The 225,328-nt window shown below is 66.4% G+C and carries 213 protein-coding genes, 2 tRNA genes and 1 pseudogene (2 of these 216 running past the window's edge); 98 read left to right on the top strand and 118 right to left on the bottom strand.

Going from position 1 to position 225,328, the window contains the following annotated elements; translation table 11 throughout:
• The 3 genes in view from iolD to BLM15_RS26785 are tightly spaced (at most 11 nt apart) and all read right to left on the bottom strand, a layout consistent with a single transcriptional unit that may run on beyond the window.
• A protein-coding gene (iolD, locus tag BLM15_RS26795) for a 3D-(3,5/4)-trihydroxycyclohexane-1,2-dione acylhydrolase (decyclizing) (protein ID WP_126115601.1) crosses the window boundary here: on the bottom strand, positions 1-1,738 show its 5' portion. Its footprint begins 104 nt before the window's first position; 1,738 of the gene's 1,842 nt are visible here — the first part of the coding sequence; the start codon lies at positions 1,736-1,738; the stop codon falls past the left edge of the window.
• A gap of 11 nt (positions 1,739-1,749) precedes the next feature.
• Entirely contained in the window at positions 1,750-3,651 is a 1,902-nt protein-coding gene (locus BLM15_RS26790) for a bifunctional 5-dehydro-2-deoxygluconokinase/5-dehydro-2-deoxyphosphogluconate aldolase (protein WP_126115600.1), read from the bottom strand.
• A complete protein-coding gene (locus BLM15_RS26785) occupies positions 3,644-4,492 on the bottom strand; it encodes a MurR/RpiR family transcriptional regulator (RefSeq protein WP_126115599.1) in 849 nt (282 codons plus the stop codon). Before BLM15_RS26785 ends, BLM15_RS26790 begins: the two co-directional genes overlap by 8 nt.
• A gap of 122 nt (positions 4,493-4,614) precedes the next feature.
• Here BLM15_RS26785 and BLM15_RS26780 point away from each other — a divergent pair, with 122 nt between their 5' ends.
• The 6 genes from BLM15_RS26780 to BLM15_RS26755 all read left to right on the top strand — a co-directional run bounded on the left by BLM15_RS26780 (position 4,615) and on the right by BLM15_RS26755 (position 11,677).
• Complete coding sequence (locus tag BLM15_RS26780; RefSeq protein WP_126115598.1) at positions 4,615-5,415, top strand: SDR family oxidoreductase; 801 nt, start codon at positions 4,615-4,617, stop codon at positions 5,413-5,415.
• A 36-nt stretch (positions 5,416-5,451) separates the two neighbouring features.
• Positions 5,452-6,453: an inositol 2-dehydrogenase gene (gene iolG / locus BLM15_RS26775; protein WP_126115597.1), complete on the top strand. Its 1,002-nt coding sequence runs from the start codon at positions 5,452-5,454 to the stop codon at positions 6,451-6,453.
• Positions 6,453-7,253: an inositol monophosphatase family protein gene (locus tag BLM15_RS26770; protein ID WP_126115596.1), complete on the top strand. Its 801-nt coding sequence runs from the start codon at positions 6,453-6,455 to the stop codon at positions 7,251-7,253. The genes iolG and BLM15_RS26770 overlap by 1 nt, the downstream gene beginning before the upstream one ends.
• Before the next feature lie 68 nt (positions 7,254-7,321).
• Positions 7,322-8,362, top strand: a complete 1,041-nt coding sequence (locus BLM15_RS26765; protein WP_126115595.1) for an ABC transporter substrate-binding protein — start codon at positions 7,322-7,324, stop codon at positions 8,360-8,362.
• Between the two features lie 55 nt (positions 8,363-8,417).
• Complete coding sequence (locus BLM15_RS26760) at positions 8,418-10,607, top strand: ABC transporter permease (protein ID WP_126115594.1); 2,190 nt, start codon at positions 8,418-8,420, stop codon at positions 10,605-10,607.
• Positions 10,608-10,615: 8 nt separating this feature from the next.
• On the top strand, positions 10,616-11,677 hold the full coding sequence (locus BLM15_RS26755) for an ABC transporter ATP-binding protein (RefSeq protein ID WP_126115593.1): 1,062 nt from the start codon (positions 10,616-10,618) through the stop codon (positions 11,675-11,677).
• Positions 11,678-11,694: 17 nt separating this feature from the next.
• Here BLM15_RS26755 and BLM15_RS26750 read toward each other — a convergent pair whose 3' ends face one another.
• The 11 genes from BLM15_RS26750 to BLM15_RS26700 are packed head-to-tail and all read right to left on the bottom strand — an operon-like array spanning position 11,695 to position 21,972.
• Complete coding sequence (locus BLM15_RS26750) at positions 11,695-12,564, bottom strand: MipA/OmpV family protein (protein WP_126115592.1); 870 nt, start codon at positions 12,562-12,564, stop codon at positions 11,695-11,697.
• A 19-nt stretch (positions 12,565-12,583) separates the two neighbouring features.
• Positions 12,584-13,960: a sigma-54-dependent transcriptional regulator gene (locus tag BLM15_RS26745; protein WP_126115591.1), complete on the bottom strand. Its 1,377-nt coding sequence runs from the start codon at positions 13,958-13,960 to the stop codon at positions 12,584-12,586.
• Positions 13,957-15,672, bottom strand: a complete 1,716-nt coding sequence (locus BLM15_RS26740) for a sensor histidine kinase (RefSeq protein WP_164547654.1) — start codon at positions 15,670-15,672, stop codon at positions 13,957-13,959. Before BLM15_RS26740 ends, BLM15_RS26745 begins: the two co-directional genes overlap by 4 nt.
• 52 nt (positions 15,673-15,724) lie before the next feature.
• On the bottom strand, positions 15,725-16,147 hold the full coding sequence (locus BLM15_RS26735) for a DUF2147 domain-containing protein (protein WP_236846440.1): 423 nt from the start codon (positions 16,145-16,147) through the stop codon (positions 15,725-15,727).
• Positions 16,144-16,536, bottom strand: a complete 393-nt coding sequence (locus BLM15_RS26730) for an EamA family transporter (protein ID WP_164547653.1) — start codon at positions 16,534-16,536, stop codon at positions 16,144-16,146. Before BLM15_RS26730 ends, BLM15_RS26735 begins: the two co-directional genes overlap by 4 nt.
• Positions 16,533-17,693, bottom strand: coding sequence for a GNAT family N-acetyltransferase (locus BLM15_RS26725; protein ID WP_126115588.1), 1,161 nt, complete (start codon positions 17,691-17,693; stop codon positions 16,533-16,535). Before BLM15_RS26725 ends, BLM15_RS26730 begins: the two co-directional genes overlap by 4 nt.
• Positions 17,690-18,529, bottom strand: coding sequence for an alpha/beta hydrolase (locus BLM15_RS26720; protein ID WP_206438578.1), 840 nt, complete (start codon positions 18,527-18,529; stop codon positions 17,690-17,692). Before BLM15_RS26720 ends, BLM15_RS26725 begins: the two co-directional genes overlap by 4 nt.
• Positions 18,530-18,542: 13 nt before the next feature.
• Positions 18,543-18,905 (bottom strand): EamA family transporter, encoded by a 363-nt coding sequence (locus BLM15_RS26715; protein WP_126115587.1) that lies wholly within the window; start codon positions 18,903-18,905, stop codon positions 18,543-18,545.
• The gene (locus tag BLM15_RS26710) at positions 18,902-19,825 is read right to left on the bottom strand and encodes an arginase family protein (RefSeq protein WP_126115586.1); all 924 of its coding nucleotides are present in this window, start codon (positions 19,823-19,825) and stop codon (positions 18,902-18,904) included. The genes BLM15_RS26715 and BLM15_RS26710 overlap by 4 nt, the downstream gene beginning before the upstream one ends.
• A 13-nt stretch (positions 19,826-19,838) precedes the next feature.
• A complete protein-coding gene (locus BLM15_RS26705) occupies positions 19,839-21,287 on the bottom strand; it encodes an aspartate aminotransferase family protein (RefSeq protein WP_126115585.1) in 1,449 nt (482 codons plus the stop codon).
• Entirely contained in the window at positions 21,280-21,972 is a 693-nt protein-coding gene (locus BLM15_RS26700; protein WP_126115584.1) for an MtnX-like HAD-IB family phosphatase, read from the bottom strand. Before BLM15_RS26700 ends, BLM15_RS26705 begins: the two co-directional genes overlap by 8 nt.
• A 480-nt stretch (positions 21,973-22,452) precedes the next feature.
• Between BLM15_RS26700 and BLM15_RS26695 the strand changes: the two genes are divergently transcribed.
• From BLM15_RS26695 to BLM15_RS26680, 4 genes are read left to right on the top strand one after another with little or no spacing between them, the layout of a single operon-like run.
• A complete protein-coding gene (locus BLM15_RS26695; protein WP_236846439.1) occupies positions 22,453-23,172 on the top strand; it encodes an IclR family transcriptional regulator in 720 nt (239 codons plus the stop codon).
• Positions 23,169-27,017: a hydantoinase B/oxoprolinase family protein gene (locus BLM15_RS26690; protein WP_126115582.1), complete on the top strand. Its 3,849-nt coding sequence runs from the start codon at positions 23,169-23,171 to the stop codon at positions 27,015-27,017. The genes BLM15_RS26695 and BLM15_RS26690 overlap by 4 nt, the downstream gene beginning before the upstream one ends.
• A 48-nt stretch (positions 27,018-27,065) precedes the next feature.
• A complete protein-coding gene (locus BLM15_RS26685; RefSeq protein WP_126115581.1) occupies positions 27,066-28,739 on the top strand; it encodes an OPT/YSL family transporter in 1,674 nt (557 codons plus the stop codon).
• A 59-nt stretch (positions 28,740-28,798) separates the two neighbouring features.
• Positions 28,799-29,470: an AroM family protein gene (locus BLM15_RS26680; protein ID WP_126115580.1), complete on the top strand. Its 672-nt coding sequence runs from the start codon at positions 28,799-28,801 to the stop codon at positions 29,468-29,470.
• Between the two features lie 28 nt (positions 29,471-29,498).
• Here BLM15_RS26680 and BLM15_RS26675 read toward each other — a convergent pair whose 3' ends face one another.
• The 18 genes from BLM15_RS26675 to BLM15_RS26590 all read right to left on the bottom strand — a co-directional run bounded on the left by BLM15_RS26675 (position 29,499) and on the right by BLM15_RS26590 (position 46,282).
• Positions 29,499-30,455 carry a catechol 2,3-dioxygenase gene (locus tag BLM15_RS26675; RefSeq protein WP_126115579.1) on the bottom strand — a complete coding sequence of 319 codons (957 nt, stop codon included), beginning with the start codon at positions 30,453-30,455 and terminating at the stop codon, positions 29,499-29,501.
• Positions 30,452-31,561 carry a 5-methyltetrahydropteroyltriglutamate--homocysteine S-methyltransferase gene (locus BLM15_RS26670; protein ID WP_126115578.1) on the bottom strand — a complete coding sequence of 370 codons (1,110 nt, stop codon included), beginning with the start codon at positions 31,559-31,561 and terminating at the stop codon, positions 30,452-30,454. Before BLM15_RS26670 ends, BLM15_RS26675 begins: the two co-directional genes overlap by 4 nt.
• Before the next feature lie 31 nt (positions 31,562-31,592).
• Positions 31,593-32,300 carry an ABC transporter ATP-binding protein gene (locus BLM15_RS26665; protein ID WP_126115577.1) on the bottom strand — a complete coding sequence of 236 codons (708 nt, stop codon included), beginning with the start codon at positions 32,298-32,300 and terminating at the stop codon, positions 31,593-31,595.
• A complete protein-coding gene (locus BLM15_RS26660; protein ID WP_126115576.1) occupies positions 32,293-33,045 on the bottom strand; it encodes an ABC transporter ATP-binding protein in 753 nt (250 codons plus the stop codon). The genes BLM15_RS26665 and BLM15_RS26660 overlap by 8 nt, the downstream gene beginning before the upstream one ends.
• Complete coding sequence (locus BLM15_RS26655; RefSeq protein ID WP_126115575.1) at positions 33,042-34,049, bottom strand: branched-chain amino acid ABC transporter permease; 1,008 nt, start codon at positions 34,047-34,049, stop codon at positions 33,042-33,044. Before BLM15_RS26655 ends, BLM15_RS26660 begins: the two co-directional genes overlap by 4 nt.
• The gene (locus BLM15_RS26650; RefSeq protein ID WP_126115574.1) at positions 34,046-34,903 is read right to left on the bottom strand and encodes a branched-chain amino acid ABC transporter permease; all 858 of its coding nucleotides are present in this window, start codon (positions 34,901-34,903) and stop codon (positions 34,046-34,048) included. The genes BLM15_RS26655 and BLM15_RS26650 overlap by 4 nt, the downstream gene beginning before the upstream one ends.
• Before the next feature lie 21 nt (positions 34,904-34,924).
• Positions 34,925-36,097, bottom strand: a complete 1,173-nt coding sequence (locus tag BLM15_RS26645; protein ID WP_126115573.1) for an ABC transporter substrate-binding protein — start codon at positions 36,095-36,097, stop codon at positions 34,925-34,927.
• Between the two features lie 51 nt (positions 36,098-36,148).
• Positions 36,149-36,838 carry a 4-carboxy-4-hydroxy-2-oxoadipate aldolase/oxaloacetate decarboxylase gene (locus tag BLM15_RS26640; RefSeq protein WP_126115572.1) on the bottom strand — a complete coding sequence of 230 codons (690 nt, stop codon included), beginning with the start codon at positions 36,836-36,838 and terminating at the stop codon, positions 36,149-36,151.
• Positions 36,835-37,557 carry a PIG-L deacetylase family protein gene (locus BLM15_RS26635; RefSeq protein ID WP_126115571.1) on the bottom strand — a complete coding sequence of 241 codons (723 nt, stop codon included), beginning with the start codon at positions 37,555-37,557 and terminating at the stop codon, positions 36,835-36,837. Before BLM15_RS26635 ends, BLM15_RS26640 begins: the two co-directional genes overlap by 4 nt.
• Positions 37,558-37,573: 16 nt before the next feature.
• Positions 37,574-38,656, bottom strand: coding sequence for a 4-oxalomesaconate tautomerase (locus BLM15_RS26630; RefSeq protein WP_126115570.1), 1,083 nt, complete (start codon positions 38,654-38,656; stop codon positions 37,574-37,576).
• A 3-nt stretch (positions 38,657-38,659) separates the two neighbouring features.
• Positions 38,660-39,643: a Bug family tripartite tricarboxylate transporter substrate binding protein gene (locus tag BLM15_RS26625; protein WP_126115569.1), complete on the bottom strand. Its 984-nt coding sequence runs from the start codon at positions 39,641-39,643 to the stop codon at positions 38,660-38,662.
• A complete protein-coding gene (locus BLM15_RS26620; RefSeq protein WP_126115568.1) occupies positions 39,643-40,476 on the bottom strand; it encodes an NAD(P)-dependent oxidoreductase in 834 nt (277 codons plus the stop codon). The genes BLM15_RS26625 and BLM15_RS26620 overlap by 1 nt, the downstream gene beginning before the upstream one ends.
• Before the next feature lie 86 nt (positions 40,477-40,562).
• The gene (locus BLM15_RS26615; RefSeq protein ID WP_126115567.1) at positions 40,563-41,483 is read right to left on the bottom strand and encodes a LysR family transcriptional regulator; all 921 of its coding nucleotides are present in this window, start codon (positions 41,481-41,483) and stop codon (positions 40,563-40,565) included.
• Positions 41,484-41,558: 75 nt separating this feature from the next.
• Positions 41,559-42,260 (bottom strand): ABC transporter ATP-binding protein, encoded by a 702-nt coding sequence (locus BLM15_RS26610; RefSeq protein WP_126115566.1) that lies wholly within the window; start codon positions 42,258-42,260, stop codon positions 41,559-41,561.
• Positions 42,247-43,032: an ABC transporter ATP-binding protein gene (locus BLM15_RS26605; RefSeq protein ID WP_126115565.1), complete on the bottom strand. Its 786-nt coding sequence runs from the start codon at positions 43,030-43,032 to the stop codon at positions 42,247-42,249. Before BLM15_RS26605 ends, BLM15_RS26610 begins: the two co-directional genes overlap by 14 nt.
• A complete protein-coding gene (locus BLM15_RS26600) occupies positions 43,032-43,985 on the bottom strand; it encodes a branched-chain amino acid ABC transporter permease (RefSeq protein WP_126115564.1) in 954 nt (317 codons plus the stop codon). Before BLM15_RS26600 ends, BLM15_RS26605 begins: the two co-directional genes overlap by 1 nt.
• A gap of 1 nt (position 43,986) precedes the next feature.
• Positions 43,987-44,859, bottom strand: coding sequence for a branched-chain amino acid ABC transporter permease (locus BLM15_RS26595; RefSeq protein ID WP_126115563.1), 873 nt, complete (start codon positions 44,857-44,859; stop codon positions 43,987-43,989).
• A gap of 286 nt (positions 44,860-45,145) precedes the next feature.
• Positions 45,146-46,282, bottom strand: coding sequence for an ABC transporter substrate-binding protein (locus BLM15_RS26590; protein ID WP_126115562.1), 1,137 nt, complete (start codon positions 46,280-46,282; stop codon positions 45,146-45,148).
• Between the two features lie 236 nt (positions 46,283-46,518).
• Between BLM15_RS26590 and paaG the strand changes: the two genes are divergently transcribed.
• The 4 genes from paaG to BLM15_RS26570 are packed head-to-tail and all read left to right on the top strand — an operon-like array spanning position 46,519 to position 49,698.
• On the top strand, positions 46,519-47,304 hold the full coding sequence (gene paaG, locus BLM15_RS26585; protein WP_126115561.1) for a 2-(1,2-epoxy-1,2-dihydrophenyl)acetyl-CoA isomerase PaaG: 786 nt from the start codon (positions 46,519-46,521) through the stop codon (positions 47,302-47,304).
• Positions 47,301-47,747, top strand: a complete 447-nt coding sequence (paaI, locus tag BLM15_RS26580; RefSeq protein WP_126115560.1) for a hydroxyphenylacetyl-CoA thioesterase PaaI — start codon at positions 47,301-47,303, stop codon at positions 47,745-47,747. The genes paaG and paaI overlap by 4 nt, the downstream gene beginning before the upstream one ends.
• A gap of 37 nt (positions 47,748-47,784) precedes the next feature.
• On the top strand, positions 47,785-49,095 hold the full coding sequence (gene paaK / locus BLM15_RS26575; protein WP_126115559.1) for a phenylacetate--CoA ligase PaaK: 1,311 nt from the start codon (positions 47,785-47,787) through the stop codon (positions 49,093-49,095).
• Positions 49,096-49,101: 6 nt separating this feature from the next.
• Positions 49,102-49,698 (top strand): TetR/AcrR family transcriptional regulator, encoded by a 597-nt coding sequence (locus tag BLM15_RS26570; RefSeq protein WP_126115558.1) that lies wholly within the window; start codon positions 49,102-49,104, stop codon positions 49,696-49,698.
• A gap of 28 nt (positions 49,699-49,726) precedes the next feature.
• On the opposite strand, the gene BLM15_RS26565 is transcribed toward BLM15_RS26570, so the two are convergent.
• On the bottom strand, positions 49,727-53,176 hold the full coding sequence (locus BLM15_RS26565) for an indolepyruvate ferredoxin oxidoreductase family protein (RefSeq protein WP_126115557.1): 3,450 nt from the start codon (positions 53,174-53,176) through the stop codon (positions 49,727-49,729).
• 144 nt (positions 53,177-53,320) lie between these two features.
• Between BLM15_RS26565 and BLM15_RS26560 the strand changes: the two genes are divergently transcribed.
• Positions 53,321-53,779, top strand: coding sequence for an Lrp/AsnC family transcriptional regulator (locus BLM15_RS26560; RefSeq protein ID WP_126115556.1), 459 nt, complete (start codon positions 53,321-53,323; stop codon positions 53,777-53,779).
• Positions 53,780-53,809: 30 nt separating this feature from the next.
• Here BLM15_RS26560 and paaZ read toward each other — a convergent pair whose 3' ends face one another.
• The 16 genes from paaZ to BLM15_RS26480 form a co-directional block, all read right to left on the bottom strand.
• A complete protein-coding gene (gene paaZ / locus BLM15_RS26555) occupies positions 53,810-55,870 on the bottom strand; it encodes a phenylacetic acid degradation bifunctional protein PaaZ (protein ID WP_126115555.1) in 2,061 nt (686 codons plus the stop codon).
• Between the two features lie 62 nt (positions 55,871-55,932).
• A complete protein-coding gene (locus BLM15_RS26550; protein ID WP_126115554.1) occupies positions 55,933-56,697 on the bottom strand; it encodes a Phenylacetic acid catabolic protein in 765 nt (254 codons plus the stop codon).
• Positions 56,687-57,760 carry a 1,2-phenylacetyl-CoA epoxidase subunit PaaE gene (gene paaE, locus BLM15_RS26545; protein ID WP_126115553.1) on the bottom strand — a complete coding sequence of 358 codons (1,074 nt, stop codon included), beginning with the start codon at positions 57,758-57,760 and terminating at the stop codon, positions 56,687-56,689. The genes BLM15_RS26550 and paaE overlap by 11 nt, the downstream gene beginning before the upstream one ends.
• A 7-nt stretch (positions 57,761-57,767) precedes the next feature.
• A complete protein-coding gene (gene paaD / locus BLM15_RS26540) occupies positions 57,768-58,271 on the bottom strand; it encodes a 1,2-phenylacetyl-CoA epoxidase subunit PaaD (protein WP_126115552.1) in 504 nt (167 codons plus the stop codon).
• Positions 58,272-58,281: 10 nt separating this feature from the next.
• A complete protein-coding gene (gene paaC / locus BLM15_RS26535; RefSeq protein ID WP_126115551.1) occupies positions 58,282-59,049 on the bottom strand; it encodes a 1,2-phenylacetyl-CoA epoxidase subunit PaaC in 768 nt (255 codons plus the stop codon).
• Positions 59,049-59,333 carry a 1,2-phenylacetyl-CoA epoxidase subunit PaaB gene (gene paaB / locus BLM15_RS26530; protein ID WP_126115550.1) on the bottom strand — a complete coding sequence of 95 codons (285 nt, stop codon included), beginning with the start codon at positions 59,331-59,333 and terminating at the stop codon, positions 59,049-59,051. The genes paaC and paaB overlap by 1 nt, the downstream gene beginning before the upstream one ends.
• 25 nt (positions 59,334-59,358) lie before the next feature.
• Complete coding sequence (gene paaA / locus BLM15_RS26525; RefSeq protein ID WP_126115549.1) at positions 59,359-60,363, bottom strand: 1,2-phenylacetyl-CoA epoxidase subunit PaaA; 1,005 nt, start codon at positions 60,361-60,363, stop codon at positions 59,359-59,361.
• Positions 60,364-60,391: 28 nt separating this feature from the next.
• On the bottom strand, positions 60,392-61,597 hold the full coding sequence (gene pcaF / locus BLM15_RS26520) for a 3-oxoadipyl-CoA thiolase (protein ID WP_126115548.1): 1,206 nt from the start codon (positions 61,595-61,597) through the stop codon (positions 60,392-60,394).
• Positions 61,598-61,825: 228 nt separating this feature from the next.
• Positions 61,826-62,557, bottom strand: coding sequence for an amino acid ABC transporter ATP-binding protein (locus BLM15_RS26515; RefSeq protein ID WP_126115547.1), 732 nt, complete (start codon positions 62,555-62,557; stop codon positions 61,826-61,828).
• Positions 62,538-63,191, bottom strand: coding sequence for an amino acid ABC transporter permease (locus BLM15_RS26510; protein WP_126115546.1), 654 nt, complete (start codon positions 63,189-63,191; stop codon positions 62,538-62,540). The genes BLM15_RS26515 and BLM15_RS26510 overlap by 20 nt, the downstream gene beginning before the upstream one ends.
• Complete coding sequence (locus BLM15_RS26505) at positions 63,191-63,892, bottom strand: amino acid ABC transporter permease (protein ID WP_126115545.1); 702 nt, start codon at positions 63,890-63,892, stop codon at positions 63,191-63,193. Before BLM15_RS26505 ends, BLM15_RS26510 begins: the two co-directional genes overlap by 1 nt.
• Before the next feature lie 65 nt (positions 63,893-63,957).
• Positions 63,958-64,761: a transporter substrate-binding domain-containing protein gene (locus BLM15_RS26500; protein WP_126115544.1), complete on the bottom strand. Its 804-nt coding sequence runs from the start codon at positions 64,759-64,761 to the stop codon at positions 63,958-63,960.
• Positions 64,762-64,836: 75 nt separating this feature from the next.
• Entirely contained in the window at positions 64,837-65,817 is a 981-nt protein-coding gene (locus BLM15_RS26495) for a 2-hydroxyacid dehydrogenase (RefSeq protein WP_126115543.1), read from the bottom strand.
• A gap of 63 nt (positions 65,818-65,880) precedes the next feature.
• The gene (locus tag BLM15_RS26490) at positions 65,881-67,080 is read right to left on the bottom strand and encodes a mandelate racemase/muconate lactonizing enzyme family protein (RefSeq protein WP_126115542.1); all 1,200 of its coding nucleotides are present in this window, start codon (positions 67,078-67,080) and stop codon (positions 65,881-65,883) included.
• Between the two features lie 71 nt (positions 67,081-67,151).
• Positions 67,152-67,916, bottom strand: coding sequence for an SDR family oxidoreductase (locus BLM15_RS26485; protein ID WP_442859404.1), 765 nt, complete (start codon positions 67,914-67,916; stop codon positions 67,152-67,154).
• Positions 67,917-67,918: 2 nt separating this feature from the next.
• The gene (locus BLM15_RS26480; RefSeq protein ID WP_126115540.1) at positions 67,919-68,677 is read right to left on the bottom strand and encodes a FadR/GntR family transcriptional regulator; all 759 of its coding nucleotides are present in this window, start codon (positions 68,675-68,677) and stop codon (positions 67,919-67,921) included.
• 128 nt (positions 68,678-68,805) lie between these two features.
• Between BLM15_RS26480 and BLM15_RS26475 the strand changes: the two genes are divergently transcribed.
• The 14 genes from BLM15_RS26475 to BLM15_RS31685 all read left to right on the top strand — a co-directional run bounded on the left by BLM15_RS26475 (position 68,806) and on the right by BLM15_RS31685 (position 83,468).
• Positions 68,806-69,825: a DctP family TRAP transporter solute-binding subunit gene (locus BLM15_RS26475; RefSeq protein ID WP_126115539.1), complete on the top strand. Its 1,020-nt coding sequence runs from the start codon at positions 68,806-68,808 to the stop codon at positions 69,823-69,825.
• An 89-nt stretch (positions 69,826-69,914) separates the two neighbouring features.
• Positions 69,915-70,928: a TRAP transporter substrate-binding protein gene (locus BLM15_RS26470; RefSeq protein ID WP_126115538.1), complete on the top strand. Its 1,014-nt coding sequence runs from the start codon at positions 69,915-69,917 to the stop codon at positions 70,926-70,928.
• Positions 70,929-70,999: 71 nt separating this feature from the next.
• The gene (locus tag BLM15_RS26465) at positions 71,000-71,578 is read left to right on the top strand and encodes a TRAP transporter small permease (RefSeq protein WP_126115537.1); all 579 of its coding nucleotides are present in this window, start codon (positions 71,000-71,002) and stop codon (positions 71,576-71,578) included.
• On the top strand, positions 71,575-72,855 hold the full coding sequence (locus BLM15_RS26460) for a TRAP transporter large permease (RefSeq protein ID WP_126115536.1): 1,281 nt from the start codon (positions 71,575-71,577) through the stop codon (positions 72,853-72,855). The genes BLM15_RS26465 and BLM15_RS26460 overlap by 4 nt, the downstream gene beginning before the upstream one ends.
• Before the next feature lie 383 nt (positions 72,856-73,238).
• Complete coding sequence (locus BLM15_RS26455; protein WP_164547652.1) at positions 73,239-73,880, top strand: GntR family transcriptional regulator; 642 nt, start codon at positions 73,239-73,241, stop codon at positions 73,878-73,880.
• A gap of 150 nt (positions 73,881-74,030) precedes the next feature.
• Positions 74,031-75,239: an ABC transporter substrate-binding protein gene (locus BLM15_RS26450; RefSeq protein WP_126115534.1), complete on the top strand. Its 1,209-nt coding sequence runs from the start codon at positions 74,031-74,033 to the stop codon at positions 75,237-75,239.
• Positions 75,240-75,325: 86 nt separating this feature from the next.
• Positions 75,326-76,228 carry a branched-chain amino acid ABC transporter permease gene (locus BLM15_RS26445; protein ID WP_126115533.1) on the top strand — a complete coding sequence of 301 codons (903 nt, stop codon included), beginning with the start codon at positions 75,326-75,328 and terminating at the stop codon, positions 76,226-76,228.
• A gap of 4 nt (positions 76,229-76,232) precedes the next feature.
• Positions 76,233-77,216: a branched-chain amino acid ABC transporter permease gene (locus BLM15_RS26440; protein ID WP_206438577.1), complete on the top strand. Its 984-nt coding sequence runs from the start codon at positions 76,233-76,235 to the stop codon at positions 77,214-77,216.
• Positions 77,206-77,991 (top strand): ABC transporter ATP-binding protein, encoded by a 786-nt coding sequence (locus tag BLM15_RS26435; RefSeq protein WP_126115532.1) that lies wholly within the window; start codon positions 77,206-77,208, stop codon positions 77,989-77,991. Before BLM15_RS26440 ends, BLM15_RS26435 begins: the two co-directional genes overlap by 11 nt.
• Positions 77,984-78,697: an ABC transporter ATP-binding protein gene (locus BLM15_RS26430; protein WP_126115531.1), complete on the top strand. Its 714-nt coding sequence runs from the start codon at positions 77,984-77,986 to the stop codon at positions 78,695-78,697. The genes BLM15_RS26435 and BLM15_RS26430 overlap by 8 nt, the downstream gene beginning before the upstream one ends.
• A 31-nt stretch (positions 78,698-78,728) precedes the next feature.
• Entirely contained in the window at positions 78,729-79,472 is a 744-nt protein-coding gene (locus BLM15_RS26425) for an SDR family NAD(P)-dependent oxidoreductase (protein WP_126115530.1), read from the top strand.
• A gap of 13 nt (positions 79,473-79,485) precedes the next feature.
• Positions 79,486-81,183, top strand: a complete 1,698-nt coding sequence (locus tag BLM15_RS26420; RefSeq protein WP_269467520.1) for an FAD-dependent oxidoreductase — start codon at positions 79,486-79,488, stop codon at positions 81,181-81,183.
• Positions 81,184-81,197: 14 nt separating this feature from the next.
• A complete protein-coding gene (locus BLM15_RS26415) occupies positions 81,198-81,818 on the top strand; it encodes a glutathione S-transferase family protein (RefSeq protein WP_126115529.1) in 621 nt (206 codons plus the stop codon).
• Between the two features lie 36 nt (positions 81,819-81,854).
• On the top strand, positions 81,855-83,468 hold the full coding sequence (locus tag BLM15_RS31685) for an SDR family oxidoreductase (protein ID WP_206438576.1): 1,614 nt from the start codon (positions 81,855-81,857) through the stop codon (positions 83,466-83,468).
• 21 nt (positions 83,469-83,489) lie between these two features.
• Here BLM15_RS31685 and BLM15_RS26400 read toward each other — a convergent pair whose 3' ends face one another.
• Positions 83,490-84,272 (bottom strand): helix-turn-helix transcriptional regulator, encoded by a 783-nt coding sequence (locus BLM15_RS26400; RefSeq protein WP_126115528.1) that lies wholly within the window; start codon positions 84,270-84,272, stop codon positions 83,490-83,492.
• Between the two features lie 401 nt (positions 84,273-84,673).
• Here BLM15_RS26400 and BLM15_RS26395 point away from each other — a divergent pair, with 401 nt between their 5' ends.
• The 6 genes and pseudogenes from BLM15_RS26395 to BLM15_RS31680 form a co-directional block, all read left to right on the top strand.
• A complete protein-coding gene (locus BLM15_RS26395; RefSeq protein ID WP_164547651.1) occupies positions 84,674-85,750 on the top strand; it encodes a LacI family DNA-binding transcriptional regulator in 1,077 nt (358 codons plus the stop codon).
• Positions 85,751-85,800: 50 nt separating this feature from the next.
• Positions 85,801-87,084 (top strand): ABC transporter substrate-binding protein, encoded by a 1,284-nt coding sequence (locus BLM15_RS26390; protein ID WP_126115526.1) that lies wholly within the window; start codon positions 85,801-85,803, stop codon positions 87,082-87,084.
• A gap of 11 nt (positions 87,085-87,095) precedes the next feature.
• The gene (locus BLM15_RS26385) at positions 87,096-88,040 is read left to right on the top strand and encodes a carbohydrate ABC transporter permease (RefSeq protein ID WP_126115525.1); all 945 of its coding nucleotides are present in this window, start codon (positions 87,096-87,098) and stop codon (positions 88,038-88,040) included.
• A 10-nt stretch (positions 88,041-88,050) separates the two neighbouring features.
• A complete protein-coding gene (locus tag BLM15_RS26380) occupies positions 88,051-88,896 on the top strand; it encodes a carbohydrate ABC transporter permease (protein ID WP_126115524.1) in 846 nt (281 codons plus the stop codon).
• Between the two features lie 56 nt (positions 88,897-88,952).
• Positions 88,953-90,251 carry an alpha-glucosidase/alpha-galactosidase gene (gene melA, locus BLM15_RS26375; RefSeq protein WP_126115523.1) on the top strand — a complete coding sequence of 433 codons (1,299 nt, stop codon included), beginning with the start codon at positions 88,953-88,955 and terminating at the stop codon, positions 90,249-90,251.
• A 36-nt stretch (positions 90,252-90,287) separates the two neighbouring features.
• Positions 90,288-90,413: pseudogene (locus BLM15_RS31680) on the top strand (gfo/Idh/MocA family oxidoreductase); the annotation flags it as partial.
• Positions 90,414-90,462: 49 nt separating this feature from the next.
• Here the strand turns inward: BLM15_RS31680 and BLM15_RS26365 are convergent.
• From BLM15_RS26365 to BLM15_RS26340, 6 genes are all read right to left on the bottom strand, one after another.
• On the bottom strand, positions 90,463-91,842 hold the full coding sequence (locus BLM15_RS26365) for a class II fumarate hydratase (protein ID WP_206438575.1): 1,380 nt from the start codon (positions 91,840-91,842) through the stop codon (positions 90,463-90,465).
• A gap of 23 nt (positions 91,843-91,865) precedes the next feature.
• Positions 91,866-93,041 (bottom strand): enolase C-terminal domain-like protein, encoded by a 1,176-nt coding sequence (locus BLM15_RS26360; protein ID WP_126115521.1) that lies wholly within the window; start codon positions 93,039-93,041, stop codon positions 91,866-91,868.
• 22 nt (positions 93,042-93,063) lie between these two features.
• The gene (locus tag BLM15_RS26355; RefSeq protein ID WP_126115520.1) at positions 93,064-94,038 is read right to left on the bottom strand and encodes a tripartite tricarboxylate transporter substrate binding protein BugD; all 975 of its coding nucleotides are present in this window, start codon (positions 94,036-94,038) and stop codon (positions 93,064-93,066) included.
• 74 nt (positions 94,039-94,112) lie between these two features.
• Positions 94,113-95,441, bottom strand: a complete 1,329-nt coding sequence (locus BLM15_RS26350; RefSeq protein ID WP_126116375.1) for a class-II fumarase/aspartase family protein — start codon at positions 95,439-95,441, stop codon at positions 94,113-94,115.
• Positions 95,442-95,608: 167 nt separating this feature from the next.
• A complete protein-coding gene (locus BLM15_RS26345) occupies positions 95,609-96,325 on the bottom strand; it encodes a GntR family transcriptional regulator (RefSeq protein WP_164547650.1) in 717 nt (238 codons plus the stop codon).
• Positions 96,326-96,747: 422 nt separating this feature from the next.
• Positions 96,748-96,837 (bottom strand) — tRNA-Ser (locus BLM15_RS26340).
• A gap of 344 nt (positions 96,838-97,181) precedes the next feature.
• On the opposite strand from BLM15_RS26340, the gene BLM15_RS26335 reads away from it, so the two are divergent.
• The 3 genes from BLM15_RS26335 to BLM15_RS26325 all read left to right on the top strand — a co-directional run bounded on the left by BLM15_RS26335 (position 97,182) and on the right by BLM15_RS26325 (position 99,055).
• A complete protein-coding gene (locus BLM15_RS26335) occupies positions 97,182-97,877 on the top strand; it encodes a 50S ribosomal protein L21 (protein WP_126115518.1) in 696 nt (231 codons plus the stop codon).
• Positions 97,878-97,977: 100 nt separating this feature from the next.
• Positions 97,978-98,244, top strand: coding sequence for a 50S ribosomal protein L27 (rpmA, locus tag BLM15_RS26330; RefSeq protein WP_091842353.1), 267 nt, complete (start codon positions 97,978-97,980; stop codon positions 98,242-98,244).
• Between the two features lie 154 nt (positions 98,245-98,398).
• Positions 98,399-99,055, top strand: coding sequence for a GNAT family N-acetyltransferase (locus tag BLM15_RS26325; RefSeq protein WP_126115517.1), 657 nt, complete (start codon positions 98,399-98,401; stop codon positions 99,053-99,055).
• A gap of 30 nt (positions 99,056-99,085) precedes the next feature.
• Here BLM15_RS26325 and BLM15_RS26320 read toward each other — a convergent pair whose 3' ends face one another.
• A complete protein-coding gene (locus BLM15_RS26320; protein ID WP_126115516.1) occupies positions 99,086-100,234 on the bottom strand; it encodes an extracellular catalytic domain type 1 short-chain-length polyhydroxyalkanoate depolymerase in 1,149 nt (382 codons plus the stop codon).
• A 173-nt stretch (positions 100,235-100,407) separates the two neighbouring features.
• Between BLM15_RS26320 and obgE the strand changes: the two genes are divergently transcribed.
• Complete coding sequence (obgE, locus tag BLM15_RS26315) at positions 100,408-101,451, top strand: GTPase ObgE (protein WP_126115515.1); 1,044 nt, start codon at positions 100,408-100,410, stop codon at positions 101,449-101,451.
• An 82-nt stretch (positions 101,452-101,533) separates the two neighbouring features.
• A complete protein-coding gene (locus BLM15_RS26310) occupies positions 101,534-102,115 on the top strand; it encodes an invasion associated locus B family protein (protein WP_164547649.1) in 582 nt (193 codons plus the stop codon).
• A 6-nt stretch (positions 102,116-102,121) separates the two neighbouring features.
• Here the strand turns inward: BLM15_RS26310 and BLM15_RS26305 are convergent, their stop codons facing one another.
• The 3 genes from BLM15_RS26305 to BLM15_RS26295 all read right to left on the bottom strand — a co-directional run bounded on the left by BLM15_RS26305 (position 102,122) and on the right by BLM15_RS26295 (position 106,118).
• Positions 102,122-103,630 (bottom strand): MFS transporter, encoded by a 1,509-nt coding sequence (locus tag BLM15_RS26305; protein ID WP_126116374.1) that lies wholly within the window; start codon positions 103,628-103,630, stop codon positions 102,122-102,124.
• A gap of 141 nt (positions 103,631-103,771) precedes the next feature.
• Positions 103,772-104,335, bottom strand: a complete 564-nt coding sequence (locus BLM15_RS26300) for a GNAT family N-acetyltransferase (RefSeq protein WP_126115513.1) — start codon at positions 104,333-104,335, stop codon at positions 103,772-103,774.
• Entirely contained in the window at positions 104,298-106,118 is a 1,821-nt protein-coding gene (locus BLM15_RS26295) for an ABC transporter ATP-binding protein (RefSeq protein WP_126115512.1), read from the bottom strand. The genes BLM15_RS26300 and BLM15_RS26295 overlap by 38 nt, the downstream gene beginning before the upstream one ends.
• 108 nt (positions 106,119-106,226) lie before the next feature.
• On the opposite strand from BLM15_RS26295, the gene BLM15_RS26290 reads away from it, so the two are divergent.
• On the top strand, positions 106,227-107,363 hold the full coding sequence (locus BLM15_RS26290; protein WP_126115511.1) for a DSD1 family PLP-dependent enzyme: 1,137 nt from the start codon (positions 106,227-106,229) through the stop codon (positions 107,361-107,363).
• A 10-nt stretch (positions 107,364-107,373) separates the two neighbouring features.
• Positions 107,374-108,171: a hypothetical protein gene (locus tag BLM15_RS26285; RefSeq protein ID WP_126115510.1), complete on the top strand. Its 798-nt coding sequence runs from the start codon at positions 107,374-107,376 to the stop codon at positions 108,169-108,171.
• Here the strand turns inward: BLM15_RS26285 and BLM15_RS26280 are convergent.
• From BLM15_RS26280 to BLM15_RS26270, 3 genes are all read right to left on the bottom strand, one after another.
• Entirely contained in the window at positions 108,160-108,660 is a 501-nt protein-coding gene (locus BLM15_RS26280) for a GNAT family N-acetyltransferase (RefSeq protein WP_236846437.1), read from the bottom strand. The genes BLM15_RS26285 and BLM15_RS26280 overlap by 12 nt on opposite strands.
• Positions 108,660-109,817 carry a M20 aminoacylase family protein gene (locus tag BLM15_RS26275; RefSeq protein WP_164547648.1) on the bottom strand — a complete coding sequence of 386 codons (1,158 nt, stop codon included), beginning with the start codon at positions 109,815-109,817 and terminating at the stop codon, positions 108,660-108,662. The genes BLM15_RS26280 and BLM15_RS26275 overlap by 1 nt, the downstream gene beginning before the upstream one ends.
• Positions 109,818-109,927: 110 nt before the next feature.
• Positions 109,928-110,818, bottom strand: coding sequence for a helix-turn-helix transcriptional regulator (locus tag BLM15_RS26270; protein WP_126115509.1), 891 nt, complete (start codon positions 110,816-110,818; stop codon positions 109,928-109,930).
• A gap of 105 nt (positions 110,819-110,923) precedes the next feature.
• On the opposite strand from BLM15_RS26270, the gene BLM15_RS26265 reads away from it, so the two are divergent.
• The 14 genes from BLM15_RS26265 (at position 110,924) to BLM15_RS26200 (ending at position 123,682) form a co-directional block, all read left to right on the top strand.
• Positions 110,924-111,625, top strand: a complete 702-nt coding sequence (locus BLM15_RS26265; RefSeq protein WP_442859403.1) for an ABC transporter permease — start codon at positions 110,924-110,926, stop codon at positions 111,623-111,625.
• A gap of 6 nt (positions 111,626-111,631) precedes the next feature.
• Positions 111,632-112,354, top strand: a complete 723-nt coding sequence (locus tag BLM15_RS26260; RefSeq protein ID WP_126115508.1) for an ATP-binding cassette domain-containing protein — start codon at positions 111,632-111,634, stop codon at positions 112,352-112,354.
• A 32-nt stretch (positions 112,355-112,386) separates the two neighbouring features.
• Positions 112,387-113,232, top strand: a complete 846-nt coding sequence (locus BLM15_RS26255; protein ID WP_126115507.1) for an ABC transporter substrate-binding protein — start codon at positions 112,387-112,389, stop codon at positions 113,230-113,232.
• 1 nt (position 113,233) lies between these two features.
• Entirely contained in the window at positions 113,234-114,046 is an 813-nt protein-coding gene (locus tag BLM15_RS26250; protein WP_126115506.1) for a molybdate ABC transporter substrate-binding protein, read from the top strand.
• A 13-nt stretch (positions 114,047-114,059) separates the two neighbouring features.
• A complete protein-coding gene (locus tag BLM15_RS26245; protein ID WP_206438574.1) occupies positions 114,060-114,818 on the top strand; it encodes a molybdate ABC transporter substrate-binding protein in 759 nt (252 codons plus the stop codon).
• A gap of 15 nt (positions 114,819-114,833) precedes the next feature.
• Positions 114,834-115,313: a tRNA (N6-threonylcarbamoyladenosine(37)-N6)-methyltransferase TrmO gene (gene tsaA, locus BLM15_RS26240; protein WP_126115505.1), complete on the top strand. Its 480-nt coding sequence runs from the start codon at positions 114,834-114,836 to the stop codon at positions 115,311-115,313.
• Complete coding sequence (locus tag BLM15_RS26235) at positions 115,300-116,334, top strand: iron ABC transporter substrate-binding protein (RefSeq protein WP_126115504.1); 1,035 nt, start codon at positions 115,300-115,302, stop codon at positions 116,332-116,334. Before tsaA ends, BLM15_RS26235 begins: the two co-directional genes overlap by 14 nt.
• 51 nt (positions 116,335-116,385) lie before the next feature.
• Positions 116,386-117,396 carry a FecCD family ABC transporter permease gene (locus tag BLM15_RS26230; protein ID WP_126115503.1) on the top strand — a complete coding sequence of 337 codons (1,011 nt, stop codon included), beginning with the start codon at positions 116,386-116,388 and terminating at the stop codon, positions 117,394-117,396.
• Complete coding sequence (locus BLM15_RS26225) at positions 117,393-118,157, top strand: ABC transporter ATP-binding protein (RefSeq protein WP_126115502.1); 765 nt, start codon at positions 117,393-117,395, stop codon at positions 118,155-118,157. Before BLM15_RS26230 ends, BLM15_RS26225 begins: the two co-directional genes overlap by 4 nt.
• A 154-nt stretch (positions 118,158-118,311) precedes the next feature.
• Complete coding sequence (locus tag BLM15_RS26220; RefSeq protein WP_126115501.1) at positions 118,312-119,850, top strand: serine hydrolase; 1,539 nt, start codon at positions 118,312-118,314, stop codon at positions 119,848-119,850.
• A gap of 17 nt (positions 119,851-119,867) precedes the next feature.
• Positions 119,868-120,197 (top strand): hypothetical protein, encoded by a 330-nt coding sequence (locus BLM15_RS26215; protein ID WP_126115500.1) that lies wholly within the window; start codon positions 119,868-119,870, stop codon positions 120,195-120,197.
• Between the two features lie 127 nt (positions 120,198-120,324).
• The gene (locus BLM15_RS26210) at positions 120,325-121,353 is read left to right on the top strand and encodes an amino acid ABC transporter substrate-binding protein (RefSeq protein ID WP_126115499.1); all 1,029 of its coding nucleotides are present in this window, start codon (positions 120,325-120,327) and stop codon (positions 121,351-121,353) included.
• Between the two features lie 122 nt (positions 121,354-121,475).
• The gene (locus BLM15_RS26205; RefSeq protein WP_126115498.1) at positions 121,476-122,639 is read left to right on the top strand and encodes an amino acid ABC transporter permease; all 1,164 of its coding nucleotides are present in this window, start codon (positions 121,476-121,478) and stop codon (positions 122,637-122,639) included.
• Positions 122,636-123,682, top strand: coding sequence for an amino acid ABC transporter permease (locus BLM15_RS26200; RefSeq protein WP_126115497.1), 1,047 nt, complete (start codon positions 122,636-122,638; stop codon positions 123,680-123,682). The genes BLM15_RS26205 and BLM15_RS26200 overlap by 4 nt, the downstream gene beginning before the upstream one ends.
• 129 nt (positions 123,683-123,811) lie before the next feature.
• Here the strand turns inward: BLM15_RS26200 and BLM15_RS26195 are convergent, their stop codons facing one another.
• Together BLM15_RS26195 and BLM15_RS26190 are read right to left on the bottom strand one after the other, a co-directional pair.
• Positions 123,812-124,558 carry an acetoacetate decarboxylase gene (locus BLM15_RS26195; RefSeq protein ID WP_126115496.1) on the bottom strand — a complete coding sequence of 249 codons (747 nt, stop codon included), beginning with the start codon at positions 124,556-124,558 and terminating at the stop codon, positions 123,812-123,814.
• A gap of 10 nt (positions 124,559-124,568) precedes the next feature.
• A complete protein-coding gene (locus BLM15_RS26190; RefSeq protein WP_126115495.1) occupies positions 124,569-125,351 on the bottom strand; it encodes a 3-hydroxybutyrate dehydrogenase in 783 nt (260 codons plus the stop codon).
• Between the two features lie 218 nt (positions 125,352-125,569).
• Between BLM15_RS26190 and BLM15_RS26185 the strand changes: the two genes are divergently transcribed.
• The gene (locus BLM15_RS26185) at positions 125,570-126,739 is read left to right on the top strand and encodes a patatin-like phospholipase family protein (RefSeq protein WP_126115494.1); all 1,170 of its coding nucleotides are present in this window, start codon (positions 125,570-125,572) and stop codon (positions 126,737-126,739) included.
• A gap of 15 nt (positions 126,740-126,754) precedes the next feature.
• On the opposite strand, the gene BLM15_RS26180 is transcribed toward BLM15_RS26185, so the two are convergent.
• Complete coding sequence (locus tag BLM15_RS26180) at positions 126,755-127,066, bottom strand: DUF1272 domain-containing protein (protein ID WP_126115493.1); 312 nt, start codon at positions 127,064-127,066, stop codon at positions 126,755-126,757.
• A 62-nt stretch (positions 127,067-127,128) separates the two neighbouring features.
• Between BLM15_RS26180 and BLM15_RS26175 the strand changes: the two genes are divergently transcribed.
• Positions 127,129-128,130, top strand: a complete 1,002-nt coding sequence (locus BLM15_RS26175) for a GlxA family transcriptional regulator (RefSeq protein ID WP_206438573.1) — start codon at positions 127,129-127,131, stop codon at positions 128,128-128,130.
• Here the strand turns inward: BLM15_RS26175 and BLM15_RS26170 are convergent.
• On the bottom strand, positions 128,127-128,609 hold the full coding sequence (locus tag BLM15_RS26170; protein ID WP_126115492.1) for an Lrp/AsnC family transcriptional regulator: 483 nt from the start codon (positions 128,607-128,609) through the stop codon (positions 128,127-128,129). The genes BLM15_RS26175 and BLM15_RS26170 overlap by 4 nt on opposite strands.
• Positions 128,610-128,730: 121 nt before the next feature.
• Here BLM15_RS26170 and BLM15_RS26165 point away from each other — a divergent pair, with 121 nt between their 5' ends.
• Positions 128,731-131,124 carry a transketolase-like TK C-terminal-containing protein gene (locus BLM15_RS26165; RefSeq protein WP_126115491.1) on the top strand — a complete coding sequence of 798 codons (2,394 nt, stop codon included), beginning with the start codon at positions 128,731-128,733 and terminating at the stop codon, positions 131,122-131,124.
• Between the two features lie 16 nt (positions 131,125-131,140).
• Here the strand turns inward: BLM15_RS26165 and BLM15_RS26160 are convergent, their stop codons facing one another.
• From BLM15_RS26160 to BLM15_RS26135, 6 genes are all read right to left on the bottom strand, one after another.
• Complete coding sequence (locus BLM15_RS26160) at positions 131,141-131,602, bottom strand: hypothetical protein (RefSeq protein ID WP_126115490.1); 462 nt, start codon at positions 131,600-131,602, stop codon at positions 131,141-131,143.
• Between the two features lie 102 nt (positions 131,603-131,704).
• A complete protein-coding gene (locus BLM15_RS26155; protein WP_442859473.1) occupies positions 131,705-133,096 on the bottom strand; it encodes an MFS transporter in 1,392 nt (463 codons plus the stop codon).
• A 2-nt stretch (positions 133,097-133,098) separates the two neighbouring features.
• Complete coding sequence (locus BLM15_RS26150; RefSeq protein ID WP_126115488.1) at positions 133,099-133,770, bottom strand: LON peptidase substrate-binding domain-containing protein; 672 nt, start codon at positions 133,768-133,770, stop codon at positions 133,099-133,101.
• Between the two features lie 22 nt (positions 133,771-133,792).
• Positions 133,793-134,692, bottom strand: coding sequence for a thioredoxin (trxA, locus tag BLM15_RS26145; RefSeq protein WP_126115487.1), 900 nt, complete (start codon positions 134,690-134,692; stop codon positions 133,793-133,795).
• Between the two features lie 79 nt (positions 134,693-134,771).
• Complete coding sequence (locus tag BLM15_RS26140; protein ID WP_126115486.1) at positions 134,772-135,323, bottom strand: prolyl-tRNA synthetase associated domain-containing protein; 552 nt, start codon at positions 135,321-135,323, stop codon at positions 134,772-134,774.
• Positions 135,324-135,345: 22 nt separating this feature from the next.
• The gene (locus tag BLM15_RS26135) at positions 135,346-135,987 is read right to left on the bottom strand and encodes a TIGR02117 family protein (RefSeq protein WP_164547647.1); all 642 of its coding nucleotides are present in this window, start codon (positions 135,985-135,987) and stop codon (positions 135,346-135,348) included.
• A gap of 263 nt (positions 135,988-136,250) precedes the next feature.
• On the opposite strand from BLM15_RS26135, the gene BLM15_RS26130 reads away from it, so the two are divergent.
• The 3 genes from BLM15_RS26130 to BLM15_RS26120 all read left to right on the top strand — a co-directional run bounded on the left by BLM15_RS26130 (position 136,251) and on the right by BLM15_RS26120 (position 137,549).
• A tRNA-Gly gene (locus tag BLM15_RS26130) sits at positions 136,251-136,325 on the top strand.
• Between the two features lie 289 nt (positions 136,326-136,614).
• Positions 136,615-136,905, top strand: coding sequence for a hypothetical protein (locus BLM15_RS26125; RefSeq protein ID WP_126115484.1), 291 nt, complete (start codon positions 136,615-136,617; stop codon positions 136,903-136,905).
• A 401-nt stretch (positions 136,906-137,306) separates the two neighbouring features.
• Entirely contained in the window at positions 137,307-137,549 is a 243-nt protein-coding gene (locus BLM15_RS26120; RefSeq protein ID WP_126115483.1) for a hypothetical protein, read from the top strand.
• Positions 137,550-137,618: 69 nt separating this feature from the next.
• On the opposite strand, the gene BLM15_RS26115 is transcribed toward BLM15_RS26120, so the two are convergent.
• From BLM15_RS26115 to BLM15_RS26060, 12 genes are all read right to left on the bottom strand, one after another.
• Complete coding sequence (locus BLM15_RS26115) at positions 137,619-138,053, bottom strand: Ros/MucR family transcriptional regulator (protein WP_126115482.1); 435 nt, start codon at positions 138,051-138,053, stop codon at positions 137,619-137,621.
• A 148-nt stretch (positions 138,054-138,201) separates the two neighbouring features.
• Positions 138,202-139,524, bottom strand: a complete 1,323-nt coding sequence (locus BLM15_RS26110; protein WP_126115481.1) for an HlyD family type I secretion periplasmic adaptor subunit — start codon at positions 139,522-139,524, stop codon at positions 138,202-138,204.
• The gene (locus BLM15_RS26105; protein ID WP_236846436.1) at positions 139,521-141,188 is read right to left on the bottom strand and encodes a type I secretion system permease/ATPase; all 1,668 of its coding nucleotides are present in this window, start codon (positions 141,186-141,188) and stop codon (positions 139,521-139,523) included. Before BLM15_RS26105 ends, BLM15_RS26110 begins: the two co-directional genes overlap by 4 nt.
• A gap of 1,022 nt (positions 141,189-142,210) precedes the next feature.
• Entirely contained in the window at positions 142,211-142,516 is a 306-nt protein-coding gene (locus BLM15_RS26100) for a hypothetical protein (protein WP_126115480.1), read from the bottom strand.
• Between the two features lie 57 nt (positions 142,517-142,573).
• Complete coding sequence (locus BLM15_RS26095; protein WP_126115479.1) at positions 142,574-144,091, bottom strand: aspartate ammonia-lyase; 1,518 nt, start codon at positions 144,089-144,091, stop codon at positions 142,574-142,576.
• A 45-nt stretch (positions 144,092-144,136) separates the two neighbouring features.
• Entirely contained in the window at positions 144,137-144,817 is a 681-nt protein-coding gene (locus BLM15_RS26090) for an orotate phosphoribosyltransferase (protein WP_126115478.1), read from the bottom strand.
• Positions 144,814-146,109, bottom strand: coding sequence for a Zn-dependent hydrolase (locus tag BLM15_RS26085; protein WP_236846435.1), 1,296 nt, complete (start codon positions 146,107-146,109; stop codon positions 144,814-144,816). The genes BLM15_RS26090 and BLM15_RS26085 overlap by 4 nt, the downstream gene beginning before the upstream one ends.
• The gene (locus tag BLM15_RS26080) at positions 146,106-147,068 is read right to left on the bottom strand and encodes a dihydroorotate dehydrogenase (protein ID WP_236846434.1); all 963 of its coding nucleotides are present in this window, start codon (positions 147,066-147,068) and stop codon (positions 146,106-146,108) included. The genes BLM15_RS26085 and BLM15_RS26080 overlap by 4 nt, the downstream gene beginning before the upstream one ends.
• Entirely contained in the window at positions 147,065-147,934 is an 870-nt protein-coding gene (locus BLM15_RS26075; RefSeq protein WP_126115477.1) for a dihydroorotate dehydrogenase electron transfer subunit, read from the bottom strand. The genes BLM15_RS26080 and BLM15_RS26075 overlap by 4 nt, the downstream gene beginning before the upstream one ends.
• Positions 147,935-147,950: 16 nt before the next feature.
• Positions 147,951-149,198, bottom strand: coding sequence for an MFS transporter (locus tag BLM15_RS26070; RefSeq protein ID WP_236846433.1), 1,248 nt, complete (start codon positions 149,196-149,198; stop codon positions 147,951-147,953).
• 321 nt (positions 149,199-149,519) lie between these two features.
• Complete coding sequence (locus tag BLM15_RS26065) at positions 149,520-150,443, bottom strand: helix-turn-helix domain-containing protein (RefSeq protein WP_236846432.1); 924 nt, start codon at positions 150,441-150,443, stop codon at positions 149,520-149,522.
• A gap of 192 nt (positions 150,444-150,635) precedes the next feature.
• A complete protein-coding gene (locus tag BLM15_RS26060; RefSeq protein WP_126115474.1) occupies positions 150,636-151,772 on the bottom strand; it encodes a branched-chain amino acid ABC transporter substrate-binding protein in 1,137 nt (378 codons plus the stop codon).
• Between the two features lie 307 nt (positions 151,773-152,079).
• Here BLM15_RS26060 and BLM15_RS26055 point away from each other — a divergent pair, with 307 nt between their 5' ends.
• From BLM15_RS26055 to BLM15_RS26030, 6 genes are all read left to right on the top strand, one after another.
• Positions 152,080-152,997, top strand: a complete 918-nt coding sequence (locus BLM15_RS26055; protein ID WP_126115473.1) for a branched-chain amino acid ABC transporter permease — start codon at positions 152,080-152,082, stop codon at positions 152,995-152,997.
• Positions 152,998-153,007: 10 nt separating this feature from the next.
• Positions 153,008-154,177, top strand: coding sequence for a branched-chain amino acid ABC transporter permease (locus BLM15_RS26050; protein WP_442859402.1), 1,170 nt, complete (start codon positions 153,008-153,010; stop codon positions 154,175-154,177).
• A gap of 4 nt (positions 154,178-154,181) precedes the next feature.
• Complete coding sequence (locus BLM15_RS26045) at positions 154,182-154,982, top strand: ABC transporter ATP-binding protein (RefSeq protein ID WP_126115471.1); 801 nt, start codon at positions 154,182-154,184, stop codon at positions 154,980-154,982.
• Complete coding sequence (locus BLM15_RS26040; RefSeq protein WP_126115470.1) at positions 154,969-155,667, top strand: ABC transporter ATP-binding protein; 699 nt, start codon at positions 154,969-154,971, stop codon at positions 155,665-155,667. Before BLM15_RS26045 ends, BLM15_RS26040 begins: the two co-directional genes overlap by 14 nt.
• A gap of 35 nt (positions 155,668-155,702) precedes the next feature.
• Positions 155,703-156,851, top strand: a complete 1,149-nt coding sequence (argE, locus tag BLM15_RS26035; protein WP_126115469.1) for an acetylornithine deacetylase — start codon at positions 155,703-155,705, stop codon at positions 156,849-156,851.
• A gap of 72 nt (positions 156,852-156,923) precedes the next feature.
• Positions 156,924-157,877 (top strand): LysR family transcriptional regulator, encoded by a 954-nt coding sequence (locus BLM15_RS26030; protein ID WP_126115468.1) that lies wholly within the window; start codon positions 156,924-156,926, stop codon positions 157,875-157,877.
• Positions 157,878-157,892: 15 nt separating this feature from the next.
• Here BLM15_RS26030 and BLM15_RS26025 read toward each other — a convergent pair whose 3' ends face one another.
• The 3 genes from BLM15_RS26025 to BLM15_RS26015 all read right to left on the bottom strand — a co-directional run bounded on the left by BLM15_RS26025 (position 157,893) and on the right by BLM15_RS26015 (position 160,354).
• Entirely contained in the window at positions 157,893-158,567 is a 675-nt protein-coding gene (locus BLM15_RS26025; protein ID WP_126115467.1) for a DUF1028 domain-containing protein, read from the bottom strand.
• Positions 158,568-158,571: 4 nt separating this feature from the next.
• Positions 158,572-158,988 (bottom strand): RidA family protein, encoded by a 417-nt coding sequence (locus tag BLM15_RS26020; protein WP_110490447.1) that lies wholly within the window; start codon positions 158,986-158,988, stop codon positions 158,572-158,574.
• A 79-nt stretch (positions 158,989-159,067) separates the two neighbouring features.
• On the bottom strand, positions 159,068-160,354 hold the full coding sequence (locus BLM15_RS26015) for a flavin-containing monooxygenase (protein WP_126116366.1): 1,287 nt from the start codon (positions 160,352-160,354) through the stop codon (positions 159,068-159,070).
• Positions 160,355-160,717: 363 nt separating this feature from the next.
• Here BLM15_RS26015 and BLM15_RS26010 point away from each other — a divergent pair, with 363 nt between their 5' ends.
• From BLM15_RS26010 to BLM15_RS25980, 7 genes are all read left to right on the top strand, one after another.
• The gene (locus BLM15_RS26010; RefSeq protein WP_164547646.1) at positions 160,718-161,044 is read left to right on the top strand and encodes an AraC family ligand binding domain-containing protein; all 327 of its coding nucleotides are present in this window, start codon (positions 160,718-160,720) and stop codon (positions 161,042-161,044) included.
• On the top strand, positions 161,041-162,012 hold the full coding sequence (locus BLM15_RS26005) for a Bug family tripartite tricarboxylate transporter substrate binding protein (protein ID WP_126115465.1): 972 nt from the start codon (positions 161,041-161,043) through the stop codon (positions 162,010-162,012). Before BLM15_RS26010 ends, BLM15_RS26005 begins: the two co-directional genes overlap by 4 nt.
• Before the next feature lie 96 nt (positions 162,013-162,108).
• Positions 162,109-163,110: an ABC transporter substrate-binding protein gene (locus tag BLM15_RS26000; RefSeq protein WP_164547645.1), complete on the top strand. Its 1,002-nt coding sequence runs from the start codon at positions 162,109-162,111 to the stop codon at positions 163,108-163,110.
• Positions 163,107-163,919, top strand: coding sequence for an ABC transporter ATP-binding protein (locus tag BLM15_RS25995; RefSeq protein WP_236846431.1), 813 nt, complete (start codon positions 163,107-163,109; stop codon positions 163,917-163,919). The genes BLM15_RS26000 and BLM15_RS25995 overlap by 4 nt, the downstream gene beginning before the upstream one ends.
• 11 nt (positions 163,920-163,930) lie before the next feature.
• On the top strand, positions 163,931-164,701 hold the full coding sequence (locus BLM15_RS25990; RefSeq protein ID WP_126115463.1) for an ABC transporter permease: 771 nt from the start codon (positions 163,931-163,933) through the stop codon (positions 164,699-164,701).
• Positions 164,702-164,725: 24 nt separating this feature from the next.
• Positions 164,726-165,289, top strand: coding sequence for an NADPH-dependent FMN reductase (locus BLM15_RS25985; protein ID WP_126115462.1), 564 nt, complete (start codon positions 164,726-164,728; stop codon positions 165,287-165,289).
• Positions 165,286-166,242: an amidohydrolase family protein gene (locus BLM15_RS25980; RefSeq protein WP_126115461.1), complete on the top strand. Its 957-nt coding sequence runs from the start codon at positions 165,286-165,288 to the stop codon at positions 166,240-166,242. The genes BLM15_RS25985 and BLM15_RS25980 overlap by 4 nt, the downstream gene beginning before the upstream one ends.
• Before the next feature lie 55 nt (positions 166,243-166,297).
• On the opposite strand, the gene BLM15_RS25975 is transcribed toward BLM15_RS25980, so the two are convergent.
• The 5 genes from BLM15_RS25975 to BLM15_RS25955 all read right to left on the bottom strand — a co-directional run bounded on the left by BLM15_RS25975 (position 166,298) and on the right by BLM15_RS25955 (position 170,028).
• Positions 166,298-167,197 (bottom strand): fumarylacetoacetate hydrolase family protein, encoded by a 900-nt coding sequence (locus tag BLM15_RS25975; protein ID WP_126115460.1) that lies wholly within the window; start codon positions 167,195-167,197, stop codon positions 166,298-166,300.
• A gap of 6 nt (positions 167,198-167,203) precedes the next feature.
• Entirely contained in the window at positions 167,204-167,602 is a 399-nt protein-coding gene (locus tag BLM15_RS25970) for a RidA family protein (protein WP_126115459.1), read from the bottom strand.
• Between the two features lie 17 nt (positions 167,603-167,619).
• Positions 167,620-168,675, bottom strand: coding sequence for an Ldh family oxidoreductase (locus tag BLM15_RS25965; RefSeq protein WP_126115458.1), 1,056 nt, complete (start codon positions 168,673-168,675; stop codon positions 167,620-167,622).
• A 26-nt stretch (positions 168,676-168,701) separates the two neighbouring features.
• Complete coding sequence (locus BLM15_RS25960) at positions 168,702-169,100, bottom strand: cupin domain-containing protein (protein ID WP_126115457.1); 399 nt, start codon at positions 169,098-169,100, stop codon at positions 168,702-168,704.
• A 187-nt stretch (positions 169,101-169,287) separates the two neighbouring features.
• Positions 169,288-170,028 (bottom strand): GntR family transcriptional regulator, encoded by a 741-nt coding sequence (locus BLM15_RS25955; protein WP_126115456.1) that lies wholly within the window; start codon positions 170,026-170,028, stop codon positions 169,288-169,290.
• A 361-nt stretch (positions 170,029-170,389) separates the two neighbouring features.
• On the opposite strand from BLM15_RS25955, the gene BLM15_RS25950 reads away from it, so the two are divergent.
• The 8 genes from BLM15_RS25950 (at position 170,390) to BLM15_RS25915 (ending at position 180,535) form a co-directional block, all read left to right on the top strand.
• On the top strand, positions 170,390-172,036 hold the full coding sequence (locus BLM15_RS25950) for an amidohydrolase (RefSeq protein WP_126115455.1): 1,647 nt from the start codon (positions 170,390-170,392) through the stop codon (positions 172,034-172,036).
• A 65-nt stretch (positions 172,037-172,101) separates the two neighbouring features.
• Positions 172,102-173,688, top strand: coding sequence for an ABC transporter substrate-binding protein (locus BLM15_RS25945; protein ID WP_126115454.1), 1,587 nt, complete (start codon positions 172,102-172,104; stop codon positions 173,686-173,688).
• 200 nt (positions 173,689-173,888) lie between these two features.
• Entirely contained in the window at positions 173,889-175,055 is a 1,167-nt protein-coding gene (locus tag BLM15_RS25940) for an NAD(P)/FAD-dependent oxidoreductase (protein WP_126115453.1), read from the top strand.
• 61 nt (positions 175,056-175,116) lie between these two features.
• Positions 175,117-176,487 (top strand): NAD(P)/FAD-dependent oxidoreductase, encoded by a 1,371-nt coding sequence (locus tag BLM15_RS25935; RefSeq protein ID WP_126115452.1) that lies wholly within the window; start codon positions 175,117-175,119, stop codon positions 176,485-176,487.
• A 35-nt stretch (positions 176,488-176,522) separates the two neighbouring features.
• On the top strand, positions 176,523-177,191 hold the full coding sequence (locus BLM15_RS25930) for a GntR family transcriptional regulator (RefSeq protein WP_126115451.1): 669 nt from the start codon (positions 176,523-176,525) through the stop codon (positions 177,189-177,191).
• A 41-nt stretch (positions 177,192-177,232) separates the two neighbouring features.
• Complete coding sequence (locus BLM15_RS25925) at positions 177,233-178,252, top strand: amino acid ABC transporter substrate-binding protein (RefSeq protein ID WP_126115450.1); 1,020 nt, start codon at positions 177,233-177,235, stop codon at positions 178,250-178,252.
• Positions 178,253-178,278: 26 nt separating this feature from the next.
• The gene (locus BLM15_RS25920; RefSeq protein WP_126115449.1) at positions 178,279-179,460 is read left to right on the top strand and encodes an amino acid ABC transporter permease; all 1,182 of its coding nucleotides are present in this window, start codon (positions 178,279-178,281) and stop codon (positions 179,458-179,460) included.
• A 121-nt stretch (positions 179,461-179,581) separates the two neighbouring features.
• Positions 179,582-180,535: an amino acid ABC transporter permease gene (locus BLM15_RS25915; protein WP_164547644.1), complete on the top strand. Its 954-nt coding sequence runs from the start codon at positions 179,582-179,584 to the stop codon at positions 180,533-180,535.
• 46 nt (positions 180,536-180,581) lie between these two features.
• On the opposite strand, the gene BLM15_RS25910 is transcribed toward BLM15_RS25915, so the two are convergent.
• The 5 genes from BLM15_RS25910 to BLM15_RS25890 all read right to left on the bottom strand — a co-directional run bounded on the left by BLM15_RS25910 (position 180,582) and on the right by BLM15_RS25890 (position 186,604).
• A complete protein-coding gene (locus tag BLM15_RS25910) occupies positions 180,582-182,213 on the bottom strand; it encodes an ABC transporter ATP-binding protein (RefSeq protein WP_126115447.1) in 1,632 nt (543 codons plus the stop codon).
• Positions 182,210-183,040 carry an ABC transporter permease gene (locus BLM15_RS25905; protein WP_126115446.1) on the bottom strand — a complete coding sequence of 277 codons (831 nt, stop codon included), beginning with the start codon at positions 183,038-183,040 and terminating at the stop codon, positions 182,210-182,212. Before BLM15_RS25905 ends, BLM15_RS25910 begins: the two co-directional genes overlap by 4 nt.
• Before the next feature lie 3 nt (positions 183,041-183,043).
• On the bottom strand, positions 183,044-184,021 hold the full coding sequence (locus BLM15_RS25900; RefSeq protein WP_126115445.1) for an ABC transporter permease: 978 nt from the start codon (positions 184,019-184,021) through the stop codon (positions 183,044-183,046).
• Positions 184,022-184,049: 28 nt separating this feature from the next.
• Positions 184,050-185,654, bottom strand: a complete 1,605-nt coding sequence (locus BLM15_RS25895; protein ID WP_126115444.1) for an ABC transporter substrate-binding protein — start codon at positions 185,652-185,654, stop codon at positions 184,050-184,052.
• Positions 185,655-185,752: 98 nt separating this feature from the next.
• A complete protein-coding gene (locus BLM15_RS25890) occupies positions 185,753-186,604 on the bottom strand; it encodes a VOC family protein (protein ID WP_126115443.1) in 852 nt (283 codons plus the stop codon).
• A 327-nt stretch (positions 186,605-186,931) separates the two neighbouring features.
• Between BLM15_RS25890 and BLM15_RS25885 the strand changes: the two genes are divergently transcribed.
• A complete protein-coding gene (locus tag BLM15_RS25885) occupies positions 186,932-188,260 on the top strand; it encodes an NAD(P)/FAD-dependent oxidoreductase (protein ID WP_126115442.1) in 1,329 nt (442 codons plus the stop codon).
• On the opposite strand, the gene BLM15_RS25880 is transcribed toward BLM15_RS25885, so the two are convergent.
• The 9 genes from BLM15_RS25880 to BLM15_RS25825 form a co-directional block, all read right to left on the bottom strand.
• Complete coding sequence (locus tag BLM15_RS25880) at positions 188,257-189,087, bottom strand: inositol monophosphatase family protein (protein WP_206438572.1); 831 nt, start codon at positions 189,085-189,087, stop codon at positions 188,257-188,259. The genes BLM15_RS25885 and BLM15_RS25880 overlap by 4 nt on opposite strands.
• A 32-nt stretch (positions 189,088-189,119) precedes the next feature.
• Positions 189,120-189,962 carry an endonuclease/exonuclease/phosphatase family protein gene (locus tag BLM15_RS25875; protein WP_126115441.1) on the bottom strand — a complete coding sequence of 281 codons (843 nt, stop codon included), beginning with the start codon at positions 189,960-189,962 and terminating at the stop codon, positions 189,120-189,122.
• Between the two features lies 1 nt (position 189,963).
• Positions 189,964-190,803 carry a carbohydrate ABC transporter permease gene (locus tag BLM15_RS25870; RefSeq protein ID WP_206438706.1) on the bottom strand — a complete coding sequence of 280 codons (840 nt, stop codon included), beginning with the start codon at positions 190,801-190,803 and terminating at the stop codon, positions 189,964-189,966.
• A 23-nt stretch (positions 190,804-190,826) separates the two neighbouring features.
• A complete protein-coding gene (locus BLM15_RS25865; protein WP_126115440.1) occupies positions 190,827-191,705 on the bottom strand; it encodes a carbohydrate ABC transporter permease in 879 nt (292 codons plus the stop codon).
• 4 nt (positions 191,706-191,709) lie between these two features.
• Positions 191,710-192,999, bottom strand: a complete 1,290-nt coding sequence (locus BLM15_RS25860; protein WP_126115439.1) for an ABC transporter substrate-binding protein — start codon at positions 192,997-192,999, stop codon at positions 191,710-191,712.
• A 52-nt stretch (positions 193,000-193,051) separates the two neighbouring features.
• A complete protein-coding gene (locus BLM15_RS25855) occupies positions 193,052-194,092 on the bottom strand; it encodes an ABC transporter ATP-binding protein (protein ID WP_126116362.1) in 1,041 nt (346 codons plus the stop codon).
• A gap of 176 nt (positions 194,093-194,268) precedes the next feature.
• Positions 194,269-200,802 (bottom strand): autotransporter domain-containing protein, encoded by a 6,534-nt coding sequence (locus BLM15_RS25850; RefSeq protein ID WP_164547642.1) that lies wholly within the window; start codon positions 200,800-200,802, stop codon positions 194,269-194,271.
• Positions 200,803-200,846: 44 nt separating this feature from the next.
• Complete coding sequence (gene ampH, locus BLM15_RS25830; RefSeq protein WP_126115436.1) at positions 200,847-202,055, bottom strand: D-alanyl-D-alanine-carboxypeptidase/endopeptidase AmpH; 1,209 nt, start codon at positions 202,053-202,055, stop codon at positions 200,847-200,849.
• 176 nt (positions 202,056-202,231) lie between these two features.
• On the bottom strand, positions 202,232-203,218 hold the full coding sequence (locus BLM15_RS25825; RefSeq protein ID WP_236846430.1) for a LytTR family transcriptional regulator DNA-binding domain-containing protein: 987 nt from the start codon (positions 203,216-203,218) through the stop codon (positions 202,232-202,234).
• A gap of 269 nt (positions 203,219-203,487) precedes the next feature.
• Here BLM15_RS25825 and BLM15_RS25820 point away from each other — a divergent pair, with 269 nt between their 5' ends.
• A complete protein-coding gene (locus BLM15_RS25820) occupies positions 203,488-203,937 on the top strand; it encodes a VOC family protein (protein WP_126115435.1) in 450 nt (149 codons plus the stop codon).
• A gap of 129 nt (positions 203,938-204,066) precedes the next feature.
• Complete coding sequence (locus BLM15_RS25815) at positions 204,067-205,278, top strand: MFS transporter (protein WP_126115434.1); 1,212 nt, start codon at positions 204,067-204,069, stop codon at positions 205,276-205,278.
• A 101-nt stretch (positions 205,279-205,379) separates the two neighbouring features.
• Here BLM15_RS25815 and BLM15_RS25810 read toward each other — a convergent pair whose 3' ends face one another.
• The 5 genes from BLM15_RS25810 to mdlC form a co-directional block, all read right to left on the bottom strand.
• Positions 205,380-206,615, bottom strand: a complete 1,236-nt coding sequence (locus BLM15_RS25810; protein WP_126115433.1) for an MFS transporter — start codon at positions 206,613-206,615, stop codon at positions 205,380-205,382.
• Positions 206,616-206,687: 72 nt separating this feature from the next.
• Positions 206,688-207,584 (bottom strand): polyphosphate kinase 2 family protein, encoded by an 897-nt coding sequence (locus BLM15_RS25805; protein WP_126115432.1) that lies wholly within the window; start codon positions 207,582-207,584, stop codon positions 206,688-206,690.
• Positions 207,585-207,681: 97 nt separating this feature from the next.
• Entirely contained in the window at positions 207,682-208,704 is a 1,023-nt protein-coding gene (locus tag BLM15_RS25800) for a Bug family tripartite tricarboxylate transporter substrate binding protein (RefSeq protein WP_164547641.1), read from the bottom strand.
• A gap of 60 nt (positions 208,705-208,764) precedes the next feature.
• Positions 208,765-210,231 carry an aldehyde dehydrogenase gene (locus BLM15_RS25795; RefSeq protein WP_126115430.1) on the bottom strand — a complete coding sequence of 489 codons (1,467 nt, stop codon included), beginning with the start codon at positions 210,229-210,231 and terminating at the stop codon, positions 208,765-208,767.
• Between the two features lie 17 nt (positions 210,232-210,248).
• Entirely contained in the window at positions 210,249-211,862 is a 1,614-nt protein-coding gene (mdlC, locus tag BLM15_RS25790) for a benzoylformate decarboxylase (protein ID WP_126115429.1), read from the bottom strand.
• A 79-nt stretch (positions 211,863-211,941) separates the two neighbouring features.
• On the opposite strand from mdlC, the gene BLM15_RS25785 reads away from it, so the two are divergent.
• Positions 211,942-212,880 (top strand): LysR family transcriptional regulator, encoded by a 939-nt coding sequence (locus tag BLM15_RS25785; protein WP_206438570.1) that lies wholly within the window; start codon positions 211,942-211,944, stop codon positions 212,878-212,880.
• Positions 212,881-212,910: 30 nt separating this feature from the next.
• On the opposite strand, the gene BLM15_RS25780 is transcribed toward BLM15_RS25785, so the two are convergent.
• The 3 genes from BLM15_RS25780 to BLM15_RS25770 are packed head-to-tail and all read right to left on the bottom strand — an operon-like array spanning position 212,911 to position 214,329.
• A complete protein-coding gene (locus BLM15_RS25780) occupies positions 212,911-213,402 on the bottom strand; it encodes a DUF411 domain-containing protein (protein ID WP_126115427.1) in 492 nt (163 codons plus the stop codon).
• Positions 213,403-213,410: 8 nt separating this feature from the next.
• Entirely contained in the window at positions 213,411-213,785 is a 375-nt protein-coding gene (locus BLM15_RS25775; protein ID WP_236846429.1) for a heavy-metal-associated domain-containing protein, read from the bottom strand.
• Between the two features lie 25 nt (positions 213,786-213,810).
• Entirely contained in the window at positions 213,811-214,329 is a 519-nt protein-coding gene (locus BLM15_RS25770) for a thioredoxin family protein (RefSeq protein WP_126115426.1), read from the bottom strand.
• A gap of 116 nt (positions 214,330-214,445) precedes the next feature.
• Between BLM15_RS25770 and BLM15_RS25765 the strand changes: the two genes are divergently transcribed.
• Genes BLM15_RS25765 through BLM15_RS25755 form a run of 3 tightly spaced genes read left to right on the top strand, consistent with a single transcriptional unit; the run spans position 214,446 to position 216,296 of the window.
• Positions 214,446-214,817: a thioredoxin family protein gene (locus tag BLM15_RS25765; RefSeq protein ID WP_236846428.1), complete on the top strand. Its 372-nt coding sequence runs from the start codon at positions 214,446-214,448 to the stop codon at positions 214,815-214,817.
• Positions 214,814-215,194: an ArsR/SmtB family transcription factor gene (locus BLM15_RS25760; RefSeq protein WP_057191327.1), complete on the top strand. Its 381-nt coding sequence runs from the start codon at positions 214,814-214,816 to the stop codon at positions 215,192-215,194. Before BLM15_RS25765 ends, BLM15_RS25760 begins: the two co-directional genes overlap by 4 nt.
• Before the next feature lie 28 nt (positions 215,195-215,222).
• The gene (locus BLM15_RS25755) at positions 215,223-216,296 is read left to right on the top strand and encodes a YeeE/YedE family protein (RefSeq protein ID WP_126115424.1); all 1,074 of its coding nucleotides are present in this window, start codon (positions 215,223-215,225) and stop codon (positions 216,294-216,296) included.
• Between the two features lie 24 nt (positions 216,297-216,320).
• On the opposite strand, the gene BLM15_RS25750 is transcribed toward BLM15_RS25755, so the two are convergent.
• The 3 genes from BLM15_RS25750 to soxA are packed head-to-tail and all read right to left on the bottom strand — an operon-like array spanning position 216,321 to position 218,683.
• A complete protein-coding gene (locus BLM15_RS25750) occupies positions 216,321-217,211 on the bottom strand; it encodes an MBL fold metallo-hydrolase (RefSeq protein ID WP_126115423.1) in 891 nt (296 codons plus the stop codon).
• 18 nt (positions 217,212-217,229) lie between these two features.
• On the bottom strand, positions 217,230-217,838 hold the full coding sequence (gene soxX, locus BLM15_RS25745) for a sulfur oxidation c-type cytochrome SoxX (RefSeq protein ID WP_126115422.1): 609 nt from the start codon (positions 217,836-217,838) through the stop codon (positions 217,230-217,232).
• A gap of 11 nt (positions 217,839-217,849) precedes the next feature.
• The gene (gene soxA / locus BLM15_RS25740) at positions 217,850-218,683 is read right to left on the bottom strand and encodes a sulfur oxidation c-type cytochrome SoxA (protein WP_126115421.1); all 834 of its coding nucleotides are present in this window, start codon (positions 218,681-218,683) and stop codon (positions 217,850-217,852) included.
• Between the two features lie 171 nt (positions 218,684-218,854).
• Here soxA and soxY point away from each other — a divergent pair, with 171 nt between their 5' ends.
• The 8 genes from soxY to BLM15_RS25700 form a co-directional block, all read left to right on the top strand.
• Positions 218,855-219,319: a thiosulfate oxidation carrier protein SoxY gene (gene soxY, locus BLM15_RS25735; RefSeq protein WP_126115420.1), complete on the top strand. Its 465-nt coding sequence runs from the start codon at positions 218,855-218,857 to the stop codon at positions 219,317-219,319.
• Between the two features lie 43 nt (positions 219,320-219,362).
• On the top strand, positions 219,363-219,692 hold the full coding sequence (soxZ, locus tag BLM15_RS25730) for a thiosulfate oxidation carrier complex protein SoxZ (protein WP_126115419.1): 330 nt from the start codon (positions 219,363-219,365) through the stop codon (positions 219,690-219,692).
• Between the two features lie 89 nt (positions 219,693-219,781).
• Complete coding sequence (gene soxB, locus BLM15_RS25725; protein WP_126115418.1) at positions 219,782-221,479, top strand: thiosulfohydrolase SoxB; 1,698 nt, start codon at positions 219,782-219,784, stop codon at positions 221,477-221,479.
• A 43-nt stretch (positions 221,480-221,522) separates the two neighbouring features.
• Positions 221,523-222,797, top strand: coding sequence for a sulfite dehydrogenase (gene soxC, locus BLM15_RS25720; RefSeq protein ID WP_126115417.1), 1,275 nt, complete (start codon positions 221,523-221,525; stop codon positions 222,795-222,797).
• The gene (locus BLM15_RS25715) at positions 222,781-223,512 is read left to right on the top strand and encodes a c-type cytochrome (RefSeq protein ID WP_126115416.1); all 732 of its coding nucleotides are present in this window, start codon (positions 222,781-222,783) and stop codon (positions 223,510-223,512) included. The genes soxC and BLM15_RS25715 overlap by 17 nt, the downstream gene beginning before the upstream one ends.
• A complete protein-coding gene (locus BLM15_RS25710) occupies positions 223,512-223,829 on the top strand; it encodes a c-type cytochrome (RefSeq protein ID WP_126115415.1) in 318 nt (105 codons plus the stop codon). Before BLM15_RS25715 ends, BLM15_RS25710 begins: the two co-directional genes overlap by 1 nt.
• A gap of 35 nt (positions 223,830-223,864) precedes the next feature.
• Positions 223,865-224,389, top strand: a complete 525-nt coding sequence (locus tag BLM15_RS25705) for a DsrE family protein (protein WP_126115414.1) — start codon at positions 223,865-223,867, stop codon at positions 224,387-224,389.
• Between the two features lie 47 nt (positions 224,390-224,436).
• Positions 224,437-225,328, top strand: the 5' portion of a protein-coding gene (locus BLM15_RS25700; protein WP_126115413.1) for an NAD(P)/FAD-dependent oxidoreductase. The gene runs 383 nt beyond the window's last position; only the first 892 of its 1,275 coding nucleotides appear in the window; it begins with the start codon at positions 224,437-224,439; its stop codon lies off the right edge, out of view.

Genomic DNA, 225,328 nt, shown 5'->3' with positions numbered 1-225,328 from the left:
CGGCATCGGTCGAGATCAGCGGGTCGGTGTCGATGACGATGACGCTGGTGCGGTCATGGCCACGCGCCTCGGCAAGTGCAGTTTCCAGCTCAGCCAGACTCGCGACCTTGCGTGCGATAGCGCCCATCGAGCCGGCATGCGCGGCGAAATCGATCTCGGGTAGCGTCTCATGGCGGGTGTCGCGCAGGAGATTGTTGAAGGAGGCGCCGCCGGTCGCATTCTGCAATCGATTGATGCAGCCGAAGCCGCGATTGTCGAGCACGACGATGGTGAGCTTGATACCGAGCATCACCGAGGTCGCGATCTCCGAGTTCATCATCAGATAGGAGCCGTCGCCGACCATGACGAAGACCTCGCGGGCCGGGTCGGCGAGCTTGGTCCCGAGGCCGCCAGCGATCTCGTAGCCCATGCAGGAATAGCCATATTCCATATGGTAGCCGCCAGGCGCGCCCGCCTGCCAAAGCTTGTGCAATTCGCCCGGCAGGCCGCCGGCAGCGCAAAGCACGACATCGCTCGCCCGGCTCTGGCGCTGCACCGCGCCGATCACCTGCGCATCGCTCGGCAGCGCCTGATTGCCCATCGCAGTGTAGCGCGCCGCGGTTTCGAGCCAGGCGTCGCGGGACGCTTGCGCCTGCGTGCTCCAGTCGGCCGGAGCCTTCCAGCCGGCCAGCGCGGTTTCCAGCTCGGCGAGGCCCGCCTTGGCATCGGCGACGAGCGGCCGCCCGCCATGCTTGCCGGCATCGAAGGCTTGCGTGTTCAGCCCGATGATCCTGCAGTCGGGATCGGCGAAGAGCGCGCGCGAGCCCGTGGTGAAGTCCTGCAGGCGCGTGCCGACCGCAAGCACGACATCGGCCGTCTTCGCCGCTTCGTTCGCTGCGCCGGTACCGGTGACGCCGATCGCGCCAAGATTGAGCGGATGGTCATGCGGCAGGGCGCTCTTGCCTGCCTGCGTCTCCGCGCTCGGAATGCCATGCGCAAGGCAGAAGCGGGCGAGCTCACCCTCGGCTTCGCTATAGAGAACACCGCCGCCGGCGACGACCAGCGGCCGCTTCGCAGCCTTCAGCAGCGCGACCGCCTGCGCCAGCTCCTGCTCATCCGGCCGCGTCCGGCGCGGCGTCCAGATCCGCTCGGCAAAGAAGCTTTCGGGATAGTCGAAAGCCTCCGTCTGCACGTCCTGGCAGAGCGCCAGCGTCACCGGCCCGCACTCCGACGGGTCGGTCAGCACCTGCATCGCCCGCTCGAAGGCGGGGATGATCTGCTCCGGCCGGGTGATCCGGTCGAAATAGCGCGAGACGGCCTTAAAGCAGTCATTGGCCGAGACGGTGCCGTCGCCGAAATCCTCGATCTGCTGCAGCACCGGATCGGGCCGGCGTCCGGCGAAGACGTCGCCCGGCAGCAAGAGCAGCGGCAGGCGGTTGACATGTGCGACCGCGGCGGCCGTCACCATATTGGTGGCACCCGGGCCGATCGAGCTCGTCACCGCCATCATCCGGCGCCGGCGCGAGGCCTTGGCGAAGGCGATCGCCGAGTGCGCCATCGCCTGCTCGTTATGGGCCCGCAATGTCGGCAGGATGTCGCGGGCGCCATGCAGCGCCTCGCCGAGCCCCGCGACATTGCCATGGCCGAAGATCGCCCAGACACCGGCGAAGAGCGGCAGCGTCCGGCCGCCGACGACCGTTTTCTGCGCCGCCATCGCCGCCACCAGCGCCTGCGCCATGGTGAGCCGTACAGTGCTCATCGCAAATCTCCTCAGCGGCCTTGCCAGGCATCGACCAGCCGGCCGAAGCGCTCGGCCATCATCGCGGTCGCGGCCTCGTCGTCGAGTGTGCCGGCGAGCCAGCCACGCGCCGCCTCGCCAAAGATGCTGCGGCCGACCGCAAAGCCCTTCACCGTCTTCGCCGTCTGCGCCAGCCGGAAAGCCGTCTCCAGCTCCGGCAGCGGGGCATCAAGCCCAAGCAGCACGACGCCGCGGCAATAGGGATCATTCGCCGCAATCGTGGCATCGACCGCGGCCCAGGCTGCGGCACTCGGCTGGCCCTCGAGCTTCCACCAGTCCGGCTTGATGCCGATCGCGTAGAGGCGGCGCATCACGCTCGCGGTGGTGTCGTCATCGACCGGGCCGTTCTTCGAGCAGATGATCTCGACCAGGAGCTCACGGCCGACCTGCCGGCAAGCGAGCGCGACGCGTTCCAGCGTCGCCTCCTGCTCGGCCTTCAACGCCGGATCGTCGTCCGGATGATAGAAGGCCAGCACCTTGACGACGTGATCGACCGGCCACTCGTTCAGCACCGCGCCGAGCGAGCCGTCCGCATCGGTCTCGAGCCGCAGCGGCCGTGAGCCCGGCACCTCTAGCGGCCGCGCCACCCAGAAGCCATGATCGCCGGCACGGAACAGCGCCTCGCGGCCGTGGCGCCCGTCGAGCAGCATGCCGAAGCCGTCGGCACCCCTGGCGATCCGTGCCGCGGCGTCGACGGCGAGCCGCTTGAAGGCCGCAATGCGCTCGCGCAGCACGCCGGCCTCGTCGGCCATCGATTCGATTTGGGAGCGATGATCGATGGCGAGTGCCATCAGCGTCGAGGCCTGCGGCCGGCGCGTCGTCGCCCAATGGACATGGTTGATCGCCACGTCATGGCGCAGCGCCCGGTGCTGCGAGCCGTGCTTCAGGAAGAACTGCAATTCGGCGAAGGTCGGGCTCTCCGGCGAGCAGAGCAGGCGCGAGACCGCGAAGGCGCCGCAGGCATTGGCCCATTTGCAGCAGGTCTCGATCGGCTCGTCGCGCAGATAGCCGCGCAGGAAGCCGGACATGAAGGCGTCGCCAGCGCCCAGGACATTGTAGACCTCGACCGGGAAGCCCGGCCCCTTGATGCCGTCTTCGATCGAAGCGGGGATGGTTCCGGGGAAAACCACACATCCCATCGGCCCGCGCTTGCAGACGATCGTCGCCTTGCTCAGCGCGCGGATGTTGCGGATCGCGGCGAGCGTATCCTCCGAGCCGCCGGCGGCGTGCAGCTCCTCCTCGGTGCCGACGATCAGGTCGCAGTCCGGCAGGATCGCCTGGAGGTGCTGGGTCACCGTGTCGGAGCGGATATAGCGCTCCTCACCGGCGGCGTGACCTGCCAGCCCCCAGAGGTTGGGGCGGTAGTCGACATCAAACACGACCTTGCGGCCATGCTTGCGGGCGAATGCGATCGCCTTGCGCTGCGCCTTTGCGGCATTCGGGATCGCGAAATGCGTGCCGGTGACGACCACCGCTCTGGCCGAGGCGATGAAGGTCTCGTCGATCTCGCTCTCGTCGAGAGCGGCGTCGGCGCAGTCCGTGCGGTAGAAGATCAACGGAAACGTCTTCTCGTCACGCACGCCCAAAATGACCAGCGAGGTCAGGCGCTTGGGATCGACGACGACGCCCTTCGTCTCGACGCCCTCGCGCTGCAATTGCTCCAGGATGAAGCGGCCCATCTGCTCGTCGCCGACGCGGGTGATCACCGCCGATTTGAGACCGAGCCGGGCCGTGCCGATCGCGATATTGGTCGGGCAGCCGCCGACCGCCTTGGAGAAGGAGGCCATGTCCTCAAGCCGGCCGCCGATCTGCTGGCCATAGAGGTCGACCGAGGAGCGGCCGATCGAGATCAGGTCGAGCACGGGTTCAGGCATCGGGGCGGGCTTTCTCGGCGGTGCCGACGGCGAGCGTCATGGCGAGCACGAAGGTGGCGGACATCGAGCGGAAGGCGCCGTAATCGGCTTCCTCGACCTCGAGACATAAGGAGCAATGCTGGGCGAGCGGGCTGAGCGCACTATCGGTGATCGCGATCACCGGAATGCCCTTCTTGTGGGCAGCAGCCGCGATCGCGACCGTCGCCGGCGTATAGGGCGCGCAGCTGACGGATACGACGACATCGCCCTCGCGCGCGATCGCCGCCTGCTCGGGCCCGAGCGAGGCGATATTGTCGACGAGTACCGCCCTTATGCCGAGCTTGCCGAAGGCGTAAGCGAGATAGGACACCACGGGAAACATCCGGCGCGCGCCGATCAGGATGATGGTCTCCGCCCCGGCGAGCAGATCCGTCGCCTTGTCGACATCGCGGTGCCGGATCGTCGATTGCAGCCGCGACAATGAGCTGCGGCTGGCCTCGGCGAAACCGTCGAGCAGCACCTGCGCCATGTTCGGCCCGGCCGCGCCCTCATCGCGGAGCGCCACCAGCCTTTCGCGATAATCCGGGAATTGCTGGCGCAGCCGCGAGCGGAAGAGCTGCTGCAATTCGCTGAAGCCGGAATAGTCGAGCGCCTGGGCGAAGCGCACCAGCGTCGAAGCCTGCACGCCGGCCTGCTGCGCCACCTGCGCCGCGGTGCTCAGCGCCATGTCGTCGGGGTTGGCGAGCGCATAGTCGGCGACCTGCCGCAGGCGTTTCGGCAGGCTCGGCCCGCGCTCGCGCAGCAAGGCGACGAAGCCGTCGAAATCGTCCCGTGGCGGGTCCTGCTGCAGTGGCGACGACATGGGAAACAGGGGCTCTCGCGGCCTTGACTTGTGCCGGGAGAGAATGGAATGTTTGTTCCATTAGTCAAGCGCAATAAAAATAATGTGCCATTGTGACAGTGGCGCCGTTAGGGAGATCAGAGGTGCCCCAGCCAACCGACTTTCGTCGTGAACTCGACGGCAAGGTCGCTGTCGTCACCGGCGGCAGCCAGGGCCTGGGCGAGGCGATCGCCCGGGAATTCGCCGCGCGCGGCGCCGCCGGCCTTGTCCTTACTGGCCGTAACCGCGAGCGGGGCGAAGCGGTCGCCGCCAGCCTCAAGGCCGAAGGCTGCAACGCCCTTTTCCACGCCGCCGACCTCGCCGATCTCGACGCGGTCCGCGGCATCGTCCCGGCCGCCGAGCAAGCTTTCGGCCGGCTCGACATCCTCGTCAATGCCGCCGGCGATACCGACCGCGGCACGATCTTCGAGACCAGCCCCGAACTCTATGCCCGCATCATGGCGGTCAACCTGACCGCCCCCTTCTTCCTGATCCAGGACGCGGCCAACCTGATGCGGCGCAAGAAGATCCAAGGCAGCATCGTCAACATCCAGTCGATGTCGGCCCATGGAGGCCAGCCCTTCCTCGCTGCCTACAGTGTCTCGAAAGGCGCGCTGGCGACGCTGACCCGTAACGCCGCCTACGGCCTCCTCGCCGACCGCATCCGCGTCAACGGTCTCAACATCGGCTGGATGGCGACGCCCGGCGAGGACGCGATCATGCGCCTCCGCCATGGTGCGCAGGATGGCTGGCTGGAGGAGGCGCAAGCCGGGCGGCCGTTCGGCCGACTGATCGACCCGCGCGAGGTCGCCAAGGCCGCCGCCTATTTGGCGTCATCCGAATCAGGATTGATGACCGGCGCGAATGTCGACTTCGATCAGACCATTCTCGGCGCCCACGACTGAGGCGTAGCAGGACACTCGAACCGCAGGACCACGGACGTGATGAGATTTGGATTGTTGGGCGCCGGCCGCATCGGGCGCATTCACGGGCTCAATGTCGCAGCACGCTCCGATGCGCGGCTGGTCGCGCTCTCTGACGCGTCTGCTGAGGCCGCCGCCTCGCTCGCCCAGACCTCCGGCGCCAAGGTCGCCACGACCGAGGCGATCCTCGCCGATGGCGGCATCGATGCCGTAGTGATCTGCACGCCAACCGACACCCATGCCGACCTGATTGAGGCCGCTGTCTCCGCCGGCAAGGCCGTGTTCTGCGAGAAGCCGGTCGATCTCGATGCCGGGCGCATCCGCCGCTGCCTCGACGTGGTCGGCAAATCCGGCAAGCCATTGATGATCGGCTTCAACCGCCGCTTCGACCCGAACTTCGCCGCGCTGGAAGGACGCCTGCGCGCCGGTGAGGCAGGCGCCATCGAGATTGTCAGCGTGATCTCGCGCGATCCCGGTCCGCCGCCGGTGGAGTACGTCAAGCGCTCGGGCGGGCTCTTCCGCGACATGATGATCCATGATTTCGACATGGCCCGCTTCCTCCTCGCCGAGGAGCCGGTCGAGGTCTTCGCGCTCGGCTCGGCGCTGGTCGATCCTGCGATCGGCGCCGCCGGCGATGTCGACACCGCCGCCGTGCTGATGCGCACCGGGAGCGGCCGCATCGCCCAGATCTCGAATTCGCGCCGCGCATCTTACGGCTACGACCAGCGCATCGAGGTCCACGGCTCCAAGGGCATGCTGCGCGCCGGCAATATCCACGAGACCACCGTCGAGATCGCGACCGGCGCCGGCTTCCGGGCCGATCCGGTGCAGAATTTCTTCCTGGAGCGTTATGCCGCCGCCTATCGCGCCGAACTCGACGCCTTCATCGCGGCCTGCCGCGACAAGCGCGCGCCTTCTCCCTCCGGGCTCGACGGGCTGAAAGCCCAGATTCTCGCCGACGCGGCGACGGAATCTCGCCGCACCGGCAAGCCGGTCGCCGTTTCGCTCGAGGCACTGTGATGACGCCTGCGGAACTTGAACTGCGCGAATATGCCGTTCTTGGCCTCGTCGCGGAGGCGAGCCATCTCGCACTCGATTACTTCGGGCGCAGCGACTCCCTGAACATCACGATGAAGGGGGCTCAGGATTGGCTCACCGCCGCCGATGGCGCGGTGGAGAGCTTCCTGCGCGAACGGCTCGGGCGGCTCTTCCCATCGGATGGCGTGATCGGCGAGGAAGGCGGCGGCGAGGCGGCCGACGCGGTCTGGATCATCGACCCGATCGACGGCACCGCCAATTTCGCCCATGGCGACCGCAACTGGTGTATCTCGATCGGCCTCGTCCTCGCCGGGCGACCTGAGATCGGCGTCATCGCCGCACCTGCACTCGGCGAAGTCTACCGCGCCCGGCGCGGCGGCGGGGCGAGCTTGAACGGCCGGCCAATCCGGGTTTCGGGCACCAGCGATATCGGCCGCGCCAGCCTCGAATTCGGTTGGTCGAAGCGCAAGCCGCTCGACAGCTATATCGAGATGGTCAAGCGCGGCTTCGAGGCCGGCGCGGCGGTCAAGCGCCCTGGCGCCGGCGCGCTCGGGCTTTGCCATGTCGCCTGCGGCCGGACCGATGCCTATGCCGAATTGCACATCAATTCCTGGGATGTCGCCGCGGGCTTGGTGATCGCCGCCGAGGCCGGCGCCCACGTCAACGACTTCTTCGAGGGCGACGCGATCGCGGCGGGCAATCCGGTCCTGTGCTGCACGCCGAAGCTGCAGGTCGAGCTGGAGCGCATCACCGGAATAGTAAGCCGGCACAGGGATCGTTGATCTTTTCGAGCAAACGGTCACTATCGACCCAACAAGAACAAGTCAGAACCAGACATCGGGAGGAAGACATGCTGTCATTGAACCGGCTTCGCGCCGGACTATTCGCGGCCGCGGCCACCGGAGCTGTTTTCGCCACCGCTCCGGCCCAGGCCCAGGGCTCGCTCGTCATGTATTGCGGCGTGCAGGAGGAATGGTGCCGCGCCATGAGCGGCGCCTTCGAGAAGGAAACCGGCATCAAGGTCGCGATGACCCGCAAATCGGCCGGCGAGATATATGCCCAGCTCAAGGCGGAATCCTCGAACCCGCGCGGCGACATCTGGTGGGGCGGTACCGGCGACCCGCATCTGCAGGCGGCCGAGGAAGGCCTGACGCAGGAATATGAATCGCCCGCCAACAAGGACATGCACGACTGGGCGCTGGCGCAGTGGAACGCCGCCAAAAAGCGCTCGATGGGCATTTATGCCGGTGCGCTCGGCTTTGGCTACAACACCCAGCAGATCAAGGCCAAGGGCCTGAACGAGCCGAAATGCTGGGCCGACCTGCTCGACCCCAAGCTGAAGGACGACGTCCAGGTCGCTGACCCGAACTCGTCGGGCACCGCCTATAACCTGCTCGCGACCGTCGTCCAGCTCATGGGCGAGGACAAGGGCTTCGACTATCTGCGCGCCCTGCACAAGAACGTCAGCCAGTACACCAAATCGGGCGCCGCGCCGGCCAAGGCGGCGAGCCTCGGCGAGACCGCCGTCGGCATCGTCTTCATCCACGACGCCGTCGTCTTCGCCGTGCAGGGCGACCCGATCAAGGCCGTCGCCCCTTGCGAGGGCACCGGCTACGAGATCGGCTCGATGTCGATCGTCAAGGGCGCGCGCAATCTCGACAACGCCAAGAAGTTCTATGACTGGGCCCTGACCCCGGCGGCGCAGGCGCTGGCGGCGCCAGCGAAATCCTATCAGGTGCCTTCGAACAAGAACGCGCCTGTCCCGGCCCAGGCGCCGAAGATGTCGGAGATGAAGCTGATCAACTACGACTTCGTCAAATACGGCTCATCGGCTGAGCGCGTTCGCCTGCTGACGAAGTGGGACAAGGAGATCAAGGCGCTCCCCAAGTGAGCACCCGAGTAATCGCAGACTGATCGCGGCCATCCGAGACGAGAGGCGAGAGACGATGCGTCCCGCGACGAGGCTTGCGCTGCTGGCCGGCTGGCTCGGCTATGTGCTCATCCCCTGGTATCTGCCCGAGGGGATGAGCCTCGCCGGGTACCCGTTCGGCAAGAGCGGCACGGCGCTCGCTCTCGCACTCTCGGGAGCGGCGCCCTGGCTGCTGCCGATCGGCATCGCCCTCGTCCTCGCCAGCCTGCTCGCCGCCCGGCAGGAGAATACCGGGACAGGCAAGCTCCTCGCCTGGATCGGCCTTGCCGGTCTCGTCGTCTTCTTCGCTCAGGGCTTTGCTATCACGCTGAAAGATCAGGGCATGCCGACGCTGGCTGCCCTGCTCGGCGGGGCCAGCGCCGCCCAGCCCGGCATGGGTTTCGGCGCGCTGGTGACGCTTGTCTCGCTGCTGCTGCTGCTCTGCCACGGCCTGGCCTATCGCGGCCTCTGCCGTGGCGACATCTTCACGACGTCCTCGGTCGGCATCGTCATCATGCTGATCGCATTGTTCATCTTCCTGCCGGTCTCGACGATCCTGCGCAGCGCGCTCGTCGACCAGTCCGGGAACCTCGTGCTCGGCGAGTTCGTCGAGCGCTTTTTCAGCCCGACGATCTGGGGTCTGGGTTGCCTCAGCGCCAACACCAATTGCGGCGTCGCCTGGAACACGCTTATCCTGGCGGTGCTGACAGGCGTCATCACCACCCTGCTCGGCCTCGCCTGCGCGCTGCTGATCCTGCGCACCGGCATGCCGGGCAAGCGCGCCATGCGCCTGCTGACGGTGCTGCCGATCATCACGCCGCCTTTCGTCATCGGCCTGGCGCTGATCCTGCTCTTCGGCCGCTCTGGGCTGTTCTCGACATTCCTGTTCGACTGGTTCGGCGTGCCGCGCTCACGCTGGATCTACGGCCTGCCGGGCGTTCTGCTCGCCCAGGTGCTCGCCTTCGCACCGATCGCCTTCCTCGTGCTGATCGGCGTCGTGCAAGGCATCGCGCCGAGCCTGGAGGAGGCGTCGCAGACGCTCGGCGCCAAGCGTTGGACTACGTTCCGCACCGTGACTTGGCCGCTGCTGCGGCCCGGCCTCGCCAATGCCTTCCTGCTCGGCTTCGTCGAGAGCATGGCCGATTTCGGCAACCCGCTGGTGCTCGGCGGCAACTTCGAGGTTCTCTCGACCAAGATCTTCTTCGCGGTCGTCGGTGCCGCGCATAATCAGGGCCAGGCGGCGGTGCTCGCCGTCGTGCTGCTCGGCTTCACGCTCGCCGCCTTCTGGGCCCAGCAATACTGGCTTGGAAGCAAGTCCTATACGACCGTCACCGGCAAGGGCGATTCCGGCTTGCCGACGCCGTTGCCACGCCGCATCACCTGGATCTCGGCCCTCGTCATCGGCCCCTGGGTGGCTTTGACCGCAGTGATCTACGTCGTCATCCTGATGGGCGGCTTCGTAAAGACGATGGGCCGTGACCACACCCCAACGCTGCAGCACTACATCACTGGCTTCTCGATCGATTTCAGCCGCGGTCTTTATTTCGACGGCTCGGCCTGGCCGTCCTTCTTCACCACGCTGAAGCTCGCGGCGATCTCGGCGCCGCTGACCGCCACCATCGGCCTGCTCACCGCCTATCTGCTGACGCGTCAGCGCTTCGCAGGGCGCGGCGCGCTCGAATTCGCCACCATGCTGAGCTTCGCCATTCCCGGCACGGTGCTCGGCGTCGCCTATATCCTCGCCTTCAACGTGCCGCCGGTCGAGATCACCGGCACCGGCCTCATCCTCGTGATCGCCTTCGTCTTCCGCAACATGCCGGTCGGGGTGCGCTCCGGCATCGCCGGCCTGTCGCAGATCGACAAGAGCCTCGACGAGGCCTCGGCCACGCTCTCGGCCCGCAGCTTCACCACGCTCTGGCGGGTGGTGCTGCCATTGCTACGCCCAGCGCTCGTCGCGGCACTCGTCTACAGCTTCGTGCGCAGCATGACGACGGTCAGCGCCGTGATCTTCCTTGTCTCGGCCGAGTACAACCTCGCCACCGCCTATATCGTCGGCCGGGTCGAGGCCGGCGAGTTCGGCCTCGCCATCGCCTATTCCTCGGTGCTGATCGTGGTCATGGCGATCGGCATCAGCTTGATCCAGCTCGGCGTCGGCGAGCGCAAGCTCGGCCGACGCGGCACGCCCGCCCTCGCCTCCTCCGCCGCCGAGCCGATCAAACAAGGATAAGCGCTTCCATGTCCAAGGCCGGCCTCGCCTCCGTCGAATTCCGCAATGTCAGCATGCGCTACGGCGCGGTGACGGCGGTCGACAATGTCAGCTTCACGGTCGAGGCCGGCAAGCTGGTGACGCTGCTGGGCCCATCCGGCTGCGGCAAGACCACGACGCTGCGGATGATCGCCGGACTCGAGATCGCCAGCGAGGGCGAGATTCTGATCGGTGGCAAGGATGTCACCAGGCTGTCCGCCGCCGACCGCGATGTCAGCATGGTCTTCCAGTCCTATGCGCTCTTTCCGCATATGAACGTCCTCGACAACGCCGCCTATGGCCCGACGGTGAAGGGCCTGCCCAAGGCCAAGGCCCGGGAGATGGCGCTGGAGAAGCTGGCGCTCGTCGGCCTCAAGGGCTTCGAAAAGCGCTACCCCTCAGAGTTGTCAGGCGGCCAGCAGCAGCGCGTCGCCGTCGCCCGCGCGCTGGTACTGGAGCCGCAGGTCCTGCTCTTCGACGAGCCACTCTCCAATCTCGATGCCAAACTGCGCCGGCGCGTGCGCGAGGAAATCCGCGAGCTGCAGCAGACGCTCAACCTCACCGTCGCCTATGTCACGCACGACCAGGAGGAAGCCCTCGCCGTCTCCGACCGCATCATCGTGATGTCGAATTCCCGCATCGCCCAGGAAGGCACGCCGCGCCAGCTCTATGAGGAGCCGGCCGACGCCTTCGTCGCCGATTTCATCGGCGATGCCAACATGGTCGACGTCACCGTGAAATCGGTCGCGGACGGGCGCGCGGCGGTCGCGATCGGCCCGGCGAGCGTCTCATTGGCGGCGCGCGGCCTGCAGCCTGGGCCGGCCAAGGCGGCGATCAGGCCGCAGAGCCTCCTGGTCTCGCGTCATGAGAGCCAGGGCGCCCTGCCCGGCAAGGTCAGCAAATGCGCCTATCTCGGCAACCATCTCGACCTGATGATCGAGACCGCCGTCGGCGAGCTCTTCGTCATCAGCCATGATGTCGACGACATGCTCGCCCCGGGCACACCGGTCTGGCTCTCCTTCGCCAGCTCGGGCGTGATCCTGGTGCCCTGAGCTTCCGCTTGTCGCCTTCAGCCGCCGACGTTGAAGGAATAGCTGACGCCGACACCGACCGAGAACTGGTTGCGCTGGCCGATCGTGTCCACCAGCGGAGACTTGGCGGCTTCGCCGATCAATCGGTCATAGCGTGCGAACAAGGTCGTGGAGAAGCTCGGCGACCACGCATATTCCAGCGATGAAGCGAGACCAACCGACTTGGCGCCGCCGCCGGGCTTGTAGGGAGTGATCAGGCCGTTGAGCGTGGCCTCATAGGGCAGGACGCCGAACTGGCGGCGCATGAACGGAGCGCTCGCCAGCGACAGGCGCGGGCCGACGGCGAAGGTGAAGCTGCCAAAGCGCTCTACCCAATCGGCCGAGAGATCGGCAACGACGCCATGATGACCGTTGAAGCCCTGGCGAACCTCGATGCGGGTGCGCAGCCGGTCGGGGACCACCCAATACTCGGCAAAGGCGCCCGCCTCGATCGTCCAGGGCACGTCACGCAGGCCGAAGAGCCTAGGATTAGAGCTCGCATATCGACCGGCACGATAGCTGCCGACGACACCGACGCTGAAACGATCGGTCTCGTAGAGCGCAAAGTCGAGGCCGTCATCGGGCGCACTGAAGCCGGCCTCTTCGCCAGCCCGACGCCAGGAAATCGACGGCATGAAGGACGGGCCGACCGAGCGTGCCCCGTCATATTTCGGGCCCATCTCGAAGGAGCCGCCCAGCGTGATGATCCAGCCCTTCGCCGGGGCCGGGTCCGTCACAGCGCGCTTGTCATCGTCGTTCGCCAGCGCAGTTCCGCTGGCAAGGGCAAGCAGAGCCGCAGTCCCGGCCAAGGCGACGGGCCGACGACGCAGGCTGCGGCGAGGGCGTTCGGGACGTGGAAAGGCAGGCATGGAAAGCAGTGTCCCGTCGTCAATCCGCGATCGCGCGGCCCAGCTTGATACCGAGTTTCTTGATCCGATGCCAAAGGCTTCTCTCGGCGATGCCTAGCAATTTCGCAGCCCTGACCTGCACGCCGTCACTGCGCCTGAGCGCCTCGATGATGAAATCGCGTTCGATCCGCTCGAGCTCGGCGTCGAGATCGCGCGGCAGCCCGTCCCGCTCGGTCCGGCGGTTGCCGCTGAACAGATCCTGCGGCAGATCAGTGGCATCGATCGTTTGCGTCTTTGTGACGATCACTGCCCGCTCGATGCAGTTGTGCAGTTCCCGGATGTTTCCCGGCCAGTCATAGGCGGTCATGGCGACCATGGCTGCCGGCGAGAAGCCACTCGCACGCTTGCCCATCCCCTCCGCCAGCTCGGCCAGGAAATGCGAGGACAACAGCGGAATATCGTCGGCGCGATCGCGTAGCGGCGGCAGCAGGATCGGGAAGACGTTGAGTCGGTAGAATAGATCCTCGCGAAAGCTGCCTGCGTCGACGGCCTCGCGCATGTCGCGGTGCGTCGCCGCGATCAGGCGGACGTCGACCGTCTGCGTGCGGGTCGCACCGACCGGCTCGAAGCTGCGCTCCTGGATCACGCGCAGGAGCTTGGCCTGGATCGGCAGGGCCATGTCGCCGATCTCGTCCAGGAAGAGCGTACCACCATCGGCAGCAGCGAAACGGCCGATCCGGTTGGCGAGTGCCCCGGTGAAGGCGCCTTTGACATGGCCAAAGAGTTCACTCTCCAGCAGGGCTTCGGGGATCGCCGTGCAATTGACGGCGATGAAGGGTTTGTCGCGTCGCGGGCTGTTGAAATGGATCGCGCGAGCGACCAGCTCCTTGCCGGTGCCGCTCTCGCCATTGAGCAGCACCGTCGCCTTCGTCTCGCAGACCTCCGTGACCTGCTCGATCACACGGCGGAAGGCGGCGCTGTTGCCGATCAGCGTATCGAAGCTGTAGCGGCCTTCGAGCTCGCTGCGCAGCCGCTCATTGTCGCGCACGACATCGGCAAGGCGCAGCGCCCGCCTGATCGTGGCCGAAACATCGTCGATCTCGAAGGGCTTGGCGATGTAATCGAAGGCGCCCTCCTTGACCAGGTCGACCGCATCGCGCACCGCCGCAAAAGCGGTGATGATGATGACCGGGACCTCCGGCCAGCGGCTGCGGACCTCGCGCAGCAGCGCCCGACCATCCATCACCGGCAGCCTCAGATCTGTCAGGACAAGATCGAAGCGCGCCTGTTCGAGCTCGGCGAGCGCGGCACGCGCGCTGTGCACGGCGGTCGCGCGGTAACCGAGGTCCTCCAACGCCGCCGCCAGCACGTCGGCAAGCCGTACCTCGTCGTCGACCACCAGGATGGACTGGCTCATGCCGCCACTCCCGGTTTCACCCGCGGGAGCGTGATGGCGAAGGCGGCGCCCCGCCCCGGCTCGCAGACACAAGAGGTACTGCCGCCATGAGCCTCGGCCACGGCCTGAACCTTGGCGAGCCCGAGCCCGGTGCCCTTGGCCTTGGTGGTGAAGAAGGGGTTGAATATCTCGTGGTGGATCGCCTCCGGCACGCCTGCCCCCTCATCTCGGATGGTGAGCGAGACGGTCTCGCCAGTGGCGCTCACGGTCGCCTGGATCATGCCTCCGTCGGGCATGGCGTCGATCGCATTGAGGATGAGGTTCAGGCAGGCCTGGTACAGCTGGTCGGGGTCGCCGAGGACGGTCGCACCATTGCTGCGGTCCTCGATCGCCAGCCGGATCTTCTGGCGGCCGAACTCCGGGGCCGCGATCGCCGCGACACGATCGATCACCGCACGGAAGGGCAACTCGACCTTCACCGGCGGCTTGGGTTGCGCGAAGTCGAGGAAGTCGCGCACCAAGGTCTCGATGCGACGCACCTCGTCGATGACATAGCCCAGCATCTTCTCTTCCGCGCCGCCGAGCTTGGCGCGGTTGCGGACGACTTCTGTCGAGGTCTTGATGATCCCCAGCGGATTGCGCACCTCATGGGCGATCACCATCGCCGCCTGGCCGAGGGCCGACAGCCGGTCCTTTCGCCTGAGCTCCGTCTCGAGGTCTTGCAGCTTGCCGAGCTGCTCGGCCATGCCGTTGAAGCCAGCAGCGAGCTCGACGATCTCGCGCCCACCGCCCGCCGAGACGCGCTGACCGAAATCCCCTGCCGAGATCGCACGAACGCCCTGTGTCAATGCGCGCAGGGGTCGCACCAGCAGATCCGACGTCAGGATGCCGACGACGATCGAGATCGCGCTGCCGAGCAGGAAGATGCCGAGGAACAGGCTTTCCCGGCCGAGCTGCTCGAAGAACCCCGCCTCGCTGCGCATGCCAATGAAGCTGATCGCAGCGAGCTCGCCATCGATGCCGCGCAGGCCCGAATAGACGGCGCGATAGGCGCCGCCATCCGCAGCCGGCTCGAAGACGACCTCCTCGCCGGCTTCGAGCTTCGCCCGTATACCGTCCGGCACCGCAGTCGTGCGGTCGGGGTGGGTCTGCATCACCAGTTCGAGCTGCTTGTTGAAGAGCGCGAAGAGCCGGATCTCCAGGGAGGTCACCACCTTGATGCCGCCGAAGGAGCCTTCATCGAGCCAGGTCCCGACCAGGATGTTGGCCGGCTGGCCGCCGATCTGCATGGCCTGGACGGCGCCCGCCATGATCCAGCGCTTACCATCCGTCTCGATCCTGAACAGGCCGAGGCCGGTTTCGGCGGGCAACGGACTGACGCTGCTGAAATCGCGGGTCTTGAACAGGATGTCGCCGCCCGGACGATAGATCGCGATCAGGTCGTAGCCGACCGAACTCAACACTGCGAACTCACGCTCGACGGTGCGCTGCATCTTGTGCTCGTCGGCCGCCTGCTCGAGGCGGTGTCCGATCACGCCGGCGACGCGTTGTGCTTCCTGCGTCGCCTCGGCAATCTCGAGCGCAAAGAAGCGCGAGGTCTCGCCGAGCCACTGCTCGACATTCTCCTCGAAGGCGTCCGAAATCAGCCTGGCCGCGATATAGGCGGAGGCCAGCATCGCCGGCACGCTGACCAGCATGAAGCCGATCACCAGCCTGAACCTGAGCGATGTCATCCTTATCGACATGCCGGGACCCGTTCCATTCAGCTCCGACCGCAGGTCGACGTCATGGTTGCCGCGACCAGGTATCGTCGTCGCAGATCAGGCCGCCGAGCACGCAGCCACGCATGACAAGGCTTCGAGACGACTTCAGTTCGAGTGTGGTCCGGTAGGTCTTGCCGTCGGCGGGATTGTAGCCCTCGCCTTCCAGCGCCCCCTTCGCCGCCGGCTTGAAGCCGGAGAGCACCTGCAGTCCGAGCAGCGAGCGCTTCCGCAGGTTCTCATCGGGATTGAAGATGTCGAAGCGTGCCTCTTTCAGCCAGACGATCTTGCCGCACAGCGCCGCGCCGCAACGGCTGATCGCGATCTCCGATTCCCCGTCGGAATCGCGCCAGCGCCCGACCACGTCGCCAATCGGATCGGCGAGCGCCGGCAGCACTGTCACGAGCGCCGTCGCGAGCACCGAGGCCAGACCAATCCCGCGCATCATTCGTCGCTCCCGAGCAGGATGACGCCTGCGATGATCAATGCGATTCCTCCTGCACGAACCAGGTCGATCTGCTCGCCGAAGGTGAGCCAGGCCAGCAGCGGAACTGTGACATAAACCAGCCCCGTCATCGGGAAGGCGCGGCTGAGCGGCATGTCGCGTAGGATCGCCATCCAGACGACGAAGGTGCCGATATAGCCGAGCGTCGCGAACCAGACGCCCGGCAGCGAGACCGCCTTCGCCATCATGGCGAGGCCGAACTCCATGTCGCCGATGCCGTCAGCGCCCCATTTGAAGGCGAGCTGCGTACCGGTGTCGAGCACGATGAAGGCGAGCCAGATCGCGAGCTGGCGCGCCCACGAATTGCTTGCCGGTGGCGAGAGGCTGCTCATGCGGCCTTCTTTCGGGCGATTACGGCAAGATCGGGATCGAAGCGCTCGAAGCCGAGCCAAGGGCTCAGGGAACGCAACGCCCATTGCAGCGGCGCGAGCCGGTGCCGGACATGCAGGGTCGAGGGTACCAGCCGGCTGCCGAAGCGCAGCTTCGAGGCATAGGCCGTCTGGCCACTCTGGAGCTTGTGGATGCCGCGATCGAGGCAAAAGCGGACATTCGCCATCCAGCTCACAGCGTAGAGATTGTGCTCGCGGGCCAGCGGGTAGCGCATGCCCAGGAACTTATCGATCACCCGGTCAGGTTCAACCAGGAGCAGATTGAAGGCCGCCAATTCCTCACCGATCCAGTAGAGCGCGAAGACCGCCCGCTCGCCGAGCGCATGCGAGACTGCACCGAAATAGCCGGGCGGCAGCACTTCGAGTTCGCCATAATCGAGCCCGCTCTGCGCCCGCGTCGCCTCGTAGAGATCGGTGATCTCAGTCTCCAGTTTGGTGATGTCGGTGTGGAATGTGACGCGCACCTCCCCCGCCTTGGCGAGCTTGCGCTTGATGTCCTTGCGCGTCGCAGCCGAGAGCGAGGCGAGATAGGCGGCCTCGTCGGCGAAAGGCAGGTCGAGCAGCGCGATCGGCAGGCTGCCGAGCCGGGCGAAACCGGCCTGCTTCAAGGCCCCACCAACGCCTTCTTCCTCGGCCGGCGCCAGGTCCTTCCAGACCACCAGATGCGCTCCCTCCTCAGCCGCCTGCCGCTCCAGCGCGGCGGAAAGCGCCTGGAAAGCCGCAAGGCGCCTGGCGCTGTCGAGTTTCGGCGAGAAACCGAGATGGCAGCGCTCGGCATAAGGCGAGCCGATGCAAAGCACCTTCAGCGTGACCAGTCCCGGCGCGAGCCGGTGCAGCGCGTCGCCGAAACTCCTGAGTTTACCTTGCAGCGGCGTGTCGAGCCGGTACTTCAGCCGGAAGAATGGCGCCACCGCGACGACCTCATCGCCCTCCTCGGCAATGGCTGCCGCCATGCGCAGGCCGATGCCGGTCTCCGCCGCAACCGCGTCGCAGGCGCTGTAATAGGTATGGCACTCGGCCTCGCCCGGCAGGCAGACGTCCCAGTCGGCGGGTGAGACCCCCATGATATCAGCCAGGATGCGGGCCCGGACCGTGCTCATTCCGCCGCCACGATCTGCAGAGCCGGCATGCGGGCCTTGGCCAGCCGGGCGGCCAGCGCCAGCGAGCGTTCGATCACGATCTCATGCTGCTGGTCGATGGTGACGAGGTGATAGCTGTCGTCGAGGATCACCGCATCGACCAGACCGCCGAGCTTGCGCTGGATCTCGAAGGCGTTCTTGAGGTCGGCGATATCATCGTCGCGCGGATGGACCAGCAGGGCCGGGCATTTGACCTGGGACAGCTCGCGGCGGGTGACCGCGATCAGATCCCACATCTCTTTCAGCGAGCCCGATGGCGTGCCGAGCAGGCCGGCCTCCGAGCTGTCGCCGCTCGCCAGCGACGAGACGACCAGAGCGCGGGTGCGCGTGTCCTTCAGCCCGTAGGGCTCACGCTCGACGAAGCGGTAGCGCCGCCCGAACGGCGTGTTGATGAACCAGCGCAGCAGGAAGGCGTAGCGCGGGATCGACCAGCCATCGTACCAGAAGGTCGGGGCATAGAGCGCGAGCCCGTCGACCTCTCTCGGGCGCTGGGCCGCGACATGCATCGCCAGCACCGCCCCCATCGAGAGCCCGCCGACGATCACCGTGTCGCAGATCTCGCGCATGCGCGCGAGCTCGTCGAAGACGCTTCCCGCCCAGTCGCGCCAGCCGGTGGCGAGGATCTCGGCTTCGCCGGCGCAATGCCCGGCGAGCTGCGGGCAATGCACGGTGTGGCCGGCGCGGTGCAGCGCCCGGGCGACGAAACGCAACTCGGTCGGCGTGCCGCCGAGGCCGTGGATGAGCAGGAAGCCGGTCCGGTCGCCGGCGAGGCGGACGCTGAAATCGCGCATGGTCATCGGAACATGTCCGTCAGGCTGTTCTGGCGACGATGATGACGCCGCAGGTGATCAGGAAAGAGCCGAGCCATTGCCGCCGGCCGACGCGCTCGCCGAGGAAGACGGCGCTGGCCAGGGTGATGGCGAGGAAGTTGGCGCTGGCGATCGGGAAGGCGATCGAGAGCGGCACTTCGGCGAGGATGCGCAGCCAAATGAAGAACTCGGCGACATAGGTTGCGATGCCGGCCGTGACCCAGCCGCAGCGCGCCATCGCTGCGGCCGTGGCGCGGAAATCGGCGCCTTGCGGCAACCTGTCGGCGCCGATCTTGAAGCAGATCTGGCCGGCGACGTCGCAGACGACCGACAGCACGAACCAGAGGATGATGGTGGTGCTCATGACAGCACTCGCTGGAAGCAATCGATCAGGCTCGCATTGACGCGCGCGTTGATCGCGAGCTGCTCGGGCGTCGGCGTGAAGCGCGGCGGATGGTCGAAATAGGCCAGCGTCGCGCGGAACGGATCAGTGAAGCGCGGCTCCGACCAGTCGCCGCAGACATCGACGCCGACGATCCGGCGCTCGCCCGCCAGCCGTTCGACCGCCGCCAACAGATGAGCGAGGGGCAGTTCGCCCTGGTCCCAATTGGTGCAGGCGTCGGCCGGCGCGAGCACATCCTTGTCGATCGTCAGCCAGACAGACGCGGTCGGGATCGCAGCGATCAGCTCGTCGAGGAAGTCCAACCAATCCACCTCGGCAAGGTTGCGCCAGTGCAGATGGCCGCCCTGCTGGCGGAAGCTGTCGGCCTTGCCATAGCGGCCCCAGACCCGGGACGGCGCATGCCGCCAAGGATAGAGCGCGATCCGCCCTTCCGCCACGGCCCTCAGATTGGCGAACTGCCATTCCGGCCGCACGAGATCGTCACTGCATGGGCCGATCGTCACGACCTTGCGCACCTGCGGCAGCTCCAGCGCCCGGTTGACCCAAGCGCCGCAATTCATCGTCGCGGGAAAGCTGACCCAATCGGGATGGTTGTCGAAATGCACGACCGTGACCGGCTCCTCGATGCGGTTGAGCAGGACCGAGGTCATGTGATGGAAATCGCCCGAGCCGTAGAAGAAGACAGGCGCTCCCTCGCCTTCGCCGTCGCCGCGACCGAGTCGCTCGAGCAGCTCAGCCTTCGCCCGGCGGCCCGCGACGATGCGCAGGGCGCCGGCGAGGTCGGCGGCCTCGATAAAGGCGGCGGTACCGGCGTCGATATGCCGGCGCAGCGGCTCCTGCGCCGCCACGCTGCCGTCGAGATCGATCACGCGCAGGCGCAAGGCCCGTCTCCGCTCAGGCGCTGGCGACGCGGGCGAAGAGCTGGTCGAGCAGCTCGATCGCGAGGTCGATCTCGGCATAGCTCATGGTCAATGCCGGCGCGAGGGTGATGACGTTCTTGTAGTAGCCGCCAATGTCGAGCACGAGGCCGTAGCGCTTGCCGCCGACTTCGAGGTCGGCCTTCATGCCCTCGTCGCACATCAGGTCGACCAGCCGCTTCGACGGAGTGAAGCTGTCATGCGGCTCGCATATCTCGATCCGCAGCGCCATGCCGAGCCCGTCGACCTCGCCGACGATCTTGTGGCGGCGCTCCAGCCCCTTCAGGCCCTCGAGGAAATACGCGCCCTTGGCCATGACCATGGTCTCGTAGTCCTCTTCCTCCATCATCTTCATCGCCTCGAGCGCGACCGCGGTGCCGAGCGGGTTGGCGTTGAAGGTCGAATGGGTCGAGCCGGGCGGGAAGACTGTCGGGTTGATCAGCTCTTCCTTGGCCCAGATGCCGGAGAGCGGGTTCAGCCCGTTGGTTACCGCCTTGCCGAAGACGATCACGTCCGGCTGCACGCCGAAATGCTCGATCGACCAGAGCTTGCCCGTCCGGAAGAAGCCCATCTGGATCTCGTCGACGACCAGCAGGATGCCGTGCTGGTCGAGCACCTTCTTGAGCTCGATGAAGAAGTTCGGCGGCGGGATGACGTAGCCGCCCGTGCCCTGCAGCGGCTCGACATAGAAGGCGGCGTACTCGGCCTCGCGGACCTTCGGATCCCAAACGCCGTTGTACTCGCTCTCGAACAGCCGGGCGAACTGCTGCACGCAGTGATGCCCGTATTCTTCCTTGCTCATCCCCTTGGGACCGCGGAAATGATAGGGGAACGGGACGAAATGCGCACGCTCGCCGAAATGGCCGAAGCTGCGGCGATAGCGGTAGGACGAGGTGATCGCCGAGGCGCCGAGCGTGCGGCCGTGATAGCCGCCCTCGAAGGCGAACATCAGGCTCTTGCCGTTCTTGGCGTTGCGCACGAGCTTGAGCGAGTCCTCGACCGCCTGTGCGCCGCCGACATTGAAGTGAACGCGCCCCTTGGCGCCGAACTTGCGCTGCGCGTCCTTCGCGATCATCGCCGCGAGCTCGATCTTCTCGCGGTGCAGATACTGGCTCGCCACCTGCGGCAGCGTGTCGATCTGACGCTTCAGCGCATTGTTCAGGCGCGGATTGGCGTAGCCGAAATTGACGGCCGAGTACCACATCTGCAGATCGAGGAAGCGGTTGCCCGCCGCATCGAGCATGAACGAGCCTTCGCAGCCCGAGAAGATCTTCGGGAACTGCGTGTAGTGGACCGTGTCGCCATGCGAGCAGTATTCGGCCTCGAGCGCGAGCAGGCGGGCCTCTTCTTCGGCGAGTGTCTCGGCAGGCGCCGCGGAAAGATCGACCTGCTCGGCGCGGTCGAGCAGGGTGAAGCCGTCATCCATTGATCATGTCCTTGCGGGCGGGGGTCGCCGGCTCCGTCGCGGAGTCCGACAGCAGGGTTTCGAGGAGGCCGACGGCCTCGGAGAAGGTGGTGAACGGGCGGTGGCCAATGCCGTTGTCACGGCAATGCGCGATCAGCCCGTTCTTGGCGAAGACGAGGTCGGCCTGGCCGGCGACGCAGAAATCCGAGCGGCCATCGCCGACCAGCAGCGTCAGCGGCCGGCTCAGGCTGCTGGCGACGCGGCATTTGCAGGTGCCGCTGGCGCAGCCGCCGGAGGGGTCGGCATGCGGCGAGGTCAACCGCCAGCAATCGCCCGGCAACGGCTCGATATGATTGGCGACGACGGTGAGGCCGCTCAGGCCGGCCCGTCCCAGCAGCGCATGAATGGTGCGATCGAGTCCGTCCGAGACGACGGTTACCGGGATCGCAGCGCGCTGGCACAGCCGGACGAAGGCGGCAAAGCCCCAGTCGATCGCGAGCGACGACACGAAGGTGTCGAACACATCCGGCGAAGCGTGCAGCAGGGCGACCTGGCGTTCCATGCACTCACGCGAGCCGATCCGCCCGGCGACCCAATCCGCCTCGATCTCCTCCCAGCCCGGCTCCGCGAAGCGCTGCAGGACCCGGTCGGTCGTATCCTCGCGTGAAATCGTCCCGTCGAAATCGACGATTGCCTGCCAGTTCATGCCTGCTGCGCTCCAGCCAGTTAGCGCGCCGCCTCAGCAACCCCTGTGCCACAAGACAAACCATTGAAAAATCTGACTTAAAGAGTGAGTTCTTGATTGCACAAGCCTCCCACTTTTGGAGGCGGCTCCAAAATTTGGAGCATCCCATCCAGCTATGAATCCGGGAGCTTGCCGGAGGATTGCACGGTAAACCGCTCGTCTGGCGAGATCGTACGACATCACAAGTATTGACGCCTTTTTGGCCATCAGGGCCGGCAGATTCTGCCGCTCTCCGCCCCTTCAGCGCGAACGATTCGGGCAGCCGCAGAGTCGTTCCGCGACACAAACCGTCTTGACTCACTGTCGGCCCACAGTATTGTTCCTATTATTGCAACTTAAGTTCCATTTTTTGGAACTTTCTTGGAAGCGACCCGGATGTCCATCCTGACGACAGCCGCAGACGTGCTTCGTTGCTTCTCCAGCACGCGTCACGACGTGACCGTGACCGATCTTGTGTCCCTGCTCGGCATGCCGAAGAGCAATGCCTCGCGCCTGCTGCGGGCGATGCGCGACGAGGGGCTTCTGGAAACGGTCGGCGACAGCAAGCGCTATCGCCCATCACTGCTGCTCGCCCAGGTCGGCCAGCTCTACCGCTTCGCCGCTTCGCTGATCGACCGCGCCGACGCCGTGGTTAGGCGTGTCTCTGACCAGATCGGCCATACCGGCTATATCAGCGTGCGCCGCGGCACCGAGATCATCGGCGTCACTGCCCATCCTGGCAGGCACGCGCTGCGGGTCGTCACCTCGATCGGCGACCGCATCCCCGCCTTCGCCTCCAGCACCGGCCGCGCTTTGCTTGCCAGGCTTCCCGACGCCGAGGTCCGCGCGCTCTACCCTGAGGGGTTCACCGCCCCGTCCGAAACCGCGCCCCGCGACATGGACGAGCTTTTGGCGCGGCTGGCCGAGACCCGCCGCAACGGCTTCGCCGAATCCCATGACGAGGCGGTGCGCGGCGTGCGCGCCATCTCGGTCGGCCTCGGCGATCCCGCCACAGGCGACGAGGTCGCGCTCTGCATCTCCTTCCCGGCTGCGACGGTCGAGCCGGGCGAGCGCCTTTCCATCATCCGTTCCCTGTCCGAAGGCGCCGCCGAGATCGCGGCCCTCACCAAGGACAAGCGCTTCTTCCCCTTGAACCTCTCAAACGCGGAGACTGCTCCATGAGCAATCGTTGGCGCATCGGCTTCGACATCGGCGGCACCTTCACCGACTTCATCCTCTATGACGGTGAGGAGCGTTCGGTCCTCCTGCACAAGCGCCTGACCACCCCGCACGACCCATCGGAAGCTGCGCTGATTGGCCTCGGCGAGCTCGTCGAGATGGCCGGGATCACGCTCGCCGATGTCGGCGACATCGTCCACGGCACGACTTTGGTCACCAACGCCGTGATCGAGCGCAAGGGCTCCAGGCTCGGCCTGATCACCACCAGGGGCTTCCGCGACATCCTCGAAATGGGGACCGAGCAGCGCTACGACATCTACGATCTCTTCCTGACCTTCCCCGACCCGCTGGTCTCGCGCGAGCACCGCCTCGAAGTGCCCGAGCGCATGGACCGAGACGGCAAGGTCGTGACCGCGCTCGATGCCGACGCTGTCCGCAAGGCTGCCCGCGAGCTCGCCGCCGCCGGCTGCGAGGCGATCGCGATCTGCTTCCTCAACAGCTACCGCAATCCCGCCCATGAGCAGGAAGCCGGCCGCATCGTCCGCGAGACCTGCCCGGAGCTCACCATCTCCCTGTCGAGCGAAGTCGTCGCCGAGATCTGGGAGTACCAGCGCTTCGTCACCACCGCGGCCAACGCCTATGTCCAGCCGCTGATGCGGCGCTATCTCGAGCGGCTTGAGCGCGAGCTCGCCGCCCGTTCCTTCACCGGCGCGCTCCGGCTGATGCATTCGGCCGGTGGCCTGGTCTCGCCCGAGACGGCGCGCACCTTCCCGATCCGCCTGCTCGAAAGCGGCCCGGCCGGCGGCGGCCTCGCCACGGCCCTGTTCGGCGAGCTCGCCGGCCATAAGGACGTGATCTCCTTCGACATGGGCGGCACCACCGCCAAGGCCTGCATGATCGAGGACGGCCGCGCCGAAATCGCGCCGATGCTGGAGGCCGGCCGCGTCAACCGCTTCGCCAAGGGCTCCGGCCTGCCGATCAAGGCGCCGGTGATCGACATGATCGAGATCGGCGCCGGTGGCGGCTCGATCGCGGCGATCGACGAGGTCGGCCTGCTCAAGGTCGGCCCGCATTCGGCCGGCTCCGATCCCGGCCCGGCCTGCTACGGCATGGGCGGCACCAAGCCGACCGTAACCGACGCCAATCTCGTGCTCGGCTATTACGATCCCGGCTTCTTCCTCGGCGGGCGCATGGCGCTCGATCTGGACGCGGCGCGCAAGGCCGTCGCCACCGTGGCCGAGCCGCTCGGTCTCTCGGTCGAGCAAGCGGCCTGGGGCATCCACAAGGTCGTGGTCGAGAGCATGGGCGCGGCCGCCCGTGTCCACCTCGTCGAGAAGGGCAAGGATCCCCGCCACTACGCCATGGTCGGCTTCGGCGGCGCCGGTCCCGCCCATGCCGTCGACGTCGCCCGCGTGCTCGGCGTCAAGCAGGTCATCATCCCGCCGGCTTCGGGCGCGGCCTCAGCGCTCGGCTTCCTCGCTGCGCCACTTTCCTTCGATCAGGTGCGCTCGCTGCCGGTCGAGTTCTCCGAGGGCTTCGACGCCGCCGCCGTCAACCGCGTGCTGACCGAGCTCGAAGAAGAGGGGCGCAAGCACCTGATCGAAGCCGGGGTGAAGCCTGGCGACGTCATGGTCGAGCGCTCGGCCGATATGCGCCTCGTCGGCCAGATGCACGACATTTCCGTGCCGCTGCCCTCCGGCGCGATCGACGCCTCCAGCCTGGACGCGATCCGCGCCGCCTTCAGCAAGACCTATTCGGCCCGCTACACCTCGGTCTACGAGGGCGCGCGACTGGAGGCGATCAACTTCCGCGTCCGCTGCGCCGGCCCGGTACCGACGCTGTCGCTCTCCGGCGCGACCGGCGGCGGCGACGCCATGGCCAAGCTCAAGGGCAGCCGCCGCGCCTGGTTCGAGGGCGGCTGGAGCGAGGCTGGCGTCTATGACCGCTACGCCCTGCGTTCGGGCGACACGATCAGCGGCCCGGCGATCATCGAGGAGCGCGAGGCGACCACGATCGTCCCACCGGGCGACAATGTTACCATCGACGATGTCCTGAACCTGATCATCCATGTCGGCCAGGCCAATGCCGTCGAAACCACGATCACTGCCGACATGCCGCTGGCCGAGGCCGCGCGGCGCATCGAGGCCGATCCGATCTCGCTCGAGATCATGTGGAGCCGGATGATCAACGTCGTCGAGGAGATGTGGCTCACCGTCTGCCGCACCGCCTTCTCGCTGGTGATCTCGGAAGCCCAGGACTTCGCCTGCGAATTGCTCGATCCCGAAGGCGAGACATTGGCGCACTCACCCCGCGCCATGCCGGTCTTCAACCTGACGCTGCCGCGCGCGGTGAAAGCGCTGCTGGAGCGCTATCCCGCGGAGACGCTGAGGCCCGGCGATGTACTGATCACCAATGATCCCTGGCTCTGCGCCGGCCATCTCTTCGACATCGCCATCGTTACCCCGGTCTTCCTCGGCAACCGCGTCGTCGGCCTGATGGGCACCGTCGGCCACGTCTCCGACATCGGCGGCACCAAGGACTCGTTGCGCGCCCGCGAGATCTACGAGGAAGGCTTCCAGATCCCGCCGATGAAGCTCTATGAAGCCGGCAAGATCAACGAGACGCTGGTCCGCCTGCTCGCCGAGAACGTCCGCAATTCCGAGCAGGTGCTCGGCGACCTGCACTCCTTCGTGGCGGCGAATGCGATCGGCGCCGAGCGGCTGGCCTCCTTCCTTACCGATTACGGCATGCAGGATTTGCGGGCGCTGGCCCATGTCGTGCAGAGCCGCTCGGAGAAGGCGATGCGCGAGGCGATCCGCGCGCTGCCGGACGGCGTCTATCACGGCACCGTCTCGAACAATCCGCTCGGCACGCCGATGACCTATCCGCTGGCGCTGACGGTCAAGGGCGACACGATCCATCTCGACTTTGCCGGCGCGCCGCCGCAGCTGCCGCAGGGCGGGCTGAACTGCACGCTCAACTACACGATGGCGCACGCCACCTACCCGCTGAAGTGCATGCTGACGCCATCAGTGCGCGGCAATGCCGGCTGCTACCGCGCCTTCTCGATCGACGCGCCCAAGGGCTCGATCCTGAACTGCGACAAGCCGATGGCAGTGAACCTGCGCACCCGCACCGGCTGGTACCTCGCGCCGAACATCTTCCGTGCTCTGTCGCAGGCGGCGCCTCGCCAAGTGCAGGCCTTCACCGGTCTGCCCGTCGCGGCGAGCGTCTATGGCCGCGACCAAGCCGGCGACACCTATTCCGACATGCTCTTCGTCGGCGGCGGCCAGGGCGGCTCGGCCCATGGCGACGGCAAGTCGGGCCTGCTCTACCCGACCTCGGCCGCCAACACCTCGATCGAGACCTTCGAATCGCGCGTGCCGGTGCTGGTGGTCGAGAAGACCTATCTGACGGACTCCGGCGGCGCCGGCCGCCAGCGCGGCGGCCTCGGCCAGCGCGTTCGCCTGCGCAAGCTCTCCGATGATGGCCTGCCGACACTGGTCTCGGTCTATCCGGAAGGGGTCAACAACCCGATCCCGGGCCTGTTCGGCGGCAAGGCCGGCGGCGGCGCCTCCGGCCGGGTCATCGACGAGCAGGGCCATGTCCTCAAGGACGTCGGCACCGGCGACCTCGTCCAGGTCAAGCAGCCGCACGAGATCGTCGAGCTCGTGCTCGCCGGCGGCGCCGGCTACGGCCCGGCTGCCGAGCGTCCGCGCGAGGCGATCGCCCGCGACATCGCGCTCGGTCTCGTCTCGCCGGAAGCGGCCCGGCGCGATTACGGCATGCATGCGGCCCATGCTTCCCAGGATGTCGGCGAGGCCAAGACCGGCATCCTTGTTGCCTGACTGATCGATCGAAAGACGCCCGCTGGGGCCAATAAGGGGACGTAAGGCATGACCAACCAAACCGAGGGGGTGCCTCGGCGGCACCCGAGCCTGTTCGAGCCGGCGACGCTGGTGCTGATCGCGATTCTCTGCGTCTTCGGCGCGATCATCGGGATGCAGCTCCTGGTGTCGCTCGGCATCACCGCGAACACCTCGCTGATCGGCGCGCTCGCCGCCATGGCGCTGGCGCGCGTGCCGCTCGCGATGTTCGCGCGCTACCGCTCGGTCCATGTCCAGAACCTCGCCCAGAGCGCGATCTCCTCGGCCACCTTCGGCGCGGCGAACAGCCTCTTGCTGCCAGTCGGCATCCCCTGGCTGCTCGGCCGGCCGGACCTGGTGCTACCGATGCTGGCAGGCGCCTTCTTCGCCATGCTGCTCGACGGCTACCTGCTCTACCGGATGTTCGATTCCCGCGTCTTCCCGGCGACCGGCGCCTGGCCGCCGGGCGTCGCCGCCGCCGAGGCGATCAAGGCCGGCGACGAGGGCGGCCGCAAGGCGGTGCTGATGGGCGTCGGCTTCGTCACCGCGATCCTCATTGGCTTCGTCAAGGTACCGCTGGCCTGGATCGGTTTCGCCGGCTCGGCCGCGATGTCGAGCATCCCGATGTCCGCCTTCGGCGTCGCCTTCATCGGCAACATCTGGGCGCTGGCCATGTTCGGCATCGGCCTGCTGCTACGCGGCTATTCCAGCCAGATCTTCGGCGGCCCGCTCTTCGAGACCATCATTCCGAAGGGCGACCTGATGGCCGCCTATATCCCGCACGGCTTCATGATCGGCGCCGGGCTCGTCGCCCTGCTGCAGGTCGGCCTGCTGCTCTTCCGCCGCAGCGAGGCGCAGAAGCTGGCCGAGGCTGCCTCCGGCACCTCGGATGCCGAGGTGAAGCGGGCGCTCGGGCTCGGCACGATCGGCTATCTCGTCATCGCCGTCTTCATCGCGCTCGTCGGCGGGCTGATGACCGACATGTCGATCGGTATGCTGATCCTGTTCGTGCTCTACGCCGCCTTCGCGGCCTATGTGCATGAACTGATCGTCGGCCTCGCCGCGATGCATTCGGGCTGGTTCCCTGCCTTCGCCGTGGCGCTGATCACCCTGATCATCGGCATGCTCATCGGCTTCCCGATGCCGGCACTGGCGCTGCTGGTCGGCTTCTCAGCCGCGACGGGACCTGCCTTCGCCGATATGGGCTACGATCTCAAGGCCGGCTACCTGCTGCGCGGCAACGGCGCCGACCCCGCCTTCGAGCGCGAGGGCCGCCGCCAGCAGCTTTTCGCCGCGATGTTCGCCTTCGTCATCGCCGGCGCGGTCGTGCTGGTCTCCTACCAGTCCTATTTCGACCAGAACCTCGTCGCGCCCGTCGACAAGGTCTATGCCGCGACGATCAAGGCCGGCGTCGCGCCCGGCGTCGCCTGGCAGCTCTTCCTCTGGGCGATCCCCGGCGCGATCCTGCAATTCGTCGGCGGGCCGAAGCGCCAGATCGGCGTGCTCTTCGCCACCGGCCTGCTGATCGCCTTCCCGATGGCGGGTTGGGCGGTGCTGGCCGGCATCCTCTGCAGGCTGGTCTGGGAGAAGCTGCGCGGCACGACCGGCGAAGGCGACATGGAGGTCTTCGCCGCAGGTGTCATCGCCGGCGACGCGATCTTCTCTTTCTTCGACTCCGTCTCGAAGAATTTTTTCAAGCGCTGAACACCGGAGGTCCGGGCTGGCAACGGCCCGGACCTCACCGTTTGCGGAAGGAAAGGCCCATGGGCAAACTCGGCACCCTCACCATCGGCCAGGCGCCGCGCGCCGACATCACGCCGATCCTCGATGCGGTGCTCGACGCCGAGCTGCCGCGGCTGCATGCCGGCGTGCTCGATGGCCTGTCGCGCGAGGAGATCGACCGTGACTTCGCACCCGAGCCCGGCGGCGCGCTCCTGATCACCAAGCTGCTCGATGGAACCTCGGTCGTCATCGACCGCCAGCGCACCGAGCGTGCAGCGCAAACCAAGCTCGCCGCGCTCGAAGCGGCCGGCTGCAGCACGATCCTGATGCTCTGCACCGGACATTTCGAAAGCCTTCGGACAGAGCGCGCACGGCTGATCGAGCCGGACCGCATCCTGCCTCCGACGGTTGCGGCGCTGGTTCAGGACGCGCAGCTCGGCATCATCGTGCCGCTCGCCGAGCAGATCGCTTCCGAAGCCGGGAAATGGGCGCCGCTCGCCCGTCCGCCGATCTATGCCGCCGCCTCGCCTTATGGCGGCGATGGACTGTCCGTTGCGGAGGCCGCCGAAGCGCTCGCCGAGCGTGGCGCCAGTATCCTGCTGATGGACTGCATGGGCTTCGTCGAGCGCCACCGGCAGGAGGCGGCGGCGGCTGGCCTCCCGGTCATCCTGTCCAATGCACTGATCGCCAAGATCGTCTCGGAAGTGGTTTGAGGGTCTAGCTCCAGCCCCAAAAGCCGCGCTACTTGCCCCCCGGCGGCGTGCCGTGGGTGTGGAAGCTCTCGATCGTCTTCAGCCCCCAGGCCTGCCCCTTCTTCCGCTCCTCTTCCGTCCAGGTCACCGTCTGCCAATCGGGATCGAGGATCAGGCGCGCCCCGGCATTGGCGATCTCGACGCGGTTGCCGGCGGGTTCGTAGACATAGAGGAAGAAGGTCTGCTGCACCGCGTGCTTGTGCGGCCCGGTCTCGATGAAGACACCGTTCTCCAGGAAGAGATCGGCCGCCTCCAGAATGTGCTCACGCTGGTCGACGGCATAGGTGACGTGGTGGAAGCGCCCGCGCGCCGGCGTGTGGTCGCGGGTATAGGCGATGTCGTAGCTCTTGTTGTTGACGGTGAACCAGCAGCCGCCGACGTCGCCGGAATCGAGCACGATCTGCTCGGTCACGCGGCTACCGAGCGCCTTCGGCATGAAGTCGCGGATCGCCGCGACGTCCTGCGCCAGGAGGTTGAGATGGTCGAGCCGGCGCACGGCGCAGCCGCGGCCATGGTTGCGCTGCGCCTGGTTCTTCAGGGCAGGCCGCTCCTTTTCAGGAGCGGCATATTTGTTGGTCTCGAAATAGATCTCGAAGACGTGGTCGTCCGGATCGCGGAAGCGATAGGCGCGGCCATGGCCGAGATCGCCCTCGCTCCAGCCGATGCCGCAGCCCATCGCCTCGATCGCCGCGACGCGGCGCATGAGCGCCGCCTCGCTTGAGGCACGATAGCCGATATGACCGACGCCCGTGGTCTTGGCCGCGGTGAGCTTCAGCGTGTGGAACTCATAGTCGTCCCAGGCGCGCAGATACACGCTGTCGCCCTCGCGCCCGCTCTCCGTCAGCCCGAAGATGTCGACGAAGAAGTCGAGGCTCTCCTGCGGCTTGTTGGTGAAAAGCTCGACATGGCCGAGATGGGCGATGTCGAAGCAGGGTTCGGCGCTCATCCCCAGACTTCCTTGGCGACCTCGAGGATGCGCGAGAGCTTGGCCCATTGCTCGTCCTCGGCCAGCACATTGCCTTCCTCGGTCGAGGCGAAGCCACATTGCGGCGACAGGCAGAGCTGCTCCAGCGGGGCGAACTTTGAGGCTTCCTCGATGCGGCGCTTGAGGTTGTCCTTGCTCTCGATCTCGCCAAATTTCGAGGTCACCAACCCGAGCACGACCTGCTTGTCGCCCTTGGGCAGGAAGCGCAGCGGCTCGAAGCCGCCGGAGCGGTCGTCGTCCCACTCCATGAAATAGCCGTCGACATCGATCTCGTTGAAGACCATTTCGGCGACCGGCTCGTAACCGCCAGAGGCGATGAAGGTCGACTTGAAATTGCCGCGGCAGGTGTGGGTTGTGATCTGCATGTCGGCCGGCTTGGCCTTGAGCGCCGCGTTAAGCACGTCGCGATAGATGAAGACCAGCTGCTCCGGGTCGTCGCCGCGCTCGGCCAGCATCTTGCGCTGCTCAGGATCGCAGAAATAGGATAGGCTGGTGTCGTCGAGCTGGAGATAGCGGCAGCCGGCATCGTAGAAGGCCTTGATCGCCTTGGCGTAGACCTTGCTGAGATCCTCGTAATAGTCCTCGATCCGAAGATAGGCGCTTGGATCGATCGCCTTCCGGCCGCCGCGGTAATGCAGCATGGACGGGCTCGGGATCGTCATCTTCGGCACGCGGCTGGTCGTCGAGGCCAGGAACTTGAAATGGGCGAGATGCGGGTGATCGTCCGGAAAGTCGAGCTTGCCGGTGACGCGGACTGCATGGCCCTTGGTGGTGACGCCCTTGAACTGGATGCCTGAATCGGTCTCGAAGCTGGTGACGCCGGAAAGGCCGTCGAGGAAGTCGAAATGCCAGAAGGCGCGACGGAACTCGCCATCGGTCACCGCCTGCAGGCCGACGTCTTCCTGCTTGCGGACAAGCTTCCTGATCTCCTCGTCCTCGATCGCCGTCAGCTCGGCCTGGCCGATTTCACCGGCCACGTGCTTGGCGCGGGCGTCCTTGACCGGCGCGCTGCGCAGCAGGCTGCCGACCATGTCGCCCCGGAACGGCGGCTTCTGTCTCTGGCTCATGGCGTTTCCTTTCCTCGGTTCTGTCGTTGGCTCAGGCGGCTGCGAGGCCGAGATGGCGCTCCAGCCGTGACGGGTCGGCGAGGAGTTCGGCACTCCCGGCGGCAAGGACGACGCGGCCGCGCTCAAGCACGATCGCCTCGTCGGTGAGTTCGAGGATCTTGCGGGCGTGCTGCTCGATCACGATCGCCGAGAGCCCCTCCTCTCGGACGAGCCGCTTCAGGGCGCGTAGCAATTCCTCAACGATGATCGGCGCGAGGCCCTCGGTCGGCTCGTCGAGCAACAGCAGTTTCGGGTTGAGCATCAGCGCCCGGCCGATCGCCAGCATCTGCTGCTCGCCGCCGGAGAGCTGGTTGCCGAGATTGGCCTTGCGCTCGGCAAGACGCGGGAACATCGCAAAGACGCGCTCGGTCGTCCAGGCGCCCGGCGTCGCCACTGCGGTCAGGTTCTCCAGCACGGTCAGCGATTTGAAGATGTTGCGCTCCTGCGGCACCCAGCCGATGCCGGCATGAGCGCGCTGTTCGGGCGAGGCTGTGGTGAGGTCGCGCCCTGAGAGCACGATTCTGCCGCCACGCCGGTGGGTGACGCCGATGATGCTGTTGACCAAAGTCGTCTTGCCGACGCCGTTGCGGCCGAGCAGCGCCAGCGAGCGCCCCTCGGCGAGCGATAGATCGATGTCGAACAGCACCCGGGCCTCGCCATAGCCGGCGCTGAGGCGTTCGACTTTGAGGAGTTCAGCCATGGCCATGCTCCCCAAGATAAGCGGCGCGGACGGCCGGATCATTGGCGATCTCGCTGGGTGTTCCATCGGCGAGCAGGCGGCCGTTGACCAGCACGGTGATCCGCGTCGCGAAGCGGAAAACGAGGTCCATGTCGTGTTCGATCAGCAGCACCGAGACATCCTCGGGCAAACCGGCGACCATCGCCATCAAGTCGCGCCGCTCGGCCTCGGGCACGCCCGCCGCCGGCTCGTCGAGCAGCAGCACGCTCGGCTTGGCCGCGAAGGCAGCGGCGATCTCGATCTGCCGCTGCTTGCCATAGGGCAAGGTCGCGATGCGCTCGTCCATGATGTCGTCGAGCCTGAAGCGGGCAAGGATCTCCGCGGTCTCGGCGACGAGTTCCTTGTCCTTGTCGAGCGCCCGCAGAGGCTGGCGGCCGCGGCCGAGCCGCTCGGAGGTCACCAGCGCGATCATCTCGACCGGCGTCATCGTCGCGAAAAGCTGGTTGATCTGGAAGGTGCGCGCCAGCCCGCGCCCGACCCGAGTCTCGCGCGATAGCGTGGTGATGTCCTCGCCCAGGAGCTCGACTCGGCCGGAGCTCGGGCGCAGCACGCCGGTGAGCTGGTTGACGAAGGTGGTCTTGCCGGCGCCGTTCGGGCCGATCAGCGCGTGGCGCGCGCCCTTCTGCAGCGTGAAATCGACATGGTCGGTGGCAGTGATGCCGCCGAAGCTTTTGCAGAGGTCGAAGGTCTGGAGCGCCACCCTCATGTCGGCGATCTCCGGACAAGATGGCCAATCCGGACAGCCACCGCCTTGATCCCGCCATGGATCAGTTCGCGCCCGCCGAGCACGAACAGCACCAGGAACAGCCCGATCCAGAACATCCAATATTGCGGCGTGAAGCTCGCAATCACGTCCTGCAGCAGCTTGAAGGCAACCGCGCCGATCAGACCGCCATAGAGATAGCCGGCACCGCCGATGATCAGCACCAGCATCAGATCGGCCGAGCGGTGGAAGGCGAGCACGTCGAGCGAGACGAACTGCGTGGTCTGGGCGAGCAGAGCTCCGGCCGCGCCGGCATAGGCGGCCGCCAATGTGTAGACCGCGACCAGCCGCCAGTGCAGCGGCACGCCGGAGGCCGAGGCGCGCAGGGAGTTGTCGCGGATCGCCCGCAGCGACAGGCCGAAGGGCGAGCTCACGATGCGCCGTGCCAGCACGAACAGCACGAAGAGCACAGCGAGCGAATAGAGATAGGCGACCTTGCCGAAGATATCGAACTCGAACAGCCCGAGCACCGGCCCCATCGTGATGCCCTGCAGGCCGTCGGCGCCGCCGGTGATGCCGCCGAGCGAATTCGCCAGCTCCCCCAGGATCAGCGCGACACCGAGCGTCACCATCAGCCGTGTCAGGTCGCTGCCGCGCAGGATCAGCGGGCTGGTGAGCAGGCCGAGTAGTCCAGCCGCTCCCATCCCGACCGCGAGGCCCGCGAGCGGATCAGCGCTGGCATGCTTGGCGAAGAGCCCGGCGGCATAGGCGCCGAAGCCGAAGAAGGCGGCATGCCCGAGCGAGACGATGCCGGCATAGCCGAGGATCAGGTCGAGCGAGACGGCAAAGAGCCCGAGGATCGCGATCTCGTTGAGGATCAGCAGCTGGCGCGGCAGCAGGAAGAAGACCGCCAACGCCAGGACCCAGAACGTGATCTCGGCCGGATGCCAGCGGCGCGCGCCATAGAGCGAGCGCCGGACGCGGGCCTCGATGCTGCCGGCACTCATGCCCGGCCCCTGGCGAAGAGGCCGTGCGGCCGGGTGATCAGCAGGACGACCATCAGCGCGTAGATGATGAAGGCGCCGAGCTGCGGCACGAGGTACTTACCGGCAACATCGGCGACCCCGAGCAGCATCGCCGCGAAGAACGGGCCGGAGATGGTCGAGGTGCCGCCGACTGTCACCACGATCAGGAAGTAGATCATGAACTTCAGCGGGAAGGTCGGATCGAGCCCCATCAATTCGATGCCGAGCGCGCCGCCAAGGCCGGCAAGCCCCGAGCCGAAGGCGAAGGTCAGCGCGAACAACCGGTTGACGGGGATGCCGAGCCCGCGTGCCACCCGGGCATCGTCGACGGCAGCGCGCAGCCGGCTGCCGAAGCGGGTGCGGGTGAAGCCCCATTGCATCGCGAAAGCAAGCGCGCCGCAGAGCAGGATGATGAAGAGCCGGTAGCGGCCGACGCCGATCCCCGCGACATCGAAGCGCCCACTCAGCCAGACCGGCAGCTGCACGAATTGCTGGGTCGAACCCATCAGGTAGTCGGCGCCGGCAACCGACATGAACACCAGTCCGATCGAGAACATCACCTGGTCGAGATGGCCCCTGGCGTACATCGGCCGATAGACCAGCCGCTCCAGCACCAGCCCTGCGAGCCCGGCGGCGAAGAAGGCCGCCGGGAGCGCCCACAGGAACGGCAGGCCGAGCCGCTGCATCGCCAGCACGGTGACATAGCCGCCGAACATGGCGAAGGCGCCGTGGGCGAGGTTGATGAAGTTCATCAACCCCATGGTCACGGACAGCCCGCAAGCCAGCACGAACAGGATCATGCCGTAGGCGACGCCGTCGAACAGGATGGTGAGCACGTCGGCCCCGCCCCGGCCGGCTTACTTCTTGGCCTTGGTCGGGTCCTTGACGTTCGGGATCGTCTCGAACTCCTGATTCCAGAGCTCGCCGTTCACGCGCTCGACCTTGCGGATATAGACGTTCTGGATGATGTCGCGCGTCTCCGGATCGATCGAGATCGGCCCGCGGGGGCTTGTCCAGCTCATCCCCTTCATCGCGGTGACCAGCGCCTCGCCGCCCTCGCCCTTGGTCTTCTTCAGGCCCTCATAGAGCGCGTGCATGCCGTCATAGCCGCCGACCGCCATGAAATTCGGACGCATGCCCGGATTGGCCTTCTTGAAGCCCTCGACGAAGGCCTTGTTCTCCGGGCTGTCATGCGAGGCCGAATAGTGCTGGGCGGTGATGACGCCGAGCGCGACGTCGCCCATGCCGTTGAGGATGTCGTCATCGGTCAGGTCGCCGGTGCCGATCAGCTTGATGCCGCTCTTGTCGAGGCCGCGCTCGACGAACTGCTTCATGAACTGGGCGCCGACGCCGGACGGCACGAAGACCAGCAACGCCTCCGGCTTGGCATCGGCGACACGCTGCAGGAAAGGCGAGAAATCGGGGTTCTGCAGGGGCACGCGGATGTTCTCGACCTGGCCGCCGCCGGCCTTGAACGCCTCTGAGAACGAATTCTCGACGTCATGGCCCGGGCCGAAGTCGGAAACGATGGTGATGACGCGCTTCGTCCCCTGCTTGGCGATCCAGGTGCCGAACGGCGCGCCGATCTGCGGCACGACCTGGCTGGTGCGCACGACGAAGGGCGAGCGCTCGGTGATGATCGCGGTCGCGGCCGCCATCACCACCATCGGCGTCTTCGCCTGCGTCGCCAGCGGGGCGGTGGCGAGCGCGAGCGGCGTCAGGCCGAAGCCGGCGATCGCGGTGACCTTGTCGTTGACGATCAGCTCCTGTGCGATACGGCGGGTGACGTCGGCGGTACCGGTGTCGTCCTTGACGATGAGCTCGACCTTCTTGCCGGCGACGGTCGCACCCTTCTCCTGGATGTAGAGATTGGCGGCTGCGGCGATCTGCCGTCCGGTCGAGGCGAAGGGGCCGGTCATCGGCAGGATCAGGCCGATCTTGACCGCATCCTGCGCCAAAGCCGCGCCGCTGACCGAGGCGGCCAGGGCGAGGCCGAGCATTCCACTGAGAACCGTCCTGCGATTGGTCATGTCGTTCCTCCCGAGTGTTGTTGCGATCCCCTTTGCGGGGCTTTCGTTGGATTATTCGTCTTCGTCGTCGCGATAGGTAAGGCCCGCCTTCGCGAGGCCGTCGCGCATAGCGTACATGTCCAGCCCGAGTTCGCCAGCGGCCAGGCGTCTACGCTTTTCGTCTTCATTGGCCTCGCGCTTGCGGCCAGCGGCAGCGACCGCCTCGGCGTCGCGCCGCGGCACGACCACGACGCCGTCATCGTCGGCGACGATCACGTCGCCGGGATGGACGAGCGCCCCGGCACAGACCACCGGCACGTTGACCGATCCGAGCGTCGCCTTGACCGTGCCCTTGGCCGAGATCGCCCGCGACCAGACCGGAAAGCCCATCTCGGTCAACGTGCGCACATCGCGCACCCCGGCATCGATGACGAGGCCGATGCCGCCGCGCGCCTTGAGCGAGGTCGCGAGCAGGTCACCGAACATGCCGTCGGTGTTGTCGGTGGTGCAGGCGACGACGAGCACGTCGCCCGGCTGCACCTGCTCGATCGCGACATGGATCATCCAGTTGTCGCCGGGCTGAGCCAGCACCGTTACCGCCCCGCCGGCGATCTGGCCGCCGGCATAGATCGGCCGCATATAGGGCTTCAGCAGGCCGCTCCGGCCCATCGCCTCATGCGTGGTCGAGACGCCGAGCGCGGCGAGATCGGCCATCGCTGCAGCGGGAGCGCGTTTGCTGGTGCGGATGACGACGGGGTTCATGCCAGCGCCTCCAGCGCTTCCGGGAAGAGGCGCTGATAGGCCTCGCCATAGGTCATCGCCTTGCCGGAGTTGCGGCCGCCCTGCATGCCGCGATTAAGCGCGACGCGGGTGTAGTACTCCCAGAGATGCTTCTGCGCGGCGAGGATCTCGAACGCCTTGCGCTTTACCTCCCAGACCTCGTCGATGTTGAGGATCACGTTCGGCTTGAAATTGCACTGCTCGGGCTGGTGCGGCTCGAACAGGAAGACCGGCGGTGCGGCATAGGCTCGGCTGGGATCGGGCTTGTGGCCGGCCGCCTGTGCGATGATGCGCGCCTCCTGGGCAAAGCGCGTCGCCTCCGGATGGTCGACATTATAGGGGTCTTCGAGCGCATGGGTCAGCACGAAGCTCGGGTTGAGTTCGTGGAAGATGTCGATGGCGCGCTCAAGCATCGGCTCGGTGGTGCGCAACGGATAGTCGCCGGCATCCATGAACTCGATCTCGGCGCCCAGCAACGTGGCTGCAGCCTCGGCCTCCTCGCGGCGCTGGGCCTTGACCTCAGCCATCTGCACGCCCGCCTTCTTCCAGGCGAACTGGCTTTCGCCGCGCTCGCCATAGGACAGGCAGAGGATCTTGACGCGCATGTCGCGTTTGGCGTGCAGGGCGATGGCGCCACCGGCCCGCCAGACGAAGTCGCCGGGATGGGCGGTGATGACCAGGCCTGTCTTCTGGGCGCTCATCGCGTGCGCTCCTCTCTCACAATCTACCGGCCGGCACGAAGGCCTGCCCTGTCATCAGGATGCGGGCGGTGCGCAGCAGCCCGGCCCGCTCGACCACCGGCTGCTCGGCAGTCCCGCCGACCGTCAAGGTCACCGTGAACTCGCCGGTCGGGTGCTCCACCGAAAGCGTCCGCTCGCGTCCCTGCGGCATCACAACGACAGAAGCCGCAGGCGAGCCCGGCAGCACGGCGGCGGTCGCGACGGTCACAGCGGCGAAGACGCCGATCGAAGCATGGCACTCATGCGGGATGAAGCTGCGGGTCGAGATCGCCCCGCCGGCCTGCGGCGGCGCGACCAGCGCGATTTTCGGCACGACCTTCTTCGCGACATCACCGAGATTCATCAGCGGGCCGGCCGCGAGACGGATGGCCTCGATCCGGGCCTTGAGTTCGGCATCCTCATTGAGCTGGTCGCGCGGCTCGTAGCCGGTGCGCCCGACATCGGCGGCGCGTAGCACGATCACCGGCATGCCGTTGTCGATCAGCGTGCAGGGCACCCCGTCGATCACATCGACGACATTGCCGGTCGGCAAGAGCGTGCCACAGACCGAGCCCTCGGCATCGAGGAAGCCGATATCGATCGGCGCCGAGGTTCCCGGCACGCCATCGATGCGCGCAGTCCCCTCGGCACTCGCCTCACCGTCCGGCGTATCCATAGTGAGATCGGCGATCGTTCCGGTGTTGATCGTCCGGACCCGCACCGTGGTGCGCGGCCCGCTCGCCTTCACCAGACCACGCGCCAGCGCGAACGGCCCGATCCCGGCGAGGATGTTGCCGCAGTTCGGCGTCGTATCGACCGAAGCCGTCTCGACGCCGACCTGTGCAAACAGGAAGTCGATATCGCAGCCGGGCTCGTTCGAAGGCGAGACGACCGCGACCTTGCTGGTCAGTGGATGGGCACCGCCGAGCCCGTCGACTTGGCGCTTGTCGGGCGAGCCCATCACCGCCAGCAGGAAAGCGTCGCGCGCAGCGATATCAGCCGGCAGGTCGTCGCGCAGGAAATAGGCGCCTTTGGAGGTGCCGCCGCGGATCAGCATGCAGGGGATGGCGAGCTGGCCCATCGCTTACTCCGCTGCCTTGATGCCGGCACGGGTAATGACATCGCGCCAGAGCACGAGTTCCGAGCCGATCAGCTTGCCGAAACCCTCCGGCGTCTCCGGCCGGGCGATGGCGCCGTCTTTGGAGAGGGCCGCGGCGAAGTCCGGCTGACCGAGCAGCGCATTGATCTCGCGATTGAGCCGTTCGACGATTCGTGACGGCGTGCGCGCCGGCGCCACGATCCCGTACCATTGCACTGCCTCGAAATCCGGCAGGCCGCTCTCGGACAGGGTCGGCAGATCGGGCGCGAAGCCGACACGCTCGCGCGCCGCGACGCCGAGCACCCGGAGCTGCCCGCCCTCCGCCAGCGGCAGCACGGCTGGCCCGCCCGTCAGCGTGAACTGGATGTTGCCGGCGACGAGATCGTTCACCGACGGCGCCGTGCCGCGATAGGGCACATGCGTCGCTTCGATGCCGGCGCGATGGCAGAAATAGGCGGTGGCAATATGGGCGGCGCTGCCTTGCCCGCCGGACGAATAGTTCAGCTTGCCGGGGTTTGCCTTGGCGTAGGCGATGAACTCGCCGAGGGTCTTGGCTGGCAGCTTCGGATTGATCGCCAGGATGTTCGGCAGCATGGCGACGAGCGCGACCGGCTGGAAATCCTTGACCGGGTCATAGGGCACATTCGGGTAGAGTGAGGGCGCGAAGGCCAGCGTGCCGATATGGCCCATCATCAGCGTGTGGCCGTCGGGCTCGGACTTGGCGACCTGCCCTGAGGCGGTCATGCCGCCGGCGCCCGGGCGGTTCTCGATCACGAAGCCCTTGCCCGGAATGCTCCGCTCGAGCTTGCTGGCGATCAACCGCGCCAGCACATCGGTGCTGCCGCCGGGCGTGAACGGCACGACGATCCGGATCAGCTGGCTCGGCCACTCCGGCTGAGCGCGTACCGGCCCCAGCCCGGCGAAACCGGCGAGCCCGAAGCCGGCGAGGACGGAGCGGCGATCCAGCATCACCGGGCGCCCTCCTTGCGGCGAGCCCCGCGCAGCTGGGCGTCGGCGACTGCCTGGGCCAGGCCGGGGTGGAGATTGGCGACGCCGAGCATCTCGGCTGCCTCGCGCATCTCGGCCGAGCGGCGCACGCCATGGGTCGCGACGCGCTCGCGCATGTCGGCGGCAAGCGCATGGAAATCGATCGATGGGAAAGTCGCGTGCAGGCTGGCGAAGACCGGATCCTTGACGTCCCAGGCCTCGCAGGCGGCAGCGCAGTCGACCATCAGCGCCTCCAGCCCCTTGATCACGATCGAGCGGCAGAGCTTCATCGCCGAGGCCCGGCCATAGACCTCGGAGACCGGTGTCAGGTTCATGCCGAGCCCGTTGAGCGCCTCGGAGACGGCCTGTGCCTTGGGGCCACCGCTGAGGATCGCGACCTTCAGGCCAGGCTTCAGCACCGGTGCCATCACAGCAGCCTCGACATAGCCGGCGCCGCTGGCGGTCACAGCCTGCGCAGCCCGCTGTTTGGTCGAAGGTGCAGCGGAATTGACGTCGACGAAGACCTGCCCCGGCTTCAGCCAGGCGGCCGCCTCGCTCGCCACCGCCTCGGCGCGATCGGCGGTTACGGCCGAGAAGACGAAGGCCGCACCCGCGCAGGCTTCCTGCGCCGAGGAAGCGCGGGCGACGCCGAGTTCCTCCGCAGCAGCTTCCAGACGGTCGCCGGCCTCGCTGCCGAAGAGCAAGTCATAGGCGCGAATGGCGACGCCCTCATTGGCCAGCAGGCCGCGCGAGAAGGTCTGGCCGACCTCGCCGAAGCCGATGAAGGCGATCGCTACCGTGTTGGCGCCTGCCATCGCTGGCCTCTCCTCGCGCGTTTCGTCCCGCCGCGAGGTTCGGCCAAAGCCATTCTGTCATCAAATGATAAGAATGCAGCGATTGATTACTTTTCTTCATCTCGCCGCGGCACGACGCTGCGCTTCAATGCTTGGCTCAATAGCGCGATCAGATCCCGCGTCACCGGGCGCAACGGCACCGATTTGCGCGTGATGATGCCGAGCGTGCGGGTCACAGCCGGCGAGCGCAAGGGAATGGCGACGAGCTCACCGGCATCGACGACATCGAGCGAAAGCTGCGGCACCACCGCGTAACCGATGCGCGAGCGCACCAGGCTGACAGCGGTGACGACGCGCTGGACCTCGTAGCGCCAGGTCAATGTCTCCCGGCGGGCGCCGAGCGCATCGTCGATCAGGATGCGGTTGCCGGTCTCGGCGCTGATCCGCACCAGCGGCTCGTCCTGCAATTGGGCCCAGGTCAGAAAGGTCGCTTGCGCCAGCGGCATCGAACGATGGCTGACCAGCACGAAGGGCTCCTTGACGACGGGCTTGAGCTCGAGGTCCCAGCGATTGGCGGCAACGATGGTGACACCGAATTCCGCCTCGCTGGACTGGACCTTATCGGCGATCTCGGAAGCCGAGTTATCGTGAATTCTGACGCCGACGCCGGGATGGCGCGCGGCGAAAGCGGCGATCACCGCCGGCATGCAATGCGCCGCCACCGTCGGCAGGCAACCGAGCGAGACCTGCTCGTCGCCCTCGCGCAGCTCGACCTTGACCTCGTTGATGGCGAAGCCGAGATCTTCGAAGATGCGCCGCGCCCGCGGCAGCAGCGTCGTGCCGGCTGCGGTCAGCGAGACCTGTCGTGTGGTGCGCAGGAAGAGCGGCGTTCCCAGCGACTCCTCCAGCTTGCGGATGCGATGGCTGAGCGCCGTCTGCGACAGGTTGAGATGCGAGGCGGCCGCCCGGAAGCTGCCGCGCTCGGCGATGCTGACGAAGGCCTGCAGCCCGAGAACGTCTACGCGCATCGGATCACATAGCCTTCAGGACGCGATAAGGCCAACGCCCACAACAGAGCGTTGTCGATCGTGAGGAGCGACGACTCAGATTCCCAGATAGGCCGCTCGGATGCGCGGTTCGGCGATCAGCTCGTTGGCTGCACCGCTGAAGACGATGCGGCCGGTCTCCATCACATAGCCGCGATCGGCGATCTGCAGGGCCGCATAGGCGTTCTGCTCGACGAGGAGGACGGTGACGCCGAGGGATTTCAGGGTCTTCACGACGTCGAGGATCTGCGCCACCAGGATCGGCGCGAGCCCCATGCTCGGTTCGTCGAGCAGCAGGCAGGCGGGCCGTGCCATCAAGGCGCGGCCGATCGCCAGCATCTGCTGTTGCCCTCCGGAGAGGCCGCCGGCCGGCAAATTGCGCTTCTCCTTCAGGACCGGAAACATCGCGAAAGCGTCGGCCATGTCGCGCTCGACCCGTTCATCGGCGAAGAGATAGGCGCCGAGCCGCAGATTCTCCTCCACGGTCAGGTTGGTGAAGATCAGCCGGCCTTCCGGCGATTGTGACAGGCCTAAGCCGACGCGGCGATGAGCCGGAATAGCCTTCAGCGCCTCGCCCCGGAAGATGATCGCGCCGCCGCTCGCCGGCTGCACGCCGGAAATGCAGCGCAAAAGTGTCGTCTTGCCGGCGCCATTGGCGCCGACGACGGTGACGATCTCGCCGGAGCCGACCTCGAGGTCGACGCCGTGCAGGACCTCGATGCGGCCATAGCGCGAGCGCAGCCCTTCAACCGAGAGCATGGCCGGTCTCCGTCGCCTGCGTTCCGAGATAGGCTTCGATCACCCTCGGATCGCGCGACACCGTCGCTGGCGAGCCCTCGGCGATCTTCTCGCCGCGGTCGAGAACGACGATGTGGTTGGAAATGCGCATCACCAGCTTCATGTCGTGTTCGACGAGCAGAACGGCGACGCCGGATTTGGCGACCTCGGCGATCAGATGGTCGATCTCCTCGGTCTCGACCGCGTTGCAGCCGGCGGCAGGCTCGTCAAGCAGCAAGATGCGTGGCTCGAGCGCGAGCGCGCGGGCAATCTCAAGACGTTTGAGGGCGCCGTAGGAAAGCGACGAGGCTTCGTGCTCGGCAGCGCGCGCCAGGCCGACGCGCTCCAGCAGTTCGCTCGCGCGAGCCTTCGTCACAGCACTGCGACGGCGTGAGGAGGGCAGGCAGAGAAGGTCGCTGAGGACCGCGCCGCGCTCCTTCAGATGGCAGCCCGTCATGGCGTTCTCCAGCACACTCATGCGCTGGAAGATCTGCAGGTTCTGGAAGGTGCGCGACAGGCCGCGTTCGGCCAGCCGGTTGGGCGCCATGCCGGTGACGTCCCGGCCATCCAACGTGATCTTGCCGCGCGCCGGCAGGTAGACGCCGGAGATCATGTTGAACAGCGTGGTCTTGCCGGCGCCGTTGGGGCCGATCACAGAGACGATCTCGCCCGGCGCCACCGCAAAGCCGACATCGTTGACGGCGCGCAGGCCGCCGAAATCGATGCCGAGGCCCTCGACCAAAAGGAGCGTCATCAGCCCCTCCCCTTCAGGCGGCGCATAATCGAGGGCAGGAGCCCGTCGCGCATGAAGATCATCACCAGCATCATGATCAGGCCGAGGATGAGGTTCTCGTATTGCTGCAGCACGGTGAGCGCCTGCGGCAACAGCGTCAGCGTCGCGGCGCCGAGGATGGCGCCCGGCACCGAGCCGACGCCACCGAACACCGTCATCGTCACCAGCTCGACCGAATGCAGAAAGCCGGCAACGTCAGGCGTGATGAAGCGGTTCATCAGCGCCAGCAGCGAGCCCGAGAGCGAAGCGTAGACGGCCGAGATCACGAAGGCCGAGAGCTTCAGCCGGGCGACGTCGACGCCGACGGTGCGGGCTGCGATTTCGGAATCGTGCAAGGCGCGCAAGGCCCGGCCCGTCGGGCTGTCCTGGAGGTTGAGCGCGACCCAGGCGCCCAGCAGCATCGCCAGTCCGGTCGCGGCGTACCAGAACTGTGCGTTGCTGAGGCCGATGCCGATCGCCGCAAGCGCGCCGCGCAACCCGAGCTCGGCGACTTCGCGCCCGTCCGGTCCACCGGTGATCTTCGCCTCGTTGGCGAGCACCATCGAGACGAGGATGCCGAAGCCGAGAGTGGCGACGGCAAGGTAATAACCCTTGAGCCGCAGGATCGGCCGGCCAATCAGCCAAGCCACGCCGCCGGAAAGCATAGCGCCGAGCAGCATGGCGAGGCCGGGATGCAAGCCGAGATAGCCCGGCGCCAGCGCGCAGGCATAGGCGCCGATTCCGGCGAAGCCGGCATGGCCGAGGCTGATCTGGCCGGCAAAGCCGATCAGCACGACGAGGCCGGTGACCGCGAGCCCGTTGACGAAGATCAGCGCGCCGATGCGGTAATAGAAATTGGACGGGAAGAGCGCCGGCGCTAGCGCGATCAGTAGCGCCAGCACTATGAGGGTCAGATGCTTGCGGGACAGGCGCATGTCAGACCCGGTCCATCGCCTTGCGGCCGAACAGGCCTTGCGGCATGGCGAACAGGACCGCGAGGATGACCACGAAGGCGACGGCGTCCTTGTAGACGGAGCTGACATAGCCGGCCGTGAACGCCTCGATCAGCCCGAGCAGCAGGCCGCCGGCCAGCGCGCCGGCCGGGATGCCCATGCCGCCGAGCATGGCTGCAGCGAAGCCCTTCAGTGCGATCGCCACGCCAAGATCATAGCTCGTCAGGGTGATCGGCGTGACGAGCACGCCCGCCAATGCGCCGATGGCCGCCGAGACCGCGAAACTCAGCGTCATCATATGGTTCGGGTTGATGCCGACGAGGCTCGCGGCGATGCGGTTGTTGGCGGTGGCTAGCACGGCCTTGCCGGTCAGCGTATGGGCGAAGAACAGCCATAGGGCGAGGAAGATCGCGACCGCACCGGTGATGACCCAGAGGCTCTGCGGCAGGATCGTCGCGCCGAGGATTCGGATCGGATCGTCGCCGGAGAAACTCGGAAAGCGGTGCAACTGCTTGTCGAAGACGAGCTGCGCGCCGCCGCGCAGAAAGATCGAGGCGCCGATCGTGATGATAATCAGGCTGGCGACGGGTGCGCCCCGAGCCGGCTCGATCGCCAGCTTGTTGAGAAGCACACCGACCGCCGCAGTGGCGATGATGGCTAGGATCGCGGCGAGTGGCAGCGGGATACCGGCCTGCCAGGCGAAGAAGCTGATCATGCCGCCGAGCATGACGAACTCGCCCTGGGCGAAGTTCACCACGTCGGAGGCGTTGTAGATCAGGGTGAAGCCGAGCGCGACAAGCGCATAGACCGCACCGACCGTTATGCCCGACAGCAGATATTGCAGAAGTTCCGCCACTCTATGCTCCCCGTGGCTCGCCGTTCCCGGCTGCCGACCGATGGTAGTCTCTTTCTCGTTAGACCAACCGCCCTCAAGCATGCGGAGACGGAGATGTCGGGCGCGGGGACCCTTCTCCCGTGTGGGAGAAGGGCAGGGATGAGGGCCCGCCCTAGCCGCGGATGGCGCAACGGCACCGCCTCGCCCTGGCAATCAGCGGCGGTCCCTCACCCCTACCCCTCTCCCATCCGGGAGAGGGGATCCCGCGGATACTCCGCAAGTCACCGCTCGAAGGCCTTTTGCGGCCCTACTGCACCAGCGCCCAGTTGCCGCCCTTGATCTCGAGCATGCGGAACGCGGTGAGGTCGAGGCCGAGATGATCGCCCGCCGCCATGTTGAAGGTGCCGGTGACGCCGACGAAACCCTTGGTGTTCTCCAGCGCGTCACGGATCGCCTTCGGCTCGGCCTTGCCGGCGCGCTTGATCGCATCGACCAGGAGCCGCAGGCCGTCATGCGCATAGCCGCCGAAAGTGGACGCGGGCTGATTGAACTTCGCCTGATAGGCGCTCGTGTAGGCGCCGACGACTGCCTTCTGCGGGTCGTTCGCTGGCAGGAGGTTGGCGACGAGGACGGCAGTGCCGGGCAGGCGCACGCCTTCGGAAGCCGGGCCGGCGAGGTCGATGAAGCTCTTCGAGGCGACACCATGCGACTGGTAGAGCGGCGTCTTGATGCCGAGCTGGCCGTAATTGCGGGTAACGATCGCGGGCCCCTGGCCGAAGCCGGGATTGAGGATCGCCTGCACCTCGCCCTTCGAGCGGATATTGGTGAGCTGCGGGGTCATGTCGGCGTCGTTCGGGCCGTAAGTCTCCTCGGCGAGCACGGTGATGCCGAACTCGCCGATGACCTGCAGGCACTGCTTGCGCATCGAGGCGCCGAAGCCGTCGGAGCCGGAGATCAGCGCGATCTTGGTGAAGGCCTTGGCCTTCATGTCCTCGAAGATCTTGCGGCAGGCCATCCGGTCGGTATGCGGCGTCTTGAAGACGAAGGGCTTGACCGGATCGATGATCTCAATCGCGCCTGCCAGCGAGATGAACGGGATCTTGGCGTTCTCGACCACCGAAATGATCGACATGGTGGTGCCGGTGGTCGAGCCGCCGACGATGGCGACGACCTCGTCGTCCTCGACCAGGCGGGTGGCGAAGGTGCGCGCCTTGTTCGGGTCGCCGCCGTCGTCATAGAGGAAGAGCTTGATCTTCTGGCCGAGCACGCCGCCGGCGGCATTGATCTCGTCGACCAGCAACTTGAGTGTCTTGGCTTCGGGATCTCCGAGCGACGAGGCCGGCCCCGTCTCGGAGACCGAGGCGCCGATCTTGATGTCGGCGAAGGCCGGGCCAGCGAGGCCGAGCGTCAGCGCGAGCGCGCTGCCGAAGACTTTGAACTTCATCGTTTCCTCCCGGTGCCACGTATTTTTATGTCGTTCGTCGTCGCGCGGCTGAACGCTCAGAGCGCGGTCGTCGTCGTTCCCGCATGGCGCTTGGTTGAGCCTTGGGGCAGGTTTGCAACCTTCACCTGAGACCAACTCGCGCCTTGGTTGGATTAATAATTGACCGACCGTTCGGACTATGCAAGGGATTTTTTGAAGCGACGGCTCAAGGCCGCGACTGCATGGGAGGAAAGCAGATGTCCGATACGGTCAAGGTGGCGCTCGCCGACGGCCTGCTCAGGCTGACGCTCAATCGTCCGGACAAGCTCAATTCCTTCAACGAAGAGATGCATCTGGCCCTGCGCGCCGGCTTCCAGCGCGCGCACGACGAGAGCGAGATCCGTGCTGTCCTGCTGACGGGCGCCGGTCGCGGCTTCTGCGCCGGCCAGGACCTCGGCGATCGCGACCCGCGCAAGGAAACCTCGCCGGATCTCGGCCGCACGATCGAGACCTTCTACAATCCGCTCATCCGGCTGATCCGCAGCCTCGACAAGCCGATCGTCTGCGCGGTCAACGGCGTCGCTGCCGGCGCCGGCGCCAATATCGCGATCGCCTGCGATATCGTTTTGGCTGCCCGCTCGGCGAAGTTCATCCAGGCCTTCTCCAAGATCGGGCTGGTTCCCGATTCGGGCGGCACATGGAGCCTCGCGCAGTTGCTCGGCGAGGCTCGCGCCAAGGCGCTCGCCCTGACGGCGGAACCGCTCACGGCGGAGACTGCCGCGGCTTGGGGCCTGATCTGGCGCGTCGTCGACGACACCGAGCTGATGACCGAGGCCGAAGCGCTCGGCAAGAAGCTCGCGGCTGGCCCGACCTTCGGGCTCGGCCTGATCAAGCAGGCCATTCAGGCCTCGGCCGGCAATACGCTCGACCAGCAGCTCGATCTCGAACGCGATATGCAGCGGCAGGCCGGGCGCAGCGCCGACTATGCCGAAGGCGTGCTGGCCTTCCTCGACAAGCGCCAGCCTGAGTTCACCGGACGATGAGCCCCGATTTTTCCGATCCGGTCGCCGTCGCCCGCGCTTCAGCGCAGGCGATGTGGGAGAAGGACCTCGCCTCCCGCAGCCTCGGCATGAGCCTGGATGCGGTCGGTCCGGGCGAGGCGCGACTGTCGATGACCGTCACGGCGGCCATGACGAACGGCCACAAGACCTGTCATGGCGGCTATATCTTCACTTTGGCGGATTCGGCCTTCGCCTTCGCCTGCAACAGCTACAACCAGAACACCGTGGCGCAGCATTGCTCGGTGACCTTCCTGCGCCCGGCTTTCGAAGGCGACCGGCTGACCGCCAGCGCCAGCGAGGTCTCGCGCATTGGGCGTGGCGGCATCTACGACATCAAGGTGACGAACCAGAACGGCGAGCATGTCGCGGAGTTCCGCGGCCACTCCCGCACCGTCAAGGGCACGCCGATACCCGCGCCGGGCTGAGCGTTCCGGCCGAAACAAGACAAAGCGGAGGAAACCCATGGACGACCTTTCGCCCCGTCCGGGCGATCTCGACCCCATCGAAACGGCCTCGCGCGACGAGATTTCGGCGCTCCAGCTGACACGGTTGAAGGCGACACTCCATCACGCCTATCGGAACTCGGCGCATTATCGGACGCAGTTCGACAAGGCCGGCGTGCATCCAGGTGACCTGAAGACGCTGTCGGACCTGTCGAAATTCCCGTTCACGGTGAAGCAGGACCTGCGCGACACCTATCCGTTCGGCATGTTCGCGGTGCCGCGCGAAAGAATAACCCGCATCCACGCTTCCTCCGGCACCACCGGCAAGCCGACGGTCGTCGGCTATACGCAAAACGACATCGAGATGTGGGCGACCTGCGTCGCGCGCTCGATCCGGGCGGCGGGCGGCCGCGCCGGCGACATCTGCCATATCGCCTATGGCTATGGCTTGTTCACCGGCGGCCTCGGCGCCCATTACGGCGCCGAGAAGCTCGGCTGCACGGTGGTTCCGATCTCGGGCGGCATGACCGAGCGCCAGGTCTGCCTGATCCAGGACTTCAAGCCGCGCATCATCATGGTGACGCCGTCTTACATGCTGTCGATCCTCGACGAGTTCCGCCGCCAGGGCATCGACCCGCGCAGCTCCTCGCTGGTGGTCGGCATCTTCGGCGCCGAGCCCTGGACCAATGCGATGCGCGAGGAGATCCAGCAGGATTTCGACATGCACGCCGTCGACATCTACGGCCTGTCCGAGGTGATCGGCCCGGGCGTCGCCAGCGAATGCGTCGAGACCAAGGACGGTCTGCATGTCTGGGAGGACCATTTCTACCCGGAGATCATCGATCCCGAGACCGGCGCGGTCCTGCCCGACGGCGAGATGGGCGAGCTGGTCTTCACCTCCCTGACCAAGGAGGCGCTGCCGATCATCCGCTACCGCACGCGCGACCTGACCCGGCTTCTGCCCGGCACTGCGCGCGCCATGCGCCGGATCGAGAAGATCACCGGCCGCTGCGACGACATGATGATCTTGCGCGGCGTCAACATCTTCCCGACGCAGATCGAGGAGCAGCTCCTGAAATGCAGCGGTTTGGCCCCGCATTTCCAGATCGAACTCGTGCGTTCTGGCCGCATGGACGACATGATCGTGCATGTCGAGGCCATGCCACATGCCGCTGACGAGGCGGCACGCACCGCATCCGGCAGGGAACTTGCACACCACATCAAAAGCGTGGTGGGAGTCAGTACCAAGGTGATGGTGGGCGATCCTGATTCGGTCGAGCGTTCGGCCGGAAAGGCTAGACGCGTCGTCGACAACAGGCCGAAAGGGTAGCAGGCGATGGCCCGGACGAGGGCTGCAGATTTCGACGATAAGCGGCGCAGCATTCTCGACAGCGCCGCGGCCGTCTTCGCCACGCTCGGCATGGAGCGCGCCTCGATGGCGCAGATCGCCCAGGAGAACAACGTCTCCAAGGCGCTGCTCTACCATTATTACCCGAGCAAGGACCTGCTGATCTTCGATATCGGCCGCACCCATCTGATCGAGCTCGAGGCGGCGATCATCGAGGCCGACCGACCCGATCTCGAGCCTCGGGCACGGCTGCGCCATCTGATTGGTGGCGTGCTCGAGAATTACCGTACCGCCGCGAACTTCCACCAGGTGCTGCTCAACGGCACGGGCTCGCTCACCGAGGCACAGAGGTTGGAGCTGAGGGAGATGGAGCGCCGCATCGTCAAGGCGTTCTCGGACGTTCTGACCGATATCAACCCGGCACTGGCGCAGAGCCGCGCCGGGGTGACGCCCATCACCATGTCGCTCTTCGGCATCCTGAACTGGGTCTACACATGGTTCCGGCCGAGCGGCGCGCTCAGCCGCGAGGGTTATGCCGACATGGTCACCGCGCTGTTCTTGGACGGCGCCGGCGCGATAAAATAGGCCATCGCGCCGATCGCGAAAGCGCCGGTCAGGCTGCTTCCTTCGTCGCCGTCACCGCGGCCTCCTTCAGCAGCTTCTCCACCGTCGCCTTGGCCTGCGAGACGGCTGCCTCCTTCACCGGGCCGTAGCCACGGATGTCCATCGGCGCCTTGGCGAGTGCGACCAGCGCGTCCGGAGCCTGTACGGGCAACCGCGCCACGATGTCGTCGATGAGACCTTCGTACCAACCGATCAGCGCACGCTCCATCTTCCGCTCGGCAGTGTAGCCGAAGGGGTCGAAGGCCGTGCCGCGCAGGCCCTTGAGCCTGGCCATCAGCCGCAGCGGCGTCTGGATCCACTGACCGAAGCTGCGCTTCAGCGGCCGCCCGCGCGCATCTTTATCTCCGCCGAGGAAGGGCGGAGCAAAGTGGTAGTTGACCTTGAAGTCGCCATCGAAGCTCCGCTTCAGCTCATCGAGGAAGCCGGTGCCCATATGCAGGCGCGCAACCTCGTATTCGTCCTTGTAGGACATCAGCTTGAACAGCGAGCGGGCGACCGCGTCGGTGAGCACCTCAGAGTCGAACAGTTTTTCCGCCGCTCGGACCTTGTCGACACCAGCCCGGTAACGCCGCGCCCAAGCCGCATCCTGATAATCCACCAGGAAGCGCTCGCGGCGGGCGATCATCTCTTCCAGGCTCTCCGTCTCGAAGGCGGCCGGGGCCGGCGCGAAGGCTGCGGGATCGGCGGCCGCAAGCCGCCCGGCAGCGAAAGCCTGCCGGTTGCGCTCGACCGCCACGCCATTGAGTTCGATGGCGCGGTGCAGGGCCTCCAGCCCGACGGGAACCAGCCCCTGCTGCCAGGCATGGCCGAGCATGACGATGTTGGCGAAGACGGCGTCGCCGAACAGGTTCTCGGCCAGCGCATTGGCGTCGATGGCACGGACATTCCCGGCGCCGGCCACGCGTTCGATTTCCTTCAGCCGGCGACGCGTCGCGAGGTCGGCATCGCGCAGGCGCACGATGTCGCCCGTCGGCATCTCGGCCATGTTGACCAGCGCGCGCATGCCGGCCCGATAGGTGGCGGAGGCCTTGGGCGAGGACGATACGACGATGTCGCAGCCGATCAGCGCATCGGTCGAACCGTTGTCGATGCGAACCTGATTGACCGCCTCGGGCGTTGCGGCAAGCCGCAGGAAGGACAGCACCGGCCCGAACTTCTGGGCGAAGCCGGTAAAGTCGAGGACGGAGCTGCCCTTGCCTTCGAGATGGGCTGCCATGGCGATCAATGCGCCGACCGTGACGACGCCGGTGCCGCCGACCCCGGTGACGAGCAGGTCGTAAGGCCGGTCGAGTGCTGGCAGAGCAGGATTCGGCAACGCCCGGGCCCGGCCGACAAAGTCGTCCCCGCTTCCCTGCCGCTTCCGGCGGGTGGCGCCTTCCACCGTCACAAAGCTCGGGCAGAAACCGTCAAGGCAGGAAAAGTCCTTGTTGCAGTTGGAGAGGTTGATCTGCCGCTTGCGGCCGAACGGCGTCTCCTTCGGCTCGACGCTGAGGCAATTCGAGGCCACCGAGCAATCGCCGCAGCCCTCGCAGACGAGATCGTTGATGTAGGCGAAGCGCTGCGGGTCCTCCATCGTGCCACGCTTGCGCCGGCGGCGCTTCTCGGTGGCACAGGCCTGCTCATAGATCAGCACCGAGACGCCCTTGATCTCGCGCAATTCGCGCTGGACCGCGTCGAGCTCGCGACGGTGGTGGATGGTGACGCCATGCGGCAGGCCAGCCGGCGCGAATTTCTCCGGCTGATCCGAGACCAGCGCGATACGCTCGACGCCCTCGGCCCGCACCTCCTGCGCGATCGCGTGCACGCTGATCGGCCCGTCGACCGGCTGGCCGCCGGTCATGGCGACGGCGTCGTTGTACAGGATCTTGTAGGTGATGTTGGCCTTGGCGGCGATCGCCTGGCGGATCGCCATCGAGCCGGAATGGTAATAGGTGCCCTCCCCCAGGTTCTGGAAGATGTGGCCCCTGCCGGTGAACAGGGAGGAGGCCGCCCAGTTGACGCCCTCGCCGCCCATCTGGATCAGTGACGTCGTCTCGCGGTCCATCCAGCTCGCCATGAAATGGCAGCCGATGCCGGCCAGCGCCTTCGAGCCCTCCGGCACCTTGGTCGAAGAGTTGTGCGGACAGCCGGAGCAGAAATAGGGCGTGCGGGTCGCGCCCGGCACCTGGATGAGCCGCCCTGACTCGGGGTTCAGCGCCGCAGCACGCTCGGCCAGGCGCAGATCGGGAAACAGCGCGTCCAGCCGCTTCGCCACGATCGGCGCCAGCAGGCGCGGCGAGAGCTCGCCGATCCATGAGATCAGGCGATTGCCGTCCTCGTCGCGCTTGCCGACCATGGAATGCGGCTTGTGGCCGGGATAGTCGTAGAAATACTCCTTGAGCTGGCTCTCGATGATGCCGCGCTTCTCCTCGACGACGAGGATCTCCGCCTTGCCGCGCACGAACTCCAGCGCGGAGCGGCGGGCCAGCGGCCAGACCATGCCGACCTTGTAGATGTCGATGCCGTGGCTGCGGCAGGCCGCCTCGTCGAGACCGAGCAGACGCAGCGCCTCCATCAGGTCGAGATGCGCCTTGCCGGTGGTGACGATGCCGAAGGAGGCATCGGGAATGTCGTAGATGCGCCGGTCGATCGGATTCGCCTCGGCGAAGGCGAAGACGGCCATCTTCTTGGCCTCCATGCGCTCCTCGATCTGCGGCCCCGGCAGATCCGGCCAGCGATAGTGCAGCCCGGTGACCGGCGGCGTGTAGTCGGGTTCCCTGAACTGGCGCGGCGCCGGCAATTCAACCGACTGGCCGCTCTCGACCGTTTCCGAGATCGCCTTGAAGCCGACCCACATGCCGGAATAGCGCGACAGTGCGTAGCCGTATTCACCGAAGGCGAGGTATTCGCCGACCGAGGCCGGGTTCAGCGTCGGCATGAACCAGGCCATGAAGGCGACGTCCGATTGGTGCGGCATCGATGACGAGACGCAGCCATGATCGTCGCCGGCAACCACCAGCACGCCGCCATGCGGCGAGGAGCCATAGGCGTTGCCGTGCTTCAGCGCATCGCCGGCGCGGTCGACGCCCGGGCCCTTGCCGTACCAGAGGCCGAAGACACCCTGCACCGTCCGGTCCGGATTGGTCTCGACCTGCTGCGAGCCGAGCACGGCCGTCGCAGCCAGATCCTCGTTGACCGCCGGCAGGAACTCGATGCCGTGCTGCCGCACCAGATCCTTGGCGCGCCAGAGTTCGAGATCGACGCCGCCGAGCGGCGAGCCACGATAGCCGGAGATGAAGCCGGCGGTATCGAGGCCGTTAGCACGATCGCGCCGGGCCTGATCGAGCGCGACCCGCACCAGCGCCTGCGTACCGGTCAGGAAAACGCGGCCGTTGGTTCTGGTGTAGCGGTCGCCCAGCGCATAGTCGGAGAGCGGGCTGGTCGATGAGTGATCAGCCATGGCGTGGCCTCCCGAAAGATTTATTCGGGTGATTCTAAACTCGGCCGACTGGAAAGATTTGCCAATTTCACCGCCCCTCGTTGCCAGTCCGGTGAAATAGACCGAGAATGCGCTTCAACTAGGATAATCCTTTCAGGAACGGCGATGGAGCTCACCGAGCAGGACCGCAAGCTGATCACGCTGCTGCAGGCGGATGCGCGCATCTCCAATCAGGAGCTCGCGGAAGGTGCGGGCATGTCGGCCTCGGCCTGCTGGCGCCGGGTGCGGGCGCTTGAGGAAGCCGGCGTGATCTCGAGCTATCGCGCCATCGTCGATCCGGCCAGGGCCGGGCTTGCTTTCAGCGCGATGGTGCATGTCGCGCTGGTGCGCCACGAGGCCGACCACGTGACGACCTTCATCTCACGCGTGGCGGGGCGGCCCGAAGTGCTGGAATGCTTCGCGACCACCGGCGAGGCCGATTACCATCTGCATGTCGTCTGCCGCGACAAGGACGCCTATAACGATTTCCTGGAGCACTTCCTGTTCAGGCTGCCGGGCATCGCCAATGTCCGCACCAACCTCGTGCTGCGGGAGATCAAGGTGCACGGGCCGGTGCCGGTCTGACAGACCGGCACCCTTCTCGCGGCGCAGGGGCTACTGCGGCCAGGTCTTCGCCACCATGGTCAGCACGTCGTATTGCGCGACAAGCTGGGCATCCTGGTTGGTCACCGTGCAGTCCCAGCGCACCTCGCCGTACTCTTCGGTCTCGCGCGGATTGATCTGCTTGCAGGTCAGCGTCACCTGGAGCGCGTCACCGGGATTGACCGGCGTCAGGAAACGCAGGGCGTCGACCCCGTAATTGGCAAGCACCGGGCCAGGCGCCGGGTCGACGAACAGGCCCGCCGCAAACGACACGATCAGATAGCCATGCGCGACGCGCCCATCGAAGAACGGGTTCGCCTTGGCGGCTTCCTCGTCCATATGGGCGTAGAAGGTGTCGCCGGTGAAATGGGCGAAATGCTCGATGTCCTCCAGCGTCACCGTACGTGAGGCCGTGACGAGCTGGTCGCCGATCTCCAGCTCGGCCAGCGACTTGCGGAAGGGATGGATGCCGTCCTGGCGCGTCCTCGCGCCCTGGATCCAGCGGCCGGTGACCTCCGACAGCAGCCAGGGCGCGCCCTGGACGGCGGTGCGCTGCATGTAGTGCTTGACGGCACGCATGCCGCCAAGCTCCTCGCCACCGCCGGCACGGCCCGGGCCGCCATGGACGAGCACCGGCAAAGGCGAGCCATGGCCGGTCGAGGACTTGGCGCTGACGCGGTTGCCGAGCATGACGCGGCCATGCCAGGGGCCGAGCGCCCCAACGGCTTCGCGCGCGAAGGCGGCGTCATTGGTGAAGACCGAGGCGACGAGGCTGCCCTTGCCGCGCCGCGCCAGCTCCGCCGCCTCATCGATCGTCTCGTAAGGAATGATCGTGCTGACCGGGCCGAAGGCCTCGACATCGTGCACGGCCTTCGCGGCGCCGGGCTTGTCGCAATAGAGCAGCACCGGGCTGAGGAAGGCGCCGGCTTCGGCATCGCCCGACGTCAGATTGGCTTGGCTGGGATCGCCAGCGACGATCTCGGCATCCCCCTGCAGTTCGGCGATGCGGGCGCGGACCTCGTCGCGCTGAGCGAGACTGGCGAGCGGGCCCATCCGGGTCGCTTCCTCGCTGGGGTTGCCGAGCGCGGTCTTGGCGAGCCGGTCTCCCAGCGCCTTGATCAAGGGTTCGACCGAAGCGCGCGGTGCGATCACACGCCGGATCGCCGTGCATTTCTGCCCGGCCTTCACCGTCATCTCGCGGGCGACCTCCTTGACGAAGAGATCGAACTCCTCGGTTCCCGCGACGGCGTCGGGGCCGAGGATCGCGGCGTTGAGCGAATCCGCCTCCATGGTGAAGCGCACGGAGTTCTCGACGATCGCCTTGTGGGTGCGAAGCTTGCGGCCCGTCGCGGCCGAGCCGGTGAAGGTCACGACATCCTGGCAATCGACATGGTCGAGCAGATCGCCGACCGAGCCGCTGATCAGTTGCAGCGCGCCCTTCGGCAGGATGCCGGTCGCGACGATCCGGCGCACCATGAGCTCGGTCAGATAGGCGGTCTGGCTCGCAGGCTTCACGATCGCCGGCATGCCGGCGAGCAGCGTCGGCGCCAGCTTCTCCAGCATGCCCCAGCACGGGAAGTTGTAGGCGTTGATGTGGATCGCGACGCCCTCCAGCGGCGTCAGGATATGCTGGCCCGAAAAGCTGTTGTCGCGCGAGAGCGCCTCGACATCGCCATCGACGAGGGTGCGCGTGTTCGGCAATTCGCGCCGGCCCTTCGAGGCATAGGAGAGCAAGGTGCCGGCGCCGCCCTCTATGTCGATCCAGCTGTCGGTGCGTGTCGCGCCGGTCGCGGTGGAGAGAGCGTAGAACTCCTCCTTCGCCTCCATCAGCGCCTGGCCGAGCGCCTTCAGCATCAAGGCGCGCTCATGAAAGCTCATCTTGCGCAGCGCCGGGCCGCCGGCCTCGCGGCCATGCTCCAGGGCGCGCTTCATGTCGAGGCCGCTCGCGTCGATCAGCGCGACTTCCGCCCCGGTCGCCGCATCGAGCAGCGGCACCGCCTTGCCGGCGCCGCGGACCCAGTCTCCGGCGATGAAGGATTCGAGCTGGCGGACGGTCTTCACTGGCGCGTTCATTCCTTGGAGTCCCCTGTCGATCACGGGTGCGGCTTGTCGCCGTCGTCAGTTTGAGATGCGGATCAGGCCATGCCGGCGTTGCGCAGCACTTCGTCCACCTGTCGCTCCCAGGTAGCGGCGAGCTCGGCATTGCCGGTGTGGCGCAGCCCGAATTTCTTCTGCGTCGCGAAATGCGCCGAACTGCCGCTACCGAAGCTGGCGGCGACGCGGGGACGCCAATAGGCGAGCCCCTCGGCAACCAATGGGCGGTTGGCGGCATCCTCCAGCAGCTTCCGCAGCCCCTCCTCGCCGAGCTCCTTATGCCGCCGCTCGCGCGGCAGGATGGCGCGGAAGATCTCAGCCAGAGGCTGGTAGGAAAGCTGGGCGAACTCGTCGAGCTGGATCACCACGGCCTGGCCCATCAGCACGTTCATCACGACCGCATCGAGCCAGCCCTGCAGCGGGTAATGCAGCACGGCGAGCCGCATGTCGGCGCCATGGCGGGCAGCGCCAAGATCGCTGTCGCGGGCGACGCGATCGGCCCAGGGATGGTGGTTGGCATATCGCGAGATGTCGGCGCCGAACTCGCCCATGACGGCGAGCACGCGCTCGGCATGGTCGAGCTTCTCCAGCACGATGCGGGAGGCAGCGATGCGCTCCTTGATGCCCGGCCCCTGGTTGATGATATCGGCGAAGCCGGCGGCGCCGGCCAATTCGCTGTCGACGAAGGTCGCCATCAGCCTGAGCAGCTCGCCACGATAGCGCGGCGGCGCGTTCTCGGGCGTGGTCAGCTTGCCGCCCTGGGCCAGATAAGCCTCGAGCGGCATGGTGTCGGTGTCACTGGTCATAGGTCACCACCACCCGGTCCGAGAGCGGATAGCACTGGCAGGTCAGCACATAACCCTGGCGGACCTCGTAGTCCTCGAGGGCGTGGTTGGTCTCCATCTCGACCTCACCCTCGACGACCATGGCGCGGCAGGTCGAGCAGACGCCGGCCTTGCAGGCATAGGGCGCGTCGAGGCTGGCGCCGAGCGCGGCCTCCAGGATGGTCTGCCCGGTCTTGGCCATCTCGATCACCCGAGTCATGCCGTCGAGCGTGATCGTCGCGGTGCAGGTCGCGGCCTTGCCGTTGTCGGCGGCGCTCTTGACGACGTGCTTGCCACGGCGCGGCGCGGAGGCGAACAGCTCGAACTTGATCTGGTCGTCGCGCAGGCCGTGCTCGCGCAGCGCCGCGGCGATCGCCAGCATCATCGGCTCCGGCCCGCAGATGAAGGCCATGTCGATGGCGGCGATGTTGATCCAGCCCTTGAACAGCCGCGCGCATTTTTCGGCGTCGATGCAGCCGGAGAAGAGCTCGACCTCCTGCGCCTCGCTCTCCAGCACATGCACCACGTTGAAGCGGCCGAGATGGAGGTTCTTGATGTCCTCCAGCTCCTCGCGGAACATGATCGAATTGATCGAGCGGTTGCCGTAGACCAGCGTGAACCGCGATTTCGGCTCGCGCGCCAGCGTCGTCTTGATCAGCGAGAGCACCGGCGTGATGCCGCTGCCACCGGCGAAGGCGAGATAATGCCGCCCCTCCTCGGGTCGCAGCGGTACATGGAAGGCGCCCATCGGCGACATCGCCTCGACCACGTCGCCGGGCTTCAGCTCCTCGTTCGCCCAGGTCGAGAAAGCGCCGCCGTCGACGCGCTTGATGCCGACCTTGAGCACGCCCTCGTCCTTGCCGGCGCAGATCGAATAGGAGCGGCGCAGCTCCTCGCCCTCGAAGCAGCGGCGGAAGGTCAGGTACTGCCCTTGGGTGAAATCGAAAGCGGCGCGGTCCTCGACCCGCGGTGCGAGCGTGACGACGACCGCATCGCGCGTCTCGCGGCGGATATCGGCAACCTCCAGTGGAAAGAAGCGGGCCATCGATCCCTCAGATGCTCTTGAAGTAGTCGAACGGTTCGAGACAGTCGGTGCAGCGGAAATGCGCCTTGCAGGGCGTCGAGCCGAACTGGCTGATGCGCTCGGTCCTCTGCGAGCCGCAGCGCGGGCAGGACACCTGAAGCGGCCGCAGCGCACCGGCGCAGGCGGCCGTGCCTTCCACCGGCGGGGCGATGCCATAGTCGTGCAGCTTGGCGCGGCCCTCGGCGCTGATCCATGCGGTGGTCCAGGCCGGCGACAATTGCCGCTTGAGGACGAGCTTCTCGATGCCGTGCTCGCGCAGGCCGCGCTCGATCTCGAAATTGATCACGCCGGTCGCCGGGCAGCCCGAATAGGTCGGCGTGACCGTCACCTCCAGCGTGTCGCCCGCCCAGGCGACGTCGCGGATGATGCCGAGGTCGACCAGCGAGATCACCGGGATCTCGGGGTCCGGAATCTCGCCGAGCCAGGACCAGATCTCATCGATAGCAGGGTGCGATAGAGTGGCGGCGTCCATCAGCGCCTCCTCACCAGCGCGCACCGGGATAGGCGCGCTGCAGGAACTGCATCTCCGCCAGGATGAAGCCGAGATGCTCGGAATGAACCCCGCGCCGGCCGCCCTTCTGGGCGAAGCTCTTCTCCGGCGCCTTCAGTGTCGCATCGGCGAAGGTGCGGGTGACATGTTCATGCCAGGCCGCTTTGAGCGAGCCCGGCCCCGGTGCCAGGCCTGAAGCCACCAGCTCCTCGTCGAGCGCATCGGCGAGGAACATCTCGCCCGTATAGGGCCAGAGGAAATCCACGGCCGCCTGCATGCGGTCACGGCTCTCTTTGGTGCCGTCGCCGAGGCGGATCACCAAATCGGCGCTGCGTTCCAGATGATAGGCGACCTCCTTGGAAGCCTTCTCGGCGATCGCGGCGATGCGCTTGTCAGTCGAGCTCATCAGCGCCTTCAGCAGCGGCAGATGCCACGCGTCGAACAGATACTGCCGCATCACCGTGCGGCCGAAATCGCCGTTGGGCTGCTCGACCAGGAGAAGATTGCGATAGCCGGAGACGTCGCGCAGGAAGGCGATCTCGTCGGATGTCCGGCCCTTGCCCTCGGCCTCGCAGGCGAGCTCCAGCCAGAGCTGGGTCTGGCCGATCAGGTCGAGCGCCGTGTTGGCGAGCGCGATGTCCTCCTCCAGCGCTGGGGCGTGGCCGCACCATTCCGAATTGCGATGGCCGAGGATCAGACAGCTGTCGCCCATGCGCAACGCGAACTCGGCAATGGCCGGAGAGGTGGCAACCGCGGTCATCACATGTGTCCCACTTCGTCCGGCACGTCGAAGAAGGTCGGATGCCGGTAGACCTTGGCGTTGGCCGGATCGAAGAGCGGGCCCTTGTCGGAGGGCGCACTGGCGACGATGTCGGAGGAGCGCACCACCCAGATGCTGACGCCCTCGTTGCGGCGCGTGTAGACATCGCGCGCATTGTGAATCGCCATCTCGGCATCCGGCGCATGCAGGCTGCCGACATGCCGGTGGTTGAGGCCGTGCTGACCGCGGATGAAGACCTCCCAGAGGGGCCATTCGCTAGACATCGCTTTGCTCCTTCCGCTGGCGGCGCTATTCGGCGGCGATCCGCGAGGCTTGGCGCCGCGCCGCCTGCTTGCTCGCATGGGCGGTCAGCCCGTCGCGGAACCAGGCGCCGTCGTCCCAGGCCTTGCGCCGCGCCTCGAGCCGCTCGCGATTGCAGGGCCCCTCGCCGGCGATCACCGCGAAGAACTCGGTCCAGTCCGGCTCGCCGAAATCGTGGCCGCCCTTCGCCTCGTTCCAGGCCAGTGCCGGATCGGGGACGGTGAGGCCGAGATACTTGGCCTGCGGCACGGTCTGGTCGACGAACTTCTGGCGCAGCTCGTCATTGGAATCCTGCTTGATGTTCCAGGCCATCGACTGCGCCGAATGCACCGAGGCGTCGTCGGAGGGGCCGAACATCATCAGCGACGGCCACCACCAGCGATCGAGCGCATCCTGCGCCATCGCCTTCTGCTCCGGCGTGCCCTTGCTGAGCACGGTCATGATGTCGAAGCCCTGGCGCTGGTGGAAGCTCTCCTCCTTGCAGATCCGCACCATGGCGCGGGCATAGGGCCCGTAGGAGCAGCGCTGCAGCGGAACCTGGTTCATGATCGCGGCACCATCGACTAGCCAGCCGATCGCGCCGATATCGGCCCAGCTCAGCGTCGGATAGTTGAAGATCGAGGAGTACTTGGCCTTGCCGGAATGGAGCTGCTCGTACATCTGGTCGCGGCTGATGCCGAGCGTCTCCGCCGCGCAGTAGAGGTAGAGGCCGTGGCCGGCCTCGTCCTGGACCTTGGCGAGCAGGATCGCCTTGCGCTCCAGGGTCGGGGCGCGTGTGATCCAGTTACCCTCCGGCAGCTGGCCGACAATCTCGGAATGAGCATGCTGGCTGATCTGGCGGATCAGCGTCTTGCGATAATCCTCCGGCATCCACTCCTTCGGCTCGATCTTCTGGCCGGCATCGATGCGCTGCTGGAAGGCGCGCTCCTGCGGCTCCATCTCGTCGAGGCTGCGGACCCGCTTCGCCTCGGTCTTCACCATCTGGGCATACATCGGCTCGCCTCCTGTTCCGGTTCGCGCGTCAGACGCGCTCGAGGATCACTGCAATTCCCTGCCCCACGCCAACGCACATGGTGCACAGAGCAAAACGCCCGCCGCTGCGCTGGAGTTGCCACATCGCCGTTGTCGCCAGCCGGGCGCCGCTCGCGCCCAGGGGATGACCCAGCGCGATCGCGCCGCCATTCGGGTTCACATGCGGCGCATCGTCCGGCAGGCCGAGTTCACGCAGCACCGCGAGCCCCTGCGCCGCGAACGCCTCGTTGAGCTCGATCACATCCATCTGTCCGAGCTCCAGCCCGGCACGCTGCAGCACCTTGCGCACCGCCGGCACCGGGCCGATGCCCATGATGCGCGGCGCGACGCCGGCTGCCGCCATGGCGACGACGCGAGCACGCGGCGTCAGGCCGTTCGCCTTTGCGGCAGCCTCGCTCGCCACGATCAGCGCCGCCGAGCCGTCATTGACGCCGGAGGCGTTGCCAGCGGTCACACTGAGATCGGGGCCGTTCACGCCCTTGAGCTTGGCCAGTTGTTCGAGCGTCACGTCGGGGCGCGGATGCTCGTCGCGGTCGACGATGACGGGATCGCCCTTCTTCTGCGGCACGGAGACCGGCGCCATCTCGTCGGCGAAGCGGCCGGCGGCCTGGGCCGCAGCCCAGCGCTGCTGGCTGCGCAGCGCGAACGCGTCCTGGTCGACGCGCGAGACACCAAAGTCGGCGGCGACATTGTCGGCCGTCTCGGGCATGGAATCGATGCCGTAGGCCTTCTTCAGCTTCGGATTGACGAAGCGCCAGCCGATGGTCGTATCGTAGACCGCGTTGGCGCGTGAGAAGGCGGCGTCGGCCTTCGGCATCACGAAGGGCGCGCGCGACATGCTCTCGACGCCGCCGGCGAGCATCAGCTCGCAGTCGCCGGCGCGGATCGAGCGGGCGGCGAGGCCGAGCGCATCGAGTCCCGAGCCGCAGAGCCGGTTGACCGTGGTGCCGGGCACGTCGACCGGCAGCCCGGACAAGAGCACGGCCATGCGTGCGACATTACGATTGTCTTCGCCAGCCTGGTTGGCGCAACCGAGAATGACGTCGTCGACTTGGGCCCAATAGACGGACGGATTGCGCTGCATCAGCGCCGCCAGCGGGATCGCCGCAAGGTCATCGGCCCGGACGCCCGAAAGCACCCCGCCATAGCGGCCGACGGGCGTGCGAACCGCATCGCAAATGAAAGCGTCCGCCAAGATGCGCCTCCCCGAAATCCGTCGTGCCGTTTTTATCAACCGACCGGTCGGTCATTTAATTGCACGAATTCAAGGAGAGATCAACTGGGCCAGACGCAGCTGTTACAATCGCCCTCCCACCGCGAAGAGCGCCACGGGCAAACCCATGGCATCGCGCTCACGGAAGCGCGGCAACCGGGCTCCGGCCCGGTTCAACAACCGGCGGCGAGCTACAAACCCGCGGTCTGCTCAGTGCTTGCCTGCACCGACGAAATTGCGAAGCTCGGGTGTCTGCGGCTCGGCGAACAACGTCTTTGACGGGCCACTCTCCCAGATTTTGCCCTGATGCATGAACACCGTGGTATTGGCGACCGTGCGGGCAAAATTCATCTCGTGGGTGACGAGCAGCATGGTCATGCCGTCCTTGGCGAGTTTCTCCATCACCAGCAACACCTCCCCTGTCAGCTCGGGGTCGAGCGCGGAGGTGACCTCGTCGAAGAGCATGACTTTCGGCTTCATCGCCAGCGAGCGGGCGATCGCGACACGCTGCTGCTGGCCTCCGGAGAGATTGTCCGGATAACTGTCGAACTTGTCGGAAAGCCCGACCTGGGCGAGCACGTCCTTCGCCAGCGCCAGCGCTTCCGCCTGCGGCACGTTCTTGGTGATGCGCGGCGAGAGCATGATGTTCTGCCCGACGGTCAGATGCGGAAACAGGTTGTAGCTCTGGAAGACGATACCGACGTCCTTGCGCAGCTCACGCAGCCGTTTCTGGTCCTGGTCGACAGCATGGCCAGCGACCTCGATGCGTCCCGACTGGAAGGCCTCCAGCCCGTTGACGCAGCGCAGCAGCGTCGACTTGCCCGAACCCGAGCGGCCGATGAGCGCGACGACCTGGCCGGGCTCGACGGCGAGCGAGACGCCTTTCAAGACCTCCAGCGAACCATAGCTCTTGTGGACGTCTTCAATGAGGACGGCTGGCATTCATCACCTTTTCGAGATGGCGGCTGAGCCGGGACAGTGGGAAGCAGATGGCGAAATAGATCGCTGCCACCAGCGTGAAGATCTGGAAGGGCTGGAAGGTCGCGTTGTTGACGAGCTGGCCGGCCCGCGACAATTCGACGAAGCCGACCACCGAGACGATCGAGGTGTTCTTCACCAACTGGACTAGGAAGCCGACGGTCGGCGGCAGCGAGATGCGCACCGCCTGCGGCAGGATCACATAGCGGTATGTCTGCGCCGGCGAATGGGCCAGCGAGGACGAGGCCTCCCATTGCTGGAACGGCACCGCCTCGATCGAGCCGCGCCAGATCTCGGCGAGATAGGCCGAGACATAGATTGCGAGCGAGGCCGAGGCGGCGAAGAAGGGCGGCAGCTCGATGCCGAACAGCGACAGCCCGTAATAGCTCATGAACAACACCATGAGCACCGGTATCGACTGGATTACCAGGATGTAGCCGGACGCAAACCGGCGCAGCAGCTTGACCCGCGACAGGCGCAGGATGGCGAGGACGCCGCCCATCAGACCGCCGATCAGGAAGGCGATCGCCGTCAGCAGCAGGGTCCAGCCGGCGGCGCGGACAATGAAGAGGACTTCAGGCCAACCGAAGGTCGTCATCACGCCGCCTCCGCCTTGGCGTCGAGACGGTCGAGGCTGGAGAGGCGCGGAAAGATTCGCCGGCCGAGCCAGAGCAGCGAGACCTTCAGGCTGAGTGCCAGCGCGAGATAGATCAGTGTGACGACGATATAGGTCTCGAAGCTGCGGAAGGTGTTCTGCTCGATGATCGCCGCCGTGCCGGAAAGCTCGGGCACCGAGATGAAGGAGCAGATCGAGGACGCCAGCAGCATCAGCACGAACTGGCTCGACAGCGCCGGCCAAACCCGCGCCAGCGCCGGCATCAGCACGACATACTGAAAGACCTGGCGCTTGGTCATGGCGAGCGACAGGCCGGCCTCGATCTGCGAGCGGTGGATCGAGTCGACGCCGGCGCGAATGATTTCGGTCGCGTAGGCGCCGAGGTTCAACGTCATGGCGAGCAGCGCGGCTTCCGTGCCCGACATGCGGATGCCGATCAGCGGCAGCCCGAAGAACATCATGAAGAGCTGCACCAGGAAGGGCGTGTTGCGCATCAGCTCGACATAGGCGTCGACGAGCATGCCGACCCAGCGGCCGAACAGGCTCTTAGCCGCGACGAGCAGCACCGCGAGCGCGAGGCCCAGGACGATCGCGCCGAAGGACAGCCCGATCGTCAGGAGCACGCCGTTGAGGATGCGGTCGGCTTCGGCGAAGACCGCGTCGAACTGGAACTGATACCGCATGATCCCTTCCCTGCAGGTCGCGCAAAGCCGGCGGAGGAATGCTCCGCCGGTAGCTCAGGGACTAGTCAGAAGGTCGGCAGCTGCGGCAGCGGCGAGCCGACCCACTTCTCGGAAATGGCGTTCAACTCACCGTTCTGCTTGATGTAGTAGATCGTGTTGTTGAGCCATTGCCTCAGCTCGTAGGCGTCCTTGCGGACGGTCATCGAGTTGGGCTGCATGCCGAAGACAAACTTCAGCTCCGTCTCGGTCTCGCCGCGCGCCTTGATCGCGGCGTTGGCCTGCGCATCGGGGCCGGCGATCGCCTCGACCTGCCCGGAGAACAGCGCCTGCATGGTGGTGGCGTCGTCCTCGAAGCGCAGGATGGTGAGGTTGAGTTCCTTCTCGCGATTGGTGAACTCGCGCTCGACACTGGAGCCGCGATTGACGCCGACCTTGCGGCCCTTGAGGTCGGCCCAGTCTTTGATCGGCGTGCCCTTCTTGGCGTAGATGCCGGTCTGGAAGGCGCTGTAGGGGATCGTGAACATCACCGCCTTGGCACGCTCGGGCGTCGGCGCCAGCGTCGCGATCAGGAAGTCGACCTTGCCGGCCTCGAGCGCTGGAATGCGCGAAGGCGGGGTGAGCGGCACGATTTCGACCGGCACGGCCAGATACTTGCCGACCAGTGCCGTGACGTCGGCATCGTAGCCGATCGCGTTGCCCTGGGCGTCGACGGAGCCATAGGGCGGGGCGCCGATGAGCACGCCGATCTTGACCTTGCCGCGCTTGACGATCTCGGTGACCGTCTGGGCCGAAGCTTGGCTCGCCGCCAGCATGCCCGCGCCGAGTGCCAGCAACGTGCCGGCGATCCTGAGTTGCCTGAAGACTTTCATTGGACGTTTCCCTGGTTGGCGGCTTTGCCCGCCTTCGTTGTTTCCGGCTTCGTCCGGCCGGCTGCTGGAGAGGGTTCAGGCCTGTGCGGCCCTGACGAGATTGACGAGCGGCTCACCTGCCGCACTGTGGCGGATATTGTCGGCGATGGTCTGCTGGCGGCGCCGGATCGTGCCGCCGGTCCAGCCGGACATGTGCGGCGTCATCACGATGTTCGGCAGTTCGTGGAAGGGCAGCGTCGCCGGCAACGGGTTGGCGTCCGCCGGCCCCGGATAGCGATACCAGGTGTCGATCACCGCGCCGCCGATCCGGTTGTCCTTGAGCGCACCATAGAGTGCGGCTTCGTCGATGATCGGGCCGCGGCCGACATTGAAGATCACAGCGTCCGGGCGCATCGTCGCGAAGGCAGCCGCTCCGACCAATCCCTTCGTTTCCGGGGTCAGCGGCAACGACACGACGATCACGTCGGCCGAGCCCCAGAATGCGTCGAGCTCGTCCAGCGTGAAAGCGCGGTCGACCAGCTCAGACGTTTCGACCGGGCTCCGATTGGCGACATGAACCCGCATCTCGAAGGCCTTGGCTCGCCGGGCGATTGCCTTGCCGATATGGCCGAAGCCGAGCAGGCCGATCGTCTTGCCGGCGATCTCGCCATGGACCCGGTCCGGCGCGCCGGCCCAATAGGCCCAGTCGCCCTGGCGCAGGCGCCGATCGGCATCAGCCAGCGGGATATGGCGGGCCAGCAGCGCGCTCATGACATATTCGGCGATCGCCTGCTCGTGGCCGAAGCAGTTGCAGACACTCGCGCCGTCCGGCAGCGCTTTCAGATCGACCGCGTCATAGCCTGCGCCGGGGACGTGGAAGAGCTTGAGGCCATCAGGCCTGGGAAGCGTGCCGTCGAACTTGACGCCGATAATGACATCCGCCTCGGCATAGGCGCGCCGGTCGGCCTCGTCGCTGAGCGCATCCGGCAAGATCCGGATGTCGGCCTCGCCGCCGACAAGTTCCCTGAAACCTTGGCTGAAGGACGCCGCGTTCTCGCCGTGGAAAATGATACGCATGAACTCATCCGATGTCGCAGGCAGGGGGCCGGACAGGCTCGGCGGCCCGGTCGAGATGGAAGCTCAGAGCGTCGAGCGGCGAACGGTCAGGTCGGATCGCTCGAAAACGGCGGGCAGCAATTCGACGCCGAGCCCCGGGCCTTCCATCGGCAGCACATAGCCGTCCACGAACACTGGCATCTCGGTGACGAGCTCGTTGTACCAGCCGGTGTAGAAGGCCCGGACGGATTCCTGGATCAGCGTGTTGGGCTGGCTGAACGAGGCGTGGATCGCCGCAATGAAGCCGACCGGGCCGATGCAGTCATGCGGCGCGAAGGGCCGGTGATAGGTCTCGGCCATCGCCGCGATCTTACGGCCTTCGGTCAGGCCGCCGGTCCAGCACAGGTCCGCCATGACGATGTGCATGGCATCCCGGTCGAGCATATCCTTGTAAGGGAAGCGCGAGCCCAGCGTCTCGCTGGCGCAGACCGAGACGGTGGTCGAGCGCGCATATTCGGCGAGCGCCTGCGGCGAGTTCATCCGGATCGGATCCTCGTACCAGGTCGGGCTGTAGGGCTCGAGCGCGCGGGCGATCTTGATCGCGGTCGGCAGGTTCCAGAGTGAGTGGAACTCGACCATGATCTCCATCTTGTCGCCGACGGCCTTGCGGATTTTCTCGAAGGGCTCGATCGCCTTCTTCATCTGCGCTGGCGTGATGTGGACGCCCTGGTTCTCGATGGCGGGCGGATCGAAGGGCCAGATCTTCATGGCGGTGATGCCGCTTTCGAGCAGGCTTTCGGCCACGGCATCGGCACGGTTCATGAAGCCGTCGAGGTCTTCATAGGGACCTGCGGATTCGCCGAGATTCCAGGTCGAGACCGGCTTGATGTTGTGCGAGCGTACATACTTGTAGCCGGCGCAGGTGTTGTAGATGCGCTGCCGATCGCGGCAGAGGCCGCCCAGCATCTGGTGCACCGGCTGCCCGCAGACCTTGCCGAAGATGTCCCAGAGCGCAATGTCGACGGCCGAGGTGGCGCGCGACTCGACGCCGGTCGATGCCTGAGCCATCGGCAGGTTCGACATCTCGCGATGCAGCGCCTCGATATGCAGCGGATTCTTGCCGAGCAGGCGCATCGACAGCGTGTCGTGCAAATGCGACTCGACCGCTCCGGCGCCATAGAAGGTCTCGCCCAGGCCAATGATCCCGGCATCGGTGTGGACGCGCACCCACAGGACGTTGGCGAACTCCTCGGTCCGCATCGTCTCGATGGCGGTGATCTTCATGGCGCTTTTCCCTGGACTTCAGTTTGGTCGCGCTTGGCGCGTCGATGTTCTTGGTCGGATTGCCTGATGGCCTAGAGCACCGAGATCATGCCGCCATCGACATAGATGATCTGGCCGCTGACATAGTCGGAGGCGGAAGAGGCGAGGTAGACGCAGGTGCCGACGAGTTCGTCCGGCCGGCCCCAGCGCCGGGCCGGCGTGCGGCCCTTCACCCAGGCATCGAAGGTCGGATTGTCGATCAGCGGCTGGTTCATGTCGGTCAGCATGTAGCCCGGGCCGATCGCGTTGGCCTGGATGCCGAGTTCGCCCCATTCGGCCGCCATCGCCTTGGTCAGCATCTTGATGCCGCCCTTCGCCACCGTGTAGGGCGCAACGGTGGCGCGGGCGAGCTCGCTGGTCAGCGAGCCGATATTGATGACCTTGCCGTGGCCGCGCCTAGTCATGCGGCGGGCAGCCTCGCGGCCGGCGACGAAGGCGCTGGTCAGATTGGTGTCGATCACGCGCTGCCAGTCGGCCGTCTCGAGCTCCAGCATCGGCCTGCGGAACTGGATTCCGGCATTGTTGACGAGGATGTCGACCGCGACGCCTTCGGCATCCAGCGCCTCGAACGCGGCGACGACCGCGGCCTCGTCGGTCACATCGAAGCGCAGGCCGCGCGCAGCATGGCCGGCGGCCGTCAGGGCGGCGACGGCCTCGTCGAGGCGGCCCTGGTCGGCACCGTTGAGGATGATTGCGGCTCCCGCAGCGGCGAGCCCTTCGGCCATGGCGCGGCCGAGCCCGCGCGACGAGCCGGTCACGAGCGCGGTGCGCCCGGAAAGATCGAACAGGGTGTTCACGTTCAGCGTTCCCGGGTCGCTATCGCTTGAAGGGCGGGATGGACCGGCGGCGGGCCGCCCGTGGTGATCTGCGAGGCGTAGCGGCGATAGGACTCGCCGATGTGCTTGCGCATCGCTTCTCCGGCCCCGGCCGGGTCGCGCGCGCGGACACGGTCGACGATCGCGGCATGGTCGGCACGGCGGATCGCGATGTTCGAGGCCTCGCCGCGGTCCTTGTTGCGCATGCTCTGGATCGAGTTGAGCAGCGGGCTCGACACGAACTGCAGCACGTTGAGGAAGAGCGGATTGTGCGCGGCCGCGGCGATGGCGAGATGCAGCGCCAGATCGTGCTGGGCGCTTTCCTCGCCGATGTCGTCGGCTGCGTTCAGCGCAGCGTCGGCCGCCTCCATCCGCGCCAGATCCTCGGGCGTATGGCGCAGGGAGGCGAGTTGCGCCGCCTCGACCTCCATGCCGAGGCGAAATTCGAGGAACTGCAGAATCGACTGCTCGGACGCCTCGATCTCGGTCCGCCGCAGGCGCAGCGAATCCTGCTGGTTGACGAACAGGCCGAGGCCGCGCCGGCTTTCGACGATGCCGTCGGCCCGCAGATAGGCGATTGCCTCACGCACCACGGGGCGGCTGACGCCGAGCTGGCGCGCGAGCTCGGTCTCGGATGGCAGGCGCGCGCCCGGCTGCAGCGCGCCGGTCCTGATCGACTTCGCCAAAGCGGCGGCAGCGTCGCTGGCGAGATTGGGCCTGGATCCGATCGATGACAGCTGCATGGCGTTTCCCGATGTTACCTTACATTGTCATGCTGTCAGTTGTTTGACAACCTGACATCTGCAGCGTTATGGGGACTTATCGGCGCCGCCAGCAGAGCGAAGTCAAGCGCGCCCCACGGGAGGTCTCCATGCTCTACCAAACGCGCCGGACCGTGCTCGCCAGCCTCGCCGCCGGGGTGGCCGTCGCTGCGGCATATGTCGCGCCGGTTTCGGCTCAGGATGTGAAGACCGCCAAGCTCGGCCACTCCTTCGCCGATGCCCACCCGCGCGCCGCAGCGATGAAGCGCTTCGCCGAGGAGGTCGCCAAGGCGACCAATGGCAGCGTCAAGGTCGAGGTCTTCGGCAATGCCGCGCTCGGCTCCGAGGAGAAGATGCTAATCGCCACCCAGTCAGGCACGATCGACTTCTACATGGGCGCGCTCTCGCCGATCGCAGCCCGCAAGAAAGAACTCCAGATCTTCGACTTCCCGTTCCTGTTCGCGACCGACGCCGAGGCGGCCGCGGTGCTCGACGGGCCGGCCGGACGCCGCCTGCTCGACAACCTCGCCGATATGAATCTGCAGGGCCTGGCCTGGTCCGGCGGCGCCTTCCGCAACCTGTCGAACAGCAAGCGGCCGATCGCCTCACTCGCCGACATGAAGGGGCTGAAGGTCCGGGTCATGCAAAGCCCGATGGCGCTGGCGAGCTTCAACGCCATGGGCATGAACGCCGTGCCGATGGCCTTCACCGAGGTCTATACCGCGTTGGAGACGAAGGCGCTCGACGGCTACGAGCATCCCTTCGTCGACATGTACGCCAACAAGATGTTCGAGGTGCAAAAGCACCTGACGGTCACCAATCATGTCTACACGCCGGTGGCGCTGCTCGCCTCGAAGCGGTTCTGGACTTCGCTGACGCCCCAGCAACAGGCCGCTATCCAGGCGGCCGCGGAGACGACGCGCACCTTCCAGCGAGAGGTTGAGCTCCGCGAGGCCGGCGAGGTCCTGAACGAGCTCAAGGCCAAGGGCATGGCGGCGGTCGAGATGCCGCCGGCCGAGCTCGAAGCCATCCGCAAGGCGATCGAGCCGGTGATCGCAAAGAACTCCGAGGTGATCGGCGCCGCCTTCGTCAACGACTTCTACGCCGAGATCAAGAAGCAGCGGAAATGAGACGCTGCCCGGCTTTGCGGCCGGGCTGATCGAGACGAAACGGGCGCATCCGCGCGCATGCATTCAACGACAGAAACAGGGAGGCGGTCATGATCAATTCGACTTCGCGGCGTGCGGCCATCGCGGCTTTGCTGGCGGCGACGCTGCTGGGCTCCACGGCGGCTCTGGCCGAGGTCAAGGCCAAGATCGGCCATGCCATGCCCGACACCCATCCGCAGGCCACCGCCGTGAACAAGTTCGCGGAGCTCGCCGGCACCTACACCAATGGCAATGTGAAGGTGCAGGCCTTCCATTCCGCCATGCTCGGCAGCGACGAGAAGCAGCTCCAGGCCGTGCAGGCCGGCACGCAGGAATTCTACATCGGCACGCTTGCGCCGCTCTCGACCCGGGTGAAGGAGGTGCAGGTCTGGGATCTGCCCTTCCTCTTCCAGAACGAGAACGAGGTCTATGCGGTCCTCGACGGCGCCTCGGTGAAGTCGATCTTCGAGAAGATCGAGCCGAGCGGGCTGGTCGGCCTGACCTGGACCGGCATGGGCTTCCGCAACCTGTCGAACAGTCGCCGCGCGGTGAAGACGGCCGAGGATGTCTCCGGGCTCAAGCTGCGCGTGATGGCCAATCCCGTCGCGCTCGACACCTGGAAGTCGATCGGCGCCAACGCCGTGCCGATGGCGTTCTCCGAGGTGTTCACCGCGCTCGAGGTGAAGGCGCTCGACGGCCAGGAGAACCCGCTCCTGCACATGTGGTCGAACAAGATGCAGGAGGTGCAGAAGTACATCTCCATCACCAACCACGTCTATACGCCGGTGGCCCTGGTGGCATCGAAGAAGTTCTGGGACACGCTGTCGGCCAGCGACAAGGCCGGCATCCAGAAAGCCGCGGTCGAGGCCGGGCTTCTGCAGCGCAAGCTCCTCGATGAGGGCGACCGCGATGTCATCGGCAAGTTCAAGGAGGCGGGGGTGACGGTCGATCAGGTCTCGGCCGAGGACCTGCGCAAGGTCCAGGCCAAAGTCAAGCCGGTCGTCGACAAGTTCAAGAGCCAGATTGGCGAGCAGTTCGTCGATGGGTTCACCGCCGAGATCGAGAAGGCGCGCGCCGCCAAGTAAGGCGAATGCACCTGCATGGCCGGCTCGTGGCGAGCCGGCCGAACTCTCCGCACGCACCAGCGAGGTGATCGATGGGCAATCTGCTCGCAACCGGAGTCAGTTGGTTTTACCGGCTGATCGAGATCATCCTGGTGGCCTGCATGGCCGTGATGCTGGTCATGGTCTTCGGCAACGTGGTGCTGCGGCTGTTCTTCAACACCGGCATCGACCTGTCGGAGGAGATGCCGCGCTTCGCCTTCGTCTGGATGACCTTCCTCGGGGGCATCATCGGCCTGCACCGACGCAGTCATCTCGGTGTCGACATGGTGGTGCAGGCGCTGCCGGTCCTCGGGCGCAAGGTCTGCTGGGCGATCAGCCAGGTCGTCATGCTGATCTGTGCACTGTTCATCTTCTATGGGACCTGGCTGCAGCATGACATCATCGCGGGCAATGCCTCGCCCGTCGCGCAGATCAGCATGCTCTGGGTCTATGGCGTCAGCTACGTCACCGGTGCCGCCATCGCCCTGATCTGCCTGTCCAACCTGATCCGGCTCGCACGTGGCGAGGTCGCCGATCACGAACTCATCGACGTGCACGAGGAAGGCCTCGCCGAGGGCCTCGAGGCTGCACGCGACGTCAAGGCGAACGCCGCCGGAGGAGCAAGGTCGTGATCGTCTTCGTCTTCATCGCCTCGCTGCTGGGGCTGATGGCGCTCGGCATGCCGGTCGCCTTCGCACTGATCGGCTGCGGCCTCGTGATGATGCTCCATATGGGCATCACCGATCCCCAGATCGTCATCCAGAACATGTGGGACGGCGCCAACAGCTTCCCGCTGCTCGCCGTGCCCTTCTTCATGCTCGCCGGCGAGCTGATGAATGCTGGCGGCATGACCCGGCGCATCATCACCATGGCGATGGCCTGGATCGGCCATATCCGCGGTGGGCTCGGTTATGTCGCGGTCATCGCCGCGGTGATCATGGCCTCACTTTCAGGATCGGCGGTCGCCGACACCGCGGCGCTCGCCTCGGTGCTGATCCCACTGATGCGCAACGCCGGCTACAACATCGACCGCTCCTGCGGCCTCATCGCCTGCGGCGGCATCATTGCGCCAGTCATCCCGCCCTCTATCGGCATGATCATCTTCGGCGTCACCGCCGGCGTCTCGATCACCAAGCTGTTCATCGCCGGCATCGTGCCAGGCGTCCTGATGGGCGTCGCGATCATGTTCGCCTGGCGCTGGAGCATCAAGCGCGACAATCCGCGCGTCGAACCTAGGCGCAACATGGCCGAGCGGCTGACCGAGACCCGCAACGCGCTGTGGGCCCTGGTGCTGCCGATCGTCATCATCGGTGGCCTCAAATTCGGCCTGTTCACGCCGACCGAGGCCGCGGTGATCGCCGCCGCCTATTCGCTCTTCGTCGGCGTCTTCATCTATCGGGAGATCAAGATCCCCGATCTGTTCGGGTTGATGTACCGCGCCGCCGAGACGACAGCCGTGATCATGTTCCTGGTCGCCGCCGCCGGCGTCTCGGCCTGGCTGATCACGACGGCGAACATTCCGCAGCAGCTCGCCGCGATGGTCGAGCCCTTCATGGGCAACAAGATGCTGCTGACGGCGGTGCTGATGCTGCTTGTGCTGATCGTAGGCACCGCGCTCGACTTCACCCCGACCGTGCTGATCATGACGCCGGTGCTGATGCCGGTGGTCAAGCAGGCCGGCATCGATCCGGTCTATTTCGGCGTGCTGTTCATCATGAACAACGCGATCGGCTTGGTGACGCCGCCGGTCGGGACCGTTCTCAACGTCGTCTGCGGCGTCGCGAAGGTACCCATGACGGGCGTGATCAAAGGTGTCATGCCGTTCATGATTGCACAGATCATCGTGCTCGCGCTGCTCGTGATCTTCCCGCAGATCGTGATGTGGCCGCTTGCGATGATGTCCCGCTGAGATGTGGAGCAGCGAACCTACGAATCCCTGCTTCGGGATACAGGAGCGCTGCCTGTAACCGGTTCGACCTCCAGTTTGCCGACGGCTGCATCGGATCTCAGCGGATCAATCAAGGGGGCCCCCTTTCAGGCATCGACTTGATGTCGGCTTCTGGCACGTACCGGGCACTCCGGGGCGCCCGCTGAGTGATCGCATTTCTGTCCCCAGCCGTGGTGACAGCGGCGGCACCAGAAACTCGGCATTCTCATCGCATAGCGATAAGATGCGAACCAATCGCCGGCATGCAAAAGCGCCTCGTCCTTCCAGCGTCAGAGCGATTTCCCGAAGAGCACGCAGAGTCATCGGCTGCTACTCGCCGGCGCTCTGGCGATGCCTACGAGACATTGCGCAACGCGATCCTCTCCGGCGAGATGCGGCCGAATGAGCCGCTCATCGAAGCCGATATTGCAGCCGCGCTCGCCGTCAGCCGCACGCCCGTTCGGGAGGCATTGCAGCGGCTTGCCGTCGAGCAGTTGATCCTGCCGCGCAAGCGTGGCTGGGCCGTACGCGAGATCACAGCCGTCGAAGCTGGCGAGAATTCCGAGGTGCGGGCGGCGCTCGAAGGCTATGCCGCGCGTCTCGTCGCCGAGCGCGCCACGGAGGCGGAGATCTCGGCGGCCGCCGCCGCCCATGCGCGCCGGCTCGCGATCGACCCGAACGACCAGAAGACAAGGGTCGAGAGCAACCGGGAATTCCATGGCATCATCGTCGACGCGGCCCGCAACCGGAAATTGAAGGACGCGATCCTCCGCTCGGGGCGTTTCTACTTCAATGACTCCGTGGCGCGAATGACCTCGCCCGAGGAATTCCGCCTCAGCAACCAGGATCACGGGATCATCGTTGCAGCCTTGCAGGCGCGCGATGCCGATCGTGCCGAGCAGGCGATGCGCAACCACATCATGCGCACCTTCCACATCTTCCAGAAGCTGTCCTATCCCTCGTCTGGTGCAGCCGCGCTACCGCTCGAAGCCGAGCAGCGTCGATGACGGCCGCCCGCGGGGACAATGTCACCCGATGTCCCAAGCGGCTGTGACAGAGGCGGCGGCGCACTCCGCTATGATCCCCGCAGGATCGGACCGCCCTGCCGGAGCGGACCGCCTCAACGACAAGGCAAAACGATGACAGGGAGGGACATGATGAAGACGAACGGAATCGTACGCGGCCTGACACTGGCCGGCGGGCTGTTGATGAGCCTCGCAGCCGGCGCGCAGGAGCCCGGCATCACCGACAAGACGATCAAGATCGGCATCTTCGGGCCGCTCTCGGGCCAGAACATGGCCTATGGCTTCGACGTCGTGAACGCAGCGAAGATGTACTACGACAAGGTCAACAAGGACGGCGGCATCCATGGCCGCAAGATCGAATACGTCGTCGAGGACGACCGCTGCAACGCCAACGATCTCGTCGCCGCCGTCAAGAAGCTGGTGGAGCAGGAGAACGTCTTCATGCTCAACGGTGGGTCCTGCTCGGCCGCCGTCGTCGCCGCCAAGGACTACATCGTCCGCAACAAGGTGCCCTATCTGATGCTGAACGCGTCGGGTGACGGCGCGCTGTTCCCGCCGACCGATTACATCTTCGGCGCGTTCTCGATCTCGCAATACGCGGTCGGCGGCGCCATGGTCGAATTCGCCGCCAAGAGCCTGGGCGCCAAGACGGTCGCCTACATCAACCACGACGACGCCTATGGCGCCTGGAACCTCGAGGGCTCGAAGAAGGACGCGGAGGTCAATGGCGTCAAGCTCGTGGTCGAATCGGTCAACCCGACCATCAACGACGTCACCGCGCCCTTCCTGAAGCTGCGCGCTGCCAATCCGGACGCGATCCTGCTCGTGACCTATGCCCGTCCGGCCGCATTGCTGATCAAGAAGGCGGCCGAGCTCGGCTTCAACAAGCCGATCATCCTCTCGGTCACCGGCACGGCGAGCCTCAACCAGCTCGTCGGCAATGTCGGCAAGGACGCGCTGAAGAACTTCTATACCCAGGAGGTCATGATCGACTCGCCCGGCGGCGACAAGCTCAAGCCGATCTACGACATGTACAAGGCGGCCTATCCCGATCTCGCCGCCAAGCCCGACCATCCGCAGACCTACATGCCGTATGGCATCCCTCCGGCGATGTCCCTGGTCAAGGCGCTGCAGGATGCTGGCCCGAACCCGACCCGCGAGAAGGTGCTCGCCGCCCTGAAGGCGCAGGATTTCGACTCGGGCGTCATGGCCGGGCGCATGCAGTTCGGACCGCAGCAGCGCGCCGCGAACCGCTCGACGATCTTCATCAAATACGACGGCACGACGATGGCCCCGCTGCCGGGCGTCTTCACCAGCCGCTGGACGTACGAGGCGAAGTGACCGTCGCGGGCAACCTCGCCCTCTCCCGACATCGGATGGCGGCCCCTAGGCCGCCATCCCTCCCCTGACCTGAGCCCCGGCCGGACATGGACCTGCAACTCGCGCTGATCTTCCTGCAGCAAGGCATCGCCTCGGGCCTGGTCTCGGGCAGCGTCTACGCTCTGCTCGCGCTCGCCATCGTGATCATCTTCAAGACCTCGGACGTGCCCAACTTCGCCCAGGGCGAGGTCTTCATGGCGGCCGGCTATGTCGCGCTCTATCTCTTCGTCTTCCAGCAGATGCCGATCTGGATCGTGCTGCCGGCGACGCTGCTCGCCGCCTTCCTCGCCATGGCGCTGTTCCGGCGCGTCGTGCTCGATCAGGTCGCGAAGTCGGCCAAGGACCTCGTCTATCTCGTCATCGCGACGCTCGGCCTGTCCTATGTCCTGAAGGGGCTCGTGCGCCGCACCGGCTTCGGCGATACGCCGCGCTCCTTCCCCGCTCTGGTGCCGACCGATTCCGTCATGATCGGCCAGGCGTCGGTCACCTTGCTCGACCTTGCGATCTTCGGCACCGCCGTCGCCGTGATGGCGGCCTTCTTCTGGATGTTCAACTACACCAAGACGGGACGCGCCATGCGCGCCGTCGGCATGAACCCGAAGGCGGCCCAGCTCGTCGGCGTCGACCTGCGCCGCTGCCACATGCTGATCTGGGGCCTGTCCGGGGTCATCTCGGCGATCGCGGCGCTGCTGATCTCGCCCAAGATCCTGATGACCGCGGACATGGGCTCGATCGTCATGCTCGCCTTCGCGGCGGCGATCGTCGGCGGTTTCTCGAGCCTGCCCGGTGCCATCGTCGGCGGCTTCATCATCGGCATCGTCGAAAACATGGTCGGGCTGTTCATCTCCTCCCGCGCCATCGTGCTCGCCCCCTTCCTCGCCATCCTGATCGTGCTCGTCCTGCGTCCGCAGGGCCTGTTCGGCGGGAAGCTGACGATCAAGAAGGTCTGACTCCGTGTCGTCCTCTCCCCTCGCATCGGTGGCGCCCGGCAAGCGCGCGCTCACGGGACCGGCCATCGCAGGACTAGCGGTGGTGGCGCTGGTTGCCATGGCCCTGCCAGCCTTCACCACCGGCTATGTCATCTACATCGCCAACCTGCTGCTGGTCTTCGTGGTGCTCTGCCTCGGGCTGCACATCGTCATCGGCGAGACCGGCCAGTTTTCCATGGCCCACGCCGCCTTCTACGGCATCGGCATCTATGCCAGCGCGCTGGCCAACCGCGCCGTCGACCTGCCCTATCCCTTCGCGATGCTGTTCGGCGCGCTTGTCGCCGGCGTCGTCGGCCTGTTCATCGGCGCGCTGGCGCTGCGCATGCGCGACATCTACCTCGCGCTCGCCACCTTCGCCTTCGGCGAGGCGATGCAATGGGTCTTCGCCAACTGGGACAGCGTCACCAACGGCCCGAACGGCCTGCGCATCAGCCCGGCGCGCTTCGGCCCGCTGGAGATCCTCAGCGACAAGCAGGCCTACCCCTTTGTCCTGTTCTTCTGCCTGCTGATGATCGGCGTCACCGTCGCGATCTCGCGCTCGCGGCTCGGGCGCTCCTTCCGTGCAGTACGCGAATCCGAGGTCGCGGCCATGGCCATGGGCATCGACGTCCGCCGTACCCGGGTCGTCGCGTTCGGCCTATCGGCCGCGATTGCGGGCTTCGCCGGCGGCATGTTCGGCCTGTTCCAGACCTTCATCCATCCCGACAGCCTCGGCTTCCAGACCACGATCCTGGTGCTGACCATGGTCGTCGTCGGCGGGCTCGGCTCGATCGCCGGCGCGATCGGCGGCGCCATCGTCTTCGGGCTGATCTCGGAGGTGCTGCGCCAGGCGCCGCAATATCAGGAGATCATCTACGGCGCGATCCTGATCCTGTTCATGATGTACGCGCCGCGCGGCCTCTTCGCCTTCATCGGCGACCGGATCAGGGAGGCGCGCCATGGCCGGTGAGACTGCCGCGCCCTTCCTCGATGTCGCCGGCCTGACCATCCGGTTCGGCGGGCTCACCGCGGTCGACGGGCTCGACATGGCGGTGGCGAAGGGCTCGATCCATGCGCTGATCGGCCCGAACGGCGCCGGCAAGTCGACCACCTTCAACTGCATCTCGCGGTTCTATACGCCGAGCGAAGGCCGCATCACCTATGACGGGCGCGACATCACCCGCATGCCCGCCAAGGAGATGGCCGGGCTCGGCATCGCCCGCAGCTTCCAGAACCTCGAGCTGTTCGCCGAGCTCACGGTTTTCGAGAATGTGCTGATCGGCGCGCACGTCCATGCCGGCCACTCCTGGCGCGACGCGATCAGCGCCCGGCCACGCGGCATCGCCGAGCATGTCGAGCATCTGCTCGAGCGCACCGGCCTCTCGGCCTATGCCCAGACCAAGGCGCGCAATCTCGATTTCGGCCACCAGAAGATGGTCGAGATCGCCCGCGCACTGGCGATCCGCCCCAAATTGCTGCTGCTCGACGAACCCGCCGCCGGCCTGCGCAATCGCGAGATCGCCGCGCTCGACCGGCTGCTCTGCGAGCTGCGCGAGCGCGACGGCATCACCATCCTCCTGGTCGAGCACGTCATGCAGCTGGTCATGTCGATCTCGGACCGCATCACCGTGCTGAGCTTCGGCACCAAGATCGCCGAGGGCACCGCCGCCGAGGTACGCGCCCATCCCGCCGTGATCGAAGCCTATCTCGGCCGTGAGACTACGCAGGAGGCGCCCCATGGCTGACCTGCTCGAAATCGACGCCATCTGCGCCTCCTATGGCCGCATCCAGGCCCTCTCGGAGGTGTCGCTGAAGGTGCCCGAGGGCGCGATCGTCGCCCTGCTCGGCTCGAACGGCGCCGGCAAGAGCACGACGCTCAACACAGTGTCACGCCTCGTGCCCGTGACGGCAGGACAGATCCGTTTCGCCGGCGAGGCGATCCAGTCCTGGCCGTCGCACAAGGTCGTCTCCGCCGGGATCCTGCAGGTGCCTGAGGGCCGCGAGGTCTTCCGCGACATGAGCGTGCGCGAGAACCTCGACATGGGCGCCTATCGCCGCAGTGACGCGGCCGGGATCAGGCGCGATCTGGAGCGCGTGTTCGAGTACTTCCCGAAGCTTCAAGAGCGGCTGCAGCAGAAGGCCGGCACCCTTTCGGGCGGCGAGCAGCAGATGTTGCTGATCGGCCGGGCGCTGATGGCCGGGCCACGGCTGCTGCTGCTCGACGAGCCCTCGCTCGGGCTCTCGCCGCTGCTGGTCCAGCAGATCTTCGCGATCATCGAACGGCTGAACCGCGAGGGGCTCACCATCCTGCTCGTCGAGCAGAACGCTGCGATCGCCCTCGGCTGCTCCTCCTACGCCTACATCCTCGAGAACGGCGAGGTGGCCCTCGAGGGCCCGTCAGAACAATTGCGACGGGACGACAGCGTCCGCCGCACCTATCTCGGCGGCTGAGCCGAACCAACGATACGTACAGGAACGGCTCATGGCTGCCGCGCACGACAAACCAATCGCACTCGTCACCGGCGGCGCCCGCGGCATCGGCCGGGCCATCGTCGAACGCTTCTGCGCCGACGGTTTCTCGGTCGGTATCCTCGATCGCGAGGTGGAGCGCGCGACCGCCCTCGTCGCCGACCTGACGAAGGCCGGCCACTCCGCCTTCTTCGAGCCGATCGATCTCGCCGATCATGACGGCCTGGTTGCGCTGGCGGAACGGCTGCCGGCGGCGCAGGCGCTCGTCAACAATGCCGGCGTCTTCGAGAACAAGCCGTTCTTCGAGCTCGCCGCCGGCGATTTCAGGGGGATGATGGACGTCAACGTCACCGCCCTGTTCCTGCTCTCGCAGGCTGTGGCACGGCGGATGGAAACGGGCGGCCGCATCGTCAACATCGCCTCGCGGACCTTTCTCGGCGCGCGCAACCACGCCCACTACGTCGCCTCGAAGGCCGCCGTCGTCGGGCTGACGCGGGCGATGGCGATGGAGCTGCTGCCGCGCGGCATCGCGGTCAACGCCGTGGCGCCGGGCGCGGTTGCGACCGAGATGGTGGCGAAACAGTCGGAGGAGGCCCGCGCCGCTTTGCTCGCCCAGCAGCCGACCGGGGCGCTCGCTGCGCCCGAGGACATCGCCAACGCCGTCGCCTTCCTCGCCTCGCCACGCACCAATTTCATCTATGGCCAGGTCCTGCTCGTCGACGGCGGCAAATCGCTCGGCGGCGGCATGGGCATCTGAGCGGAGGAGAGCCGTGAGCGAACATTTCGACGAGATGTGCGACGTGGTCGTCGTCGGCTCCGGCGCCGGCGGCATGGCAGCCGCGATCACCGCCGCCAAGGCCGGGCTCGACGTCCTGCTGATCGAGAAGAGCGAGTTCATCGGCGGCAGCACCGCGGTCTCCGGCGGCGCCATGTGGGTCCCGGAGAACCCGCATGCCGCGAAGGTCGGGCATGCCGATAGCCGCGAGGCGGCGATGACTTATGTCGAGGCCGTGCTCGGCAACCGCCTGCGGCCGGACCTGATGCGCGCCTTCCTCGACAACGGGCCGGAGATGGTGCGCTTCTTCGAAAGCGAAACGGCCTTGCGCTTCGAAGCGCGCGCCTATTCGCCCGACTACCAGCCCGAGCAGCCCGGCGCCTCCAAGGGCGGCCGGACCGTCGATCCCGCCCCTTATGACGGCAACGATCTGGGTGCCGATTTCGCCCTGCTGCGGCCGCCGCTGAAGGAATTCACCGTGCTCGGCGGCATGATGGTCAACCGCAAGGATATCGACGCGCTGGTCGGTCGCTTCCGCAGCCTCGCCAACTTCCGACATAGTGCGAAGCTTCTGCTTCAGCACGCCCTCCAACGGCTGCGGCATCCGCGCGGCGCGCGGCTGCTGATGGGGAATGCGCTCGCCGGACGCCTGCTGAAATCGGCACGGCTGGCTGGCGTCAATCTGCGCATAAGGACGGCCGCGGGCTCGCTGATTCTTAGCGACGGCTCCGTCATCGGCCTCGTGGCGAAAGGCCCGAGCGGCGAGCAGCGCATCGGCGCGCGGCGTGGCGTAGTGCTGGCAAGCGGCGGCTTCCCGGCCAATGCTGTGATGCGGGGCCAGCACCTGCCGCATGCCGAAGTCCACCGCTCGATGGCGCCGGCAACCGACACCGGCGATGGCATCGCGCTCGGCCTCGATGCGGGCGGAAACCTGCGCGACGATAATATCGGCGCGGCGTTCTGGGCGCCGGTCTCGGTCCTAAAGAAGCCGGATGGCAGCGAGGTCCAGTTCCCGCATCTGATCCTCGACCGCGCCAAACCAGGGCTGATCGCGGTCGACAGCAAGGGCCGTCGCTTCGTCAATGAAGCGACCTCCTATCATGGGTTCGTCGAGGCCATGCATGCGAGCGGGGCCGTGCCGGCCTTCCTCGTCTGTGACAGCGACTTCCTGCGCAAGTACGGGCTCGGCCTCGTCCATCCCGGCCTCAAATCGCCCAAGGCTTTCGTCGAGGCGGGCTACCTGTTCGAAGGTGACAGCATACTTGCTCTGGCCGAGCGAATCGGCGTGCCCGCAACGGCACTCGCGGCCGAGGTTGCCGGGATGAACGAGGCGGCGCATTCGGGCGTGGACGGCGCCTTCGGCAAGGGCACGAGCGAATACAATCGCTATCTCGGCGACCCCGCCCGCAAGCCCAATCCGTGCCTCGGGCCGATCGAGACCGGTCCCTTCTATGCCGTGAAGGTCTGGCCGGGTGATATCGGCACGGCGACCGGCCTGATCTGCGATCCGCAGGCCCGTGTCCTCAGCCGCAACGAGCGCCCCATCCCTGGGCTCTACGCCTGCGGCAACGACATGAACTCGATCATGGCAGGCGCCTATCCCGGCGCCGGCATCACCCTCGGCCCAGCGCTGACCTTCGGCTTCATCGCCGGGCGCGCGCTCGCCGCCGGGCCCGACCATCTGCCCCGTTGAGAAAGGCTGCCGCGATGAAGCTCTACCAGTCCGCAACCTCGCCCTTCGTCCTCAAGGTTCGGATCGCCGCCGCCGAACTCGGCCTCCTCCACCAGATCGAGATGCTCGACGTCTCGCAGGAATACAAATCCGGCGGGCCGCTGGCACGCGAGCAGAACATCATCAAGTCGAACCCGCTCGGCCAGGTCCCGACCCTGCTGACCGAGGGCGGCACGGTGATCACCGACAGCCGCGTCATCTGCGAATACCTGAACCACCGCGCCGGCGGCACTCTCTTCCCGGCGGACCCGGCCGCGCGCTGGAACGCTCTCACCGAGCAGACATTCGGCGATGGCCTGCTCGATGCCGCCCTCCTCGCCCGCTATGAGGGATTGCTGCGCGACGAGGCGATGCGCTGGGAGCGCTGGATCGACGGCCAGCTCGCCAAGGTCCGGGCCGTACTCGACATCATCGAAGGCAAAGCCCCGTCCTTCGGCGAAAGGGTCGACATCGGCACGATCACCTTCTTCTGCGGCCTTGCCTATCTTGACCTGCGCTTCGCTGACCTGAATTGGCGCGACGGCCGGCCGCAGGCGGCGGCCTGGTGTGCGCGCCTGTCACAGCGGCCGGCCTTCGGCGGCCAGAAACTGGGTTGAGCGGCGGAGCACGATCCCAACTCGGGGAGGCAGAATATGAGCGCCAGTTTCGGGCTTTCAGGCCGTACGGTCATGGTCACCGGCGGCGCCTCCGGCATCGGGCGGGCCTGCGCCATGGCGCTGGCGCGTGAGGGCGCCGCTGTGGCGGTTGCGGACGCCAATGCCGAAGGCGCCGCTGCGGTGGTCCAGGAGATCGAGGCGCTCGGCGCCCGCGCAGTCGCCGTAAGCTTCGACGTGCGCGATCCGGCGGCCACGGATTCGACGATTGCAGCTATCGAGCGCGACCTCGGCCCGCTCGACGGGCTGATCACCGCCGCCGGCATCTCGCGCCCCGCCCCCGCGACCGAACTCCTCACCGAGAGCTGGGAGGCGGTGATCGGCGTCAACCTTTCCGGTACCTTTTATTCTTGCCAGGCGGCGGGTCGGCGCATGGTCGCACGCGGTCGCGGCGCCATCGTCACCATCGGCTCGGTCTCCTCGCTCGGCGGCCAGTCGGGACGGGCTCATTACTGCGCATCGAAGGCGGGCGTGGTCGGCCTCACGCGCGATCTTGCGATCGAATGGGGCTCGCACGGCGTCAGGGTGAACTGCATCGGCCCGAGCGCCACCGACACGCCGATGATCCGCGCCGGCATTCCCGAAAGCTTCGTCTCCGGCGTCATGGAAGACCGCACGCCGCTCGCCCGGCTCGCCCGGCCGGAGGAGATCGCGAATGTCTGCCTGTTCCTGCTCTCGGACCTCGCGAGCTACGTCAACGGCGCCCTGATCATGGCCGATGGCGGCCTCTCAGCCGGTTTCTTCACGCGCAGCCACGGCCGCGATTTCTCCTCCAGGGCCCTGCTCGCGCAAGGCATCTACAGCGAATCAACGGACGCTGACATGACCAAGCTAGCCCTCGTCACCGGTGCCGGACGTGGAATCGGCGCCGCGATTGCCCACAAGCTCGCCATCGACGGCTGGCGCGTCGCCGTCTGCGACCTGACGAAGGAACCGGCCGCAGCGGTGGCCACCTCGCTGCCAGGCGAGGGCCATAGCGCCTGGGCGGTCGACGTCTCCGACGAAAGCTCGGTCGAGACTCTGTTCCAAGCGATCGAGGCCGCTCACGGCCCGGTCACCGCGCTCATCTGCAATGCCGGTATCCTGCTGATGGCGGCGGATGGCGAACGGCCGACGATCTTCGACATGACGCTGGACGATTGGGAACGTACGCATGCGGTCAACACCCGCGGCGTCTTCCTGAGCATCCGCGCCTATGCGCGCCGCCGCCGGGAGCGGCCGGTCGAGGGCGGGCGCATCACCACGACCAGCTCCGTCGCCGCCGAGCTCGGCGGCTATCGCGGCTCGGCGAGCTACATCTCGTCGAAGTCGGCGATCCTTGGCTTCACCAAGGCGATGGCGCGCGAACTCGCGCCGCTCGGTATCACCGTGAACTGCGTCGCGCCGGGGATCATCGATGCACCGATGCTGGCAGCGGCGACGCCGCGCTCGGCCGCGCCGGGCTCGCTGGATATGCTGGCGCAGGCGGTGCCGCTCAGCCGCCTCGGCCAACCGGACGACATTGCCGGGGCTGTAGCTTTCCTGCTCTCTGCGCAGGCATCCTACATCACCGGCGCGACGCTCGACGTGAACGGCGGCTACCGGATGGCTTGATCCAGCCGCCGCTGCTGGGCGCTACATCAGGATGCGCATCAGCTCGTTCTGCGAGGAAATTCCCAGCCGGGCATAGGCGCGCTTGCGATAGGTCAGCACGGTATTGAGGCCGACTCCGAGCTCGAGCGCGATCCCTTCGGAGGTCAGACCGGTCGCGATGAGCGCGCAGACATCGCGCTCGCGCTTCGATAGGCTAGGCGCAACCGCCTCGAGCCGAGCCTGGAGAACTGGCGCGGCGCGGTGCCCGTCCGCGGGCTTCACCGCCTCATAATGGCGCCAGAGGGCCGCCATGAGAAGCGGCGCGCTTTCGACGAGATGCAGGATCTCCTCGTCGCTGAAGCTTTCCTTGCGACGACGGTAGATGCTGAGCCGCATCGTGCCGGCCACCCGCCGCTGGATCAGCGAAAAGCGCTCCGACAACCCGACCGCGACATAGCATTCGCTGCGGTAGGTAGGGCTGGCGATGTCGCTGGCCCGCATGCGGACGCCCCAGCAATCGCGGTCGCAGCCTTCATCGAGCGCGATCGCGTTGGCCGGATCGGCGCGCCAATGGCGGGAGACATAGCGTCGTGCGACCTCGAGCGCGGCCTTGCCCGGTTCCTGCCGGTTCTCGGCGAGGAGCGTATGGACCTCGCCATCGGGCGCGGTCATGAAAGCCGTAACGATCTCGGTGCCGGTGAAGCGACGAGCGATGTCGAACAGGCCGGTCGAAAAATCGGGGCGGCCCACACTCTCGATGACCTGCGGCATGGTCGCCAGAATACTGCCAGGGGCCACAGCCTGTTGGATGGCCAAAAGCTGCATCCCAACCTCCCGCCGGCTCCTCTTTCACCATGGCCGGGGGCCATGCGGCGGGAGCGCTTGAGGCTTGAAGCGATAACAGTATCCAATTTCGCATGCAAACCGGCGTGCAGGCGGAATCATCAAGCATCTCCGTCGCTTCGCCGCTCGACCATCGCCATCATCGATAGGCTAGGCGGCAGCCGGATCGCGACCTATCGCCTATTTTCAGACAGCTGCTCGATAGCGGCTGCAGCGCCGTCCGGCTGACCGCAAACGCCGAGCAAGTTGGCCAAGCCCGCGCCCTGGAACTCTCCGCAAAATTGAAAAGGCCCACATTGCCGGCCTTGACAGGTTAACGATCGGGCATTTAGCTTCCTTCTAAATCGTGTTAGATAGCATTTCTGGGGATGGAGACGGCCTTGGTGAAGCGCGCGCTTCCGCTCAAGCGAACTAATAGCCGCGCCACCAGCGCCGAGGTCGCGAAGCTCGCCGGCGTCTCGCGCACCACTGTCTCCCTCGTTCTCAATGATCGCGGCGGCGAGCTCGGCATCTCGGCCGAGACGCGGGCCCGCGTCGCCGACGCGGCGGCCCGGTTGAGCTATCAGCCGAGCCATGCCGCTCGCTCGCTGCGGCGCTGGCGCACCAACGTCATCGCGCTGCTGCTCTATACGCTCGACAGCTTCTACAATGCCGAGATCATCGGCGCCGCCCATGCGGCTGCCCTCGAGCGCGGCTACTCGCTGAACATCATGTCGGCGAAGTTCGACGAGGTGCAGCGGCGGGCCTATTCGCTGCTCTCGGGCGGCGTCGCCGATGGCGTCATCGTCGCTGCTCCGCCCGCCGATCTCGCCGCCGACCTCAAGAAGCTCGCCGAGAACGGCATGCCGATCGTGGTGATGCAGCACCACAGCCCCGATCCGGCGATCCAGGCGGTACGCGTCGATCTGGAGCGGGGCGGCTATGTCGCGACCCGCCACCTGCTCGCTCTCGGCCATCGCCGCATCGCCCATATCGGCAGCGCCTCGCAGCGCCTGCTGAAGCGCCGCGAGCGCTCGGACGGCTATGCGCGGGCGCTGCAGGAAGCCGGGATCGCCGCCGACCCGCAGCTCGTCGCGATGGCGGAGCCGAGCCTCGCTGGCGGCTTCGCCGCGATGGAAGAGCTGCTGGCGCAGGAGAAGCGTCCAAGCGCCGTCTTCGTCTACAGCGACCAGATGGCAGTCGGAGCGCTGCATGCGCTGCGCAAACGCGGCGTGCGGGTGCCGCAGGAGATGGCGGTCGTCGGCTTCGACGGCATCGCGCTCGGTGGCTTCGTCACGCCGGAACTGACCACGGTCGACTATTCCCGCGCTGATATCGGCCGGCTCGCGGTCGAGGCGGTGATCGGCCGGCTGGAAGGCGAGGCCGAGCCGCCACCGCGCGAGCAGGTGCTGCCGGTGCGTCTGCTTGTGCGCGAATCCTGCGGCGGCATGCGCGCCGCTACCGGCCGGGAAGGAGCCTGAGAAAGCCCACCACCTTCCAACGATAAAAAAGTCCAAGGGAGATCGAAACAATGACGACCATCACCAAGCGCAGCTTCCTCAAGACCGGCCTGTGCGCCGGCATTGGCGCCGGGGCCGGCATGTACTGGGGCGCAGCGAGCGCCCAGAAGGCCGCGTCGCTGAGCATGACCTCCTGGGGGTCGCCCGCCGAGGTCGCCGCTTTCAACGCCCTGATCGAGCAGTACAAGGCCCGCAATCCCAACGTTGCCATCAAGCTCGAGGTCGTCCCGAGCGGCCAGTATTACCAGCAGCTCGACACCCGCTTCGCCGGCAAGCAGGCGCCGGACATCTTCCGCGCCCAGTACCAGCGGATCGGGCGCTACGGGCAGAGCGGCGCGGCGATCGACCTGTCGCAATATCTCGATGCCGGGTTCGGCCAGGACTTCCTGCCCTCGGTCTGGCGTGCCTCGACCTTCAGGGGCAAGCCCCACGCCTTGCCGCATCACACCGACACCTTCGCGCTGTTCTACAACGCCGAGATCTTCGAGAAGCTCGGCATCGAGGCGCCCAGGAGCCTCGACAAGAGCTGGAGCTGGCAGGAGTTCATCAGCGCCGCCAAGCTGGTGAAGGAGAAGGCTGGCCTGAACTACGCCTTCGCGATGAACTGGCAGAACTCCAACGCCTATCGCTGGCTGATGTATCTCTATCAGCATGGCGGCCAGCTGCTCGACAACGAGCTGAAGGGCCCGCAGATCAATACGAAGGAGGCGGCCGAGACCGTCGCCTGGACCCAGAGCTGGTTCACGGATGGGCTCGTTCCGCCCAATACATCGCTGAAGAGTTCCGAGCCGGTGCAGAACCTGTTCGCGACCGGCAAGATCGCCATGCTGCTGCATGGCGACTGGCAGATCCCCTTCATCCAGGACCAGGCCAAGTTCAAATGGGGCGTCACCTATCTGCCGCGCGACGTCGCGATGGCCGCCGATCTCGGCGGCAATGCCCTGGCGGTCTCGCGTGACAGCAAGAGCCCCGACGTCGCGGCCGACTTCGTCAAGTTCATGGTCGAGGAGGAACCGATGCGCGCCTTCGTCACCAAGGCGCAGTTCCTGCCGGTGCGCAAATCGCTGAAGGACAAGGGCCTCGTCTATGACATCCGCAACGAGGAGATGAAGGTCTTCCTCGAGCAGTCGGCGACCGTCCCGGAGCATCTCGTCAGCACCATCGTCATGCCGACCTGGGATCGCTTCAACGCCAAGCTGGCCGACGAGCTCGAGCTTGCCTTCACCTCCGGCCAGTCGCCGGCAGCGACCGTCGCGAACATCGAAAAGCACGTGCGTTCCACGCTGCTGGTCTGATGGCAGCGGTGATGGCCATCGCGGAAAACCTGAGGGGGCCGGCTGTCGGCCGGCCTTCGGCGGCGGATGCGCGGCGCTACTGGCTGCAGGCCAGGCGCAACCAGCTGACGCCCTACCTGTTCATCGCCCCGAACATGGCGCTGTTCTCGGTCTTCGTCTTCTTCCCGCTGCTCTACGCATTCTACATCAGCCTGCGGGAATGGAGCCTGATCGATACGCCGCGCTATATCGGGCTGGAGAACTATGCTCGCCTCGCTCATGACGCGCTGTTCTGGCAGTCGCTGAGCAATACCGCGATCTACTCCTTCGCGACCGTCCCGATGAGCCTCGCCATCGGCCTCGTGCTGGCGATCGCCCTCAACCGCGACCTTCTCGGCCGCACTCTCCTGCGCAGCGTCTTCTTCCTGCCGGTGGTGATCTCCAACGTCGCCACGGCAGTGATCGCGGCCTGGCTCTTCAACGACAATTACGGCGTCATCAACACGCTGCTGCAACAGATCGGCATCGGGCCCGTCGCCTGGCTGTCCTCGCCGCGCTGGGCGCTGTTCTCCCTGATCGTCACCTCGCTCTGGGTCCGCATCGGCTTCTGCATGGTGGTCTATCTCGCCGCGCTGCAGTCGATCTCGCCGACCTATTACGATGCTGCGCAGATGGACGGCGCCAGCCGCTGGCAGCAGTTCCGCTTCGTCACCTGGCCGCTGCTGCGGCCGGCGACCTTCCTGCTGCTGATCCTGGGCGTGATCCACTCCTTCCAGGTCTTCGACCTGATCTACGTCATGACTGGCGGGGGTCCCGGTTTCTCGACGACGATGATCGTCCAGTACATCTACCAGGCCGCCTTCGTCGGTTCGGAGATGGGCTATGCCAGCGCCATGGGCATGGTCCTGTTCGTGATGATCCTGATCTTCACCCTGCTGCAGTGGCGGGGGAACCGCCGGGTCGAGGACGTGGCATGAGGGCGCCGTCATGATCGCGGGAACGAGCCGTAACGCCCTGACCGGGCGTCTCGAAACCACCGGCATCTGGCTGCTCCTCGTCGCGGGCGCCGGGATCATGTTCTTCCCCGTCTACTGGATGTTCGCGACTGCGGTTCGGCCGAAGGACGAGGTCTTCAGTGGCGCCGCCGGCCTGATCCCGTCGAGCTTCGTCTGGCAGAACTTCACGGACGCAATCGGGCGCGTGCCGTTCCTGAGCTGGACGATGAACTCGCTGATCATCACCGTGTTCGCGGTGGTGATCACCGTGACGATCAACCTGCTCTGCGGCTATGCCTTCGCCAAGTTCCGCTTCGCCGGCCGCGACATCCTTTTCCTCGCGGTGCTGTCTGCGCTGATGATCCCGTTCCAGGTCATCATCGTGCCGCTCTTCCTGGTGGTTTCCGAGCTCGGCCTGCTCAGCGACTACTGGGGCGTCATCCTGCCGCGCGCAGCCGAGGCTTTCGGCATCTTCATGGTGCGCCAGTTCATGGTCTCGATCCCCGACGAGCTGCTCGAGGCGGCGCGCATCGACGGCGCCAGCGAACTGAAGATCTTCTTCAAGATCGTCGTGCCGCTCTCGAAGCCGATCATCGCCGTGCTGGTGATCTTCACCTTCATGTGGCGCTGGAACGACTTCGCCCTGCCGCTGGTCGTGATGATGAAGCACGAGATGTACACCGTCCAGCTCGGCCTCAATCTGCTGCGCGGCCAATTCAACACCGAGTGGACGATGATCATGGCGATCGCGCTGCTTTCGCTGGTGCCGATGCTGATCATCTTCACCTTCTTCCAGCGCTATTTCGTCCAGGGCATCTCCGGCTCGGGCCTCAAGTGACCGCCCGCGCATCGGCGCGGGCCAACCAGTATCGACATGTCGAAAGGGAAAGACCGGTGGTCAAGATTGCCATGATGGGCGCGGGCAGCGCTGTCTTCGTCAAAAACCTGCTGACCGACATCCTGAACTTCACCGAGCTCGGGCGCGTCGTGATCTCGCTGCATGACATCGACCCCGAGCGGCTCGAGACCGGTGGGATGATGGCGCGCTGGACCGCCAAGCAGTTCGGCGCCGATGCGGTGGTCGAGGAGCATCTCGACCGAAGGCGGGCGCTCGAAGGCTGCGACTTCGTCATCAACATGGTCCAGATCGGCATGCACGAGGCGACGCTGCTCGACTTCGACATACCCAGGAAATACGGGCTGAAGCAGACGATCGCCGACACGGTCGGCATTGGCGGCATCTTCCGGGGCCTGCGTACCATCCCCTTCATGCTCGATCTCGTCGCCGAGATGCGCGAGCTCTGCCCCGACGCCGTCCTGCTGAACTACACCAATCCGATGAGCATCCTGACCTGGGCGGTCTACAAGGCTTATCCGGAGCAGCGTGTCGTCGGCCTCTGCCACAACGTCCAGCACACGGCGCGCGATCTTGCGAGCTATCTTGGCGTCGAGCAGTCGCGGCTGAGCTATGACTGCGCCGGCATCAACCACATGACCTGGTTCCTCAAGCTCCAGATCGACGGCAAGGACGCCTATCCGGCGCTGCGCAAGGCGATGGCCGACCCGGAGATCTACGCCAGGGACAAGGTCCGCTTTGAGCTGATGCGGACGCTCGGCTGGTTCGTCAGCGAATCCAGCGAGCACAATGCCGAGTACACCCCGTACTTCCTGCGCCGCGACGACCAGATCGCCGAATATGACGTTCCGGTCGACGAGTACGTCCGGCGCAGCGTCCGCAATCTCGGCCGCTATACTGAAACGCGGCGCAAGCTCCTGGCCGGCGAGGACTTCCCGCTGGAGCGCAGCGACGAGTACGGATCGCTGATCATCCGCGCCATGGTGACCGGCGAGCCGACGGTGATCTACGGCAATGTCGAGAACACCAGGCTGATCGACAACCTGCCCGAAGGCTGCTGCGTCGAGGTGCCGGTCATCGTCGATCGCAACGGCCTGCGCCCCTGCCATGCCGGCACGCTGCCGCCGGAGCTCGCGGCGCATTGCGCGCCCCATGTCTTTGTCCAGGACCTGACGGTGCGCGCCGCGCTCGACGGCGACCGCGAGCGCGTCCACCGGGCCGCGGCGCTGGACCGCCATGCGGCGAGCGTGCTGTCATTGCAGGAGACAAGGCGCATGGTCGACGAACTCATCGCCGCTCATGGCGACGCCTTGCCGAAATGGAAGGACGCGGCCTGAGCTTTTGAGGCTGCGTTCGCGGAGAGCCTTGAACCGATGCCGCCGATCCGTCTTGCCATCGTCGGCCTGGGCAAGATCGCCCGCGACCAGCATGTCCCGGCCGTCGCCCTGTGCGCGCCGCCGCAGCTGCGCTGGAGCCAGGCTATGGCGGCGCTCGCTGCCGACGTTAGGTTTCGGCGGCAACAATGGCGGCCAGCGCCGCCGCAATCGCTCAGAGGTGCTTCCTGATACTGACCAGCCGATCGAATTCCTCGCCCGATAGCAAGCCGAGCTCGATCGTGGCCTGGCGCGGTGTCAGGTCGTCCGCGACGGCCTTCGCAGTGATCGTCGCGACGGCATCGTAGCCGAGTACCGGGTTCAGCGCGGTTGCCAGCAGCAGCGAGCGCTCGACATTGGCAGCGAGCTTCGCAGCGTCGACTTCGAGCTCATGTACGAGCCTCGTCGCGAACACGCTTGCGGCGTCGGCCAGCAGCCGGATCGATTGCAGCAGGTTGTAGATCAGGACCGGCTTGGCGACGTTGAGCTCGAAATTGCCGGAGGCGCCGGCCGCCGTGATTGTCGCGTGATTGCCGATGACCTGCCAGCAGGCCTGCAGCAGCGCCTCCGCTATCGTCGGGTTGCGCTTTCCCGGCATGATCGAGGAGGTCAGCCCGTCATCGGGTATGACGAGTTCGCCTAGGCCGCAGCGCGGCCCGGAGCCAAGCCAGCGGATGTCGTTGGCGATCTTGCTCAGCGACACCGCCAGCACGTTGAGCGCACCCGAGACTTCCACCAGCACGTCATGCGCGGCCATGCCCTCGAACTTGCTGGGGTTGGGCGTGAAGGCGATGCCGGCGAGCGCGCTCACCTCCTCGCAGAAGATGAGATCGAAACCCGGCGGCGCATTGAGCCCGGTGCCGACGGCTGTGCCGCCCTGCGGCAGCAGGCTCAGCCGCGGCCATGTCGCCATCACCCGGTCGATGCCGTGGCCGATCTGCCGGGCGAAGGCGTCAAAGCTTTGGCCCATCGTCATCGGCACCGCGTCCATCAGATGCGTCCTGCCGATTTTGACGACTCCGGCGAAGCGCGCGGCGCCGGCCTGCAGTTCATCGCGCAGCAGGGTCAGCGCCGGGATGAGCCTGTCGCGCAGCTCCAGCGCCGTGGCGATGTGCATCACCGTCGGGAAGCTGTCGTTCGAGGATTGCGAGCGGTTGACGTGGTCGTTGGGATGGACCGGCGCGCGCGTGCCGAGACCATGACCGAGCAACTCGTTCGCACGGTTCGCCAGCACCTCGTTGACGTTCATGTTGGTCTGCGTGCCCGAGCCGGTCTGCCAGATCGTCAGCGGAAAGTGGCAGTCGAGTTCGCCGGCTCTCAATTCCTCCGCTGCCGTTTCGACGATCTCGGCGATCCCGGCCGGCAATGCGCCGAGGCGGCGATTGGCGCGGGCGGCGGCCAGTTTCTGAAGGCCGAAGACGTGGATCAGGCAGGCCGGAAAGCGCTCCTCGCCAATAGCGAAGACCGCGAGAGCGCGCTGCGTCTGCGCGCCCCAGTACCGGTCGGCCGGAATCTCGACCGGACCGAAGGCATCGTGCTCGGTGCGGGACTGCATCGTAGCTTGCCCTCTCACAGTCATCAGAACGCCTGTGGGCAGAGCTCGGCGAGGAATGGCCGCAACTCCAGCTTCTGTTCCAGGCCGAAGCCGGGCGCGTCGGCGGCACGAACCTCGCCCGCGCCGAGCATGCAGACCGCCGGATAGCCACCGAAAGGCTGGAAGACGCCCGGATAGCATTCGCAGCCACCGAGCCCGAGGCCGAGCACGATATGCAGATTGATCAGGTGCCCGCCATGCGGGACGGCCTGTCTCCGGTCGAAGCCATGCTGCTCCATCAGCGCGATCATGCGGACGAATTCGCCCAGCCCGTAGCTTAGGCCGGCATCCATTTGGAACAGGTCCAGCCCGGGACGCATTCCGCCGAAGAGGAGAAGATTCCTGGAGTCGGCAGCCGAGAACAGGTTCTCACCCGTCGCGATCGCGCCTTCATAACGCTCGGCGAGGCGGCGGTTGAGGTCGAAATCGAGAGGGTCGCCGATTTCCTCGTACCAGCGCAGGCGGTAGGGCGCGATCGCTTGCGCATAGGCCAGCGCGGTGTCGAGGTCGAAGCGGCCATTGGCGTCAACCGCCAGCGCTCCGCCGTCGCCGGCGAGCGCCAGCGCCGCCTCGATACGCGCCAGATCCTGCGCCAGCGGCGCGCCGCCGATCTTCATCTTGAAGGCGGTGAAGCCGAGATCGCGATAGGCGGCGAATTCGTTGCGCAACCCGTTCGCGCTGTCGCCAGGGTAATAGTAGCCGCCGGCGGCATAGGCGTGGACGGTCGCTGCCGGCGCCGAGCGGCCGAAGGCGCGCGCGATCGTCTGGCAGGCGGGCTCGCCGGCGAGCTTGGCGTTGAGATCCCAGATCGCGAGCTCGAGCGCGGCGACCGCACCAGCCCGGTCGCCGTGACCACCGGGCTTCTCGTTGCGCATCGCGACCGCCGCGATCTTGGCCGGATCGAAGCGGCGACCTTCCGCATCGAGCAGGTCGCTTGCCGCGGCCACCCTGAGCCTTGGGATCACGCGCTCGCGCAGGATTCCGGTCTGCGCGAAGCGCCCGATCGAGTTGAAGGCGAAGCCGACGACCGGGCGGCCGGCACGGATCACGTCCGAGACGACCGCGATCAGGGAGACGTCGTGCTCGGCGAAGCTGACCACAGCATTGGCGACATCGCCTTGCAGGCGCACGGCGATGTCGCGGATGTCGACGATTTTCATGGCCGAAAATGGAGCTGCGATGTCACTGGCCGGTGACGCCGGCCTTCTTGATGACCGGGCCCCATTTGTCGAGCTCGGCCTGGAGGTGCTTGCGCAGTGCTTCCGGCGTCGCCCGCTCGGCGGAGACAGCCTCCGCGCCGAGCTTGGCGAAGTTGTCCCGCACCGCCCTGTCCTTCAGCGCGACGTCGAGCGCGGCGACAAGTTTGTCGACCACCGGCTTGGGCGTGCCCTTTGGCGCGAACAATCCATACCAGATGGTGAGATCGAAGCCAGGAAGCCCGGCTTTGTCGGCAGTGGGCAGGTTCGGCAACGCCTTGGCCGGCTCCTTGCTGGTCACGGCATAGGCCTTGATCGTGCCGCCCTCGACATTGGGGACGACGTTGACGATCTGGTCGCAGATGAAGTCGACCTGGCCGCCGATCAGGTCGTTCATCGCCGGACCGCTGCCGCGATAGGCCACCTGGGTCAGCTTGACGGCCGCCGCCTCGGCGAAGAGCAGCCCGCACAGATGCGAAGCGGAGCCGACTCCGGCATGGGCATAGGTCGCCTTCTCGGCGTTCTGCTTCACATAGGCGATCAACTCGGCGAAGCTCTTCGGCGCCAGATCCTTGCGGGCGACGAACACCGACGGCAGATCGGCAACCAGACCGACCGGCTCGAAATCCTTCATCACGTCATATTTGAGGTTTGGATAGAGGAACGGGTTCGTGGCCTGGCTGACATGGATCAACAGCAGCGTGTGCCCGTCGGGCGGGGCCGAGGAGACGCGTGCGCTGCCGATCGTGCCGCCCGCACCGGCGAGGTTCTCGACGATGACCTGCTGCTTGAGGTGGCCGCTCATCGACTGAGCCAAGATGCGGGTCAGGGTGTCGCCGGGTCCGCCAGCCGCATAGGGCATCACCATCGAGATCGGCTTGCTCGGAAAATCCTGGGCGGACAAGCTTGCCGGGCCGGCGAGAGCCAGGCCGGCGGCCAGCCCCAGTATGACAGCTTTCATGGTCGTTCTTCCCTTTGAATTGTGACGGGCGGGACGCTCTTGCGGCGTCTTTCAGAGCGATTGGAGCAAGGTGGTCAGGCGGCGCGGCCTGTCGCGACCGAAGTCGCGCCGAGCACGCGATCGACCATCTCCCCGGCGAGGCCGAGATAATTGGCCGGATTGCAGCAGCGCTCGATTGCCTCACGGCTGCCGAGCGCGGCGACGACCTCGGGCATGCCGGCCAGGATGTCGGCGAGGCGGCCGCCTTCCTCGATCGCCTGGCGGCAGGCGCCGTAGACGACGTCATGGGCATGCTGCCGGCCGAGTTTCGGCGCCGCCGCCATCATCACCGCCTCGGCGACGATCAGGCCGCCGGTGAGATCGAGATTGGCGCGCATGCGCTTCTCGTGAACGACGAGGCCGCCGAGCATGAAATTCGCGTTGGTCAGCGCCGAGGCGGTGAGCAGGAAGCTCTCCGGCAGCGCCACCCATTCGAGATGCCAGGGGCCGGTCGCGCGCTCGAAATCGTGGATCATGCCGTCGAGCATGGTCGCAACGTGCTGGCGCACGGCCTTGGCAGCGGCGAGGATGAGCTCGCTCGAGATCGGATTGCGCTTCTGCGGCATGGTCGACGAGGCACCGCGCCCCGGGACGAAGGGCTCCGAGACCTCGCCGAACTCGGTCGCCATCATCAGCATCACGTCGGTCGCGATCTTGGCGAGCGACCCGGTGATCAGGCCGAGCAGCGCGACGGTCTCAGCGAGGCCGTCGCGTGCGACGTGCCAGGTGATCGCGGGCTGGCCCAGATCGAGTTCCTCGCAGAACAGCCGTTGCATCTCGAGGCCGCCCGCGCCCACTGAGGCAAGCGTGCCTGCCGCGCCGGAGAACTGGCCGACCAGCACGCGCGGCTTCAGTTGTGTCAGCCGCTCGCGATGTCGCCCGATCCCGGCGAGCCAGATCGCGGCCTTGTAGCCGAAGGTGATCGGCAAGGCCTGCTGCAGGTGGGTGCGGCCGGCCATCGGCGTGTCGCGGTGCTTCGCTGCGAGGCCGGCCAGGATCGTCGCGAGCGTCGCAAGATCGCGCTCAACGAGATCGAGCGCCGCCCGGATCTGCAGGACGTTGGCGGTATCCATGATGTCCTGCGTAGTCGCGCCCCAGTGGACGAAGCCACCGGCCGCGCCGGCCGCTTTGGACAGCTGATGGACGAGGGGCAGGATCGGATATCCGACGATCTCGGTTTCGGAGCGCAAGCGGTCGAAGTCGACGACGAGATTCCGTCCGGCATCGTCAATCGCGGCGGCGGCTTCGCTGGGAATCGCGCCGCAGCGCGCCTGGGCGCGGGCAAGTGCCCGCTCAGCCTCGACATAGCGGCTGACCAGGCCCTCGTCCGAGAACACCGCCCGCATTTGCGCAGTGCCGAACATGTCGCGGAACAGCCGCGAGTCGAAAACGGTGCTGGTCACCTGGCGTCTTCCCTAGAGTTTCTATGTTCGTACTTTTATAAATGTTCGAACATATATCGAATGTCAAGCCACCCCGACCGGTCAACCGGGGCCGGCGTTCTCACATCCGGGGAAATCGCGCGCCGGCTTCAGCCCTCGGCGCTGTCCGAGCGTCGCCTGAGGCGCATCTCGTAGACGAAGCGATCACTGGGGTGGAGGCTAAAGGTTGTGATGAAGGCGATGCCCGTGACATCGACATAGCGCCGTGTGATCTCGAGCGCGGGGTCGCCGGGCGCGGCCGCGAGAGCTGTGGCAACAGCCTCCGTCAGCCCAGCGGCGCGGATCGTTTGCCGGATTTCGCTGACACGCCGCCCATGCCGCTCTTCGATCAGGGCCGAGACGGTATGCCGATAACCGGGGAGATCCCGACGCATCAACTCGGCATAGTCTCCGTCGATATAGAGATCAGTCCAGCAGATCGGCGCGGCAGTTTCGTCATCGGTGCTGACGCGGATGGCCGAGACATGCAGCCAGCGCCGTCCCGGGCGACACTGCAGTCGCTGCGCGAGGGCATCGTCGGCGACGACATCCGCCATCGCCAACACGCGGCGCTCGGTTGCATCGGCATATTGCACGAGATCATCGAATGTCCGCAGCGACTGATTGTAAGCCGCGCTCGAAACCGCAGGCCGCGATGTCTCGACCCGCGTCCCGGCCCCTCTGCGCCGGCTGATCACGCCGAGGTTCTGCAACTGGAGCAGCGCCGCCCGTACTGTGGAGCGACTGACATCGTGCAGTTCGGCGAGTTCGTGCTCGGAGGGCAGCAGATCGCCGACTGCATGCTTTCCCCCGGCGATCTCCTCCAACAAGGTGGCGGCAAGAATTAAGTATCGTGGGCTCAAGGCAAAGATCCAGCTCCGGTGCATTGTGCGGCGGGAACTAGGTCTCCTTCAAAATCGGCGCATGCGCTAGCCCGTCGTCCGATCGGTTGTGCGGGTCCGCTCCGCTGGGATTGAGCAGCGTCCGCTTGGTGTCTGCATCGCGCAGGCACCAAGCTTCGAGCTCCCGGATTTTCGCTCCCTTGACGTCGAGAGCCGTGAGGTCGATAGGCGGAAGGTCGTCCCACAGCGCGGCGGTGGCGCCAATAGCTTTGCGCGCAGCTCGACCGGCCTTGGCTGCTGGCTCGGATTGTCGCGGTAGCGCGCCGCCCCGCGACCATAAACGCTGCGGGCGAACTCATGACGTCCGCGCCTAAGCTCTCTGGAAAATCAACCCTTTAGAGGATCGATGGCGGACAGGGAGGGATTTGAACCCCCGATACCCTTGCGGGTATGCCGCATTTCGAGTGCGGTGCATTCAACCTCTCTGCCACCTGTCCGCGGTCGCTCTGGTCGAAGCGGGCTGGTTACTACACAACGCGTCCCCTCCGCACAAGCCTTTCCGATGCGATGCGGCAACGAGCCTGTCACGGCCCTGAAATCATTCGCATCCATGCTGCTTTTCCTTGACGGCCAGCCCGTGCGCGACTAGGAAGCCGCGTCCGGCGTGGGGAAACCCGCGCCTGATCTCTTTTGGCTATCGCCGACGGCGCCGCTTCGATGCGGCAGGCTCAGCGAGCTTCAAGAGCGAACCCGACCACGCAACCGACTGCCAAAAAGCCGTCCCGCGTGCGCCCCTTTAAGGGCTCATGACAGGGCGGGGCTCAACATGGAGAACACTAAGATGTTCGCAGTCATCAAGACCGGCGGCAAGCAGTTCCGCGTCGCCGCCAATGACCGCATTACGATCGCCAAGCTCGAGGGCAACCCGGGCGACACCGTCGCTTTCGGCTCCGTGCTGATGCTGACCGACGGTGACAAGTCGACGGTTGGCGCGCCGTTCCTCGGCGACATCACCGTCGCCGGCGAGATCGTCGAGCAGACCCGCGGCGAGAAGGTCATCGCCTTCAAGAAGCGCCGCCGCCAGAATTCGAAGCGCAAGCGCGGTTTCCGCGCCGAGCTGACCGTTGTGCGCATCACCGACATCCTCACCGGCGGCAAGAAGCCGGAGATGAAGAAGGGCGAAGTTGCCCCGGTCGCGCTCAAGGCCGGCAGCGAAGCCGTCAAGGGCAAGGCCGCGGCCAAGCCTGCCAAGGCCAAGGCGGAAGCCAAGGCCGAGGGCCTCGACGCCTCCAACCTCTCGCTGATCTCGGGCGTCGGCCCGACCATCGAGAAGAAGCTGCGCGCCGCCGGCATCACCTCCTGGAACGACATCGCCGCCTGGACCGAGGCCGACGTCGCCAAGTGGGACGAGGAGCTGAAGCTTCGTGGCCGCGCCACTCGCGAGGAGTGGGTCGAGCAGGCCAAGGAGCTGCTCGCCGGCAAGCCGCCGCGTGCTAAGGTCGACCAGGCCGAGCAGGCGTCCGGTGAGGACTACTGACCGGCGCTGACAGGCTCCGCGCAGCTTTCACGCCCGGTCGGGGTGGCTTTCGCCGCCGATTCGGGTTACATGGACTGAAGAGTTTTTGAGGTAGGGCGTTATGGCTCACAAAAAGGCAGGCGGCTCGTCGCGCAATGGTCGCGACTCCGAAAGCAAGCGTCTCGGCGTAAAGCGTTTCGGCGACCAGGCGGTCGTGGCCGGCAACATCATTATTCGTCAACGCGGCACCAAATGGCACGCCGGCGTGAACGTCGGCATGGGCAAAGACCATACGCTCTTTGCCACGTCGAACGGTCGCGTCCGATTCACGACGAAGCTCGGCCGAGCTTTCGTGAACGTAGTCCCGGCCCAAGAGGCCGCAGAGTAAACGGCGGATAGGGAATGTTCTCGATCCGCCGGTTCCATCGAACCGGACGGATCAAGGGAATAAGAACCCCACGCGGGTTTCCCGAAGGTCAAACGAGGGGGAGATGGGACCAAAGCCCATCTCCCCCTTTCGTTTGCGCCGACGGAGAAACCTGATGTTCCCCGAATTGACGAGAGACGACGTCTTCCGGCTCGAGACCCGGCGGCTGTGGCTGCGCTGGCCGCGGATCGCCGACGCCACCGCCATCCTGCGCCTCGCCGGCGAGAAGGCTGTCGCCGAGATGACCGCCTCGATCCCGCACCCTTATCCGACGCAGGCGGCCGATCCCTTCGTCTTCGCCACTCGCAAGGGCAATGCGCTCGGCGAGCATCTCGTGCTGGCGATCACCCCGCGCGAGAAGCCGAACGAGCTGATCGGCATGATCGGCGCGCACAAGCAGGCGACCGGGCGGCCCTTCATCGGCTACTGGCTCGGCACGCCCTACTGGAACAGGGGCTATGCCACCGAAGCGGTGCAGGCGCTGATCGACACCATGTTCTCGCTGGTCGAGATCGACGCGATCGAGGCCGATACCCGCGTCATCAACCCGGCCTCGCGCCGGGTGCTGGAGAAGAGCGGCTTTCGGCAGGAGGGCTCCTTCCTCAAGTCGCTGCCGGCGCGCGGAGGCCTCTTCCCCTGCGAGCAGTTCCGGCTCGACCGCTCGACCTGGGCGGCGCTGAAGAGCTGGAGCGCCTCCGGCTGGGCGCCGCTGCCTGCCGCCGAACAGCAGCAGCAGGCGGACAGCTTCAGCGAGGAGCCATGCCTCGCCTGAAGAGGGCGGTCCCGTTTATCGACGGGACCGTCACCGCATCAGCCCGGCCGAGCGCAGCGCATCCTCGATGATCTTGCGCACGCCGGCCGTGGCTGCCTGATTCGAGCCGGCCGGACCGGTATGCCGCGGCGGTTCGCCGGGAACTGCCGTTGTCGCGGCCGGTGTGGTTGCAGGCTTTTGGGCTAGCGGCGCAGCGACCGCGGAATGCGACGCCGTTTCGACTACCTCCGGCGAAAGGTCCCAGAATCGGGCAATCCGGCGCGTCGAGGAAATCCCGGCGGCCAGGATGAACGGGCCGCCCCGGCCGATACCGTCGCCGGCGATCGGCGTGCCATGCCCCATTCCGGCAATGCTGTACTCCTCGATCAGCTCGCGGCCCTCAGCGTCACGCCAGACGCGGCGCCGATGGCCATCCACCGATTCGCTCGCCAAGGGCTCGGCAGGCAGGCCGTGGACGCCGCGCCATTGCGCGATGAGCGCTGCGGCATTGGCAGGGGCGACGGTGCGGTCGGCGCTGCCCTGCCAGATCGAAATCCTCGGCCATTGTCCGTCGTGCCGGGAGGCGGAGCGCACCAGATCCTGCAGCTTTTGCTCGCCGGGCAAGCCGTGGGCGCGCATGCGGTCGAAGGCCTCGGGAATGGTCGTCGCGACCCCGTAGGGCAGACCGGCGATGATCGCGCCACCGGCGAAGAGCTCGGGATAGGTTGCGAGCATAACGCCGGCCATGGCGCCACCAGCCGACAATCCAGTGATGAAGACGCGGCTCCGATCGAGACCATGGCGCACGATCATGGCCTCGATCATCTGGCTGATAGACAGCGCCTCGCCCTTGCCGCGATGGATATCGCCCGGCTCAAACCAGTTGAAGCAGAGATTGGCGTTGTTGGCGCGCTGCTGCTCGGGAAGCAGCAGGGCAAAGCCGTCGCGCTCGGCGAGGGTCGACCAGCCGGTGCCGAGATCGTAGCCGGACGCAGTCTGGGTGCAGCCATGGAGCACCACCACGAGCGGCGCACCGGCCGGAAGCTCGCGCGGGAGATAGGTCCGGGCGAGCAGCGCGCCGGGATTGCTGCCGAAATCCGGCAAGGTGCCGAGGCGGCCGGACACATCGACGCCCGCCCCGGTCCCCAGCTGGGTGCGATAGGCTGATAGGCGGGCGATCGTGTCGGAGAGCTTTCGCATCGTGATGGCCCTTGTATCGTCAGCTGCCGGAGTGGCGCTGGCGGGTGACAACGTCCGAAATGGGCATTCGTTGCTGCACTGCAACATAATTCTGCGTAAAGTGCGACGCCGCCGGCCCGGAGAAGCGTCGCGACGCATTGCTCTCCTGCGCTCATGCGACTACCTACTCCTCCATGAAATTCCTCGACCAAGCCAAGATCTATGTGAAGGCCGGTGACGGCGGCGCCGGCTGCGTCTCGTTCCGACGCGAAAAATTCATCGAGTTCGGCGGCCCTAATGGCGGCGATGGCGGGCGCGGCGGCGACGTCGTGGTCGAATGCGTGCAGGGGCTCAACACCCTCATCGACTTCCGCTTCCAGCAGCACTTCAAGGCCCGGATCGGCGAGCACGGCATGGGCAAGGACCGGCACGGTGCCAATGGCACCGCGATCGTGCTCAAGGTGCCGCCGGGAACCGAAGTGCTCGACGAGGACGGCGAGACCCTGATCGCCGACCTGACCGAGCCCGGCCAGCGCTTCGTCCTGTGCAAGGGCGGCAATGGCGGCTTCGGCAACGCCTATTTCAAGACCGCGACCAATCAGGCACCGCGCCATGCCAATCCCGGCCTGCCGGGCGAGGAGCGCTGGGTCTGGCTGCGCCTCAAGCTGATTGCCGATGCCGGCCTCGTTGGCCTGCCCAATGCCGGCAAGTCGACCTTCCTCGCCACCGTCACCGCGGCAAAACCCAAGATCGCCGACTATCCCTTCACTACACTGCATCCCGGCCTCGGCGTCGTTCGCGTTGATGCACGCGAGATGGTGCTCGCCGATATTCCCGGGCTGATCGAAGGCGCGCATGAGGGCCATGGCCTCGGCGATCGCTTCCTCGGCCATATCGAGCGCTGCCGCGTGCTGCTGCATCTCGTCGAGGGCACGACCGAGCATGCCGGCAAGGCCTACAAGACGGTGCGCAAGGAACTCGCCGCCTATGGTGCCGATCTCGATGAGAAGCCCGAGATCGTCGCGCTCTCCAAGGTCGATGCGCTGACACCGGAGGTGCGCAAGGAGCAGCTCGCCCGCCTGAAGCGCGCCGCCGGACGCACCCCGATCGCGCTCTCGGCCGCTTCGGGCGAGGGCGTCGAGGCCGCGCTGCGCGCCGTCTTCGCCGTGGTCGAGGAAGCCCGTGCACAAGAAGTGCAGGATGACGCCCCGGCACAGGAAACCGGCTGGCATCCTTGATGCCCATTCACAACTCCGGCTTGCGCAACGATCGATCCTGGTCTTGAACTCGGTTCATCGCCGCTATCGGACACGCCCTGCCATGAGCCGACTGACCATCCTCGCCCTCTCTATGTCCGTCCTGGCGGCCGGCGCTGCGTTAGCCCAGGCACCGGCGCAGCGCCCTGCCCCGCAACGGCCAGCCCAGGCGCAGACGGCGCCCGCGCCCGGCGCAGTCTCCCAACCCGACAACACCACCGCGACCTATGGCGACTGGGTGATGCGCTGCCAGGCGAGCGTCGCCGCCCGTGTCTGCGAGATCGTCCAGACCCTGGAGCAGCAGGGCCAGCGTGGCCCGATCGCCCTGGTCGCGATCGGCCGGCCGGTCAAGGACGAGCCGATCAAGCTGGTGATCCAGGTTCCGCCCAACCTTGCGCTCGGCGACAAGGCGAGCGTGCGCGTCACCGTCGCCGACAAGGATGAGGCGCTGGCCGTCTTCCAGCGCTGCCTGCCCGGCGGCTGCTTCGCCGAAGCCAGTCTGAGCGACGCGGACTTCAAGCGCTGGCGCGGCTTCAGCGAAGCCGGCCAGATGCGCTATCTCGATGCAGGCAAGCGCGAGGTCGCGCTGCCGCTTTCCTTCCGCGGCTTCCCCGCCGCCGCCGAGGCGTTGCAGCGCGAGCCCTGACAAACCTCAGTGCGCCCCTGATGGCCGCGCATCACGCAGCGTGGTCAGCGCCACCGCGATACAGAAGACCATGCCGGCGATCGCGATCAGCGCGACCGCATGGAAGCCGGTCATGAAGGCCTCGCGCGCCGCCTCAAGCAGATGCGCCGACTGGTCGGGAGCGAGCCGCTCCGCCGCTGCGAGCGCCCCGCCGAGCGTGGAGCGCGCCGGCGCCAGCGTCGCGCCGTCCACACCTGCGACCGAGAGGTCAGCCATGCCCTGGCGATAGAGCGCCGTGCCGAGGCTGCCGAAGACCGCGATCCCCAGCGCACCGCCGAGCTCGATGCTGGTCTCGGACATGGCGGAAGCCGCGCCCGCTCGCTCCTGCGGCGCCGAGCCGACAACGATCCCGGTCGTCAGCGCGATCACCGGCGTGAAGCCGATCGAGAACATCACCGAGGCAGAGACGATCTGGACGAGGTTCGGCGCTAAGGCCAGCCAGACAAAGCCGAGCGCCGACAGGATCATGCCGCCAGCCATCAGCGTCGCCGGCTTGAAGCGCACGGACAGCGGTGTGACAGCGAAGGACGCGAGCGTGAAGGCGATCGCCGACGGCAGCGACCAGATGCCCGCCTCGAGCGGCGTCAACCCGGCCACCAGTTGCAGGTACTGCGCCACAAAAATGAAGCTGCCGAACATCACCATGATACCGGCGAGATTGATCGCCAGCGCCGCGCGGAAGGCCGGAATCCCGAACAAAGTGAGGTCGACCATCGGGTCGGCGAGGCGCTGCTGCCGGCGCGCGAACACCACGCCGAACAAGAGCCCGGCGATGATGCAGGCGGCCGCATAGATCGAAAGTCCGAACTCGGCCCAGTGCTTGACCCCGTAGATCACCGGCAGGATCGCCGCCAGCGAAAGCAGAGCGCTGGGAAGGTCGAGTTTGCCGGCCTGCGGCGCCTTGTATTCCGGCAGCAGAATCGGCCCGATCACGAGCAGGATCAGCATCGGAGGCACCGCGATCAGAAAGACCGAGCCCCACCAGAAATACTCGATCAGCGCACCGCCCACCAAGGGGCCGATCACGGCGCCGGCCGAGAAGCTCGCGATCCACATCGAAATGGCGAAGGTACGCTCGGTCTCGTCCTCGAACATTACCGCGATCAGCGAGAGCGTCGAGGGCGCCAATGTCGCCCCGGCGATGCCGAGCAGTGCCCGCGTCACGATCAGCATCTCGGTGCTGGTCGAGAAGGCGGCAACGGTCGAGGCGACACCGAAGGCGGCCGCGCCAATCAGCAAGAGCTTGCGCCGGCCGATCCGGTCGCCGAGCGTGCCCATCGTCATCAGGAAGCCCGCGACCATGAAGCCGTAGATGTCGATGATCCAAAGCAACTGCCCGGCCGATGGCTTGAGCTCGCGCATCAGGGTCGGCACGGCGAGGTTCAAGACCGTCAGGTCCATCGAATAGATCATGCAAGGGAAAGCGATGGCGATCAGGCCCAGCCATTCACGGCGGGTGGCCTTGCGCGCCGGCATGGCGGTAGTCGAAGTCGTCACGACGAAGTCTCTTTCAATTTTTAAACCGGCACACTGACAGCCGAATGTGGCAGGTCCTGTCAGCAGTTGCCTGCCGAGACCGCATACCCGTCATGCTTGTATCGGCGCCGACGCTCCGCCTCAGCCCTGCGTGGCCCGTGCGCGTCGGAGCAGCACCGTTTCATGCCCCGAGAAGCTGACGATGCGCTCGTCACGGAACTCGAAGCGCCGGGCGAGCCGCAGGGACGGCTGGTTTCCCGGCGCGATCAGGCAAACCGCGCCCTCGTGCTCGCTCTGCCGATCGAGCCAGGCGAGCGCGGCGGTGAGTGCCTCGCTCGCGAAGCCCCGGCCGTGCGCCCAGCTCGCGAGCACCCAGCCGGCCTCGGGAATACCACGGATCGGTGGCTCGATCGCCCGATGGAAGTCGGCGAAGCCGAGATCGCCGACGAAGCGACCGCTCGTCTTCTCGGTCAACGCCCAATAGCCATAGCCGAGCAGCGGCCAGAGCCCGCGATAGCGCAGCAGCCGCATCCACGCCTCCTGCGGCGTCGAGGGCTGGCCGATATGATGCACCACCGCCGCATCGCCCCACATCTGGCAAAGCGGCTCGAAATGCTCGACGCCGTGCAAATCGAGGACGAGGCGTTCGGTCTCCAGGCGAATGGCTCTAGCCCTCCGCGAATTGTAGCCGGTAGAGCCGCGCATAGGCACCGTCGCGCGCGATCAGCCCGTCATGATCGCCGGTCTCGATCACCCTGCCCTCGTCGAGCACGACGATCTGGTCGGCCTCGCGCACGGTCGAGAGCCGATGCGCGATAACAAGCGTCGTCCGGCCCTTCATCAGCTCAGCCAGCGCCTCCTGCACCAGCCGCTCTGACTGGGTGTCGAGCGCTGAAGTCGCCTCGTCGAGCAGCAGGATCGGCGCGTCCTTCAGGATGGCACGGGCAATCGCAAGGCGCTGGCGCTCGCCACCGGACAGGCGCGAGCCGCGTTCGCCGACCCGTGTCTCGTAGCCATCGGGCATCGCCATGATGAAATCATGCGCCGCCGCTCCCTTGGCAGCAGCGACGATGTCCGCCTCGCTGGCGCCCGGGCGGCCGAAGCCGATATTGGCGCGCACCGTGTCATCGAACAGCACCACATCCTGGCTGACCACGCCGATCTGGCTGCGCAGGCTGTGCAGGGTTACTTCGCGGGTATCCTGCCCGTCGATCTCGACCTTGCCCTCGGTCGGATCGTAGAGCCGCGGCACCAGCGCCAGCATGGTCGATTTGCCCGAGCCGGAGCGGCCGACCAGAGCGGTGGTCTTGCCGGCCTCGGCGACGAGGTCGATGCCTTCGAGGCCGCGCTGGTCGTCGCGATAGCGGAACCGCAGGTCGCGGAAGGCGACCTCGCCGCCAGTGACCACCAAAGGCTTGGCATCCGGGCGCTCGGTGATCAGCGATTTCTCATCGATCAGCGCGTAGTAGCGCTTCAGCGAGGCGCCGGCCTCCTGCACGATGGCGTTGAGATTGCCGAGCGAGCGCATCGGCTGTGCTGCGAGCAAGAGCGCCGAAACATAGCCGGTGAAATCGCCAACGGTGGAGCTGCCCGAGGTGATGCGGACACCGATCGCAGCGAGCACGCCGGCGACCGCGATGCCGCCGGCGACCTCGAGCAGCGGGTCGAGCCGGCCGCGCGCATTGGCCGCCTTCATCTTCAGCGCCCGGATCGTCTCGAAGGCGCTAGCGGCGCGCTGCTTCAGATAAGGCTCGAGCGAATCGGTCTTGGCGACGCGCGCGCCCTGCAGGCTCTCGGTGACCAGGCTCGCCATGATGCCGGTCTGCTCCTGCTGCGAGGCCGCCATCCGGCGCAGCTTCTTGCCGATCCGGCCGATCGGCCTGGCGACGATCGGCGCGATCAGGAGCACCACGGCCGTCATCTTCCAGTCGATCCAGAGCATGGCGCCGACCAGCGCGATTGCCGTCATCACGTCGCGGATCGCGATATTGACCAGCCGCGTCAGCGCCTCCTTGACGAAGGTGAAGTCGGTGGTGAAGCGCTGGGTCAGCGAAGCCGGGTTCTCCCGCTGCAGCTGCGCGAGGTCGGCGTCGATCAGGTGATCGTAGAGCGCGCTCTGCATGTCGGCCTCGATCCGGCTGACGACGCTGTTGGTCATCACCGTCTGGGTCAGCAGCGAGAAGCCCTTGATCGCGGTGACGATCACCACGACGACGGCGACGGCATTGACGACGCCGATCTCGATATTGATCGATTTCGACACCAGCCGCTCCATGCGGCGCACGAAGCCGGTCGCCTCGGCCCCGATCGGGTCGGCGAAGGCGTCGAAAGCCGCCTTGATCAGCAGCGGATAGAAGCTCGTCGTCGCCGCGATGACCACGACGAGGGCGAGGATGGTGAGCATTTGCGGCAGGTATTGCCGCCCGCGCTCACGCCAGACTCGGACGAAGAGCGCAAGGGTATCGTCGGTGACGCGGCCGATCTTCATGGGGCGCGGCCTAACATGGCGGCCATGCGAGCGCCACTACCGGTCTTGCTCCGGACAAGAACCTGACGTCCCATGGCCATGAGATTGATTCACCAGATATGAGCGCCCATGCCCCTTACCCCGCCGGCTCGGCCCGGACAGTCCTTCGCCGAGATCGACACCCCTGCCCTGATCATCGATCTCGACGCCTTCGAGCGGAATCTCGTCACAATGGCGGCTTTCGCCGAGGCGAGCGGCGTGCGCCTGCGCCCGCATGCCAAGACACATAAGAGCCCCGAGATCGCGATGCGCCAGATCGCCCATGGCGCGGTCGGGCAGTGCTGCCAGAAAGTTGGGGAAGCGGAGGTCTTGGTCGCCGGCGGTGTCACCGACGTGCTCGTCACCAACGAGATCGCCGGCGCCGCCAAGCTCGACAGGCTGGCGAAACTCGCCCGCGATGCCCGTATCGGACTCTGTGTCGACCATATCGACGGCGTGCGCGAGGCCGCCGAGGCCGCGGCGCGCAACGATGTCGTGCTCGACGTGCTGGTCGAGCTCGACATCGGTGGACGCCGCTGCGGCGTCGCACCCGGCGAGGCGGCGGTCCGGCTTGCCGAGGCGGTGGCGCGCAGCAACACGCTGCGCTTCCGCGGCGTGCAGGCCTATCACGGCTCCGCCCAGCACATGCGTTCCATCGACGAGCGAAGCGAAGCCATCGAGCGCGCCGGTCTGCTCGCCCGCAATGCGATCGAACGCCTCGCCCAGGCCGGCCTCGCCTGCGAGACCGTCGGCGGCGCCGGCACCGGCACTTTCGAGCTGGAGAGCCGCTCCGGCATCTGGAACGAGCTGCAATGCGGCTCCTACATCTTCATGGATGCCGACTATGCCAGGAACCGCATGGCCGACGGCACGCCCTTCCACACCTTCCAGCATGCGCTGTTCGTGCTCGCCGGGGTGATGAGCAAGCCGGTGCCGGACCGCGCCATCGTCGATGCCGGCCACAAGGCGGCGGCGGTCGATTCGGGCATGCCGGTGCCGTGGCAGCGCGACGGTGTGATCTACACCAAGCCCTCCGACGAGCACGGCATCCTGACCGGCGACCCCGTCGCCGTACCCCATCGCGGCGACCGTGTCCTGCTCGTGCCCAGCCATTGCGACCCGACCGTCAACCTGCACGACTGGTATGTCTGCGTGCGCGGGCTCTCAGGGCCGGATGCGCATGTCGAGGCGGTCTGGCCGGTCGCCGGGCGCGGCGCCCTCAACTGATCCGAGGGGCATGATGCTCGCCGAGCTGGCGCTGCGGGCCCTGACGCCATCAGCGCCGCTGGCGCGCCGGTTCGGCCTGCTGAAGGAAGGCGTCGCGCTCTGGTCGCGCGGCTGGCGCCAGCGCAAGGCCTGGGAGCCACATCAGGCCCGCTGCCGTGCCATCATCGCCGAGGTCGCGGCAGGGCTGCCGCGGCGGCGCAAAGTCGTCGTGCTCGGCTCAGGTCCCGCTCGCGACATACCGCTGGAGGCGCTTTGCGAAAGCTTCGACGAGGTCGTACTCGTCGACATCGTCCATCTGCCGCTATTGCGCCTGAAACTCTGGCGGCAGCCCAAGGTCAGCCTCCTCAGCCGCGATCTCACCGGCGCGATGGCCTGGCTCTCCAGCGAGGCGGACGGACGGCAGGACCCGCTCGCCGATCTAGTCAACGACGATAGCGTCGACCTTGTCGTCTCGGCCAATCTGCTCTCGCAACTCGCCTGGCCGGTGGCCGACTGGCTCGAGGACAATCCCGCCCGAGCCGCCGCCCTCCCCACCGATCTCCCTGCCCGCTGCATTGCCTGGCATCTCGCCGACCTCGCCCGCTTCAAGGCCCATGTCTGCCTGATCAGCGATGTCGAGATGGTAGAGCGCGACCGCGAAGGCACGATCCATGACCGGCTCGACCTGATGTACGGCGTCGCGCTGCCGAAGGAAGACGAGAGCTGGCTCTGGCCGGTCGCGCCCTTCGGTGAGGCGCAGCGCGAGCGGGAGTATGTGCACAGGGTCTGTGCGTGGCGACGGTTCGAGGGCTGTCCGTCAGCCCTCTGACACCGTGTAGACCTTGTGGACCACATCTTTTTCGGTTCTGTGGGTCTCAAAACCTCGCGCCCCGTAATAGGCTAGGCCCAGCGCGTTGTTGGCGCCGATGGCCGCGTCGATCCGCTCGATGCCCGCGTCGAGCGCAGCCTGTCGCGTAACCGCGAACAATGCGGTGCCGACACCTTTCCGGCCGGCACGCGGCGCGACATGCGTTCCGATGCTCCCCCAGCCATCGGGCGTTCCATAGGGATCGCCAGGCCGCGCCCGGCGCAGGGACTGGAAACCGACAACCGTCCCGGCATCGTCGAGCGCAACTGTGCAGGCGACGCGGTCTGGGTGGACGATGTAGGTCGCGAGAACGAAGTCGGGATCACTGGGACGCTCTCGCCCATACGCAGCGATGATGGCGCGCAGGACCGCGCTCATCGCTTCAGCATCGCTGGTGACGGCAGGTCGTGTGCGCATTCCGCCAAATCCTTCCACTGCGAGGTTCGTCATCACGCCACAGCCAACCGCCGCCTGACGATCTCGGCGTGGAAACGCGCACCGTGGATCAGTCCCTTGTCGTCAAAGTCATAGCGCGGGTTGTGCAACGGCGCGCTGTTGCCATTGCCGACGAAGGAGAAGCAGCCCGGCACATGCGCGAGGAAGCGGGCGAAATCCTCCGAGCCGGTGAAAGGCTCCGATACCACAGAGACATTCTCAGCGCCGAGCACCGCCTGCGCAGCTTCCAGCGCCGCCTCCGTCTGGGCCGGCTGGTTGAGCAGCGGCACGAATTCGCGCGTATAGGTGACCGCTTGCTCGACATTGTAGGCGCGCGCGATGCCCTCCGAGATCACGCGCATCTGTGCCTCGATGTCGGCGCTGACCTCGGGATGGAAGCTGCGGGCGTCGCCGAGGATGCGCGCCTGCCCCGGCAGGGCGTTGCGGGTGCCGTCGGTGAGCAGCTCCGTCACCGAGACCACGGCGATCTGCGCCGGGCTCAGGCGGCGCGAGACGATGGTCTGCAGGCTGGTGACCAGGGCGCAGGCGGCGACCAGCGTCTCATTGCCGACATGCGGGCGGGCGGCATGGCCACCAACGCCGGTGAGGACGATCTCGAAATTGTCCTCCGCCGACATGATCGACCCGATCCGGGTCTGGAATTGGCCAACCGGCAGCCTCGGCGCATTGTGCAGCCCGTAGATCTCCTCGAACGGGAAGCGCTCCAGCAATCCGTCATCGAGCATGGCGAGCGCCCCGCGCCCCCACTCCTCGGCCGGCTGGAAGACGAAGCGCACGGTGCCGTCGAAGCCGCCCTCCTCCGCCAGGAGCTTCGCTGCCCCGAGCAGCATGGCGGTGTGGCCGTCATGACCGCAGGCGTGCATGACGCCGGCGTTCTGCGAGCGATGCGGCAGCTCGCCCTGCTCGGGGATGCGTAGTGCGTCCATGTCCGCCCGCAGCGCGATCGCCCGGTTGCCGCTGCCGCGCTTCAGTGTGCCGACCACGCCGGTGCCGCCGACGCCTTCGGCGACGCCGTCGAGCCCGAACTCGCGCAGCTTGTCGGCAACGAAGGCGCTGGTACGTTTTTCCTCGAAGCCGAACTCCGGATGGGCGTGCAGGTCGCGCCGCCAGGCGGTCATCTCCTGCACGAGTGTGTCGAGATCGATCGTCACGGGGCCGTTCCTGCCTGCTGCATCCAGCCGGAAGACTATGCCGCCACCGGCGCAAGAGGCGCTGCAATTGCCCGGCCGATTTGCAAGCTTGTTTCGCGAGTGCCCGAAGCTCAGCGGTTCAGCCGCACGCTCCCGCTGATCGAGAGGTCGTAGCCTCCGAACTCCTTCGCCCGCGCCGCCATGTCAGGGCTCCGCATCCAGGCTAGCAGCTTCTGCGTCGCCGGCTCGAAATAGCTGCGCCGGCGCATCACCAGATCGACGTGCTCCCAGACCAGCGGCAGGAAGGTAAGGCCGAAGGCCGTGGCGATGGCGCGTGCGGCGATGCCGCAATCGGCCCGCCCGGAGCGGATCGCCAGCGCCAGATCCTGGCCGGTGGCGCAGGTCCCGTCGGCGACGACCATCTGCCCCGACGGAACCCCGGCACGTTCCAGCAGGCTCAGCAGCAGCAATTGCGCGCCGGCACCCCGCTGGCGCTGGGCGAAGCGCGCGCCCTTGCCGATCGCCGCACCGAGCCCATCGAGCCCGAGTGGGTTGTCCGGGGCGACCAAGAGCCCCTGCTCGCGCCGGGCGAAGTTGAGCACCACCGCATCGTGCAGCGAGGCTTCCGCCCGGATCGCGGCAAGATTGGCAGCGTCGTCATCCGGCGTCGCATGCAAATGCAGCGCCGCCATCGCCACCTCGTTGCGCACCAGCCGATCGAGCCCGGCCTGCGACCCCTCGGCCAGCAGCGCCAGCCCGCAGCCGGATTCGCGGATGGCAAGCTCCAGCAGCGAATCCTGGCTGCCGCCGACAATCAGCGGCGACGGAACCGCATCGAACCCGGCCGGCCGCGACAGCCCGGCCTCGAGCCAGCGATCGAGCCCAGCGCGCGGGAACAGCCATTTGCCGGAGACCTTGGTGCAAGGCACCGTACCCTGCCCGACCAGCTCGTAGAGCTTGCGCTCCTTGAGGCGCAGATAGCTGGCCGCTTCTTCAGTCGTGAGCCAACCCTGATCCTGCATTTGCCTGCACATACCTGCGCTGGTTACAGCGTTGGCATTTGGTCGCATTGAACTCTACCAATTGCAAATGCTTGCAATCTCAAGGCAGGCACGCGGGAGCAGGCTTTGGACGTCGGCGCGATCTTTCAGGCGGCTTTTGCCTTGGTGGTCGGGCTCGATCCCGGCTTCCTCGGCATCGTCTTCCTGTCGCTGCGCGTCACCCTGACCGCCGTGCTGATCGCGGCGCTGATCGGCCTGCCGCTCGGCGCTGCCCTGGCGCTGGCGCGCTTTCCCGGGCGCTCGGCCATCATCGTCTGCCTGAACGCGCTGATGGGGCTGCCACCGGTCGTGGCGGGTCTTGCCGTCTTCCTGCTGCTCTCGCGCTCCGGCCCGCTCGGGCCGCTCGGCCTCTTGTTCACCCCGACCGCGATGATTATCGCGCAGGTGATCCTCGTCCTGCCGATCGTCATCGCGCTGACGCGGCAGGTGATCGAGGACCTCTGGGGCGAGTATCGCGACCATCTGCGCTCGGTCGGCCTCGAAGGCCTGCGCGCCATCCCGACCCTGCTGTTCGACGGGCGCTTTGCACTGGCGACGGCACTGCTCGCCGGCTTCGGCCGGGCCAGCGCCGAGGTCGGCGCCGTCCTGATCGTCGGCGGCAACATCGCCGGCTACACCCGCACCATGACGACGGCGATCACGCTGGAGACCTCGAAGGGCGACCTGCCGCTGGCGCTCGGCCTCGGCCTCGTCCTGCTCTCGCTGACGCTCGCGATCAATGCCATCGCCTTCGGCGCCAGCCGCATCGGCGCGCGCTATGCCGGTTGAGCTGCCATGCTGAGCCCGACCTCGATCCTGCCGCTCACCGTCGAGGCCGCCGCCTTCTCCGGCGACGGCAAGCTGCTGGTCGAGCCTAACAGCTTCATCATCTCGGCCGGCGGCCTCACCGTGCTGCTCGGGCCGAACGGCGCCGGCAAGTCGCTGACGCTTCGCCTTTGCCACGGCCTGCTGACGCCGAGCCGCGGTGCGGTGCGCTGGGCAGCCGGAGCCGACGGCCGGGCCAAACGCCACGCCATGGTCTTCCAGAAGCCGATCATGCTGCGCCGCTCGGTCGAGGCCAACATCACCCATGCCCTCGCCGCCGCCGGTGCGAATAGCGCAGAGCGCAAGGAGCGTGCGACACAGGCGCTGCAACGCTTCGGCCTCGCCGAGCGCGCCAGCCAGCCGGCGCGCCTGCTCTCCGGCGGCGAGCAGCAGCGCCTCGCCATCGCCCGCGCCTGGGCGCTGCGTCCCGAATTGCTCTTCCTGGACGAACCGACCTCGCAGCTCGACCCTGCGGCGACGCGCCAGATCGAGGAATTGCTCTCCGGCCTCGTGGCCGAGGGCATCACCGTGATGATGTCGACCCATGATCTCGGCCAAGCCCGCCGCCTCGCCGACCGCGTGCTCTTCCTGCATCGCGGCCGGCTGGTCGAGGACGCGCCTGCCAAGGATTTCTTCGCCGGCCCACAATCGGCAGAAGCACGCGCCTTCCTCGCCGGCGAACTGCTCTGGTGACCCACAAAGACCAACGACAGGAGAAACGCCCGATGACCGCTTTGCCCCGCCGCTCCTTCCTCACCGCCGGCCTGTTCCTCGGCCTGACCGGCATCGCCCTCGCCCAAGCCCCAGCCGGCGAGCGCTTCATCACCGTGGCTTCGACCACCTCGACCCAGGATTCCGGCCTGTTCAACCACATCCTGCCGCTGTTCAAGGCCAAGACCGGCATCGAGGTCCGTGTCATCTCGCAGGGCACCGGCCAGGCGCTCGACACCGCCCGCCGGGGCGATGCCGACGTGGTCTTCGTCCATGCCAAGGCGCAGGAGCTGAAATTCGTCGAGGAGGGCTTTTCGACCGAGCGCCGCCCGGTGATGTACAATGACTTCGTCCTGATCGGTCCGAAGAGCGATCCGGCCGGCGTCGCCGGCACCAAGGACATCGTCGCAGCACTGAAGAAGATCCAGGAGAAGGCCGCGCCCTTCGTCTCGCGCGGCGACAAGTCCGGCACCCATGCCGCCGAGCTCAATCTCTGGAAGGTCGCGGGCGTCGACATCGCAGCGCAGAAGGGCCCCTGGTATCGCGAGATCGGCCAGGGCATGGGCGCAGCGCTCAACACGTCCGGCGCCATGGGCGCCTATGTCCTCTCCGACCGCGCCACCTGGATCTCGTTCAAGAACCGCGGCGATCTCGTCATCTCGGTCGAGGGCGACCAGCGCCTGTACAACCAGTACGGCGTGATGTCGGTGAATCCGGCCAAGCACCCGCATGTGAAGGTCAATGACGGCAAGCTCTTCGCCGACTGGCTGACCAGCCCGGAAGGCCAGAAGGCGATCGCCGACTACAAGATCGACGGCCAGCAGCTGTTCTTCCCGAACGCCAGCCAGGCGGGCGCCTGACATGCTGCGCAAGCTCGCTCTCACCGCCCTGATCGGCCTGTGGCCGACGCTCGCTCCGGCGCAGCAGGCTCAGAAGCCGGTGCTGCTCCATGCTGCCGGCAGCCTCAAGAATGCGCTGACCGAGGTCGCGCAAGCCTTCGAGGCCTCCGCACGCATTCCAGTCACGACCAGCTTCCGCCCCTCCGGCCTGCTGCGCGAGGCGCTATCCAAGGGCGAGCCGGCCGAGGTCTTCGCCTCCGCGAACATGGACCATCCGCTCGCGCTGGCGAAGGACGGCAAGGCCGGCCCGGTCGTGCTGTTCGTCCGCAACGAGACCTGCGCCTTCGCACGTCCAGGGCTCGACGTGACCAGCAACACGCTGCTCGCGCGCATGCTCGATCCCAAGGTCAAGCTCGGCACCTCGACCCCGAAGGCCGACCCGTCCGGCGACTATGCCTGGCAGGTCTTCGCCAAGGCCGAGGCGCTGAAGCCCGGAGCCAAGGCGGCGCTGGAGGCCAAGGCGCTGCAGCTCGTCGGCGGCCCGAACAGCGCCCCGACCCCGCCGGACCGCAACGGCACCGGCCATCTGCTGGCGACCGGCGCAGCTGACCTTTTCCTCGGCTATTGCACCAATGCCGACCCGATCGCGCGCGAGCAGCCCGGCATCCGCATGGTCAGGTTGCCGGAAAAGCTGCTGGTCGGCGCCGATTACGGGCTGACGGTGATGAACGGTGCTTCGCCGAACGCCTATCGGCTGGCGATGTTCATCCTCTCGCCGGACGGGCAGCGCATCCTGGCGCGGCACGGTTTCGTCGCGCCTAGCCTGCCACGCTAGGGGAAGTGAGATCTTGGCTGCGCCAGCCCCGGTAAGTCTGCACGCTGCCGGCAGCCTGCGCGCGGCGCTGCTCGATATCGCCGAAGCCTTCCAGAGCGAGATGGGGGTTCCCGTCTCCGCGCAATTCGGCGCCTCCGGCCTGCTCAGGGACCGGTTGGCCAGAGGCGAGACCGGCGAGGTCTTCGCCTCGGCCAATCTGGAGCATCCGCGGGCGCTGGCGCATGCCGGCCTCGCCGGCCCGGCCGTGCTCTTCGCCCGCAACGAGCTCTGTGCCTTCCTGCGGCCGGGGCTGGCGGCCACGAGCACCGATCTGCTCGACCTGATGCTCGATCGCAAGGTCAAGCTCGGTACCTCGACGCCGAAGGCTGACCCCTCCGGCGACTATGCCTTCACCGTCTTCACCAGAGCCGAGGCGGTAAAGCCCGGCGCCAAGGCCGCGCTCGAAGCCAAAGCCCTGAAGCTGACCGGCGGACCGGAGTGCCTGCCGGCGCCGGAAGGGCTCAATGTCTACGGTCACAAGCTGGCGAGCGGCGAGGCCGACATCTTCCTGGCCTATTGCACCAATGCCCAGCCGCTTGCGAAGGAGCAGCCGGGGATCGCGATGCTGCACCTGCCGGACCAACTCACAGTGGGCGCCGATTACGGCCTGACGGTGCTGAATAGGGCCTCGCCGGACGGCTACCGGCTCGCCATGTACATCCTGTCGCCGCAGGGTCAGGCGATTCTGGCAAGTCATGGCTTCATCGCGCCGGGGCTGCCGCGCGAGGGATAACGGGAAGGGCAGATCATGGACTGGCAAGCGACCCGGCCGGGCGAGACCGAAGCGCCCCTGCCCGAGCGCAGCGATGCTCGGCTCGTCTTCATCGGCCGCATCCGCACTCCCTTCGCGACGCGCGACGACTGCCCGCGCCAGGGCCGGCAGGACGGGCCGCTCTGCCGCGTCGAGATCGATCTGCATTGGCAGGCGGCGCTCAAGGGCATCGAAGCTTTCGCTGAACTCGATCTTCTCTACTGGATGCACGAAGCCAGGCGCGATCTGCTGACGCAGACGCCGCGTGGCGGCGGCACACTCGGCACCTTTGCACTGCGCTCACCGGTACGCCCGAACCCGATCGCATTGTCGCGGGTGAGACTGGAAGGCATCGAGGATGGCGTCCTGCTGGTGCGCGGGCTCGACTGCCTCGACGGCACGCCGCTGCTCGACATCAAGCCGCATCACTGCAGCCATTCGCACGGCACGACGGGAACCTCCCATGCCGCATCCTGATCGCCGCGCCGTCCTCGCCGGCCTCGGCGCAACGCTCGCTGCACCGCGCCTCGCTCACGCCACGACTATCCGCGACGGCGCCGGCCGCGAGGTCCCGGTCCCCGGCAAGGTCGAGCGCATCTTTCCGGCCGGCCCCCCGGCAGCGATCCTGATCTACACGCTCGCGCCCGATCTCCTGATCGGCTGGCCCCGCGCCAATCGGCCGGAGGAGCGTGAGTTCCTGCTGCCTGGGATCGGCGACAGGCCGGAGGTCGGCCGCATCACCGGCCGCGGCAACAGCGCCAATCTCGAAGCCGTTCTGCAGGCAAAGCCCGACCTCATCATCGATTCCGGTTCGACCGGTCGCACCTATGTCGAGCTCGCCGAGCGCGTGCAGCAGCAGACCGGCATCCCCTACGCCCTGCTCGACGGCCGCTTCGACCAGACTCCGGCGAGTTATCGCATCCTCGGCCAGCTCACCGGCCGCAGCGAGCGCGCAGAGACGCTGGCGCGCTGGTGCGAGGACAGTTTCGCGACGATCCGCGGACGCATCGCTGCGATCCCGCCCGAGAAGCGCCCGAGCGTCTACTATGCGCGCGGCCCACGCGGACTCGAGACCGGGCTCGGGGGCTCGATCAATGTCGAGACGCTGAGTTTCCTCGGCGCCCGCAATGCCGCGGCCGAACAGCAGGGCAGCGGCCTCGCCCAGGTCTCGCTCGAACAGGTGCTGGCTTGGAACCCTGATGTGATCGTCACGATCGACCTCGCCTTCTCCGAAAGCGTGCGCAGCGATCCGAATTGGGCCGGGGTCAAGGCGGTTCGCGAAGGCCGGGTCCATCTCTCGCCGAAGCTGCCCTTCGGCTGGGTCGACTTCCCGCCCTCGGTCAATCGGGCAATCGGGCTGTGGTGGCTGGCCAAGCTGCTCTATCCCGCGCAGTTCCCGGAGGACATCCGCAAGCTCGCCCGCGACTTCCACACGCTGTTCTACCAGGTGACGCCTAGCGAAGCGCAGCTCGACCGCGTGCTGGCGGGGCGGGGGTGAACCGATGATGGCCTTGCGGCTTGCCGCCCGACTTGCTTCGCTGCGCCTGCAATGACCTCCTCCCTGCGCGGCAACCTGATCGCCCTCCTCCTGCTCGCGCTCGCCGTGCTCGCCGCCTTCGCGCTCGGGCGCTTTCCGGTCGCGCCCGGCGACCTTGCCCGCCTCGTTTGGTCATTCTTCTCGGGCGAGCCCTCCGGCCTACCGCCACAGATCGAGACCGTGGTCTGGAACATCCGCGGCCCGCGCATCGTCGCGGCGATCCTGTGCGGGGCTGCGCTTGCCATTGCCGGCTGCGCCTTCCAGGGCCTGTTCCGCAACCCGCTGGTCTCGCCCGATATCCTCGGCGCGTCCTCGGGCGCGGCGCTTGGCGCGGTGATCGGCATCTATCTCTCGCTCGGTCTGTTCGGCACCCAGCTTGCCGCCTTCATCGGCGGACTCGTCGCGGTCGGAGCGGTCTACGCGGTCGGCTCGACGATCCGGCGCGGCGATCCCGTGCTCGTGCTGGTACTGACCGGCGTCGTCGTCGGCTCGCTGCTCGGCGCCGGCATCGGCCTGGTGAAGTACTGGGCCGATCCGTACAACCAGCTCCCGGCCATGACCTTCTGGCTGCTCGGCAGCCTCGCCGGCACGGCCAAGCCCGACCTCATCCCTCTGCTCGGCCCGGTCCTGATCGGCGCCGTCGTCCTGCTGGCGCTGCGCTGGCGTATGAGCGTGATGTCGCTACCGGAGGAGGAAGCGCGCGCGCTCGGCCTCGCCACCGGCCCGCTTCGGATCGCCATCGTCGCCGCCGCGACATTGGTGACGGCGGCGAGCGTCGCGGCAGCCGGCATCATCGGCTGGGTCGGCCTCGTCGTGCCGCATCTCGCCCGCTTCCTCGTCGGCCCCGATTTCGGCCGGCTGATGCCAACGGCCGCGCTGTTAGGCGGCGGCTATCTCCTCGCCATCGACACGCTGGCGCGCACCGCCGCCCCTGTCGAGACGCCGCTCGGCATTCTCACCGCCGTGATCGGCACGCCCTTCTTCATCTGGCTTCTCGCCTCGGCGCGCGGAGGCTGGTCGTGAGCCTCGAAGCCACCGCCCTGGCCTATGGCTACCGCGAGCGCGAGATCGGCCGCGATATCGCGCTCGATCTCGCCGGCGGGCAGGTGCTGGCCCTGCTCGGCCCGAACGGCCACGGCAAGACCACGTTGCTGAAGACCCTGCTCGGCCTGTTGCCGGCGAAGGCGGGCACGCTCACGCTCGACGGCAAGCCATTGGCTGGGCTCTCGGTCGGCGAGCGCGCCCGCGCCCTCGCCTATGTGCCGCAGGTCCATGCCGGAACCTTCGCCTTCTCGGTCACGGAAGTGGTGCTGATGGGGCGCACCGCCCGCTCCAGCCTGTTCGCGGCCCCCTCCGCGCATGACCGTGAGGTGGTGGGTGCGATGCTGCAGCGGCTCGGCATCCCGCATCTGGCAGAGCGCCCCTATACCGAGATCTCCGGCGGCGAGCGCCAGCTCGTCATGATCGCCCGCGCGCTAGCGCAGGAGCCGCGCTACATCATCCTCGACGAGCCGACGGCTAGTCTCGATTTCGGAAATCAGGGCAAGGTGATGAGCCAGATCCGGCGGCTCGCCGGCGAGGGTCTCGGCGTGCTCTTCACCACCCATGATCCGAACCAGGCGCTGCGCTATGCCGACCAGGCATTGCTCCTGCGCGACGGCCGCGCGCTTGCGAGCGGCAAGGCAACCGATCTGCTGACACCGGAACAACTCGCGGCGCTTTACGGCGTCGCGATCGAGACCGTCAGAGGCGAGGATGGAAAGCTCGCCTTCCTGCCCGGCTGAGCGGCGCTCCCGCGGAGGCACCAATCCCGTCACAATCTCCTGATCCTATTTACTTGGGGTCAGAGCATGACATGTGATCGTCGCGCCGCCGGCGGGCCTGCCCGCTTTCGGCAGCACGATCTGTCGGCCTTTGCGATGCTTGGGGGGATAGTGAATGAAGCGCATCATCGCAGCCGCGCTCCTGTTCGGCATCGCGGCCCTCTCCGGCGTGACGAAAGCGGACGCACAGCGGCCCACTCAAGGTTCGATCGAAGCGCTGCTGCCGGAGTTCGAGAAGCAGGTCGCCGAGGGCATGAAGGCTTTCTCGGTGCCGGGCGTCGCCATCGGCATCGTCCATGACGACAAGCTGATCTACGCCAAGGGCTTCGGCGTCCGCGCGCTCGGCAAGCCCGACCAGGTCACACCCGAGACGATCTTCCAGATCGGCTCGACTACCAAGGCCTTCCTCGCCACCACATTGGCGCAGGCGGTCGATGCCGGCCGGCTCGGCTGGAACGACCCGGTCATCGACCATGTCCCCGAGTTCCAGCTCGCCGATCCCTGGGTCACCCGCGATTTCCGGGTGCTCGACCTCGCCGCCCAGCGCTCGGGCCTGACGGCCTATGTCAACGACGCGCTCACCATGCTCGGCTACGACAAGCAGACGCTGATCCGCTCGCTACGGGTCGCACCGCAGCTCGGCCTGTTCCGCTCCGATTTCCGCTATCTCAACATCCCACATGTCGTCGGCGGCGAGATCGTCGCCAAGGCCAATGGCGCGCCGTCCTGGTTCGGCTCGCTGCAGAAGAGCCTGCTGACCCCGCTCGGCATGAGCGCAACGACGGCCACGGCCGAGGCGATCACCGCAGCGCCCAACCATGCGCAGGGGCATCGCCTCGCCGACAAGCCTGTCGCCGTGCCCTTTCATCCTTCCTTCCCCTATGCGCTCGGCCCGGCGGGGGCTCTCAACTCGAACATCCCCGACATGGCGAAATGGCTGCGCCTGCAGCTCGGCCGCGGCCATTTCGAGGGCAAGGTCCTGGTCTCCGAAGGCAATCTCGACGTCACCTGGACGCCGCGCGTCGCCATGAACGAGCGCACCAGCTACGCTATCGGCTGGGTCGCGACCGCGACGCCGCGCGGCCGGATCATCTGGCACAATGGCGGTACCGCCGGCTTCGGCGCCCATGCCGGCTTCCTGCCGGACGGCAAGACCGGCATCGTCATCCTGACCAATCTCGACAATGGCGGCATGCCGGACGCGCTGGCGATGTGGTTCTACGATCGGGTGCTCGGCAACCCTGTCGTCGACAACATCGCGCTCGCCGCCACGGCTGCGAAGGGGCGTCGCGAGGCAGCGAAGGCCGAGGCGGCCGGCTTCGTGCCCGGCCCCCTGTCGCCGATCGCCGCGACCTTCGCCGGGAGCTATGCCTCACCGATCCTCGGCGACGCCACCGTCGCGCTCACTGAGGGCAAGCTCAACCTCACGCTGGAGAAGACCGAGGCGCAGATCCTGCTCGAGCCGAACAGGGACGATCCCTACCTGTTCCAGGCGCGGCTGGCGCCGGTCGGCGCCTTCGTCGCGCCCGCCGAGATGTCCGGCGGCGAGCCATTCGTCCGGCTGCGCTTCGAGACCGACGCCGCGGGCAAGATCACGCAGATGCGCTGGCTCAGCCCGAAACTGCCGCATTCCTTTGGCCGGTCGGCACAGTGACGGACATGAGCACTATCATGATGATCCGTACCGCTGTCCTGTCGCTCGCCATCGCCCTCGTCGCCGGCTCCAATGTCTCGGCCGCGCCGGCCTTCATGCCGCTGCCGGGGGCAGCCTCCGCCCTGCCGATCGAGCCCGCCCGCTCCGCCCTGCGCAACTTCTTCGATGCGCTGGGCGACGACGACGTCCACGACGACCACTACGACTGGAACGACTATCGCGACGCGACCTCGCGCAAGGACCGCATCCGCGACTACCAGCGTATGCAGATCGATGCGCAGAAGGACTACTGGCGCCAGCAGAAGGACATGCAGAAGCAGGCGATCAAGGCCCAGCGCGGCTGGTAGGCCGCCTGCGCTGCCGCCGCGTCAAGCTTTGGCAGGAAACAGCAAACACCCCCCTTACCTTCCCCGGTCAGGCTGTTGCATAGTCGCCCCAACGCGGCGCAATGCCGATGCAGACTGGGGAACGCACATGAAGACCTTTGTTCTCGCCGCGGCGCTCTTCGCCGCCGGCACCCTCGCCGCTTCCGCCCAGCAGCTCGCGCCAAGCCCGACGCTCGACGCGATCAAGGCGCGCGGCCATCTCGAATGCGGCGTGCATCTCGGCCTGCCCGGCTTCTCCTTCGCCAACGACAAGGGCGAGTGGACCGGGCTCGACGTCGATTATTGCCGTGCGCTCGCGGCTGCCGTGCTCGGCGACGCCACCAAGGTGAAGTACACGCCGACCTCGGTGCAGCAGCGTTGGCCGATCCTGCAATCGGGCCAGGTCGACGTGCTCTCGCGCAATTCGACCATCACCTTCTCGCGCAACGCCACGCTCGGCCTGAACTTCCAGGGCATCAACTTCTACGAAGGCCAGACCTTCATCGTCCGCAAGAAGGCCAATGTGAAGTCGGCCGAGGAGCTCGACGGCGCCTCGGTCTGCGTCGCCGCCGGCTCGACCGAGGAGAAGAACGCCGCCGACTGGTTCCGCGAGCGCAACCTCAAGGTCACCATCACCAATTTCCAGAAGAACGATGACGCCATCACCGCCTATGACAGCGGCCGCTGCGACGCCTACACCGCCGGCGTCGGCGCGCTCGCCGGCCAGCGTGCCAAGCTCAAGGTCCCGGACGATCACATCATCCTGACCAAGCCGATCTCGAACGATCCGCAGGGTCCGGTGACCCGCTATGGCGACGAGCGCTGGCAGCTGATCGTGCGCTGGGTGCTCAACGGCACCATCGCCGCCGAGATGCTCGGTGTCACCTCCAAGAACGTCGACGAGATGAAGGCGAACTCGAAGAACACCGAGGTCCGCCGCCTGCTCGGCGCCGAGGGCGGCTTCGGCGCGATGATGGGCCTGGCCGACGACTGGATGTACAAGGCGATCAAGCAGGTCGGGAACTATGGCGAGAGCTATGAGCGCACCGTTGGCCTCGAGTCGCCGCTGAAGCTCGAGCGCGGCCAGAACCAGCTCTGGACCAAGGGCGGCCTGATCTTCACCCCGCCGTTCCAATGAGACGACCCCGTCATGGTCGGGCTTGACCCGACCATCTCGGAAACCAGCCTTCGTGTCAGGAGATTCTCGGGTCGCAGCTCCGCTGCGCCCGAGAATGACGCCCCAAGCCGGATGGCCGCCCCTTGAGCAAAGCCTTCGCCTTCATCAACGACAAGCGCGTTCGCGACGTCTTCTACCAGGCGGCGCTGCTGATCGGCCTTGCGGCGCTGCTGGTCTATTTCATCCGCAACGCCTCACAGAACATGGTCCAGGCCGGTATCGCCTCGGGCTTCAATTTCCTCTGGCGCACCTCCGGCATCGAGGTGCCGTTCGTCCTCACCGGCTACACCCAGTCTGACAACATCCTGTCGCTGTTCTGGGCCGGCGTCGCCAATACGCTGCTGGTCACCGTGATCGCGCTGGTGCTGTCGACGGCGCTCGGCTTCCTGATCGGTATCGCCAGGCTCTCCTCGATCTGGTTGGTCCAGGCGATCGCCGGCGCCTATGTCGAGTTCGTCCGCAACATCCCGCTGCTGTTCTTCGTGCTCTTCTGGTATTTCGGCGTGATCGCCGCCTTGCCGGCGCCACGCGAGAGCCTCTCGGTCTTCGGCGTCGCCTTCCTCAACAATCGCGGCCTGACCATCCCGCTGCCCGATGCGGGCGCAAACTTAAAATACGCCTTCATCGCAATCGCCATCTCCTGCCTGCTGCACTGGCTGTTCCTGCGCTGGGCGAGACGGCGCAAGGAGGCGACCGGCCGGGACGCGCCGATCCTGCGCGTCGGCCTCGTCCTGCTGCTGCTCATCCCCGTGTTGGCGCTCACCTGGGCGAGCCTGGCGACGCGCTGGGACATTCCCGTGCTGCGCGGCTTCAACTATCGCGGCGGCTTCGTCGTCATCCCCGAATTCGTCGCGCTGCTGGCAGCGCTGGTCACTTACACCGCCGGCTTCATCGCCGAGATCGTGCGCGGCGGCATCCAGTCGGTCCCGCACGGCCAGATCGAGGCCTCGAGCGCGCTTGGCTTGCGTCCCGGCCAGACGCTCAGGCTCGTCACTATCCCGCAGGCGCTGCGGGTGATGACGCCGCCGATGACCAACCAGTATCTCAACGTGCTGAAGAACTCGTCCTTCGGCGCCGCCATCGCCTATCCCGACGTGGTCAGCCTGTTCATGGGCTCGGCGCTCACCAACACTGGCCAGGCGATCGAGATCATCGCCATGACGCTCGCGCTCTATCTGGTCATCGGCCTCGCCGTCTCGGCCTTCATGAACTGGTACAATGCCCGCATCGCGCTGGTGACCCGATGAGCGCCGCCGCAACCCTCCCGACCAGTTGGCGCGAGCGCCTGTTCGGCACACCTGCCACGACGGTAGTGACGCTGCTGCTGGCCGCCGCCATCGCCTGGATCGCCGTCCCTATCATCCGCTGGGCCCTGATCGACGCGACCTGGAGCGGTCAGACCCGCAACGACTGCGCCGGCACCGGCGCCTGCTGGGTCTTCGTCAAGGCTCGCTTCGGCCAGTTCATGTACGGCTTCTATCCCGTCGACGAGCGTTGGCGTCCGAACCTCGCTGGGATCCTCTTCGCGCTGAGCGGGGCCGCGATCGTCCTGGCGCCGAAGCAGCTGAAGCTGCGCCTCGGCCTCGCGGCGCTCGTCATCCTGCCGTTCCTCGGCGTCTGGCTGCTCGCCGGTGGCTTCGGCCTTCGCGCGATCGAGACGCGCGAATGGGGCGGGCTGATGCTGACCGTCTTCATCTCGATCTATGCCAGCCTGATCGCGATCCCGCTCGGCATCCTGCTCGCACTCGGCCGTCAGTCCGAGCTGAAGGTGGTCAAGCTGATCTCGGTGCTGTTCATCGAGTTCTGGCGCGGCGTGCCGATCATCGCGGTGATCTTCCTCGCCTCGCTCCTGCTGCCCCTGATCATGCCGTCCGGCATCGGCGTCGACCGGCTGGCGCGCGCGGTGATCGGCCTCGGCTTCTGCATCGCCGCTTATATGGCGGAAGCCGTGCGCGGCGGGCTGCAGGCGCTTCCGAAGGGCCAGCGCGAGGCTGCGACAGCGCTCGGCCTGAGCTACTGGAAGGCGACCTGGTTCATCATCCTGCCGCAGGCGCTGCGCATCTCGCTGCCAGCGATCACCAACGAATTCATCGCGCTGGTCAAGAACACCACGCTCGTTCTCGTCGTCTCGATACTGGACCTGCTCGGCATCGCCCAGGCCTCACTCGCCGACCCGAACTGGGTCGGCATGAACATGGAGGCCTATGTCTTCTCCGGCGGAATCTACTGGCTGATCTGCTTTGCGCTCTCGCGCTGGAGCCGGAGCCTGGAGACGAAGCGAGGGCGGTAGCGTCGCAGCGCGTCATGCTCGGGCTTGACCCGAGCATCTCAGGCCGGAGGAGGCTCCAGCCAGCACCTTCTCGCCATGAGATTCTCGGGCCTGCGCTTCGCTCCGCCCAAGAATGACGGCCGGCGGGCCTCACCCATTCATGTAATCGTGGATCTTCCGCCCGAACGGCAGCGTCAGGTCGGCGATGAAGTGATGGGCGCCGAGCACCTTGCGCACCGGCAAGTCGGCGACCGGTGCATTGACGTGCGGGATCAGGTGTAGCCGGCCCGGGCCGATCCAGGAGCCCTTCACCGTGATGTCGGTCAGGTTGAGCGCGACGAGCTGGCAGATCTCCGGCTCGCCATCGACGCCGGGGATGATCTTCAGGTTGACCTGCGTCTTGGTCAGCATCGCAGTGGTCTTCACGCCATTGCCGGCGAGGCTCTCGTGCTTGTAGCCCATGGTGCCCATGGCGACCTGCTGGCCGGCATATTCGAGCGTGCCGGTCAGCGTGTCCTTGACCACTTCGAGCTTGGGATGGGCGTATTTCTTCGGGAAGCCCCAGATCTCGCGGCCGGCCGAGATCGGCGGCTCGATATCGAGATACATCTGCGAGACGAAGCTGACCTCCTCCTCGCCGAATAGGCAGGGGATGACGATGCCGGTCTCGGTATAGGTGCCGAAGCCGGAGGAATCCGGCATCTTGATCCATTCATAGTGCACCACCGGCTGCGCGATCGGCATCAGCGGCTCGGGCAGGTGATGGCGGATCAGCTCCGGATCGGTCTCGTAGCTGATGATCATGTATTCGCGGTCGATGAAGCGGTACGGCCCGGCCGGATAGCTCGGCCCGGCAAGCGGCATCGAGGGCAGGTCGAGGATGTCTTTGCGGTTCATGGCGAAGTCCTCACTGCGCGGTCCAGCCGCCGTCGACCGGCAGGATGACACCGGTGATCGACTTTGCCGCATCGGAGGCGAGGAAGACAGCGAGTGCCGCCACCTCCTCGCTGGTGACGAACTGCTTGGTCGGCTGGGCATGCAGGAGCACGTCGTTGATGACCTGTTCCTTGGTCAGGCCGCGCGCCGCCATGGTCTCGGGGATCTGCTTTTCGACCAGCGGCGTCCAGACATAGCCGGGGCAGATCGCATTGGCGGTGACGCCGAAGGTCGCCGCCTCGAGCGCGACCGTCTTGGTCAGGCCAGCGATACCGTGCTTGGCGGCGACATAGGCCGATTTGAACGGCGAGGCGACCAGCGCATGGGCGGAAGCCGTATTGATGATCCGGCCCCATTTGCGCTGCTTCATCCCCGGCAGCGCGGCGCGGATGGCGTGGAAGGCGGCCGAGAGGTTGATCGCGATGATCGCGTCCCATTTCTCGACCGGGAACTCCTCGACCGGTGAGACGAACTGGATGCCGGCATTGTTGACCAGGATGTCGACGCCGCCGAATTCAGCCTCTGCCTCAGCGATCATCGCAGCGATCGCGCCGCCATGGGCCATGTCGGCCGGCGAGTAGCGCGCTTTCACCCCGAAATCGGCCTCGATGCCGGCGCGCTCCTTTTCGATAGCACCCGGCTCACCGAAGCCGTTGATGACGATGTTGGCGCCCTCGGCCGCATAAGCGCGGGCGATTGCGAGGCCGATGCCCGAGGTCGAGCCGGTGACGACGGCGGTCTTGCCCTTGAGCATGCTTTTGATCTCCAGCCGCGCGAACACGACGCGATGCTGCGTCGCAAGGTCCATGCCGCTGAGGTGGAAGAGCAAGCTGACGGGGCGATGAAGCTTGTCTGACGGGGACGTGACACCGATATCCAATCCTGCCCGCGTCACATGCCTGTCACCGCCTGCCCATCAGACATGGGCGAAATCCAGCTCTCCCCACAGACCGAGCGAACGGAATCCGCGCCATGAACGCCCCTTTTGCGCCGTCCCCGTCCTCCACCGAGCACCATCTCGGCTGGCGTCCCGAGCGCTGCGACCGCGTTGCGCTCGTGCTTCAGGGCGGTGGCGCGCTCGGGGCCTATCAGGCCGGCGTCTATCAGGCGCTGCACGAAGCCGATATCGCCCCTGACTGGGTCTCGGGTGTCTCGATCGGCGCGATCAATGCCGCGCTGATCGCCGGCAATCCGCGCGAGCGCCGGCTCGAGCGGCTGGAGACCTTCTGGAACCGCATCACCGACCGCAAGGTCTGGTGGTTCACGCCGGAGGGCGACATCTTTCGCCAGGCCCGCAACGCGACCTCGTCCTTCATGACCACGGTGCTCGGCCAGCCCGGCTTCTTCGAGCCGCGCCGCACCAGCGCCTGGCTCGCGCCAGCCGGCGCCACTGACGCGACCAGCTTCTACGACACCTCGCCCTTGCGCGAGACCCTGCTCGAGCTGGTCGATTTCGACCTGATCAACGAAAAGCGCACGCATTTCTCGGTCGGCGCCGTCAACGCGCTCTCCGGCAACTTCGTCTACTTCGACAACATGCTGGAAGAGATCACGCCCGAGCATGTCATGGCCTCGGGCGCGCTGCCGCCGGCCTTCCCGACCGTGCAGATCGGCACCGAGCACTACTGGGATGGCGGCATCGTCTCGAACACGCCGCTGTCACACCTGCTCAACCAGGACGACACGCTGAACTCGCTGATCTTCCAGGTCGATCTGTTCTCGTCACGCGGCCCGATGCCACGCACGATGCAGGACGTGATGGGGCGGCACAAGGACATCATGTATTCCTCGCGCACCCGCATGGTCACCGACCTGTTCCAGACTCTTCAGGGCTGGAAGAAGAAGACCCATGAAGCCCTCACCCACATCCCCGAGGATGCCCTGAGCGAGGAGGACCGCAAGCTCCGCGACGAGCTCGCCTTGATCCCCGAGCATACTATCCTGCAGTTGATCTACCAGCAGAAAAGCTATGAGAGCCACGCCAAGGACCACGAGTTCTCGCGCACCTCGATGAAGGATCACTGGCATTCCGGCTATGAAGACACCAAGCAGACGCTGACCCGCAAGGACTGGCTGACGATCCCGCCGGATGGCGCGGGGATCGTCACCCATGACGTCCATCGCGACTTCGAGCGCCGCTGAGGTTCAGCGCTTCCGTCAGCGGTTCTCGGGCGGCACGCTGCGCAGCAATTCGGTCCGCTCGCGCCGCTGTTCCTGTGTCCATTGCGAGCGATGGCGCTCGGTCGAGGCGGGGCGGTTGGCAAGGCCGAGGCCGAGCCCACCCCAATCGCCGACGGGCCGGATCGGTCGCTGCACAAAGCCGCCGCCGCAGCTCGGACAGACATTTTCCAGCACCCGCTCGGCGCACTCCGCGCAGTAAGTGCACTCATAGCTGCAGATGCGCGCCTCCAGCGAGGCTGGCGGCAGGTCGCAGTCGCAGAGTTCGCAGTTCGGCCGAAGTTGCAACATGGCGTCTGTCCTCCAGTGATAGGGACTGGATGCCATGATCAGGCGATGTCATAAATGACAACATGACCTCGTTTTCTGCCATGACAGCCACAACGCTGATCCGCGTCGTCATCGTGCTCTTCCCACGCACCAAGCTGCTCGATGTCACCGGGCCGCTGCAGGTCTTCAACGACGCAAAGCGCGCCAATGGCAGCGCTGTCTACGAGATCACCCTCGCCTCGGAGCATGGCGGCCCGGTCGAAACCGATGCCGGGGTGCCGTTGCCGAGCATCACCCTCGCCGAGGCTGCGACCCGGCCGATCGATACGCTGCTGGTCTCAGGTGGCCGCTCGGCGCTGGACGCGGCCGGCTCGGCGGTGCTGCTCGACTTACTGCGCGATCAGAGCGGCAAGGTCCGCCGCGTCGGCTCGATCTGCCTCGGCGCCTTCATCCTCGCCGCCGCCGGCTTGCTCGACGGCTGCGAGGCGACGACACATTGGGAATATGCCGACCGGCTCGGCGCGGCCCACCCCGCGACCACCGTCAAACCGGACGCGATCTTCGTCAGCAATGGCAGGATCTGGACATCGGCCGGCGTCTCGACCGGGATCGACATGGCGCTCGCCATGGTCGAGGAGGATCTCGGCCGCAAGGCGGCGCTCGATCTGGCGCGCGACCTCGTGCTCTACCTGAAGCGCCCCGGCGGCCAGTCGCAGTTCAGCGGCGAGCTGCAGCGCCAGTCGCGCGATGCCGCTGGCCGTTTCGAGCATCTGCACGCCCATATGCGCAAACATGCCGCCGGCGACCTCTCGGTGTCGGAACTCGCCCGCATCATGGCGATGAGCCCACGCCATTTCGCCCGAGTCTATGTGCAGGAGACCGGCGTCAGCCCGGCTAAGGCTGTCGAGGCGGTCCGGCTCGATCTCGCCCGCGACCTCCTGGAAGAAAGCGAGCTCGGCATCCAGCAGGTCGCAGTCCGCACCGGCTTCGGCGACGACGAGCGCCTGCGCCGCGCCTTCCTGCGCCGCTATGGCGTGGCGCCGGGCGAATACCGGACGCGCTTCGGAAACGGACGAACCGGCTAGCCTCGCCCGAGCTCGACCGGCACCGAATAGGAGCGCTTCACCCGCCCGAGCGCGAAGCTCGATTCGATCGAGGCGACATTGTCGAGCCGCGTCAGCTTGTCCTTGAGGAAGCGCTCATAGGCGGCAAGGTCACTGACGATGATGCGCAGCAGATAGTCGCGCTGCCCCGTCATCAGGTAGCAGTCGGCGACCTCGGGCCAGCGCGAGACGGCCGCTGCGAAGCGGTCGAGCTCCTCCTCGCGCTGCCGCTCCAGCTTGATCGAGGCGAAGACCGAAACTGGAAGGCCGAGCTTCTCCTGGTTCACGATGGCGACATAGCCCTCGATGATCCCGGCCTCTTCCAGCAGGCGCACCCGCCTGGCGCAGGGGCTCGGCGACAGCCCGACCTTGCCGGCCAGCTCCTGCACGCTGATGCGCCCATCCGCCTGCAAGGCCTGGACGATGCGGCGGTCGATATCGTCGAGATTGAACTCTGGCATTTTCCCTCGCCTCACCAGGCAAGCTTAGCGGAAACCGCCAATTCCGTAAGCCGGCGAGACGGTCTTTAGCTGCCTTCCCCAAGGCAATTGTGCATGATGCTTCCATCCAAGGAGCGTCTCGATGTCCGATCCTCGCCTGCCCATCCTCGCCGAGCTGGAGAAAAAGATTCTCTGGCTCGCGTCGTGGACGATCCACAACGCCAACCATCTGCGCGACAATGGCGATGGCATGAAGGTCGGCGGCCATCAGGCCTCCTCGGCCTCCCTCGCCACCATCATGACGGCGCTCTACATGGCAGCGCTGAAGCCGCAGGACCGGGTGGCGGTGAAGCCGCACGCCTCGCCGATCTTCCACGCCATCAACTATCTGATGGGCCTGCAGACGCAGGAGAAGCTCGAGAATTTCCGCGGCTACAAGGGCGCGCAGAGTTATCCCTCGCGCACCAAGGACATCGACGACGTCGATTTCTCGACCGGCTCGGTCGGCCTCGGCGTCGCGCAGACGCTCTTTTCCTCGCTGGTCCAGGACTATGTGAAGGCGCATGGCTGGGCCAAGGACACGCCCGAGGGCCGCATGGTCGCGCTGATCGGCGATGCCGAGCTCGACGAGGGCAACATCTTCGAGGCCCTGATGGAGGGCTGGAAGCATGGCCTGCGCAACACCTGGTGGGTGATCGACTATAACCGCCAGTCGCTCGACGCCGTCATCCGCGAGGGCCTCTACGACCGCTTCGAGCAGATGTTCAAGAATTTCGGCTGGGATGTCGTCACGCTGAAATACGGCTCGCTGCAGCAGGCCGCCTTCAAGGAAAAGGGTGGCGAGCGGCTGAAGGCCTGGATCGATTCCTGCCCGAACCAGCTCTACTCGGCCCTGACCTTCCAGGGCGGCGCCGCCTGGCGCAGGCGGCTGATGGACGATCTTGGCGATCAGGGCCCGGTGACCAAGCTGATCGAGAAGCGCTCGGACGCCGAACTCTCGGCGCTGATGTGCAATCTCGGCGGGCACGACCTGCCCTCGATCCTTGAAGCCTTCGAGGCTATCGACCACGACCGGCCGGTCTGTTTTCTGGCCTACACGGTCAAGGGCTTCGGTCTGCCGCTGGCGGGGCACAAGGACAACCATTCCGGGCTGATGACCAAGGAGCAGATGGAGGGGTTCAAGACCGCCAACAAGGTCCGCCCCGGCCATGAATGGGATCTGTTCGAGGGGCTGACGCTGCCGGAGAAGGAGATCCGCGCCTTCCTCGACAAGGTGCCCTTCTTCGCCAAGGGCCGCCGTCGCCATTCGTCCCCTGCTTTGCCAGTCCCGGCCAAGCTCGAAGCCGGCATCCAGGCGACGATGTCCACCCAGATGGGCTTCGGCAAGGTGCTCGACGAGTTGGCCAAGCTCGGTGGGCCGCTCGCCGACCGCATCGTCACCACGGCGCCCGACGTCACCGTCTCGACCAATCTCGGCCCCTGGGTAAACCGGCGCGGCCTGTTCGCGCGGGCATCGATGGCCGACACCTTCAAGGACGAGCGCATCCCCTCGATGCAGAAATGGGAGTTCTCTCCCAAGGGCCAGCATATCGAACTCGGCATCGCCGAGATGAATCTGTTCATCAACCTCTCGGCGCTCGGCCTGTCGCATTCGATCTTCGGCGAACGCTTGATCCCGATCGGCACGCTCTACGACCCCTTCATCTCGCGCGGCCTCGATGCGCTGAACTATGCCTGCTACCAGGACGCCCGCTTCATGGTCGTCGCGACGCCGGCCGGCGTCACGCTGGCGCCAGAGGGCGGCGCGCACCAGTCGATCGCGACGCCGCTGATCGGCATGAGCCAGGACGGGCTCTGCGCCTTCGAGCCGGCCTTCGTCGACGAGCTCGCCGTGATGATGCGCTGGTCGTTCGAATACCTGCAGAAGGATGGCGAGGGCGATCCGGACGAGCGCACCTGGCTACGCGACGAGACCGGTGGCTCGGTCTATCTGCGGCTCTCGACCCGCCAGGTCGAGCAACCCAAGCGCGCCATGACCCCTGAGCTGGAGCGCGACATCATCGACGGCGCCTATTGGCTGCGTAAGCCCGGCCCGAACGCCTCCGTCGTGATCGCCTATACCGGAGCCGTCGCGCCCGAAGCGATCGAGGCCGTCGGCCTGCTGGCTGAGGACCGGCGCGATGTCGGCCTGCTCGCCATCACCTCGGCCGACCGGCTCAATGCCGGCTGGCAGGCGGCCGAGCGGGCGCGCCAGCGCGGCAATCATGCGGCGACCAGCCATGTCGAACGCCTGCTCGGCGAGCTCTCGCGCGATTGCGGCATCGTCTCGGTGCTGGACGGTCATCCGGCGACTTTGGCCTGGCTCGGCAGCGTCCACGGCCACCGGCAGAAGGCGCTCGGCGTCGAGCATTTCGGCCAGACCGGCACAGTCGCCGACCTCTACCGCCATTTCGGCATCGACGCGAACGCGATCGTGCACGCAGCGAACGCAGCCGCGCCGGGGCGGCCGGTCAGGTATTTGAAGGCGCTGCCGTAAGGCACGTCGGCGGCGCTCACGCCTCGCCGGTATAACGGCTGCGCAAATAGGCTTCGAGATCGGCTTCGCGGCGTGGCGAGAGCAGGAACTTTCGCCACACCGCGGTCTCATGCGAGACCGCCGTCATCTCCCAGATGCAGAACGTCCCGCGATGGGCATGGGGAGCGTCGAACGGCGCGAACGCCGCCATGCCCTCATCGATGAACTGCACTGTTTCCCAGAGCTCGTTGGTGCCCCGCCAGGTGCAGAGCAGCAGGAAATGAAAATGCTCGCCGCAGCGATGCAGGATGGCGAAGCCGACCTCGCCGTGCCGGCCGGCCGCAAACCCCTCCGCTGCCTCTCGCGCCAGCGCGACGATCCCAGCATCGGTGCCGGCTTCAGCGATCTCGTACCATTTCAGCACCGCCTGCGGTGTCGTGATCGTCTCGCCTGCCACCACCTGCTTCGGCTGGGCGCCCTGCCCTGCGGGCGCGTCCATCTCCACGATCCGCACGCCGTCCTCCCACACAATCCGGCTGTCTGAGAGGCACGATAGCGCGCCTGCTGCCAGCCGGAGTCCGCAATGGTGCCGCGCTATGAGCTAGAGCCGCCTGACCTTCACCCCGGCCAGCAGCCAGCCGCCCAGCAGGAAGAACCCGATCAGCACCGCCAGACCCGCGCGCTGGCTGGCGAAGATCGTCGTCGCCAGCGCGACAAGTGTCGGCCCTAGGAACGAGGTCACCTTGCCGGCCAGAGCGAACAGGCCGAAGAACTCGCCGATCCTTGCCGGCGGTGCGACCCGGGCGAGCAGGCTGCGCGACGATGCCTGCAGGGGCCCGGCAACGAGGCCTATCAACAGGCCCAAGCCCAGATAGACCTTCTCAGGCAGCGAGGCGAAGAGGCCGTCGCCAAGTGTCGCCGGTGCAGCTTCGATCACGAAGGCGACCTGTCCCGGCCCGAGCGAGAGGATGCCGAGGCAAGCGAAAAGCAGGCAGGCGATCGCGCCGAGGATCACGGGCTTGCCCCCGACGGCATCATCGAGCTTGCCGCCGAGGAAGGCGCCGAGCGTGCCGGTAACGGTCAGGAGGATACCGAACACACCGAGCTCGATCGTCTGCCAGCCGAAGACGCCGGCGCCATAGATGCCGCCGAAGGCGAAGAGCGCGACCAGCCCGTCCTGATAGATCATGTTGGCAAGGAGGAAGCGGCCGAGCCCGGGTAGTGACGGCAGTTCTGCCACCGTCGCCTTGAGCCGCGCAAAGCCGCCAGCGGCCGCCTCCTTCAGCGGAACGCCGCTGCGCGGCGTATCCGGCGTCAGCAGGAACATCGGCGTAACGAAAATCACGAACCAGAGCGCGGTCAGCGGCCCCGAGAAGCGATCGCCCTCGCGGGCGGCGGCATCGAGCCCAAACAGTGGCGATAGGCCCGCCAGGGTCTTGCCCGTCTGCGGATCGGCGGCGAGAAGCCCGAGCGTCAGCGCCAGCGAGATCAGCCCGCCGAGATAACCGACAGCCCAGCCGGTGCCCGAGAGCCGCCCGAGCTTCTCCGGCGGCACCAGCCGCGTCATCATCGCATTGTTGAAGGTCGTCGCGAATTCCGCGCCGATCGTGCCGATGACGAAGCCGGCAAGTGCGATCGGCACCGCCCAGAGCGAGCCGGGCTTCGCATACCAGAGCATCGCCGAGCCCGCGACCAGCATCGCGCCGAACACGGCGATCCATGGCTTGCGCGGCCCGGTCTTATCCGCGATGCCGCCCAGCAGCGGCGAGAGCAGCGCGATGGCGAGCCCGGCGAGGCCGGTCGCATAGCCCCAGAGCGCCTGCCCTTGCGCCGGATCACTCGCCAGGGCCGACGCGAAGAACGGCGCGAAGACGAAGGTGGTGACCAGCGTGAAGAAGGGCTGTGCCGCCCAGTCGAAGAATATCCAGGCGACGATCGAGCGCCGCGGCGGGTAGGTTACCGGCAGTTCATCGGCAACAGGCTGGGAAGCGATGCTCACTGCAGCGTCGTGTCCGGGTCGGAACCACCCCGCGCGAGCTCGATCTCGGTGATCGCGACCAGCACCTCGGCCCGGCTCTTCAGGCTCGGCGCCTCCAGCAGCGCCTGCTTCTCGGGGGGGCCGAACGGGCACATCATCGAGAGCGCGTTGACCAGCGCCTCGTTCGGCGCCTCGTTGACGCCCTTCCAGTCGATCTTGAGCTCGTTCGCCTTGGCGAAGCTGCGCAGCGCCTTGAGCAGCGCGGCGCGATCGACCTCCTCCTCGCCGGCGCGCGCCTGGAAATCGACCGTGAAGCCGTCATAGGCGATACGGGCCTGACGGTAAGGCGTGGTGACGGAGAGCTCCTCCTCCAATCGGAAGCGCGCGACGCCGGTGAGCGTGATGACGTAGCGATCATCCCCGGTCTCGGCGAACTGGGTGATGCGGCCGAGGCAGCCGACCTGGAGCAGCGCCGGCACCTGCGACTGGCGCCCGTTCTCCGGTTCGGGCTGGATCATGCCGATGACGCGGTGCGTGCGCAGCGCGTCATCGATCATGGCAAGATAGCGCGGCTCGAAGATGTTGAGCGGCATCTGGCCGCGCGGCAGCAGCAGCGCGCCCGCGAGCGGAAACAGCGGGATCACTGCCGGGCAGTCTTCCGGCCCGGAATAGACCGCGTTCATGCCCATCGGCTCGCGCTCCTCTTCCACCTCACGAAAACAGCAGGACCGACAGCTTGCGACGGCCGGCGACGCTGTGCTCGTCCATCGGCCCCCAGGCCTCGAAGAACTGCAGCAGCTGCTTGCGGGCGCCGTCGTCGTTCCATTTGCGATCGGCCTTGATGATCGCAACCAGATGGTCGACCGCCTCCTCGCGCTTGTCGGTGGCATTCAGCGCCAGCGCCAGGTCGAAACGGGCCTGATGGTCCTTCGGGTTGGCCGCAACCCTGGCCTCGAGCTCGGCTGTGTCGCCGAGCGAGGCAGCCTGCTCGGCAAGCTCGACCGCGGCCCTGACCGCCGCGACGGCCGGATCCTGCCCCTTCGCTTCAGGCACCATGGCGAGGAAGCCCTTGGCACCCTCGATGTCACCGGCGTCGAGATGCAGGCGTGCTATTCCGGCGATCGCAGTGACGTTCTCCGGCTCGGCGGCCAGAACCTCGGCATAGAGCTCGCTCGCACCGGCGGCGTCGCCAGCCTCCAGAGCCTCCGCCGCAGCCGCCAGCACCTCCTCGACCGGCCCGGGGCCCATCGGTCCCACGAGCTTCTCGATGAAGGCCTTCACCTGGCTCTCGGGCTGCGCGCCCATGAAGCCGTCGACCGGCTGACCGCGCTGGAAGGCGATCACCGCGGGGATCGACTGGATGCCGAGCTGGCCGGGGATCGCCGGATGCTCGTCGATGTTCATCTTGACCAGCTTGACCTTGCCGCCGGCCTCATTGACCACCTTCTCGATCACCGGGGTGAGCTGCTTGCACGGGCCGCACCATGGCGCCCAGAAATCGACCAGCACCGGCTGGTTCATCGATTCGGCGATGACGTCCTGGCGGAAGCCCTGCGTCGTCGTGTCCTTGATCATCCCCTTGGCCGGGGCCGCATCGCCATTGACCAGCATGGCTCGTCCTTCGCTTAGCAATCTGTCGACTTGAAAACCGGATGCCCACCGTAGCGGGCCGTCCCATAGATGGGTGGCTTCAGCCGTTCTGTCCATCGTCCGGCGGCACCGGAAGTTCAACGATCATCGGCTCGTGCCCGACGGCCCGCAGGAAGGCCAGCATATCATCGCGCGCGATGCCGAGCGTCGCCGTATTGACCAGCGGGTGGAAGTTCATGCGCTCGCCGTTCATCAAGGCCGCGTCGAGCACCATGATGACGCGCCCGCCACGATCGTTGATCACGGCAAAGGCGGTGACCGAGCCCGGCGTCACGCCCAGCGTCTCCATCAACAGCTCGGCCGAGCCGAAGGAGAGCCGCCCGCTGGCGCCGAGCGTCTCGTGCAGCCGCTTCAGGTCGATCCGCGTGCTCTCCAGCGCCGAGACCAGGAAGAGCTTCCCCTTCTTGTCCTTGAGGAACAGGTTCTTGGTGTGGTGGCCGGGAACCTTGCCGCGCAATTCCTTCGATTCGGCGACGGTGAAGACCGCGACATGGTCGATGCGCGTGGTCGCGAGGCCGAGCGCATCGAGCGTGGCGATCAGATCGGCGGGCGTCGCCGGCTTTGGGACATCGATCGGCAGGGCGAAATTCATCCTGGCAGCTCGGGCTCTCTGGTCAGCGCTCCAGCGCGTCGCCGGGGCCGAGCGACCACATGAGCGATTGCACGAGCGGCGTCCAGAGCCCGACCGGCAGGCCTGCCTTGCGCAGGGCCTCCCCGACCCAGACATTGCAGCTGCGCAACAGCCAGAAGCGATCGCGCCCGCGCAGGAAGGCATCGCCGTTTCCATGGCTGACACCCGGCAGGATCACGGGCTCGCCAGCCTCGTCCAGCTGGAGGCTGGCCTCGACATGGCCGACGAGTGCACGATAGCCCGCTTCGCTGATCGTGAAGCTGCGTAGATCCGTCCCTGTCCGAACCGCCGCCACCGGCTGGACATGCACGACCGAGCGATCGAAGGCGGTGGCTTTCAGAATCAAGCCCAGCGACAGATCAGCCAAAGTGCCGAGCTCGGTGTAAGCCGTCTCGGCCCCCCAGCCGAAGGCGACCCAGGGCGCGTCGCGATAGGGCTCGGTCAGCGGTGAGGCCGCCAGTAGTGGCCGCCAATCCTTATCCGCGCTTGCGGTCGGCAGCACGATGTCGCTGTGGAAGCCGTTGCTCGCGACATAGATCGTGACATTCCGCTCGCCGGGCCGCGCCGGCCCGAAACCGAGCGGCAGGGCGCCGACAACGATCGCCAGCGTGGAGAGGAGGACCAATGCGGCCAAGCTCAACACAACGCGGAGCATCCCGCGCCCGAATCGCTCGATCCTGCCTCTCGCCGCCGCCTTCGCCATGCTGATCCCGCTTCATCGCTGGAGCAGGAAGATCGGAAAGACAGGCTGGGAAGTCCAGATTCCAATGGGCAGAATTGGCCCCGACGTAGGCCTGTGTGAAATTCCTGCAACAAGACGCTTGCGCTTCCCGCCGCTTTGGGGCAATAACCCGGCCGCGCCGCCAACACGGCGCGACTGTCTCGGATGCGGGTGTAGCTCAGGGGTAGAGCACAACCTTGCCAAGGTTGGGGTCGAGGGTTCGAATCCCTTCGCCCGCTCCAGACAATCTTAGAACTTGAGAAGCATGTAAGCGTCGGGTTTCCCGGCGCTTTTTGCTTTTCTGGCCTGAGCGGCTCGGGGCGAATTCTGAACGGCTCCGAAAGCCCGTGGCTACACGCGCGATAAAGCCGTTCGGTGACTTGCATACGCAGGAGGTCAGCAATGGCGAGCCCAACCCGATAGCAGCGGCAGACGCCACATTGGAGTGACGATGCAGCTCACACCGCCACGTCGCCCACAATGGCACGGACATTGAACGGTAGCTTAGTCTCGTCATTGGGTTGCGTCAGAATGACACAAATCAGTCCTCCGCCGGGATACACGCCCGAAGAACGGGCCAGAGAGCTCATCGACGGATTTACGACGACGCTGCATTCATCGGCGACACCGATCGTTCTTGCCAATCGGGACACGGCCCTGGCTCAGGCGTCTTTGGCCATTTCAGCTGCTGAGCACGACGCTATCGCGGCGGTGGCGAAAATGTTCGATAGGCTTGCGAGTTCGGGCGTCAAAAGGATCTCAACGGAGAAGGCGGCCGAGCTGATCCATGAAATGCTCGACGAGCCCGAAACCCCTGACTGACCGTCCAAAGTACCCGCTAGCGTTCCGCGGCCTTATCCGTTGCGACCAACGCGCCGTGAGGAGTGGTCGCAACACGGTCTGCAATCAGGATTCGCAGCCATTTGCTCGATTTGCGAGCAGTTGGCTGCGCTGCGCTTAGTTAAAGACAGCAGCCATTGATCACCAAGAATCGGACCGACCTCGGCAGAGAATACTGAGCGATCGCCGTCCACCGTCGCATGGAAAAGTTGCGCAGCACGCCCCCGGCGCCACTCGCTTATTGCCGCGCTCCCCGACAAGCTGCGGTCATTTCCCGGTCCATTTCGTCTACTTCCAGCATATGTGCTCGCTGGTGCGCGAATACGCTCTTGATTCCGCATGCCAGAACAAACTAAGAACATAAGATTGGCGGGAGGCACGCAATGGCGGCGCGAATTTGGGTTCGGCGGACGTGGCCGGACATCGATCATCTCTTCCATGTCGAAGACGAGACGGGCGAGAAGATCGCCGTTATCACGCATGACAAGTACGCTCCGGACGGCACGCCACGATGGCATTGGGCGATGTCGAAGGGCAGAAGCCGGTCGGCGGCCGAATTCGGCCGTTGCCACGACATCGAGGAGGCGAAGCGGAAGGTCCGCGTCAGCCGGCGGGGTGTCAGCTAGGGAGGAAGCAGTCACGTCCGCATTGAAGTCATGGCTCGGACCGCGGCACAGCTGTCGCAGGAGCTTAGGTCAGGTCTTCCTGTTTCGCCTTTTCGGGGCGACCTGCCCCTTCTTCCGACCAAGGCCCAGGCTCTTGGCCATCTGCGAGCGCGCTTCGGCATAGTTCGGGGCGACCATCGGATAATCGGCCGGTAGCTCCCATTTGGCGCGATAGTCCTCCGGCGACATGTCGTAAGCCGATCGCAGGTGCCGTTTCAGGGACTTGAACGGCTTACCATCCTCCAGGCTGTAGATGGCGTCAGGCGTCACGGATTTCCTGATCGGGACTGCCGGAACAGGTTTTTCGGCCGGCGCGACTGCTGGCTCCTGGCCGAGGCGGCCCAGCGCCGCGTGGGTCTGTTCAATGAGACCGGCAAGATCGGCCTGCGGAAGGCGGTTATGGCGAACGAAGGCTGCGACGACCATTGCAGACAATTCGAGCAATTCCGTTGAGTATTTGGACATTATGCTTCCGCCCCTAGAACAGACACCGTCTTTTCTAAGTGCGCATTGCCGACCGAAGCAACGACGGTCACCACTTATACAGCTTCAAATCCAGGCAATGCACTCGCATTGCGTGAGCTTAACTAATGTATCGATCTGAACGCGTACATTACCTCTCCCTGAACGCCTTGGCGATTTGGTCTTTGAGGGGTTTGACGATGTATTCGAGGGGTGTTCGGTCTTCGGTTTTGACGAAGACCTCGGCCTGCATGCCGGCACTGACGCGGTTCTGGCCGAGGCGGGCGAACTCGGCTGCCGGCATCGAGACGCGGATGGTGTAGAACGTCGCGCCGGTCTGCTGGTCGCGGCTGGTGTCGGCCGAGATGCGGGTGACCTTGCCGGCAAGCTCCGGCGTGGTGCGCTGGTTGAAGGCGTGGATCTTGACCCGCGCCTCCTGGCCGAGCGCGATCTGGTCGATATCGGGCGGGTTGATCCTGGCCTCGACCTGGAGCGCGTCTTCTGCCGGCACGATCAGCATGGCAGGTTCCGCCGGGGTGATCACGCCGCCGACCGTATGGACGGCAAGCTGATGGACGAAGCCTGAGCTCGGGCTGCGGATCTCGACCCGCTTCATCTGGTCTTCGGCAGCGACGCGGCGCTCGACCAGCTCGGCGCTCCGCGCTTGAATCTCGCGCAGCTCCTTCATCACCTCCTCGCGCAAGGCAGCATCGATCTGGATGATCTGCAGCCTGGTCTCGGCGATCTTGCCCTGCGCCTGGGCCAAGGCCGCGATGAGCTGGCCCTTCTGGCCTTCCAGGCTTGCCGCCTCGCGCTCGAGCGCGGTCCGTCGGTTGAGCGCGACCAGGTTCCTGGCATAGAGCCAGCGGATCCCGGTGAGCTCCTCCTCGATCAGCACCGCCTGCAGGTCGCGCGCCTTTTGCTGGGCCTTGAGGCCGGCGATCTCATCGCCGAGCTGGGCGATGCGGGCGGAAAGCTGCGCCTTCTGGCCGTCGCGGGCGGCGCGCCTGGCCTCGAACAGGCTCATCTCGGCCTCGATCAGTTCGGCGAGCTCCGGCTCGTGTCGGCGGGCGGTGAGATCGGCCACGAAGGTGATCGCGTCCTTGCCCGCGCGCTCGGCCTCGACACGCCCGCGGCGGACACCAAGCTCGTCGAGCTGCTTCACCACGACCTGGAGGTTGGCGCGGGTGACGGTATCGTCGAGGCGGATCACCACCTGATCCTGTTCGACCCGGTCGCCCTCGCGGACCCTGAGCTCGCCGACGATGCCGCCGGTCGCGTGCTGGACCTTCTTGACGTTGCCGTCGACAACGAACTGGCCGCTGGCGATGACCGCGCCCGACAAAGTCGTCGCCACCGCCCAGACCCCGACAGTGCCGGCGAACAGGGCAAGGCCGACGCAGCCGGCGAGCGCAAGGCCCCGCAAGGAACGTCCGAAGCCCTGCTGCTCCAAGGTCGCGCCCGTCTCGTTCATGACGCCACCGCCGGCTGGCGTTTAACATTCGGCAAACCGCCTTGCTTCAGCACCTTCTGCAGGATCTCCTCCTTCGGGCCGAAAGCCTGGATGCGGCCATCGGCCATCATCGCGAGGTGATCGACGCCGGCGATCGCGGTCTGGCGATGGGTCACGACGATGACGATGCCGCCGCGCTCGCGGACCCCGCGGATCGCCCGGGTCAGCGCCTCGTCGCCGTCATGGTCGAGATTGGAGTTGGGCTCGTCGAGCACGGTGAGGAAGGGCTCGCCATAGAGCGCCCGCGCCAGGCCGATGCGCTGGCGCTGGCCGCCGGACAGGCTTAATCCCGCCTCGCCGATGCGGGTGTCGTAGCCCTGCTCGAGCCGCAGGATCAGCTCATGCGCGCCGGCTGCCTGCGCAGCCGCGACGATCGCCTCGTCATCCGCATCTGGATCGAAGCGGGCGATGTTCTGCGCCACCGTGCCCTCGAACAGCTCGATGTCCTGCGGCAGATAGCCGATATGGCGGCCAAGCTCGCTTTGCTCCCATTGCCCGAGCGCGGCGCCGTCGAGCCGGACCTCGCCCTTGAGCGGGCGCCAGACCCCGACCAGCGCCCGGACCAGCGTCGACTTGCCGGACGCGCTCGGCCCGATGATGCCGAGGCCCTGGCCGGCCTTGAGCGACAGCGAGACGCCTTGCAGGATAGGCGCCTGCCTGCCCGGCGCTGCGACGATCAGCCCTTCGGCAATGAGCTCATGGCGCGGCGCCGGCAGGGTGGTGCGTTCGACATCCGCGAAAGCCGGCGAGTCGAGCACCTGCCGCAGCCGCTTCAAGCCCTGGCGCGCGCCGACAAAACCCTTCCAATGCGCGACGGCGATCTCGATCGGCGCCAGCGCGCGCGAGGCCATGATCGAGGCGGCGATCATCGCCCCGCCCGAGATCTCGTTGTGCATGGCAAGGTACGCCCCTAGGCCAAGCACCGCCGATTGCAGCACCATGCGGAAGACTTTTGCGAAGGCGCCGATGCCGCTGGTCGCGTCCGAGCCGGCGAGCCAGTCGCGGACATGGCGCAGGTTGAGTTCGCGCCATTTGCGCTGGAAGGCAGGGGCCATGCCCATCGCGGTCAGCGCCTCTGCATTGCGCCGGCTCGCCTCGGCGACCGCCTGCCGGGCCGCCCCGCTCGTGAGCTGCGCCTTGGTCGCCTCGCGGCTCTTCAACTCGGTCAGCCAGGTCAGCAGGACGATGACGAGGCCGCCGGCAACGACGAGCCAGCCGAGCCAGGGGTGCAGGAAGAAGGCCCCGGCCAGGAACAGCGGCAGCCAGGGCATGTCGAGCAGCGCGGTCGGGCCGAGCGAGGATAAAAAGCCGCGGAGCTGATCGAGATCGCGGATCGGCTGCAGCGCCTGCTCGGACTTGAAGCCGAGCAGCGGCAGCTTCTGGGCCGCGGCGAAGGCAGACGGCGAGACCGCCTCGTCGAAGCGCGCGCCGATCCGGGCGAGCAGCCGGACGCGGATACCGTCCAAAAAGCCCTGCAGCACATAGGCGGCGAGCAGCAACAGCGACAGGCCGATCAGCGTCTGGACGCTGCGCGAGCTCAGCACCCGGTCATAGACCTGGAGCATGTAGAACGAACCGCCCAGCATCAAGAGGTTGATGACGCCGGAGAAGACACCAACCACCACGAACGAGCCCCGGCACGACGCCAGCGCCGACGACACGATCGAGGCCGAAGCGGAAGACGAAGCCGGTCGGCTCAACGCGGAAACTCACACAGCAAGGAGACATAACACCGGGCAAAGGAGACTGCGCCCGGTGCAGGTTGACGCTCAGATGTTGCTGAAATCGTCGTGGCCGAGACTCCAGACCGGGATGCTGTCGGCAGATCCGGTCACGACGCCATCCGGTGCGTCACGAACTTCAGCATCCCCATCACAACCCTGACGAGAGATATCCAACCTATAAGGAGAGCACAATCCGTATTCCGCAATTTTGCAGTGGAGGCTAGAGAACTTCATTCGGCGGCTCTGGAGCGCCCCATGGCGAGTGTCTTTGTGTCACCGGAGGGCTCGGCTAATGCGGTTTACCTCGCGGTTGCAGCCTCCACCCTCTGCCGTCGTTCACACGTGTCGCTCAGCTCCCGAAACGTCGCAGCGGTGCAGGCTGCATAAGAGTGCAACAGCGTGTCGTCGAGCGACTGGTGACAAGTATACCGCTGAAACACCTCGATAAATTGCTTGCCAAGGTTGGGGCGAGGGTTCGGATCCCTTCGCCCTCTCCAGACAATCTCTAGGCTTGAGAGCCACGTAAGCGTCTGGTGTTGTGGCACTTTTTGCTTTTCAGGCTTGGATTGTCGAATGTCATCTCTGAAGGACTCCAAGAGCCCGTGCTTGCCTCGCGCTTACAGGTTCGTTCCAAGATTGCTAGATCGCTCAGGCGCGCGCCAGCTAGTCCTCACTGTTTGAAGCAATTTTCCCGGTACCACCGCGGGGAAATGTGGATGCGGTCGCGCATGGAATTTGAGCCGCGGCAGTACTCATCCTGTCCTATTGATGACGCGAAGCCTGATCGACTACTCGGCAGCAACACGCCAGCAACAAAGCGTGAAACACTGCTGCAATCTGCTCGTCAGCCGCCTGAGCGCGGATCAGTTTGGCCACGAGCACCACACCAGCGTCGCGGATGCCTTAGCCGCAGCCCCTGCAAACTAGGCGAGTTCGCTGGTCCCGATCTGGTTGAGCAATACGAGATGGTCGGACGGGCCTGCAGCGCTTTGGCCGACGGCCTTTTCGAGGAATTCGATCAGCTGATCGAGCGCGCGCGCCGCCACTTCGGCCGAGAGCGGCTGACCGTCATAAGCGTCGGCAAAGCGGCCAGCGAGATCGGCGAGCAGACGCAGGAGCGCGGCATGCTCGGGCTCGGTAGCACGCAGTGCCAGCGCCCGATCCTGGAATTCGACATAGGTGCGAAGGCTGCCCTTCTGCTGCAGCAACCAGTTCAACAGCTCGTTCATCGTTTCTCTCTGCGAGGTGGGATCATGTTCGGCGCGGGCCGGCGACGCGACCGAGGATCAGGCGCGCGACGGGGTTGGCGGCCTGGCGCGCGAGGGCGCGGTCATCGCCTCGATGCGCAGCAATTCGTCGAGTTCGGCGCGTGTGAGCAGCCCCTCCTCGAGCACGATGTCGGCGACCTTGCGCTTCTCGGCGAGCGCGCGCTTGGCGACGCGCGAGGACGCCTCATAGCCGAGCGCCGGGACCAGCGCCGTGACGAGCCCGATCGAATCCTCGACCAGCGCCAGGCAGCGCTCGCGATCGGCCTCGATGCCGGCGACGCAACGCGTCGTCAGCACCGTCACCGCAGCGGTGAGGTGGCGCAGCGAGGAGAGCAGGCAATAGCCGATGGTCGGCTCGAAGGCGTTGAGCTGGAGCTGGCCGCCCTCGGCGCACATGGTGACGGTCAGGTCGTGGCCGATGACCAGGTAAGCGACCTGGTTGACCACCTCGGGAATGACCGGATTGACCTTGCCCGGCATGATCGAGGAACCGGCCTGGACCGCCGGCAGGCGGATCTCGCCGAAGCCGGCGCGCGGCCCGCTCGAGAGCAGGCGCAGGTCGTTGCAGATTTTCGAGAGCTTGACCGCGACGCGCTTGAGCACGCCCGAGAACAGCACGAAGGCGCCCATGTCCGAGGTCGCCTCGATCAGGTTGGTGGCCGGCACGAGCGGCAGGCGCGCCGAGCGCGCGAGCTCCTCGATGGCGAGCGCCGCATAGCGCGCATCGGCGGTGATGCCGGTGCCGATCGCCGTCGCACCGAGATTGACTTCGCGGAACAAGGCAGCAGCTTCCCGCAGGCGCGAGACATCCTCCTTGATCGTCGTGAAATAGGCGTCGAACTCCTGGCCGAGCGTCATCGGCACGGCGTCCTGGAGCTGGGTACGGCCGATCTTGAGCACATCGGCGAACTCGACCGCCTTTGCCTTGAAGGCGAAGGCGAGTTCATCGAGCGCCGCGATCAGGGGCTCGGTCGCGAAGATCACCGCTAGGCGCAGCGCCGTCGGATAGGCGTCGTTGGTCGACTGCGCCATGTTGACGTCGTCATTGGGATGGAGCGCGGCGTAGTCACCCTTCGGCCGCCCCATCAGCTCGAGCGCGACATTGGCGACGACCTCGTTGGCGTTCATGTTGGTCGAGGTGCCGGCGCCGCCCTGGACGGCATCGACGACGAACTGATCGTGGAACCGGTTGTCCCTGGCTATCAGATCGCAGGCGCGCTCGATCGCATCCGCCTTTGCCGCCGGCAGATTGCCGAGGCGCCGGTTGGCGCGGGCCGCGGCCTGTTTGACCAGGACGAGCGAGCGCACCAGCTCGGGGAAATGGCCTACCGGCACGCCGGTGATCGGAAAGTTCTCGACCGCCCGCAGGGTATGGATGCCCCAATAGGCGTCCGCAGGCACGTCGGCCTCACCGAGCAGATCATGCTCACGACGGGTCGAGACCTCAGCCAGCGCAATGGTCTGCGTCGTGGCGACTTGCACCGCACCCGGGCGCGAAGCATCCGGTTGCGGAACGGTTCCAGCGTCGTCGGCCATGCCAGATTCCTTTCGACGTCCCGCCATCGCAGATCGCTCCCTGCTTCAGGTCCGGACGGCAAGGCTAGCGCGGCCGCCATGACGGGTCGACCAGGCCACCGGATCGGCTAGGAAACGCTCGATCTCGGCGCGATCCTCCTGCGCGAGGCCCTGGCTGGCTTCGGCGCGCAGCACGTCGCCCCAGTTGGCCAGGGCGTGGAGGGTCAGGCCGGCCTCCTGCAGCCGGGCGCCGGCACCTGGAAAGACGTCGTGATAGAAGATCGTCAAGACATGCTCGACCCCAGCCCCTGCCGCCCGCAGGCCACGGGCGAAGTTGAGCTTGCTGCCGCCGTCGGTCGTCAGGTCGTCCATGAGCAACACGCGCAGGCCCTCGACGGACCCGCCTTCCACCTGGGCGTTGCGCCCGATGCCGAGCGGGCGCTTGCGGACATAGCGCAGCTTCAGGGCCAACCTGTCGGCGAGCCAGGCGGCGAAGGGGATGCCGGCCGTCTCGGCGCCGGCGATCGCATCGAGACTGCCCGACGGGAAGGCCGCGCCGGCATAGCGGGCGGCAAGATCGGTCACCGCCTGGCGCAAGGTGGGATCGCCGAGCAGCAGGCGGACATCGACATAGACGGGGCTCGCCCAGCCGGCCGCCAGAATGAAAGGCTGCTGGCGGCTGACATGGATGGCGCCGGCCCTGAACAACAGCTGCGCGACCTCGCGGCCGGTCTCGTTCGCGCTCATTGCGCCGCCTCCCTGATGGCATCGCGCATCACCGCGACCCCGGCGAGGAAATCGTCGATCGCCATCGCCTCATGCGGATTATGCGATCCGTTCTGGTTGCGCACGAAGATCATCGCGCTGGGGATGCCGGCATTGGCAAAAACCGCCGCATCATGGCCGGCGCCGCTCGGAATCTCCTCGTCGGGTAGGCCAAGATTTCGCGCCGCCGTCTTGAGACGCGCGATCCACCCTCCGTCCATCACCGCCGGGACAGATTCGAGCCGGCGATCAATGCGGAATTCGACCCCCCTCTCTTCGCCGACCAGTCCGCATTCCGAGAGGAACAGGTCGTAGAAGGCCTCCAGCGTCTCGCGGCTCTGGCTGCGGATCTCGAAGGAGAAGCGCACCGTGCCGGGAATGCGCGCGATCGCGTGCTCCTGCGGATCGGTACCGAGCACGCCCGCCGTTATGACCACGTCGCGGCCGCGCTCCAGCAGCGTGCGCCAGTGCCGGTCGAGATGGGTGATCAGCTCGGCCGTGGCGAAGACCGCATCGCGCCGGAGCCAGCGCGGCACCGCGCCGGAATGGCCGGCCTCGCCGAGGCATTCGACCTCGCGATGGCGGATATTGCCCCTGATGCCGGTGACGATGCCAATCGGCAGATCCCGCGCGACCAGCACCGGCCCCTGCTCGATATGCAGTTCGATCCAGGCTGCGACGGTGGCGGGATCGAGCAACGGCTCAGCCCTCTCGACGCGGGCCATGTCGACGCCGACAGCGCGCATGCACTCCGAGAGAGCCTGGCCGCTGGCATGATCGCGCACGGAAAGATCGGCGGTCGAGAGTTTCCCGAACAGAGCGCTGGAGCCGATATAGGCCTTGCCGAAGCGGGCGCTCTCTTCGCCGCGCAGCCCGTAGACCTTGATCGTCCGGCGCGGAACGAAGCCCTCTTCCTTGAAGCGGGCGAGGATGGCGAGGCCGGCAATGACGCCGGCGGCGCCGTCGAAATTACCGCCTTGCGGTACGGAATCGAGATGCGAACCGCAGGCGAGGAAGGGCAGCTCCGGCTCGCTGCCTGCCAGCGTGACGACGAGATTGGCGCCGGCGTCGCGCTCGGTCGCAAGGCCGAGCTCGCGCGCCTTCGCTTCGACCAGGTCGAGCGCCAGGGACTCGCGTTCGCTATAGGCTTCGCGGCTGATGCCGACGCCATCGCTGGTCGCTTCGCGCAAGGCGTCGAACAGCGCCTCGGAAAGGGCGCGGTCGCGCTCATCACCGCTGAAGATGTTGCGCATCTCGGCAGCTTGCGCGGTCACGAGACCGGGTCCAGCCAGGCGAGATCGGGCTCGTCGGCCTCCTCGATGACGACGCCACGGATCAGATCGGTGACGCGCGGGATTTCGCGATGCAGGCAGAAGCTCCGGAGCCCGTCGATAATCGTCGTCATCGCCGCCGGCTGCAGGAAGGTCGCGGTCCCGACCTGCACCGCGCTGGCGCCGGCGAGCATGTACTCGATCGCGTCCTCGGCGGTGGAGATACCGCCGCAGCCGATCACCGGGATCTTCACCGCCTTGGCGCATTGGAAGACCTGGCGCAGCACGATCGGCTTGATCGCCGGCCCCGAGAGCCCGCCCATGATGTTGCCGAGGCAGGGCTTGAAGCTCTTCAGGTCGATCGCCATCGACAGGATGGTATTGGCGACCACGACCGCGTCGGCACCTGCGGCCTCGGCGGCGCGCGCCACCTCGGGCACGTCGCCGGTGTTCGGGGTGAGCTTGAGCCAGAGCGGCAGCTCGGTCGCGGCCCGGAGCAGGCGCGTCACCTTCTCGGTGGACTCAGCCCGCATCGCGAAGGCCTTGCCGTCCTCTTCGATGTTCGGACAGGAGATGTTGGCCTCGATCGCAGCGACGCCGGGGATCGAGAGTTCCGCCGCGAGGCTGGCGAAGCCCTCCGCCGTCGGCGCCGAGATCGAGACGACCAGCGGCGTGTCGTAGGCCGCGTAATGCGGCATGATCTTCTCGATGAAATAGGGCACGCCCTTCGACGGGATGCCGATGGCATTGATCAATCCACCCGGCCGCTCGACCACGCGCGGCAGCGGATTTCCGGCGCGCAGTTCACGGGTGATCGTCTTGGTGACGAAGGCGCCGAGCCGGTTGAAGTCCATCACCTTCTCCAGCCCCTCGGCGAAGGTACCGGACGCCGGCATCACCGGATTGCGCAGGGTGAGCCCGCCGATCGCGACGGAGAGGTCGATATTGGGAGTCATGCTCATGGCAGCGCCTCCATCAGGTCGAAGACCGGGCCGTCCCAGCAGACGCGCCGGTTGACGATCTCGCCGTTGACGTTGAAGTCGCGCACGCAGCAGTAGCAAAGGCCGATTCCGCAGGCCATCTGCTGCTCCATCGCGACCTGGCCGGGCAGGCCGAACTCTCGTGCGAGGCGCTGCTGCACCCGCATCAGCCGGCTCGAACCGCAGGTAAAGAAGGCATCGCAGCGACCGTCGGCGACAAGGCGGCGCAGGATGCGCTCGACATTGGCCGGCCCGCTGGTCGCTTCGGAATCGGTGACGGCGATGACGTCGGCACCATGGCGGTGGAAGAGTTCGACCGAGACGAGTAGATCAGGCCGCCTTGCGCTGAAGACCGCGATCACCTGCGTGCCATTGGCCTTCGCGGCCCTGGCGAGCGGGGCGAGCGTCGCCAGCCCCGCCCCGCGCCCGACGGCGACGATGTGCCGCCATTCCGGATCGAGCGTGAAGCCGACGCCGAGCGGCCCCATGATGTCGAGCTGGTCGCCCGGCCGCAGCGTATCGAGGCCGCGCGTGCCGGCGCCGGTCACCTTGTAGAGGAACTCGACCTGGCGCTTGTCGGGATCGGCCCCGTAGAGGCTCATCGGCCGGCGCAGGAAGGGCTGCTCGCCCGCCGGCTGCGGGCAGAGCAGCTGGAAGAACTGCCCCGGCTGGGCGGCCGCCGCCTCCTCGCTGCAGTTCACAACGAGGTGCCGGTACTCAGCGTTCACCGCCTGGTTGCGGACGACCTCGGCGAGCTCGGCGACGATGCTCGCCTTCCAGGGCGCGCTGCCGCCGATGGGCGCGCCGGATGGCGCGGCCGCCTGGGACTGATCGAGCTGGATCGACATGGCGATACCCCCGCGCTCAGGCGAGCTCAGCGCCACGCCGCTCCGGAATCAGGAACCACATGGCCAGGATGTCGAGCAGGTAGAGCGCCGCCAGCAGGGCGATCGCCATCTCGAAGCTGTAGGCCGCCGCAATCGTCCCGACGACGAGCGGACCAAAGCCGCCGACGCCGCGCCCGATATTGAACAGGACGTTCTGCGCCGTCGCCCGCGCCGTCGTCGGGAAGAGCTCGCTGATCAGCGCACCATAGCCGCCGAGCATGCCGTTGACGAAGAAGCCCATCACCGCGCCGGCGACCAGGAGCTGGAACGGGTCGGTCAGCCGCGAATAGACGATGACCATCACGGCGGCGCCGAGCATGTAGCCGAAGAAGGCCGGGCGGCGTCCGATCCGGTCGGCGATATGGCCGAAGGCGTAGATGCCGACCGCCATGCCGGCGATGGTGACGGAGGTCCAGACCGCCGACTGCGTCAGGGCGAAACCGAAGCGGGTCGCCAGATAGTTCGGCAACCAGATCATCACGCCGTAATAGCCGAAGTTCTGGACCGAGCAGAGCACGACCATGCCGAGGCTCAACTTGGTGGTGTCCCAGTCCTTGACCAGGAGGCGCAGTGCCGACTCCTTCGGCCGGTCCTTGCTGCGGGCGACGAAGACCTCGGGCTCGTGCAGCGAGTGGCGGATGAAATAGGCGGCGACCGCCGGCAGGATGCCGATGGCGAACATGCCGCGCCAGCCGATCATCGGCAGCAGGAGCGGGGTGGCGATCGCCGCCGCCAGCACGCCGACCTGCCAGCCGAGGCCGACATAGGACGAGGCGCGCGCCCGCTTCGAGGCCGGCCAGGCTTCCGCCACCAGCGCCATGCCGATGCCGAATTCACCGCCAAGGCCGAGGCCGGCGATGGTGCGGTAGATCAGGAGGTCCCAATAGCCCTGCGCCAGCGCGCACATGCCGGTGAAGACGGCGAAGAGGACGATCGTCCAGGTCAGCACGCGGACGCGGCCGATGCGGTCCGAGAGCATGCCGAAGCCGATGCCGCCGAGGACGGCGCCGATCAGTGTGGCGGTGACGAGCGAGGCAGCCTGGCCCTGGGTGAGCTGCAGGTCGGCCGATATCGTGCGCAACATGAAGCCGAGGATCAGCAAGTCGAAGCCGTCCATGGCATAGCCGATGGCGGCGCCCCACAGGGCCCTGCGGGCCTTGCTGTCGACCTCGGTCGGAGAGGAGATGGCGATGGAGCCGGTCATGGCTGCCTGATTGTCACTCACGGCGAATTCCCCCGTTTTGCTTTTTAGTTGCGTGCTGAAACGCAAATAGATCGGCGCGCGCATTCCGCGCGCCGCTTCCGGCCCGGTCAAAACCATTGGAGTTTGGGCGTCCGCCCGTCGTTCTCAGGACGCCTGAATGCGTCTCTTGGCGGCCGAAGGATCAATCTCAGCCGCGGAAAATCCGATGCGCGCCGGGCAAGCCCGACGCCGCTGCGTGACCATCTATGTCACGGTCAAATCTCAATTGCAATACTAGTCTCAATTTTGCGACAACCCCGACACACTCGGGCACCACCGCCGCATCCGGGTATTGAGTAGATATCAGACCAGGTTCGATGACGGCCTTCGGATTGCAGGCCGGGCGATCCCCGAGCGCTCGATCGCGGCCCGCAGCACCGCTCCGGCCTCGCCGCCCTTCAAGGCGCGACGCCAGAGGTCGTTGGCGATCTCTTCGTAGAGACGCACCGGTTCCTCATCCGCGGTCAGCATCGCGATACCGGACCGGATATTCGGCAGCTCGCCACCCAGGCGAAAAGGACTCAATCCAAGCAGCGTCTTTTCCGAGGTGCGGAACAGCTGGAAGGTGATGTTCGGCAGCGTCTCCTCGATCAGCCCGATCTGGACCCCCATCGGCTCGCTCTCGATCAGGCCGATCAGGTGCTCGATCTCGGTTCGTGCGGCCAGGCGCCGCCGGGTCAATTCGCTATCCGGCAGGTTGAACCGGCCGACGACGCCGAGCTTGAGCCAGCGTTCGATCTCAAGGACGTTGACGAAATTGACGACACTGAGCCGGCGCCGTTTGCGCGCTCGCTTGCGGTCATCAAGGATCGCGATGATCGCGTCGATTTCCCCGATCGCCTGCTCGCGCTCGGTTATGTGAGACGGAAGCGCTTCGACGAGGGTCTGGCGCAAATAGCCGGAGTAGTCGTCCGAGGTCAGCAGATAGGACAGCGGCGGGAAGTGAGCGATGACCTGGTCCGCCTGCTCCTCGATCTGCCGCATCCGCTCGAAATAGCTGATCGGGCTGGAATAATATTCAACGCCAGCCCCGAGCAGCGAGGCAACGGTCGTCTCCAGCAGGACCGCCAGCCGTTCCAGGGTTTCGATCTTGACGACGCCGCCGCCTTCGATCCGGTAAACCGCCGCCCGCGAGATTCCGAGCCGCTCGGCAACGTCTTCGGCCAAAAGCCCCCGCCCCAGGCGGTAGGCTTTCAGGCGCTCACCGATTTCGTCGAACCGGATCATCAAACCTGCCTGGGGATCTGCCGAATCTCACAATGCCATATCAGATACAGCGCTTTCGGGCCTGGCGCGAACGTCGGTTGAGTAGGATGAAGACGGCCAAAGAAAAGGGCTCGCGTCGTCCGCGAGCCCTTTCCAAAATCGGCGATGGTCACTCGGCGCAGCCTGGGGTGCTGCCCCGGCTGCGGGCCAGGATCAGTGGGCCGCCCAGGCGCCGTTCTTCACCGTGCGCAGTTCGAGTTCGACCGGCAGCTTGGTCTGCCCGTTCTCGTCGAAGCTGGTGTGCCCGAGCGCACCGTCATGCTGGGTTTCGCGGATGGCCTTGGCGATCGCGGCCTTGTCCTTGGTGCCGGCCTTCTTGATCGCGGCAATCAGGATGTTCGCCGTGTCGTAGGCGTTCTTGGTGTAGGTCGTCGAAGGCTCGGCGAACTTGGCAGCCGCATAGTCATCCCTGAGCTTGGCGACCTGCGGATTGTCCTTCTCCTTGGCGATGCCGACGACCGTGCCCTCGGCAGCGGCGGCCGCGATCTTGATGAAGGCCGGATCGTGGAAGCCGTCGACGCCGATCATCGGCTGCTTCATACCGAGCTCGACCATCTGCTGGCGCACCAGCCCGGCTTCGGTCACGACGCCGCCGAAATAGATAGCATCGGGGGACGCGGCCTTGATCTTCGTCAGCAGCGCGCGGAAATCGGTCGTGCCGACGGGCGCGGCCTCGGTGGCGATGATGCTGCCGCCGGCCGCCTTGTAGAACTTCTCGAAGTTCTGGGTGTTGGCCGCGCCGTAGTCGCTAGTGTCCGAGACGATCGCGATCTTCTTGCCGACCTTCTCTGCCGCCCATTTGGCCAGCGGCTCGTTGGTGTTCACCAGCGTTGTCGCGACGCGCGAGACCATCGGGTTGTTGCGCTCGGTGATCTTCGGCGAGATCGCACCCCAGACGATGAAGGGCACGCCCGCACGCTGGAACACCGGGATCGTCGCCAGTGCAACACCGCTGTTCCAGTGGCCGGCCGCGGCGATGACCTGCGGGTCGTTGGTGAGCTTGATCGCGGCCGAGACACCGGTCTGCGGATTAGCGGCGTCATCGAGGATGACCGGCTCGATCTTGAACGGCAGGCCGGAGGCATTGGCCTGGTCGATGGCGAGCTGGAAGCCGTTGCGGGCCGACAGGCCCTGCTGGGCATTGCCGCCGCTGAGCGGACCGATGAAGCCCAGCTTGATCGTTTCCTGCGCCATGGCGGTGGTCGACACCAAGGCGAGCGCCGTCCCGACGATGGCCGCGCGCACGAACGCGCCCAGGGACTTCTCTCCGGTATTCGGGTTGAAAGGCATGATCCCCTCCTCAAGGAATTGGATGTGTCCGGCACCGTGAGCGTCACCGACGACATCGTGGCTCGACCATCTGCCCTTCAGGAAACCCGAAGCAAATCGGATATTTTGCGCCCAGAGCTTCGGTTTTGCCGAAGCAGGTCGCCCGGAGCCCCACAGGCCGGCGAATGACGGGCGAGCCTGACTTACCTCAAGACAAGCAAAGCAGGGATTCCGAAATTGCGACTCTTGCCGGCTTCGGTTCTGGTGCACAGCGAAAACCAATTGCGGCACGCCCCGGCAGAGGCGGCGCAAACACGAGGGGACGTGAATGACAGAGCAACTGGTTCAGCAGCTCCTGAACTGGATCACGCTCGGCTCGATCTATGCGCTGGTCGCGGTCGGATTCAGCCTGCTTTTCGGTGTCCTCAACATCATCCATTTCTCGCATGGCGACGTGTCGCTGCTGGCGCCGTTCCTGGCGCTTGCGGCCGTGCAAACCGTGAGCGCATCCCTCGGCGGCTCGCCTACGGTGGCGGCCATCGTGCTCGCAGTGCTCCTCGCCGTCATCGTCACCGGCCTGCTCGGCGTGGTGCTCTATTATCTCGTAATCAAGCGCTTCCAGAATGCGCCCGCGATGATGGCGCTGGTCGCCACCGTCGCGCTCGGCATCGTCCTGCGTGAGCTGATCCGCCATTTGTACCCGCAGGGCTCCAACCCTCATGCGGTGCCGAGGCTTGTGCCTGGCAGCATCGAGGTCCTCGGCGTCACCATCCCGGCCTTCAACCTCGTCGCGATCCTGGTCTCGGTTCTCTCGGTCGGCCTGCTGTTCTATATGCTCGAGCGGACGCGGCTCGGCCTGCACATCAAGGCCGTGTCGCAGGACAGGGATGCGGCGCGCCTCATCTCGATCTCGCCGGCGCGGGTCTTCCAGATCACATTCTTCATCGCCTCGGCGATCGGCGCTATCGGCGGCCTGTTCTTTGCGGGCTATGCCGGCATCGTCCGCTTCGACTTCAGCGTCGATATCGGCCTGATCGGCTTTTCGGCCGCGGTGGTCGGCGGGCTCGGCTCCATGCCAGGCGCGATCATCGGCAGCCTGCTCATCGCGGGTCTCGATACGCTGGTGCAGGCCACGGTCCCGAACGGCGCCTCCTATCGGCAGGTCTTCGTCTTCCTGCTCGTCATCTGCGTCCTCGTCTTCCGTCCGGCCGGCCTGCTCGGCCGCACAATCGTGGAAAAGGTCTGAGCCGATGTCCGTGTCCGTGACAGCGACGCGCGGAACCTCCGGCGCCGCGGCCGCTCTCTCCATCGTTGCGCTCACCGAGATCGGCAGTGCCGCCTTCCTCAGGCAGTTCCTGCTGGCCGAAGACTGGCGCGTTGTCGTCGGGCTGCTCGGCTTCTTCGCCATGGTGCTGGTCGGGCTGCAACGCATGCCCACGGTCGAGGCCCGGATCGAAAGCTCCTTCTCGGCCCAAAGCCGCTTTGCGACGCTGCTCGGCATCGCGATCGTGCTGCTGTTCCCCTTCCTGCTGGAGAAGAGCACCTATGCGCTGCACCTGCTGATCATCGCGCAGCTCTATGCGGTGCTGGCGCTGGCGCTGAACTTCCAGCTCGGCAGCGCTAATATCCCGAACTTCGCGACCGGCGCCTCCTACGGCATCGGCGCCTATGCCTCGGCGCTATTGGCCCTGAACTGGGATGTCAGCTTCTGGCTGGCGCTGCCGGCGGCAGCGGTCGTCGCGACGATCTTCGGCTTCGTGCTCGGCGTGCCCTCGATGCGCACCCGCGACAGCTATCTTGCGCTGGTCACCATCGCCTTCGGCGTCGTCGTCCACCAGCTCCTCAACAATCTCGAGTTCACCGGCGGCCCGAACGGACTGGTCGGCATTCCGGCGCCGGAGCTGTTCGGACACTCCTTCGCCTCCCCGCTCGTCATTTTCGGCCACTCGCTGCCGTCGCAGGCGAATTTCTACTATCTCTCGGCCGCGCTGGTCGGGGTCTCGATCCTCTTTGCCGCCAGGCTGCATCATTCGCGGATCGGGCTCGCCTGGAACGCGCTGCGGGCGGACGAGCTGGCGGCGCGCTGCCAGGGCATCAACGCGACCTGGTACAAGGTCCTCGCCTTCGTGGTCGACGCCTTCCTCGCGGGCTTTGCCGGCACGATCTACGCCTTCTATGTCGGCTTCATCTCGCCCGACAACTTCACCTTCCTCGTCTCGGTGACGATCATGACGATGGTGATCGCCGGCGGCATGGACAACACGCTCGGCGTCATCGTCGGCGCCTTCCTGCTGACGATGCTGCCGGAGAAGCTGCGCGCCTTTTCCGATTACCGCATCCTGTTCTTCGGCGTGACCGTGATCGCCTTCCTGATGATCCGCCCGCAGGGCATCTTCCCGCAGCGGCTGCGGCGCTACGGAGGCTGAGCTCATGTCCGCTCCCGTCATCCTCGAAGGCTCCGGCCTGACGATGCGCTTCGGCGGCCTCGTCGCAATGGCCGAGGTCGACTTCACCCTGCGCAAGGGCGAGATCCTCGGCATCATCGGCCCCAACGGCGCCGGCAAGTCGACGCTGCTCAACATCATCACCGGCATCTATGTCCCCTCCTCCGGCGAGGTGCGCCTTTCCGGCGAACGGCTCAATGGCCAGCCGGCGCATAGCATCGTCGGCAAGGGCATTGCCCGCACCTTCCAGTCGAGCCGGCTGTTCGGCGATCTGTCGGTGCTCGACAACGTCATCATCGGTCGACACACCCATATGAAGACGGGGATATTCGACGCGATATTTCGGCGCTCCAAAGCCGAAGCGGAGCTTGCCGAGGCGGCCGATATCGCGGAACGGCTGCTCAAGGCCGTCTCGCGCGGGCTCTACGAGCAACGCCACCGCCCTGCCGCCGAACTGCCGCAGGCCGACCGCCGGCGCCTCGAGATCGCCCGCGCGCTGGCGAGCGAGCCCAAGGTGCTGCTGCTCGACGAACCATCCTCCGGCATGGACGACGCCGACACCGACGCGCTGATGGACGATATCCGGGCGCTCTGCGCCGAGCGGCCGGAACTCGCAATGATGATCATCGAGCACGACATGCGGCTCGTCGCCTCGCTGCCGCACCGCGTCCTGGTGCTCGATTACGGCCAGAAGCTGGCCGAGGGCTCCTATGAGGAGGTGCGTCTCATTCCGCGGGTGCAGGAAGCCTATCTCGGCAGAAAGGCGGCGCAGAATGCTCAAGCTTGACAAGGTCGACACCAATTACGGTGTCGTCGCGATGCTGCGCGACGTGTCCTTCCATGTCGGCGAGGGCGAGCTGGTCTGCATCCTCGGCCCCAATGGCGCCGGCAAGACGACGACCTTCCGCGCGATATCGGCGCTCCTGCCCCTGGCGAAGGGGCGCATCGAGATCATGGGCCGGGACCTCTCGAGCCTGCGCACCGAGACGCTGAGCGGGCTCGGCATCGGCTTCGTGCCGGAAGGGCGGCGACTCTTCGCCGATATCACGGTGCGCGACAACATCCGCCTCGGCTATGAGGCGCAGGGCCTGAAGGCGGATTTCGCCGACCGGCTGGAAGAGATGCTCACCCTCTTCCCCCGCGTGCGCGACCGCATCGGTCAGCGTGCCGGCACGCTCTCCGGCGGCGAGCAAGCCATGGTGGCGCTGGCGCGCGCGCTCGTCGGCAAGCCGAAGCTCGTGATCATGGACGAACCATCGCTCGGCCTCTCGCCCAAACTGATCGACGAGTACTTCGACACGGTCGCCGAGGTGAACCGCCGCGGCACGACGGTCGTCCTGATCGAGCAGAACGCCGAAACGGCGCTGTCGATCGCCAATCGCGGCATCATGCTGGTGAAGGGCCGCGTCGTCGCATCCGGCACCGCAGCGGAGCTTCTCGGCAGCGACGCGGTTCGCCATCTCTATCTCTGATTTCCGCAGCAGTGCGCGGCGATGAAGGTCTGGGCATGAACACGCTGGCGATCCTCGACAAGCTGGTGTCGTTCTCCACCGTCAGCAGGGACCCGAACCGCCCGCTGATCGATTTCGTGCGCGCCTTCCTTGCCGAACACGGCATCGAAAGCGAGCTTGTCGAAGCAGAGGGCGGGCGCAAGGCCAATCTCTTCGCGACCATCGGCCCGCGCGACCGGCCGGGCATCATGCTGTCCGGACACACCGACGTGGTACCAGCCGACGGCCAGCCCTGGAGCTCCGATCCGTTTCAGCTCAGGGTGGCGGGCGGCCGCGCTTTCGGGCGTGGCACGGCCGACATGAAGGGCTTTGTTGCCTCGGCATTGGCGCTGGCCGCGCGGGCCGCATCGCGCGAGCTTGAAACGCCGCTGCACCTCGCTCTGAGCCATGACGAGGAGATCGGCTGCGTCGGCGTCCGCTCGCTGATCGACCTTCTTGCCACCCGAGGCTTCGCCGCCAGGCTCGCGGTCATCGGCGAACCAACGCAGATGCGCATCGCGACCGGGCACAAGGGCAAGCTCGCTGCGCGCGCCACCTGCTGCGGTGTTTCCGGTCATTCCGCGCTCGCCCCGAAAGCGCTCAACGCCATCCATCTGGCCTGCGATTTCGTCACGGCCTTGCGGCGGCGGCAGGACGAACTGGCTGAGAGCGGCGCCCGCGACGACGACTACGACATTCCCTACACGACGGTCCACGCCGGCGTGATCGCGGGCGGCACGGCGCTGAACATCGTGCCCTCGCTCTGCACCGTCGATTTCGAGATCCGCAACATCGCCACCGACGATCCGGTCGCGATCCTCGACGGCCTGATGGACGAGGCGGCTACGCTGGCCGCCGCTCGGCAAGCGGCGCATCCCGAGGCAGCGATCAGGGTCGAGCGCCTGAACGACTATCCGGGCCTTGCGACACCGGTTGAATCCGAAGCGGTCCGCTTCGTCGCCGCGCTGCTCGACGACGGGGCGACCCACAAGGTCGCGTTCGGAACGGAGGGCGGCCTGTTCTCCAGCCGCCTGGGCGTTCCGGCACTCGTCTGCGGCCCGGGCTCGATGGATCAGGGCCACAAGCCCGATGAGTTCATCACGCTCGACCAGCTCGCCGCCAGCGACCGGTTCATGGAGCGGCTGCTCGACAGGATCGCGACCTGAGGCACAAAGCTGCTCGGCGCGGGCACATGAGCGCGCTTTGCCGCGCGGGCTCCGCGTGCTTTATGCTGCCGCATGCGCTTTTCCCTACGTCAGTTGGAATATTTCATCGCGGCCGGCGAAACGGGCAGCATCACCCTCGCCTCCGAGCGAATCCACATTTCCCAGCCCTCGATCTCGACGGCGATCTCGCATCTCGAGCGCGAACTGAAGGCGCAGCTCTTCATTCGCCATCATGCCCAGGGGCTGTCGCTGACGCCGGTCGGCCGGGCACTCCTTGCTGAGGCCAAACGCGTCGTCGCGCAGGCCGAGAGCCTCTACACTGTCGCGGATGAGACCAGCGGGCTGGTGCGCGGCACGCTCTCCCTGGGCTGCATGGTGACGCTGGCTCCGATGCTCGTCCCGGAATTGTCCCAGGGCTTCGTCTCCGCTTTTCCCGACACGAAGATCCTGCATATCGAGGGTCATCAGGAGGACCTGCTCAGGGGCCTGCGGCGGTCCGAGATCGATCTGGCCCTGACCTATGACCTGCAGATTCCCGAGGACATCGAGTTCTCTCAGCTTGTCAGCCTGCCGCCCTACATCGTCGTTGCCGAGACGCATCCTCTCGCACAGCAGAGTGCCGTGACACTGGACGAGCTTGCCGATCAGCCGCTGGTGCTGCTCGACCTGCCGCTGAGCCGGGAGTATTTCGTCGCCCTGTTCATGTCCGCTGGCATCACGCCAACGATCGCAGCGCGATCGTCCTATCCCGACGTCGTGCGGGCGATGGTCGCCAACGGCGCCGGCTACGCGCTGTTCAACGTCCGCCCGCGCTCGGACCAAGCACTCGATGGCCGCAAGCTGGTCTCGATCCGGCTGGCAGGGCAGCATCGCCCGATGACGATCGGCGTCGCGACGCTGCGCACGCTGGCCAAGTCCAGGCTGATCGCGGCGTTCGAGGCGCACTGCCAGGCGCGCATCTCGCGCTCCTACATCCCCGGCATGGTCGCTCCCGCCATGACCGAGCGCACGCGGATCGAGCCGTAGGCGGCTGCCGCCCTCTCACTCGTCTCCGGGAACCCCGTAGGACGGTGCCGCGCGCGGATCGAGCGCGCGCTGGATATAGGCGTCGAGCTGCGGCTTGTAGACGTCCCAAGCCGTCGCGATCGCCTCGATCGGGCAATCTTCCGTCCAATCGCAACGCAGGTCGGCGACCGGCCAGCTGAGCTTGTCGACGATCTTGAGCCCTGCCGAGCGGACCGGCCCGGCCTCGCCGCCGGCAGCAAGGCCTGCGCGCATCGCGGCGATGAGCCGGTCGCCGAGATGGCCGGAGCTTGCGAGGAAGCCGTCGACAATCGCCTGGGGAACACTGTCATTGGCGAGTAGATTGCCGCCGGAGGCGACGTCCTGCGCCTGCGCCGATGTCCAGATCCCCAGCGAATTCGGCCCGGAATGGATCGCCGTCATGCCGTTCCGGTCGACCGCCAGGACCTGCCGGTATTCGATGAACCGGCCGCGCTTTTGGACCTCGGCAATGGCTTCCGCCGCGGTCCGGCCTTCTTCCATCAGGTCGAGCGTCAACGGACCCAGGGTCGGGTCCGTGACGTTCTGCGACGCGACCGCACCGACGCCGGCGCGCGCATAGGAGCAGCGCGCCGCGACCGCGGGCGAGGAGGACGAGATCGCGACGCCGAACATGCCGGTCCGGGCGCAGCGGGCGACCAAAGAAAAGGTCATCGGCTCAATCCGGAATGACGGCCGTGCCGTCGATCTCGACCAGCCATTCCGGCCGGGCCAACGCCTGCACAACGAGCCCGGTCGAGACCGGATGCACGCCTTTGAGGTACTCGCCCATCGTCCGGTACACCGCCTCGCGGTGGCGCACATCTGTCAGGTAGACGACGACCTTGACCAGGTGCGCCATCTCGCCGCCGGCTTCCTCGATCAGCTGCTTGATGTTCTGCATGACCTTGTGGGTCTGCTCGACCGGGTCATGGCTGTCGAGGTTGACGGCGTCGTCGAGGTTCTGCGGGCACTGGCCACGCAGCCAGACGATCCGCCCACCCCGGGTGACGACAGCCTGCGCCAGGTCGTTGTCGAGCTTCTGCTCCGGATAGGTGTCCTTGGTGTTGAACTTGCGGATGCGGGTATGTGCCATCTGGGCCTCCTTGGTCAGACCATGCTCGACGCGAACGGCCCGGAGGCCTTCGCGACGAACTCAGGTTCTCGTTCGACAGTCATGCGCTCTCGAGTTCGCGCCGCATGGCATCATGATAGGCTGCGTAGCTGCGCTGGATCGTGATCTGGTCCGCAAGATATCTGGCGTCGTGCCACACGCCCCAGATGAAGGTCGAGCCGCGCCGCGACTGCCAGGGCAGGCCCAGGAAGTAGATGCCCGGCTCTGACGAGACGCCGCGCTGGTGCTGCGGGCGACCGTTGGCGTCGAAGGCGTCGACCTTCATCCAGCTATAGTCGGCGGTGAACCCCGTCGCCCAGATGATCGTGCCGATCCCAGCCTGGGCCAGGTCGAGCGAGGCGATGGGGTTTGCCACGCAATCGGAATCCGCGACGATAGCGCGCGCCTCCGGTTCTTCCGGCAGGTCGAGGCCGTTGCGGGCGATGTAGGCATCGGCCTCATCCAGCAAGGCATGAAGATTGGCGTCGCCGCGCCGGAGATTCTCGACGAGGTCGGGGGCAAAGCTGACCACGCCGTTCTCGCAGGCTTGCGTTCGCCCGACGAGGAGCAGTCCGCGTGCCGCCAGGCGCCGGAAATCGATCGTGTGACCGCCATTCGCCCCGCTGACCGCGATCGTGACGTGCTCCGTACCGGGCTCGCGCGCGGCGGCATCCCATTTGCCAAGGACGCCGAGCCACCAGCAGAAGTCGCGGCCGCGATAAGCCCGCGGCGGGCGATCATGCGGGCCGACGGACAGGTAGACGCGCCGCCCCGAATCCAGCAATTCCTCGGCGATCTGTGTTCCCGAAGAGCCCGACCCGACCACCAGAACGGCCCCCTCGGGAAGCTGGCCGGGATTGCGGTAAGCAGTGGAATGCATCTGCAGCACGCCGGCGTCCGGCGGAACCACTTTGGGGACTATCGGGCACTGGAACGGGCCGGTCGCGACCACGATCCGGTTGGCCTCCATCGGGCCAGCCGATGTCTCGACGCGGAACCCCGGCCGGCCGGCAAGCCGCTCTACATGCCGGACCTCGATGCCACAGCGGATCGGTGCGGCAATCTTCTTGGCATAGGCGACGAAATAGTCGGCAACTGTTTCCTTTGGCGGGAAGTCGTTGGGGCCGACCTCGCCATCCACATCGGAAAATTCGAGGCCCGGAAAGCGGTCGTGCCAGGCCGGCCCGTTCGCGGCCAGTGAGTCCCAGCGCTCCGAGCGCCAGCGTTCGGCGATGCGGCTCCTTTCGAGCACGACATGCGGCACGCCGGCCCGGCCCAGATGCTCGCTCATCGCGACCCCCGCCTGGCCGCCGCCGACGACGAGCGTGTCGATCTGCTCAACTGACATTGTTCGCCTCTTGCCGAATCCGGTGGAATTCCCCTGCGGGAAATCCCAACCCCGGCCTTGGTCTACCGGCGGCGTCAGCGTCGTAAAAATACGAATTATTGCTGTGGTGATTTGGATTTTCCTAAACCCGGTAGACACGTGCGGCCTAACCACGGCGGCGATGGGCAGCTCAACCGCTTTCGGTCCGGCCGCCTCATACTCGCTCAACAGCGAGACCGGACAGTGAAGATGCGCTGTCGCGTCTCCCGCAAAGCAGGTCACACACAGGTGCTCCCGTCTGTTGCAAATATTTCACAAGAGATTTTATAACTTCCTCCCGTCGACCGGCTCCAGCCTGAACCGGCGGATGTGGAGGAATCTCACGTGAAAACCAGCGGCGTCGGGACGATCGGCAGTCGAATCGTTCTGGAGAACGAGCATGTCAGGGTGTGGCTCGTTGAGCTCGAACCCGGCGAGATTCAGTCACGCCATGTCCACGAGTTGCCCTATCTGATCGTGCCGCTGACCGACGGCAAGAACATCATGCGCTTCGACGATGGGCGTGAAGTCTCGACAGACGAGAAGCCGGGCGCCTGCCTCTGGCGCATGCCCGGCGTTCCCCATGAATTGGAAAACATCAGCGCCTGGCAGTATCGCAATGTGCTCGTCGAGCTGAAGACCCCGGCGGCTGCGACGCCGCCCGCGCCATGATCGCGCGCAGGAGCCTCCTTGCCCTGCCGCTCCTCGCGCCGTTCCTGACCGCGACGGCGCGGGCCCAGGGGCTATCCAACCGCCCCGTCACCATCGTCTCGCCCTATATGGCGGGCGGTACCAGCGACATCATCGCCCGCGTGCTCGGCGAGGGGCTGAACGAGCTCTGGAAGCAGCCGGTGCTGATCGAGAACCGGCCGGGCGCGAATGGCTCGATCGGCGTTTCGGCCGTGGCGAGATCGGCGCCCGATGGGCACACTTTGCTCGCCGTGGCTTCGAGTGCGCTGACGCTCAACCCGCTCCTCTACAAGAAGCTCTCCTATGACGTGGAGCGCGATCTCGTTCCCGTCAGCGTCACCGGGCAGGTCCCCAATGTCGTTGTCGTCAATCCCAGGCTGCCGGCGCGCGACCTCGCCGAGCTGATCGCGCTCGCCAAGGCGAAACCGAGTGGCCTCACTTATGCCTCGCAGGGCATCGGGTCGAACGGCCAGATGAACGCCGAGATGTTCCGGCTCGCCACCGGCATCTCCCTCGTGCACGTCCCCTACAAGGGCAGCGCTCAGGCGGTGACCGATCTCGTCGGCGGGCAGGTCGACCTGATGTTCGACAACCTGCCCACGGTGCTCGAGCATATACGGGGCGGCCAGCTCCGGGCTCTCGCCGTGACCTCCGCCAGCCGCTCGCTTTTGCTGCCGGAGGTGCCGACCATGGCCGAAGCGGCGATCCCCGGCTTCGACACCTCAGCCTGGTTCGCCGTGCTCGCGCCCAAGGCGACGCCGCCGGAACTATTGGCTCGGCTCGAGCAGGCCGTGACGGGCGTTCTGGCGCGGCCCGCGATCTCCGCGAGGCTTGCGGCCGCAGGCGTGACCGTGGCCGCCGCTGGCTCGGCGGAGCTCGCAGCGCGTATCGAGCGCGACCGCAAGACATGGGGAGAGGTCATCGCCAGGGCGGGCATCCCGGTCGAATGATTTTCAAAAGATATCTCTTGAGAAATATCAGTGGATCGGACATCTTGAATGCCAAGGGCTGATGCTCGCTGGAAGAGGGGAATGCCGATGCACTGGATGAGGAAGACCGCCATCGCCAGCCTTGCGGGGGCGTTCGTCGCCGCCCTGGGCCTTGCCGCTGCCCCCGCCCGGGCGCAGACTCCGATCACCTTCTCGCTCGATTTCCGCGCGCTCGGGCGTCACGCGGCCTGGTTCGTCGCCCTCGACAAGGGCTATTACAAGCAGGCCGGGCTCGACGTCAGCATCATCTCCGGGCAGGGAACGGCGCAGGCGATCCAGGCTATCGAAGCCGGAACCGCGCAGATCGCTTTCTCCGACGTCGCCGGCGTCGTCGCAGCCCGGGCCAATGGCGGCTCGACCGCAAAGATGGTCTCGGTCATCTACCAGAAGGCGCCCTATGCGATCTTCTCGCTGCGCGACGGCGCCAATGTCCGCTCCGCCGACCAGCTCGCCGGGCTCGAGATCGGCAGCGGCGCCGGCAGCTTCACGCAGAAGGTGATCGAGGCCTTCATGGCGCAGAAGGGCATCAAGACGCCGGCCAAGTTCACCAACATCGACCCCTCCGCCCGCGTCGGCATGCTCGCGGCCAAGAAGATCCCGGCGGTCGAGACCTTCGTGATGACGCGCCCTGGCGTTGCCAAGGCGGTCGGCTCATCGAACGCCCGGACCTACCTGCTCGCCAATGACGGGCTCGTGCTCTACTCGAACGGTATCGTGGTGCGCGAGGACCTGATCAAGTCGAAGCCGGACGTGATCAAGGCCTTCATCGCGGCCTCGCTGAAGGGCTGGAAGGACATGATCGCCAAGCCGGACGAGGCGGCCGACATCGTCGTCAAGCTCAACAAGGGCCTCGAGAAAGATGTCGTTCTCGAGGAGATCGAGATCGTGAGCGAGCTGGTGAAGACCGACGTCACCGAGAAGAAGGGGCTGGGCGCGATCGACCCCGAGGCAATGGCCTCGTCCGTATCGCTCATCCTCCAGACCCTGCCCGGCGCCAAGCTCGCAGCCGGCGACGTCTACGATGCGACCTTGCTGCCCGCGACTCCGGTTCTTCCGTGATCTCATCCGTCGCAGAACCGCAAAGCACGCCCAGGGAGGCGGACGACATCTACGGCCGCTTCGTCGGCGTCCGTAAGGTCTTCGGCAAGCAGGAGGGCGCCATGATTGCGCTCTCCGATGTCGACTACGAACTCCGGAAGGGCGAGCTCGTCGCCCTGCTCGGCCCCAGCGGCTGCGGCAAGACCACCTTGCTGCGGATCGTCGCCGGCCTGACCAAGCCGAGCGGCGGCAGCGTCGTGATCCGCGGTCGCGAGGTCACCGAGCCGCAGGATGATTTCGGCTTCGTCTTCCAGAGCCCGAACCTGCTGCCCTGGCGCACCGTGCTTTCGAACGTACTCTTTCCGATGGAGATCAAGGGACGGCTCGATGCGGCGGCGAAGGCGCGCGCCGTCGAGCTCCTGGAGCATGTCGGGCTCGGCAAATTCCTGAAAAGCCGTCCGCACGAGCTCTCCGGCGGCATGAAGCAGCGTGTCGCGCTCTGCCGGGCGCTGATCCACTCGCCATCCCTCCTGCTGATGGACGAGCCCTTCGGCGCCCTCGACGAGCTCACCCGCATGGAGATGCACGAATTGCTGCTCGGCATCCGGCGCCTGACCGGGGCAACCGTGATGTTCGTGACGCACTCGATCTCCGAGGCGGTCTATCTCGCCGACGAGGTCCTCGTCTTCAGCGCCCGGCCCGGCCGCGTCTCCGACCGGATCCGGATTGAGCTGCCCTATCCGCGGGCCGCGAGCCAGCGTTTCACGACGGCCTTCAGCGAGTACGAGCGCCGTGCCGGCGCCGGGCTCGGTGTCCTTCATCACGCGTGACGAACAGCGCCATGAAAATCACCTCCGAAGCCGTCACGCGGGTCGCCTATCCTATACTCGGCCTGCTTCTGCTGCTCTTGCTCTGGCAGGGCTACATCGTCCTGTTCGACGTGCCGCAGGCGGTGCTGCCGCGCCCGCTCGCAGTCTGGAACGCGACGATCAACAATCTTCCGCTGCTGATTTCCGAGGGGCGCGTGACGCTGCTCGAAAGCGTCTACGGCTTCCTGCTTGCCTTCTTCCTGGGCATCCCGATCGCCGTGGCGATCTCCTCGTCGCGCACGCTCAACCTGATGTTCTATCCGCTGTTGATCGCGACTCAGGCCCTGCCCAAGGTCGCACTGGCACCGCTGATCCTGGTCTGGCTCGGCACCGGCATCGAATCCAAGCTCGCCATCGCTTGGCTCGTCGCCTTTTTCCCGATCGTGGTCGACACCGCGACAGGTTTGCGCTCGACTCCGGCGGAGATGCTAGACTTGGCCGCCTCGGTCCGTGCCACCGGCTGGCAGACCTTCTGGAAGATCAAGTTCCCGGCGGCCCTGCCCTTCGTCATCACCGGCTCGAAGGTCGCGATCACGCTCGCCGTCATCGGCGCGGTGATCGGCGAATTCATCAGCTCGAACGAAGGCCTCGGCAATCTCCTGCTCGTTGCCAATTCGCAAGTGAACACGCCGCTCGCCTTCGCCGCGCTGCTGGCGCTGGCGGTCCTCGGCATGGCGCTTTACGCCGTCGTCGCCTTCGTCGATATCGCGCTGAAGCCCTGGTTCAGCGAAGTCCGGCATTGATGGGCTTGTTATGATGGATTTGCCATGACGAAGCCCCGCATTGCGCTGCTCGTCGGCTCGCTCAGCCATGAATCGATCAATCGCCGATTGGCCTCGGCACTCACACGGCTCGGCGCCGACCGTTTCGATTTTGGGGAGAGCGATCTCGCCGGGCTGCCGCTCTACAACCGCGACCTGGACCGCGCGCTGCCGTCGGCGGTGCTGGCCTTCAAGCAGGCGATCGAAGCGGCCGATGGCGTGCTGATCGTCTCGCCTGAATACAACCGCTCGGTCCCGTCAGCGCTCAAGAATGCCATCGACTGGGGCTCGCGCCCCTATGGCGCCAACTCCTGGCGCGGCAAGCCGACGGCGATCGCCGGGCTTGCCAGCGGCGCGCTCGGGACGGCCCCAGCCCAACAGCACCTGCGGAACATCCTCTCGCATCTGGACGTTCCCGTGCTGCCGCAGCCGGAAGTCTGCATGGCGATGCGCGAGGGACTGTTCGATGCCGGTGGCGACATCGCCGATCCCGCGACGCGGCAGTTCCTCGACGGCTTCCTCGGCCGTTTTTTCGCGCATATCGCGCGCTTCGCGATGGCACCCGCATGACCGCACAGCGTATCGCCCTCGACGTCCACGCCCATCTCATTCCGGTCGGCGCGCCGCTCGCGAGCGTTCCCGGCGTGAGCTGGGACGCGGCGACCGAAAAGCTCGTCATCGATGGCCACACGATCGGCATCAAAGCGCTGTTCCATCCCGAGGCGCTGATCGCCTGGATGGACGAGCAGCAGGTCGAGCGCGCCTGGATCTCGGCGCCACCGCCGACCTATCGCCCCGGGCTCGATGCGGCTGAGGCAGAGGCGTGGACGCAATTGCTCAATGACGGGCTCGCCGCGATCGCCGCGGCGCATCCGGACCGGCTGGCGCCGCTCTTCCATCTGCCGGTGGCTTATCCGGAGCTCGCCGCTTGGATCGTGCGCGAGCGCTCCACGGGTACCGAAGCTCGCTTCTCGATGCCGACGGGCGAGCCGGGGCTGATGTTGTCGGACGCCAGCCATGCCCCGCTCTGGCAGACGCTGGATGAAGTCTCGGCCTTCGTCTTCCTGCATCCCGGCGAGGGCTGCGACGGGCGGCTCGACCCGTTCTATTTGCACAACCTCCTCGGCAATCCGAGCGAGACAGCGGTCGCGGCCGGCCATCTCGTTTTCGCCGGCATTCTGGAACGGCACCCGCGCATCACCATCTGCCTCGCCCATGCCGGCGGGACCGTGCCGGCCGTGGCCGGGCGCTGGCAGCGCGGCTTCGAGACCGGCCGGCCGGGCGTCGACAAGCAAGTTGAGGCGCCGGCGCGGGCACTGCGCCGCTTCTGCGTCGACTGCATCGCGCATGACGATACGCTGCTCGATCTGGCGGCTTCGGTGTTCGGCGAGGAACGGGTCGTCTTCGGCTCTGACTGGCCGTTCCCGATGGGCATGATCAAGCCGCACGAGCAGCTCGCCGGCCTCAGCGAGAGCCGGCGCCGGGCGATCTTCTGCGACAATCCCGCCAAGCTGACAGGCTGACGTGAAAAAGGGCCGGCTCCGAGGAGCCGGCCCTTTCGCTTGATGGACGCACCCTTCAGGGCGCGACGTCGCTCTCTCCGGCGAGATCATGCGCGACGAGGCGATTGCGCAGCTCGCCTAGGCCCTCGGCCCGAACCACCACTTCGTCGCCAGCCTTTAGGAAAACCTGCGGCTCGCGCGCATTGCCGATGCCGCTCGGCGTGCCCGTCAGCAGGACATCGCCCGGATGCAGCGTCATGCCGAAGGAGAGCTCGGCGATGAGCTCGTCGACCGGGAAGGCCATCTGCGCCGCCACGGCGTTCTGCATGAGCTCGCCATTGAGCAGGCATTGCAGCCTGACCTTGGGCAGCTCGATCTCGTCCGGCGTCACCACATGAGGACCGAGCGGCATGGTGCCGTCGATGCTCTTGCCCTTCAGCCACTGTCCGCCATGGCGGCGCTGCAGGTCGCGCTGCGAGACGTCGTTGGCGAGGCAGAAGCCGAAGATGTGCTCATGCGCCCGCGAACGCGGGATGCTGCGGCCGCCCTTGCCGATGATGATCGCGATCTCGGCCTCATAGTCCCATTTCAAGGAGATGCGGGCGTCGAAGGCGATATCGTCCTGCGGGCCGATCACCACGTCGGGCGACTTCGTGAAGAAGGTCGGCGCTTTCGGGCGGTCGACATCCTGCCCCTCGCGCTTGCCCTTGCTCTCCTCGAAATGGTCCCAGTAGTTCCAGCCGGTGCAGAGCACGTCACGCCGGAAGCGGCGGATCGGCGCGGCCAACGACGCCCCTGCCAGCGGCAGGCGCGTCCCCTTGTCGAGGCTCGCGACGATCAGCGCCTGCCGCTCGCTGTGCGGCAGGCCGATAAAGGCGACGAGATCGCCAGCGCCCGGCAGCAGCAGGACGACCTGATCGTCGACGACGAGGCCCAGCCGCTCGCCGCCATCATGGCGCAGATTGACGTAGCGCATCGACGCTCAGTCCTGGATGACGGCGATGGCGTTGATCTCAATCAGATAGTCCGGCGAGGTCATCTTGCAGATCTCGACCATCGTGGAAGCTGGCGCGATGCCGGTGAAGTATTCGCGCCGCACCTTATGGATCGCGTCGAAATGCTCCATGTTGCGGACATAGACGTCGACCCGGCAGATGTCGTCGAGCGTGCCGCCGGCTTCCTCGACCGCAGCCTTCAGATTCTCGCAGACCTGCCGCGTCTGCTCCGAGACGTCGCCGATGCCGGCGATCGTGCCGTCGGCGCGGCGGGAGGTCATGCCGGAGAGGAAAACAAGGCGGCCGCGAGCTTCGATCGCGGTGGCCTGCGAAAAATGGCCGTTCGGCTGGCGCAGCTTGGCGCTGGTGATCTGTTGCTTTGCCATGTCGGAACTCCTTGGGATCAGGACAGGGAAGACGGGAACGGGACGCCGAGCCGCTCGGCGGCGGCGCGCAAGGCCGAGAGCGTCGCCGGTGCGATGCGGCAATTGCCATCGAAGTCGCGATGCGCCCTGGCTGCGCGGTCACCGGGCATGCGGATCGAAGGTCCGCCGGGCGCGGATTTCGAGCCGCGGATGCGCTCGGCGAAGCCGGAGGCCGCCGCCTCGAACTCGCTGAGCGGCCGAAAGCCGGCGATGTCGATGGCGATGAAGAGATTTGCGCTGGCATAGGGCTCGGCGAGATCGCCATAGAGCGGGCGCACGGCATCGCCGATGGCGCCGCCCGACAGCCCGCCCGCGAGCAGGTCGACCATCACGGCGAGGCCGAAGCCCTTGGCGCCGGCGGCTGGCAAGAGCATGCCCTTGATCGCCTCGGCCGCGTCGGTCGTCGGCAAGCCGTCGGCGGTTGCGGCCCAGCCTTCCGGGATCGGCTCGCCGCGGCTCTGCGCCAGCCTGATCTTGCCCATGGCGCCGGCGCTCATGGCGAGATCGAGCACGAGCGGCTCGCCGCCCGTGGGCACGGCGATGGCGAGCGGGTTATTGCCGACGACGCGCTCGGCCCCGCCCGGCGCAGGCAACAGCGGGCGGGTATTGGCCATCACGATGCCGATCTGACCAGAGAGCGCGATCTTGCGCGCAAAACGCCCGGCGGCGCCGAAATGGAAGGCGTTGCGCACGGCAATGGCGGCGAGGCCATGCGTCGCCGCTCGCTCCACTGCGAGCTCGGAAGCCCGCTCAGCTGTGACCTGACCGAGCGCATTGGCAGCGTCGATTGTGAGGCGCGCACCAGCGTCGACCACGATCTCGCCCTTCGCCGCGGCATCGACCGAGCCCTTCTCGATGCGCTCGAGATACATCGGCAGCAGCATCAGACCGTGTGAGCCGAGGCCTTCGATGTCGGCATCGACCAGGGCCTCGGCGACCAGGCTGGCATGGTCAACGGGAGCGCCGACCTTCGCGAGCAGGGCCTGGGCCAGGTCGCGAAGTGCGACGGCGGGTTGGAATCCGGGATTGCTCATGATGCGGACCTCGGCTCGACCGGCGATCAATGAGCGTCGCGCTCGTCGGTGTACCAGGACGGCGTCTGCGGGTAGTGCGGACCGTCATAGATCTCGACCACGACCGTCTCCTCGATCGCGAGGCTCGGGCCGTGCACATTGCCCTTGGGATTGCAGTAGAAGCTGCCGGGCTTCAGCGTGACGCCGGTCGCCGTGTATTCGAAGTGGCCGGAGAGGCAGAACATCATCTGGTTCGAGGCGTGCGAGTGCGGCTTGGGAATGCCGGCGCCCTTCTCGAAGCGGATTAGCGCGACGGATGCGCCGGTCGCCTCGTCCCGCCACAGCATCTTCTCGTGCACCCCCTTCAACGACTTTTCCCGCCAGGGCATGTCGTTCGTCTGGATCAGGATTTCCTCGAGGCTCGGAGCGCCGGCGGGAAGCTGCATGATGGACCTTCTTTCAAGCTGTCACGCTTACGATGTCCGTCATGATATTTCACATGATGTCCAATGCAAGCAGCAAAGCGTCGCCGCACCCAGATTTTGTCCAGGCGAGGACACAGGCCGTCGAGGAACGGGATGAACGAGGATCGTCAGGCGACGCGAAGCTGCCGCCTGACGCGCTGAAAGACGCCTAGCGCGCTTGTAATGAGGGAACGCGCTTCGGCGCGTGCTGCTGCAGAAGAACCACCCGCTCGCGAAGGCCACTCAGGTGGTCGCGCATCGCTGCTGCCGCAGCTGCGGGGTCGCGCGCTTCGATCGAGGCGAGAACGGCGCGGTGCTGGCGGTCGGAAGCGTCGGTGTCGAGCGTCTGCCAGAGGTGCAGATACCAGGCGCGGATCGAGCGCTCGTGCAGCGCCTTGGCGAAGTCACCCAGGATGCGCGACTGCGACATGTCGCTGATCCGGGAATGGAAGGCGCGGTCGCATTCGACGAAGGCGTCGATCCGGCCGCCGCCGTGAGGATCATCCCGGTGATGATCGAGGATGGCCCAGGCCTCCTTGATGTCCTCGGGCCGCGCGTGCTCGGCAGCGCGCGCCGCGATTGCCGGCTCGACAACGAGGCGTGCGTCGAGGATCTCGATCACCTGCCCCATCGAGTCCGGCTGGATGATCACACCCTTGCGCGGCACGACGTCGACGAGGCCCTCGGCCTGCAGCCGCTGCAGCGCCTGGTGCACCGGCGTCCGGCCCATGTCGAGCTGCTCGCAGATCGACGCTTCGTTGAGATACTGCCCCGGCGCGAAGAACAGGGTGATGATCCGGTCCTTGATGGCGATATAGGCCTGCTCGGACAGCGGCAGCGACTCTTTCTTGCTTTTTCCGCGCTGCGCCGGGCGACGCTTCTGCCCGCTCTCGCCCTTCTTTGCCGTCATCGTATCATGCCGCAGATATGCCTGTTGATATTCCAGTACCTCGACAATTCATTACCGCCGAAGCGAGAACCGAGCAAATGCGGATATCTTTCAAAATCCGCCCGGTGCACCGCCCCTGACGGCAAGAACGGCGACCTGATCGCAGGGCTGTGGCCATGGTTGACAGACGCCGAATTTCGGCACGTACTGAACGTGCTAGGTGACTTGTGCTGGATCGCCCCTCCCCGGGACGGGCTTCCAGGGAAACAATTCGAACCGGCGCTTTTTCTCTGGGCTCGCGAGAGCCAGGGCGAAAGCGCCGGTTTTTTCGTTTCGGCCACCCGATGCAGAACTGTTCCGAGGTGAGGAGCCAGGAAGACCGATGCCCGATCCCGTAGCCGAAACCATTCTGCACAACGGCGTGATCCGCACGATGGACGAGGCGAACCCGGTGGCCGAGGCCCTCGCCGTCGCCGGCGGCAAGGTCGTCAAGGTCGGCAACTGGACCGAGGTTCAGACTCTCCGAGGAGAGGAAACGAATCTCATCGACCTCGGCGGTCGTATGCTGATGCCGGGGCTGATCGACTTCCACGTCCACCTGCTCTCGAGCATGATCGCGCGCCTCCACACCACGGCGCTCGATACGGCCGACGACTTTGACGCCATCCTACACAAGATCGGAGCGGCCTGCACGCGCGGCGGTGGGCGCGATTGGGTCGTCGCCAACTCCTATGGGGCGCTCGCCTTGCGCCGGATGCGAGAGCCGGGCGCACTTGCGGCCCTCGATGCGGTCAGCGGCGGCCAGCCGGTCGTGCTGCAGCATCTCAGCGGCCATGGCCATTTCGCCAACTCTGCCGCCTTGCAGATCGCGGGCATCAATGCCGCAACGCCCAATCCGCCGGATGGCGAGATCGTCAAGGACGCTTCGGGGCAGCCGACCGGCCTGCTCGTCGAATCCGGCGCCTGGGCCGTCACCGCCGCGATCCCGGACCTGTCGGCGGCCGGGAAGGCCGAGGCGGCGCGCGCCTCGATCGCCTACCTCAACAGTCTCGGCATCACCGGCTTCGCCGATGCAGCGGCGAGCCTGGAGATGCTGGAGTTCTACCGAACCCTCGACGATGCCGGCGCCCTGACCTGCTGGGCCGCCTTCCATCTCGCTTTGAGCCCGACCTGTTCCAACTACTCGGCCGACGAAGCGCAATCGATGCGTGAGCGGCGCCGCGAGCTCTGCGGCCCGCACATGAACGCCGACTTCGCCAAGATCTTCCTCGACGGCGTACCTTCGCTGCGCACGGCCGCGATGCTCGCCCCCTATGCCAGCGCGCCGGATGAGGCGCCGGTCGCGACATCGCTGACGCTGGACGAGCTCACCGTCGCGATCGCCGACTTCGATCGCGACGGCATCGGCGTCAAGGTGCATGCGGTCGGTGACCGCGCCATCCGCATGGTGCTCGATGCCGTCGAGAAGGTACGCTGCCGCAACGGTCGCGGCGGGCCGCAACACCAGATCGCCCATGGCCAGTTCATCGCTGTGGTGGACATTCCGCGCCTGGCTGAGCTCAACGTCCTCCACGACATGTGCCCACCACTCTGGCATCCGAACTCCGCCAGCCGGACGCATGAGGCGATGGTCGGGACCGAGCGCTATGCGACGGTCTGGCCGGTGCGCGACATCCTCGCCTCCGGCGCCGCGGTGGTCGCGGCCTCCGACTGGCGTACGATCGCGCCCGATCTCGATCCCTGGGAGGCCATGTGCGGCCTCGTCACCCGCCGGGATCCGACCGGGCGTCACGAGGGCGCGCACGCCCCCGATCAAGCCGTGAGCGTCGCCGAGGTCCTGCCGCTCTATACGACCAACCCGGCGGCGGCCATGCGGCTCGGCCATCGCACCGGCCGGCTCGCGCCCGGATTATCGGCGGACATGATCATGCTGGACCGCGACCTGATGACGATCGATCCGCTGGCGATCGCGCAGACGAAGGTCCTCGCCACCTGGTTCGAGGGCCGGCTCGTGCATGGCGGCATTTGAAAATACCGCCGGTCCATGGGCTGCACGGCGTTACGGGAACCTCTATTGAACGGGAGATCGGGAGCATGCATCGCCGCCACTTCATCGCCGGAGCGACCGCCACGGCGGCGAGCCTTTCCATGCCGCGCCTCGGGCATGCGCAGGCGAACCGCGCCCGCACCTTGCGCTTTGCGCCCCATGCCGATCTGAGTTTCGTCGATCCGGTCTGGACCCTGGCCTACATCGCTCGCAACCACGGCTTCATGGTGTTCGATACCCTCTACGGGCTGGATTCCGGCTTCGAGCCGCAGCCGCAGATGGTCGCGGGGCATGTCATCGAGGACGATGGCCGGCTCTGGCGGCTGACGCTGCGGGACGGCCTGCTCTTCCATGACGGCACGCCGGTACGCGCGCAGGATTGCGTCGCCAGCATCCGGCGCTGGGCGTCGGCCGACGCCTTCGGTCAAAAGCTCATGGCCGCGACGGACGAGCTCTCCGCTGCCTCCGACCGCGAAATCCGCTTTCGGCTCAAGCATCCTTTCCCGCTGCTGCCCGCCGCGCTCGGCAAGGCCAGCCCATATATGTGCGCGATCATGCCGGAGCGGCTCGCGCTCACCCCGCAGACGACGCAGATCGCCGAGGCGATCGGCAGCGGGCCGTTCCGCTTCCTCGCCTCAGAGCGCGTGCCAGGCGCCTCGGCCGCCTATGCGAAATTCGATCGCTATGTCCCTGCCCCGGGCGCACCGAGCTTCGTATCCGGCGCCAAGGTCGCCCATTTCGACCGGGTGGAGTGGACCACCATTCCCGATGCCGGCACGGCCGCGGCCGCCCTCCAGTCAGGCGAGATCGACTGGTGGGAGGCTCCGCCGCCAGACCTCGTTCCCTTGCTGAAGGGCAATCGCAAGGTGGTCGTCGAGACGCTCGACCCGGCAGGCTCGGTCGGCGTGTTCCGGTTCAACCATCTCCATCCACCCTTCAACAACCCGGCGATCCGGCGCGCCGTACTCGGCGCAGTCGATCAGGCACCGTTCATGCAGGCTGTCGCCGGCGACGACCCCGCGATGTGGAACGACCGGGTCGGCTATTTCACACCCGGCACGCCGATGGCGAGCGATGCCGGAATGGCCGGGCTGTTCGGGCCTCGCGACATCGCCAAGGCCAAGCGCGACCTCGCGGCGGCCGGCTATCGCGGCGAGCGGGTCGTCCTGCTCGCCGCCTCGAACATCGATGCGATCAATGCGCTGGCTCAGGTCGCGCAGGACCTGCTGACCCGCATCGGCATGAATGTCGATTATGTCTCGACCGACTGGGGCACGGTGATGCAGCGGCGCACCAGCCAGCAGCCGGTCGAAGGCGGTGGCTGGAGCGCCTTCGTCGGCACCTGGTCCGGCAACGACCTCGTCAACCCAGCGGTGAGCATCAGCCTGCGCGGCGACGGCAAGGCCGCCGGCGGCTGGCTGACCTCTCCGGAGATCGAGCGCTTGCGCGACGCCTGGTTCGAGGCTCCCGATCTTGCCGAGCGTAAGAAGATCTGCCGGGCAATCCAGGAACAGGCCTGGCAGGACGTGCCCTTCATCCCGCTCGGTCAGTGGAAGACGCAGAGCGCCTGGCGCACCAGCATCACCGGCCTGCCGCAGGGCATTCCTCTCTTCTGGAGCGCGCGACCGAGCTGAGCGGGAACCCGGCGCTTTTTCGCCTTTTGACCTCGAACGTTCGCTGCCTTGCCGGCGGCGCCTGAACGCCCGTGACTGCCTTGTGGTCACAAGCACGCTCGGCGCGGAAAGGCGCGGTCATCAGTAATGGATACTATCATATCAAGATTGTATAAATTCAAATGACATGTTATCCAGCGCCTCGAAAGAGAGGTTTGCGGATGCAGCGCTGCGATGTTGTCATCGTTGGAGGTGGAGCGATCGGCGCCAGCATCGCCTACTTCCTGCGCAGCCGCCCCAATTCTCCGAGCGTCGCGGTCATCGAGCCAGACCCGACCTATGCAAAGGCCTCGACCCCGCGAGCATCGGGCGGCGTCAGGCGACTGTTCTCGGGGCGGGAGAACATCGCGCTGTCGAACTTCAGCATCCCGTTCTTCGAGCGCTTCGCCGAGGGTATGGCTGTCGACGGGGAGCATGCCGAGATCGGCTACCACCGCGGCGGCTATCTCTTCATCGTCGGTGAGAGCGGAGCGGGTCTCCTCGAGCGCAATGCCGAGATTCAGAGCCGGCTCGGCGTCCGCCTCGATATTCTGAGGCCCACCGAAATCAAGGACCGCTTTCCGTCGATGCATGTCGACGATCTCGCCTTGGCGGCGCACTCGGTCGAGGATGGCTGGCTCGACCCGAACAGCGTGTTGCAGGGGTTCCGTCGCAAGGCCAGAGAACTCGGCGCATCCTTCATCGCAGACCGCGTCGTCAGCCTGCACGCCGACAACGGCCGCGTCCGCTCGGTCGAGCTCGAAAGCGGCGCGCGGATCGCAGCCGACTGGGTGGTGAACGCAGCCGGCGCCTGGGCCGGCGAGGTCTGCCGGATGATCGGCATGGCGGCCCCGATCGCGCCGATGCGGCGCTTCGAGCACTATTTCGAATCCGAGCACGCCTTCGAACCGCTGCCCTACGTCAAGGATCTGAACCGGCTCGCTTTCCGGCCGGAAGGTAAGGGCTTCACCGGCGGTGTTCCCGACGGAAACGAACCGCGCGGCTTCAACTTCGAGACCGACCACGGCTATTTCGAGCGCGTGGTCTGGCCGGCGCTGGCCCATCGCTTTCCGGGCTTCGAGCGGACGCGCGAGAAGAACGTCATGCCCGGGCTCTACGACCAGAACGAGTTCGACGGCAACGGCATCGTCGGGCCTTGGACCGGCGGCTGCGAGAATTTCATCCTGGCCGCCGGCTTTTCGGGCCATGGCCTAATGCACGCTCCCGGCGTCGGGCGGGCCGTCGCGGAGCTGATCGTCGACGGCGCCTTTCAGACGATCGACCTGACGCCGCTCGGCTGGGCCCGGGTCGCGAACAATGAACCCTACCGGGAACTGGGAATCCTGTGAGCGCGGCCTCTCGGCCCATGCGTTCGACTGGCCTTTGATCGAGGAATTTGAAGTGACGGATATGTCGGAACGTTCGACGGAAGTTGCGGTGGTTGGCGCCGGCATCGTCGGCATCGCCTGCGCCTACTACCTCGTGAAGCAGCACGGGATTGCCAACGTCGTCCTGATCGACCCGCGCGACCCGATGAGCCTGACCTCGGCCCAGTCAGGCGAGAATTACCGCAACTGGTGGCCGCATCCGGTCATGACCGCCTATACCGACCACAGCATCGACCTCATGGAGGCGATCGCGCGCGAGAGCAGCGAGCGCATCAACATGACGCGTCGCGGCTATGCGCTGGTGACCCGCCGTTCGTTGCCAGAAGACCTGATCGAGGATCTGCACCGCGGTTACAGCGCGAGCCCCGATCGGCCAATCCGCGTTCATGAGGCCGGTTCCGCCGGGTCCTACAGCCCACCGGTTTCGGCGCACTGGCAGAAAGCTCCGCAGGGCGTCGATGTCCTCTGCGATCCCGACTTGATCCAGGCGACCTTCCCGAGCTGGGCAAAGGACATCCGTACCGTTCTGCACATCCGCCGCGCCGGCTCGATCAGCGGCCAGCAGCTCGGCCAGTACATGCTGGAGGCGATCCGCACGGCCGGCGGAAAGCTGATCCGCGGCGAGGTGAGCGCAATCGAGGGGACAGCGCCCTTCGCTCTTCGTGTCAGTACCGCCGATGGCAGCTTCGCGCTGCGCGCAGACAGGCTGGTAAACGCCGCCGGGCCATTCTTCGCGGATGTCGCGGCAATGCTCGGGGAGACCCTGCCGGTCACATGCGTCTTCCAGCAGAAAATCTCCTTCGAGGATCGCGAGCAGGCGATTCCGCGCGACATGCCGTTCACGATCGACCTCGACGGGCAGGAGATCGCCTGGTCCGAGGAGGAGCGCGAGATCCTCTCCGAGGATGCCGAGGCCGCGAAACTGCTGCGGCCGATGCCCGGCGGCGTCCATTGCCGGCCGGATGGGGCCGAAGACGGCAAATGGATCAAGCTGGGCTGGGCCTATAACGAGCGCCCGGCCGATCCGCATGAGGAAGATCCGACGGATTCCCAATTCCCGGATTCGGTGATCCGCGCGGCAAGCCGCCTCCATCCGAAACTCGAAGCCTATATCGGCCGCCTGCCGCGCGGGGCACATCACTATGGCGGCTATTACGCCATGACCGCCGAGAACTGGCCTCTGATCGGCCCGATGAAAACACCAGGCGCCTTCATGGCTGGGGCACTGTCCGGCTTCGGCACGATGGCCGCCTGCTCGACGGGCTCGGTCTGCGCGGCCTGGGTCGCGGGCGGCGAGCTGCCTGCCTACGCCCGGCCACTGAGCCTTGCCCGCTATGACGATACGGCCCTGATGGCGGAGCTCGCCGCGTTGTCGAGCCGCGGCGTGCTGTGACCAGCGATGGCACGGATCGATTGGGAGGTTCGCAGATGACGGCATCCGGTTCCGACAAGCTTTCAGCGCCGGAGATGGTTCGGGACGGCCTGCGGCAGGCGATTTTCGACGGGACCTTCGGAGCCGGAGAGCAGTTGCGTCAGGACGAGCTGGCCGCCCGCTTCGGGACGAGCCGGATTCCGGTGAGGGAAGCCCTGCGGCAGCTGGAAGCCGAGGGCCTCGTCACCCTGGTCGCCAACAAGGGCGCAATCGTCACGCGCCTCTCGCTGGAGGAGGTCCTGGAGCTGCTCGATATCAGGATCGGACTGGAATGCCGGGCCCTGACGCTCGCCATCCCGAACATGGCGATCGAGGATTTCGAGCATCTCGACGAGATCCTTCGCTCCTATGACGGCGCAACCACGCCGGTAACCTGGAGCGATCACAACGAGCTCTTCCATTTCGCGCTCTACGAGCCCTGCCGTCGCCCGCGTCTGCTGGCGATGATCCGCGCAACCTGGGGTCATATCGGGCGTTTCTCCCGGGCCCAGGTCTCGCTCGCAGCCGGCAAGGAACGGCCGATGCAGGAGCACCGCGAGCTGGTCTCGCTCTGCCGTGGCGGGGAGACAGACCGGGCTGTCAGCCTGCTCGAAGAGCATATCGGCCAGACCCAGAAATCCCTCGTGGCGGCCGCGCGACGCGCAAGCCGCCTGGCAGATCGCTGACCCCGCCTGACCATCCTCGCATGCCTCAAGGAGAGAGCATCATGTCGCGCTTTGCTGCAGCCTTGTTCGGAGCCGCCTCGCTGGCTTTCATCGCCCCGGCCCAGGCCGGATCCACGCTCGATGCCATCAAGGCGCGCGGCTCGCTCAAATGCGCGGTACAGGGCCCATCGAACCCGGGCTTCGGCGTACCCGGTTCGGGCGGAAAATGGATCGGCTTCAATGTCGAGCTCTGCCGCGCCATCGCCGCGACGATCTTCGGCGACGCCGACAAGATCCAGATCTCGGCCCTGACGACGCAGACCCGTTTCCCCGCGCTCCAGTCCGGCGAGGTCGACGTCCTCACCAACAACACGACCTATGTGATGACGCGGGATACGCAGTTGAAGTTCAATTTCCCAGCCATCAGCTTCATGGACGGCCAGGGCATTCTCGTGCCCAAGAAGCTGAATGTGGCCTCAGGCAAGGACCTCAATGGCGCCACTGTCTGCGTTCAGCCGGGAACCACGACCGAGCTCGCGCTCACCGACTTCTTCCGCAAGAACAACATGAAGTTCACGCCCGTCGTGATCCAGTCGCGCGACGAGCTGACCCGGGCCTATGCGGACGGGCGCTGCGATGCGCTGACCTCGGACGCGACCACGCTCGCAGCGCAGCGCTCGACCCTGGCCAATCCGGCCGAGCACATCATCCTGCCCGACCGGCTCTCCAAGGAGCCGCTCGGCATCGCCGTCCGACAGGGCGACGAGGAATTCCGCGACATCATCGCCTGGAGCTTCAACACGCTGGTCAACGCCGAGGAACTCGGCATCACCCAGGCCAATGTCGACGAGATGGCGAAGAGCACCGACCCCGAGATCCGGCGCTTTCTTGGGGTCGAGCCCGGCCTCGGCGCTGCGCTCGGGGTGAACGAGAAATACGCCTACACCATCATCAAGCAGATCGGGAATTATGGCGAGCTTTACGAGAAATATCTCGGCGAGAAGACCCCGCTCGCCATCCCGCGCGGCCTGAACCGGCTCTACACGCAAGGCGGTGCCCTCTACACGCCGCCGTCGCGCTGAGCCGTCGGCGAACCGGGATCATAGTCATGACGCCTGTCGCTCCGGCCAGATCTCGCAGCCTTGCCGATCTGTGGAACGACATCGGCGTCCGGAAGATGGTCTTTCAGGCGGCTTTGCTCGCCTGTGTAATCGCCGTCGCCGTGCTCCTCTGGTGGAACGCGTCAGGCAACATCGCCCGGCGCGGCCTCGAGGTCGGTTTCGCCTTCCTCCACAGGACCGCGAATTTCGCCATCGGCGAGAGCATGATCCCCTACTCGCCGGCCGACACCTATGCCCGAGCGCTTCTGGCGGGGCTGTCGAATACGGTCGTGATCGCCTTTTTCGGCTGCCTGCTGACGACCGTCTTCGGCGTGCTGTTCGGTGTCCTCAGGCTCTCTCCGAACCCGTCCCTGTCGCGACTCGTCGGCGTCTATGTCGAGATCGGCCGGAACGTGCCGCTGCTGCTGCAGCTGTTCTTCTGGTATTCGCTCTGCACCCGCCTCAGCGGCCCGCGCCAGGCGATCTCGCCCCTGCCCGGCGTTTTCCTGTCGAACCGCGGCCTCAGGCTGCCGTCCTTCGTCGCCAATGACGGGCTGTTCTTCGCGGTGCTCGGCCTGGTCGTCGCCGGTATCGCCTGGCTCGCGCTGCAATGGTGGGCGCGGCGCGTTCAGGAGCGGACTGGCCGGAGGCCGCATATTCTCGCCTGGGGGCTGACCGTGCTGGCTCTCGCGCCGCTCGCCGGCTTGCAACTGGCCGCAAGCCCGATCGCGATCGATGTACCGGAGCTGCGCGGTTTCAATTTCGTCGGGGGGCAGGAATTGAGCCCCGAATTCGCCGCGCTGTTGTTCGGTCTCGTCTTCTACACCACGGCCTTCGTCACCGAGATCGTCCGCGGCGGCATCCAGAGCGTTCCCAAGGGCCAGTGGGAAGCGGCTCGCGCGCTCGGCCTGCCCGCGCGAAGGATCATGCGCCTCGTGATCCTGCCCCAGGCCATGCGCACGATCATTCCGCCGCTCGCCAGCCAGTACATCAACCTGACCAAGAACTCGTCGCTGGCGGTCGCCATCGGCTTCCCCGACCTGATCAACATCTCCAACACCGTGATCAATCAGACCGGCCAGGCGCTGGAGGTCATTTTCATCTTCATGGGCTGCTATCTGACGCTGAACCTCACCATCTCGGCGCTGATGAATCGCCTGAATGCCGCCTTTGCAATGAAGGGGCATTGAGATGGAGACGGCGTCCCTGTCTCGCCCGACAGCCGGCTGGTTGCCGGAAAGGCTCAGGCCTCTCTTTTCCGGTTGGGCGAACCTCGCGATCACCGCCGCCTGCACCGCCTTCAGCCTATGGTTGGCAGCGAAGCTTTATGCTTGGAGTTGGGCTGAAGCCGTCTTCCATGGTGACGCCGCCGCCTGCCGGGCAGCCTCGGGCGCCTGCTGGGCCTTCATCGCCGACAAGCTCGACTTCTTCATCTTCGGTTTCGTGCCTGAAGAGGCCCATTGGCGCGTCGTGCTGGCACTCTGTCTCATCGGCGCGCTGATCGCAGCTAGCCTCTACCGCGCCTTCTGGGGGCGCAGCCTGCTGCTGGCCTGGGTGGCGCTGCTCGTCTTCACCGCCCTCTTCCTGCAGGGCAGCGCCTTCGGCCTGACGCCGGCACCGTTGCGGACCTGGAGCGGCCTTGTCGTCACCGTCTGGATCGCGGTCGTCGCTCTCGCAACCGCCTACCCGCTCGGCCTGATCCTCGCGCTCGGGCGCCTGTCGCAGATGCGGGTCGTCCGCCTGCTCTCGATCGCCTGGATCGAGCTCGTGCGCGGCGTGCCGCTAATCTCGATCCTGTTCCTGGCCTCGATCATGGTGCCACTCTTCCTGCCCGAGGGCGTCGAGCTCGAAGTGCTCGTCAGGGCACAGGTCGGCTTCACCATCTTCGGCTCGGCCTATCTCGCCGAGATCTTCCGCGCCGGCCTGCAATCGGTTCCCCAGGGCCAATCGGAAGGCGCATCGTCACTAGCCCTGACGCGCTGGCAGACGCTGCGCCTCGTCATTCTCCCGCAGGCGCTGAAGGCCGTCATCCCCGCCCAGGTCAACACCTTCATCATGATCTTCAAGGACACCAGCCTCGTCTTGGTGATCGGCGTCTTCGACCTGCTGGGCACCTTCAAGGCGAGCCTCTCCGACCCAGCCTGGCTGGGCTTCTCGACGGAGGCCTATGTCGCCGGCGCCATATTCTACTTCGCAGTCTGCTTCGGCATGTCGCTCTACAGCCGGCACCTCGAAACGGCCCTGTCGCGGGAGCATCGAAAATAGAGGGCGCCATGCCGCGAAGGTCGAGATCGATGGCGGCGATCCCGGATCAGGTCATCGCCTCCTCGGCGAACCTTTGCCCTTCACCGAACTCGCGACCAGGGATCGAGGCGAGCAGCGCCTTGGTGTAGGGGTGCTGCGGCTCACCGAAAACCGTGCCGATCGGCCCGGCTTCCACCACCTCTCCGCTCTTCATCACCGCGACGAGATCACAGACCTGCGCCGCGACACGCAGATCATGGGTGATGAAGACGATCGACAAGCCGAGGCGTTGCCGCAGCTCCGCCAGGAGCTTCAACACCTGCGCCTGCACGGACACATCGAGCGCCGAGACCGGCTCGTCGGCGACCAGCACCTCCGGCTCCAGCGCCAGCGCCCGGGCAAGGCCGATGCGCTGGCGCTGGCCGCCGGAGAATTCATGCGGGTAGCGTTCGGTCGAGGCCGGGTCGAGCCCGACCAGCCCGAACAGTTCCCTGGCCCGAGCCATCGCCTGAGGGCGCGCCATGCCATGCACGATCAGCCCCTGCGCCACCGCCTCGCCGGCCTTGCGGCGCGGATTCAGCGAGGCGAACGGATCCTGGAACACCATCTGGATATCGCGCGTCGCCGATCGCATCTCCTCGCGGCTGAGGCTGGCGAGGTCGACGCCGTTCAGGCGAATCTCGCCGCTCTCGGGATCGATCAGCCGCACCAGGCAACGCGCCAATGTCGACTTGCCCGAGCCGGACTCGCCGACGATGCCGAGCGTCGCGCCCTTGGGCAGCACCAGCGAGACATCCTTGACCGCATGGGTGACGCGCTGGCCGCGCCCGAGGAAACCGCCGGTGCGATAGGTCTTCGAGACATGGCCGATCGTCATGATCGGCTCGTCGGACAACAGCCGCGGCGGCGGCGCCTTCAGCGGCGGAACCGCGGCGATCAATTGCCTGGTATAGGCGTGCTGCGGATCGCCGAGCACGGCCTGCGTCGCGCCTTGCTCGACGACCTGGCCCTTGCTCATCACCGCGACCCGGTCGGCAATCTCGGCGACGACGCCGAAATCATGGGTGATGAACAGGACAGCCGTGCCCTTGCGGCGCTGCAGATCGCGGATGAGCTTGAGAATCTGCGCCTGGGTGGTGACGTCGAGTGCCGTCGTCGGCTCGTCGGCAATCAGTACCTTGGGATCGAGCGCCAGCGCCATCGCGATCATGGCGCGCTGGCGCTGGCCGCCGGAAAGCTCGTGCGGATAGGCCTTGAAGGCGAGCGTCGGATCGGGAATGCGGACTTCCTCGAGCAGCGCGAGCGTGCGGGCCTTGATCTCGGCCGCGGACAATTCGGTATGCAGCTCGAACATCTCGCCGATCTGATCGCCGATGCTGCGCAGCGGGTTGAGCGCCGTCATCGGCTCCTGGAAGATCATGGCGATGCCGGCGCCGCGCACCTTGCGCATCTCGGCTTCGCTGAGCCCGCAGAGGTCGCGCGCCTCGAACAGGATGCGGCCACCGTCGATCGTGACGCCACCGGGCAGGAGCCGCATGATCGCGTTGGCCATCATCGACTTGCCGGAGCCGGATTCGCCGACGACGCAGAGGATCTCGTTCGCCGCCAGCGAGAGCGAGACCTGTTCCATGGCGTGCGAACGATCGCCGCCGGCCGGCAGCTTCACGCTGACATCGTCGAGGACGAGGATCGGGCTCATCGGCTCTTCAGCCTCGGATTGAGGGCGTCGTTGAGCCCCTGCCCGACCAGCGAGACGGCAAGCACTGTGACGAGGATGGCGATGCCGGGAATGGCCGAGACATACCATTGCACGCGCAGCACATCGCGGCCGGCGCCGATCAGATTGCCCCATGAGGCGACGTTCGGGTCAGAGAGCTTGAGGAAGGCCAGCGCGCTTTCGAGCAGGATCGCGATCGCCATCACCACGCTGGCATAGACGATCACCGGCGGCAGCGCGTTCGGCAGGATCTCGCCGAAGATCAGCTTGATGTCCTTGAGGCCGAGCGTCCGGCCGGCCTGCACGAATTCGCGGTTGCGCAGCGAGAGGAACTCGGCCCGCGTCAGCCGGGCAGAAGCCGGCCAGGAGACGATGCCGATTGCGACCGTCACGGTGGTGATGGTCGAGCCGAAGACCGCGACCAACACCAGCAGCAGCAGGAAGTTCGGCAGGGTCTGGAACGCCTCAGTGACGCGCATCAGCGCGGTATCCACCCAGCTGCCGTAATAGCCCGCAAGGGCGCCGATGGTGATGCCGATCATGACCGAGATCACCGTCGCGACGCCGCCGATCAGCAGCGAGATGCGAGCGCCATGGAAGATCTGGGCGGCGATGTCGCGGCCGGAATTATCGGTGCCGAGCAGGAAGCGCGGATTGCTGAACGGCCAGATCAGCGGCCGCCCGGCGAGCGCCAGCGGATCGCGCGGATAGAGAAAGTCGGCACTCGCGGCCATGGCGAGCACGAGGATGAGCAGCAAGAGGCCGATGACGGCAGCGGGGCTGCGGACATAGAGCTTCACCAGGTCCATGGCTCAGCTCCCCGCCGTGATGCGCGGATCGAGCCGGGCATAGAGCAGGTCGACGATGAAGTTGACTGCGATCACCAGCAGCGCGGAGACGAAGACGATGCCGAGCAGCGTGTTGAGGTCGCGCTGGATCACCGATTCATAGGCAAGGCGCCCGAGCCCCGGCAGCGAGAACACACTTTCGACCACGACCGAGCCGCCGAGCATGGTGCCGGCCTGCAGGCCGATCAGCGTCACCATGGGCAGCAGCGCGTTGCGCAGCACATGCCGCACCACGACGCGCGTCTCGTCCATGCCCTTCGAGCGCGCAGTGCGGACGAAGTCGAGATTGAGCACTTCGAGCATCGAGCCGCGCATGATGCGCAGATAAATCGCCATATAGAACAGGCCGAGCGTCAGTGTCGGCAGTACGAGGTGCAGGGCGATGTCGAGCGTCCGCCGTAAGCCAGTGTAGCTGACGGCGATGTCCTCGAAGCCGCCGGCCGGTAGCCATTGCAGGTAGATCGAGAAGACGACGATCGCCATCAGCCCGAACCAGAAGGTCGGCATCGCATAGAACATCAGGCCGAAAGTCGAGATCAGCGTGTCCGGCCATTTATTGACGCCGCGCGCCGCGACGACGCCGAGGATCAGCCCGAAGAAGAAAGCGAAGGAAAGCGAAGCGGTCATCAAGAGGATGGTCGCCGGCAGCCGCTCGGCGATTACCGTCGCCACCGGCTTGCCGTAGATCGCGGAGAAGCCGAGATCGAGCCGGACCAGCCGCCAGAGATAATTGCCGAGCTGGGCCCAGACCGAGAGGTCGAGCCCGTAGAACTCGCGCAGCTGCTTGGCGGTGGTAGCGTCGCCGCCGCCCATCTGCGCCATCAGCGCATCGACGGTGTCGCCGGGCGCGAGCTGCAGCAGCAGGAAGACCCCGATCAGGATCAGGAACAGGGTCGGGATCGAGGCGGCAAGACGCCGCCCCGCGAGAGTCAGGACACGCATGGCAACACTGGCAAGGTTGGCGAGATCGTCACTCCGCCAGCCACAGATCGTGCCAGGAGGACGAACCCCAACGCGGCGTGTTGGAGTGGTTGCGGGCCTTGGCGCTGATCGCGGTCAGGAAGATCTGCTCGATCGGCGTCCAGATCGGCAGCTCGGTGTTGGCGCGCCGCACGAAGTCGCCATAGAGCGCCTTGCGCTTGGCCGTATCGACCTCGGTCGCCGCATCGTCGATGAGCTTGTCGATGGTCGGATCGGTCCAGTCCCACTGATTGGTCCAGGGTGCGCCCTTGGGCTGGCCGGAGCGGTACCACACCGTGGTCGAGACGGCCGGGTCGTTGCGGTACTGGTGCCAGCCGGTGGCGAGGTCGAAGGCGTGGTCGTCATAGACCTGCTTCAGATAGCCGCCGCCATCGGTGCGAACGATCTCGACCTTGATGCCGACGTCGGCGAGCGACTGCTGGATGAAGGTGGCGAAGAGCGTGATGTCCTCACCCCAGGGCGCAGGCAAGAGCCGCAGCGAGAAGCGCGTTCCCCCAGTGCCGGGCTTGAAGCCGGCCTCGTCGAGCAGCTTCGCGGCGAGCTTCTTGTCGAACGGATACTGCGGGCCGTTGTCGGCCGGATAGAAATCGGTCGAAACCGAGGGGATCGGCCCGGTGCCGCGCTTGGCGAAATCACCGAGGAAGTTCTCGATGAAGAACGGGATGTCGAGCGCATGCGCGATGGCGCGCCTGACGCGGATGTCGGCGAGCTCCTTGCGGCGGAAATTGAACTCGATCGTGTTGGTACGGGCGTTGCCCTCATTGCCCTTGGTCGAGACGATGAAGCGCGGATCCTTGCCGAGGCGGGCCGAGTCCGAGATCGTCAGGCCTGAGAACGGACTGTAATGGATCTGCCCGGCTTCCATCTGGGCGGCCGCCGCGGCGCGGTCGGTGACCACGCGCCAGACGATCCTGTCGAGATAGGGCGCGTTGGCGCGCCAGTAGTTCGGATTGCGCTCGGCGATGACGTGCTGGCCGCGCTCATACTGGACGAACTTGAACGGGCCGGTGCCGACCGGGGCGAGATTGACCGGGTTCTGGCGGATGTCGCCCTTGCCCTCGTAGAGATGGCGCGGCGAGACATAGCCGAGGTCCGGCAGGGCGCGCAGCAAGAGGTTGAGGGGCATCGGGCGCTCATAGCGGAATACCGCCGTCAGCGGGTCCGGCGTGTCGACCGCGGTGAGGAAGAGTTGCAGCGTGGTGCCGTAGTTCAGAATCTTCTTCCACATCTCCATCGCCGTGAACTGCACGTCGGCGGAGGTGAAGGGCTTGCCGTCATGCCAGGTCACGCCGGGGCGGAGCTTGAAGGTGATGGTCTTGCCGTCGGGCGCAGCCTCCCAGCTCTCGGCGAGCACGCCGACGGGCTGGCCCTTGGCGTCGAGGTCGACCAGCTGCTCCTGGATCTTGCCGCCGATGATGTAGACGCCGGTCGAGGCCTGCAGGCTCGGGTTGAGCTGGCGCTGCTCGGCGCCGTAATGGACGGTGAAGACGCCGCCCTTGCGCGGCGTTTCCTGGCCGAAAGAGCGCATCGGGAACAGCACGCTGGAGGCGATAGCGGCGCTGGTCATCAGCGCGGCGCGGCGGGTCATATCCATGGATGATCTCCTGGGCCGGCGTGCATATCAGGCACGATGGGGTCGTCACAAAGCCCCGTCAATGCGACGTGGCCGTTCTCGAAAAGGGGAAAGCCGCACTATTGCGGCAGGAAGCTCACGATCAGGCCATTGGCCGAGGCGGCGGGAACGCTGAGCACCGCACCATGGCGGACGCCGACAGGACCGAAAGCCTTGGCGGCGCCATCGAGATCGGTGCTCGCCAGCACGATCGCAACCGCTCCGGCTGGTCCGGCGCCGACCCGCACCGCATCCGGGTAGCGCCGGGCGAGGCCAGCGGCATCGTAGAACAGGAAGTCAGCGCGGTTGCCGCCGGAGGGCACCAGCCAGCCATCATCCTGCTGCTTGACTGGCTCGTCTATCAGCCGGCTCAGATGCTCGGCCGCGGCCTTCGGATCATCGGCGAGCACCTCGATGCGGATGATACGGCTCGCGCCATTGGCATGGCTCTGCAGCTCGGGAATCCAGACCGTCTCGCGGGTCAAATGCTGGCAGGCGAAGATACGCAGGCTGCCGGGGTTCTCGTCGAGCGGCCAGCGGAAGACGTTGAACTTGGCCTCGCCCTTGCCGCCATTGGGCAGGTCGACCGGACGGCCGAAATGGACAGGGCCAAGCGGCTCGAGGCCGCGGCTCTTGAGTTCGGCCGCACCGGCGGCTGCGTCATCGGTGGTGAAGGCGGCCCGCTCGATGCCCTCGCGTTCCCGGAGGAAGTCGCGGGTCGGCTTGTTGTGCTCGGTCTCGGCGAGGATGCCGAGCAGCTCGACATAATCGTCGCCGAACATGATCGTATAGTTGCCGCTGCCGAGAATGGCCGAGTGCGTGCCGCGCGGCGAGACAGTGAAGCCGAGGCTCTGCCATTGCCGGGCCGAGGCGTCGAGATCGCGAACCGTCACCACGACATGATCGAGACCGAGAATGTGCTTGAGCGGCATGACGCCCCCTTGTGACCAGAACCCAACGGAAGGGAGAGTTCATCCGAACGGAAGTTAGGGCGCAACCGTTTCGAGATGACGTTTCCGGCAGCCCCCGCTGCGCGGGAGACATAGCGTCGAGAGAATAGAATTTTCAAGGAGACGAGAGAAGAAGCCGAAATTTGGTAGAATCCATTCGTTTCAACCAAAAAATATAGAAAACTATTCTCCGATGGATGAACAGCCGGGAACGGCCTGCTTGCAGCACGGCGGACATGGCGGCAAGGATAAGGCAGCGCCCGTCACGCGGGTCCTGCCTCACCCGCATCCAGCCGAAAGACGCCGCCGATGACTGCCCCCTCCCCCGTCGCCTGGCCACCCTCGCTTTGGGCTGCGACGGCTCAGCCCGGCCCTGTGCTCGGGACGCTGGAAGGCGCGGTCGAGAGTGACGTCGTGGTGATCGGCGCCGGCTTCACCGGGCTGTCGACCGCGATCCATCTGCGCGAGAGCGGGGTCGACGTCACCATCCTGGAAGCGGCCGAGCCGGGCTGGGGCGCTTCGGGGCGCAATAACGGCCAGGTCATCCCGACGCTCGCCGGCCATGATCCCTCGGCGATGACCGCCCGGCATGGCGAGGCCGGCGAGCGCTTCAACGCCGTGCTGCGCGACGCCGCGCAATATCTCTTCGACCTCGTGCAGAAATACGAAATCCCGGCCGAAGCCGAGCAGGCCGGCTGGGTCCAGCCGGTGCATTCGCCGGGACGCTTCAAGCTCGCCGAGAAGCGCGTCCGGGAATGGTCGGCGATCGGGGCGCCGGTCGAACTGCTCGATCGTGCCGGTGCAGCGGAAATGCTGGGCTCGGACGCCTGGTTCGGCGGCTTCTGGAACCGCACCGGCGGACACATCAACCCGCTCGCCTTGACCCGCGGCCTCGCCGAGGTCGCGCTCAAGCTCGGCGCGACCATCCATGCGCGCTCGCCGGCGGTGAGCATGGTGCATCAGAACGGCCGCTGGCTGGTGACGACGGCGAAGGGCTCGGTGACCGCCCGCGCGCTCGTGCTGGCGACCAATGCCTATACCGGCGAGTTCGAGCCCAATCTGGCCCCGGAGATCGCCAATGAGGTCATCCCGGTCCTGTCCTGGCAGATGGCGACCAAGCCGGTCAGCGACAACATCGCCAAGACCGTGATCCCCGGTCGGCAGGCGATGTCGGATACCCATCGCGAGCTCTATTTCGCCCGCTGGGACGCGCGCAATCGCCTGGTCACCGGCGGCGCCGCGATCTTGCCCGGCGCCGGCGGTGCCAATCTGCGCCCGACGGTCGCGGCGCGGCTGAAGCGGCTCTGGCCGCAGCTCGGCGATGTCGAGTTCGACTATGTCTGGTCCGGTTATGTCGGGATGACCCCCGACAATCTGCTGCAGCCGCAGGTGCCGGGCTATCCGCGCATCCACCAGCTCGGACCGAACGGTTTTGGCTGGGTCGGCTGCAATGGCCGGGCCGTCGCGCTGTCGATCTCGCTCGGCCGCGAGCTGGCCAAGGCGACGCAGGGCGTGGCTCTCGAGACTTTAGGCCTGCCACTCTCGACGCCGAAGCCGCAGCCCTTCCAGGGCCTGATCCGCCGGATCGCGCCGCTGGCCTTGCCGCTCTACCGCAGGCTGGACGCGCAGGAGATCTAGGCGGTCTCACCCAAGAGGATTGTGCGGATTTCCAGCCAGCTCTGCGCATCGGGCGCGCAGAGCAGGCCGAGCGTCGGCTGCGCCGGCCGATAGGACTGGCCGTCCAGCATGCGGACATGGCCGCCGGCTTCGGCATGGATCAGCGAGCCCGGCGCATGATCCCAGGGGTTGAGCCGGCCATAAAGCAGGAAATGGCCGTTGCCGGCGGCGGCGAGCCGGTATTCATGGCCGCAGCAGCGCAGCGAGCAGACGTTGGCGAAGGCTGGCGTGCGTCCGGGCAGCGTGCTGCGCAGCGGCTCCGGGAAATACTGCCAGCTCATCATGCCGGTCATCTCGCGCGGAGCCGCCGCCGGCGCCACCCGCAGGTCGCGGCTGATACCGTCACCGGCGAGCCAGGCGCCTTCGCCGCGCAGCGCCATGGCGCTGTCGGCGACGACGGGATCATGGATCACCGCGGCGACGACCTCGCCCTTGACGACCGCCGCCGCCATCACCGCAAAGAGCGGCAGGTCGGAGGCATAGTTCAGGGTGCCGTCGATCGGGTCGATGACGAAGGCGAGCTCGGCGTCGCCAAGCCGCTCGATCAGGGCCGGGTCGGCAGCGGCCGCCTCCTCGCCGATCAGCACCGCGCCCGGAAAGGCGCGAGCGAGCTCGGCGCCGATGAAGCGCTCCGCCGCTTCGTCGGCCTCGGTGACCAGATCGGTCGCCGAGCGCTTCTCGCGGATCTCGCCTTCGCCCAGATTGCGGAAGCGCGGCATGACCTCGCGCCGGCCCGCCTCTGCGAGGATGCCGGCGAGCCTCTCATGGTCCTGGCGGGTGAAGATCATCGTGGTCCAGTCGGCAAGGTAGTGGGCTTCGATCAGCCGAGATCGAACTCGACAAGAATCGGCTGGTGGTCGGAAACCTTGGTCTCGACGTCGCAGGCGATGCTGCGGGCCCGGGCGGCGAGATCGGGCGTCGCCAGTACATAGTCGAGGCAGCCAGGCTGCCCATAGGTCTGGTCGAACAGATTGGCGGTCGGCGGGTGCGGAACCTCGCCCTTCACCGCGGCCCAGAGATCGACCAGTGGCGGCTCGCCGCCACCGAAGGGCGCCAGCAGCCGCGCCAGCACCGGATCGTCCGGCCGCATGTTGAAGTCGCCGGTCAGCACCGCGCTCGGCGAGCTCGGCGTCATCCGGTAGGTATGCGGCCCGGCCGAGCGTGGCGTGGCATGGCGGGCCAGCGCCATGCGGTGCGCTTCGCGGATGCCCTCGACCTGCGCAGCGCGCAGCGTCGATGACGAGTATTCGAGATGCGTCGTCATCAGCCTGACCGGGCCGAGCGGCGTCAGCGCCATCGCTTCGATCAGCATGCGCGGCATGTTGCGGGTCTCCGCGGCCTCCCAGGGCAGGAGATGGCGCAGCGCCTGCGCAACCGGATAGCGCGTCAGCAGCAGGTTGCCGAAGCGCTGGCGGCCGCCCTTGCCGTCGGCGACATCGACGCCGATGCCCTCGATCGCGGTGAAGCCCGGCAGCAGCTCGGCGAAGCGGGCGAACTGGTCGGCATCGTCGTTGAAGTCGAGCTCGGGGAAGTTGTCGGCGACCTCCTGCAGGCAGAGCACGTCGAAATCCGCCATCTGCCGGGCGTGGGCGACGACGCGCGCCGGATCGACGCGGTCGTCCATGCCGCGAGCCCACTGGATGTTCCAGGTGATCAGCTTCATCTCACTTGATTCCTGCGCGCATGAAACTCTGCACGAACTGACGCTGGAACAGCAGGAAGCCGACCAGCAGCGGCGCCGAGGTCATCAGCGTCGCGGCGCAGATCACCGCCCAGTCGATGCCCTGGTCGCTCGACGAGAACACCTGCAGGCCGACCGTCAACGGCCGCGACTCCACCGAATTGGTGACCAGCAGCGGCCAGAGGAAGTTGTTCCAGTGATAACTCACCGAGACCAGCCCGTAGGCGATATAGGTCGGCTTGGCGAGCGGCACATAGACCTGCATCAGCACCTGCAGCGGACTGGCGCCCTCGACACGAGCCGCGTCGTCGAGCTCCTTCGGCACGGTCTTGAAGGTCTGCCGCAGCAGGAAGATGCCGAAGGCCGAGGCGATATAGGGCAAGGCGATCGCCGGGATCGTGTCGATCAGGTTGACCCTGGCGAGGGTGCGGTAGTTCTCGACGATCAGCGCGTCGGGCATGATCATCAACTGCGCCAGGATCAGCGCGAAGGCGATGTCGCGGCCCCAGAAATCCTGCCGCGCCAGCGCATAGGCCGCGAGCGTCCCCAGCATGAGCTGGAAGGCGAGGATCATAGTGACGAGGATGAAGGTGTTGAGGAAATAGCGCGCGAAGGGTGCGGCCGCCCAGGCGCGGGTGAAGTTGTCCAGTGTGAGCGGGGCGGTCAGTTCGAAACGGGTGGTGTACTCGGCCGGATGGATCGCCGCCCAGATCGCATAGGCTAAGGGCAGCACCCAGATCAAAGCGAGCAGGATCGCCCCCAGGGATTCGAGCGTCAGCGCCAGGCCCTTCGGCGCGTAAGGATCAGGACGGGTCGCGGCCATCGGCTGCGGTCGAGGCGCAGCGCTCATTGATAATGCGTCCTGCGTTCGAGCCAGCCATACTGGACGAACGCGACGAGCGCGAGCAGCGCCAGCAGGACGCAGGTCAAGGCCGCCGCATAGGCAGTGTCCCAAAATCCGAAGCCGACCTGGTAGATGTAGAACAAGAGCAGCGTCGTCGCATTGTCCGGGCCGCCGCGCGTCATCACGAAGATATGGTCGACCATGCGGAAGGCGTTGATCACCGCATTGATCAGTACGAACAGCGTCGTCGGCATCAGCAGCGGGAACTGCACGCGCCGGAAGAACGTCCAGCGCGAGGCGCCCTCGATCGCCGCCGCCTCGCCCAGGCTAGGCGGGATCGCCTGCAGCGCCGCGAGATAGAAGATCATGAAGAAGCCGGCTTCCTTCCAGATCGCGACGATGGTGACGGCATAGAGCGCCGTATCCTGCGAACCCAGCCAGTTGGTCGAGCGCCCGCCGAAGGCGCCAACGATCTGCTCGAGCAGGCCGTATTGCGGAGTGAAGAAGAACAGCCAGATATTGGCGACCGCGATCATCGGCAGAATGGTAGGGGTGAAATAGGCCATCCGGACCAGAGTCCGGCCGGCGATCCTGTCGTTGACCCAGACCGCCATCAGCAAGGCCAGCGCGATTGAGGTCGGGATCGTGCCCATGGCGAACCAGAGATTGTTCGCCATCGCCTTCCAGAAGATCGGGTCGGCCAGCATCTGCTCGTAATTGTCGAGCCCGACGAAGCGCGCCGGACGGCGCGCCCGCGGGGTCGACATGAAGCTGTCGATGAAGCTCGCGACCGCGGGCCAGTGCGTGAACAGGGCTAGGCACGCCATGGCCGGCAGCAGGAGCAGCCAGCCATGGATCGTCGCGGTCGCGCGGTTGTTCATCGGCTCAGCGATAGGACTTCAGGATGCGCTCGGCCTCGACCTGCGCGTCCTCCATCGCCTTCTGCGGCTGCTTCGTGCCGGTCAGCGCCGCCTGCAGGCCGTCGTTCAGCGCCTTGGTGACGCGCTGGTTCTCATGGGTCGAGAGCTCGGCGACGGCGGTCGGCAGCTGATCGCGCGCGACGAGGGCCTGCGGGAAGTCGGCGACGTATTTCTTCATCGCCTCGGTCTCGTAGGCCGCCGGCGTCACTGCGACATAGCCGGTATCGGCGCTCCACTGCGCCGCCCGCTCCGGCGTGGTGATCCAGCGCACGAACTTGAACGCCGCTTCCTGCTCGGCCGGGCTCGCCTTCTTGGAAAGGTAGAAATTGCCGCCGCCAGTCGGGCTGCCTGGCTTCTTGCTGGCAGGCAGCACGGCGACGCCAAAGGGGAATTTTGCGTTGGTGCGGACATTGGTCAGGTTGCCGGTGGTGGTCCACATCATCGCGACCTTCTTCTCGAAGAAGTCGCGCGGCGTGGTGCCCCATTCGACGATGCCCGGCGGATGGACCTTGTGCTTCTGCGAAAGGTCGACCCAGTACTGCAGCGCCTCGACGACCCCGGGATTGGCATAGTCGGTCTTGTCACCGGCCGCATTGGCGAGGATAGCGCCGGCCTGCGTCGTCAGCCCCTGGAAGAGCCAGTACGGGAAGCCCGAAGACGGGATCTGGATGCCCCATTGGCTGGTGTTGCCGGCGGCGTCACGCTTGGTCAGCTTCTGCGCGAATTCAAGCTGCTCGGCCCAGGTCGTCGGCGGCTTCTCGGGATCGAGCCCGGCTTCCTTGAACAACTCCTTGTTCCAGTAGAGCACCACCGTGGAGCGCTGGAACGGGATGCCCCAGGTTTTGCCGCCGGTCTGGCTGTTGGCCATGAAGCCGGGGAAGAAACTCGACAGCCACTTCTTGTCGTCCTCGGTCTTGATGAAGGGATCGAAGGGAACGATCGCTTCCTCGTCGATCAGCGTGAACATGTCGGTCGAGAGCAGCACCGAGAGCACCGGCGGCGTGCCGCTCTTGTGCGCAGTCAACGCCTTGACGATCGTCTCCTGATAGGTGCCGGCATAGATCGGCTTGACCTTGATGGTCGGGTTTTCCTTCTCGAAGCCGGCGGCATAGGCATCGATCAGCTTGGTGATCGGCCCGCCCACGGCGACCGGAAAGAAGAAGGAAATCTCGGCGGATTGGGCGAAAGCGGGCCCTGCCACGGCAAGCGAGCCAGCGAGGGCCGCACTGCCACCAATGAATTCACGCCTGTCCATATCTCATTTCTCCCCTGCTACGGCGTTTGAACGCCTGGTTATTCAGGCGTCGTCAGTCGAGGACGAGCCTTTGCTCGGTCTTCAGGTCGAACCAGTGCAACGCCGCCTGCGACAGCCTGATATGGACCCGGTCGCCCGCCGCGGCGCGGACCTTGCCGGGCCGGCGCACGATGAAGGGCTGGCCGTCGATACGCGTCTCGACCAGCGTGTCGGCGCCGAGATACTCGACGGCTACGACATCGGCGGCGATGCCGGCATCGGTGAGTTCGGTCATTTCAGGGCGGATGCCGACGGCGAGCGAGCCCGGCTCGGCATGGGATGGCGGCGCGAGACCTTCGCCGCCCGCCGCCAGGACGGAGGCGAGCGGAATGACGTTCATCGGCGGCGTGCCGACGAAGCGCGCGACGAAGATCGTCGCCGGGTTCTCGTAGAGCTGGTCGGGCGGCGCATCCTGCTCGATCCTGCCGGCGCGCATCAGCACGACCTGGTCGGCCATCGTCATCGCCTCGACCTGGTCATGCGTGACATAGACCATGGTGATACCGAGGCGCTGCTGCAGTTCGCGGATCTCACGTCGCATCTCGACGCGCAGCTGGGCGTCGAGATTGGAGAGCGGCTCGTCCATCAGGCAGACCGGCGCCTCGGCGACGATCGCGCGGCCGAGCGCGACACGCTGCTGCTGGCCGCCGGAGAGCTGCGAGGGCTTGCGCTCGAGCAGGCCGGTGAGCCCGAGGATCGAGGCGGCGCGCTTGAGCCGCTCGTCGCGGTCGGCGCGCGAGACCTTCCGCACCTTCAGGCCGAACAGGATATTCTCGGCGACCGAGAGATGCGGGAACAGCGCATAGTTCTGGAACACCATGGCGATGCCGCGTTGCGACGGAGCCGCGCGGGTAACGTCGCGCCCGCCGATCGCGATCGAACCGGTGCTGCTGTCTTCCAGCCCGGCGATCAGCCTGAGCGTGGTCGACTTGCCGCAGCCGGAGGGGCCGAGCAGCGCAACGAGCTTGCCGCCCTCGACGGTAAAGCTGATGTTGTCGACGGCGGCTGCGCCGCCCCAGCTCTTCGAAACGGCCTTGAGCTCTACCGAAACCATTCGCGACCCGGCCATCCCCAGCGATGTATCATAAGCCGGCGCAAGAATCCGGCCTGCCGGCTACGAGCCGAGCATGATGCTAAAACTCGTGCTGAGACAAGAGCGGGCTGGTATGCGCTCACATTGCTCCTGTGCGATTGTCAGTAAGCGGTCGCCTCTTGTCCGTGCCTGCCCGATCAGAACCTGACCGCGAGCCTGGCATTGAAGGCGTGGTCGGTAGCGCGCTGCGCGAGCTGACCGTCATAGGAGACCGCCACTTCGGCGCCCGGCGTGAGGTTCAGCGCCAAACCTGCGCCGACGACCAGCGCATCACGGGCGATCGGAACGCCCGCGATCGAGAATGGCGCGCCGCCGGCAAAGCTCTGCAATGACACTGGGGTGACATCGCCTGCGGCGCGGCGCCAGCCAAGTGCGCCATTGAGCTGGGCGGGCGTGCTGCCGAGATCGAAGCTTATCTGCGCGCACAGGCCCAGCGTCGCGAAGGCCACGGCGGTGGTCTGCGCCTTGGCGGAGAGGGCAGCAACACCCCCGGTCTCAGTAAAGGCGCTGCTGCGCAGATTGACATAGGCGAGATTGGCGAAAGGCTCCAACGCAGCCGGGCCGAGATCGAGCCGATAGGCGATCTCGGCAAAGGCCTGGAGGCTGCGGGCGTCATAATCCGACTTCAGCGTCTCGCCGAAGCCCGGGAACGACACCGTGCGCCGCGTCGAGATCTCGTGCCAAGCATAGGTTAGGCCGCTGCTCAGGCGGAAGCGATCGAAGCGTGCACCGCCATAGAGGCCGATATGGTAATTATCCGCCTCGCCGCGGGAGAGGCGTTTGGCCACCTCGAAGGTCGAGCGCGAATAGCCGGCGGTGATGCCGATCCGTGCATCCTGCGCCGCCGCGATGTCGAAGCCGGCGACGAGCCCGTTATTCGAGCGGGTGAGCGATGCGGCATTGCCATCGCCGCGCGCCTGTCCCCAGGAGCCGAAGCCGCGCGCCCACAGCGCAGAGCTCTCCGCCGACCCCGTCGACACCGCGCCATTGCTGGAGGCATAAGCCAGCGTCGCGATGCGCGGCGCGCCGATCCCGTCGAAGGCGGCACGGACCCGGTCGGAGACGGCGCTGCGGGCGATCTGGCTGCCCTCGATCACGGCCGTCTTGGCCGAGGCGTGGATCTCGCCGGAGAGGCTGTCATAAGCGCGCCTGGCCTCGTCCTCGTTGCGCAATTGCGTGAAGCTGAGCCAGAGCGGACTGGCATCGCCGAGACTCTCGAGGCCAAGCGCCGTCTGCGCCTGATTGCGCGTCTGCGCGATCGCGGTGAAGGGCAGATCATTGCGCAGCAGGGTCAATGTGACGCTGGTCGCGTCGTAGTCTAGCGCCGGATCGAGGAAGAGATAGCGCGAGGTGGCGTCGTCGAAGCGGCCCTCGACGCCCTGTGCAGCCGTCAGGATGGTGTAGCGCTGATTTGCCCAATAAGCGCCGTCATCGCCGAGATGGACGACCGAGCCACCGGAGAGGCGCGCCTTGCCACTGGCGCGGATCAGGTCGCTCGACGTCCCGTCCGGGCTGACCTCGACCTCATAGGCCGCGCCGTGCGCGAAGCTGATGTCGCCGGCAACGGTCAGCGTGCCGATCGAATTGCCGGGCGCAATCGTCGCGCCGGAGCGGAGCGTCGTCGGTCCGACGGTGCCGCCGCCCTGCAGCCGGGCGCCGGCCTGCACGTCGAGCTCGCCGCCAAGCGCGCCGTTGACGACGAGCATACCGGCGGAAACCGTCGTCGAGCCGGCAAAGCCGGAGCTGTTGCCGGTCAATTCGAGCCCGCCCCTACCAGCCTTGGTGAAGCTGCCCGTTCCGGAGAACACGCTCGCCAGGCTGGCATCGCCCTGCTGGTTGAAGATGACCGCGCCGTCATTGGCGAGGTTGCCGGAGATGGAAGCCGCATCGCCGACGAGCGTGCCCGCCCTGACGATCGTGTTGCGGTAGTAGTTCGTGCCGGTCAGCGTCAGCGTGCCGGCGCCGGTCTTGATCAGGTCGCCATAGCCGTAGACACCGCCACTCAGCGTCGCATCATGGCCGTTGGTGTCGAGCGTGCCAGTGCCGATCAGCAGCACGGTGCGGTCCGTATTGAACGAAGCACCAAAACGCAGCGCGCCGCCGAGGAAGGTGACCGCGGTCCCGCTGGCGCCGAGATTGCCGTCGGCGGACACCTGGAGCGCGCCGGCGCGGATCAGCGTGCCGCCGGAATAGGAGTTGGCGCCGGTCAGGATCGTCGTGCCGGTGCCGGACTGGACGACGACGCCGCTGCCGGAGACTGAGCCCCCGAAGCTGTAGTCGTTCGAGCGATTGAAGCTGAGGACGGCATTGTTGACGATATTCCCCGCGAGGTCGCCGGTCGTACCGCCATCGCCGATCTGCAGCATGCCGGCCGCGACCGTCGTGCCGCCCATATGGGCCGCGCTGCCGGTCAGGACGAGCGTGCCCCAGCCCTCCTTGATCAACTGATCGCCAAGGATCGTTCCGCTGGTCGTGAAGGTGGTTCCGGCCCAGGTCTCGATCGTGCCGGTTCCCTGCAGGAAGACCGGCCGGCTGCTCGTGGTGTCGGCCAATGTCGCGAGTTTCGCGCCGGAGATCAGCAACGAAGCGTTCGCCGCACCAAGATTGGCGTCTGCCACGATGCCGAGCGTGCCGCCGATGATGCTGGTTCCGCCACTATGGGTATTGGTGCCGGTCAGCAGCAAGGTGCCGCTCCCGGCCTTGGTGAGGATGCCGCCAGTGCCGGTGATCCGCCCGGCGAAGACGCTGTCCTGCGCCTGATTGACTATCAGGTCCCCGTCCGTGCCGAGCGCGACCTCGCCGCCGGAGCCAGCCAGTAGGCTCATCGACAGGGCGAAACCGTTGAGGTCGAGTTTGCCGCCGGTCAGGACATAGTCGGTGCCGTTCGGCAGCGCGCCGGCGCTGTCGGCACGGATCGCGCCGGCGGTGATCAGCGTTCCGCCTGCCCAGCTGCCCGTTCCGAAGAGTGCGAGCGTGCCATCACCCCATTTGATCAGTCCACCGGCGCCACTCACTGCGCCGGTCAGGGTCAGCGTGGTACCAGGCGCGGTCTCGACCGCGCCGGTGCCGCGCAAGGTGACAGCGCGGGCGGAGACCATGTCGGCCGTGGTGTGCAGAGCGCCATTGTCGAAGGTCAGCCCGCCGCCGATCGCGCCGAGATTGCCTTCAGCCGCGATCTGCAAAGTACCGCCCGAGATGATCGTGCCGCCGCTATAGCTGTTGCTGCCCGACAGGATCAGCGTGCCATCTCCTGTCTTTTCGAGTCCTTCCGTGCCGGTGACGGTGACCGCGATCGTCGCGGTCTCGCCGTCGAGCACGCGGATCTCCGGCGTGGTGATGACGAAGCCGCCATTGTTGTAGCCGTGCAGGTTGAGGCTGCCGCTGGCACCGCCGACCAGCGTGTAGCTGCCGCCGGCGAACTGCAGCCCGACGGCGTTCTGCTGGCCATCCAAGGTGACCGTGCCGCCGGGCCCGCGAAAGACGCCGTAGCCGCTGCCCCATTGCGTCGCCGAGACGCCGCCGAGGTTCCACCAATTCTGGTTGGTCCCGTTCCAGGTGCCGCTCGCGCCGCCGGCGGGGCTCGTCCCCCAGAGCTGCAGAATATTGAGGCCGTTGGGAGTGACGAGCAGGTCGACGGCTCCGGCGCGGGAGGTGTCGATCCCATAGTCGTAGGTGATCACGCCAAGCGGCGGCCTGTTGCCAATGGCGCCGCCGGTGTTTGTCAGGCCGCCGGTGTAGGTGATGACCCGGTGATAGCCGATCTGCGGCTGGGAGCCGCCGGAGAGGTTCAGCGTCCAGCCATCGAGCGCGAGATTGCCGTTCACCAGCGTCGTCGTGGAATCTACGGTGACGGGATTGCTACTGCGCAGCTGATAGTCGTAGGCACTGCCGGCATTGAGCCTCAGCGTGCCGTTGACGATGAGCGCTGCGGCGTCCGATGGCTTGATCGTGCCACCAGCATTGGCGGTCAAGTTGCCATTGACGGTCAGCGAGGTCCGGCCCGAGGACGCGAGCGTGCCACCACTGTTGATCGTGGTCGCGCCGATCGTGCCTTCGCCAGCGACAATGCCGGCGGCGCTGATGGTAACGGTGCCGTCGAGGCGCGCTGTGCCCGCCATGCGCAGCGTGCTGTTCGCGACTGTCGTCGTACCCGAGAAGCCCGAGCTGTCGGCGGTGAGATTGGTCGTGCCAGACAGGACGCTGATCGCCCCGGCGCCGGAGATCGCGCTCGAGAAGGTGTAGTCGCTGGCGGTATGGTTGAAGACCAGCTTGCCGATACCAGCGCCGAAGCGGATGTCTCCCTCGAGCGCGCCGGAGGCGGCCGCGGCCTGCCCCGCAGCACTGCCAATGATGATCGTGCCCGTGCTGCCGGCATTCCTGGCGACATCGATCCGTTTGCCACGTCCGGCACCGGCCCGGCCGCCATCGGTGACGGTCAGCGTGCCGCTGCCAGTATTTCCGACCGTGAACATCGTCGCAGTCAGGCTCGATCCGGGACCGGACACCCGCGCCGAGCCCGTGCCGCCATCGCCGAGCACGAGGCTGCCGGCTCCGACATGCGAGCCGCTGCCGGTGACGTTGATAGCGCCGGCCCCGCCGCTCGTCGCGCCAGCGCGGATCGAGGCTGCACGAACGGTTCCGCCACTGGAGGCCGTGAGACTGCCCTGCCCTTGATTGCCGACGACAATCTGGCCGTCAGCGGCCCATGTCGCCCCAGCCCCCGTGACAACGACAGCCGCGACCGAGCCTATGCCGTTTGCGATCTGAGCATTCGCGGCTGTCAGTTGCGCGCTCGGCGCAAAGACGAGTGTTCCAGCCTCAACCGCCATGCTGCCGACGCGCGCAGTCGCAGCGCCCGAGAGCGTCCAGGTGCTCGCGCCGATCTTGTTGAAATCCAGGAAGCCCTGATACTGCGAGCCCAGTCCGCGCAGATCGAAGCTCGCATTCGCCGCACCACCGAGGATAAGCGTCGCATTGCTGCCGCCGAGGACCTTGCCGACGAGATTGTATCCCGCCTGCAGTTCCACCGCGTTGCCGCTGCCGTTGAGGGCGATGGCCGCTCCCTGCGAGCCCGGAACGAAACCCTGGCTGCCACCACCGCGAACCGCGCCCGCGATCGTAAGGGATGTGCCGCCACCGGTCACGCTGATGCCCGACCCGCCGGCGCCGCCGCGGCCGCTCGATGATTGCTGGCCGAGGCCGCCGAGCCCGCCGGCGACCTGCGCGCCGTTCTGGATCGTGATGCTGGCCTGGCCATCGACAAAGATGCCGGCGCCTCCGACGACTCCGGACGCCGCATAGCGGGCGTTGCCGCCGCCACCACCGGTCACGATTCCGCCCACCGTGATCGTGGCGGAACCCGTCACATGGATGCCGTCGCCACCCATTCCGGCCGCACCGCCGTAACCTTCGCGGCCACCATTGCCGCCCAGCGCGCGGCTATTGGATGCCAGCGTGATGATCGTGCTGCCACCGATGCGTCCATCGACCTCGATGCCAGAGCCGCCACGACCGCCGTTTCCGCCGGTCCCGAAATTGCCGCGGTTGCCGTCCGGCATGCCGCCGTAGCCGTGGCCCGAACCGCCGTCACCGCCGCCTCCGTTATCGCCGCCATCGCCTCCATTCCCGCCCTGGGCGGTGGTCGCGAAAAGACTGATCTGCCGGCCGTACAATGACAGGAGTCCAGCGCCGCCGGAGCCACCGTCGCCGCCGGAGCCGCCAGGGCCGCCATCGCCGGGATACATGCGGATCGGTACGCAGCCCCTGCCTGCTGGGAGGCAGACTTGTGTCTCATAGCCACCAGAGCCATGACCGCCATCGCCGCCGTTTCCACCGCGACCGCCATGGCCGCCCTGCAAAGTCGCATTGTTGGTCGTCACGATGAGGTTCGGCGGCGCTACCCAATGAAACCCGCCTGAAAATGGACTGTAGGTGAGCTGCTGGCCGGGAAGTGTCAGCCCCGCTGCTCCACCGCCGCCACCACCGCCACCACCGCCACCAGCGCCCCCATGCCCGATGAAAGGATCCCTATAGGAGTTGCCTCCCGTCCCTCCGTTCCCGCCATCACCGCCATGGCCACCCATCAGGCTGATCGTCTGGCCCGCGGTCAGCGATTTCCCGTAGAAATCGAGGCCGACGGCTCCGCCGCCACCGCCACCACCGCTGCCGCCATCATGTCCCGGCGCACCCGCTGCGCCGTGCGACGGCGAGCCACCTGTCGAACCGGACTGCCCGATATGCCCGAGATAACCGGGCGGGATCGACTGGAGAACAGACGAGGTGCCAGTGATGTCTCCACCTGCGCCGCCGCCATGGCCGCGCACACCGCTGCCACCCTTGCCGCCTTGGGATCCGCCGCCCGGTTGGGCATTGGCCCCGCCACCTCCGCCACCGCCGCCGCCGGAGTATTCGTTGCTGGAACTCCCTGCTTGTCCAGCGGTGGGACGACTGACGCCATGCGCACCGCCCGCCCCTCCCTTGCCGCTCACTTGTCCCCAAGCAGGCAGCGCCAGCACGAGCGGCGCGCATAGCGCAACCCGGCCAGCCATGGCGAGCAGTGCGCGCAGCATCGCTGTCGATGAGGCGAAGCTGTTCGACGCGTGAACGAGGCGCAGACCGGCAGCCGGCGCGCGCGCCGTGGTTGCCAGCTTGACGTCCGTCCAGTGTCTCAATGGCCCCGAGCCCTGCTCACGAAATCTTTCGAACCCCAACCTTCCTACGGGCTAGCCGGCGCGAGCTCGGCCGCGAGGTCGCGGACGGCCGTCCGGAGCCCCTCGAACATGGCGAAGTCGACCTTGCTCGCGACGACGAAGATGCCGAGCCTGCGATTGGGCGAGAGCACGACATAGCTCATGAAGCCGCCGATGCCGCCGCTCTTGCCGAGCAGGAGCGGCACCTTGTCCTTCGGCCGGCTGACGACCCAGCCCAACCCCATCCCTTCTGAATCCGTGGCCTCCACACCAACCAGACGGGAGAGACCGTCATGCGGCCGCCAAAGCGAGTGCGCGAGCGAGCGCGCTGGCCGGCCCGCGGCATCGTCGGCGAGATGCCAGCGCATCCATCTCACCATGTCATCGGCGGTGGTGTAGATGCCGGCACTGGCCTGCATCACCTCGCCGGCTTCCCAATTTGGATCGGGCTTGCCGAACGGATCGAGCCCAGTCATCAGCCGGGGCTTCTGCGCATCGGAAAGGTGTAGGGCCGTGTCCGCCATGCCGAACGGCGCGGTGATCCGCTCCCGCACCAGCTCGGCAAAAGGCTTGTTGCCAGCTTTGCCGAGCGCCTCGCCGAGCAGGCCGAAGCCGAAATTCGAGTAGATCGCCGTGGTTCCCGGCCGGTAGGCGGGGCGATGGCTGGCGATCCAGTCCCAGTAATAGGAGGCCTTGTAGGGGGTGAACAGGTTCGGCTCGCTCGCCGGCGTCGCCGGATCGGGCATCTCGCGCGGCAATCCGGCCGAATGGGTCGCCAGATCGAGCAAAGTGATCGGCCGGTCGTCGAAGGGCTGGGGTGCCTTGCCGGGCGGAGCATAGCGAGCGAGCGGCGCGTCGAGCGAAAGCTCCCCTCTCGCAGCCATGGCGGCAAGCACATCGGTGGCGAAGACCTTCGAGACCGAGCCGACACGGACGATCGAGCGGCTATCCGGTTCCTTGCCACTGCCCGGCGCGGTCTCGCCATAGCCCGCGATGAAACTGTCCTCACCGCGGACGACCGCGAGGATCAGGCCGGGAGCGCGAGCATTCAGGAACATCGCGGCGCCGGACATCGAGGCTGCCTCGCGCAGAGCGAGATCCTCCGCAGCGGCCTGTCGCTGCCAGCCGATGGACGACAGCGCGACGAGCACGCAGCCAAGGACGAGCCGTGCCGCCTTCGCCGGGACGCGTCTCGGATGCGAGGCAGTGAAGCTGCGGTAGCGATGAAACGGCATAGGCTAAGCGGGTTTCTCGATCGGTTTCCGCATGGTCTCGCGCACAGGCGAAGCGGCAAGCGGAATTCGACCAATGGACATGCCGGTTCGACGAACGGCACTTCAGGCCGGATTCATCATGAGAAATCAGTTAATTGGCGGGTTGTCCCAGGCAACGCCGAATCAGGCGCCGGCAGTCAAACGCCGAGGCGTTGCCGCAGCTCCTGCCGGTAAGGACGCGACACCGGCCAGGCTTCAGCGAAGCGGCCGAGCCCGATCGTCCAGCGCTCCCCGGCGCGCCGGTCGAGGCCGCTCACATGCTGCAGGTTGACGATCGCCGTGCGGTGGATGCGCAGGAACGACGCTGCCGGCAAGAGCCCGGCCCAGATCGTGAGCGGGCGCAGGTCCAGCACCGTCGATCCGTCCTGCAGCCAGATTTTCGCATAGTCGCGCGCCGATCGGACCCCGAGGATGGCTTGCGGCTCGACGCCAATGATCGTCCCCTGTCGGCGCAGATAGATCAGCGGCGCGAACCCTCGGGAAGAATTGGCGAGAGCCTGCCCGCCACGGAGGGAGCCATAGCGCGCCAGCGCGACCAGCTCGGCGCATCGGAACAGTGCCCCGATATCCCCAGGCGACCAGCGCCGGGTCGCAATGGTCGCATCGAAACCGATGCAGGCGCGCAGGCGTCCATCATGAATGACCGGCACGCTGAGCACGCTCTTGTCGCTCTGCCTGAGCATCTCGACCTGGAGCGGGCGCGCCGGGCGCGGCAGCTCGGCGACGCGGTTGATCATCACCGCCTTGGCCTTCGCCAGGAACTGGTGGAGCCAGGCGATCATCGTAACCGGCGTGTTCTGCAGGTCCTCGACGAAGGAACGGACGCCTTGCCGGCTCCACTCATGGGTGTTCTGGAAGCGTAGCAGCTCGGCGTCGTATTCGAACATCCAGGCCCGGTCCGCTCCGGCCAGCTCGCCAATCTCGGCCAAAGCTGCGGTGATCGCGAGATCGACAGGTTCGCGCAGCAGCCATCTCGCCATGCGATAAGGCCAATCCGATCCCGCAGCGTCGCCGCAATCGGCAAACGAATGAGCTTCGTAGACCGCATCCGGTCCCTGGCCGGCCAGGACGTCGTCCCACGCACCACCACGGTCCTGTTGCTGCTGGCTCCCATTCTCACGCACAGCGTTCGCCCTCGCCGGATCGGCGTATTTGGCCGGACGCCCGCGCACTCGCAACCGAAATGTCGATGGCCAATGCCCAGCCATGATGCAGTGATAGACATTTAAGAGGCAGGCGCTCGCCGCACACCAGCATGCTGCCGGAGATTGTCACTCGCTGCCTTTAAATGTTGATATCAACGTTCACCGAGCCGATGCTGACTGCTTCTGGGAGCCGCGCCGTTATCCTGCCTGGCGCCTATCGGAACCTCTCGAGGGAAAAGGAGACGACCATGAAGATCGTGACCAGTTTGAGCTTCCGCGGCCAGTGCCGCGAGGCGTTCGAGTTCTACGCCAAGGTCCTCGGCGGCAAGATCACCGCCGCCATGCCCTATGGCGATGCGCCGCCCGGCATGGGGATGCCGGCCGACGACACGTACAAAAGCTGGCTGATGCATTGCTGGCTCGAGGTCAGCGATCAGGCAATAATGGGTGCCGACATGGACACCGCCTGGGCACCGAATGTCGACAAGCCCAAGAACGGCTTTGACGTCACCCTGCACACCAACGACAAGGCTGAAGGCCAGCGCTGGTTCGAGCAACTCGCCGAAGGCGGCAAGCCCGTGATGCCGTTCAGCGAGACCTTCTGGTCGCCCGGCTTCGGCTCGCTGGTCGACAAGTTCGGCATCCCGTGGATGGTCAACACCATCCCGTCGGGCGACTGGAAGCCGCCGCAGGGCTGATCCCACGCCACGCGAAAAAATCCGCAGCGGCATGTCGGCATCTCCGATGCCGCTGCGTCCTTGGGGTATCGACCGCGCGCGATGTCTCAAGACAGCTCGGGCGGTGCACGGAGCGCCCCGGAGAATTCCATGAACCAATCCTATCGCTGGGTGATCGTCGCGGCAGGCGGCCTTTTGGGCTGCGTTGCGATCGGCGCCATGTTCTCGCTGCCCGTCTTCCTGCGGCCGATGTCGCAGGACACCGGCTGGTCGGTCACAGGCATCTCCGCCGCGATGACATTCGGCTTCCTCGCCATGGCCGCCGCCAGCATGGTCTGGGGCGGCCTCTCCGACCGCTACGGGCCGCGCCCGGTGGTGCTCACCGGATCGGTCGTGCTGGCTGCGAGCCTGGCGCTCGCCAGCCGCGCCGACTCGCTGATCGAGTTCCAGCTCCTCTTCGGCCTCCTGGTCGGCGCGGCGACGGCCGCCGTCTTCGCGCCGATGATGGCCTGCGTCACCGGCTGGTTCGACACCCAGCGCGGCCTTGCCGTCTCGCTCGTCTCTGCCGGCATGGGCATGGCGCCGATGACGATGGCGCCGCTCGCGGCCTGGCTGGTCACCAGCCATGACTGGCGCACCGCCATGCAGATCATCGCCGGCATCGCGGCCGTGCTGATGATCCCCGCGGCGCTTCTCGTGCGCCGGCCGCCGGCCCTGGAGGCTGCGGCGCAGGGCGAGGCGATTGCCGATGAGCCGCAATCGGGCATGAGCGTCGGCCAGGCGGTGCGCTCGCCGCAATTCATCACGTTGATGCTGGCGAACTTCTTCTGCTGCGCCACCCATTCCGGCCCGATCTTCCATACGGTGAGCTACGCCGTGACCTGCGGCATCCCGATGCTCGCGGCCGTGTCGATCTACAGCGTCGAGGGGTTGGCCGGCATGTTCGGCCGCCTAGGCTTCGGTTTGGCCGGCGACCGGTTCGGCGCGCAGCGCGTCCTTGTGCTCGGGCTGCTGACGCAGGCCTTCGGCGTGCTCGCCTATGCCTTCGTCGGTGAGCTCGGCGGCTTCTATGCCGTGGCGGTGCTGGTCGGCTTCATCTACGCCGGCACGATGCCGCTCTACGCCGTGATCATCCGCGAGAACTTCCCCCTGAAGATGATGGGAACGATCATCGGCGGCACAGCGATGGCCGGGAGCCTCGGCATGTCGACCGGCCCGCTGCTCGGCGGCCTGATCTACGACCGCTTCGGCACCTACGCGCCGATGTATGTCGGCTCCTGGGTCATGGGCCTGGGGGCGATGCTGATCCTGCTGACCTTCCGGCCCTTCCCCAAGAAACAGCCGGAACTGGCGATGGCGTAGCGCCTGCTAGAACATGTCCGCGCTATCGCGGACATGTTCTATCTCCTTGTTTTATCGTATTTTCTTCACGCCAACCGGTATCCACTTCGCTCGAAAATGCTCTAGCGCTTGGTCATCTCGATGTCCGGGATCGTCGGCCCGGTCGTGCCCCGCTCGCCATCGACCATCGGTGGCGACGGGTTTCGCGAGATCCGCAGCGCGATATAGATCGCGACGGCCACCGACAGTCCGGTGAGATAGATCAGCATCCCCTGCGGGCCCATGAACTGCATCAGCAGGGTCGCGGCGAGCGGTCCGATCGCCGAGCCTGTGCCCCAGAGGAACAGAAGCTGCGCCGAGAGCCCGACCGCATGGTCGCGCCCCATCCGGAAATAGGCGTGCGTGACCGCAACCGTATAGAGCGGGATGCCGCAGCCGCCGATCAGCGCGAACAGGCCGAAGAGCCAGAACCGGCCATGGGCCGGGTCGACCTGCAGGAGCACCGCGAGCCCAGCTGCGGTGACCGCGACGATGCTGGTGGCGATGAGCATGATCAGGCGGCTCGCGATCCGGTCGGCCAGCAGGCTCATCGGCCATTGCAACAGGAGCGCGCCGATCTGGATGCCCGCCGTGAGCAGGATGGTGGCGCGCTGATCGAGCCCGGACAGGATGCCGTAAGCGGGAGTCACGCTCGTCAGCGGGCCGCCCACCAGCCCGACATAGAGGCAGCCGACCACCGCGGCCGGCGCTTGCGACCATAGCGTCCGCAATCCGACCGAAACGATCTCGCTCGACTCCGGCCCCCGCGCGCGCGTCAGCGCAACCGGGATCAGCGCAAGGGAGAAGGCCATGCTGGCGAAGAGGAAGACGTCCTGCGACTGGATGGCGACATAGCCCACGCCGATCTGCGAGCCGATCAGCGCGACGCGGTTGAGGATCTGGTAGATGCCGAAGATGCGGCCGCGCTGGGCCCGATTGGCCTGTCCGCTGATCCAGCTCTCGATGCAGATGCCGTGGCCGGCTGCCGCCAGGCCCATGACCAGCCGCGCCAGCCCCCACCACGCTTCCGGCAGCAAGGGAAAGCTCAGCGTCGAGACCGCCTGGAGCGCCGCAAACACCGCAAAGCCGCGGATGTGGCCGACCCGGCGAACGAGCGAGGGATTGACGAAGCAGCCGATCAGGAAACCGAGCGAATAGGCCGAGGCGACGAGGCCGATCAGCAGCGGCGGCTGGCCAGCGATCGCCATCTGCAACGGCACCACCGTGTTCACGATCGTGCCGGCAACCTGCAGGATCAAGGCACCCGCGACGATGGCGCCAAGCGCGGCGACAGAACCGCCAGGGGGCTTTGCTGTCACAGCCCGCTCATGTCCAGAAAGCCCATTCCGGCAAGGCTAGCAGGTCGGTTCGCCTCGGAAAAGGCCAGCGGCTCACCCTTTGCGCTTGTCGTCTTCGGCCAGCAGTTCCTTTCGGGCCATGACCATCGCCTTGCGCACTTCCGCATCGACCGCCGGGAATTGCGGGTCGAGCTGCTCGAGGCGCTCGACGATCGTCGCCGCCACCAGCAGCCGGGTGAACCATTTGTTGTCGGCCGGCACGACGTGCCAGGGAGCGTGCTCGGTCGCGGTGTTGGCGATCGCGTCCTCGTAGAAGCGCTGATACGCATCCCAGTGTTTGCGTTCGGCAAGATCGCCGGGCTCGAACTTCCAGTTCTTGTCCGGCTCGTCGATCCGCGCCAGGAACCGCCGCCGCTGCTCATCCTTCGACAGGTTGAGGAAGAACTTCAGGATCACCGTGCCGTTGCGCGCCAAGTGCTTCTCGAAATCGCGGATACTCTCGAAGCGCTCGCGCCAGATGTCCTTGCCGATCAGCTCGGGCGCCAGCCCCTGTTTCGCCAGCAGCTCCTCGTGGACGCGGACGACCAGCACCTCCTCGTAATAGGAGCGGTTGAAGATACCGATTTCGCCGCGCTCGGGCAGCGCGCAGGTCGTGCGCCAAAGAAAGTCGTGGCGAAGCTCGAGCGAGCTCGGAGCCTTGAACGAGGTGACCTCGCAGCCCTGCGGATTGACGCCCGACATGACGTGCTCGATCGTCCCGTCCTTGCCGGCGGTATCGATCGCCTGCAGGACGATGAGAACCGACCAGCGCTTCTCCGCAAAGAGACGCTCCTGAAGGTTGCGCAGGCGCTTGACGCCGCTCTGCAGCAGCTCGCGCGCCTCGTCCTTGTCGAGATCCAGGCCGCCGGTGTCGGCAGGATCAAAACGCTTCAGCCGGAAATCACCGCCATCGGTGACCCTGAAGCGTTCGACCAATCCGTCTTTCAGCATGCCTGGCGTCCCGTGACGAAGATCGCCCGCCAGTCTGACTTCATGCCGACGATTGTCCAGCCCTTGGCCCTGCGCTGCACCGGCGGCAGCTGGGCGATCAGCCATCCTGGGCCTTGATTCCGGCCTCGCGGATCAACTTGCCCCAGCGATCCATTTCCTCCCGCATATATCGGCCCAGCACCTCCGGCGTCGATGCGACGACACGGCCGCCGAGCTCTTCGATCCGGGTCTTCACTTTCTCCTGCCGCAATGCGGCCTGAACATCGGCGGAGACCTGCGCCACGATCTCGGGCGGCGCCTTGCCCGGCATGAACAGCGCGAACCAGGAGCCGACATCGAAACCCGTCAGCGTGTCGCCGATCGGCGGCACCTCTGGCAGCGTCGGGACACGCTCCTGCGTCGAGACGCCGATGGCGCGGATCGTGCCGCCGCGAATCTGGCTGATCGAGACCGTCACCGTATCGAACATGACGTCGATGCGCCCACCCATCAGGTCTTGCATGGCTGGCGCCGCGCCGCGATAGGGCACGTGGGTCATCTCGATGCCGGCCGCGCGCTTGAACAGCTCGCCGATCAGATGCAGCGAGGAACCGACACCCGCCGAGCCGAAATTCAGCGTGCCGGGCTTCGCCTTCGCCAAGGCGATGAAGTCGCCGACGGTGCGCGCGCTGGAGCTTGGAGGCACCACCATCACATTGGGGATGACGACCGCCAGCGACAGCGGCGCGAAGTCTGCGAGCGGATCGAAGGGCAGTTTCTCGAAGAGAAAGCGGTTCACCGCGATCGCACTCGATGTGATCAGGAGATGATGCCCGTCGGGCTCGGAGCGCGCCACATCGGCCGAGCCGATATTGGAGCTCGCCCCCGGCTTGTTGTCGATATAGACCTGCTGCTGCCACATCGCGCTCAACTGCTCGCCGAGCACGCGGGCGATGATGTCGTTGGCCCCGCCTGCGGCGAAGGGCACCACGAGCCGCACGCTCTTGGTCGGACGCCAGCTCGCAGCGCGGGCTGGGCCGCCGGCGGATGCCGGAAATAGGAGCGCCGCACCGGCCAGTGCCAGTGTCTGCCGGCGCGTCGGCGGCGCATTCGCTGGGATCGAGCCGCATGGCGTGGTCATCGAGCCTTGCCCAGATATCATCTTGTCCTCCCTCGGCTTGGATCGCGCTCTTCGGCGCGTCTAGAACGGGTAGTGCCGCGGCGTGGTCTGCAGCGTCAGCCAGCGCAGCTCGGTGAAGGCCTCGATGCCGGCACGCCCGCCGAAGCGGCCATAGCCGCTGTTCTTGACGCCGCCGAACGGCATCTGCGCCTCGTCATGCACGGTCGGGCCGTTGACATGGCAGATGCCGGATTCGATCCGCGAGGCGACGCGCCAGCCGCGCGCCGTATCGCCGGTGAAGACGGCGGCCGACAGCCCATAGGGATTGTCGTTGGCGCAAGCGATCGCCGCCTCCTCGCCGTCGACGCGGACGATCGCCTTGACTGGGCCGAAGCTCTCCTCGCCATAGATCCGCATCGCCGGGGTGACATGGTCGAGCAGTGTCGCCGGGAACAGCGTCGTCTCCGCCTTGCCGCCGCAAACGAGCGTCGCGCCCTTCGCCAGCGCATCTTCGATCAGGCCGTTACAGCGCTCGACTGCCTTCATGTCGACGACCGAACCGAGCACGACCGGCCCCTTGCGCGGATCGCCCAGCGGCAGGCTCGTTGCCTTGGTGGCAAGTTTCGCGACGAAATCGTCGGCGACCTTGCTGTCGACCACGATGCGTTCGGTCGACATGCAGATCTGGCCCGAATTGGCGAAGGCGCCGAAGGCGATGCCGGCGACCGCCGCATTGAGATCGGCATCATCGAGGACAAGCGCCGGCGCCTTGCCGCCCAGCTCCAGCACGACCGGCTTCAGATGCTCGGCGCAGAGCTTCGCGATGATGCGGCCGACATGGGTCGAGCCGGTGAAGTTGACCCGCCGCACAGCCGGATGCGCCACCATCGCCGCAACGACCTCGGCCGCGTCCTCGGGCGCATTGGTGACGAAGTTGACGACGCCATCAGGCAGTCCCGCCTCCTGCAGTGCCGTAATGATCAGCCCATGCGTGCGCGGGCAGAGCTCCGAGCCCTTCAGCACGACGGTGTTGCCGCAGGCGAGCGGCATCGCGATGGCGCGCGTAGCAAGGATGACCGGCGCATTCCACGGCGCCATGCCGAGCACGACGCCGGCCGGTTGGCGTATCGCCATGGCGAGGCTGCCAGGCACGTTGGACGGAATGACCTCGCCGCTGATCTGCGTCGTCAGCGAAGCGGCCTCGATCAGCATGTCGGCAGCGAGATGGACGTTGAAGCCGGCCCAGATGGCGGAGGCGCCGGTCTCGGCCGACATCGCGGCGGTGAAGTCGGCAGCGCGGGCCTCGAGCGCATGCGCACCCTTGACCAGCAATTCGCGGCGCTTCGCGGGGGGCGTCTGCGACCAGCCTGGGAAGGCACGAGCGGCGGCATCCATCGCGGCGCGTGCGTCGTCCGGCGTCGCAGCAGCGGCGCGGCTCGCGACGGAGCCGTCGAGTGGATTGCGACGCTCGAAGACGCCCCCGCCCGTCGCTGCGATCGCCTTGCCGTCGATCAGGAGGTTGATGGCATCGGTGCTGGTGGTGGTCATCTCTCGATCCTCGAAGCTCAGGCGATCACGATGTCGATCAGGTTCGGGCCGGACGCGGCGAAGGCGGCACGCAGACGCGGAGCGAGATCCTCGGGCCGCTCGACCCGCTCGCCCGGCACACCCTGGCCACCAGCCAGTTGCGCGAAATCGATGCCCGGCAGCTCGGTCCCGGCCGGCTTGTCGTTCGGCGCGTAGCCGAAGACCGGGGCGAATTCCTGCAGCGCTGCATAGCGGCGATTGTTGAGGATCAGGAAGGTGATCGGCAGGTCGAGCTGCGCCGCGCTATAGAGCGCCTGGATCGAATAGAGGCTGGAGCCGTCGCCGATCAGCGCGATCACCCGCCCCGGCTGCTTCATGCGCTGACGCGCCAATGCGACGCCGACCGCCGCCGGCATGCTGTGTCCGAGCCCGCCGCTCGCCATGGTGTAGAAGCTGTCGGCGCCGCTCATCGGCAGATAGGTCTGGATGGTCGAGCGGGTGCTCGGCGCCTCCTCGACCACGACATCGTCGGCGTGGCGTTCCCGCTCGATCACCGAGAGCGCATAGGCTGCCGACATCGGCAAGCCGGGCGACGCGACCTGCGGGACGGGGCGGGAGAGCGATGCCTCGCGCCCCTGGCGAGGAGCACTCACGGCGAGGAGCGCGCGCACCGCGAGATCGAGACTGGCGACGACGCTGTCGCCGACCGGAGACCAGGCCGCCTGCTGCGGATCGTCGACGATCTGCGCCAGCTGCGCACCTTCCGGAATGTGCGGCCCGCTGCCCTCGACATGATAGGTAAAGGCCGGTGCACCCAGCACGAGGATGAAGTCATGAGGGGCGAGGCGCTCGACGATCCTCTCGCGCATCGCCGGCAGGAAGCCGCAGAACTGGGGATGGCGCTCGGGGAAACCACAGCGCGCGCACATCGGCGGGACATAGATCGAAGCCTGATGGCGCTCGGCCAGCGCGACGACATCGTCGACAGCCTGGTCGCGCGCGACGCCGGCGCCGACGACGAAGGCCGGCCGCCTGCTGGCGTTCAGGCGTTCCGCGACCGCAGCAATCGCGTCCGGGGCCGGCGCCAGCGCCTGGCTGACCCGGCGCGGCAGGACGAACTCGCCCGGCTGGTCCCAGTCATCGGCCGGGATCGAGATGAAGACCGGGCCGCGCGGCGGCTGCATCGCGATGTGATAGGCCCGCGCCAGGGCAAGCGGCAGGTCGGCGCCCCGCGCAGGCTCGATCGCCCATTTGACGTAAGGCTTCGGCAGCTCGGTCGCCTGCACCGAGGCGAGGAACGGGTCGAAGGGCAGGATCGAGCGCGCCTGCTGGCCGGCGGTGATCAGCAGTGGCGTCTGGTTCTTGAACGCCGTGAAGATGTTGCCCATCGCATGGCCGACGCCAGCGGCGGAGTGCAGGTTGACCAGCGCCGCATTGCGCGTCGCCTGGGCATAGCCATCAGCCATGCCGACCACGACCGCTTCCTGCAGGCCGAGCACATAGCGGAAGTCCTCGGGATACTCCCGGAACATCGGCAATTCGGTCGAGCCGGGATTGCCGAAGACCGTGTCGATCCCAAGCTGACGCAGCAGGTCCAGCACGGCTTCCCGAACGGTCGGACGGACAGAGGATGATGTGATGTCGGCTGGCATGCGCGTCCCTCGGATCGAGGGCACTGTGGCGGCACGCCGGCCATTGCTCAATTAGATGAAGCGACTAAGTATTATTCGCATGACGAATATCGATACGATCGACCTGAACCTGCTGAGGCTGTTCGACGCGGTCTATCGCACCCGCAATGTCAGCCGCGCGGCCGAGCAACTCGGCCTCTCGCAGCCCGCGACGAGCCAGGCCCTGACGCGCCTGCGCCTGCTGCTGCGCGACCCCCTGTTCGAGCGCGTCGCCGGCGGCGTGCGCCCGACCGCCCGCTCCGAGCGTCTTGCGCATTCGGTCCAGGCCGGCCTTGCGCTGCTCGAAGCCGGCCTCGACGAAGGTGAGAGCTTCGATCCCGCCACGACGGATGCTGAGCTTCGCCTGCATCTCAGCGATATCGGCGAGGGCCGCTTCCTGCCGCCACTGATGACGATGCTTCGCGAGATCGCGCCGAACCTGCGCATCACCGCGCGCGCCTGGCCGCACGAAGCGATTTCCGAGGCCCTGGACAATGGCCAGCTTCACTTCGCCTTGGGTTTTCTCCCGACGGTGAACGGTACCGCCCATGCGGAAATGCTGAGCGATCGCTATCAGGTCTTCGTGCGGGCGGAGCACCCGGTGATCCAGCAGGCCGTCGACGGCGCCTTGAGTGTCGAGGATATCGCCAGGCTGGATTTCGTCGCCGTCAGATCACACGCCCAGACGCAGCGCATGCTGGAGATGCTGCATCTCGATCCGCGCATCCGCCTCGTCGTCTCCAGCTTCACGGCGCTGCCGCCGATCATTCGCGCCACCGACCTCGCCGTCCTCATGCCGCGCCAGATCGGTCTCCGCCTCGAACCGATTGGTGCCTTCGCTCTACTCGAGCCGGCCTTGCCACAGCGCGATTTCAGCGTGGCACTGCATTGGAGCCGGCGTCACGCCCAGAACGCCATGCTGCGCTGGGCGCGCGGGGTCATCCTGGACCTGTTCCGGGACGCCCAGCGATCGCAGCCCATCGGCTCGGCCGACGGCTGAGGCCGCGGCCCTTGCTGCGGGGACCGGCCGTCAGATCTGCCGCAGCCCGCGATAGCGCGCGAAGACGTTCTGCCGGTCGGCTGAGAACACCACTACGTCATAGGCATCCGGCGCCTGACCAGACACTTCCATGCCAGGCGAGCCCACGGGCATGCCGGCGACAGCGAGGCCCGTCGCCTTCGGCCGCTCGGCGAGCAGGCGCTTGATCGCCTCGGCCGGCACATGGCCTTCCACGACATAGCCGCCGACTTCGACGGTGTGGCAGGAGGCGAGCGCGTCGGGCACGCCGAGCCTCGCCTTGAGCGGCGCGACATCCGCAACCTCGACCACTTCGACCGGGAAGCCGGCGGCCTTCACATGCGTGACCCAATTGCCGCAGCAACCGCAGTTTGGATCGCGCGTCACGATCATCTTCGGCAGCGTCTCGGCAGCACTCGACGGTCGCCACAATCCGAATGCGGCGACCAGCTGCGCAGCACCGATCAGCAGGCTGCGGCGGGAGGAAGAAAGCCTGTGTGTCATGTCCTGCCTCAGCCAATCTGTTCAGTGCTGGGCGTATATCCCACCGCGACTACAGCCGACCTGATCGCCGCGAAATCAGCATCGCCCTGCACGCTGACCAGCTTCGAACTTGGGTCCGCTATGACGGTGGCGCCTGGAAGACGGCCCTCGATCGCCTGCTTGATCGTGCCAGCGCAATGGCCGCAGGTCATGTCCTCGACGCGAAAGCTGATCGCCCCGTTCGGGACCGGTGTTGCGACCGCAGTCGCGGTCGAATGCTGCTGGCAGGAGCACATGGCTGCAATGTCCTTCATTGACGATTGCAGCAGCCTGAACCTTCCCATCATGGCAAGGTCAAGCGCCTTTTTGATCGTGCTGGCCGAAGCTGCCGCCAGCGTCGTCAACGCAAGCCGGATGGAGCGATCGAGGTCACACCCCGTTCCGGACCGCGCGGAACTGCGCGATGAAGGCCTGCGGATCGGGCAGCGAAGCCATGCGGGCAACCTCGCGGTTCTTGGGCGCCTTTGCCGCAAGCCCGTTCACGCTGGTCGGGAAGAACTGGATCGCCGGCGTCCCCTCGATGCCGTAGCGCGCCGCGAACGCCTTCTCGGTCAGCTTTGTGCCATCGAAATCGGTCACTTCGCGGGCGCCGAGGATGTTGAGATGCAGCACCGCGAAATTGTCGCGGATATAGGTTTCGATCGCCGGGTCGGCGAGGTGGACCTCGTGCATGCGTCGGCAGGCCGGGCAGTTGCGCAGCCCCCAGAGGATCGCGAAGCGCTTGCCGCCCTGGCTCGCATTGCCGAGGTCCTCCGCGAGGTCGAGGAAACTCTCCAGATACCAGTCCTCCTGGTAGAGCCCGTCCTCGCCCAGCTTTGCCTTGGCCAGAGCCGGTGCCGTCGCCATCACGGCCATGGTGCTCGCCAGCAAGCCGCGTCGTGTCATCATGGCGTCGCCTCCGCGCAGGGCCCTAGCGGGCTCTGGTATAAACATATGAATACGACTATGTTCGAGAGATGATTGCAAGCGGGCGATATCGCGCGGGGTTGGCGGCGGCGTTCACGTTGTCGGGATTGCTGTCGCTGCCGGTCCTGTCATTGCCAGCTTTGGCCGCCGAGCTCGTCATGTACACCCGCAATGGCTGCCCCTTCTGCGTTCGCTTCGAGCGCGAGGTCGCGCCGGTCTACGCCAAAACCCCGGAAGGCAAGGCCGCGCCGCTCCGGCGGATCGAATTGCCGGCCGGCGGTTTCCGCGGCGAACGCCTGCTGGAGCCCGTCATCGCGACGCCCACCTTCGTGCTGATGGAGGGGGGCCAGGAGGTCGGCCGCATCACCGGCTATCTCAATGACGACATGTTCTGGGGTTTGCTCGGGCGGCTCGTTGCTGTCATTGAGATTTCCGACAAGGTTCAACGATCAGGCGCACAGACCCAATGACCGCGATCGTCTCAAAAGCCCTCGAAACCGAACTGCGCGACGGCGCCGAGTTCTCGCCCGAACTCGACCAGCTGATGCGCAAGGCCCGCAAGGCCAGCGATTTCCTCAAAGCCCTCTCGCATGAGAACCGGCTGCTGCTGCTCTGCCTGCTGGCCGAGCGGGAACGGACGGTGACCGAGCTCGAGAACCTGCTTTCGCTGCGCCAGCCCATGGTCTCGCAGCAGCTCGCGCGCTTGCGCCTCGACCAGCTCGTCACCACTCGCCGCGACGGCAAGGCGATCTATTACAGCCTCGCCAGCGACGATGTCCGGCGCGTCATCGCCGTGATCTACGACATCTTCTGCGGTCCGCCCGGGACCGAAGCCGGAAAATCGTGAACAATCGTCGCCGCCGGCGGCGTTCGTCATGATCGCGCTATCCGCCTGGGGCGCGACGCTCGCAGGCGTGGCGGTGGGCGTCGCCTGCGGCTTCACCGTCCGCCGGGCCCGCCTGTGCTCGTTCGGTGCAGTCGAGGACGCCTGGATGGGCGGCGATACCCGCCGGCTGCGGATTTTCGGTCTTGCCCTCGCCATCGCGCTGATCGGCACACAGACGCTGATCGGCCTTCGCCTGCTCGACCCGGCCAATTCGACCTATGTCCAGTCGGCCCTGCCCTGGCTGTCGATCGTGGTCGGCAGTACGCTGTTCGGTCTTGGCATGGCACTGGTCGGAACCTGCGGCTTCGGCTCGCTCGTGCGGCTCGGTTCCGGTGACCTCCGCAGCCTGATCGTGATGATGGTCTTCGGCGCGGTCGCCTATGCGACGCTGCGCGGCATGTTCGCCCCGATCCGGATCGAGATGCTGGAAAAGGTCTATTGGCCGCTTCCCGGCGGCCTCAAGGGCGATCTCGCCGGCATCCTGACCTATCTCGGCGCGCCGGCGGCGCGCACGCTGCTCACCGCCACCGGCGCCCTCGTGCTGATCGCCATCGTCGCCGTCGATCCGCGGCTGCGGCGCTCGCCGCGCCTGTTGCTGGCGGGCGCGACGCTCGGCCTTGCCGTCGTCGCCGGCTGGTGGGTCACCGGCGTGGCCGTCGACGCCTTCGAGACCGTGCCGCGCGCGCAGAGCCTGACCTTCGTCTCCCCCGTCGGCCGGGCGCTCTATGGCGTACTGAGCGCGCCCTCGGCCCTGCTGGAATTCGGCATCGGCACGCTTGTCGGCGTGACAATCGGCTCGTTCCTCTCGGCGCTCTATGATCGCGAGTTCCGCTGGGAAGCCTTCGACGATGACCGCGAGATGCGCCGCCATCTACTCGGCGCCGTGCTGATGGGCGGCGGCGGCGTGCTCGCCGGTGGCTGCACCATCGGGCAGGGCATCTCGGCCGGCTCGATGCTGGCCCTGTCCTGGCCGCTGGCGATCGCCGGCATGATGATCGGCGCCCGGATCGGCATCGCCATCCTGATGGAAGGCTCGCTCAGGGGGCTCTGGCAGCGCGGCTGAGGAGCGACACCGCTCCGACTTGTGTCACGACGCTGCGACAAAGCGGTAGGCCGTGCCCTGCCGCTCGACGCGTCCGACCGCACCCGGCAGGTGGTAGCCGATCACCTGCGCCCCATCCTGGCTGAGCCGGTCCAACAGCTTGCGCCGCGTCGCGACCGCAAGGTCGGCATCATGGTCGGAAGCCGGCTGCCAGTCCGGTCGCGCGAACGATATCAGCGGATGCGTCAGCGCGTCGCCCAGCACCATGACCGGCCCTCCGGCGCCCTGAAACGCGAACGAGACATGGCCCGGCGTGTGGCCGGGCGTCGCCACCGCCTCGATGCCCGGCAGCCATTCGCGGCCGGGCACCAGCCGTTCGAGCTTGTCGCCCAACTCCTTGGCAATCCGCTGTGCCCCGGCGGCGAAGGCGTGCCGATCCTCGGGCAGGCGCTCATAGACCTTGGGGTCGCTCCAGAACCCGATCTCGGGCGCGGCAACCAGCCAGCGTGCATTCGGAAAGAGCGGGCTGTCGAAATCGTCGAGCGCGCCCCAGAAGTGGTCGGGATGGAGATGGGTGAACAGCACATGCGTCACCGCATCGGGCTCCATCCCGGCGGCCTTGAGACTCTCGGCCAGCTTGCCCGAGCCCGCCAGAAAGTTCGCGCCCGACCCGCAATCGAACAGGATGACGTCCTTGCCGCGCTTCAGGCAGGTGACGTTGAGCACCGAGCGCGTCGGCCCGGTCTGCTTCGCCTCGGCGGCGAGCTCGGCCTGAGGGATGTCGCGCGCCAGCATCGACAAGGGTAACTCGAAGCTGCCGTCGCTGAGGACGGTGAACGTCTCCTCAGCGGCCCCGAGCGTCACCACGACCTGCGCCAGAGCCGGAGAGGCCAGGGCACAGGCGCCGGCGGTAACGAACAGGCGACGCGTCAGCATGGCTTGCTCCGACAAGGCCTACTTGTTCACCGGCGATTCCGGATCGAACAGATAGGCCATCACGTCCTTGATCTGCTGCTCGTCGAGCACCTTGTTGACGCCAAAGCGCGGCATGTTCGAGCAGGGCACCACCGCCATCGAATTGTAGATCTTGGTGTAGGCGTCCTTGATCGTCTCCGGATCGTATTTGCGGTCCTTGCCATAGGCGGCGAGGCTCGGTCCGAGCGTGCCGTAGCTGACTTCCTTAGGATCGAGCTGGTGGCAGGCGAAGCAATTGCCGCCGGCGACGGTGCCGGCCGGGTCGGAGAACTGGCCGCCGCGACCATTGTTGGCGACCTGATAGCCGTTCTTCCAGTTGCCGAGGAACTTGCCGTCCGCAGGGTAGACGACGCGCGCCGATTCCCGTTTCAGCATCTCGTCGGACTGTGCCGAGGACGGGTTGTTGCGGGTCGTGTTGCAGACGGCCAGCGAATCGTCTGGCTTGATCCGCGCCTGCCATTCGGCCGGGGCCTTGCCGAAGGTCGATGTCAGATAGGCGTCGATCACGGCCTGCGCCGGGCGCTCCTGGGCGCTGGCCGAATCCGCAGCGAGCAGCAGGGCTGTCAGGGGAACGAGAACCTTGATCATCACGTTTCCCCTCAGCGCTTGATCGACGGAACTTTGATCTCGCCGCCTTCAGCCTGCTTCTGCAGGAAGACGGTGAGCGCGGTCAGGGCCTCCGAGCCGTATTCCGGCACCGGCCAGCGCTGCTGGCGATAGCAGTCCCAGAGCCGGTGCTGCATCGTCCTGAGCGCGCTCTGCGAGACCCGGTAGGTCGGCCAGGAGCCCATCGTCTCCTGCGCGGTCTTGCCCTTGACCGAAAGATTGGGCAGGCCCTGCAGGCGGATGCGCTTGCCCTCCTCGGCGTGGCAGGTGGCGCAGGAGAAGTCGTTGACGCCGCCGCGCGTGTAGAACAGCGCCTCGCCAACCGCTGCCATCTCCTTTTCGTTGGGATGGGAGAGCTGCGGCTCGATCCTCATCTCGCTCGACTTGTTGGCGATGAAGGCGACGAGGTCCTCCATGTCCGACGCTCGGGCCGGACCCGAGAAGCGCCGCAGGACCACGTCCTTGGTGTCGAGCCCCTGCAGCTTGTCCATGCACCAGAGCAGGCGCTGCTCGGTGTCCATCACCTTGTCGGCGTCGGCGAAGTAGCGCGGCAGCTTGGCGAAGGCGCCCTCCAGCTTGCCCGGCCCTTCGCCGAGGTCGCAGCCTTCCAGCGAGACGTTCTTGGTCCCGCGCTTCTCCGCCCACAGCACCTCGCCGCGATCGACCGCGAGGAAGCCCGGATTCGAGAACGGGTCGGAGAGCATCTGGCGATAGCGCTCGATCTCCTTCTCGCTGTCGTCCTGCGGCGGCGATTGGGCGGTCAACGGTCCGGCCGCCAGTGTCACGACGGCCGCCAGTAGCGCCGCCCCCATGATGGGAAGCTTCATCCCTCGCCCTTTCGTTTCCTCCGGGGCCGCTTATGCTGCGGCCTCGTCGCCGGCCCGCTTGGGGGCTTTACATTCACAAAAAACAATATCACGATACGTGCAAATGATTGGCGTCCCGCTGTCGCGCCGTCAAGCGTTAAAACAAGACGAATTCGAAGGAGGAGCCATCGTATGCTGACCCACCTGCCGACGCTGTCGCGCCGCGATGCGGTGAAGGCCGCCGCTTGGGCTCTCGCCGCCGCTGCGATCGCGCCGAAGCTCGCCTTCGCCGACGAGAAGGCGGTGGCCGCCGAGATCAAGAAGCTCTACGGCGACAAGCCGCTGGCCTCCGGCAAGATCAAGCTCGACGTGCCCGAGATCGCCGAGAACGGCCTGGTCGTGCCGATCAACATCGAGATCGAAAGCCCGATGACCGAGGCCGACTACGTCAAGGCCGTGCACGTCTTCGCCGAGGGCAATCCCCAGCCTGGCGTCGTCAGCTACCAGTTCACCCCGGCCTGCGGGAAAGCCTCGGCCGCGACGCGCATGCGGCTCGCGCAGACGCAGGACATCATCTGCGTCGCCGAGATGTCGAACGGCGCTCTGCACACGGCCAAGGCCAACATCAAGGTCACGATCGGCGGCTGCGGCGGCTGACGCCCCGCATCGTCATCGAACAGAACAAGGCGAGGAAATACCCATGACCACCAAGCCCACGCCCCGCGTGCGTGTTCCGGCCAAGGCCGCTGCCGGCGAGATGATCGAGATCAAGACGCTGATCTCGCATGAGATGGAATCCGGCCAGCGCAAGGACGCCAAGGGCGAGACCATTCCGCGCCAGATCATCAACAAATTCTCGGCGAGCTTCAACGGCAAGCCGGTCTTCTCGGCCGACTGGTTCCCGGCGATCTCGGCCAATCCCTACCAGTCCTTCTTCTTCAAGGCGACGGAATCGGGCGAGTTCACCTTCACCTGGAAGGACGACAACGGCTCCGAATACGTCTCGAAGAACAAGCTGACGGTCGGCTGAGCCTTTAGGATCGCAGCGCCGCCGGCTTCGGCAGCGCTTCCGCTTTGGATCCCCTGGATCGCGATGTGCGCGCATCCAAAGGATGAGTCATGATCTCAAGACGCGAATTCCTGCAGGCGACGGCGGTCGCCGCAGCGTTGACGACAGGCTCCGGCCTCGGCCCGCTCGGGCGCGCCGCCGCCCAGCAGAAGCTGTCGCAGGCCGATATCCTGCGCTTCGAGCCGCTGGGCCAGGTCACCATCCTGCATGTGGCCGATATCCATGCCCAACTGATGCCACTGCAGTTCCGCGAGCCGGCGGTCAATCTCGGCGTCGGCGAGGTCAAGGGCCTGCCGCCGCACCTGACCGACGCGGCCTTCCGCGAGCATTTCAGGATCGCGGCAGGTTCGGCCGACGCCTTCGCGCTGACTTCGGACGATTTCGTCTCGCTCGCCCGCAATTACGGCCGGATGGGCGGGCTCGACCGGATCGCGACCTTGGTCAAGGCGGTTCGGGCCGAGCGCGGCAACGACAAGGTGCTGCTGCTCGATGGCGGCGACACCTGGCAGGGCAGCTGGAGCGCGCTCCAGACCAAGGGCCAGGACATGGTCGACGTGATGTCGGCCCTGAAGCTCGACGCGATGACCTCGCATTGGGAGTTCACGCTCGGCGCCGAGCGGGTCAACGAGATCGTCGAGGCCGCGCCCTTTGCCTTCCTCGCCCAGAACATCCGCGACAAGGAATGGAACGAGCCGGTCTTCCCGCCGCGCAAGGTCTTCGAGAAAGGCGGCGTCAAGGTCGCGGTGATCGGCCAGGCGCTACCGCGCACCGCCGTCGCCAATCCGCGCTGGATGTTCCCGGACTGGGAATTCGGCATCCGCGAGGACGAATTGCAGAAGCAGGTCGAGGAGGCCCGAGCCGAGGGCGCCACGATCGTCGTGCTGCTCTCGCATGACGGCTTCGACGTCGATCGCAAGCTCGCGAGCCGGGTCAAGGGTCTCGACGTCATCCTGACCGCCCATACCCATGACGCCATGCCCGGGCTGATCCGGGTCGGCGAGACCGCGCTGGTCGCCTCCGGCTCGCATGGCAAGTTCGTCTCGCGCCTCGACATCGCGGTGAAGGACGGCAAGGTCGGCGATATCCGCTTCAAGCTGATGCCGGTCTTCGCCGACGCGATCGCGCCCGATCCGGACATGGCAGCGCTGGTCACGAAGCTGCGCGCCCCCTTCGCCGCTGATCTCGCCAAGGAGATCGGCCGCACCGACTCGCTGCTCTACCGGCGCGGCAATTTCAACGGCAGCTTCGACGACCTGATCTGCGACGCCATGCTCTCGCAGCGCGACGCCGAGATCGCGCTCTCGCCCGGCTTCCGTTGGGGCGGTTCGCTCCTGCCGGGCGAGCCGATCACCTGGGAGGCGATCAGCAATGCGACCGCGATCACCTATCCGAACTGCTACCGGATGGAGATGACCGGCGCGCAGCTCAAGGAGATCCTCGAGGACGTCGCCGACAACATCTTCCACCCCGACCCCTATTTCCAGGGCGGCGGCGACATGGTTCGCATCGGCGGCATGGGCTACGCCATCGATGTCGGCAAGCCGATGGGCAGCCGCATCTCCGGCCTGACCCATCTTAAATCCGGCAAGCCGATCGATGCCTCCCGCAAATACGTCGTCGCCGGTTGGGCCAGCGTCAACGAGGGCACGCAGGGGCCGCCGATCTGGGATGTGGTCCGCGACCACGTCGCCGCAACCAAGACCATCACCATCAAGCCGAACGACGCCGTGAAGGTGAGCGGGGCATGAGCGCCTCCGCCGTCACGGCCGTCAAAGAACAAGGAGACGAGGCATGACCTCTCCCGCAAAACCCGATGCGCTCAGCCGCCGCCGCTTCCTCGGCGGGGCGGCGCTCGCCGGAGCCGGCTTCGCCGGCGCAGGTTCCGCCCGCGCCGAGATGGCCAAGCCCGATCCCTTGATCACCGAGGTCCAGGACTGGAGCCGCTATCTCGGCGAGGGCGTCGACAAGCGGCCCTATGGCACGCCGTCGCGCTTCGAGAAGAACGTGATGCGCCGCGATGTCTCCTGGTTGACGGCCTCGCCCGAATCCTCGGTCAATTTCACGCCGCTGCACGAGCTCGACGGCATCATCACCCCGTCCGGCCTCTGCTTCGAGCGCCATCATGGCGGCATCGCCGACATCGAGCCGGCCAATCACCGGTTGATGATCCATGGCCTCGTCGACAAGCCGCTGGTCTTCACCATGGAAGACATCAAGCGGATGCCGCGGCAGAACCGCATCCACTTCCTCGAATGCGCCGCGAATTCCGGCATGGAGTGGCGTGGCGCGCAGCTCAATGGCTGCCAGTTTACCCACGGCATGGTCCACAACGTCATGTACACCGGCGTGCCGCTGAAGGTGCTGCTCGCCGAAGTGGGCGTGAAGCCCAGCGCCAAATGGCTGATGCTCGAGGGCGCCGATTCCTCCGGCATGAACCGCTCGCTGCCGATCGAGAAGGCGCTCGACGACGTTCTGATCGCCTTCGCCATGAACGGCGAGGCGCTGCGGCCCGAGCAGGGCTATCCGCTGCGCGCCGTCATCCCCGGCTGGGAAGGCAATCTCTGGGTCAAATGGCTCAGGCGCATCGAGGTCGGCGACCAGCCCTGGCAGGCGCGCGAGGAGACCTCGAAATACACCGACCTCCTGGCCGATGGCCGCTCGCGGCGCTTCACCTTCTTTATGGACGCCAAGTCGGTGGTGACCAATCCTTCGCCGCAGGCGCCATTGAAGCAGAAGGGCCGCAACGTCCTCTCCGGCCTCGCCTGGTCCGGGCGCGGCACGATCAAGCGCGTCGACGTCACCCTCGACGGCGGCAAGAACTGGCAACACGCCAGGATCGACGGGCCGGTGCTCGATAAGTCGCTGACCCGCTTCTATGTCGATTTCGACTGGGCTGGGCAGGACCTGCTGATCCAGTCGCGCGCGATGGATTCGACCGGCTATCTCCAGCCGACCAAGGACGAGCTGCGCAAGGTCCGCGGCACCAACTCGATCTACCACAACAACGGCATCCAGACCTGGCATGTGAAGGCGAATGGGGAGACCGAGAATGTCGAGATCGGTTAATCCCGCCCTGCTTGCCGGCCTCGCGGCGATCGCCGTGCTGGCTGCCGCGCCGCTGATCGCCCAAACCAAGCCGGCGGCAAAGCCCACGCATCCGCCGGCCAAAGCCGCCCCGGCTCCCGCCCCTGCGGCGAAACTCGGCCTCGGCCGCGAGGCACTGCCGGAGGAGATCAAGGCCTGGGACATCGCCGTCCGACCCGACGGCAAGGGCCTTCCGCCCGGAAAGGGCACGGTCAAGCAGGGTGACGAGATCTTCCAGGCGCAATGCGCCAGCTGCCATGGCGAATTCGGCCAGGGCAATGGCCGCTGGCCGGTGCTGGCCGGCGGCATAGGCTCGCTGAAATCCGACCGCCCGGAAAAGACGATCGGTTCGTTCTGGCCGGATCTCTCGACGGTGTTCGACTATGTCCGCCGGGCCATGCCCTATGGCAACGCCCAGTCGCTGTCGCCGGACGAGCTTTACGCGGTCACCGCCTATTTGCTCTATCTGAACGACATCGTGAAAGACGAGGACTTCGAACTGTCCGATAAGAACTTTACCAGTGTGAAGCTGCCGAACGCGGCCGCGTTCTACGATGACGACCGCGAAACCACGGAGAAGGCTTTCTGGGGCAAGGAGCCGTGCATGACCAACTGCAAGCCCGAGGTGAAGATCACCGGACGGGCGGTGATCCTCGACGTGACGCCGGATTCGAAGACGGCGCCGAAGGTCGATTGATGCGAAGTCCCAACGCCGTCCGTCTCGCGGCGCTCGGGCTGGTGTTGGCCTGCGCGCCGGCGGAAGCGGCCGGCGACAACGCGCTGGGAGAATATCTCTCGTCGGAATGCACGAGCTGCCACCAGACCAGCGGCCGGCAGGTCGGCGGCATTCCGGCGATCATCGGCCATCCGGCCGAACAGTTCGTCGCGCTGATGAATGCCTATCGGCAGCGCCAGCGCGATAACCAGGTGATGCAGGCGGTGGCAGCTCGACTCTCCAGCGAGGAGATCGCGGCCCTGGCCGCCTACTACGAGAGTCTGAAGCCCAATCCTTAGCCGGGCATATGGCCCGAGCAGCGGAGGAAGACACGATGTCGGAGGACACTCAGCAGGCTTCGCGCCGGGCACTGATGCTGGCGGCGGCGAGCGGGGTCGTCGTAGCGGCGGCACCGGCCCTTGCTGCGCCCCGGCAGACGGCGCTCGCCGACCTCAAGAAGGAAGCCGACATCGCCTGCCTCTATCATTGCGATTTCGGCGACCCGCAGCGCTTCATCCAGATGCTGCAGAACATCGCCAACCATTATTCCGCCTATGGTGCCGACCCGTTCGCGCTCCAGCTCGCCATCGTCGCGCATGGCCCGAGCGTGAAGTTCTTCCTGGAGAACCTCGACGACACGGCCTGGCGCGAGGAGACCATAATCCCAAAGATCTTCGAGCGCGTCGAAGATGTCGCCAAGAACGGGTTGAAGGTCCATCTCTGTGAGATCACCTTCTCCCGGCTGAAGATCGACAAGAGCAAGGCACGCAAGGCCGAGTTCGTCGGCTTCGTGCCCTCCGGCGTTGCCGCCGTCGCCGCGATGCAGGCCAAGGGCTTCGCCTATCTGAAGGTCGGATAGGGCTCGTGAGAGGCCCACCGTCAACCATGGGAAGGGGAGAGGGAACCATGTCGACCAGTCGCCGCACATTCCTGTCCGGGCTTGCTGCCGCGGGCAGCTTCGCCATCGCCCCGCCTGCCGTGCTCGGCCAGGCCAAGCCGCGCGTCGTCGTGATCGGCGGCGGCGCCGGCGGCGCGACCGCGGCCAAATACATCGCCAAGGACTCGAACGGCGCCATCATGGTGACGCTGGTCGAGGAGAACGAGGTCTACCAGACCTGCTTCCACTCCAATCTCTTCATCGGCGGTTTCAAGAGCTATGAGGAGATCAGCTTTCGCTACGACGCGCTGGCGAAGAACCACGGCATCACGCTGGCTCGCGCCCGCGCCACCCAGATCGACCGCGACAAGAAGGAGGTCGTGCTCTCGACCGGCGACCGCCTGCCCTATGACCGGCTCGTCGTCTCACCCGGCATCGACCTGAAATACGATTCCGTGCCCGGCTGGTCGAAGGAGGTCGAGGAGGCCATGCCGCATGGCTGGAAGCCCGGCCGGCAGACGCAGCTGATCAGGCAGAAGCTCGACGCGGTGCAGAATGGCGGCATGATCCTGATGATCGCCCCGCCCAATCCCTATCGCTGCCCGCCTGGCCCCTATGAGCGGGCCTCGATGTTCGCGCATGTGCTCAAGGCGAGCGGCAAGCGCGACTGCAAGATCCTCATCCTCGATCCGAAAGACAGTTTCTCGAAGCAGGGCGTCTTCCAGGAGGGCTGGGAGAAGCATTATGGCGCGATGATCGAGTGGCTCGGGCCGAAGGTGCATGACGGCATCAAATCGGTCGATCCGAAGACGGGCACCGTGGTCACCGGCTTCGAGACTTACAAGGACTGCGCCTTCGTCAACGTCATCCCAGCGCAGATGGCCGGCGAGATCGCCCGCTCGGCCGCGTTGGCACCCGCCG

This window comes from Bosea sp. Tri-49, assembly GCF_003952665.1.
In the GTDB taxonomy this organism is placed as follows: Bacteria; Pseudomonadota; Alphaproteobacteria; order Rhizobiales; family Beijerinckiaceae; genus Allobosea.
The sequence above is the reverse complement of the archived record's forward strand: the minus strand, read 5'-3'. Positions and strand labels throughout refer to the sequence as shown.

Excerpts from the sequence above, each read along its gene's own strand:
- BLM15_RS26790 (WP_126115600.1), bottom strand. The coding sequence starts at position 3,651 with ATGCCTGAACCCGTGCTCGACCTGATCTCGATCGGCCGCTCCTCGGTC.
- BLM15_RS26785 (WP_126115599.1), bottom strand. The coding sequence starts at position 4,492 with ATGTCGTCGCCACTGCAGCAGGACCCGCCACGGGACGATTTCGACGGC.
- BLM15_RS26770 (WP_126115596.1), top strand. The coding sequence starts at position 6,453 with ATGACGCCTGCGGAACTTGAACTGCGCGAATATGCCGTTCTTGGCCTC.
- BLM15_RS26765 (WP_126115595.1), top strand. The coding sequence starts at position 7,322 with ATGCTGTCATTGAACCGGCTTCGCGCCGGACTATTCGCGGCCGCGGCC.
- BLM15_RS26760 (WP_126115594.1), top strand. The coding sequence starts at position 8,418 with ATGCGTCCCGCGACGAGGCTTGCGCTGCTGGCCGGCTGGCTCGGCTAT.
- BLM15_RS26755 (WP_126115593.1), top strand. The coding sequence starts at position 10,616 with ATGTCCAAGGCCGGCCTCGCCTCCGTCGAATTCCGCAATGTCAGCATG.
- BLM15_RS26750 (WP_126115592.1), bottom strand. The coding sequence starts at position 12,564 with ATGCCTGCCTTTCCACGTCCCGAACGCCCTCGCCGCAGCCTGCGTCGT.
- BLM15_RS26745 (WP_126115591.1), bottom strand. The coding sequence starts at position 13,960 with ATGAGCCAGTCCATCCTGGTGGTCGACGACGAGGTACGGCTTGCCGAC.
- BLM15_RS26740 (WP_164547654.1), bottom strand. The coding sequence starts at position 15,672 with ATGACATCGCTCAGGTTCAGGCTGGTGATCGGCTTCATGCTGGTCAGC.
- BLM15_RS26735 (WP_236846440.1), bottom strand. The coding sequence starts at position 16,147 with ATGATGCGCGGGATTGGTCTGGCCTCGGTGCTCGCGACGGCGCTCGTG.
- BLM15_RS26730 (WP_164547653.1), bottom strand. The coding sequence starts at position 16,536 with ATGAGCAGCCTCTCGCCACCGGCAAGCAATTCGTGGGCGCGCCAGCTC.
- BLM15_RS26725 (WP_126115588.1), bottom strand. The coding sequence starts at position 17,693 with ATGAGCACGGTCCGGGCCCGCATCCTGGCTGATATCATGGGGGTCTCA.
- BLM15_RS26720 (WP_206438578.1), bottom strand. The coding sequence starts at position 18,529 with ATGACCATGCGCGATTTCAGCGTCCGCCTCGCCGGCGACCGGACCGGC.
- BLM15_RS26715 (WP_126115587.1), bottom strand. The coding sequence starts at position 18,905 with ATGAGCACCACCATCATCCTCTGGTTCGTGCTGTCGGTCGTCTGCGAC.
- BLM15_RS26705 (WP_126115585.1), bottom strand. The coding sequence starts at position 21,287 with ATGGATGACGGCTTCACCCTGCTCGACCGCGCCGAGCAGGTCGATCTT.
- BLM15_RS26700 (WP_126115584.1), bottom strand. The coding sequence starts at position 21,972 with ATGAACTGGCAGGCAATCGTCGATTTCGACGGGACGATTTCACGCGAG.
- BLM15_RS26690 (WP_126115582.1), top strand. The coding sequence starts at position 23,169 with ATGAGCAATCGTTGGCGCATCGGCTTCGACATCGGCGGCACCTTCACC.
- BLM15_RS26685 (WP_126115581.1), top strand. The coding sequence starts at position 27,066 with ATGACCAACCAAACCGAGGGGGTGCCTCGGCGGCACCCGAGCCTGTTC.
- BLM15_RS26680 (WP_126115580.1), top strand. The coding sequence starts at position 28,799 with ATGGGCAAACTCGGCACCCTCACCATCGGCCAGGCGCCGCGCGCCGAC.
- BLM15_RS26675 (WP_126115579.1), bottom strand. The coding sequence starts at position 30,455 with ATGAGCGCCGAACCCTGCTTCGACATCGCCCATCTCGGCCATGTCGAG.
- BLM15_RS26670 (WP_126115578.1), bottom strand. The coding sequence starts at position 31,561 with ATGAGCCAGAGACAGAAGCCGCCGTTCCGGGGCGACATGGTCGGCAGC.
- BLM15_RS26665 (WP_126115577.1), bottom strand. The coding sequence starts at position 32,300 with ATGGCTGAACTCCTCAAAGTCGAACGCCTCAGCGCCGGCTATGGCGAG.
- BLM15_RS26660 (WP_126115576.1), bottom strand. The coding sequence starts at position 33,045 with ATGAGGGTGGCGCTCCAGACCTTCGACCTCTGCAAAAGCTTCGGCGGC.
- BLM15_RS26655 (WP_126115575.1), bottom strand. The coding sequence starts at position 34,049 with ATGAGTGCCGGCAGCATCGAGGCCCGCGTCCGGCGCTCGCTCTATGGC.
- BLM15_RS26645 (WP_126115573.1), bottom strand. The coding sequence starts at position 36,097 with ATGACCAATCGCAGGACGGTTCTCAGTGGAATGCTCGGCCTCGCCCTG.
- BLM15_RS26640 (WP_126115572.1), bottom strand. The coding sequence starts at position 36,838 with ATGAACCCCGTCGTCATCCGCACCAGCAAACGCGCTCCCGCTGCAGCG.
- BLM15_RS26635 (WP_126115571.1), bottom strand. The coding sequence starts at position 37,557 with ATGAGCGCCCAGAAGACAGGCCTGGTCATCACCGCCCATCCCGGCGAC.
- BLM15_RS26630 (WP_126115570.1), bottom strand. The coding sequence starts at position 38,656 with ATGGGCCAGCTCGCCATCCCCTGCATGCTGATCCGCGGCGGCACCTCC.
- BLM15_RS26625 (WP_126115569.1), bottom strand. The coding sequence starts at position 39,643 with ATGCTGGATCGCCGCTCCGTCCTCGCCGGCTTCGGGCTCGCCGGTTTC.
- BLM15_RS26620 (WP_126115568.1), bottom strand. The coding sequence starts at position 40,476 with ATGGCAGGCGCCAACACGGTAGCGATCGCCTTCATCGGCTTCGGCGAG.
- BLM15_RS26615 (WP_126115567.1), bottom strand. The coding sequence starts at position 41,483 with ATGCGCGTAGACGTTCTCGGGCTGCAGGCCTTCGTCAGCATCGCCGAG.
- BLM15_RS26610 (WP_126115566.1), bottom strand. The coding sequence starts at position 42,260 with ATGCTCTCGGTTGAAGGGCTGCGCTCGCGCTATGGCCGCATCGAGGTC.
- BLM15_RS26605 (WP_126115565.1), bottom strand. The coding sequence starts at position 43,032 with ATGACGCTCCTTTTGGTCGAGGGCCTCGGCATCGATTTCGGCGGCCTG.
- BLM15_RS26600 (WP_126115564.1), bottom strand. The coding sequence starts at position 43,985 with ATGCGCCTGTCCCGCAAGCATCTGACCCTCATAGTGCTGGCGCTACTG.
- BLM15_RS26590 (WP_126115562.1), bottom strand. The coding sequence starts at position 46,282 with ATGAAGTTCAAAGTCTTCGGCAGCGCGCTCGCGCTGACGCTCGGCCTC.
- paaG (WP_126115561.1), top strand. The coding sequence starts at position 46,519 with ATGTCCGATACGGTCAAGGTGGCGCTCGCCGACGGCCTGCTCAGGCTG.
- paaI (WP_126115560.1), top strand. The coding sequence starts at position 47,301 with ATGAGCCCCGATTTTTCCGATCCGGTCGCCGTCGCCCGCGCTTCAGCG.
- paaK (WP_126115559.1), top strand. The coding sequence starts at position 47,785 with ATGGACGACCTTTCGCCCCGTCCGGGCGATCTCGACCCCATCGAAACG.
- BLM15_RS26570 (WP_126115558.1), top strand. The coding sequence starts at position 49,102 with ATGGCCCGGACGAGGGCTGCAGATTTCGACGATAAGCGGCGCAGCATT.
- BLM15_RS26565 (WP_126115557.1), bottom strand. The coding sequence starts at position 53,176 with ATGGCTGATCACTCATCGACCAGCCCGCTCTCCGACTATGCGCTGGGC.
- BLM15_RS26560 (WP_126115556.1), top strand. The coding sequence starts at position 53,321 with ATGGAGCTCACCGAGCAGGACCGCAAGCTGATCACGCTGCTGCAGGCG.
- paaZ (WP_126115555.1), bottom strand. The coding sequence starts at position 55,870 with ATGAACGCGCCAGTGAAGACCGTCCGCCAGCTCGAATCCTTCATCGCC.
- BLM15_RS26550 (WP_126115554.1), bottom strand. The coding sequence starts at position 56,697 with ATGACCAGTGACACCGACACCATGCCGCTCGAGGCTTATCTGGCCCAG.
- paaE (WP_126115553.1), bottom strand. The coding sequence starts at position 57,760 with ATGGCCCGCTTCTTTCCACTGGAGGTTGCCGATATCCGCCGCGAGACG.
- paaD (WP_126115552.1), bottom strand. The coding sequence starts at position 58,271 with ATGGACGCCGCCACTCTATCGCACCCTGCTATCGATGAGATCTGGTCC.
- paaC (WP_126115551.1), bottom strand. The coding sequence starts at position 59,049 with ATGACCGCGGTTGCCACCTCTCCGGCCATTGCCGAGTTCGCGTTGCGC.
- paaB (WP_126115550.1), bottom strand. The coding sequence starts at position 59,333 with ATGTCTAGCGAATGGCCCCTCTGGGAGGTCTTCATCCGCGGTCAGCAC.
- paaA (WP_126115549.1), bottom strand. The coding sequence starts at position 60,363 with ATGTATGCCCAGATGGTGAAGACCGAGGCGAAGCGGGTCCGCAGCCTC.
- BLM15_RS26515 (WP_126115547.1), bottom strand. The coding sequence starts at position 62,557 with ATGCCAGCCGTCCTCATTGAAGACGTCCACAAGAGCTATGGTTCGCTG.
- BLM15_RS26510 (WP_126115546.1), bottom strand. The coding sequence starts at position 63,191 with ATGACGACCTTCGGTTGGCCTGAAGTCCTCTTCATTGTCCGCGCCGCC.
- BLM15_RS26505 (WP_126115545.1), bottom strand. The coding sequence starts at position 63,892 with ATGCGGTATCAGTTCCAGTTCGACGCGGTCTTCGCCGAAGCCGACCGC.
- BLM15_RS26500 (WP_126115544.1), bottom strand. The coding sequence starts at position 64,761 with ATGAAAGTCTTCAGGCAACTCAGGATCGCCGGCACGTTGCTGGCACTC.
- BLM15_RS26495 (WP_126115543.1), bottom strand. The coding sequence starts at position 65,817 with ATGCGTATCATTTTCCACGGCGAGAACGCGGCGTCCTTCAGCCAAGGT.
- BLM15_RS26490 (WP_126115542.1), bottom strand. The coding sequence starts at position 67,080 with ATGAAGATCACCGCCATCGAGACGATGCGGACCGAGGAGTTCGCCAAC.
- BLM15_RS26480 (WP_126115540.1), bottom strand. The coding sequence starts at position 68,677 with ATGCAGCTGTCATCGATCGGATCCAGGCCCAATCTCGCCAGCGACGCT.
- BLM15_RS26475 (WP_126115539.1), top strand. The coding sequence starts at position 68,806 with ATGCTCTACCAAACGCGCCGGACCGTGCTCGCCAGCCTCGCCGCCGGG.
- BLM15_RS26470 (WP_126115538.1), top strand. The coding sequence starts at position 69,915 with ATGATCAATTCGACTTCGCGGCGTGCGGCCATCGCGGCTTTGCTGGCG.
- BLM15_RS26465 (WP_126115537.1), top strand. The coding sequence starts at position 71,000 with ATGGGCAATCTGCTCGCAACCGGAGTCAGTTGGTTTTACCGGCTGATC.
- BLM15_RS26450 (WP_126115534.1), top strand. The coding sequence starts at position 74,031 with ATGAAGACGAACGGAATCGTACGCGGCCTGACACTGGCCGGCGGGCTG.
- BLM15_RS26445 (WP_126115533.1), top strand. The coding sequence starts at position 75,326 with ATGGACCTGCAACTCGCGCTGATCTTCCTGCAGCAAGGCATCGCCTCG.
- BLM15_RS26435 (WP_126115532.1), top strand. The coding sequence starts at position 77,206 with ATGGCCGGTGAGACTGCCGCGCCCTTCCTCGATGTCGCCGGCCTGACC.
- BLM15_RS26430 (WP_126115531.1), top strand. The coding sequence starts at position 77,984 with ATGGCTGACCTGCTCGAAATCGACGCCATCTGCGCCTCCTATGGCCGC.
- BLM15_RS26425 (WP_126115530.1), top strand. The coding sequence starts at position 78,729 with ATGGCTGCCGCGCACGACAAACCAATCGCACTCGTCACCGGCGGCGCC.
- BLM15_RS26415 (WP_126115529.1), top strand. The coding sequence starts at position 81,198 with ATGAAGCTCTACCAGTCCGCAACCTCGCCCTTCGTCCTCAAGGTTCGG.
- BLM15_RS31685 (WP_206438576.1), top strand. The coding sequence starts at position 81,855 with ATGAGCGCCAGTTTCGGGCTTTCAGGCCGTACGGTCATGGTCACCGGC.
- BLM15_RS26400 (WP_126115528.1), bottom strand. The coding sequence starts at position 84,272 with ATGCAGCTTTTGGCCATCCAACAGGCTGTGGCCCCTGGCAGTATTCTG.
- BLM15_RS26390 (WP_126115526.1), top strand. The coding sequence starts at position 85,801 with ATGACGACCATCACCAAGCGCAGCTTCCTCAAGACCGGCCTGTGCGCC.
- BLM15_RS26385 (WP_126115525.1), top strand. The coding sequence starts at position 87,096 with ATGGCCATCGCGGAAAACCTGAGGGGGCCGGCTGTCGGCCGGCCTTCG.
- BLM15_RS26380 (WP_126115524.1), top strand. The coding sequence starts at position 88,051 with ATGATCGCGGGAACGAGCCGTAACGCCCTGACCGGGCGTCTCGAAACC.
- BLM15_RS26365 (WP_206438575.1), bottom strand. The coding sequence starts at position 91,842 with ATGCAGTCCCGCACCGAGCACGATGCCTTCGGTCCGGTCGAGATTCCG.
- BLM15_RS26360 (WP_126115521.1), bottom strand. The coding sequence starts at position 93,041 with ATGAAAATCGTCGACATCCGCGACATCGCCGTGCGCCTGCAAGGCGAT.
- BLM15_RS26355 (WP_126115520.1), bottom strand. The coding sequence starts at position 94,038 with ATGAAAGCTGTCATACTGGGGCTGGCCGCCGGCCTGGCTCTCGCCGGC.
- BLM15_RS26350 (WP_126116375.1), bottom strand. The coding sequence starts at position 95,441 with ATGTTCGGCACTGCGCAAATGCGGGCGGTGTTCTCGGACGAGGGCCTG.
- BLM15_RS26335 (WP_126115518.1), top strand. The coding sequence starts at position 97,182 with ATGTTCGCAGTCATCAAGACCGGCGGCAAGCAGTTCCGCGTCGCCGCC.
- rpmA (WP_091842353.1), top strand. The coding sequence starts at position 97,978 with ATGGCTCACAAAAAGGCAGGCGGCTCGTCGCGCAATGGTCGCGACTCC.
- BLM15_RS26325 (WP_126115517.1), top strand. The coding sequence starts at position 98,399 with ATGTTCCCCGAATTGACGAGAGACGACGTCTTCCGGCTCGAGACCCGG.
- BLM15_RS26320 (WP_126115516.1), bottom strand. The coding sequence starts at position 100,234 with ATGCGAAAGCTCTCCGACACGATCGCCCGCCTATCAGCCTATCGCACC.
- obgE (WP_126115515.1), top strand. The coding sequence starts at position 100,408 with ATGAAATTCCTCGACCAAGCCAAGATCTATGTGAAGGCCGGTGACGGC.
- BLM15_RS26310 (WP_164547649.1), top strand. The coding sequence starts at position 101,534 with ATGAGCCGACTGACCATCCTCGCCCTCTCTATGTCCGTCCTGGCGGCC.
- BLM15_RS26305 (WP_126116374.1), bottom strand. The coding sequence starts at position 103,630 with ATGCCGGCGCGCAAGGCCACCCGCCGTGAATGGCTGGGCCTGATCGCC.
- BLM15_RS26300 (WP_126115513.1), bottom strand. The coding sequence starts at position 104,335 with ATGCGCGGCTCTACCGGCTACAATTCGCGGAGGGCTAGAGCCATTCGC.
- BLM15_RS26295 (WP_126115512.1), bottom strand. The coding sequence starts at position 106,118 with ATGAAGATCGGCCGCGTCACCGACGATACCCTTGCGCTCTTCGTCCGA.
- BLM15_RS26290 (WP_126115511.1), top strand. The coding sequence starts at position 106,227 with ATGCCCCTTACCCCGCCGGCTCGGCCCGGACAGTCCTTCGCCGAGATC.
- BLM15_RS26285 (WP_126115510.1), top strand. The coding sequence starts at position 107,374 with ATGATGCTCGCCGAGCTGGCGCTGCGGGCCCTGACGCCATCAGCGCCG.
- BLM15_RS26280 (WP_236846437.1), bottom strand. The coding sequence starts at position 108,660 with ATGACGAACCTCGCAGTGGAAGGATTTGGCGGAATGCGCACACGACCT.
- BLM15_RS26270 (WP_126115509.1), bottom strand. The coding sequence starts at position 110,818 with ATGCAGGATCAGGGTTGGCTCACGACTGAAGAAGCGGCCAGCTATCTG.
- BLM15_RS26260 (WP_126115508.1), top strand. The coding sequence starts at position 111,632 with ATGCTGAGCCCGACCTCGATCCTGCCGCTCACCGTCGAGGCCGCCGCC.
- BLM15_RS26255 (WP_126115507.1), top strand. The coding sequence starts at position 112,387 with ATGACCGCTTTGCCCCGCCGCTCCTTCCTCACCGCCGGCCTGTTCCTC.
- BLM15_RS26250 (WP_126115506.1), top strand. The coding sequence starts at position 113,234 with ATGCTGCGCAAGCTCGCTCTCACCGCCCTGATCGGCCTGTGGCCGACG.
- tsaA (WP_126115505.1), top strand. The coding sequence starts at position 114,834 with ATGGACTGGCAAGCGACCCGGCCGGGCGAGACCGAAGCGCCCCTGCCC.
- BLM15_RS26235 (WP_126115504.1), top strand. The coding sequence starts at position 115,300 with ATGCCGCATCCTGATCGCCGCGCCGTCCTCGCCGGCCTCGGCGCAACG.
- BLM15_RS26230 (WP_126115503.1), top strand. The coding sequence starts at position 116,386 with ATGACCTCCTCCCTGCGCGGCAACCTGATCGCCCTCCTCCTGCTCGCG.
- BLM15_RS26220 (WP_126115501.1), top strand. The coding sequence starts at position 118,312 with ATGAAGCGCATCATCGCAGCCGCGCTCCTGTTCGGCATCGCGGCCCTC.
- BLM15_RS26215 (WP_126115500.1), top strand. The coding sequence starts at position 119,868 with ATGATGATCCGTACCGCTGTCCTGTCGCTCGCCATCGCCCTCGTCGCC.
- BLM15_RS26210 (WP_126115499.1), top strand. The coding sequence starts at position 120,325 with ATGAAGACCTTTGTTCTCGCCGCGGCGCTCTTCGCCGCCGGCACCCTC.
- BLM15_RS26200 (WP_126115497.1), top strand. The coding sequence starts at position 122,636 with ATGAGCGCCGCCGCAACCCTCCCGACCAGTTGGCGCGAGCGCCTGTTC.
- BLM15_RS26195 (WP_126115496.1), bottom strand. The coding sequence starts at position 124,558 with ATGAACCGCAAAGACATCCTCGACCTGCCCTCGATGCCGCTTGCCGGG.
- BLM15_RS26190 (WP_126115495.1), bottom strand. The coding sequence starts at position 125,351 with ATGCTCAAGGGCAAGACCGCCGTCGTCACCGGCTCGACCTCGGGCATC.
- BLM15_RS26185 (WP_126115494.1), top strand. The coding sequence starts at position 125,570 with ATGAACGCCCCTTTTGCGCCGTCCCCGTCCTCCACCGAGCACCATCTC.
- BLM15_RS26180 (WP_126115493.1), bottom strand. The coding sequence starts at position 127,066 with ATGTTGCAACTTCGGCCGAACTGCGAACTCTGCGACTGCGACCTGCCG.
- BLM15_RS26175 (WP_206438573.1), top strand. The coding sequence starts at position 127,129 with ATGACCTCGTTTTCTGCCATGACAGCCACAACGCTGATCCGCGTCGTC.
- BLM15_RS26170 (WP_126115492.1), bottom strand. The coding sequence starts at position 128,609 with ATGCCAGAGTTCAATCTCGACGATATCGACCGCCGCATCGTCCAGGCC.
- BLM15_RS26165 (WP_126115491.1), top strand. The coding sequence starts at position 128,731 with ATGTCCGATCCTCGCCTGCCCATCCTCGCCGAGCTGGAGAAAAAGATT.
- BLM15_RS26160 (WP_126115490.1), bottom strand. The coding sequence starts at position 131,602 with ATGGACGCGCCCGCAGGGCAGGGCGCCCAGCCGAAGCAGGTGGTGGCA.
- BLM15_RS26150 (WP_126115488.1), bottom strand. The coding sequence starts at position 133,770 with ATGGGCATGAACGCGGTCTATTCCGGGCCGGAAGACTGCCCGGCAGTG.
- trxA (WP_126115487.1), bottom strand. The coding sequence starts at position 134,692 with ATGCTGGTCAATGGCGATGCGGCCCCGGCCAAGGGGATGATCAAGGAC.
- BLM15_RS26140 (WP_126115486.1), bottom strand. The coding sequence starts at position 135,323 with ATGAATTTCGCCCTGCCGATCGATGTCCCAAAGCCGGCGACGCCCGCC.
- BLM15_RS26125 (WP_126115484.1), top strand. The coding sequence starts at position 136,615 with ATGACACAAATCAGTCCTCCGCCGGGATACACGCCCGAAGAACGGGCC.
- BLM15_RS26120 (WP_126115483.1), top strand. The coding sequence starts at position 137,307 with ATGGCGGCGCGAATTTGGGTTCGGCGGACGTGGCCGGACATCGATCAT.
- BLM15_RS26115 (WP_126115482.1), bottom strand. The coding sequence starts at position 138,053 with ATGTCCAAATACTCAACGGAATTGCTCGAATTGTCTGCAATGGTCGTC.
- BLM15_RS26110 (WP_126115481.1), bottom strand. The coding sequence starts at position 139,524 with ATGAACGAGACGGGCGCGACCTTGGAGCAGCAGGGCTTCGGACGTTCC.
- BLM15_RS26100 (WP_126115480.1), bottom strand. The coding sequence starts at position 142,516 with ATGAACGAGCTGTTGAACTGGTTGCTGCAGCAGAAGGGCAGCCTTCGC.
- BLM15_RS26095 (WP_126115479.1), bottom strand. The coding sequence starts at position 144,091 with ATGGCCGACGACGCTGGAACCGTTCCGCAACCGGATGCTTCGCGCCCG.
- BLM15_RS26090 (WP_126115478.1), bottom strand. The coding sequence starts at position 144,817 with ATGAGCGCGAACGAGACCGGCCGCGAGGTCGCGCAGCTGTTGTTCAGG.
- BLM15_RS26080 (WP_236846434.1), bottom strand. The coding sequence starts at position 147,068 with ATGAGCATGACTCCCAATATCGACCTCTCCGTCGCGATCGGCGGGCTC.
- BLM15_RS26075 (WP_126115477.1), bottom strand. The coding sequence starts at position 147,934 with ATGTCGATCCAGCTCGATCAGTCCCAGGCGGCCGCGCCATCCGGCGCG.
- BLM15_RS26065 (WP_236846432.1), bottom strand. The coding sequence starts at position 150,443 with ATGATCCGGTTCGACGAAATCGGTGAGCGCCTGAAAGCCTACCGCCTG.
- BLM15_RS26060 (WP_126115474.1), bottom strand. The coding sequence starts at position 151,772 with ATGCCTTTCAACCCGAATACCGGAGAGAAGTCCCTGGGCGCGTTCGTG.
- BLM15_RS26055 (WP_126115473.1), top strand. The coding sequence starts at position 152,080 with ATGACAGAGCAACTGGTTCAGCAGCTCCTGAACTGGATCACGCTCGGC.
- BLM15_RS26045 (WP_126115471.1), top strand. The coding sequence starts at position 154,182 with ATGTCCGCTCCCGTCATCCTCGAAGGCTCCGGCCTGACGATGCGCTTC.
- BLM15_RS26040 (WP_126115470.1), top strand. The coding sequence starts at position 154,969 with ATGCTCAAGCTTGACAAGGTCGACACCAATTACGGTGTCGTCGCGATG.
- argE (WP_126115469.1), top strand. The coding sequence starts at position 155,703 with ATGAACACGCTGGCGATCCTCGACAAGCTGGTGTCGTTCTCCACCGTC.
- BLM15_RS26030 (WP_126115468.1), top strand. The coding sequence starts at position 156,924 with ATGCGCTTTTCCCTACGTCAGTTGGAATATTTCATCGCGGCCGGCGAA.
- BLM15_RS26025 (WP_126115467.1), bottom strand. The coding sequence starts at position 158,567 with ATGACCTTTTCTTTGGTCGCCCGCTGCGCCCGGACCGGCATGTTCGGC.
- BLM15_RS26020 (WP_110490447.1), bottom strand. The coding sequence starts at position 158,988 with ATGGCACATACCCGCATCCGCAAGTTCAACACCAAGGACACCTATCCG.
- BLM15_RS26015 (WP_126116366.1), bottom strand. The coding sequence starts at position 160,354 with ATGTCAGTTGAGCAGATCGACACGCTCGTCGTCGGCGGCGGCCAGGCG.
- BLM15_RS26005 (WP_126115465.1), top strand. The coding sequence starts at position 161,041 with ATGATCGCGCGCAGGAGCCTCCTTGCCCTGCCGCTCCTCGCGCCGTTC.
- BLM15_RS26000 (WP_164547645.1), top strand. The coding sequence starts at position 162,109 with ATGAGGAAGACCGCCATCGCCAGCCTTGCGGGGGCGTTCGTCGCCGCC.
- BLM15_RS25990 (WP_126115463.1), top strand. The coding sequence starts at position 163,931 with ATGAAAATCACCTCCGAAGCCGTCACGCGGGTCGCCTATCCTATACTC.
- BLM15_RS25985 (WP_126115462.1), top strand. The coding sequence starts at position 164,726 with ATGACGAAGCCCCGCATTGCGCTGCTCGTCGGCTCGCTCAGCCATGAA.
- BLM15_RS25980 (WP_126115461.1), top strand. The coding sequence starts at position 165,286 with ATGACCGCACAGCGTATCGCCCTCGACGTCCACGCCCATCTCATTCCG.
- BLM15_RS25975 (WP_126115460.1), bottom strand. The coding sequence starts at position 167,197 with ATGCGCTACGTCAATCTGCGCCATGATGGCGGCGAGCGGCTGGGCCTC.
- BLM15_RS25970 (WP_126115459.1), bottom strand. The coding sequence starts at position 167,602 with ATGGCAAAGCAACAGATCACCAGCGCCAAGCTGCGCCAGCCGAACGGC.
- BLM15_RS25965 (WP_126115458.1), bottom strand. The coding sequence starts at position 168,675 with ATGAGCAATCCCGGATTCCAACCCGCCGTCGCACTTCGCGACCTGGCC.
- BLM15_RS25960 (WP_126115457.1), bottom strand. The coding sequence starts at position 169,100 with ATGCAGCTTCCCGCCGGCGCTCCGAGCCTCGAGGAAATCCTGATCCAG.
- BLM15_RS25955 (WP_126115456.1), bottom strand. The coding sequence starts at position 170,028 with ATGACGGCAAAGAAGGGCGAGAGCGGGCAGAAGCGTCGCCCGGCGCAG.
- BLM15_RS25950 (WP_126115455.1), top strand. The coding sequence starts at position 170,390 with ATGCCCGATCCCGTAGCCGAAACCATTCTGCACAACGGCGTGATCCGC.
- BLM15_RS25945 (WP_126115454.1), top strand. The coding sequence starts at position 172,102 with ATGCATCGCCGCCACTTCATCGCCGGAGCGACCGCCACGGCGGCGAGC.
- BLM15_RS25940 (WP_126115453.1), top strand. The coding sequence starts at position 173,889 with ATGCAGCGCTGCGATGTTGTCATCGTTGGAGGTGGAGCGATCGGCGCC.
- BLM15_RS25935 (WP_126115452.1), top strand. The coding sequence starts at position 175,117 with ATGTCGGAACGTTCGACGGAAGTTGCGGTGGTTGGCGCCGGCATCGTC.
- BLM15_RS25930 (WP_126115451.1), top strand. The coding sequence starts at position 176,523 with ATGACGGCATCCGGTTCCGACAAGCTTTCAGCGCCGGAGATGGTTCGG.
- BLM15_RS25925 (WP_126115450.1), top strand. The coding sequence starts at position 177,233 with ATGTCGCGCTTTGCTGCAGCCTTGTTCGGAGCCGCCTCGCTGGCTTTC.
- BLM15_RS25920 (WP_126115449.1), top strand. The coding sequence starts at position 178,279 with ATGACGCCTGTCGCTCCGGCCAGATCTCGCAGCCTTGCCGATCTGTGG.
- BLM15_RS25910 (WP_126115447.1), bottom strand. The coding sequence starts at position 182,213 with ATGAGCCCGATCCTCGTCCTCGACGATGTCAGCGTGAAGCTGCCGGCC.
- BLM15_RS25905 (WP_126115446.1), bottom strand. The coding sequence starts at position 183,040 with ATGGACCTGGTGAAGCTCTATGTCCGCAGCCCCGCTGCCGTCATCGGC.
- BLM15_RS25900 (WP_126115445.1), bottom strand. The coding sequence starts at position 184,021 with ATGCGTGTCCTGACTCTCGCGGGGCGGCGTCTTGCCGCCTCGATCCCG.
- BLM15_RS25895 (WP_126115444.1), bottom strand. The coding sequence starts at position 185,654 with ATGGATATGACCCGCCGCGCCGCGCTGATGACCAGCGCCGCTATCGCC.
- BLM15_RS25890 (WP_126115443.1), bottom strand. The coding sequence starts at position 186,604 with ATGCCGCTCAAGCACATTCTCGGTCTCGATCATGTCGTGGTGACGGTT.
- BLM15_RS25885 (WP_126115442.1), top strand. The coding sequence starts at position 186,932 with ATGACTGCCCCCTCCCCCGTCGCCTGGCCACCCTCGCTTTGGGCTGCG.
- BLM15_RS25880 (WP_206438572.1), bottom strand. The coding sequence starts at position 189,087 with ATGATCTTCACCCGCCAGGACCATGAGAGGCTCGCCGGCATCCTCGCA.
- BLM15_RS25875 (WP_126115441.1), bottom strand. The coding sequence starts at position 189,962 with ATGAAGCTGATCACCTGGAACATCCAGTGGGCTCGCGGCATGGACGAC.
- BLM15_RS25870 (WP_206438706.1), bottom strand. The coding sequence starts at position 190,803 with ATGGCCGCGACCCGTCCTGATCCTTACGCGCCGAAGGGCCTGGCGCTG.
- BLM15_RS25865 (WP_126115440.1), bottom strand. The coding sequence starts at position 191,705 with ATGAACAACCGCGCGACCGCGACGATCCATGGCTGGCTGCTCCTGCTG.
- BLM15_RS25860 (WP_126115439.1), bottom strand. The coding sequence starts at position 192,999 with ATGGACAGGCGTGAATTCATTGGTGGCAGTGCGGCCCTCGCTGGCTCG.
- BLM15_RS25855 (WP_126116362.1), bottom strand. The coding sequence starts at position 194,092 with ATGGTTTCGGTAGAGCTCAAGGCCGTTTCGAAGAGCTGGGGCGGCGCA.
- ampH (WP_126115436.1), bottom strand. The coding sequence starts at position 202,055 with ATGCCGTTTCATCGCTACCGCAGCTTCACTGCCTCGCATCCGAGACGC.
- BLM15_RS25820 (WP_126115435.1), top strand. The coding sequence starts at position 203,488 with ATGAAGATCGTGACCAGTTTGAGCTTCCGCGGCCAGTGCCGCGAGGCG.
- BLM15_RS25815 (WP_126115434.1), top strand. The coding sequence starts at position 204,067 with ATGAACCAATCCTATCGCTGGGTGATCGTCGCGGCAGGCGGCCTTTTG.
- BLM15_RS25805 (WP_126115432.1), bottom strand. The coding sequence starts at position 207,584 with ATGCTGAAAGACGGATTGGTCGAACGCTTCAGGGTCACCGATGGCGGT.
- BLM15_RS25800 (WP_164547641.1), bottom strand. The coding sequence starts at position 208,704 with ATGACCACGCCATGCGGCTCGATCCCAGCGAATGCGCCGCCGACGCGC.
- BLM15_RS25795 (WP_126115430.1), bottom strand. The coding sequence starts at position 210,231 with ATGACCACCACCAGCACCGATGCCATCAACCTCCTGATCGACGGCAAG.
- mdlC (WP_126115429.1), bottom strand. The coding sequence starts at position 211,862 with ATGCCAGCCGACATCACATCATCCTCTGTCCGTCCGACCGTTCGGGAA.
- BLM15_RS25785 (WP_206438570.1), top strand. The coding sequence starts at position 211,942 with ATGACGAATATCGATACGATCGACCTGAACCTGCTGAGGCTGTTCGAC.
- BLM15_RS25780 (WP_126115427.1), bottom strand. The coding sequence starts at position 213,402 with ATGACACACAGGCTTTCTTCCTCCCGCCGCAGCCTGCTGATCGGTGCT.
- BLM15_RS25770 (WP_126115426.1), bottom strand. The coding sequence starts at position 214,329 with ATGATGACACGACGCGGCTTGCTGGCGAGCACCATGGCCGTGATGGCG.
- BLM15_RS25760 (WP_057191327.1), top strand. The coding sequence starts at position 214,814 with ATGACCGCGATCGTCTCAAAAGCCCTCGAAACCGAACTGCGCGACGGC.
- BLM15_RS25755 (WP_126115424.1), top strand. The coding sequence starts at position 215,223 with ATGATCGCGCTATCCGCCTGGGGCGCGACGCTCGCAGGCGTGGCGGTG.
- BLM15_RS25750 (WP_126115423.1), bottom strand. The coding sequence starts at position 217,211 with ATGCTGACGCGTCGCCTGTTCGTTACCGCCGGCGCCTGTGCCCTGGCC.
- soxX (WP_126115422.1), bottom strand. The coding sequence starts at position 217,838 with ATGATCAAGGTTCTCGTTCCCCTGACAGCCCTGCTGCTCGCTGCGGAT.
- soxA (WP_126115421.1), bottom strand. The coding sequence starts at position 218,683 with ATGAAGCTTCCCATCATGGGGGCGGCGCTACTGGCGGCCGTCGTGACA.
- soxY (WP_126115420.1), top strand. The coding sequence starts at position 218,855 with ATGCTGACCCACCTGCCGACGCTGTCGCGCCGCGATGCGGTGAAGGCC.
- soxZ (WP_126115419.1), top strand. The coding sequence starts at position 219,363 with ATGACCACCAAGCCCACGCCCCGCGTGCGTGTTCCGGCCAAGGCCGCT.
- soxB (WP_126115418.1), top strand. The coding sequence starts at position 219,782 with ATGATCTCAAGACGCGAATTCCTGCAGGCGACGGCGGTCGCCGCAGCG.
- soxC (WP_126115417.1), top strand. The coding sequence starts at position 221,523 with ATGACCTCTCCCGCAAAACCCGATGCGCTCAGCCGCCGCCGCTTCCTC.
- BLM15_RS25715 (WP_126115416.1), top strand. The coding sequence starts at position 222,781 with ATGTCGAGATCGGTTAATCCCGCCCTGCTTGCCGGCCTCGCGGCGATC.
- BLM15_RS25710 (WP_126115415.1), top strand. The coding sequence starts at position 223,512 with ATGCGAAGTCCCAACGCCGTCCGTCTCGCGGCGCTCGGGCTGGTGTTG.
- BLM15_RS25705 (WP_126115414.1), top strand. The coding sequence starts at position 223,865 with ATGTCGGAGGACACTCAGCAGGCTTCGCGCCGGGCACTGATGCTGGCG.